Annotated in this window: 184 protein-coding genes and 6 pseudogenes (2 of these 190 running past the window's edge); 81 read left to right on the top strand and 109 right to left on the bottom strand. The window is 64.2% G+C overall.

Translation table 11 applies throughout. The annotated features are described in order from the left end of the window. The 7 genes and pseudogenes from purU to NTD82_RS28750 all read left to right on the top strand — a co-directional run. Positions 1-703 carry the 3' portion of a formyltetrahydrofolate deformylase gene (purU, locus tag NTD82_RS28775; RefSeq protein WP_095155135.1) on the top strand. 152 nt of this gene lie to the left of the window's left edge, so only the last 703 of its 855 coding nucleotides appear in the window; its start codon lies beyond the left edge, outside the window; the stop codon is at positions 701-703. A gap of 199 nt (positions 704-902) precedes the next feature. Next, positions 903-2,300 (top strand): NAD(P)-binding domain-containing protein, encoded by a 1,398-nt coding sequence (locus tag NTD82_RS28770; protein WP_262131180.1) that lies wholly within the window; start codon positions 903-905, stop codon positions 2,298-2,300. A 30-nt stretch (positions 2,301-2,330) separates the two neighbouring features. Beyond that, positions 2,331-4,673: a DUF1989 domain-containing protein gene (locus NTD82_RS28765; RefSeq protein WP_262131179.1), complete on the top strand. Its 2,343-nt coding sequence runs from the start codon at positions 2,331-2,333 to the stop codon at positions 4,671-4,673. Between the two features lie 71 nt (positions 4,674-4,744). After that, a pseudogene (locus NTD82_RS29175) lies at positions 4,745-5,425 on the top strand (PAS domain-containing protein); the annotation flags it as partial. Between the two features lie 15 nt (positions 5,426-5,440). After that, positions 5,441-5,716 (top strand): annotated as a pseudogene (locus NTD82_RS29545) (methyl-accepting chemotaxis protein); the annotation flags it as partial. 187 nt (positions 5,717-5,903) lie between these two features. Continuing rightward, positions 5,904-7,265, top strand: coding sequence for an ammonium transporter (locus NTD82_RS28755; protein ID WP_095155139.1), 1,362 nt, complete (start codon positions 5,904-5,906; stop codon positions 7,263-7,265). 11 nt (positions 7,266-7,276) lie between these two features. Continuing rightward, complete coding sequence (locus tag NTD82_RS28750; protein ID WP_095155140.1) at positions 7,277-7,456, top strand: hypothetical protein; 180 nt, start codon at positions 7,277-7,279, stop codon at positions 7,454-7,456. 123 nt (positions 7,457-7,579) lie between these two features. Here the strand turns inward: NTD82_RS28750 and NTD82_RS28745 are convergent, their stop codons facing one another. Next, positions 7,580-7,921 carry a DMT family transporter gene (locus NTD82_RS28745; protein ID WP_095155141.1) on the bottom strand — a complete coding sequence of 114 codons (342 nt, stop codon included), beginning with the start codon at positions 7,919-7,921 and terminating at the stop codon, positions 7,580-7,582. 65 nt (positions 7,922-7,986) lie between these two features. After that, a complete protein-coding gene (locus NTD82_RS28740) occupies positions 7,987-9,306 on the bottom strand; it encodes an ammonium transporter (RefSeq protein WP_410017096.1) in 1,320 nt (439 codons plus the stop codon). Between the two features lie 403 nt (positions 9,307-9,709). Between NTD82_RS28740 and NTD82_RS28735 the strand changes: the two genes are divergently transcribed. Beyond that, positions 9,710-10,363, top strand: coding sequence for a hypothetical protein (locus NTD82_RS28735; RefSeq protein WP_110968697.1), 654 nt, complete (start codon positions 9,710-9,712; stop codon positions 10,361-10,363). A 215-nt stretch (positions 10,364-10,578) separates the two neighbouring features. After that, complete coding sequence (locus NTD82_RS28730) at positions 10,579-12,711, top strand: TonB-dependent siderophore receptor (protein ID WP_262131177.1); 2,133 nt, start codon at positions 10,579-10,581, stop codon at positions 12,709-12,711. A gap of 167 nt (positions 12,712-12,878) precedes the next feature. Here the strand turns inward: NTD82_RS28730 and NTD82_RS28725 are convergent, their stop codons facing one another. Both NTD82_RS28725 and NTD82_RS28720 read right to left on the bottom strand, forming a co-directional pair. Further along, positions 12,879-14,840 carry a DUF262 domain-containing protein gene (locus tag NTD82_RS28725; RefSeq protein ID WP_262131176.1) on the bottom strand — a complete coding sequence of 654 codons (1,962 nt, stop codon included), beginning with the start codon at positions 14,838-14,840 and terminating at the stop codon, positions 12,879-12,881. Next, positions 14,833-16,191, bottom strand: coding sequence for a DUF262 domain-containing protein (locus NTD82_RS28720; RefSeq protein ID WP_262131175.1), 1,359 nt, complete (start codon positions 16,189-16,191; stop codon positions 14,833-14,835). Before NTD82_RS28720 ends, NTD82_RS28725 begins: the two co-directional genes overlap by 8 nt. Positions 16,192-16,339: 148 nt before the next feature. On the opposite strand from NTD82_RS28720, the gene NTD82_RS28715 reads away from it, so the two are divergent. Continuing rightward, positions 16,340-16,780, top strand: coding sequence for an NADAR family protein (locus tag NTD82_RS28715; RefSeq protein ID WP_262131174.1), 441 nt, complete (start codon positions 16,340-16,342; stop codon positions 16,778-16,780). Positions 16,781-16,844: 64 nt separating this feature from the next. On the opposite strand, the gene NTD82_RS28710 is transcribed toward NTD82_RS28715, so the two are convergent. From NTD82_RS28710 to NTD82_RS28665, 10 genes are all read right to left on the bottom strand, one after another. After that, positions 16,845-17,999, bottom strand: a complete 1,155-nt coding sequence (locus tag NTD82_RS28710) for an iron-containing alcohol dehydrogenase (RefSeq protein ID WP_262131173.1) — start codon at positions 17,997-17,999, stop codon at positions 16,845-16,847. A gap of 10 nt (positions 18,000-18,009) precedes the next feature. Next, positions 18,010-19,164, bottom strand: coding sequence for an iron-containing alcohol dehydrogenase (locus NTD82_RS28705; protein WP_262131172.1), 1,155 nt, complete (start codon positions 19,162-19,164; stop codon positions 18,010-18,012). 6 nt (positions 19,165-19,170) lie between these two features. Next, a complete protein-coding gene (locus NTD82_RS28700) occupies positions 19,171-19,818 on the bottom strand; it encodes an ATP-binding cassette domain-containing protein (RefSeq protein ID WP_095155150.1) in 648 nt (215 codons plus the stop codon). Continuing rightward, the gene (locus NTD82_RS28695; protein ID WP_095155151.1) at positions 19,815-20,585 is read right to left on the bottom strand and encodes an ABC transporter ATP-binding protein; all 771 of its coding nucleotides are present in this window, start codon (positions 20,583-20,585) and stop codon (positions 19,815-19,817) included. Before NTD82_RS28695 ends, NTD82_RS28700 begins: the two co-directional genes overlap by 4 nt. Then, positions 20,582-21,541 carry a branched-chain amino acid ABC transporter permease gene (locus NTD82_RS28690; RefSeq protein ID WP_262131171.1) on the bottom strand — a complete coding sequence of 320 codons (960 nt, stop codon included), beginning with the start codon at positions 21,539-21,541 and terminating at the stop codon, positions 20,582-20,584. Before NTD82_RS28690 ends, NTD82_RS28695 begins: the two co-directional genes overlap by 4 nt. Next, positions 21,541-22,440, bottom strand: coding sequence for a branched-chain amino acid ABC transporter permease (locus NTD82_RS28685; RefSeq protein WP_095155153.1), 900 nt, complete (start codon positions 22,438-22,440; stop codon positions 21,541-21,543). The genes NTD82_RS28690 and NTD82_RS28685 overlap by 1 nt, the downstream gene beginning before the upstream one ends. A 68-nt stretch (positions 22,441-22,508) precedes the next feature. Continuing rightward, positions 22,509-23,843 carry an ABC transporter substrate-binding protein gene (locus tag NTD82_RS28680; RefSeq protein ID WP_095155154.1) on the bottom strand — a complete coding sequence of 445 codons (1,335 nt, stop codon included), beginning with the start codon at positions 23,841-23,843 and terminating at the stop codon, positions 22,509-22,511. 27 nt (positions 23,844-23,870) lie between these two features. Next, positions 23,871-25,193 (bottom strand): ABC transporter substrate-binding protein, encoded by a 1,323-nt coding sequence (locus NTD82_RS28675; RefSeq protein ID WP_262131170.1) that lies wholly within the window; start codon positions 25,191-25,193, stop codon positions 23,871-23,873. Positions 25,194-25,443: 250 nt separating this feature from the next. Further along, on the bottom strand, positions 25,444-26,772 hold the full coding sequence (locus NTD82_RS28670; protein WP_262131169.1) for a sigma-54-dependent transcriptional regulator: 1,329 nt from the start codon (positions 26,770-26,772) through the stop codon (positions 25,444-25,446). A gap of 7 nt (positions 26,773-26,779) precedes the next feature. Further along, positions 26,780-28,507 carry an ATP-binding protein gene (locus tag NTD82_RS28665; RefSeq protein WP_262131168.1) on the bottom strand — a complete coding sequence of 576 codons (1,728 nt, stop codon included), beginning with the start codon at positions 28,505-28,507 and terminating at the stop codon, positions 26,780-26,782. A gap of 251 nt (positions 28,508-28,758) precedes the next feature. On the opposite strand from NTD82_RS28665, the gene NTD82_RS28660 reads away from it, so the two are divergent. Next, positions 28,759-30,342, top strand: a complete 1,584-nt coding sequence (locus NTD82_RS28660) for an ABC transporter substrate-binding protein (protein ID WP_262131167.1) — start codon at positions 28,759-28,761, stop codon at positions 30,340-30,342. 57 nt (positions 30,343-30,399) lie between these two features. On the opposite strand, the gene NTD82_RS28655 is transcribed toward NTD82_RS28660, so the two are convergent. Next, a complete protein-coding gene (locus NTD82_RS28655) occupies positions 30,400-32,643 on the bottom strand; it encodes a TonB-dependent receptor (RefSeq protein WP_262131166.1) in 2,244 nt (747 codons plus the stop codon). 252 nt (positions 32,644-32,895) lie between these two features. Between NTD82_RS28655 and NTD82_RS28650 the strand changes: the two genes are divergently transcribed. Further along, the gene (locus NTD82_RS28650; RefSeq protein ID WP_262131165.1) at positions 32,896-33,561 is read left to right on the top strand and encodes a hypothetical protein; all 666 of its coding nucleotides are present in this window, start codon (positions 32,896-32,898) and stop codon (positions 33,559-33,561) included. Positions 33,562-33,603: 42 nt separating this feature from the next. On the opposite strand, the gene NTD82_RS28645 is transcribed toward NTD82_RS28650, so the two are convergent. From NTD82_RS28645 to NTD82_RS28600, 10 genes are all read right to left on the bottom strand, one after another. Continuing rightward, positions 33,604-34,527 carry an alpha/beta hydrolase gene (locus NTD82_RS28645; RefSeq protein ID WP_262131164.1) on the bottom strand — a complete coding sequence of 308 codons (924 nt, stop codon included), beginning with the start codon at positions 34,525-34,527 and terminating at the stop codon, positions 33,604-33,606. Between the two features lie 114 nt (positions 34,528-34,641). Beyond that, entirely contained in the window at positions 34,642-35,922 is a 1,281-nt protein-coding gene (locus NTD82_RS28640; RefSeq protein ID WP_262131163.1) for an OprD family porin, read from the bottom strand. A gap of 48 nt (positions 35,923-35,970) precedes the next feature. Beyond that, positions 35,971-36,840 (bottom strand): aldose 1-epimerase, encoded by an 870-nt coding sequence (locus tag NTD82_RS28635; RefSeq protein WP_262131162.1) that lies wholly within the window; start codon positions 36,838-36,840, stop codon positions 35,971-35,973. 90 nt (positions 36,841-36,930) lie between these two features. Further along, positions 36,931-38,022, bottom strand: coding sequence for a mandelate racemase/muconate lactonizing enzyme family protein (locus NTD82_RS28630; RefSeq protein ID WP_262131161.1), 1,092 nt, complete (start codon positions 38,020-38,022; stop codon positions 36,931-36,933). Continuing rightward, positions 38,019-38,828: an NAD-dependent epimerase/dehydratase family protein gene (locus NTD82_RS28625; RefSeq protein WP_095155165.1), complete on the bottom strand. Its 810-nt coding sequence runs from the start codon at positions 38,826-38,828 to the stop codon at positions 38,019-38,021. The genes NTD82_RS28630 and NTD82_RS28625 overlap by 4 nt, the downstream gene beginning before the upstream one ends. Before the next feature lie 166 nt (positions 38,829-38,994). Next, on the bottom strand, positions 38,995-40,284 hold the full coding sequence (locus NTD82_RS28620; RefSeq protein WP_262131160.1) for an MFS transporter: 1,290 nt from the start codon (positions 40,282-40,284) through the stop codon (positions 38,995-38,997). A gap of 85 nt (positions 40,285-40,369) precedes the next feature. After that, the gene (locus tag NTD82_RS28615; RefSeq protein ID WP_095155167.1) at positions 40,370-40,663 is read right to left on the bottom strand and encodes a Dabb family protein; all 294 of its coding nucleotides are present in this window, start codon (positions 40,661-40,663) and stop codon (positions 40,370-40,372) included. A 14-nt stretch (positions 40,664-40,677) separates the two neighbouring features. Beyond that, positions 40,678-42,084: an aldehyde dehydrogenase (NADP(+)) gene (locus NTD82_RS28610; protein ID WP_262131159.1), complete on the bottom strand. Its 1,407-nt coding sequence runs from the start codon at positions 42,082-42,084 to the stop codon at positions 40,678-40,680. 11 nt (positions 42,085-42,095) lie between these two features. Continuing rightward, entirely contained in the window at positions 42,096-42,542 is a 447-nt protein-coding gene (locus tag NTD82_RS28605) for a nuclear transport factor 2 family protein (RefSeq protein WP_262131158.1), read from the bottom strand. Positions 42,543-42,545: 3 nt separating this feature from the next. Beyond that, positions 42,546-43,355 (bottom strand): ribonuclease activity regulator RraA, encoded by an 810-nt coding sequence (locus tag NTD82_RS28600; RefSeq protein ID WP_095155170.1) that lies wholly within the window; start codon positions 43,353-43,355, stop codon positions 42,546-42,548. Between the two features lie 175 nt (positions 43,356-43,530). Here NTD82_RS28600 and NTD82_RS28595 point away from each other — a divergent pair, with 175 nt between their 5' ends. The 3 genes from NTD82_RS28595 to NTD82_RS28585 all read left to right on the top strand — a co-directional run bounded on the left by NTD82_RS28595 (position 43,531) and on the right by NTD82_RS28585 (position 46,079). Then, positions 43,531-45,138 carry an IclR family transcriptional regulator C-terminal domain-containing protein gene (locus NTD82_RS28595; protein WP_262131157.1) on the top strand — a complete coding sequence of 536 codons (1,608 nt, stop codon included), beginning with the start codon at positions 43,531-43,533 and terminating at the stop codon, positions 45,136-45,138. A gap of 130 nt (positions 45,139-45,268) precedes the next feature. Further along, a complete protein-coding gene (locus NTD82_RS28590; protein WP_175650037.1) occupies positions 45,269-45,433 on the top strand; it encodes a hypothetical protein in 165 nt (54 codons plus the stop codon). Positions 45,434-45,437: 4 nt separating this feature from the next. Next, positions 45,438-46,079: a helix-turn-helix domain-containing protein gene (locus NTD82_RS28585; protein WP_095155172.1), complete on the top strand. Its 642-nt coding sequence runs from the start codon at positions 45,438-45,440 to the stop codon at positions 46,077-46,079. A 19-nt stretch (positions 46,080-46,098) separates the two neighbouring features. Here the strand turns inward: NTD82_RS28585 and NTD82_RS28580 are convergent, their stop codons facing one another. Then, positions 46,099-46,599 carry a hypothetical protein gene (locus NTD82_RS28580; RefSeq protein ID WP_262131156.1) on the bottom strand — a complete coding sequence of 167 codons (501 nt, stop codon included), beginning with the start codon at positions 46,597-46,599 and terminating at the stop codon, positions 46,099-46,101. Positions 46,600-46,963: 364 nt separating this feature from the next. Here NTD82_RS28580 and NTD82_RS28575 point away from each other — a divergent pair, with 364 nt between their 5' ends. Further along, positions 46,964-47,785: an IclR family transcriptional regulator gene (locus NTD82_RS28575; RefSeq protein WP_262131155.1), complete on the top strand. Its 822-nt coding sequence runs from the start codon at positions 46,964-46,966 to the stop codon at positions 47,783-47,785. A 134-nt stretch (positions 47,786-47,919) separates the two neighbouring features. Here NTD82_RS28575 and NTD82_RS28570 read toward each other — a convergent pair whose 3' ends face one another. Together NTD82_RS28570 and NTD82_RS28565 are read right to left on the bottom strand one after the other, a co-directional pair. Then, positions 47,920-49,401 carry a class I adenylate-forming enzyme family protein gene (locus NTD82_RS28570; protein WP_262131154.1) on the bottom strand — a complete coding sequence of 494 codons (1,482 nt, stop codon included), beginning with the start codon at positions 49,399-49,401 and terminating at the stop codon, positions 47,920-47,922. 2 nt (positions 49,402-49,403) lie between these two features. Then, the gene (locus NTD82_RS28565; RefSeq protein WP_262131153.1) at positions 49,404-50,426 is read right to left on the bottom strand and encodes an alcohol dehydrogenase catalytic domain-containing protein; all 1,023 of its coding nucleotides are present in this window, start codon (positions 50,424-50,426) and stop codon (positions 49,404-49,406) included. A 148-nt stretch (positions 50,427-50,574) separates the two neighbouring features. Between NTD82_RS28565 and NTD82_RS28560 the strand changes: the two genes are divergently transcribed. The 5 genes from NTD82_RS28560 to NTD82_RS28540 all read left to right on the top strand — a co-directional run bounded on the left by NTD82_RS28560 (position 50,575) and on the right by NTD82_RS28540 (position 57,776). After that, on the top strand, positions 50,575-51,276 hold the full coding sequence (locus tag NTD82_RS28560) for an enoyl-CoA hydratase/isomerase family protein (protein ID WP_262131152.1): 702 nt from the start codon (positions 50,575-50,577) through the stop codon (positions 51,274-51,276). Positions 51,277-51,367: 91 nt separating this feature from the next. Then, positions 51,368-53,875, top strand: coding sequence for a TonB-dependent receptor plug domain-containing protein (locus NTD82_RS28555; RefSeq protein ID WP_262131151.1), 2,508 nt, complete (start codon positions 51,368-51,370; stop codon positions 53,873-53,875). 4 nt (positions 53,876-53,879) lie between these two features. Next, on the top strand, positions 53,880-55,226 hold the full coding sequence (locus NTD82_RS28550; protein ID WP_262131150.1) for an MFS transporter: 1,347 nt from the start codon (positions 53,880-53,882) through the stop codon (positions 55,224-55,226). A gap of 21 nt (positions 55,227-55,247) precedes the next feature. After that, positions 55,248-56,432, top strand: coding sequence for an acyl-CoA dehydrogenase family protein (locus NTD82_RS28545; protein ID WP_262131149.1), 1,185 nt, complete (start codon positions 55,248-55,250; stop codon positions 56,430-56,432). 15 nt (positions 56,433-56,447) lie between these two features. Beyond that, a complete protein-coding gene (locus NTD82_RS28540; protein ID WP_262131148.1) occupies positions 56,448-57,776 on the top strand; it encodes a M20 family metallopeptidase in 1,329 nt (442 codons plus the stop codon). A 59-nt stretch (positions 57,777-57,835) separates the two neighbouring features. On the opposite strand, the gene NTD82_RS28535 is transcribed toward NTD82_RS28540, so the two are convergent. The 20 genes from NTD82_RS28535 to NTD82_RS28440 form a co-directional block, all read right to left on the bottom strand. Next, the gene (locus NTD82_RS28535; RefSeq protein ID WP_262131147.1) at positions 57,836-58,675 is read right to left on the bottom strand and encodes a CsgG/HfaB family protein; all 840 of its coding nucleotides are present in this window, start codon (positions 58,673-58,675) and stop codon (positions 57,836-57,838) included. Positions 58,676-58,701: 26 nt separating this feature from the next. Then, entirely contained in the window at positions 58,702-59,115 is a 414-nt protein-coding gene (locus NTD82_RS28530) for a curli assembly protein CsgF (protein WP_095155181.1), read from the bottom strand. Next, a complete protein-coding gene (gene csgE / locus NTD82_RS28525; RefSeq protein ID WP_095155182.1) occupies positions 59,112-59,507 on the bottom strand; it encodes a curli production assembly/transport protein CsgE in 396 nt (131 codons plus the stop codon). The genes NTD82_RS28530 and csgE overlap by 4 nt, the downstream gene beginning before the upstream one ends. Then, positions 59,504-60,025, bottom strand: coding sequence for a type II secretion system protein (locus tag NTD82_RS28520; protein ID WP_262131146.1), 522 nt, complete (start codon positions 60,023-60,025; stop codon positions 59,504-59,506). The genes csgE and NTD82_RS28520 overlap by 4 nt, the downstream gene beginning before the upstream one ends. Beyond that, positions 60,000-60,374 carry a type II secretion system protein gene (locus NTD82_RS28515; protein WP_095155184.1) on the bottom strand — a complete coding sequence of 125 codons (375 nt, stop codon included), beginning with the start codon at positions 60,372-60,374 and terminating at the stop codon, positions 60,000-60,002. The genes NTD82_RS28520 and NTD82_RS28515 overlap by 26 nt, the downstream gene beginning before the upstream one ends. 5 nt (positions 60,375-60,379) lie before the next feature. Then, entirely contained in the window at positions 60,380-60,853 is a 474-nt protein-coding gene (locus NTD82_RS28510; RefSeq protein WP_262131145.1) for a type II secretion system protein, read from the bottom strand. Positions 60,854-60,856: 3 nt separating this feature from the next. Then, positions 60,857-62,689 carry a secretin N-terminal domain-containing protein gene (locus NTD82_RS28505; protein WP_262131144.1) on the bottom strand — a complete coding sequence of 611 codons (1,833 nt, stop codon included), beginning with the start codon at positions 62,687-62,689 and terminating at the stop codon, positions 60,857-60,859. Beyond that, complete coding sequence (locus NTD82_RS28500; RefSeq protein ID WP_095155187.1) at positions 62,686-63,186, bottom strand: hypothetical protein; 501 nt, start codon at positions 63,184-63,186, stop codon at positions 62,686-62,688. The genes NTD82_RS28505 and NTD82_RS28500 overlap by 4 nt, the downstream gene beginning before the upstream one ends. After that, the gene (locus NTD82_RS28495) at positions 63,186-63,731 is read right to left on the bottom strand and encodes a type II secretion system protein M (protein WP_262131143.1); all 546 of its coding nucleotides are present in this window, start codon (positions 63,729-63,731) and stop codon (positions 63,186-63,188) included. The genes NTD82_RS28500 and NTD82_RS28495 overlap by 1 nt, the downstream gene beginning before the upstream one ends. Further along, a complete protein-coding gene (locus NTD82_RS28490) occupies positions 63,718-64,260 on the bottom strand; it encodes a pilus assembly protein (RefSeq protein ID WP_262131142.1) in 543 nt (180 codons plus the stop codon). Before NTD82_RS28490 ends, NTD82_RS28495 begins: the two co-directional genes overlap by 14 nt. A 1-nt stretch (position 64,261) precedes the next feature. Then, positions 64,262-65,047: a hypothetical protein gene (locus tag NTD82_RS28485; protein ID WP_262131141.1), complete on the bottom strand. Its 786-nt coding sequence runs from the start codon at positions 65,045-65,047 to the stop codon at positions 64,262-64,264. Further along, on the bottom strand, positions 65,028-66,731 hold the full coding sequence (locus NTD82_RS28480; protein WP_262131140.1) for a GspE/PulE family protein: 1,704 nt from the start codon (positions 66,729-66,731) through the stop codon (positions 65,028-65,030). Before NTD82_RS28480 ends, NTD82_RS28485 begins: the two co-directional genes overlap by 20 nt. Positions 66,732-66,784: 53 nt before the next feature. Next, positions 66,785-67,318 carry a response regulator gene (locus tag NTD82_RS28475; protein ID WP_095155352.1) on the bottom strand — a complete coding sequence of 178 codons (534 nt, stop codon included), beginning with the start codon at positions 67,316-67,318 and terminating at the stop codon, positions 66,785-66,787. 220 nt (positions 67,319-67,538) lie between these two features. Beyond that, positions 67,539-68,204, bottom strand: a complete 666-nt coding sequence (locus NTD82_RS28470) for a SurA N-terminal domain-containing protein (protein ID WP_262131139.1) — start codon at positions 68,202-68,204, stop codon at positions 67,539-67,541. A 10-nt stretch (positions 68,205-68,214) separates the two neighbouring features. After that, a complete protein-coding gene (locus NTD82_RS28465; protein WP_262131138.1) occupies positions 68,215-69,741 on the bottom strand; it encodes an ABC transporter substrate-binding protein in 1,527 nt (508 codons plus the stop codon). 3 nt (positions 69,742-69,744) lie between these two features. Next, a complete protein-coding gene (locus NTD82_RS28460) occupies positions 69,745-70,407 on the bottom strand; it encodes an SCO family protein (protein ID WP_262131137.1) in 663 nt (220 codons plus the stop codon). Beyond that, positions 70,400-71,050 carry an SCO family protein gene (locus NTD82_RS28455; RefSeq protein ID WP_262131136.1) on the bottom strand — a complete coding sequence of 217 codons (651 nt, stop codon included), beginning with the start codon at positions 71,048-71,050 and terminating at the stop codon, positions 70,400-70,402. Before NTD82_RS28455 ends, NTD82_RS28460 begins: the two co-directional genes overlap by 8 nt. Before the next feature lie 21 nt (positions 71,051-71,071). Then, entirely contained in the window at positions 71,072-73,018 is a 1,947-nt protein-coding gene (locus NTD82_RS28450; protein WP_262131135.1) for a YncE family protein, read from the bottom strand. A gap of 15 nt (positions 73,019-73,033) precedes the next feature. Beyond that, positions 73,034-78,838, bottom strand: coding sequence for a manganese-oxidizing multicopper oxidase MnxG (mnxG, locus tag NTD82_RS28445; RefSeq protein WP_262131134.1), 5,805 nt, complete (start codon positions 78,836-78,838; stop codon positions 73,034-73,036). A 300-nt stretch (positions 78,839-79,138) separates the two neighbouring features. Further along, positions 79,139-79,717 carry a lytic transglycosylase domain-containing protein gene (locus tag NTD82_RS28440; protein WP_262131133.1) on the bottom strand — a complete coding sequence of 193 codons (579 nt, stop codon included), beginning with the start codon at positions 79,715-79,717 and terminating at the stop codon, positions 79,139-79,141. Positions 79,718-79,893: 176 nt separating this feature from the next. Between NTD82_RS28440 and gspG the strand changes: the two genes are divergently transcribed. Beyond that, positions 79,894-80,316, top strand: a complete 423-nt coding sequence (gspG, locus tag NTD82_RS28435; RefSeq protein WP_095155199.1) for a type II secretion system major pseudopilin GspG — start codon at positions 79,894-79,896, stop codon at positions 80,314-80,316. Between the two features lie 11 nt (positions 80,317-80,327). Beyond that, positions 80,328-81,515, top strand: a complete 1,188-nt coding sequence (locus tag NTD82_RS28430) for a type II secretion system F family protein (protein WP_262131132.1) — start codon at positions 80,328-80,330, stop codon at positions 81,513-81,515. Between the two features lie 64 nt (positions 81,516-81,579). Here the strand turns inward: NTD82_RS28430 and NTD82_RS28425 are convergent, their stop codons facing one another. Then, the gene (locus NTD82_RS28425) at positions 81,580-82,080 is read right to left on the bottom strand and encodes a hypothetical protein (protein WP_262131131.1); all 501 of its coding nucleotides are present in this window, start codon (positions 82,078-82,080) and stop codon (positions 81,580-81,582) included. 238 nt (positions 82,081-82,318) lie between these two features. Here NTD82_RS28425 and NTD82_RS28420 point away from each other — a divergent pair, with 238 nt between their 5' ends. Further along, complete coding sequence (locus tag NTD82_RS28420; protein ID WP_159985237.1) at positions 82,319-82,576, top strand: acyl carrier protein; 258 nt, start codon at positions 82,319-82,321, stop codon at positions 82,574-82,576. A gap of 117 nt (positions 82,577-82,693) precedes the next feature. Here the strand turns inward: NTD82_RS28420 and NTD82_RS28415 are convergent, their stop codons facing one another. Next, positions 82,694-83,188, bottom strand: a complete 495-nt coding sequence (locus NTD82_RS28415) for a hypothetical protein (protein ID WP_095155203.1) — start codon at positions 83,186-83,188, stop codon at positions 82,694-82,696. 162 nt (positions 83,189-83,350) lie between these two features. Beyond that, positions 83,351-84,265 carry a tyrosine recombinase XerC gene (gene xerC, locus NTD82_RS28410; RefSeq protein ID WP_095155204.1) on the bottom strand — a complete coding sequence of 305 codons (915 nt, stop codon included), beginning with the start codon at positions 84,263-84,265 and terminating at the stop codon, positions 83,351-83,353. Between the two features lie 142 nt (positions 84,266-84,407). Here xerC and NTD82_RS28405 point away from each other — a divergent pair, with 142 nt between their 5' ends. Further along, positions 84,408-85,055: a DUF1345 domain-containing protein gene (locus NTD82_RS28405; RefSeq protein ID WP_262131130.1), complete on the top strand. Its 648-nt coding sequence runs from the start codon at positions 84,408-84,410 to the stop codon at positions 85,053-85,055. 359 nt (positions 85,056-85,414) lie between these two features. Continuing rightward, the gene (locus NTD82_RS28400) at positions 85,415-85,675 is read left to right on the top strand and encodes a DUF1652 domain-containing protein (protein ID WP_095155206.1); all 261 of its coding nucleotides are present in this window, start codon (positions 85,415-85,417) and stop codon (positions 85,673-85,675) included. Positions 85,676-85,678: 3 nt separating this feature from the next. On the opposite strand, the gene NTD82_RS28395 is transcribed toward NTD82_RS28400, so the two are convergent. The 9 genes from NTD82_RS28395 to mqo all read right to left on the bottom strand — a co-directional run bounded on the left by NTD82_RS28395 (position 85,679) and on the right by mqo (position 102,545). Beyond that, entirely contained in the window at positions 85,679-87,763 is a 2,085-nt protein-coding gene (locus tag NTD82_RS28395; protein ID WP_262131129.1) for a putative bifunctional diguanylate cyclase/phosphodiesterase, read from the bottom strand. Positions 87,764-87,962: 199 nt separating this feature from the next. Then, positions 87,963-89,447 carry an efflux transporter outer membrane subunit gene (locus NTD82_RS28390; RefSeq protein ID WP_095155208.1) on the bottom strand — a complete coding sequence of 495 codons (1,485 nt, stop codon included), beginning with the start codon at positions 89,445-89,447 and terminating at the stop codon, positions 87,963-87,965. After that, positions 89,444-92,557, bottom strand: a complete 3,114-nt coding sequence (locus NTD82_RS28385; protein ID WP_262131128.1) for an efflux RND transporter permease subunit — start codon at positions 92,555-92,557, stop codon at positions 89,444-89,446. The genes NTD82_RS28390 and NTD82_RS28385 overlap by 4 nt, the downstream gene beginning before the upstream one ends. Positions 92,558-92,609: 52 nt before the next feature. Then, the gene (locus tag NTD82_RS28380) at positions 92,610-95,708 is read right to left on the bottom strand and encodes an MdtB/MuxB family multidrug efflux RND transporter permease subunit (protein ID WP_262131127.1); all 3,099 of its coding nucleotides are present in this window, start codon (positions 95,706-95,708) and stop codon (positions 92,610-92,612) included. Next, positions 95,705-97,021: an MdtA/MuxA family multidrug efflux RND transporter periplasmic adaptor subunit gene (locus NTD82_RS28375; protein ID WP_262131126.1), complete on the bottom strand. Its 1,317-nt coding sequence runs from the start codon at positions 97,019-97,021 to the stop codon at positions 95,705-95,707. Before NTD82_RS28375 ends, NTD82_RS28380 begins: the two co-directional genes overlap by 4 nt. A 199-nt stretch (positions 97,022-97,220) precedes the next feature. Beyond that, a complete protein-coding gene (gene tpx, locus NTD82_RS28370; RefSeq protein WP_095155211.1) occupies positions 97,221-97,721 on the bottom strand; it encodes a thiol peroxidase in 501 nt (166 codons plus the stop codon). Between the two features lie 175 nt (positions 97,722-97,896). Next, complete coding sequence (locus NTD82_RS28365) at positions 97,897-99,177, bottom strand: serine/threonine transporter (RefSeq protein WP_262131125.1); 1,281 nt, start codon at positions 99,175-99,177, stop codon at positions 97,897-97,899. Between the two features lie 364 nt (positions 99,178-99,541). Then, positions 99,542-100,735 carry an aromatic amino acid transaminase gene (locus tag NTD82_RS28360; RefSeq protein ID WP_262131124.1) on the bottom strand — a complete coding sequence of 398 codons (1,194 nt, stop codon included), beginning with the start codon at positions 100,733-100,735 and terminating at the stop codon, positions 99,542-99,544. 157 nt (positions 100,736-100,892) lie between these two features. After that, entirely contained in the window at positions 100,893-102,545 is a 1,653-nt protein-coding gene (gene mqo / locus NTD82_RS28355) for a malate dehydrogenase (quinone) (protein ID WP_262131195.1), read from the bottom strand. Positions 102,546-103,028: 483 nt separating this feature from the next. On the opposite strand from mqo, the gene NTD82_RS28350 reads away from it, so the two are divergent. Next, on the top strand, positions 103,029-104,519 hold the full coding sequence (locus tag NTD82_RS28350) for an APC family permease (RefSeq protein WP_262131123.1): 1,491 nt from the start codon (positions 103,029-103,031) through the stop codon (positions 104,517-104,519). A gap of 77 nt (positions 104,520-104,596) precedes the next feature. Then, positions 104,597-105,778 carry an iron-containing alcohol dehydrogenase gene (locus NTD82_RS28345; RefSeq protein ID WP_262131122.1) on the top strand — a complete coding sequence of 394 codons (1,182 nt, stop codon included), beginning with the start codon at positions 104,597-104,599 and terminating at the stop codon, positions 105,776-105,778. Between the two features lie 43 nt (positions 105,779-105,821). Here the strand turns inward: NTD82_RS28345 and NTD82_RS28340 are convergent, their stop codons facing one another. Beyond that, entirely contained in the window at positions 105,822-106,724 is a 903-nt protein-coding gene (locus tag NTD82_RS28340) for a LysR family transcriptional regulator (RefSeq protein WP_095155217.1), read from the bottom strand. 143 nt (positions 106,725-106,867) lie between these two features. Here NTD82_RS28340 and NTD82_RS28335 point away from each other — a divergent pair, with 143 nt between their 5' ends. The 3 genes from NTD82_RS28335 to NTD82_RS28325 all read left to right on the top strand — a co-directional run bounded on the left by NTD82_RS28335 (position 106,868) and on the right by NTD82_RS28325 (position 109,132). After that, positions 106,868-107,743 (top strand): LysR substrate-binding domain-containing protein, encoded by an 876-nt coding sequence (locus tag NTD82_RS28335; RefSeq protein ID WP_262131121.1) that lies wholly within the window; start codon positions 106,868-106,870, stop codon positions 107,741-107,743. Between the two features lie 93 nt (positions 107,744-107,836). Next, on the top strand, positions 107,837-108,781 hold the full coding sequence (locus tag NTD82_RS28330) for a DMT family transporter (protein ID WP_262131120.1): 945 nt from the start codon (positions 107,837-107,839) through the stop codon (positions 108,779-108,781). A 36-nt stretch (positions 108,782-108,817) separates the two neighbouring features. After that, the gene (locus NTD82_RS28325) at positions 108,818-109,132 is read left to right on the top strand and encodes a chorismate mutase (RefSeq protein ID WP_262131119.1); all 315 of its coding nucleotides are present in this window, start codon (positions 108,818-108,820) and stop codon (positions 109,130-109,132) included. Between the two features lie 167 nt (positions 109,133-109,299). Here NTD82_RS28325 and NTD82_RS28320 read toward each other — a convergent pair whose 3' ends face one another. The 3 genes from NTD82_RS28320 to NTD82_RS28310 are packed head-to-tail and all read right to left on the bottom strand — an operon-like array spanning position 109,300 to position 111,786. After that, a complete protein-coding gene (locus NTD82_RS28320; protein ID WP_262131118.1) occupies positions 109,300-109,908 on the bottom strand; it encodes a DUF1353 domain-containing protein in 609 nt (202 codons plus the stop codon). A 14-nt stretch (positions 109,909-109,922) separates the two neighbouring features. Beyond that, positions 109,923-111,140 (bottom strand): hypothetical protein, encoded by a 1,218-nt coding sequence (locus NTD82_RS28315; RefSeq protein ID WP_262131117.1) that lies wholly within the window; start codon positions 111,138-111,140, stop codon positions 109,923-109,925. Continuing rightward, positions 111,124-111,786 carry a hypothetical protein gene (locus tag NTD82_RS28310; protein WP_262131116.1) on the bottom strand — a complete coding sequence of 221 codons (663 nt, stop codon included), beginning with the start codon at positions 111,784-111,786 and terminating at the stop codon, positions 111,124-111,126. Before NTD82_RS28310 ends, NTD82_RS28315 begins: the two co-directional genes overlap by 17 nt. Before the next feature lie 1,072 nt (positions 111,787-112,858). Between NTD82_RS28310 and NTD82_RS28305 the strand changes: the two genes are divergently transcribed. After that, positions 112,859-113,782 carry an ADP-ribosyltransferase gene (locus tag NTD82_RS28305; RefSeq protein ID WP_262131115.1) on the top strand — a complete coding sequence of 308 codons (924 nt, stop codon included), beginning with the start codon at positions 112,859-112,861 and terminating at the stop codon, positions 113,780-113,782. Between the two features lie 42 nt (positions 113,783-113,824). Here NTD82_RS28305 and NTD82_RS28300 read toward each other — a convergent pair whose 3' ends face one another. From NTD82_RS28300 to yddG, 4 genes are all read right to left on the bottom strand, one after another. Further along, a complete protein-coding gene (locus NTD82_RS28300) occupies positions 113,825-116,251 on the bottom strand; it encodes a TonB-dependent siderophore receptor (RefSeq protein ID WP_262131114.1) in 2,427 nt (808 codons plus the stop codon). Between the two features lie 74 nt (positions 116,252-116,325). Continuing rightward, a complete protein-coding gene (locus NTD82_RS28295) occupies positions 116,326-117,291 on the bottom strand; it encodes a FecR family protein (protein WP_262131113.1) in 966 nt (321 codons plus the stop codon). Continuing rightward, complete coding sequence (locus tag NTD82_RS28290; RefSeq protein ID WP_262131112.1) at positions 117,291-117,809, bottom strand: sigma-70 family RNA polymerase sigma factor; 519 nt, start codon at positions 117,807-117,809, stop codon at positions 117,291-117,293. The genes NTD82_RS28295 and NTD82_RS28290 overlap by 1 nt, the downstream gene beginning before the upstream one ends. Positions 117,810-117,874: 65 nt before the next feature. Beyond that, positions 117,875-118,774 (bottom strand): aromatic amino acid DMT transporter YddG, encoded by a 900-nt coding sequence (gene yddG, locus NTD82_RS28285; RefSeq protein ID WP_262131111.1) that lies wholly within the window; start codon positions 118,772-118,774, stop codon positions 117,875-117,877. A gap of 234 nt (positions 118,775-119,008) precedes the next feature. Here yddG and NTD82_RS28280 point away from each other — a divergent pair, with 234 nt between their 5' ends. Further along, positions 119,009-120,610 carry a histidine kinase famiy protein gene (locus NTD82_RS28280; protein ID WP_095155227.1) on the top strand — a complete coding sequence of 534 codons (1,602 nt, stop codon included), beginning with the start codon at positions 119,009-119,011 and terminating at the stop codon, positions 120,608-120,610. A gap of 110 nt (positions 120,611-120,720) precedes the next feature. Here NTD82_RS28280 and tssA read toward each other — a convergent pair whose 3' ends face one another. Genes tssA through NTD82_RS28255 form a run of 5 tightly spaced genes read right to left on the bottom strand, consistent with a single transcriptional unit; the run spans position 120,721 to position 128,253 of the window. Beyond that, positions 120,721-121,803, bottom strand: coding sequence for a type VI secretion system protein TssA (tssA, locus tag NTD82_RS28275; protein WP_262131110.1), 1,083 nt, complete (start codon positions 121,801-121,803; stop codon positions 120,721-120,723). After that, positions 121,800-125,606 (bottom strand): type VI secretion system protein, encoded by a 3,807-nt coding sequence (locus tag NTD82_RS28270; protein ID WP_262131109.1) that lies wholly within the window; start codon positions 125,604-125,606, stop codon positions 121,800-121,802. The genes tssA and NTD82_RS28270 overlap by 4 nt, the downstream gene beginning before the upstream one ends. Continuing rightward, complete coding sequence (locus tag NTD82_RS28265) at positions 125,603-126,373, bottom strand: DotU family type IV/VI secretion system protein (protein WP_262131108.1); 771 nt, start codon at positions 126,371-126,373, stop codon at positions 125,603-125,605. Before NTD82_RS28265 ends, NTD82_RS28270 begins: the two co-directional genes overlap by 4 nt. 16 nt (positions 126,374-126,389) lie before the next feature. After that, on the bottom strand, positions 126,390-127,727 hold the full coding sequence (gene tssK, locus NTD82_RS28260; protein ID WP_262131107.1) for a type VI secretion system baseplate subunit TssK: 1,338 nt from the start codon (positions 127,725-127,727) through the stop codon (positions 126,390-126,392). 55 nt (positions 127,728-127,782) lie between these two features. Continuing rightward, entirely contained in the window at positions 127,783-128,253 is a 471-nt protein-coding gene (locus NTD82_RS28255; RefSeq protein ID WP_095155232.1) for a type VI secretion protein, read from the bottom strand. A 199-nt stretch (positions 128,254-128,452) separates the two neighbouring features. Between NTD82_RS28255 and tssB the strand changes: the two genes are divergently transcribed. The 9 genes from tssB (at position 128,453) to NTD82_RS28210 (ending at position 139,606) form a co-directional block, all read left to right on the top strand. Next, entirely contained in the window at positions 128,453-129,046 is a 594-nt protein-coding gene (gene tssB / locus NTD82_RS28250) for a type VI secretion system contractile sheath small subunit (protein WP_095155233.1), read from the top strand. A 62-nt stretch (positions 129,047-129,108) separates the two neighbouring features. Beyond that, a complete protein-coding gene (gene tssC, locus NTD82_RS28245; protein WP_095155234.1) occupies positions 129,109-130,602 on the top strand; it encodes a type VI secretion system contractile sheath large subunit in 1,494 nt (497 codons plus the stop codon). A gap of 79 nt (positions 130,603-130,681) precedes the next feature. After that, positions 130,682-131,179, top strand: coding sequence for an Hcp family type VI secretion system effector (locus tag NTD82_RS28240; protein WP_262131106.1), 498 nt, complete (start codon positions 130,682-130,684; stop codon positions 131,177-131,179). Positions 131,180-131,195: 16 nt separating this feature from the next. Beyond that, the gene (gene tssE / locus NTD82_RS28235) at positions 131,196-131,636 is read left to right on the top strand and encodes a type VI secretion system baseplate subunit TssE (protein ID WP_262131105.1); all 441 of its coding nucleotides are present in this window, start codon (positions 131,196-131,198) and stop codon (positions 131,634-131,636) included. Beyond that, positions 131,620-133,440 (top strand): type VI secretion system baseplate subunit TssF, encoded by a 1,821-nt coding sequence (gene tssF / locus NTD82_RS28230; RefSeq protein WP_262131104.1) that lies wholly within the window; start codon positions 131,620-131,622, stop codon positions 133,438-133,440. Before tssE ends, tssF begins: the two co-directional genes overlap by 17 nt. Continuing rightward, positions 133,404-134,429, top strand: a complete 1,026-nt coding sequence (gene tssG, locus NTD82_RS28225) for a type VI secretion system baseplate subunit TssG (protein WP_262131103.1) — start codon at positions 133,404-133,406, stop codon at positions 134,427-134,429. The genes tssF and tssG overlap by 37 nt, the downstream gene beginning before the upstream one ends. A 2-nt stretch (positions 134,430-134,431) precedes the next feature. Next, positions 134,432-136,987 carry a type VI secretion system ATPase TssH gene (gene tssH / locus NTD82_RS28220; protein WP_262131102.1) on the top strand — a complete coding sequence of 852 codons (2,556 nt, stop codon included), beginning with the start codon at positions 134,432-134,434 and terminating at the stop codon, positions 136,985-136,987. A gap of 64 nt (positions 136,988-137,051) precedes the next feature. Next, complete coding sequence (gene tssI, locus NTD82_RS28215) at positions 137,052-139,058, top strand: type VI secretion system tip protein VgrG (protein ID WP_262131101.1); 2,007 nt, start codon at positions 137,052-137,054, stop codon at positions 139,056-139,058. A gap of 11 nt (positions 139,059-139,069) precedes the next feature. Next, on the top strand, positions 139,070-139,606 hold the full coding sequence (locus tag NTD82_RS28210; RefSeq protein WP_410017097.1) for a toxin-antitoxin system YwqK family antitoxin: 537 nt from the start codon (positions 139,070-139,072) through the stop codon (positions 139,604-139,606). Positions 139,607-139,639: 33 nt separating this feature from the next. On the opposite strand, the gene NTD82_RS28205 is transcribed toward NTD82_RS28210, so the two are convergent. Next, positions 139,640-140,032: a DUF4280 domain-containing protein gene (locus NTD82_RS28205; protein WP_262131099.1), complete on the bottom strand. Its 393-nt coding sequence runs from the start codon at positions 140,030-140,032 to the stop codon at positions 139,640-139,642. 377 nt (positions 140,033-140,409) lie between these two features. Between NTD82_RS28205 and msuE the strand changes: the two genes are divergently transcribed. Genes msuE through NTD82_RS28180 form a run of 5 tightly spaced genes read left to right on the top strand, consistent with a single transcriptional unit; the run spans position 140,410 to position 145,333 of the window. After that, complete coding sequence (gene msuE, locus NTD82_RS28200) at positions 140,410-140,979, top strand: FMN reductase (protein WP_095155242.1); 570 nt, start codon at positions 140,410-140,412, stop codon at positions 140,977-140,979. A 14-nt stretch (positions 140,980-140,993) separates the two neighbouring features. Then, complete coding sequence (locus NTD82_RS28195; protein WP_095155355.1) at positions 140,994-142,181, top strand: acyl-CoA dehydrogenase family protein; 1,188 nt, start codon at positions 140,994-140,996, stop codon at positions 142,179-142,181. A 9-nt stretch (positions 142,182-142,190) separates the two neighbouring features. Beyond that, positions 142,191-143,291 (top strand): sigma-54 interaction domain-containing protein, encoded by a 1,101-nt coding sequence (locus NTD82_RS28190; protein WP_262131098.1) that lies wholly within the window; start codon positions 142,191-142,193, stop codon positions 143,289-143,291. Positions 143,292-143,351: 60 nt separating this feature from the next. Then, positions 143,352-144,488, top strand: coding sequence for an FMNH2-dependent alkanesulfonate monooxygenase (gene ssuD / locus NTD82_RS28185; protein ID WP_262131097.1), 1,137 nt, complete (start codon positions 143,352-143,354; stop codon positions 144,486-144,488). Next, positions 144,485-145,333 (top strand): amidohydrolase family protein, encoded by an 849-nt coding sequence (locus NTD82_RS28180; protein WP_262131096.1) that lies wholly within the window; start codon positions 144,485-144,487, stop codon positions 145,331-145,333. The genes ssuD and NTD82_RS28180 overlap by 4 nt, the downstream gene beginning before the upstream one ends. An 81-nt stretch (positions 145,334-145,414) precedes the next feature. Here NTD82_RS28180 and NTD82_RS28175 read toward each other — a convergent pair whose 3' ends face one another. The 5 genes from NTD82_RS28175 to NTD82_RS28155 all read right to left on the bottom strand — a co-directional run bounded on the left by NTD82_RS28175 (position 145,415) and on the right by NTD82_RS28155 (position 150,654). Further along, positions 145,415-146,416, bottom strand: coding sequence for a methionine ABC transporter ATP-binding protein (locus NTD82_RS28175; protein ID WP_262131095.1), 1,002 nt, complete (start codon positions 146,414-146,416; stop codon positions 145,415-145,417). Positions 146,417-146,538: 122 nt separating this feature from the next. Then, a complete protein-coding gene (locus tag NTD82_RS28170) occupies positions 146,539-147,315 on the bottom strand; it encodes a MetQ/NlpA family ABC transporter substrate-binding protein (RefSeq protein ID WP_095155247.1) in 777 nt (258 codons plus the stop codon). A gap of 70 nt (positions 147,316-147,385) precedes the next feature. Beyond that, a complete protein-coding gene (locus tag NTD82_RS28165; RefSeq protein ID WP_095155248.1) occupies positions 147,386-148,051 on the bottom strand; it encodes a methionine ABC transporter permease in 666 nt (221 codons plus the stop codon). Continuing rightward, entirely contained in the window at positions 148,048-149,421 is a 1,374-nt protein-coding gene (locus NTD82_RS28160) for an LLM class flavin-dependent oxidoreductase (RefSeq protein ID WP_262131094.1), read from the bottom strand. Before NTD82_RS28160 ends, NTD82_RS28165 begins: the two co-directional genes overlap by 4 nt. 9 nt (positions 149,422-149,430) lie before the next feature. Continuing rightward, the gene (locus NTD82_RS28155; protein WP_262131093.1) at positions 149,431-150,654 is read right to left on the bottom strand and encodes an SfnB family sulfur acquisition oxidoreductase; all 1,224 of its coding nucleotides are present in this window, start codon (positions 150,652-150,654) and stop codon (positions 149,431-149,433) included. Between the two features lie 445 nt (positions 150,655-151,099). Here NTD82_RS28155 and NTD82_RS28150 point away from each other — a divergent pair, with 445 nt between their 5' ends. After that, entirely contained in the window at positions 151,100-151,714 is a 615-nt protein-coding gene (locus tag NTD82_RS28150) for a Yip1 family protein (protein ID WP_095155251.1), read from the top strand. Between the two features lie 40 nt (positions 151,715-151,754). Here the strand turns inward: NTD82_RS28150 and NTD82_RS28145 are convergent, their stop codons facing one another. From NTD82_RS28145 to NTD82_RS28125, 5 genes are all read right to left on the bottom strand, one after another. Further along, positions 151,755-152,579, bottom strand: coding sequence for an energy transducer TonB (locus NTD82_RS28145; RefSeq protein ID WP_262131092.1), 825 nt, complete (start codon positions 152,577-152,579; stop codon positions 151,755-151,757). 2 nt (positions 152,580-152,581) lie between these two features. Further along, on the bottom strand, positions 152,582-153,025 hold the full coding sequence (locus NTD82_RS28140) for an ExbD/TolR family protein (protein WP_262131091.1): 444 nt from the start codon (positions 153,023-153,025) through the stop codon (positions 152,582-152,584). A gap of 13 nt (positions 153,026-153,038) precedes the next feature. Continuing rightward, the gene (tolQ, locus tag NTD82_RS28135) at positions 153,039-153,755 is read right to left on the bottom strand and encodes a protein TolQ (protein WP_262131090.1); all 717 of its coding nucleotides are present in this window, start codon (positions 153,753-153,755) and stop codon (positions 153,039-153,041) included. A 78-nt stretch (positions 153,756-153,833) separates the two neighbouring features. Further along, positions 153,834-155,735, bottom strand: coding sequence for a phytase (locus NTD82_RS28130; RefSeq protein ID WP_262131089.1), 1,902 nt, complete (start codon positions 155,733-155,735; stop codon positions 153,834-153,836). Between the two features lie 61 nt (positions 155,736-155,796). Beyond that, positions 155,797-158,283 (bottom strand): TonB-dependent receptor, encoded by a 2,487-nt coding sequence (locus NTD82_RS28125; protein WP_262131088.1) that lies wholly within the window; start codon positions 158,281-158,283, stop codon positions 155,797-155,799. Positions 158,284-158,667: 384 nt separating this feature from the next. Here NTD82_RS28125 and NTD82_RS28120 point away from each other — a divergent pair, with 384 nt between their 5' ends. From NTD82_RS28120 to NTD82_RS28110, 3 genes are read left to right on the top strand one after another with little or no spacing between them, the layout of a single operon-like run. Then, positions 158,668-160,065: a purple acid phosphatase family protein gene (locus NTD82_RS28120; protein ID WP_262131087.1), complete on the top strand. Its 1,398-nt coding sequence runs from the start codon at positions 158,668-158,670 to the stop codon at positions 160,063-160,065. A gap of 53 nt (positions 160,066-160,118) precedes the next feature. Then, a complete protein-coding gene (locus NTD82_RS28115; RefSeq protein ID WP_262131086.1) occupies positions 160,119-161,039 on the top strand; it encodes a GGDEF domain-containing protein in 921 nt (306 codons plus the stop codon). Continuing rightward, positions 161,036-162,055: an AraC family transcriptional regulator gene (locus NTD82_RS28110; protein WP_262131085.1), complete on the top strand. Its 1,020-nt coding sequence runs from the start codon at positions 161,036-161,038 to the stop codon at positions 162,053-162,055. Before NTD82_RS28115 ends, NTD82_RS28110 begins: the two co-directional genes overlap by 4 nt. Before the next feature lie 121 nt (positions 162,056-162,176). On the opposite strand, the gene NTD82_RS28105 is transcribed toward NTD82_RS28110, so the two are convergent. Together NTD82_RS28105 and yfcF are read right to left on the bottom strand one after the other, a co-directional pair. Next, complete coding sequence (locus NTD82_RS28105; RefSeq protein WP_262131084.1) at positions 162,177-162,674, bottom strand: AAA family ATPase; 498 nt, start codon at positions 162,672-162,674, stop codon at positions 162,177-162,179. Positions 162,675-162,754: 80 nt separating this feature from the next. Next, positions 162,755-163,387: a glutathione transferase gene (yfcF, locus tag NTD82_RS28100; protein ID WP_262131083.1), complete on the bottom strand. Its 633-nt coding sequence runs from the start codon at positions 163,385-163,387 to the stop codon at positions 162,755-162,757. 191 nt (positions 163,388-163,578) lie between these two features. On the opposite strand from yfcF, the gene NTD82_RS28095 reads away from it, so the two are divergent. Then, positions 163,579-164,010, top strand: coding sequence for a hypothetical protein (locus NTD82_RS28095; RefSeq protein ID WP_262131082.1), 432 nt, complete (start codon positions 163,579-163,581; stop codon positions 164,008-164,010). On the opposite strand, the gene NTD82_RS28090 is transcribed toward NTD82_RS28095, so the two are convergent. The 3 genes from NTD82_RS28090 to NTD82_RS28080 all read right to left on the bottom strand — a co-directional run bounded on the left by NTD82_RS28090 (position 164,011) and on the right by NTD82_RS28080 (position 168,127). Continuing rightward, positions 164,011-164,820: a substrate-binding periplasmic protein gene (locus NTD82_RS28090; protein WP_262131081.1), complete on the bottom strand. Its 810-nt coding sequence runs from the start codon at positions 164,818-164,820 to the stop codon at positions 164,011-164,013. Positions 164,821-164,996: 176 nt separating this feature from the next. Continuing rightward, a complete protein-coding gene (locus NTD82_RS28085) occupies positions 164,997-167,201 on the bottom strand; it encodes an OsmC domain/YcaO domain-containing protein (protein ID WP_262131080.1) in 2,205 nt (734 codons plus the stop codon). A gap of 80 nt (positions 167,202-167,281) precedes the next feature. After that, positions 167,282-168,127 carry an SDR family NAD(P)-dependent oxidoreductase gene (locus tag NTD82_RS28080; RefSeq protein WP_262131079.1) on the bottom strand — a complete coding sequence of 282 codons (846 nt, stop codon included), beginning with the start codon at positions 168,125-168,127 and terminating at the stop codon, positions 167,282-167,284. Positions 168,128-168,302: 175 nt separating this feature from the next. On the opposite strand from NTD82_RS28080, the gene NTD82_RS28075 reads away from it, so the two are divergent. From NTD82_RS28075 to NTD82_RS28065, 3 genes are all read left to right on the top strand, one after another. After that, on the top strand, positions 168,303-168,809 hold the full coding sequence (locus NTD82_RS28075) for a sigma-70 family RNA polymerase sigma factor (protein WP_262131078.1): 507 nt from the start codon (positions 168,303-168,305) through the stop codon (positions 168,807-168,809). Further along, positions 168,806-169,774, top strand: coding sequence for a FecR domain-containing protein (locus tag NTD82_RS28070; RefSeq protein ID WP_262131077.1), 969 nt, complete (start codon positions 168,806-168,808; stop codon positions 169,772-169,774). Before NTD82_RS28075 ends, NTD82_RS28070 begins: the two co-directional genes overlap by 4 nt. A 100-nt stretch (positions 169,775-169,874) precedes the next feature. Beyond that, the gene (locus tag NTD82_RS28065; protein WP_262131076.1) at positions 169,875-172,310 is read left to right on the top strand and encodes a TonB-dependent siderophore receptor; all 2,436 of its coding nucleotides are present in this window, start codon (positions 169,875-169,877) and stop codon (positions 172,308-172,310) included. A 113-nt stretch (positions 172,311-172,423) separates the two neighbouring features. Here the strand turns inward: NTD82_RS28065 and NTD82_RS29540 are convergent. The 7 genes and pseudogenes from NTD82_RS29540 to NTD82_RS28035 form a co-directional block, all read right to left on the bottom strand. Continuing rightward, positions 172,424-172,783 (bottom strand): annotated as a pseudogene (locus tag NTD82_RS29540) (methyl-accepting chemotaxis protein); the annotation flags it as partial. Positions 172,784-172,981: 198 nt separating this feature from the next. After that, positions 172,982-173,689, bottom strand: a pseudogene (locus NTD82_RS29535) (PAS domain S-box protein); the annotation flags it as partial. 29 nt (positions 173,690-173,718) lie between these two features. Beyond that, entirely contained in the window at positions 173,719-174,762 is a 1,044-nt protein-coding gene (locus NTD82_RS28055) for a sensor domain-containing diguanylate cyclase (RefSeq protein ID WP_262131074.1), read from the bottom strand. Next, on the bottom strand, positions 174,746-175,597 hold the full coding sequence (locus NTD82_RS28050) for a hypothetical protein (RefSeq protein ID WP_095155268.1): 852 nt from the start codon (positions 175,595-175,597) through the stop codon (positions 174,746-174,748). Before NTD82_RS28050 ends, NTD82_RS28055 begins: the two co-directional genes overlap by 17 nt. A 234-nt stretch (positions 175,598-175,831) precedes the next feature. After that, positions 175,832-177,508, bottom strand: coding sequence for a SulP family inorganic anion transporter (locus NTD82_RS28045; protein WP_262131194.1), 1,677 nt, complete (start codon positions 177,506-177,508; stop codon positions 175,832-175,834). Between the two features lie 284 nt (positions 177,509-177,792). Beyond that, positions 177,793-178,026: a hypothetical protein gene (locus NTD82_RS28040; RefSeq protein WP_095155270.1), complete on the bottom strand. Its 234-nt coding sequence runs from the start codon at positions 178,024-178,026 to the stop codon at positions 177,793-177,795. 69 nt (positions 178,027-178,095) lie between these two features. Then, entirely contained in the window at positions 178,096-178,917 is an 822-nt protein-coding gene (locus NTD82_RS28035) for a sensor histidine kinase (protein WP_262131073.1), read from the bottom strand. A 175-nt stretch (positions 178,918-179,092) separates the two neighbouring features. Between NTD82_RS28035 and NTD82_RS28030 the strand changes: the two genes are divergently transcribed. The 9 genes from NTD82_RS28030 to NTD82_RS27990 all read left to right on the top strand — a co-directional run bounded on the left by NTD82_RS28030 (position 179,093) and on the right by NTD82_RS27990 (position 195,851). Continuing rightward, complete coding sequence (locus NTD82_RS28030) at positions 179,093-187,720, top strand: glycoside hydrolase family 94 protein (RefSeq protein WP_262131193.1); 8,628 nt, start codon at positions 179,093-179,095, stop codon at positions 187,718-187,720. Between the two features lie 56 nt (positions 187,721-187,776). Beyond that, entirely contained in the window at positions 187,777-188,496 is a 720-nt protein-coding gene (locus NTD82_RS28025) for a Crp/Fnr family transcriptional regulator (RefSeq protein ID WP_262131072.1), read from the top strand. A 146-nt stretch (positions 188,497-188,642) separates the two neighbouring features. Continuing rightward, a complete protein-coding gene (locus NTD82_RS28020; RefSeq protein WP_262131071.1) occupies positions 188,643-189,323 on the top strand; it encodes a phytanoyl-CoA dioxygenase family protein in 681 nt (226 codons plus the stop codon). Positions 189,324-189,475: 152 nt separating this feature from the next. Then, entirely contained in the window at positions 189,476-189,958 is a 483-nt protein-coding gene (locus NTD82_RS28015; protein ID WP_262131070.1) for a cupin domain-containing protein, read from the top strand. Between the two features lie 7 nt (positions 189,959-189,965). After that, positions 189,966-190,802 carry an SDR family oxidoreductase gene (locus NTD82_RS28010; protein ID WP_262131069.1) on the top strand — a complete coding sequence of 279 codons (837 nt, stop codon included), beginning with the start codon at positions 189,966-189,968 and terminating at the stop codon, positions 190,800-190,802. An 80-nt stretch (positions 190,803-190,882) separates the two neighbouring features. Next, a complete protein-coding gene (locus NTD82_RS28005; protein ID WP_262131068.1) occupies positions 190,883-191,704 on the top strand; it encodes a hypothetical protein in 822 nt (273 codons plus the stop codon). A 113-nt stretch (positions 191,705-191,817) separates the two neighbouring features. Beyond that, complete coding sequence (locus tag NTD82_RS28000; protein WP_095155275.1) at positions 191,818-192,321, top strand: sigma-70 family RNA polymerase sigma factor; 504 nt, start codon at positions 191,818-191,820, stop codon at positions 192,319-192,321. Next, complete coding sequence (locus NTD82_RS27995; RefSeq protein ID WP_262131067.1) at positions 192,321-193,262, top strand: FecR domain-containing protein; 942 nt, start codon at positions 192,321-192,323, stop codon at positions 193,260-193,262. Before NTD82_RS28000 ends, NTD82_RS27995 begins: the two co-directional genes overlap by 1 nt. Before the next feature lie 75 nt (positions 193,263-193,337). Continuing rightward, positions 193,338-195,851: a TonB-dependent siderophore receptor gene (locus NTD82_RS27990; protein WP_262131066.1), complete on the top strand. Its 2,514-nt coding sequence runs from the start codon at positions 193,338-193,340 to the stop codon at positions 195,849-195,851. A gap of 71 nt (positions 195,852-195,922) precedes the next feature. Here the strand turns inward: NTD82_RS27990 and guaD are convergent, their stop codons facing one another. From guaD to NTD82_RS27975, 3 genes are all read right to left on the bottom strand, one after another. Continuing rightward, positions 195,923-197,269 carry a guanine deaminase gene (gene guaD / locus NTD82_RS27985; RefSeq protein ID WP_262131065.1) on the bottom strand — a complete coding sequence of 449 codons (1,347 nt, stop codon included), beginning with the start codon at positions 197,267-197,269 and terminating at the stop codon, positions 195,923-195,925. Between the two features lie 34 nt (positions 197,270-197,303). Further along, complete coding sequence (locus NTD82_RS27980; RefSeq protein WP_159985248.1) at positions 197,304-198,587, bottom strand: MFS transporter; 1,284 nt, start codon at positions 198,585-198,587, stop codon at positions 197,304-197,306. Positions 198,588-198,907: 320 nt separating this feature from the next. Further along, complete coding sequence (locus tag NTD82_RS27975) at positions 198,908-199,408, bottom strand: hypothetical protein (protein WP_262131064.1); 501 nt, start codon at positions 199,406-199,408, stop codon at positions 198,908-198,910. Positions 199,409-199,559: 151 nt separating this feature from the next. On the opposite strand from NTD82_RS27975, the gene NTD82_RS27970 reads away from it, so the two are divergent. The 4 genes from NTD82_RS27970 (at position 199,560) to NTD82_RS27955 (ending at position 203,912) form a co-directional block, all read left to right on the top strand. Beyond that, on the top strand, positions 199,560-199,721 hold the full coding sequence (locus tag NTD82_RS27970; RefSeq protein WP_095155281.1) for a DUF2986 domain-containing protein: 162 nt from the start codon (positions 199,560-199,562) through the stop codon (positions 199,719-199,721). 177 nt (positions 199,722-199,898) lie between these two features. After that, the gene (locus NTD82_RS27965) at positions 199,899-200,411 is read left to right on the top strand and encodes an RNA polymerase sigma factor (RefSeq protein WP_095155282.1); all 513 of its coding nucleotides are present in this window, start codon (positions 199,899-199,901) and stop codon (positions 200,409-200,411) included. Between the two features lie 3 nt (positions 200,412-200,414). Then, positions 200,415-201,368 (top strand): FecR family protein, encoded by a 954-nt coding sequence (locus tag NTD82_RS27960; protein ID WP_262131063.1) that lies wholly within the window; start codon positions 200,415-200,417, stop codon positions 201,366-201,368. Between the two features lie 99 nt (positions 201,369-201,467). Then, a complete protein-coding gene (locus NTD82_RS27955; protein WP_262131062.1) occupies positions 201,468-203,912 on the top strand; it encodes a TonB-dependent siderophore receptor in 2,445 nt (814 codons plus the stop codon). 51 nt (positions 203,913-203,963) lie between these two features. Here the strand turns inward: NTD82_RS27955 and NTD82_RS27950 are convergent, their stop codons facing one another. Next, positions 203,964-205,058: an NAD(P)-dependent alcohol dehydrogenase gene (locus NTD82_RS27950; protein WP_262131061.1), complete on the bottom strand. Its 1,095-nt coding sequence runs from the start codon at positions 205,056-205,058 to the stop codon at positions 203,964-203,966. 197 nt (positions 205,059-205,255) lie between these two features. Here NTD82_RS27950 and NTD82_RS27945 point away from each other — a divergent pair, with 197 nt between their 5' ends. The 5 genes and pseudogenes from NTD82_RS27945 to NTD82_RS27925 all read left to right on the top strand — a co-directional run bounded on the left by NTD82_RS27945 (position 205,256) and on the right by NTD82_RS27925 (position 209,834). Then, a complete protein-coding gene (locus tag NTD82_RS27945) occupies positions 205,256-206,449 on the top strand; it encodes a GAF domain-containing sensor histidine kinase (protein ID WP_262131060.1) in 1,194 nt (397 codons plus the stop codon). A gap of 200 nt (positions 206,450-206,649) precedes the next feature. After that, positions 206,650-207,654, top strand: a complete 1,005-nt coding sequence (locus tag NTD82_RS27940; RefSeq protein WP_262131059.1) for an aldo/keto reductase — start codon at positions 206,650-206,652, stop codon at positions 207,652-207,654. Next, a pseudogene (locus tag NTD82_RS27935) lies at positions 207,630-207,797 on the top strand (carboxymuconolactone decarboxylase); the annotation flags it as partial. The gene NTD82_RS27940 and the pseudogene NTD82_RS27935, both read left to right, overlap by 25 nt. After that, a complete protein-coding gene (locus NTD82_RS27930) occupies positions 207,794-208,861 on the top strand; it encodes an alpha/beta hydrolase (RefSeq protein WP_262131058.1) in 1,068 nt (355 codons plus the stop codon). The pseudogene NTD82_RS27935 and the gene NTD82_RS27930, both read left to right, overlap by 4 nt. A gap of 79 nt (positions 208,862-208,940) precedes the next feature. After that, positions 208,941-209,834, top strand: a complete 894-nt coding sequence (locus NTD82_RS27925) for a LysR family transcriptional regulator (RefSeq protein ID WP_262131057.1) — start codon at positions 208,941-208,943, stop codon at positions 209,832-209,834. Here NTD82_RS27925 and NTD82_RS27920 read toward each other — a convergent pair. Continuing rightward, entirely contained in the window at positions 209,822-210,802 is a 981-nt protein-coding gene (locus tag NTD82_RS27920) for a D-2-hydroxyacid dehydrogenase family protein (RefSeq protein ID WP_262131056.1), read from the bottom strand. The two genes, NTD82_RS27925 and NTD82_RS27920, sit on opposite strands and share 13 nt — an antisense overlap. 206 nt (positions 210,803-211,008) lie before the next feature. Between NTD82_RS27920 and NTD82_RS27915 the strand changes: the two genes are divergently transcribed. Continuing rightward, a complete protein-coding gene (locus NTD82_RS27915; RefSeq protein ID WP_095155291.1) occupies positions 211,009-211,317 on the top strand; it encodes a hypothetical protein in 309 nt (102 codons plus the stop codon). A 1-nt stretch (position 211,318) separates the two neighbouring features. On the opposite strand, the gene NTD82_RS27910 is transcribed toward NTD82_RS27915, so the two are convergent. Then, on the bottom strand, positions 211,319-212,224 hold the full coding sequence (locus NTD82_RS27910) for a LysR family transcriptional regulator (RefSeq protein WP_095155292.1): 906 nt from the start codon (positions 212,222-212,224) through the stop codon (positions 211,319-211,321). A gap of 182 nt (positions 212,225-212,406) precedes the next feature. On the opposite strand from NTD82_RS27910, the gene NTD82_RS27905 reads away from it, so the two are divergent. Further along, on the top strand, positions 212,407-212,808 hold the full coding sequence (locus NTD82_RS27905) for a hypothetical protein (RefSeq protein WP_143501946.1): 402 nt from the start codon (positions 212,407-212,409) through the stop codon (positions 212,806-212,808). 69 nt (positions 212,809-212,877) lie between these two features. Here the strand turns inward: NTD82_RS27905 and NTD82_RS27900 are convergent, their stop codons facing one another. From NTD82_RS27900 to NTD82_RS27885, 4 genes are all read right to left on the bottom strand, one after another. After that, entirely contained in the window at positions 212,878-213,510 is a 633-nt protein-coding gene (locus NTD82_RS27900) for a TetR/AcrR family transcriptional regulator (protein WP_262131055.1), read from the bottom strand. A gap of 27 nt (positions 213,511-213,537) precedes the next feature. Beyond that, entirely contained in the window at positions 213,538-216,624 is a 3,087-nt protein-coding gene (locus NTD82_RS27895; RefSeq protein ID WP_262131054.1) for an efflux RND transporter permease subunit, read from the bottom strand. Next, positions 216,621-217,739 (bottom strand): efflux RND transporter periplasmic adaptor subunit, encoded by a 1,119-nt coding sequence (locus NTD82_RS27890; protein ID WP_262131052.1) that lies wholly within the window; start codon positions 217,737-217,739, stop codon positions 216,621-216,623. The genes NTD82_RS27895 and NTD82_RS27890 overlap by 4 nt, the downstream gene beginning before the upstream one ends. Positions 217,740-217,820: 81 nt before the next feature. Next, positions 217,821-218,438: a TetR/AcrR family transcriptional regulator gene (locus tag NTD82_RS27885; protein ID WP_262131050.1), complete on the bottom strand. Its 618-nt coding sequence runs from the start codon at positions 218,436-218,438 to the stop codon at positions 217,821-217,823. Between the two features lie 287 nt (positions 218,439-218,725). Here NTD82_RS27885 and NTD82_RS27880 point away from each other — a divergent pair, with 287 nt between their 5' ends. Beyond that, positions 218,726-219,127, top strand: a complete 402-nt coding sequence (locus NTD82_RS27880; RefSeq protein ID WP_262131048.1) for a hypothetical protein — start codon at positions 218,726-218,728, stop codon at positions 219,125-219,127. A gap of 36 nt (positions 219,128-219,163) precedes the next feature. Beyond that, positions 219,164-219,316 (top strand): annotated as a pseudogene (locus tag NTD82_RS27875) (glutathione S-transferase); the annotation flags it as partial. A gap of 173 nt (positions 219,317-219,489) precedes the next feature. On the opposite strand, the gene NTD82_RS27870 reads toward NTD82_RS27875, so the two are convergent. The 3 genes from NTD82_RS27870 to NTD82_RS27860 form a co-directional block, all read right to left on the bottom strand. Beyond that, positions 219,490-221,907: a TonB-dependent siderophore receptor gene (locus NTD82_RS27870; protein ID WP_262131046.1), complete on the bottom strand. Its 2,418-nt coding sequence runs from the start codon at positions 221,905-221,907 to the stop codon at positions 219,490-219,492. 81 nt (positions 221,908-221,988) lie between these two features. After that, the gene (locus tag NTD82_RS27865) at positions 221,989-222,936 is read right to left on the bottom strand and encodes a FecR domain-containing protein (RefSeq protein ID WP_262131044.1); all 948 of its coding nucleotides are present in this window, start codon (positions 222,934-222,936) and stop codon (positions 221,989-221,991) included. Next, entirely contained in the window at positions 222,933-223,469 is a 537-nt protein-coding gene (locus NTD82_RS27860) for a sigma-70 family RNA polymerase sigma factor (RefSeq protein ID WP_110968817.1), read from the bottom strand. The genes NTD82_RS27865 and NTD82_RS27860 overlap by 4 nt, the downstream gene beginning before the upstream one ends. Before the next feature lie 198 nt (positions 223,470-223,667). Here NTD82_RS27860 and NTD82_RS27855 point away from each other — a divergent pair, with 198 nt between their 5' ends. The 4 genes from NTD82_RS27855 to NTD82_RS27840 all read left to right on the top strand — a co-directional run. Then, complete coding sequence (locus NTD82_RS27855) at positions 223,668-224,183, top strand: sigma-70 family RNA polymerase sigma factor (RefSeq protein WP_262131042.1); 516 nt, start codon at positions 223,668-223,670, stop codon at positions 224,181-224,183. Continuing rightward, entirely contained in the window at positions 224,170-225,159 is a 990-nt protein-coding gene (locus NTD82_RS27850) for a FecR domain-containing protein (RefSeq protein WP_262131041.1), read from the top strand. The genes NTD82_RS27855 and NTD82_RS27850 overlap by 14 nt, the downstream gene beginning before the upstream one ends. 121 nt (positions 225,160-225,280) lie before the next feature. Continuing rightward, positions 225,281-227,692 carry a TonB-dependent siderophore receptor gene (locus NTD82_RS27845; protein WP_262131040.1) on the top strand — a complete coding sequence of 804 codons (2,412 nt, stop codon included), beginning with the start codon at positions 225,281-225,283 and terminating at the stop codon, positions 227,690-227,692. Between the two features lie 609 nt (positions 227,693-228,301). Beyond that, positions 228,302-230,686: the 5' portion of a restriction endonuclease gene (locus NTD82_RS27840; protein ID WP_262131038.1), read on the top strand. 357 nt of this gene lie beyond the right edge of the window; 2,385 of the gene's 2,742 nt are visible here — the first part of the coding sequence; the start codon lies at positions 228,302-228,304; the stop codon falls past the right edge of the window.

Genomic DNA, 230,686 nt, shown 5'->3' with positions numbered 1-230,686 from the left:
CCGCTTCAACGACGGCGTCAAGCCCGACCTGGACGCCCTGCGCCAGGGCTTCGTCGACGTCGCCGTGCCCTTTGCCATGGACTGGGACCTGTTCGAAGGCAACCGGCCGATGCCGGTACTGCTGATGGTCAGCAAATACGACCACTGCCTGGCCGACCTGCTCTACCGCCACCAGAAAGGCGAGATGGACATGCGCATCACCGCCATCGTCTCCAACCACCTCGACCTGCGACCGATGGCCGAGCGTGAGGGCATCCGCTTCGTCTACCTGCCGGTGACCAAAGACACCAAGACGCAGCAGGAAGCCGCGCTGCTGCAACTGGTGGAAGAGACCGGCACCGAGCTGGTGGTGCTGGCGCGCTACATGCAGATTCTGTCCGATGACCTGTGCCGGCAACTGTCTGGCCGGGCGATCAATATCCACCACTCGTTCCTGCCCGGGTTCAAGGGCGCCAAGCCCTATCACCAGGCCTACGCCCGCGGCGTCAAGCTGATCGGCGCCACCGCGCACTACGTCACCTCCGACCTCGACGAGGGCCCGATCATCGAACAGGAAGTGCAGCGGGTGGACCACGCCTGGCTGCCCGACGACCTGGTCAGCATCGGCCGCGACACCGAGACCGTGGCCCTGTCCCGCGCCGTGAAATACCACCTGCAACACCGGGTGTTTCTCAACGGCGAACGGACCGTGATTTTCCGCTGATACCGCGCGCCACACGAGCGATGCAAAACCTGTAGGAGCGAGCTTGCTCGCGAAGGGCCCTCACTGACCGGCCTGGACAGTTTCAGTTGCCGAGGCTGGGGCTGCGTTGCAACGACCTTCGCGAGCGAGCTCGCTCCTACAGAACCCCTTGAACCAACAAGTGATGTTCTTCCGAGAAAACTCACATGGAGTACCCCCCATGAAACTGCGTGTTGCCATCATCGGCGCCGGCCCCTGCGGCCTGGCCCAGTTGCGTGCCTTCCAGTCGGCCCATGCCCAGGGCGCCGAGATTCCCGAACTGGTCTGCTTCGAGAAGCAGGCCGACTGGGGCGGCATGTGGAACTACACCTGGCGCACCGGCCTGGACGAACACGGCGAGCCGGTCCACGGCAGCATGTACCGCTACCTTTGGTCCAACGGCCCGAAGGAATGCCTGGAGTTCGCCGACTACAGCTTCGATGAGCATTTCGGCCGGCCCATGGGCTCCTACCCGCCGCGCGAGGTGCTGTGGGATTACATCCAGGGCCGCGTGGAAAAAGCCGGCGTCCGCCCGTGGATCCGCTTCAACACCGCCGTGCGCGACGTGCATTTCGACGCCGAGAGCCAGACCTTCAGCGTCACCGCCCACAACTACGCGCAAGACCTGACCTACAGCGAAACCTTCGATTACGTGGTGGTCGCCAGCGGGCATTTCTCCACGCCGAACGTGCCCTGCTTCCCCGGTTTCGAAAGCTTCGCCGGCCGCGTACTGCACGCCCACGACTTCCGCGATGCCCTGGAATTTCGCGGCAAGGACGTTCTTATCGTCGGCGGCAGCTACTCGGCCGAAGACATCGGCTCGCAATGCTTCAAGTACGGCGCCCGCAGCATCACCAGTTGCTACCGCAGCGCGCCGATGGGCTACCAGTGGCCGGAAAACTGGGAAGAAAAACCGCTGCTCACCCATGTGAAAGGCAGCACCGCATTCTTCATCGACGGCAGCAGCAAACACGTCGACGCGATCATCCTCTGCACCGGCTACAAGCACCACTTCCCGTTCCTGCCGGAAGAACTGCGCTTGAAAACCGGCAACCGCCTGTGGCCGCTGAACCTCTACAAAGGCGTGTTCTGGGAGCAAAACCCGCGGCTGATCTACCTCGGCATGCAGGACCAGTGGTACAGCTTCAATATGTTCGACGCCCAGGCCTGGTACGCCCGCGACGTGATCCTCGGGCGCCTCGCCCTGCCCGACCCGCAACGGATGCAGGCCGAAGACCTGGCCTGGCGCGAGACAGAAGAAAAACTCGAAACCGCCCAGCAGATGTTCGAGTTCCAGGGTGAGTACATCCGCCAGTTGATCGAGGCCACCGACTACCCGAGTTTCGACATCGCCGCAGTGAACGAAACCTTCCTGAAATGGAAGAAAGACAAGTACGAAAACATCATGGGCTACCGCGACAAATGCCACCGTTCACTGATCACCGGCACCCTCGCCACGCCGCACCACACCCCTTGGCTGGAAGCGCTGGACGATTCCCTGGCGGCCTACCTGGCCGATGACCCGCGCACCGCGTTGAAGACGCCAGAGCCGATCCCCGGCGCGATGACCCCCTCGTAAGCGCGCAACCCGTCAGCCAAGGAGCCTTGCATGCAAACCCCCGTGATATCCCGACCGCTGGAGCCGGCGTTGTTCGCCCGCGCGGCGAGCCTGGAACGCCACCGCGTCGCCCCCGGCGGCCTGACGGTGATTGGCCTTGAACCGGGCGACCGGCTGGAGGTGATCGACCTCGAAGGCGACCAGCGCGCCGAGTTGCTGGCCTTCGCCGGCAGCCGCCCGGCGCTGGGCGCCCTCGGCCTGCGGCCAAGCCCCGACACCGGTTTCATCAGCCACCTGCTGCACGACGGCAGCCGCGAAGCCGCGTACATGACCGAGGGCCTGGTGCGGCGCGGTATCGACTGCCGGCACCTGCCGGAGGCCGCGCGACTGTGGCCCGCCGGCACGCCGGCCAATCACAGCCGCCGCTTCCATGCCGCCGAGGCGCTGCTGGTGATGGTCGCCGCGCCCGGCGGGCCGACCGCCGTCGACAGCCAGGCACGGGCCAGCGAGCTGCGCCTGCTGATCCACCGGATCAATCCGCGCAATGCCCTGGCGCCGCCGTTGCCCGCACCGCTGGGCGAGGTGGTGGACGAGTTCACCATTCGCCCAGGCTCGGCGCGGGACTATGCGGTACGTGCCGGCCAGTACATCCAGGTGCTGGATGTCGCTGGACGGCAGTGCTCGGACTTCGTCGCCTTCGACCGTCGCAGCCTGGATGCCGGCCGCGAAATCGACCTCGACCCGACCGTGACCCGCACCCTCAACGGCAGCGCCTATCCAGGGCCCGGCCTGTATAGCCGCTTCTACGACCGCAACCTGCAACCGATGCTGGAAGTGGTGCGCGACACCGTGGGCCGCCACGACACCTTCGCCCTGGCCTGCACCGCGCGCTACTACGAGGCGCAGGGGTACTTCGGCCATGACAACTGCAGCGACAACCTCAGCCGTGCCCTCGCCGCCCACGGCGTGACAGGTCGCCCCGGCTGGCCGGCGATCAATTTCTTCTTCAACACCGGGGTCGACGCCCACCAGCACCTGACCCTCGACGAACCCTGGTCGCGCCCCGGCGACTACGTGCTGCTGCGTGCCATGACCGACCTGGTCTGCGCCAGCAGTTCCTGCCCGGACGACATCGACCCGGCCAACGGCTGGCTGCCCACCGACATCCATATCCGTGTGTATAGCGAAAAGGAGCGTTTCAGTATCGCCATGGCCACTCGAAAAACGCCCGACGCCGACCCGGTGCTGACCCGCGAAAGCGGCTTCCACCCCGGCACCTCCGCCCTCACCCGCCAGTTCAGCGAATACCGCGGCTTCTGGACCCCGACCCAGTTCGACGGCTACGGCACCCTCGCCGAATACCACGGCTGCCGCGAACGCGTGGCGGTGATGGACCTCTCCGCCCTGCGCAAATTCGACGTGCTCGGCCCCGACGCCGAAGCCCTGCTCGACCATTGCCTGACCCGCGACGTGCGCAAGCTGGCGGTGGGTCAGGTGGTCTACAGCGCGATGTGCTACGACCACGGCGGCATGCTCGACGACGGCACCCTGCTGCGCCTGGGCGCCGATGCCTTCCGCTGGATCGGCGGCGAGGACCATGCCGGTGACTGGCTGCGCGAGCAGGCGGCGAAGCTGGGCATGAAGGTGTGGATCAAGAGCGCCTCGGAGCAGATCCACAACATCGCCGTGCAAGGCCCGCTGGCCCGTGCCCTGCTCAAGGAGATGATCTGGACCCCGGGCACCCAGCCGAAACTCGAAGACCTCGGCTGGTTCCGCTTCCTCACCGGGCGCCTGGACGACTACAACGGCCCGCCGCTGATGGTCTCGCGCACCGGCTACACCGGCGAACTGGGCTATGAAATCTGGTGCCACCCCAGCGACGCCCTGCGCGTGTGGAACCGTGTCTGGGAGCTGGGCGACCCGCTGGGGTTGGTCCCCCTCGGCCTGGCGGCACTGGACATGCTGCGCATCGAAGCCGGGCTGATCTTTGCCGGCTACGAATTCTGCGACCAGACCGATCCGTTCGAGGCCGGCATCGGCTTCTGCGTGCCGCTGAAAAGCAAGCAGGCCGACTTTATCGGCCGCGAAGCCCTGCTGCGCCGGGCCGCCCATCCGCAGCAGAAACTGGTGGGCCTGGAACTGGACGGCAACGAACCGGCGGCCCATGGCGATTGCGTGCGGGTCGGCCGGGCCCAGGTCGGGGTGATCACCAGCGCCACCCGTTCGCCGGTGCTGGGCAAGAACATCGCCCTGTGCCGCCTCGATGTCGCTCACTGCGTGCCGGGCACCCGCGTCGAAGTGGGCAAGCTCGACGGCCAGCAGAAGCGCATCGGCGCAACCGTGGCCGCCGGCACCGTGGCCTATGACCCGGACAAAAGCCGGGTGCGGGCGTGAGGACGAAACTGGAGGAGAAATTGCTAGGTGTAAGTCGAGGGACTGTCCCCACCGTCAAGGAGTAGCGAGCGATGTGGTTCAGCAAAGCGTCCAGTGAACTGGCCAATGAAGTCAGCCAGTGGCTTGAACACCTGTCCAGCAACGGCGGCGGCGCGCTCAATCCGCCGGTTCTGCAGCGTCAGCCGCGCTTGGCCGGCGCCCTGCAGCACCTGCAACGGGATTGGACGGAGCTGCAGCGGGTCCGCCAGCAGGCCGAGCGCCAACCGCCGCCGCCCTGCACCGCCGAGGAGCACGCTGCCCTCGAACGTCGCGTGGCGGAAGCCGAAGCGCGGGCGGCGGCCCTCGCCGCCGAACGCGACGACGCCGAACAGCGCTGCCTGACCCTGGAGGCCGAGCGGCAGCGCTGGGACGAAGAACGCCAGGTCTGGGACCTGACCAAGCGCACCCTCACCGAAGGCTGCTGGGCGATGAACGTGGTCAACGGCGACCCGGACCATCCGCAGAACGTGATCCGCTGGTCCGAGCAGTTCCGCAACCTGATCGGCTACAACCGCGAAACGTTCCCCGATGGCTGGGACAGCTACTTCGGCGTGGTCAACGCCGACGACCTGAAGAACGTCATGAAGGTATTCAACAGCGCCATGGTCGACAGCCAGGGCGACGGCCTGTACGCCGTGGAATACCGCATGCGCCACAAGACCCGTGGCGAAGTCTGGTTCCGCGAGCGTGGGCGTTGCCTGCGCGACGCCCAGGGGCGGCTGACCTGGGTGACCGGTGCAGTGCGGGAAATCAGCGACGAGAAAACCGCCGCCTCGCTGCATGACCGCGAGCAGGCCAGCATCCAGGCCACCTACGGGCAGATCGCCCAGGTCGCCGGGGTGATTCGCGGGATTGCCGAACAGACCAACCTGCTGGCGCTGAACGCCGCCATCGAAGCGGCGCGGGCTGGTGAAGGCGGCCGCGGCTTTGCGGTAGTGGCCGATGAAGTACGCAACCTGGCGCGCCGGACACAAGAGTCGGTGCAGCAGATCCAGACCATGTTGCAGAGTCAGTGACACAGCATCGCTGCGGTTCGGCGCCCCGACTAGCGCGCTCCTACGCGATTTCTGTAGGAGCGAGCTTGCTCGCGAAGAACCACCAAGCAACAAATCCAAAAACAAGAAACCAGCGTCGTCCCCTTCCCTCTGCCCACCACAACTATTCCAGCGACAACGCATCGAGGATTGAGTGATGGAAGAACAGAAAACGCCGACCCTGGAGGAACTCAAGGGTCTGATCGAGATGACCAACACCCTCAATATGGAAATCTTCTATTGGTGGTGCATCGCCCTGATGATCCTGATCCACGCGGGGTTCCTCTCCTACGAAATCGGCGCCTCGCGCCTGAAGAACGCCCTGGCCGCCGGGGTGAAGAACATCCTCGCCTTCGGCTTCATCGTCCCCACCTTCTTCCTCTTCGGCTGGGCCATCTACAACGCCTTCCCCGACGGCCTCGTGCCGCGCATGGACGCCCTCGCCGCGGCCATGCCGTGGAGCCAGAGCATGGGCCCGAACATCAAGGACAACGCCACCGGGATTTTCTGGGGCGCCTTCGCCCTGTTCGCCGCGACCACCGGTTCGATCCTCTCCGGGGCCATCATCGAACGGGCGCGGATGAGCGCCTTCATCATCATGACCATCCTGCTCGGCTCGGTGCTGTGGCTGTTCGGCGCCGCGTGGGGCTGGCACCCGGAAGGCTGGCTGACCGTGAAGTGGGGCTACCATGACGTCGGCGCGGCGGGCGTGGTGCACATGATCGCCGGCTTCTTCGCCCTGGCGGTGGTGATCAACCTCGGCGCCCGCATCGGCCGCTTCAACCCCGACGGCAGCGCCAACGCCATCGTCGGCCACAGCATGCCGATGAGCGTGGTCGGCTTGATGCTGATCATCGTCGGCTTCTTCGGCTTCCTTGGCGGCTGCATCATCTACAGCTCGGGCGCGCAGTGGATCAACATCTACGGCGCACCCACCACCCTCTCCGCCTTCGCCTTCAACACCCTGATGGGCTTCGCCGGCGGCCTGATCGGCGCCTACCTGACCAGCCGCGAGCCGTACTGGATGATGTCCGGTGGCCTGGTCGGGATCATCTCCGTGGCCCCCGGCCTTGACCTCTACCACCCCGGCCTTGCCTACCTGATCGGCATGGGCGTGGCCGCCGTGGCGCCACTGGTGAACAACCTGCTGCTGAAATTCCGCCTCGACGACGCCGTTGGCGCCTTCGCCGTGCACGGCTTCGGTGGCTTCGCCGGGCTGGTCATCAGCGGCATCTTCCTTGCCGGCTACCCGAACATGAACGGCATGGCGCCGATCAGCTTCTTCGGCCAACTGGGCGGCGCGGTGGTGATGGCGGCGCTCGGCTTCATCCCCGGCTACCTGGTCTCCTGGGCACTGAAGAAAGCCGGCGTGCTGCGGGTTCCGGCGCATGCCGAAGAGCGTGGCCTGGACCTCACCGAAGTCCCGGCCCAGGCCTACCCGGAATGGAGCGGGATCTATGGTGAACCGGTCAGCAAACCCAAGGCGAACCTGATCGCCGAAAGCAAAGCCACTGTCTGAGGAGCAACGCCATGAGCATCAGTACCTACGAAGGCGCCAGCGCCGTATTCACCTTCGCCGACAAACCGGTCGTGCTGGGCTTCATCACCCTGGTGGTGGTGGCCGCAACCCTGTATGCCCTGGTGACGACGTTTGTGCATGAGAAGCACAGCTATGCGATGCCGGATGAGGAGTTGCCGAAGCTGAAGTGACGCCCGAAAAATCGCGAGCGAGCTCGCTCCTACAGGCCCCTGTGGGAGCCGGCTTGCCAGCGATGGGGTCAGCCCTGACGACATTTCGCTGGCAAGCCAGCGCCCACAGAGCGCCTGCATCGTTCAAACAGCCTGCCCTTCTCCCACCAGCTTCAACCCGACAATCCCGCCAACAATCATCAACAAGCACAACCCCTTCAGCACTCCCAGCGATTCCCCCAAAAACAGGCTGCCATACACCACCGTCCCCAGCGTGCCGATCCCCACCCATACCGCATACGCCAGGCCCAGCGGCAATTCGCGCACCGAGAGGCTCAGCAGGTAGATGCTCAGCGCCAGGAAAAACCCGCAATACAGGCTTGGCCACAGCCGGGTAAAGCCTTCGGTGCGGGGGATGATCGAGGCGTAAAACACCTCGCACACGCCCGCGAAAATCAGGTAGCCCCATCCATTCAACCCGCCCATCGCACAACTCCCTCAATCCCAATGAAAACGCCGACGCAAGGCGTCGGCGCAGGGTTTTGCCTCACTCAATTCGAGTATTTGTAGCCCACCTCGCCGTGGGCGGAGAGGTCCAGGCCATCGACCTCGGCTTCTTCATCCACACGCAGGCCACCGCACAGCGCTGCCGCCAGCTTGAAGGCGACCCAGCTTGTGACCGCGGAAACGCTGATGCTGAACAGGATCGCGCCGGCGTTGATCGACAACTGTTCCATCAGGCCACGCCCTTCGGCGAAGCCCTGGCCACCGATGGCGGTGAGGGCGAACACCGGGGTCAGCAGGCCGCCGAGAATGCCGGCCACGCCATGCACGCCGAACACATCGAAGGCGTCGTCCAGGCCGATCATCGGCTTGAGTTTGTCCACCGACCAGACGCACACCGGACCAGCGATCAGGCCCAGCAGAATCGCGCCCATGGGCCCGACATAACCGCACGCCGGGGTGATCGCCACCAGCCCGGCGATGGCGCCGGAGATCGCGCCGAACAGGCTCGGCCGGCCGCGGTGCTGCCACTCGACGAGGATCCAGCCCAGCGCCCCGGCGCAACTGGCAAGCATGGTGTTGACCATCACCAGCATGGCGAAGCCGTTGGCCGCCAGCGCGCAACCGCCGCAGAAGCCCAGCCAGCCGACCCAGAGCATGCAGCCGCCGGTGAAGGTCATGGTCATGTTGTGCGGCGCCAATGCCGAGGTGCCGAAACCGCGTCGTCGCCCAAGCATCCAGGCCCCGACCAGCGCGGCAATACCAACGTTGAGGTGCACCACGTTGCCGCCGGCAAAATCCTGCACGCCAAGGTTGAACACCCAGCCGCCGCCCCAGGCCATGTGCGCCATGGGGATGTAGTTGAGGGTCAGCCAGATGGCCATGAACACCAGCACCGCGCTGAACTTCATGCGCTCGGCGAAGGCGCCGACGATGATCGCCGGGGTGATCGCGGCAAACAGCAGCATGAACAGGAAGTACAGGTATTCGGGGATGGTGCCGACCACCGTGTCCTTGGTCACGCCGCTCATGAACAGCTTGTCGAGGCCACCGATCACCGCTTGCAGCGAGCCGCCGTCGGCGAAGGTCAGGCTGTAGCCATAGACGGCGAACAACACCGCCATCAGCGACGAGGTGCAGAACACCTGCATCATGATCGACAGCACGTTCTTGCTCCGCGCCATGCCGCCATAGAACAGCGCCAGACCCGGCAGCATCATCAACAGCACCACCAGCGAGCACAACGCCACGAAGGCGGTGTCGCCACTGTTGATCGCGGGCGGCGCTTCCTCGGCCAGGGCCGCAGTCGCGCTCAACATCAGGGAAAGGCCCAAGGTACCGCGGACCACAGGTGAAAACCGGATCATTGCCCACTGCCTCCAATCGATGGGGATGCCTGCACCCCGTGCTCGGATGACGGGTCGGCATTCGGGTGCCTCGGGAAGAGCATCCTTCCGCGTGGCTGTTGAGTTGCCCCATGGACAAGGCAATTGGCCTGCCAAGTTCTTCGCTCAGCTTTCATCAAGATTCAAGCAGATGATTTAAAAGACTTTTATTTGAAATTTCGGCGGGAAGACGGTCTTTTTGGTATTTCCCCGAGGGAAAGTTAGTTTCTTTTTGTGCAACTTTTAAGTGCACTTCACCGTGAAGGTGCTTCACTCCGGGCGGCCCGCTTCAGCCTCGTGCACCGCCGCTCGAATTCCCGAGGCAGCCGAAGAGGCATCACCTTGATATCATCGTCCAAAACCAAGGACTGGAGAGTCTTGAGCAATGACTACGAACGTTGATATCGCCGCCACGCTACACCGTAAATATGGCGTGCTGGTCGAGCCCTCCTCGCTGAGCGACGAGGTGGTCCAGCGGCTGGCCAAGAAGATCAACTACCCGCGAATCACGTCCTGGCAAACGCTGAAGGACTGGAGTGACCGGGTGCTCGGCGAAGGCGAGTCCGTGCGTTTTCTGCTTCCGCAGTCGCCAGGCCGCAACACCCATTTCGGCACGCTACGCTTCCTCAGCGAAGAAGCCCGGGAATTGGTCGAGCATATCGCCGAGCGTCAGGTGGACCAGGCGATCGGTCAACTGGAGGAAGCCGAAGAGGACGTCGATTTCGACGATGAAATCGAGGCCGAGGTCGCCGTCTTCGCACCCGGCGCCGCAGAAGTTGAAGCCATTACCTCGAGCGCGCAACGCGGCCTGAATACCTTGCACGCCCTGCTCGAAGAAAGTGACCGCTGGGAGCCGGTGATTGCCGCACGCATCGAGGACCTGCTCAAGCAGCACCGCGGCACAGAAGAAGTGGACACGCTGAGCGTGATGAGCGCGCTGCTGGACCAACTGAACAAGCCGATCAAGGCGATCCGCGAACTGAACGAAAAGCGCTCGGCTGACGTAGCCCGTTCGATGGCGCCCGCCGTAAGCAACTAAGCCAAAACGCCTCCCGCCAGGCCGGTAATCCGGCCTGGCATCTCTACGCTAGAACCGCGTAACACCCTCTATTCCAAGACATTTTTCTGTCTGACCCATCAAGTTTTCTGGCATACCATCAGTTTAAAAAGTATTTGCAAATGCGAATTACACGCAGATACTATCTGCCCGCCTTTCTCGTTGTCCTACAACCTCCCGCCAGGATTTCAAACTCGATGCGTCGCACGATCGTCTCGCTGTGCCTGCTCCACGCCATTCCTTCACTGGCTTTGGCTGCCCAGTCCCCCGAAAACGCCACCGGCAACGTCCAGCTCGACGCGGTGAACATCAACGCCGACGCCGCCGACTACGAGCGCGCCGACGGTCCGGTGCAAGGCTACAAAGCCACCCGCTCTGCCAGCGCGACACGCACCGACACGGCGCTGCACGAAACCCCGCAATCGATCAGCGTGGTGCCGCGGGATGTGCTGGAAGACACCGCGTCCACTCGCCTGCAGGACGCCCTCGACTACGCCGGCGGCGTGGGCCGGGCCAACAACTTCGGCGGCCAGGGGCTGACCACCGTGACGGTGCGTGGCTTCACTACCGGCGAGTACTACCGCAATGGTTTCCCGATGAACCGTGGCTACCCCAACGCCCCGGACGCCAACAGCGTCGAGCGCCTGGAAGTGATTCGCGGCCCGGCCACCAGCCTGTACGGCCGTGGCGATCCTGGCGGCACCTTCAACGTGGTCAGCAAGCAGCCACTGCCGGAAAGCAAAGTCACCCTCGGCAGCCAGTTCGATGACCAGGGCATGCACCGCGCCACCCTCGATGCCACCGGCCCGCTGAACCAGGACGGCAGCCTCGCCTATCGCCTGAACATCCTCGGCGAAGGCGGCGACAGTTTCCGCGACGATGTCGAGAGCGAGCGCTACGAAGTCGCGCCGGTGCTCAGTTGGCAGGTCAACGACGCCACGAAGATCATCTTCGAAGGCGACTTCATGCGGAACAACCACCCGCTGGACCGTGGCCTGACCCGCTACACCACCCAGACCGGCAGCGCCTCGCGTGACACCAACATCTGGGAAAAAGGCAGCGACAACCTGCTGCACAACGACAACGACATGGCCCAGTTGCGCTTCGAGCACGCCCTGAATGACAACTGGACCCTCGGCGGTGGCTTCCAGTGGCTGGACGGCACCCTGCAAGGCAACGCCGTCGAAGCCAACGGCGCGCCGGCGGACGGCCGCACCCTGCAGCGCAACTTCAACTGGCGCAAGCTGGACTGGACCGACCGCGATTACCAACTCAACCTCACCGGCCACTTCGACACCGGCGGCTTCGCCCACACCTTGCTGACCGGCGTGGAATACGAAGACTACGACTACCAGTCGATCATCCTGCGTTCGTCCGCCGCCGTCGGCACCTACCCGATCGATATCTACAACCCGGTGCTGGGCCAGCCGCGCCCGGCCCTGACCCGCACCACCACCCACGACCAGGAAAACCTCAAGACCTGGGCCTACTTCCTGCAGGATCAGGTAGCGCTGACCGAGCGTCTCAAGGCGCTGGCGGGTGTGCGCATCGAACGCTTCGAGCACCACTACGACAACTACCTGCCGGGCACCAAGGGTTGGGAAGCTGCCGAGAACGCGGTGACACCGCGCTTCGGCCTGATCTACGACCTGACCGACAGCCTCGCGGTCTACGCCAACACCTCGCGCTCGTTCAAGCCCAACAGCGGCGCCAGCCTGCAAGGCGACGGCTTCGAGCCGGAAAAGGGCAAGTCGTATGAACTGGGAATGAAGTGGGAAGCGCTGGACCGCCAGCTCAGCGTCGACGGCGCGATCTACCACATCGTCAAGGAAAACGTGCTGACCCGCGACCCGACCGACCCGAACTACAGCATCGCCGCAGGCGAGGTACGTAGCCGCGGCCTGGACCTCAACATCGCCGGCAACCTCACCCCCGAGTGGCGCGTGATCGGTGGCTACGCCTACGTCGATGCCGAAGTGAGCAAAGACAACCGCCTGCCGACAGGCACCCGCCTGGCCAACATCCCGCGCAACAGCTTCAGCCTGCTCAACACCTACGAATTCCAGGACGGCGTCGCCAAGGGCCTGGGCCTGGGTGTGGGGATGAAATACGTCGGCGACCGCAACGGCCAGACCGAAGCCGTGACCTACACCATGGAACGCTACAGCGTGGTTGACCTGTTGAGCTTCTACAAAGTCAACGAGCATGTGCGGCTGAACCTGGATGTGAAGAACGTCTTCAACAAGGGGTATGACGAGGGGGCATTCAATACCTACGCCTATCCGGGTGCGCCGCGGACGGTGCAGGTGGGGGTTGCGTATACCTTCTGAGTAGGCTGATGGCCTCATCGCCGGCAAGGCCGGCTCCCACAAGAGCGTGGCTGACCTCGCAATAGAGGCCAGACAAAACCTGTGGGTGCTGGCTTGTCGGGCGCCGAACCGCAGCGATTGCGCCAGTCCATTCACCACCGCTATCGCTGACGACCACGCCTTCTGAATCACTGCACCAAGCTGTTGCGCAACACCGCCAGCATCTCGTCCTCATGGTTCTCGATCGTAAGCTTCGCACCCCAGTTATCCGACACCATCATCAAGTACTGCTTGATACTGTCGATCCCTTGCTGGTGGTAGTGATCCTTCTTCGCCTTCGGCATGTAGTTGCTCAGCTTCGAGTTTTTGCTGTGGCTGATCAGGCACAGGTTGCCGAAAGCGTTGACCCGGCTTTTCGGCAGCCTGAGCTGCTCTGAGAGCGGGTTCTGCGGATAGTAATGCTCCACCGAACTGCGGAAGGTGAACACGAAGTCGCGGATCTTCTGGTCGCTGCCTTTCTTCTGCTCCCACAGCAGATAGTCGAGGTAGTTGAACACCAGGTTGTTCTCGATGACGCCGTACGTCAGCCGGCTAGCGAGCACCTGGTTTTCTTCCACTCCCTCCCGACACGTTTCCTCGTTCGCGTAGATCAACGCGTAGTAACCCGCCTTATCTTCCGGCGCCGCGAGCACCCGGTCGAACACGAATGAGCGGGCGATCATTCGCAATGCCGCCAGGTATTCACCCGCCTCCACTGGGTCTCGTTGCCGATACAGATAGCGCAACGCGGCGGTCAACCAGTACTTGTAGACCTGGCTCGGAGCGGACACATGCAGCGCGCTCGACAGCATCAGGATGCTGCGATTGATGCCGATATCCTCCTCGTCTTCACCAAAGGTGTTGACGTAGCTGATCGCACGCTTGTCCGAGTACTTGAAGCGTTTCAGGCTCCAGCCGTCCGTTGCATTGTGAAATTCGCGCTTGATCACGTAGTGGTCGTAAAGCCATTTGCAGCGCAACAGGGCAAGCACGAAACCCTTTACCCGGTCCGGGTCACTGCCTTCGAGTACATGCGCCTCGAATGCGGGCAGCAATTGCTTGTCATCCAGCGTCAACCGTACCGAACCCGATTCGCCCATCCAGACCTGCAACACCTGCAAGAGGAAGTTGGGGAAGTTGATGACCGAACTGAAACGTTCGGGCGCGCCGTCGTCTTGCTCTTCCTTGTGCTTGTCACTGGTGCTGACAGGCATTTCGAGAATGCTGGTCAGCGTCAGCCTGACGCCCTGATCGAGGGTATCGGAATGCGTGTCCGCTACCGCCAGCAAGGCGCTCAGATCATCGAAGCGCTCGACATTCAGCAGGCCACCTTCATTGATGAACAGCCGTTCTCGCACCACCGGACCGAAGCCCATTTGCACGTACTTTTCCATGTTCGCGCAGGCTTCCCAGACCTGGTGCAGGCAGGTTTGGGCAGCAGGCTCTTTCTCCAGCACCTTGAGCAACCGCGCCTTGAGCACTTCGTGTTTCTCAAGCTGCTCACCGCGGTTGTTCATGACTTCGAAGTAATGGTTCAGATCAGTACCGACGGGCACCTCGACCCGCATGATCTGCACATGGGTGAAGAGGTAATCGGCAAATGCCGACAGCTCCACCGCGTCGCCCAACAACCTTGGCACCAGCTCGCGGATCAGCCGATAGCCCGCCAGGATGCCACTGTTGATTGCCTCGGCCGGCATGCCCTCGGTGCCATCGGCATCACCTTGTGCTGCGGCAATGGCGGCGAAGGTATCGGTGGAGCGCGGGCGGTTCTCGAACTCGATTCGAGGTGCATCCAGCCAGTCCAGCGCCGTCGGCAAACGCTTTTTCAGGTACAGCATCAACAGGGACAGGGTGGTCAGCCGCTGCTGGCCGTCGAGCGTCTCGAACAGCGCCGTACCGGCCCGTTCGCGGCGGTCGACCACCAGCGAGCCCAAGTAGTAGTTCTTCGTGCTACGACCCCGGTCCTGCATGGCATCGAGGACGTCCTGGATCAGTTGCGAGATCTCCGCCTCTTCCCACGCGTAATTACGCTGGTACATGGGGATCAGGTAGTGCGCGCTGCCATCGAGCAGTTGCCGAGTGGACAGCTGGAGAATGGGCTCACTCATGGAAATTCATGTCCTTGAACAGTTGCAGCAACTCAGGTTCCTTTCTTGTGCTCACCACCATCGGCAACGGATGGGCAAGAAAATCCCGGGGCCGTGACAGGTTCTGAATCATCCGAAACAGATTGTTGGCCAGTGCATGGTTGTCCACCGTGGCCAGGTGCACCGCGTGCCGCTCCAGGCGCAGGCGATAAGCCCAGACGAACGCCTTCTCGATCGCACGGGAGATGTCCTCCAGGCCGAAGGTGTCGATGTAGTAGACAAGCAGGCAGTCGAACAACCCGCGCACATAGCGATCGCCGGTGCGGCTGCGGCCTTTGTAGGTGGCGAGGGTGGCGAGAATGGCGCGGGCCTGAAGCGCCAGCTCCGCCGTCGTTTGCAGCGCCTTCAACTGCCGCAGCGCGCCGACCTGGCCCTGGTAATGCACGGCCATTTCGAAAAAACGCCGGCCGTTGATGATGGTCTGGTCGAGGTGGAAGGGAAACGCAAGCGCATCGTCGGAGCCGGCTGGCAGCGCACGGTTCTGCTGGTCCACCCACTGGTGGGTCATGCGCAGTTGTGCCGCGTAGGGATACTGCGCCGGGTCGGCAAGGTTGACGCCCTTGAACAGGCCCACATCCTCCTTGCCGAAGTAGCGCGCGGATTCACCCTTGGCCCAGCGCCGGATCCGGTACAGGTAGTTCTCGAACAAGCGGGCCAGTTGGTCGCTGTCGTTGGCCTCCCAGCCGGCGACCACACTGGCCTTGAACGCATCATCAGCCTGATCGAATTCCCGCAGGTGATACGCCTTGAGCAGGTCATGGGGTTCGAGGTCGCGCCCACGGGCATTCTGCGAATCGAAGAACTGAAAAGCCTCGGAGATATCACCCAGGGAGAAGCACACCACCTCGCAGCGGTTCAGCAGGAAATCGATGTGCGCCTCGCTGAAGTCGCCGGACTGCACCAGGCGGCAAATCGCCTGGTAGTTGCGCTGGAGATTGCGAATCGAGGTCTGGCTGGTGAATTCGGGATTGCTCAACCCGTCCTTGAGCTGGACGAGTTGCTCGCGCAGATCGCGCGACTCCAGCTCATCCAGGCGGTGGGCTACCAGCGCACGCACAATCAGCATCAGCGTCAACGTGCGCTGTTGCCCGTCGACGATGTTCAGTTCGCCGTCATTGCGATGGAACACCACCGTGCCGAGGCGATACGGGTGCTCGCCGGCGAAGGTGGCGAGGTCGTGGAAGAGCTGGCCGAGGTGTTTTTCGGTCCATTTGTAGGGGCGCTGGTACACGGGAATGTCCAGTTGCAGGGACAGAAGCTGCGCCACCGTGCGAACGTGCAGGTGGAGAGGCTCCGGAACGTGGGCAGTCATGGGGTCGGTCCTTGATCGTTGGTAGTGCCGCCGCAAAGGGTAAGGCAGGCGCATGCTCGCCGATACCCGCGTCAGCATATGTCGCGCTCGCGCTCACAATTGCCGCGCTGCTATCCTCTGCGCCTCCCGCCATGACGCAAGGACCGACATGCAGATCCTCTTCTACGAGACCGACAAGCCCTACGGTTGCTTCTCGAATTTCTCCCGGCATCCCATCACCCTCGACGGCATCCTCTGGCCAACAACGGAACATTATTTCCAGGCCTGCAAGTTCACCGAGCAGGTCGATATCGATGCCGTGCGCGAGGCAAAGACACCTTTCCTCGCCGCACAGATCGGCCGCGAGCGGCATCGCTCGTTCCGCAGCGACTGGGATCAGGCCCGCGATCCGGTGATGCTGGAAGCCCTGCGCGCCAAGTTCACCCAGCATGCCGACCTGCGCGCAACGCTACTGGGTACCGGGGATGCGGAACTGGTGGAACACACCAAAAACGACCGGTACTGGGCGGATGGAGGCGATGGCAGCGGGAAGAACATGCTCGGCAAGTTGCTGGAGCAGGTTCGGGCCGAGCTGAACCAGACCCATTGATACCAGATGACGCATCCCCTGTGAGAGCCCACTCCCACAGGGTTTTGTGCCAGCCTGAGACGCTTTAGTAAATCCCGCGATAGATCGCTGCCACCTCCTCCACCGTCATATCCCGCGGATTGCTGTCGATCAAGCGCTTCAACCCCCCGACCACATCCTGCGCCATGCCCGGGATCGAGGCTTCATCGATCCCCAGTTTCGACAACCTCGTCTCCAGCCCGCTATCGCGCACCAGATCCTCGATCGCCCGGACGAACGCCTCCGCCGCTTCCGTCTCGCCGGCAAACACTTCACCCGGCAACAGATGCCCCGCCAACTCGGCATACAGCCGCTGCGCCGCGCTCAGGTTGAAGCGGATCATCGGCGCCATCACCAGTGCATTGGCATGCCCATGGGGAATGTGGAAACGCGCCCCCAACGGATAGGCCAAGCCGTGAATCGCCGCCACCGAGGCATTGACGAAGGCCATGCCGGCCATCAGCGACCCCTGCAGCATCGCTTCCCGCGCCGCGACGTCGCTGCCGTCGGCCAGCACCTTGCGCAGGTTGCCGCCGAGCAGGCGCAGTGCGGTGGTGGCCAGGCCGTCGGAAATGGGGTTCTTGCGGGTGCGGCTGGTATAGGCCTCGATGGCATGCACCATGGCATCCAGCCCCGTCGCCGCGGTGACCTGGGCCGGCAGGCCGAGGGTCAGTTGCGGGTCGAGCACGGCCACGTCGGGCATCAGTTGCGCCGAGTACACCGCCTGTTTGCGCTGTTGGGCATCGGTGATGACCGACACCCAGGTCACTTCCGATCCGGTCCCCGCCGTGGTCGGCATCAGCACCAACGGCAGGCGCTGGCCGCGGGCCTTGTCGGTGCCGTAGAGGTCGGCCAGCGGCTGGTCGCTGTTGATCAGCAACGCCACCAGCTTGGCCGCGTCCAGCGAACTGCCGCCGCCAAGACCAAGCACGCCATCGGCCTCGAAGACGCGGCCCTGGCTGACGGCCTGTTCGACCACTGCGGCGGGCGGGTCAGCCACCACCTGGTCGAACACCGCGACGGTGCAGCCCGCCGCTTCCAGCGCGGTCCGGGCCTGGTCGGCGAAGCCGAGCTTGACGATGCCGGGGTCGCACACCAGCAGCACGCGACGGGCTGCAAGGCCGGCGAAGACCTCGCCGATACCCTGCAAGGCACCCGCCGCGCAGACGATACGCGGAACACTTCTGAATTCGTGGTTCATGGCGATTTCCTCACAGCACCGAGGCGTAGATGGCGCGGGCGTCTTCCCGGCTGACCGGGCGCGGGTTGTTGATCAGCAGACGCTCGACCTTCATGGCGTCGTCGCTCAGACGGTCGAGGTCCGCCTCGGTCACGCCCACTTCGGCCAGGCGCTGAGCGAACGGCATGCGTTGCACCAGTGCGGTCATGAAGCCGATAAAGGCCTCGCAGGCCTGCGCCGGCGTGTCGAAACGCTGGCCGGGCAGCACGGTCGCGGCCAGTTCCGCGTACAGCGCTTCCGCGAAGCCGCGGTTGAAATTCAGCACCGGCACCAGCACCAGCGCATTGCTCAAGCCATGGGGCACATGGAAATGCCCGCCCAGCGGATAGGCCAGCGCGTGCACCGCCGCCACCGGCGCATTGGCGAACGCCATGCCGGCCAGCATCGAGCCCAGCAACATGTCCGAGCGCGCCTGCAGATCGCCCGGCTCGGCCAGCACCCGATCAAGGTTGCCGCCCAACAGGCGCAGGGCCTGCAAGGCCAGGCCGTCGGACAGCACGTTTTTCTTGTGCTTGCTGGTGTAGGCCTCGATGGCGTGGACCATGGCGTCGACGCCGGTCATGGCGCTCACCGCCGCCGGCAGGCCAACGGTCAGGCGGGCATCGAGCAAGGCGATGTCCGGGTAGAGCAAGGCGCTGACCACGCCTTTCTTCTCGTGGCTGGGGGTGGTGACGATGGCCACGGCGGTGACTTCCGAGCCGGTGCCGGCGGTGGTCGGCACCTGGATCAGCGGCAGGCGCGGGCCCTTGGCCAGGTTGATGCCGTAGATGTCCGTCAGCGCCTGGTCGCGGCCACAGAGCAGGGCCACCAGCTTGGCGGTGTCCAGCGAACTGCCGCCGCCCAGGCCGATCACCGCCTGGGCCCGGCAGTCGCGCCCCGCCGCCACCGCGTCGAGCACCGACGCCTCGGGCGGGTCGGCCTGGACGTCGCTGTACAGGGTCACTTCAACGCCGGCTTCGCGCAGCGCACGCATCGGCGCCTCCAGCAGGCCGGCGCGTTGCAGGCCGGGGTCGCTGACCAGCAGCACGCGTTCGGCACCGAGTTCGCGGCACAGCGCGCCGAGGCGCAAGGCGCCATCGACTTCGCAGATCACCCGTGGCGTGGTTTCAAAGGTAAAGGTCGACATGGCTTTTTATCCTGCTCGCACGCTGCCGCGCTCGATGCGGTAGAGCGCATCGACGAGGTCAGCGGAATGGGTGTCATCGGATTCGGAGATCAGCACGCACAGGCCTTCCTGTCCGAGCTGGGCGATCACTTCGCTGAGGCGCCGCGACAGCACCGGCGCCACGCCCTCGAACGGCTCGTCGAGGATCAGCAGGCGGTTGCCCGGCATCAGCGCCCGGGCCAGGGCCACCAGTTTCTGCTGGCCGCCGGACAACTGCATGGCGCGGCGATCGCGGAACTGGGCAATTTCCGGGATCAGGCCGTAGACCCACTCCAGGCGCTCGGCACTGCCCGGCAGCTTGTTGGCCCACACCGGCAGCAGGATGTTTTCTTCCACGGTCAGCGCCGGGATCAGCCGGCGATCTTCCGGCAGGTAGCTGATGCCCGCCGCCGCGCGCTGGTGCCCGGGCTGGGCGCAGAGGTCGTTGCCGGCGAAGTGGATCGAGCCGGAGGTGGCGTCGAGCAGGCCCATCAGGGTGCGGATCAGCGTGGTCTTGCCAGCGCCGTTGTGGCCGATCAGGCCGACCATTTGCCCGGCACCGACGTCCAGCGAGACGTCGTGCAGGATCGGCACCGATTCGATGGCGACGTTGAGGTTGCGAATTTCCAGGCTCATGCGGTTGCCCCCTTGTGTGCCCGCTGGCCGCCGGTGACCAGTTCCTGGACCCGGGCGTTGGCCAATACCGTTTGCGGCGGGCCGTCGGCCAGCACTTCGCCGCTGTAGAACGCGAGGATCCGCGACACGTAGCGGCGCACCACGTCCATGTCGTGCTCGACGAACAGCACGGTGACCTGATGCCGCGACACCACCTGCATCACGGTGTCCATCAACTGGGTCTTTTCCTCGGCGCTGACGCCGCTGGTGGGTTCGTCGAGCAAGAGCATCTGCGGGTCGCCGATCAGCGCCATGGCGATATCGATCAGCTTGCGCACGCCTTGCGGCACCGCGGTGACCTTGCTGTCGCGCCAGGCGAGGATGCTGAACTCGTTGAGAATCGCCTCGGCGCGGGCGATCCGCGCGTCATTGCGCAGCGGTCGCAGCAGCGACGGGAACGGCGATTCGGCGGCGGCCAGGGCGATCAGCAGGTTGTCCAGCACGGTCAGTTCGGGGAACAACTGAGCGACCTGGAACGAGCGGGCCATGCCGGCGCGGGTGATCGCCCGCGGCGTGCGGCCGATGATCGACTGACCGTTGAAGAGGATTTCGCCGCGGCTCGGCTTGAGGTAGCCGGTGACCATGTTGATGAAGGTGGTCTTGCCGGCACCGTTGGAACCGATCACGCCCACCACTTCGCCCTTGCTGATGCTGACGTTGACGTCCTTGGCGGCGGTGACCGCGCCAAATTCCTTGTACAGCCCACGGGTTTCGAGAATGCAGCTCATGCCTTGGCCTCCACTGCCTTGGCCCGACGGGCCTGACCACTGAACAGGCTCCACAAGCCCTTGGGTAGGAACACGATGATCGCCAGCAAAGTGATGCCGAGGATCATCTGCCAGCTATGCGGCACCAGCTCGATGGCGTAGGTGCGCACCACGGCGAACAGCACCGCGGCGATGATCGGCGCCGCCACGTGGGCCGTGCCGCCGAGCAAGGCGATGAAGACAAACTCGCCGGAGGTGATCCAGTAAGCCATTTCCGGGTCGATATGCCCGGCGGCCAGGGCCATGAAACCGCCGCCCAGCGCCGATACCCCGCCGGCGGCGACGTAGTTCATGTACAGCACCCAGCGCGGCGACTGGCCGAGGTACTCGACCCGCACTTCGTTCTCGCGGATCGCCTCGCACATCGCCCCGGCGCTGCTGCGGCCGTAGCGGTGCAGCAACACCGCGAGCACGGCGGACACGGCAACGATGATGACGAACAATGCCAGCGGCGCCTGCCCCGCCGCCGGGCTCCAGCCGAACAGGGTCCAGGCCTTGACGTTGAAGCCGTCGGTGCTGCCCAGGGCCGGGCTTTTCACCAGCATGCCGTAGAGGATCATCGAGAACGCCAGCGACAGCATGGCGAAGAAGATCTCGCGGTAGCGGGTCATCAGCAGGCCGAGGATCATCGCCAGCGCCACCGCGGCGGCGACGCCGATCAGCAGCAGGGTCGGCAGGTCACTGAGGTTGAGGAAATGCCCGCTCATGCCCACGGCGTAGCCACCGATGCAGAAATACAGGCCTTGGCCGAAGGTCACCAGGCCGGCGCGCATCTGCATCACCACGCCTTGCACCACCATCGACTTGGCCAGCGCCATGGTCAGCAGGAACACCAGCCATTGCGGGGCGATCAGGCCTCCCGCGGCAAGCACGGCGGCGACGCCGAGCAGAATCAGTTCGGTTTTATCCAGGCGCATCAGATTTTCCTCGCAAGCACGCGGCCGAACAGCCCCTGCGGACGCACCGCGAGGACCAGCGCCATCACGCCATAGATCACGAAAAGTTCGAATTGCGGCGCGTAGTGCACCGCCGCGGCACGGCTCAAGCCCACCAGCAAGGCGCCGAGGGCGGCCCCTTCGATGCTGCCCATGCCGCCAATCACCACCACGGCGAAGGCCAGCACGATGATTTCCACGCCGATGCCGGGGGCGACGGAAATCGCCGGGGCGGTCAGCGCGCCGGCCAGGGTGCCGAGCACCGTGCCGAGCACGAACACCAGGGTGAACACCCGGCGCACGTTGACGCCCATGGCCAGGGCCACTTCGCGGTCATGGATCACCGCGCGCAGCACCTTGCCCTGGTGGGTGCGCTCCAGCCACAGCCACAGGCCCAGGCCGAGCACCAGCGAAACGCCCACCAGCATCAGGTCGTAGTTGGAGACTTTCAGCCCGGCCAGCACGCTGCGGCCCATTTCCGCGTAAGGCTGGTAGGCGAAGTACGGGTTGACGCCCCAGATCATTTTCATGGCGTCTTCGAGGATCAGCAGCAAGGCGTAGGTAATGATCACCATCAGCACTTCGTCGCGGCCATACATGAAACGCAGCAGGCCACGCTCGATCAGCAGGCCGACCACCAGTCCGGCGGCCAGCGCGCAGCCGAGCATCATCAGGTAGCCGACCCAGACCGGTCCGACCCCGTTGTTGAAATACCAGCCCACCAGCGAGGCGGCGGCATAGGCGCCGATCGCATAGAAACTGCCATGGGCCATGTTCAGGATGCGCATGACACCGTAGATGACGGTGAGCCCCGCCGCGACCAGAAACAGCCACGAGGCATAGATGGCGCCGTCGATCAGCACCGCGTAAAGACTCAGCATAAGTGTGTCCCAGGCAAGAGTGGCGGCCAGGACCGGCCGCCACGATCAGTCAGGTGTGGGCAATGCGATCAGTTGCACTGCGCGCCAGGGAAACCGGCCTTGATCCAGTCATGGGCGGTGGTGCCGTCAGGCGGGGTCACGCACTCGCCGGAGAAGGCGATGACGTTTTGCACGCTGCCTTTCTTGGCGGCCGCATCGTAGTGGTACTCACCGTAGGCGATGCCCTGCATGGCTTGGTGACCACCGGCGCGAGCCATCTGCACGGTGCCGGAGACCGATTCAAACGTGGCGCCCTTGAACGCCTTGGCGATTTCCAGTGGCGCCGGCACCTTGCCGGCCTCGGCCTTGGCGTTTTCGGCGGCGAATTTCAGGCCGAGGATGGCCTGGGCCATCTTGCTTGCCGGATAGGTCGGCGCTGCTTTGTAGGCCGACTGATAGGCCTCGGTGAACCAGTTGTTCAGCGGGTTTTCCGGGGCGAAGGCGCCGAACGGGCCACGGCCGCCGATGATCATGCCGTTGGGGGCCTGGTCCTTGTAGCGGGCCAGGGCCGACTCGCCGCAGGTCAGCACCGCGGTGGCGTCTTCCAGCAGGCCGCGGGAGTTGGCCTGGAGCACCAGGGCCTCCATGTCGCCGCCCCAGAAGCTGGAGTGGATGATTTCCGGACGCTTGACCGACAGCGCCGAGATTTCCGCGCCGTACTGGCCCTGGAACACCTTGGGCATCTGCGATTCGACCACCTGGCTCTTCGGCATGACCTGGGCCATGGACAAGGTGAAGTCGTTCCAGCTGTCCTGGCCCCAGGCGTAGTTCTGCTGGATGCCGCCGACGCGCACGGCGTCCGGACGGGTCTTGGCCAGGTAACGGGCGGCGCCGATGTTGTCGACGGCGGCGTCAAGGCTGGTGCGGAAGACGAATTGCGGGGTCTTGTCTTCGCTGAACAGTTGCGAGGTGCCGCAATCGTAGAACACGGTCATCGCGCCCAGCTCTTCGGCCACCGGCGCAATCGCCAGGCAGTCGCCGGACGAGATGTAGCCGACCACCGCATCGACCTTCTGCCGCTGCACCAGGTTGCGGAATTCTTCCACCTGCTTGGCGGCACCACCGGCCTCATCGATCATCACGATTTCGATCTCGGCGCCATTGATGCCCAGCTTGTCGTAGGGCGCGGGCAGCTTGCCCTGGTTGAGGCCTTCCACCAGCACTTTGGCGGCGTTGGCCGACGGCTCGCCGAACGGACCAGCAGCCGGGCCGGAGAGGAAGGTCACCACGCCGATACGGAACTTGCCGTTCTCGGCGGCAACAGTTGCGCCAGTGAAGGCAGTGGCCATCCCCGCTGCGGCGATCGCCAAAGCCAGGGGCAGTGCTTTACGGTGTTGCGGGACGCTTTTCTTATAGTTGTTCATGGTCATTTCCATTACGGGTTTACAGGTCTAGGGGGCATGCCCCTGGGGATTACGGGTGTTCTGGGCTTGCCGGCGCATGCGCACGGCCGGGTCGGGCAGCAGGTCCTGGGCGGAATACACCGACCATTCGCCGAGCATCAGTTGCGCCGGCGGGTAATCGTCGTTGCGCACCGGCGTGCCGATGGCCTGGGTCTGCAGAATCTGGTGGGTCAGCGGGTCGATGCGCGAAACAAAGCCCGGTGGGTCCTCCGGCAAGGCGATTTCCAGCCCTTCGAGGGCATTGACCAGCGATTCGGTGTCGGTGGCGCCGCCGGCCTTTTTGCTGGCCTCGGCCAGCACCATCACGCCGGTGTAGGCGCCTTCGGCGGCGTAGGTCGGGTAGCGCCCGGTCAGGGTGTGGAAGCGCTCGACGAACGACTGGTTGCGCGGCGTCTGCGGCCAGTTGTTGTGGTGCCGCGCGGAGAGGATCAGCCCCGGCGGCGCCTTGTCGCCGAGGGCGACGAGAAAGTCGTAGTTGCCGCCGGTATCGAAGTTGGCCAGGCGCGAGCGCTCGAACAGCCGCGTGCCGGCGGCCTGCTTGACGAAGGCGTGGAAATCGCCGCCCCACAGGGCCGAGACGATGATGTCGGGCTTGGCCTGCTCCAGCGCGGCGATATAGGCCGAGTAGTCCGGCTCGTAGAGGCGCGGCCAGAGTTCGGTGACGTCCTCGAACCGCACGCCAAGCTGGCGCAGCGCTTCGTGCAGGTCGTCCCGCGAGACATGGCCGTATTCGTAGTCGGGGCCGATGAACGCCAGGCGCTTCCAGCCGGTTTTCGCCTGCAGCGCCTTGAGGTAATGGGCGCCGGCGGCCATGGACGTCCAGGTGTCATTGGTGACGCGGAAGTAGTAGCGGTGGCCGTTTTCCAGGGTCATGCGCGACGAGGCGTGGTCGGTGCCGATCATCAGCACCTTCTCTTCGCGGGCCAGTTGGCTCACCGCGATCGCCACCCCGGACGAGACCATGCCGCACAGCACCTGCACACCGTCCTTGCGGATGAACGCGCGGGCCAGGCTGGTGCCGTAGGAGGCTTTGGACTGGTCGTCGTCGATGATCACCCGCATCCGCGGCACCTGCTGCCCGGCTTCGCGCTGGGCCTGCAACTCGCCCAAGGCGACCTGGATGCCGGCGATGCTGTCCTGGCCGTAGATCGCCGCCCGCTCGGTCATCGGGTACAGGCAGCCGAGGGTCAGGTCGGCTTGCGCGGCGGCCGCGCCCAACTCGACGCGACCCGCCTGGGCATTGCCGGCATGGGCAAGCAGCAGGCCGCTCAGGGCGATAACGGTGGGCAGGTGGGAAAACGGCAGTTGCATAGAATCCCTTTTGGGGCGTTCGTCGACGCCCTCTTGTCGGTTTACGGAATGGGTTATCGCAAAGGCTGTGCCAGCCTTCGCGCGAACGCGCATGAGAAACCGCGAAAGCGCTCTGGAACAAGGCTTTTCGCGGTGTTGTGTGACGTATTCGATACGCCGCGGCGGGGTTTGCCACGGCGCTGAGCGGGAGAGGTTGAGCGGCTTGCGCTCAGTGCGCGCGAGCGCTTGAGCGGTTAGCGCTCATCGGGCACTACAGGCCCAGGCGCTGCAAACGGCGCTTGAGCGCATGCCGGGAAATCCCCAGCAGGTCGGCGGCCAGGCCCTTGTGGCCGGCGCTGCGGCTGAGGGCATCGTTGACCAGTTCACGCTCGGCGCGCTCGAGCTGATCGTCCAGCGCCGACAGCGAGGTGGGCGCAGGCTCGCTCGAATGCAGGTGCGCGGGAAGCTGGACGGCGCTGATCGCCTGGCCCGGCAGCAGAATGGTCAGGCGCTCGATCAGGTTCTTCAGTTCACGCACATTGCCCGGCCAGCGATGGCGTACCAGCGCGGCGGCGGCATCGGCCTGCAGTTCGATGGGCGCGGCCTTTTCCTCCTGGGCCTGGCGCGCGGCGAAGTGCCGGGCCAGCAGCAGGATGTCGTCGCCGCGCTCGCGCAGCGCCGGGATGTCGATGGTGATGACGTTGAGGCGGTAGAACAGGTCTTCGCGGAAACGGCCTTGGCGCACATCGTCGGCCAGGTCGCGGTTGGTCGCCGCCACCACGCGCACATCGGCGCTGCTGGCCTGGCTGGCACCGACAGCGCGGTAGCTGCCGTTCTCCAGAAAGTGCAGCAGCTTGGCCTGTAGGGCCAGCGGCAGCTCGCCGATCTCGTCGAGAAACAGCGTGCCATTGTGGGCCTGGGTGACCAGACCGACGCGTTTCTGATGGGCGCCGGTGTATGAGCCCTTCTCCGAGCCGAACAGTTCGGCTTCGATCAGTTGCTCCGGCAGCGCCGCGCAGTTGACCTCGATGAACGGGTGCGCGGCTCGCGCGCTGTTGGCGTGCAGCGCCTGGGCCACCAGGGTTTTGCCGGTGCCGGACTCGCCCAGCAGCAGGATTCGCGTGGCCGAGCTATTGGCGATCCGTTGCACCGCCGCTTGCAGGCCGCGCATCGCCGGGCTCTGCCCGAGCAAGGCGCCCTGCTCCGCGACCGCCACCTCGTCACTGGGCGGCACCGCAAGGGTGTTGTGGATGGTCGCCAGCAGGTCATCCAGCTCGAACGGCTTGGTCAGGTAGTCCGTGGCGCCACCCTTCACCGCCTGCACCGCGGCGCGGGTGTCGCCATGGGCGGAAATCATGATCACCGGCAGGTCCGGGCGGCATTTGCGCAGGCCCTCGAGGGTGGCGATGCCGTCCATCCCCGGCAGGCCCAGGTCGAGCAGGACGATATCGACGTCCACCGTGCTGTCGGCCAGCAACTCCAGCGCCGCCTCGCCGCTGTAGACCGCGCGGGGCAGCATGCCTTCGCCGCGCAGGGCGTAGCTCAGGGAGCGCACCAGCGCCTCTTCGTCATCGACGATCAGTACATGTATTTCAGACATCGGTCGCTCACTTCAGATAAGTCACTGCGGGCGTGGGGAAATCCAGGGTCACCACAGTGCCCTCGCCCGGGTTGCTCGCGAGCTCCATTCGCGATGCGTTGGCTTCCAGCAGTTGTTGGCAGATGCTCAGACCCAGCCCGGTGCCGCGGGCTTTCAGGGTGAAAAACGGTTGGCGCACCTGTTGCAGCGCGGCTTCGGGAATGCCGCAGCCTTGATCCACCACGGTCACGCAGACCCGCTCGCCCCAGGCCTGGCCGTCGATGGCCACGCCCTGCCCCGGCGCGCTGGCTTCCACGGCGTTGAGGCAGAGATTGAGCAAAATCTGCTGGGCCTGGTCCGGATCGACCCACAGCCGCAGGCCGGTTTTACAGGTGGCGGAAAAGGCGATGCCCTTGACGTCGGCCGCGGGCGCGATCAACCGCGCCGTGCGCTCGAACAGCACGGCCAGGTCCACCACCTGCGGGTTGGCCGGGTGTGGCCGGCCATATTCGAGCAGGTCGCTGGTGACGTGGGACAGCCGATCGATTTCCTGGCAGAGGTCGCTCAGCAACAAGCGCCGCTCGGGTTCTTGTTCGCGGCGCAGCAACGCCTGCACGGTGGTCTTCATGGTCGCCAGCGGGTTGCGCACCTCATGGGCGACGCCGGTGGCGAAGGTGCCGAGCACCGCGAGGTTTTCCGAGCGCACAGTGCGCTCCATGACATCGGCCAGACGCCCGGCCATGACATTGAAGGCCCGCGTCACCCGGCCGATTTCGTCGTTGTGGGTCTGCTCCGGCAGGCGATAACCGAGGTCACCCGAGGACAGTTGATGCGCGCCGTCCACCAGCGTGCCGACCCGCGCGCGCAACTGCCGCGACAGGGTGAAGAACACGATCAGGATGAAACCGATAAAGCCGACCGCCGCCAGGTACAGCCACCAGCGGGCGTCGTCCAGCGGCTTGAGCACGGCGTCGGGCTGCACGCTGAACACCACCTGCCAGCCGGGCAGGATCACCGGGCCTTCGCGCCAGTCGGCGGGGGCCTCGACCTGACGCCCGGTGGCATCGATAAAGGCGCCGCCGGGCACCCGCAGCAGCGGCGTGACCACCCCGCCCAGGCCGGAACTGACCAACAGCTCGGTGACCGAGGCCAGGCGCAGGTGCAGGCCGATGCGCACGCGGTGATCGGTACGGCCATTGCGAATGGTCTTGCGGATCAGCAGCCAGCCCGAGCGCCCAGCCTGGGGCGTTACCGGACCGATCACCTCGATGTCGCCGACCATTTGCCGTGGCAGGCCGTCGAGCGACCAGCCCTCGCGGCCCCAGTACGGCGCGCCCGAGGCGGCCTGCCCGGGCATGACCTTGAGCAGGCGCTCGTTCTCGTCGAAAAACAGCACGCCGTAGAGAAACGGCAGCTCGCCCTCGAGCTTGAGCAAGGCGTCGACATCGCCGGCCGGGTGCGCCTGGTCGGCGATGAAGTCCGGCATGTTGGGGTGATTCGACAGGGCCGAGAGCTGGTAGAAACGGTCGTCGAGAAACGACGACAGCCGGTTCGCCGTGGACAGCGCCTGGGCATCGAGACGTTCGCCGGTCAGGCGGTTGAGCAGGTCCTTGGCGAGTTGCTCATAGAGCACGGCCAGGGCGATCAGCGCGACGCTCATCACCACGATGGACAACAAGGTATAGCGCGCCACCAGGCTGCGCCGCGGGCGAGCAAGCCGTCGCCAAAAGGCGCTGGCGGGGAATTCGATATCCATGGGATTTGTAATTGTTTTTCATGTGATGGCGGGGAGGATAAGGAGCGCGGGTCGGGGTTGTCCATTGATTCAGAGACAAAGCGCCCACCCTGCTGAACTGTTGATGTGTTGCTCCAACAGCAACACCGCACTGCTTGCGTGGCAGCAATCGCCAACCGCCTCCGGCCTGAACACCGCGCCACGCCGGCCTTTGCGCCACATGGCGCGAAACCTGCTCTGACCCGTCGATTGGACAGTCAAAAGGCCCCCTCATGAGTTACGACAACGCCCCCTTCTCTCGCCGTCGGTTTATCGGCAACAGCCTCGCGCTCGGCGGCCTGGCCCTCGGTGGCAGCCTGCTCGCCGGTTGCGGCGACGATAGCCAGTCCGCCGCCGACGGCCTCAGCAGCAGCGGCCCGCGCCAGGGCGGCCGCCTGCGCCTGGGCATTCTCGACGGCAGCAAAAGCGGCAACCTCGACGCCCACAAGCCGACGGGCAGCGGCATCGTTCGCGGCTTCGCGCTGTACAGCAAACTCTGGGAATGGGACGAGAACATGCTGCCGCGCCTGGCCCTGGCCGAAGAAGCCGAGGTCAGCCCGGACGGCAAGGTCTGGACCTTGCGGTTGCACAAGGACCTGGAATTCCACCACGGCAAGACCATCGATGCCGACGACCTGATCTTCTCGATCCGCCGCCTCACCGACCCGCAACTCGCCTCGCCCTACGCCGCGCTGCTGCACTGGATCGACCGCGACCACCTGGAGAAACTCGACAACCGCACGATCCGCGTGCGCTTCAAGGACGGTGCCGGCTTCGTTCCGCTGCCGGAAACCTGGGTCAATTTCGGCGGCATCGTGCCGGTGGATTACCACCCGGTCAGCAACCCGGTCGGCGCCGGCCCGTACAAGCTGAAAAGCTTCAACCCCGGCCAGCGCTCGCTGTTCACCCGTTTCGAGAACTACTACAAGCCCGGCCGGCCGTATGCCGACGAGCTGGAAATCATCGAGTTCAAGGACCAGACCACCCGCCTGGCGGCCTTGCAGGCCGGGCAGATCGACATGGCCAATGCCCTGGCCAACGAGCACCTGAAAGTGATCGAAAGCGACCCGCGTCTGCAGTTGATCAGTTCGGTCACCGGCAACTGGCTGAGCCTGGACATGAACACGCAGAAAGCGCCGTTCAACGACCCGCGAGTGCGCCAGGCCTTCCGCCTGCTGGCCGACCGCGACGAGCTAGTGAAGCGCGTGCTCAATGGCCAGGGCCGGGTGGCCAACGACCTTTACGCACCAAACGATCCGACCTTCGACCACAGCATCCCGCCGCGCAAACAGGACCTGGAACAGGCCCGGACCCTGCTGCGCGAAGCGGGTCAGGAACAGCTCAAACTGGAACTGGTGGCCGAGCAGAACAACGTCGCCCTCGCCTCCGCGCTGGTCTACGCCGAGCAGGCGCGCCGCGCCGGGGTCGAGATCACCGTGCGCCAGGTCGATAGCGCCACATTCAACGGCCCGCAGCACACCGAGTGGACCTTCAGCACCGGCGGCAGCATCGGCGCGCCATTCCTGACCTGCGCCCTGCATGCGGATGCGCCGGTGTCGGTGGCGAACAAGACTCACTTCGACGACCCGCGCTTCTCCGAGCTGTTCCTCAAGGCGCTGGCCGAACCCGACCTGGAGAAACGCAAACCGCTGGTGCATGAAGCGCAGCGTATCCAGTACGACCATGGCGGCCTGCTGGTGTGGGGCTACGCCAACCTGCTGGATGGCTTCTCGCAACGCGTCGGTGGTGCGGCGGCGGAGAAGACACTGTTTCCGACGTGGCGGTTTGATCAGTTGTGGTTGAAAGGCGGGGTTTGAGTTTCAGGCCCCATCGCTGGCAAGCCACGCGCCGCAAAGCGCGTGGCCCTTCCCCAATCAGAAGTGCGTCGTCACCGACACCCCATACGTCCGCCGATCGCCCCGGGCATCCCAGGCGATATCGAACGGCAGCGGCACGCTGTCGGTCTTGTAGCGCTTGTCGGTGAGGTTGTTGACGTAGGCGCTGACGTCCAGGTCATTACGCCCGCCGAAGTGGTAGGTCAGGCTGGCGTTGCCGAGGGTGTAGCCGCCTTGCGAAACGCTATGGTCTTCCTGCGCGGTCGGCAGGAAGAAGATCCGGCTCTGGTAGCGCCAGCTATTGTCGAGGGTCAGCGCGTCGCCACCTGACAGCGGAATGCGGTAGCTCGCGCCCACCGACAGCGTGCGCGACGGCGAACGGGCGATGCGGTTGCCGGAGTAGTCCGGGCCGCCTTCGGAGGCGAAGTCCTTCAGTTCGGTGTGCAGCAGGCCGAGGGAGCCGCGCACTTGCAGGTTCTGGATCGGCAAGGCCTGCAGCTCGAATTCGGCACCGCGAATCACCCCGCTGCCGCTGTTGGTCAGCAGCGACACCACTTCGCCGTTGCTCACCATGACGTTGTTCACCTGGATATCGGCGTAGTCGTAGTAGAAGACGTTGGCGTTGGCGATCAGGCGTTCGTCGAACCACTCGCTCTTGATCCCCAGTTCGTAGGCATCGACGTTCTCCGGCGCCACCACCGAGGTTTCCGCCTGCACCGTCGCGCCGCCGTTGAAGCCACCGGAACGGAAGCCCTTGGCGTAGCGGAAGTAGACGCGGGCGTTGTCGTTCAACTGGTACTCGGGGGTGAAATCGTAGGTCAGCTTGCTCCAGGTGCGGTTCTCGTCCTGCACGGCCACGGTGGCCAGGTCGCCGGTGTAGTTCTTCCACCAGTGCTCGCTGCTGCCGAAGGCGACGACGTTGGCGCCCGGCGCGGCGACGCGGTGCAGGTCAATGTCCTTGGTTTCGCGGGTCCAGCGCAGGCCGAGGGTCAGGCTCAGGTCGTCGGTGGCCTGCCAGGTGCTGCTGCCGAACAGCGCGTAGCTGGTGGTGGTCTGGTCGAGGTCGGTACGTCCATAGCTGGCCACCCCGAACGGCGCGTTGTAGGCGGTCGGCAGGATGGCGCTGCTGCTGGCGCTGTCCAGGCTTTCGTGGAACAGGTGGGTGCCGACGATCCAGCTCACCGGCTGGTTCTTCGGCGAGGACAGGCGCAATTCCTGCGACACCTGACGCCAGTGGTCGTCGGCATAGGAGCGGCCGAATTCGTAGATGCCCATGTTCGGTCCCTGGGCCTTTTCGTGGACATCGTCCAGGGCGGTGATCGAGTCCAGCGTCAGCTCGCCCAGTTCCCATTGCAGGTTCAGTTGCACACCGTTGTGCTCGACGCGGTCCTCGGCCTTGCCGGTGTACGCCGCTTCATCGTCCTTCAACGATGGCGCCGGACCGAACAGCGTGGTGCCGCCTGGGCCCGCGCCCCAGGCCCGGGTCGGAATGCCCTGGCCTTTGTAGTCGCGGGCGCGTATTTGCAGGGTGGCCTGCAAGGTGTCGCTCAGGCGGGCGAGGATTTGCGCGCGCACCGCCTGGTCGTGAACGTCGCCGTAGGTGTGGTCGTCCACCAGGTTCTTCAGTTGGCCGTCCTTGCTCTGATCGACGAAGGCCACCCGCGCCGCCAGCCGATCCTCCACCAGGGTGCCGCCATAGGCGCCCTCGTAGAGCCGCGAATCGTAGTTGCCGGCGTCCACCTTGAAGTAGCCGTTGCCCTCTTCGAAGGCCGGCTTGCGCGAAACGAAGTTGATCGCCCCGCCGGTGGTGTTCTTGCCCCACAGCGTGCCTTGCGGACCACGCAGAATCTCCACCCGCTCCAGGTCATAGAGCGGACCGCCGGTGGCGATATGCGGGCTGATGTAGGTGTCATCGACATAGATCCCCACCGGGTAGACCGTGGTCGACGCCATATCGCCCGAGCCCATGCCGCGGATGTACCAGCGCGGCCGCTGGTTGCCGGCGAACTCCGGGGCGATGGCGTTGGGCACATCCTGCAGCGCCTTGCCGGCGGTGAAACCGCCACCGGTATTGCGGATGCTGTCGCCGGACACCGCGGACACCGCGGCGGCCACATCCTGCAGCGACTCCTCGCGCTTCTGCGCGGTCACCGTGACCGTGGGCAACGCATCCTGATTCTTCGCCGGAGCGTCTTCGTTTTCAGCGGCCAGCAAACCCTGGACAGGCAACACCGCGGCAGCGATCAACAACGCCAGGCTTTGGCGACGGAACGGAACATTCATGTGGGCAGATCTCTTTTTTCAAGTTGCTGCCCGTATGGCAAGCCCCGTGCCAAACGCTACGCGCCAGGCGGGCCGGGGGTTTCGGCCTGGGTGGTGAAGTTGACTGCTGCGTCAGAGGCAGTGTGCCAGCAGGGTTGTGTTGCCTGGGATGCAAGTTGCCATCATCCTCTTGAGTCCGCGCACGGCACGCCGTTAATCTGCGTGCTGGGCTTCACCGCGATAAAGTCCCCTCCACTCAGCAAGGACGTTCAAATGGGTCAGCTTAATGAAGTACTTCGCGCGTTTAACGGCGATGCGTTTGCAGAGGCACGGGAGCAGGCGGCCACACTGTTTGAGCTAGGCGCGACGCGTGCCGCGCTGATGGAACTTGAACTGAACCAACACCTGAACGCCCTGCTGGCGGGCGGCGACGACAAGCAGACCATTCCCGTGTCGAACATCCTCGACGCGCACTCGGAAGTTCACGCACTGACCGCCTACACCGACCCTGGCCATATCATCGGCACGTTCAAAAACGCCCTGGCCAATTTCGTGCCGGGTGGGCGGGCCGCGGTCATCGATAGCATCAGCATCCTGCTTTCCGGGGTTCTGAAGGCGTCCCTGCAGGATCCCAACACACACACCGAGGGCAAAGCCCTTTACGTGGTGCTGGCAGATGGGCCGTCGCTGGTGAGGCTGGACATCAAGATGTGGTACAGCGATGTGTCGTCGCGCGCGCTGCACAGGGCCGCGGAAAAAATCGTGGTCGTCTCCGCGGTCAAATCGACGATCGACGTCACACGGTTGGAGCTGAACACGTTCCTCAGCGTCTATCAGCGCCAGTTGATGAGCGGCTCGGGAAGTAGGGTTGATCTCACCAGAGAAATCGAAGACATCGCCGCCTTGTTCAGGGCCTTGAAGCGGGCCCACGAAGCGTAGTGGGTGATGCTCGCGATGCAGTTATCGCGAGCAAGCTCGCTCCTACGGGAGGAGACGTGCGTGCAGCCAATCGGCAATCTCGTCCCAAAGCTGCTCCACCCGCGCCACGCCGAACGCCCGCAACCCGGAGTGCACCAACCCTTCCACCACGCGCACTTCGGCCTGCCCGCCCACCTCGCGCAACGCTTCGCCATAGGCGACCCCGTGATCCCGTAGCGGATCGATGCCGGCCACGCCGATGAAGGCCGGGGCCAGTCCGCTGAAGTCGCTGGCTTCCAGCGGCATGGCGCAAGGATCGAGGCGCTGGTGGGCATGCGGCAGGTAGCCCGCCAGCGATTGCTTCAGGCCCGCGACGGTGAGCATCGGCGCCTGGGCGTGTTGGTGCATCGACGGCAGGTGGTCCCGCGCTGTCAGCACCGGGTAGGCCAGCAACTGACCCAGCGGCTGGGGCTGGGCATCGCGACGCAGGGCCAGGCACAGCCCCGCCGCGAGGCTGCCGCCCGCGCTGTCGCCACCGACGATCAGGCGTTCACGACTCAGTTCGGCATCGATCATTCCACGACGCAGCCCGTGCCACGCCGTCAGGCAATCGTCCAGTGGCGCCGGGTAGCAGTGCTCCGGCGCCAGCCGGTAGTCCACGGCGACGATGGCGATCGTCACTCGCGTTGCCAGGGCGTAGGCGAACCAGTCGTGGCTGTCGAGGCTGCCCAGGTCCCAGCCGCCGCCATGCAGGTACAGCAGCGTCGGCCAGCCGCCTTCGGGCACCGCGCCCTCCGGTTTGTAGACCCGCAGGCGCAGGCCATCGAGCGAGTGATCGGCCACCCGCAACCCCGCCGGTTTTTCCGGCGTGCAGGCCCGGCAGGCGCGCAGGAAGGCTGCGCGGCGCGCGTCGATGTCGTCGCTGGCCGGAGCGAAGCGCTGCGCGGCTTCGACGTAGGCGCGGATATCAGGATCAAGCGTGTTCATGGGTTACTCCGGGAAAGCAGTTGCACGCCGCAAGCGCCAGGCCGCCAGTAAAAGCAGCCCGTGTCGCCGCCGCTCTTTACTTGCAACTTGCCGCTTGCAACGTGGAGCTTGCCGCTAGAACAGCGGCAAGGTGTAGGCCAGGATCACCCGGTTTTCATCGCGCCGGCCGGTGGCGTCGCCTTGCAACTGGACGTTGCGCCAGCGCAGGGCGAGGTTTTTCAGCGGGCCGTTCTGCACCACGTAGGTGATGTCGATGTTGCGTTCCCACTCACTGCCGTCCGTGCCGGCGACCTTGAAGTTGTCGCCCTTGACGTAGCGGGCGAAGGCGCTCAGGCCGGGCACGCCGAGGGGCGCGAAGTCGAGGTCGTAGCGGGCCTGCCAGGAACGTTCCTGGGCGCGGTCGAAGCGCAGCACCTGGACGGCGTTGGCCACGGCCGGCAGGTCGGTGTCGTGAATGAAGGGCAAAGCGCTGTCGCCGGCGTTGTACTGGTAGCCAAGGCGGAAGGTCTGCGGGCCGAGGTTGGCGCTGAGCATGCCCGAGGTCATGCGGCTGTCCAGCTTGCCGGCCTTTTCCGCGCCGGACTCGCCGGTGTCGAGGTAGTTGAGGGTGCCGCCGAGGGTCCAGTCACCGAGCTTGCGGCTGTGGGTGACGGTGGCCAGGTTCTGCTGGTAGACGTCTTCCAGGCGCCCGCCCCACAGGCCCGCCGACCACTGCGGGGTGATGCGCCAGGTGCCGCCGAGGTAGTCGAAGCGGTCGCTGAACACGCTGTAGTAGTTGCCGACCTGGATGTCCCGGGCGCCGGCGAACTCCCGCTGGTTGACCTGGCGCATCTGCCCGGCGCTGAGGTCGAGGTTATCGATCTCGCGAACATCGAGCATGGCGCCTTCAAAGAACTGTGGCAGCAGCCGCGCGTCGCCGGAGCTGACCAGCGGGATTTTCGGGAACAGGCCGCCCACTTTCAGTTCGCTCTTCGAGTACTTGAACTTGATGGCGGCGGTGGCTTCGGAAAACTGATCCACCGAACGCGGATCGGCATTGCGCGGGCCACCGGCGCGGTCATAGGCGCCGGGCAGCAGCGCGGAACCGCTGCGCGATGGCGAAGAATCCAGCTTCAGGCCCAGGCCGGCGTAGACGTCAACACCGACGCCAATGGTGCCTTCGGTGTAGCCCGACTCGCCCTTGAGGATAAAGCCCTGCGCCCATTCTTCAATCTTGGACTGGGCCGGCGCGGTGGAGTCGCGCAGGTCGTGGTTGTAGTAGAAGTTGCGCAAGGTCAGGTTGGCCTTGGCGTCGTCGAAGAATGCCGCGTGGGCGCCCAGTGGCGCGAGACCGAGCAGCAGGCTCAGGGGTTTTGCAGTGCGAGCGAAGCCCGCCCCTTTCGAGGTGTCTTTCATTATTTTTGTTCTCGGTTGTGGTGTTGAATCAGGGTTGCGCGGCAGGTCTCAATGGCCTTGCCAGGTAAATGTCAGGGTCGCTTGCAGCGACGCGCCGGGTGCCAGTTCGCGGGTGCCGGTTTCAGCCCAGGTGTCTCGCGGCTGGTTGAAGGCATCGGCCAGGTGCGACACCGGTTCCAGGCACAGGTACGCGGCACCGGCCGGGGCGAAAGCGACGAAGTGGCTGAGTTCAGGCGAGGCCTGGATGCTCAGCCGCCCTTGCGGGTAATTCAGGTCAAGCTGGCCGTCCCAGCGCGACTGGTAATGAGCCCGGGCGTCGCGGTCGGCGGCGGCGATGGTCCAGGTTTTCAGGACGTCTTCGAACGCGCCGGTCGCCAGGTATTCATCGTCGATCCGCCATTCGCGGCCCGTCCGCCAGACGGCGCGCATGCCCGCATGGCGCTGGAAGTATGGGTGCAGGCCAAGCCCGGCGGGCATCGGCGTATCACCGGCGTTGCTCAGGCGCAGCGTGACGGTCAGGCGGTTGCCGTCCAGGGCGAACGCCTGCTCGGCACGAAACGCCCAGGGCCAGTGCTCGCCCTGGTAGTCGCAGCGGATCAGCGCCTGTCCGCCCTCGGCGCTCAGCACGTGCCACGCTTGCGTGTGGCTCACGCCATGCAGGGTGTGCGGCCGCGCCGCCGGGTGCGCCGGCAGCCCGTGCTCGACACCGTTGAACGCCAGCCGTGCATTGCGCAGGCGGTTGGAATACGGCATCAGCGGATAGGCGCCAGCCCGTGGCCAGTCCAGCGGATCGAAGGCGTCGCTGGCGATCGGCAGCAACAGCTCCAGCCCCTCGGCACTCAGCCCGGCGATGCGCCCGCCCCAGGCGGGCAGCAGGCGCAGGTTCCAGATCGAATTGCTCAGTACAACGGCTTGCATGGGACCTCCACTGCCCAAAATCGGGCATGACAAACCCCTGCCGCCACTGAAGCCAGTGGCGGAGGTTGACGATGGAATGAAGCGCCGCGATCAGGTGCGGCGGAAGCGCTCGATCACTTGCAGGTCGATCTCCACGCCCAGGCCTGGGCCCTGCGGGATCTGCAACTGGTGGCCGCTGCGCAGCGCCTCGACCGGGTACAGCCAGTCCGCCGGCTCGACGAACAGGTACTCGATCTGCGGCACCCACGGCTGCACCGCCGCCAGGTGCAGGGTGGCGATCAGGCCGGGGCCGAAGTACGGACAGTGCGGCAGCACCACGGCGTCATGCTGGCGGGCCAGTTCACCGATGCGCAGCGCTTCGGAAATCCCGCCGACCTTGGTCACACTGGGCTGCACCGAATCCACCGCGCCGCTGACGATGGCCTGCTCGAACTGCACCGCGGTGCACCAGTTCTCCCCCGCCGACAGCGGCACGCCCTGCCCGCGCAGGCTGGCCAGGGTGGCGAAGTCTTCGGGCGGGAAGATCGGCTCTTCCAGCCAGGCCAGTTTCATCTCGCGCAACGCCGGCAGCCACTCGCGGGTGTCGCTGACGCTCCAGCCGCAGTTGACGTCCGTGGCCATCGGCACCGCGTCGCCGATGGCGCGGCGGCAGGCGGCGATTTCGTCGAGGGTGACCTCGTGCAGCTTGATCTCGCGAAAGCCCATGCCCAGGGCTTTCTCGCAGATGGCCGGGGCCACTTCGTTGTCGGCGTAGCGCACCAGGCTGGCGTAGGCCGGCACCTGCTCGCGGATCGACTCGCCCAGCAGGCGGTGCAGCGGCACGCCCTGGCGGCGGGCGCTGAGGTCCCACAAGGCGATGTCGACGCCGGAAATGGCGAACATCGTCACGCCGTAGCGCCCGAACAGGTGCAGGCGCAGTTGCAGCTCGCGGTTGAACGCCGGGATGTCGGTAATCTCGCGGTTCAGCAGCAGCGGCGCGATCAGGCGGTCGATCAGCGCCTTGGTCGCGTCGGCGACAAAGTAGCCGAACGCCTCGCCCCAACCGACATTGCCGTGTTCGTCTTCAAGGCGGATCAGCACGTTTTCCAGGCTGTGCCAGGTGGTCGGGGTGATGCCCAGGCCCTTGCCGCCATCGTGGAAGGGAATCTCGACGACGTGGGTGTCGATGCGGACGATCTTCATACGCGCTCCAGCACACTGGTCAAGGCGGCGCCGGCGTAGGCTCCGCCAACATGGTCACGGCCCGCGCCCGCCGGGGCCATGGCGTCGTAAGGCTGGTAGTCGTCGGCCAGGTGCTCGCCGGCGTTGTCCTGCGGCGCATAACCCAGTTCGCGGGCGCGGCGGTTGTGGAACAGCGGGCTGGGGCTTTCCGAGACGCCGTAGACGATCTCGTTGCGCACCTCGGGATGTTCCAGGCCGATCAGCAGCAACTGCGCCAGGTCGCGGGCGCTGGTCCACATACGCAGGCGGCGGGCGTCGGAGACTTTGGCATCGGCATTGCCGATGCGCACGATGAAGGTCGCCAGGTCGCCGCGCAGGGAGAACGTGGCGCAGGCCGCCTCGCCGAACACCTTGCTCAGGGCGTAGTAGCTGTCCGGGGCGACCGGCATGTCATCGAAATACTCCGCCTGGTCGCCGCGGTACTGGCCGAGCACATGGTGGCTGCTGGCGAAGACGAAGCGCTTCACGGCAAAGCGCTGCGCGGCTTCCAGCAGGTAGAGGGTGGCGTGGTAATTGGGCTCGACGGTGCTCTGGAACGCGATGTCGGTGCCATGGGCGCAGGCCAGGTGGACGATGCCATCGACGCCCTCGACCGCCTGCTGCACGAAAGCCGGGTCGGTCAGGTCGCCGACCAGCGCGCTTTCGCCGCTGACCAGCCCTTCGACGGGCTTGCGGTCCAGCAGGCGCAGCGTGTAGCGCTGGCGCAGGAAGGGCCGCAGCGCGGTCCCGACGATACCGGCGGCGCCGGTGACAAGAAGCGTAGGCATGACAAATTCCTGAAGATCATTTCTGCCGCCGGCTCGCAAGCCGGCCATTTACAGGGTCTGGCGGTGATCCACCGCCGTCCCTGTCACCTTGGCCGGCCCGGGTTGGGGTCGGCCTTGCGCGGCGCACCGCGCTACGGGTTCCGGCCCGAAGGCCGGTGCTCAAGTATCAGGCCGCGGCGATAACCACGCCCTGCTTCGCCGGTTTCTGGCCGACAAAGAACGCCACGATCAACGCACCGAGAATGCCCAGCCCGCCGGCCAGGACAAAGCCGCTGCCGTAGGTGCCGGTGGCCTGGATGATGAAGCCGGTGACGGTCGGTGCAACGATACCGGAGAGGTTGGCCAGGCCGTGCATGAAGCCGCCGGCGGTGCCCACCTGGTGATCGGGCACGGCGTCCTGGATCAGCGACCAGTAGGCCGGCGCGGTGAGCATCAGGAAGCCGATGGCGACGGTCATCACCGCCACGGTGGCGGTCACGCTCTGCACCTGGCCGGTGAGGCCGATGCACACCGCAGCGATCAGCAGGCAGGTGACCAGCACCACCTTGCGCGAGAACAGTTGCTTGCCGGTGCGCTTGAACACCCAATCGATCAGCAGGCCGCCGCAGATGAAACCGACGGTGCCCACCAGCCACGGCAGCGCGGTGACGATGCTCATGGCTTTCAGGTCGATGCCCTTGGCGTCGATGAGATAGCTGGGGAACCAGGTCATGAAGAAATACAGGATGTAGTTGTAGCAGAACAGCGAAACACCCGTGACCAGCACCGAACGCTGCAGGACGATCTGCAACACCGGGGTGCGCGGCGCCTGCTCGGCGGTCATCACCGGCGCTTCGCGGCCTTCGTTGATCTCGGCCAGTTCTTGCGGCGATACCTGCGGGTGCTCTTGCGGGGTCGAGGTTGCCAGGCGGTACCAGGCAATCGCCCAGAGCACGCCGATCACTGCGATCACCACAAAGGCCACGCGCCAGCCCAGCCACAGCGCGAGGAAGCCGACGATCGGCCCGGCCAGGGCGCCGCCCAGCGGGCCACCCGCCTGGTTGATGCCGATGGCGCGGGCGCGTTCCTTGATCGGGAACCAACTGTTGACGGTCTTGTTGGCGGTGGTGGACACCGGGCCTTCACCGATCCCGAACAGCGCCCGGACGATCAGCAGCGACCAGAAGTTGAACGCCAGCGCGGTGGAGCCGCACAGCAGCGACCAGAAACTCATCGACCAGGTCAATACGCGCTTGGGCCCGAAGCGGTCGGCCAGGTAGCCGCCGACGAAGCAGAACAGCGCATAGCCGAAGAAGAAGCTGCTGAAGATCATGCCTTTCTCGGAAGGCGTGAGGTGATATTCCTGGGTAATGAACGGCATGGCGATGGACAGCGCGGCCCGGTCGACATAGTTGATGATCATGGCGATGAACAGCATCGTCAGGATCGTCCAGCGGTAGTTCTTTTTCTTGTTCATGTACGTCTCCGTCCGGCGCCAGTGGCCACCGGATCTTGTTGTTATAGCGCCTGCCCGGAGGCAGCGGAACAGGCGCCTCTGAGGTCTAGACGCTGTAATCCACCGCCACCCACTCGAAGTACTGCTTCAAGTCCGCCACCAGGGCCTGGTGCGCGGGATGTGGCAGGTAACGCTCCACTGCGGCCGCGTCGTCGAAGCCCGCGTCGAGGATGTAGTCCCAGCAGATCGGGCGCTCCAGCTCGTTGGCGGCGACTTTCCAGTCACGGATGAAATCGATCTCCCCTTCCAGCGTGCGCATGCGCTCGACCAGGCGGGTTTCCAGCTCCGGCTGCGGCGCGACGCCAGCCAGGCGGCGGAACAGCACGACATGTCGCATCATCGCCCTGCCCTCCGTCAGCCCAGCACCCAGGCCGGCGCATCCTGCAGCGCGACGGGGCGCAGGAAGCGCTCCAGCGCGGCATAGCCGACCGAGGTGGTGTGCGGGGTAGTCGACGACGGCCACGGACCGCCATGCTGCTGGGCATGGCACACCGCAACGCCGGTCGGCACGCCGCCGAACAGTACGCGGCCGGAAATCGCTTCGGCGGCGCGCAGCAGTTGGCGGTTGTCCTCGCTCGGCGCCTCCGCGCCCCACAGGGTGGTGGTCAGGCTGCCGCCCACCGCCAGCAACACTTCGATGATCTGCGCGGGCGACTGGGCACTGACCACCAGCGCGGCCGGGCCGAACATCTCTTCATGCAGGTGCGGGTTGGCGATGAACGCGGCCGCCTCGGTGGCGAACAAGCGTGGCGCCGGACCGGCCCCGTCGGCCGCCGGCTCGAACACCGCGCGGGCATGGCTGGCGACCGTGGCCGCGGCGGCTTCGAAGCCCTGTTGCATGCCCGGCGTGAGCATACGGTGCGTGGCAATCGGCGCAATGGCTGTCGCCAGTTGGGCGACGAAGCGCTCGCTGAGGTCCGAGGCCAGCAGCACGATCAGGCCCGGACTGGTGCAGAACTGACCGCAGCCGAGGGTGATGGACGCGGCGAGGGTCTTCGCCAGGCCTTCGCTGTCTTTTTCGAGGGCGGCGGGCAACGCCACCAGCGGGTTGATCGAGCCCAGCTCACCGTAGAACGGCACCGGACGCGGGCGGTCATTGGCCGCCTGCCACAGGGCCTTGCCGCCCTGGTACGAACCGGTGAACGCCACCGCGGCGATCCCCGGATGCTGGACCAGATAAGTGCCGCCAGCGCGAGAGGTGCTCTCGATCAGGGTCAGCACGCCTTCCGGCAGGCCCTGTTGGCGCACCACGGCGGCGGCCAGTTCGAACACCGCGCGGGACAGGTCCGGGTGACCGGAGTGGGCCTTGACCACCACCGGGCAACCGGCGGCCAGCGCCGAGGCGGTATCGCCGCCGAGCACCGAAAAGGCAAACGGGAAGTTGCTCGCCGAGAACATGGCGACCGGGCCGAGCGCCCGTTGCACCCGCACCAGCGCCGGACGCCCGGCCGGCGGCGCGCCAGCAACCGCGTCGCTGACCACATGGCGGTACGGCACGCCAGCCTCTACTTCGCTGGCGAAACCGCGCAACTGGAACGCCGTGCGCGCCACTTCGCCATTCAGGCGCGCTTCGCCCAAGCCGCTTTCGCGGTCGGCGATGGCCACCAGTTCAGCCTGTTGGCGCTCTAGGGCAGCGGCGAGCCCACGCAGCAGGCCGGCACGCACGGCGGCAGTGGATTCGGCCCAGAAGCCGGCGGCGGCAACCGCCTTGGCGACGGTCTGGTCGATGATCGCCAGGGACGGGTCTTGATGATCGGTCATGGCAGGCTCCTTCAGCGTGGGTTCGGTTCGAGGTGATAGCCGCGGCCGGTGTAGTCGAAAGCCACCAGCTCGTTGATCGCCACGTCCTTGTCCGCCGGCGAGGCGTAGTAGGCGCGGATCTCCTTGATCAGGCCGGTGGCTTCGTCGAACACGTACCACTCGTCACCGCGCAGCGCGGTGCCTTGTTTGCTTTTCCAGTGGGTCCACTCGATCACCGCTTCGTGGCTGTCGTGGCTGACCAGAATCCTCTCGATGGTCCACTGCGAACCGAGGTTCTCCACGCACCAGACCCATTTGCGGGCGATGGTGTCGGCGCCGCGCCACGGCACTTCCGGCAGGCCGGCGGGGAAGTAATGCACGGCGTCGGGGGTGAAGCAGGACACCAGCTTGTCGTAGTCGGCCTCGTTGCAAGCATCGAAGTAGCGACGGATCAGTTGCGCGTGTTGGTGCTCGGCCACGGCTCAGCCCTCTTTCTTGTCGATGATCGACGGGATCGCCGGGCGGCCGCTGGCCACCCAGGCGTGGTAGTCCGACACCGACGTCGGGCTCGGCGGGTACACGCCCCACAGCGGTTCGCCGGAGGCGATGCGCATCGCCAGGTAGTGCTCGATGTCGTCCTGCACGGTGCAGACCTCGGCCAGTTCCTCGGCCAGGTGCGCCGGGACCACGGTCAGGCCGTCGGCGTCGCCGACAATGATGTCGCCGGGGTACACGGCAACACCGGCGCAGCCGATCGGCACTTGCAGGTCGGCAACGTGGTGGTAGGAGATGCGGGTGGTGGCGGTGATCTCGCGGGCATAGGCCGGCAGGTTCATCGCGGCGATCTCGCTGCCGTCGCGCAATGCGCCGTCGGTGACGATGGCCTTGGCGCCACGGGCCAGCAGGCGGGTCACCAGGATATTGCCGGCGGAGGCTGCGGCCGGGTCGTTGCGGCTGTCGATCACCAGCACGTCACCCGCTTGCACCTGCTCGACGCCGACCCATTGAAGGTTGTCGTCGTTGGGCTTGGTGGTCATGGTCTGGTAGGTGTCGATGTCTTCGCGGGCCGGAATGAAGCGCATGGTGAAAGCACGGCCAGCGAACGGCTTGGTATCGCGGCTCATGGCGCGCAGGCCGACCAGCGCCGGCTGGCGGAAGCCGCGCTTGAACAACTGAGTGGTCAGCGAACCGCTGCTGCAGGCGGCCAGTTTTGCCAGCGTCGCATCGCTGACCTCGACCTTCTTGCCCGAGGCGCTTTCATGGGCGTCGGAATAGGTATGGATGACGGACATTCTTATAGGTTCTCCAGGCAGGATTCATCCGATGGGCGGCCGGCTGAAAATCCCACGATGTGGAACAAAGGCCGGCTTCAAGCCCCGCTGAGGTCGATTCTATGGGGGAAAAACTGCCCGGAAAGGGGCAGAATCGGCCCCATGACAGCCGCGTTCCAACTGATGGGAATAACCGATGAAAACAGGTGAAGGCACCGCCGCCCTCGAAAAAGCTCTCGATGTGCTCCAGGCCATTGGCGCCATGCCCTCGGGCATCACCCAGGCGCACCTGGCCGAGCAGGTGCACCTGCCGCGCACCACGCTGTACCGGATTCTCGCGACCCTGGTGGAGCGCGGCATGATCCGCCGCGACCCGACGCGCAAGGTCTACCGGCTCGGCTTCAACTACCTGGAGATGGTCCGCAACGCCTACCTGGAGCCGGACCTGGTGGCCGCCGCCAGCGCCGAGTTGCGGGCCTTGCGCGACCTCAGCGGCGAGACCTCGTACCTGGCGGTGCTGGACGGCAATCAGGTGTTGTCGCTGGAGCGCTGCGACGGCGCTCACACCTTGCGCTCGGCCGCCAGCCTCGGCCAGGGCAAGCCGGTGTATTGCACGGGGCAAGGCAAGGCGATCCTGTCCGCCCTCGCCCCGCTTGCCCGCGACGAAATTCTCAAAGGCCTGGTGCTGGAGCCGCTGACACCGCTGACCATCACCGACCGCCGTCGCCTGCTGGCCGAATTGCAGATCACCCGCACCCGCGGCTACGCCCTCGACGACGAGGAAATCCGCCTCGGCGTGCGCTGCGTGGCGGCGCCGATCATCGACAAGCAAGGCGTGGTGCGCGGCGCCCTCAGCGTCGCCGGGCCGGCGTACCGCTTGACCCTCGAGCGCCTGACCCTGCTCGGCCCGGAACTGGCCGACGCGGCGCGGCGGGTGGGCGAACAGTTGCGCCCGGAACCGGCCCAGCGCCCGTCCGGGGCGCTGGGCGTGGTGCCGGCGCCCTGGGCGTTTCATGGTGCCTTTGCGCGCTGGCATGCACCGAGCAAGACGCTGTACTGGGCCGACACCCTGGCGCCGGCGATCCATTGCTGGGACGGACACGCCAGCCGCCTGTTGACCCGCCTCGACATGCCGGTGCGGGCGATGGAACTGCATCGCGACGGTTTGCTGGTGGCCCAGGCCGGTGGCTGGTCATTGATCGACTGGCAGGGTCAAGAGCACCCGATGCAGGACCTGCTCGGCAGCCGCCTGCTGGCGTTGGCCAGCCATCCCGGCGGCGGACTCTGGGCCTGCGCGCGGACGGCCGGCGGTTGTCAGATCGGCGAAATGAGCGCCGAAGGCGACCTGCGCCACGGCTGGAACCTGAGCGAGCAGATCAGTAGCTTCCGCTGGGACGCCAGCGGCAGCGCGGTCTTCGCCATCGCCCCCGAGACCGGCGACATCCTGCGCCTGCAGCCGGGCAGCAACGCCGTGCGCCGCCTGGCCTCACTGCCCCGTGGCGGCGGCAGCCTCAGCGGCCTGGCGCTGGATGCGCAAGGCGGCGTCTGGACCACCCAACGCGACGGCTGGAGCCTGGCGCGCTTCGACGCCGAGGGCAATCTGGACCGCATGATCGGCCTGCCGGTGCCCTGCCCGACCGACCTGTGTTTTGGCGGCGAGGACCTGCGCACGTTGTTCATTACCAGCGCCCGGCAGGAGTTGAAGCTGGAGGCGCTGGGCAGTGCGCCGGATTCCGGGTGCGTGTTGCAGGTGCAGACCGAGGTGAGTGGGCAAGTGGGGGTGGCGGTCAGCGGGGTGTTTTAAACCGCAGCGATGAAGCGCTGAAAATCAATTCCATAAAGCTATTAATAAATACGAATTCATTATTTCTGGTTCTAACCGGAAATCCGTAGTCTGCGCTCATGGCCCCACGCTTCAGACCAAGGAATTCTTCATGAGCCACGCCGCCAACATCGTCGACTTCACCCTCTACCGCAAACGCAAGCACGCGCAACAAACCGGTCGTCTGCTGTGGGCGATGTACGCGCAACAGGCCGGCTTCGCCGCGCAACCAGGGAGCGTCGCGGTATCCGCCTCGAAAGCCCCGCGCCAGGCGTGAGGCGATGAATACCCCAAACCGTTTTCTGGTGACCTCGGACGAGCCACCCCTGACCCTGCCGGAAGTTCCCGGCCAGGATGACGACGGCGTCGGTTTGCGTGTCGCGCGCAACCTGCAACGGCTGCGCAGCAAGCGTCAGTTGTCGCTGGATGCGCTGGCCAGGGCCAGCGGCGTGAGCCGGGCGATGCTGGCGCAGATCGAATCCGGGCGCAGCGTGCCGTCCATCCGTGTCCTGTGCAAGATCGCCCACGGGCTGAAAGTCTCGGTCGCGGCCTTTCTCGAACAACGGGAATGCGAGGGAGTGACGCTGTTGCCAGCGCGGGACAGCAAGCGCCTGGTCAGCGCCAGCGGTGCGTTCGTCAGCCGCGCGCTGTTTCCCTACGATGCCGCGCACCAGACCGAATTCTACGAGTTGCGGATCAGTCCGCTGGGAGAAGAGCACTCCGACGGGCATGGACCCGGGGTGCGAGAGAACCTGGTGGTGGCCCAGGGCGCGCTGGAAATCAGCGTCAACGAAGAGCGTTTTCTGCTCTCCACGGGGGATTCGATCGTGTTCTACGCCGACCAGCCCCACCGCTACCGCAATCCGGTAGACAGTGAGGCCGTGGCTTACCTGGTGGTGACCCACCCCGAACGCCGCGACTGAACAGCGCGGCGCTGCTGCATCAGCAGGTGCAGCACATCATCGGCATGCCGTTGCAGCTCATCATCATCGGCATGCTGCAGTCGTTCATCATCTTCATCATCAGCATGCAGCAGTTGTTCATCATTTCCATGCTCATGCCGGCCATCGGCATCATCTTGCAGGTCATGCAGTCGGCCATCAGGGTGCATTCCATCATGCACTTCATCATCGGCATGCCGTTCATTGGCATCATGCCCATCATCGGCATCATCATGCCCATGGCTGCCTGAGACATCCCCATCATCGACAGGTTGCCGCACTGCATCATCATCGGCATGCCGCAGTTCATCATCATCTGCATCATTTCCGCGCTGTTGCGGAACATCGCCATGTCCATGCCGGCAGCAGGCTTCATGGTGCACATCATGCCGTCATCGACCATCTTGCAGGTCATGGTCGCCATCATCATCGGCATGCCCATCATTGGCATCATCGGCATGTTGGCGCTCATCGGCATCTGCATCTGCATTGCGTTCATCATGGTGAAATCCTCTTCAAATTCGACGATAGGGTGTGGAGTTGATGGCGCCGATTCTAAGCCGGCGCGGCGGCGCGACAAGATGGCGGCCCAGCAGCGCCGGACGCTGCCGGAACGACCCCGCACAAGCGATCACGACCCCAAAAGACGCAATGGCCGCGCTATCGAAGCGATAACAGACAGATGCTCCCGTTTCATGACGAAAGCGACGCGATGGATATCGCCAACGCTTCCATGCTCATAACCCAGATGCATATTTGATCTAAGCCACCGGCAAAAAATCTCCGAGCGCCGCGCAGCTCCCGTACTACGCGCCTCTTCACCCCGCCACGGATCACGGCTAACCTTGGCGACCGGCCAGGACGGCATGTCGCGCCGACCGTTCACCCAGCTTTCGGAAACCACTGTCACGATGGAAATTTCTTCGACTCAACCCGCGCACAGCAGCAAGGACAGCGGCGGGCGCGTTCAGGTCATCGACCGCTCGATCGTGCTGCTACGCACCCTCGCCGGCCTCAAGCACGGCGCCAGCGCGCTGGACCTGGCACGGCTGACCGGCATCGATCGTTCCACCATCCATCGTCTGCTCAAGACCCTGACCCACTGGAGCCTGATCGAATCCCGCGGCGCCACTTACCACATCGGCCCGGAAAGCCTGATCTACTCGGCGGCCTACCTGAACCGGCTGAACCTGCGCCGGCTCGCCCTGCCCTACGCCATCGAACTGCAACGGGTGATCGGCGAAAGCCCAGCGATCGTCTCGCTGTCGGTGCCGGTGGGCGACCAGGTGGTGTTGATCGAACGCATGTGGACCCCGGCAACGCCGCTGAACGTGATTGTCGACCTGGCGGACCAATTCCCCATCGAAGGCAGCCCCAGCGGCCGTGCGGTGCTAGCCACCTACACTGAGGCGACCGCGCTGGCGGTGCTGGGTGAAGAACGTTATGCCAAGGCGCTGCCGGCGCTGGAACTGATCCGCAGCCAGCAGGATTTCGCCTTTGGCCATGGAGAGTTCAAGCCTGGGTTGTCGTCGGTGGCGTTTCCGATCCGCGTCGAAACCGGCCAGGCGCTAGGCGCTGTGGTGGTGGCGGGCCTGGGCATGGAAGAAGAAACCCACCCGGCTTCGCCGCTGGCCGCCCATGTGCGGCGGGCGTGCGAGGGGATTGCGGCGCAGTTGGGGAATTTGTGATTCGACGGCGCCTGGGTTGAGGTTTGCGGCGTTCTCGAGATCGAGCGCCGCCTGTGCGGCGCTCGATCTTGAAAGCGCTACAGTTTCCCCGCCAAGCGCTTGAACAAATCCGAATCTCTAGACCCTGTACGGATTCAAACCCCCAACACCTCCAGCAACCGCTTCTTCTGCACCTTCCCATAATGCGAACGCGGCAGTTCTTCGATGAACCACAGCCGCCGCGGGACTTTGTAGCGGGACAACAGTCCGCGACAATGCTCGACCAACACTTCCACGGACGCCGACGCACCACCTTCCAGCACCACCGCCGCGCACACCTGCTCGCCCCACTCCAGATCCGCCAGGCCGAACACATGGGCCTCGCGCACGGCGGCGTGGCTGAGCAGGGCCTGTTCGACTTCGCCGGGCTGCACTGATTTGCCGCCGCTGCGGATGATGTCCTTGCAGCGGCCGAGGACTTCGAGCTGGCCGTCAGCGCGCAGGCGGCCGAGGTCGCCGCTGCGCAGCCAGCCTTCTACCAGCACGTCGCCGGTGAGGCCTGGCTGTTGCCAATAGCCCGCCATCAGTTGCGGGCCCGCCAGGAGGATTTCGCCAATGCCGTTGGCATCGACGCGGTCGATGCGCGCGGCGGCGGCGAACAATGAGCGCCCCACCACGCCCTCGGCGCTCTCGCCGGCCTGACGCAAGGCCTTCATCTGCGCGGCGGCCAGGTAGCAACTCCACGGTGCCTCGGTCATGCCATAGAGCACGGCGATGCGCCCGTCGAACAGGCTGAAGGCGCCCTCCAGTACTTCGCCGGTCAGCGCCGCCGCGCCGATGTCCAGGCTCTTGAACGACGGCAGGTCCGCCGGCGCGCTGCCCGTCTCGCGCAGCAGGCGCAGCAATTGCGTCGGCACCAGCGAGCTGAAGGCCACGCGCTGCTGCGCCAGTTGAGCGAGGAAGGTTTTGCTGTCGAAGCGCCCGCCCAGCACCACCTGCCCACCGCTGAGCAGATGGGCGAGCACCGCCACCGCGGCGATCGGCCAGAGCGGGCGGACATTGAGCAGCACGTCCCCCAACACCGCGCCGCGGGCCATGACGATGTTCTGCAGCACGGCGCACAGGCTGGCATGCCGGTGCATCACCGCCTTGGGCACGCCGGTGGTGCCGCCGGTGTAGTTCAGCGACGCCAGCGACTGCGGCGGCCGCGCCGTACGCGGGGGCAAGGGCGCCGCGGCAGCGCCTGTCAGTTCCTCCAGCGCCCGGCAGGCAATGCCCTCGACGCGCAGTCCGGCGGCGACGTCGGCGTACTGCGGCGAGAACAACAACAGCGCCGCACCGGCGTCGCGCAACTGGGCCAGCAGTTCGACCGGGGACAAGGTCGGGTCCAGCGGCACCCGCACCCGGCCGTTGGCCATGCAGCCATAGTCGGCGATCAGGTAGTCGATGCCGGCATCGGCCAGCAGCGCCACCCGCTCGCCCTCGCCCACGCCGAGCTGGTCCAGCGCCTGGCCGAACGCCGTCAGTGCCTGGTCGAGCTGGCGGAACGTCAGGTGGCGATCCCGCGCGGGCTCGCTGAGGGCCGCGGCCTGCGGCCATTTGCTGGCGGCCTGACCCAGCAAGGTACTGATATCCATGCTTACCACCCGCTCAGGACGATACGTCCGCTGACCTGCCGCGATTCCAGCAGCGCATGGGCCTCGGCCACTTGAGGGAACGGCAGCACGCGGTCGATCAATGGCCGCACCTGCCCGCCATGGATCAGCGCCAGCGCGGTGCGCAGTTGCTCAAGCGTGGCACTGCCCGAGCCCTGGACCTTGAGCCGGCGACCGATCAGCAAGCCCGGATTCACCGCCACAGCGCCCGGCTGCACATTGCCCAGCACCACCACGCGACCGCCGAGGGTCATGCTGCGCAAGGTGTCTTCGAGGGTGTGGCCGAGGTTTTCCATGGCCACGTCGACGCCGCGCTTGCCGGTGAGTTTCCACACCTCGGCGCTGTAGCCTTCGCTGGCCACCACCACGTCATGGGCACCGAGTTGCTGGAGGAACTCGCGCTTGTCAGCGCTGCCGGTGACCGCGATCACCCGCGCGCCCAGCGCCCGGGCCAACTGGATCTGGTGCGCGCCGAGGCCGCCACTGGCGCCGTTGATCAAGACCGTCTCGCCGGGTTGCAACCCGGCCTCGCCGTACAGCGCACGCACGCTGGTGGCTATCGGGCAGGACGCCAGCGCCGCCAAGGTGTAGTCCAGGCCGTCGGGCAGTTCCACCGCCGAGATCGCCGGGATTCGCAGGTATTCGGCGTAGGCGCCTTCGGTGTCCACCGACGGCAGGCCCAGCGCCCGGCACAGGTCCTGGCGACCGCGCAGGCAGTCGCGGCACTGCCCGCAGAAGCGCCGCTGATACACCACCACCCGCGCGCCAACCTTCAGTTGCAACACGCCGGCCCCCAGCTCGAGCACTTCGCCGGCCACTTCATGGCCGAGCACGACCCCGGTATGCGCGCCCGGCAAATGGCCGGCGCGGTGCAGCAGGTCGTGGTGGCAAACGCCCGCGGCGTGCACGCGAACCAGTACTTCACCCGGACCGGCCGTCGGCGTGGGGACGTCTTCCACCTGCAATTGCTCCGGCCCGCCGAAGGCTTTTAGTACTATCGCTTTCATTTTTTATAACCATTTTCTAATTGCTAAGAAGATGTTCATATAACAAACATGTTGTTTGCATTGTGAACATCAATTAAGTTTTCCCCACTTTGACGCCGACCTGCAAGAGGCAAAGCGTCTTTCTTTCACTCTTAGCGAAAACGAAGTCATGACAGTCGAGTATCAACACCTGGGTGACGGGGTTCTGCAGGTCACGCTGAACCGCCCCGAGCGCCTGAATGCGCTGGATGGCCAGGCCAAGCGCGAGCTGGCCGAGGTCTGGGCCCGTGCCGCGGAAGACGACGCAGTGCGCGCCATCGTGCTGCGCGGTGCCGGCGAACGCGCCTTCTGCGCCGGTTCCGACCTCAAGGAAATCGAAGCCACTGGCGAAGCCGTCCCCAGCGACCTGCTGGCCCGCGCCCTGCCCGGCGTTGGCCTGGAACTGCACAAGCCGGTGGTCGCCGCCTTGCACGGTCACACCCTCGGGCTGGGCATCAGCCTGGCGATCCACTGCGATTTCCGCATCGCCCGTCCCGACACCCGCTTCAGCTTCCCGGAAGTGCGCCACGGCATGCTCTCCGGTTTCAGCGCGATCACCCTGCCGACGCTGATTGGCGAGGCAGCCGCGCTGGACATCATGCTCAGCGCCCGCAGCTTCGATGCCGAAGATGCGCTGCGCCTCGGGCTGATCAACCGCATCGCCGAAGACCCGCACGCCGCCGCCCTGGAACTGGCGGCGCAACTGGCCGGACATTCGGCCAAGGCCATGGAATGGACCAAGGCCCTGCTCCTGGCGCAACGCAAGCGCCATCTGACACACCACATGGCCCTGGTCGACCAGGCCCGCCAGGACGTCATGCGTTACCGATAACCAGAAACTGCCAACACAACATCGCCTCGCCAGTACTGTCAGGAACACCCACCACCAGGAATGGAAAGCGGCACCTCAACGGAGCCTCACCATGTCTCGCCCCAACACTTTCCATCCCAGGCTCAACCTGCTGACCGCGGGCATCCTCGGACTGTGCGTCACCCCACTGGCGCTGGCCGCCGAAACCCCGAGCAGCGACACCGCGCTGCAAACCGTGGTCGTCACCGGCGCCCGCGACAGCGGCCGTACCGTGGCCAAGAGCCTGGCGCCGATCGACGTGATCAGCGCCGATGACCTGGCGCGCTCGGGCAAGCAGAACCTGCGCGACGCCCTCGCCGCCAGCGTGCCCTCCTACACCAATGCGGCCGGTTTCACCGGCGGCACCGGGCTGTCGGTGAAGTCCGCGACCCTGCGCGGCCTCGGCGGCAACCATGTGCTGGTGCTGGTCAACGGCAAGCGCCGCCACAACACGTCGCTGATCTTCGTACAGACCGCCGCCACCTCCAGCGGCCAGTCGCCGGCCGACCTCGACCTGATCCCGGTCAGCGCCGTCGACCACATCGAAGTGCTGCGCGACGGCGCCGCCGCGCAGTACGGCTCGGACGCCATCGCCGGGGTGATCAACATCATCCTCAAGAAAAACGACTCCGGCGGCAGCGCCAGCGCGCTGTACGGCCAGTACGAGAACCGCATCGGCGGCAAGGGCAACTTCGGCGCCCGCGGCCAGGGCCAGATCAACCAGGGCTTCGCCCTGCCCAACGACGGTTTCTTCAGCCTCAGCGCCGATATCGGCATTCAGGAAAGCTCCAACGTCGCCGGCGCGGTGCCGGACCGCACGCGCATCTATTTCCCGGTCAACGGCGCCGCCGACCCGCGCGAGAACAGCGAAAGCCGCTACCGCCAGCAGCTCGGCCAGCCGCGTTCGCAGACCTACAACTTCGGCTACAACGCCGAACTGCCGCTGAACGACACCGTCAGCCTGTATTCCTTCTCCACCCTCAGCCACCGCAACTCCACCAGTTGGGGCACCTACCGCACCGCCAACTCGCCGCAGAACATCGTCTCGGTGTACCCGGAAGGTTTCTCGCCGCGCTTCGTGGTGGAAGAAGATGACTTCCAGACCGTGGTCGGCCTGCGCAATGACGATGTGGCGGGCTGGAAACTCGACCTGAGCACCAGCTACGGCCGCAACGACGCCAACACCCGCAACGAGAAGTCGCTGAACCCGTCCCTCGGCCCGGACAGCCCGCGCGACATGGACGGCGGCCATCTGATCGCCAGCCAGTGGACCAACAACCTCGACCTGACCCGCGCCTTCGACACCGGCCTGTTCGCCAAGCCGCTGAACGTGTCCACCGGCCTGGAATTCCGCCGCGACGGCTTCGAAATCCAGGACGGCGACTACGCCTCCTATGCCGATGGCGGCTACGTCTTCCCGGTCGGCCACCCGCTCGCCGGCCAGCGCCCGAACCCCGGCGCGCCAGGCCTGGTGGGCTTCACCCCAGCCGACGCACACAACTATTCGCGGACCAACACCGCCGGCTACATCGACCTCAGCCAGAGCCTCACCGACCAGTGGGACGTCAGCCTCGCCGGGCGTTTCGAGCACTACAGCGACTTCGGCGACACCGGCAGCGGCAAGCTCTCCACCCGCTACGCCTTCACCCCGGCGTTCGCCGTGCGCGGCACCATCAGCAACGGTTTCCGCGCGCCGTCGCTGCAGCAGCAGTACTACTCGTCGTCGCTCACCGCCTGGCGCACCAGCCCGCTGACCGGCGTACTCGAACAGGCCACCACCCGCTACGTCACCGTCGACGACGCGGCCGGCAAAGCGCTCGGCGCCAAGCAGCTCAAGCCCGAGAAATCGCTGAACTACAGCCTCGGTTTCGTCGCCACGCCGACCGACAACCTCAACGTCACCGTCGACCTGTACCAGATCGACATCAAGGACCGCGTCCTGCAGACCAGCAACCTGCAAGGCACCGCCGTGTCCAACGTGCTGGCGGCCAACGGCCTGGACCCGAACCAGATCGTCTCCTACTTCGGCAACCTGGCCGACACCCGCACCCGCGGCATCGACCTGGTGGCGGACTATCGCTACGACCTCGGCGAGTACGGCAAGACCAAGTGGACCCTGCTGAGCAACCAGAGCCTGCAGACCATCGAGAAGATCAAGGAACCCGACGCACTGGCCGGCACCGGCGTCAGCGCCGTGGGCCGCGACCGCCAGGGCAACCTGACCAGCGCCTACCCGAAAAACGTCACCTCGCTGACCGCCGCCTGGCAACTGGGCGACTTCGACGTCACGCTCAAGGGCACCCGCTACTCCCGGGTCACCGGCCGCAACCAGATCTCCGCCAGCCGCGACGAGGAAATCCGCGCCGCCTTCATCACCGACCTGAGTCTGGGCTACTGGATCAGCGACGCGGTGAAAGTGACCGTCGGCGGCGAGAACATCTTCGACCGCCGTCCGCAGCAGCTCAACGACGAAGCCAAGCGCTTCTACTTCTTCCCCACCGACGACCCGACCTATAGCTGGTACTCGCCGTACGGGCTGGAAGGCGCGTACTTCTTCGGCAAAGTCGACGTGAGCTGGTAATCCGATGAGCACTCCCGGCAGCCTGTCCGCAACCTCGTCCGCCGCCCCTGCGGCGGACGCCACCGCCTTCGACCAGCGCCTGTACCGCAAGCTGGCGTGGCGCATCATGCCGTTCCTGTTCCTGTGCTTCGTGCTGAACTGGCTCGACCGGGTCAACATCAGCTTCGCCCACTTGCAGTTCAAGGCCGACCTGAACATCAGCGATGCCACCTTCGGCATCATCGTCGGGGTGTTCTCCATCGGCTACCTGCTGTTCGAAATCCCCAGCAACCTGTTGCTGGAGAAGTTCGGCGCGAAGAAGACCATGACCCGCATCATGATCCTCTGGGGACTGGTGACCATCGCCACCGCGTTCGCCCAGACGCCGGGGCAGTTCTACGTGTTGCGGATACTGCTGGGCGCCGCCGAAGCCGGCTTCTTCCCCGGCGTGATCCTGTACCTGACCTACTGGTTCCCGGCCGCGTACCGGGCGCGGATCACCTCGCGCTTCATCATGGCCATCGCCGTCTGCGGCATCGTCGGCGGGCCGCTATCCACCTGGATCATGGGCCACTTCGCCGGGTTTGCCGGGTTCAGCGGCTGGCAGTGGCTGTTCGTGGTCACCGGCATCCCGCCGGTGCTGGCCGGGCTGTTCGCCTGGTACTGGCTGGACGACAAACCGGCCAACGCCAAGTGGCTCAGCGAGGACGAAAAACGCGCCATCGAAGGCGCCCTGGCCCATGAACGGGCGAGCCGCAAACCCGGCGGTCACCAGCGTTTCGTCGAAGCGCTGAAAGACCGCAAGGTCTGGTTCATCACCCTCGCCTACTGCCTGACCATCATGTGCACCGGCAACGTCACCAACATCTGGGCACCGTCGATCATCCGCGACGCCGGGGTCAGCAACCTCGGCCAGCTCGGCCTGTTCTCGGCGCTGCCCTATGTGGTCGGCGTCGGGGTGATGCTCTGGGCCTGCCGTCACTCCGACCTGCACCAGGAGCGCCGCTGGCACTTCGCGCTGGGCGGGCTGACGGCGGCGCTGGCGATGACCCTGCTGCCCAACCTGATCGCCGGGCCCTGGTCGGCCATCGCCCTGCTGACCCTGATGACCAGCGGTTATCTGGTGGCGACGGCGGTGTTCTGGACCATTCCCACCTATTACCTGTCCGACCGCGCCCGCGCCGCCGGCCTGGCGCTGGTCAACTGCTGCGGGCAGGTCAGCAGCCTGCTGACGCCGATCATGATCGGCACGATCAAGACCAACACAGGCGAAATCAGCCTGGCGCTGTACATCGTCGCCGCCCTCGTGGCGTGCGGCACCCTGATCCTGTTGTTCGGCGTTCCGCGCCAGGCCTTGCGCGATGCACCCTGATTTCCTTTTCGAGACTGACTCATGACCGATTACCTGGCACTGGCCACTGAACTGGCCACCCACATCCAGCCTGGCGCCGCCGAACGCGACGCGCAGCGCATCCTGCCCCACGCGCAACTGGACCTGATCCGCGAATCCGGCCTCGGCGCCGCGCGGGTCCCGGTCGAACTGGGCGGCGGCGATGTCAGCCAAGTGGACGTGGCGCGGATTTTCATCACCCTGGCCAAGGCCGACCCGAGCGTGGCCCAGGCGCTGTTCCCGCACTTCGCCACCGTCGAGCACCTGCGCCTGATAGCCCATGAAGACCAGCAACGGCGCTACCTCGGCGCCTTCGCCGAGCGGCAACTGTCCTCCGGCGCCATCGCCGAACGCAGCGGCAAATTCCGCGGTGAAATCCACACCCGCCTGGAACGCCAGGGCGAGCGGCTGGTGCTCAACGGCAGCAAGTTCTACAGCACCGGCTGCCTGTTCGCCGACCTGCTGAAGATCCAGGCGGTGGACGAGGACGGCAACGCGGTCTACGTCATGCTGCCGGCGAACACCCCCGGCATCACCCTGCTCGACGACTGGGACGGCATGGGCCAGCGCATCACCGCCAGCGGCACCACCTTGCTGGAAAACGTCACGGTGCTGCCGGAGCAGGTGATTCCCCTGGCCGAGTGGTACCAGCGGCGCAACTACATCGGCGCCAGCGCGCAACTGATCCACTGCGCCATCGATATCGGCATCGGCCTGGCGGCGCTGGACGATGCCGTGGCGTGGTCGCGCACCGGCGCCCGTCCGGTGCGTGAAAGCGGTGTCGACCAGGCGCGCAACGACCCGTACATCCTGCACACCGTGGGCGATCTTTCGGCGGCGATCCATGGCGCCGAAGCGCTGGTGGAAAAAGCCGCGCTGACCGTCGACCTCGCCGCCCGCAGCCAGTTGCAGGGCCTGCTGGCCGGAGAAGAACTGGACGCCCTGCTGGCCCGTTCTTCGATCGCCGTGGCCGAAGCCAAGATCGCCTCGACCCGCGCCGCGCTGCATGTCTGCGAGCGTCTCTATGAAGTCGGCGGCGCCGCCACCACCCAGTCGCGCTACAACTTCGACCGCCACTGGCGCAACGCCCGCACCCACACCACCCACGACGCCGTGGCCTACAAGTACAAGGCCATCGGCGACTACCTGGTGAACGGCAACTACCCGCCGATCGCTTTCACTTACTGAGCACGGAAAGCCCCCATGCCGCCGTACCGTAAAACGCTGGTTGCCTTGTTCCTCGGCCTGCTCGCGGGGCCGATCAGCGCCGCGCCGACGGCGGACTGGGGCGACCTCGATGCGCGCATCGCCAAGGCCCTGCCCGGCGTGATCGCGCTTCGTCACGAAATCCACCAACACCCGGAACTGGGCAACCGCGAGGTCGAGACCGCCAAGCGCATCGCCAAACGCCTGCGCGAGCTGGGCCTGGAGGTGCAGACCGGCGTCGCCCACACCGGCGTGGTCGGCATCCTGCGCGGCGGCAAGCCGGGGCCGGTGGTGGCGATCCGCGCCGAGCTGGACGCCCTGCCCCTGACCGAACAGACCGGCCTGCCCTTCGCCTCCACCGTCCGCGTCCCGGACCCGAGCGGTGACCTGCGCACCCGTGGCAAGGAAGTTGGCGTGATGCACGCCTGCGGCCACGACGCGCACATGGCAATGGCCCTCGGCGTGGCCGAAGTGCTGGCGGCGCGGCGCGACGAGCTGCCCGGCACCCTCAAACTGATCTTCCAGCCCGCCGAAGAAGGCCCGCCGCTGGGCGAAGCTGGCGGCGCGAAACTGATGATCGAACAAGGCGTGCTGCAAAACCCGGCGCCGGCGGTGATCTTCGGCATCCACGTCACCGCCGGCACGGCCGGCACCTTCACCCTGAGCCGCACCCGCACCACCGCGGCGGCGGACACCTTCGTCGCCCGGATCAAGGGTCGCCAGACCCACGCCGCGTTCCCCTGGACCGGCATCGATCCGGTGCCCGTGGCGGCCCAGACCATCCTCGCCTGGCAGACCATTCCCAGCCGCCAGTCCAACCTCAGCGTGCTGCCGGCGCCAGTGATCTCCGTCGGCCGCATCGAAGCGGGCGACCGGCACAACATCATCCCGGCTGAAGTGCGCCTGGAGGGATCGATCCGGACCGTCAGTGACGAGCAGCGAGAGGACGTGTTGCAACGCATGCGCCGCACTGCGGAGAAGATCGCCGAAGCGTCCGGGGCCAGTGCCGAGATTGATTATTTGCCCGGCAACTACCGGGCCGGGCACAACGACACGGCCTTGGTGGACAGCTTGTTGCCAGTGCTGGAGCAGGTTTCCACCACCCCGGTGAAGATCGACAACGGGACTTATGGCGCGGACGACTTCGCCGAATATGCCCGGGAGATCCCTGGCATCTTCATGCGCATGGGCGTTACCCCGCCTGCCTTGGCGGACAAACCGGTGTGGCCGACCCATTCGCCGGGGTTCCAGGTGGATGACCCGAGCCTGGCGGTGGGGATCCGGGCGTTGAGTCGGATGACGTTGAGTTATATGCAACGGCAGTGAGCCTAGAGGCCGCTATCGCTGGCTTGCCAGCGATGCGCCGCGCAAAGCGGCGCTCGATCTCAAGGGCGCTGATACTGCCCCAGATACCGATCCAGCACCGCCTTGTCGCCACTGCCATCCCCCGCCACCTGCCACAGTCGCCGCTCGATGCCCTGGGCCAGCAAATGCCCCACCGCCGCTTCGATCGCCGACAGCACGCAAAGCTGCGCCGGTTCGTTGGTGGTGTAGCCCACTTCCGCTTCCAGCAGTTTCTTGAATTCGATGAACTTGAACACGCCGGCGCTGCGCCCCACCGAATAAATGGTCTTGCTGGTCATGACATTGGCCAGCACCTGTCCACTGCGCACATCCACCGCCCGCAGGTTGACGGTGACTTGGTCCACCCGGTACTCGCGGGAAATATCGATACCCAGGTAGCGAGCCCCTTCGCCGCCACTGCGCACGTTGGTGTCGTAGGCGATGATTCCGCCTTCGAGCATCAGGTTGGCCGCCTGCAACGGCGGCAGTTCGGCCTGGATGTTCAGCGGCGTGTCCGGCTTTTTCTGCGAGGCGCGGATGATCTTGCGCTCGGTCAGCAGGTTCTGCAGCCCTTCACGCTCCAGCACCATGAACCAGCCGCTGGCCTGCAAGGCATCCATCAGCATACTCGCCGCGCCCTGGGTGACGCTGGTGGAAAAGGAACTGGCCGGGGTCGGTTTGTATTGCCCGGTCTGGTCGCGAAAGCCGTACACCACCGCCATCAGCCGACCCTTGGGGCGCGGCATGTTGAGCAGGTCGTAGTAGGTCGAGGCGCGCGGGGTCAGGGTCGGGGTTTCGGTGTCATCGGCCGACATCGGTTCGCGCAGTCCGCAGCCTTGCAAGGCGGCCAAAATCAGCAGGGTGCCCAGTAGACGTTTCATGTTCATCACTCCCCTTTCGGCCCGGTTCAAGGATTCAGCCCGTTGACCTGGATTTCCGACACTTCGCCCGTCGCCCGGTCAGTCACCTGAATGCTCAAGGCCCCGGAATCGTCGATCACGTTGATGATGAAGGAGTCGGTGGACATGCTGCCGCTGTTGCCATTGGCGATGTTGTCCAGCAACTGCGAGAGCATTCGCGACTCCAGTTGGTTGCTGAAACGCTCCAGGGCGGTGGTACCGGTGTAGGCCGAGCGGCCGCCGATGGACGGGTCGTCATGGTCGTTCTGCGCCTGGGCGTTGTTCAGCAGCCAGGTGCCATTCAGCGGGTTGCCGCCGAATGACGGGTTGATCGGCGTGTGCACCAGTTCGGTGGCCGACGCCTGGGCGCAGGCCGCGAGGAATACGGCGCAGGCCAGACGGTGGGCGATGGTGGTGTTCATAGCTCGTCCCTCTCCAGATCGGTGGTGTCCTGCAGCAGCGACTCCAGCTTGCGCTGGATGACCTGCGCCTTGACCAGATCGGCGGCCTCATAGGCCGCGTCTTTGAGTTCTACGGTGTTGGGTGGCAGGAACCGCCGGTACACCACCCGTTGCTGATACTCGACCGACACCAGGCTGCCCCAGCGCGGATCCGGCTTTTCCCGTACCACCAGGTTGAAATCCAGGCGGCTGGTGGCACGCAGCCGCTCGGCGAAGCTGTAATAGAAGTCGTGGCCGATGTGGCTGATGGTGGAATCAACGATGAACCCCATCATCTCGTCCTCCTCGCCGCCCCGCGCTTGCGCCCCGAGCAGGGCCAGCGACAGCACGGCGACACACCGCCAGCGGTTCATGGCGCCACCCCCGCCGCGGGACGCCGGGGCGTCTCGCCGGTGAACGCCTGCTCGGCGACGAACTGCCAGTCGGCGTAATGCCCCAGGCCCTCGAAATCCGCCCACTGCGCGGCAAACCCGGACTGCTTGCGCGGCACGCCTTGCGAGCGGCTGTAGACACCGGTGATGCGCCCGTCGATGGAACGCACCAGGCCCCAGTCATCGCTGCCGGTGATCGGGTCCGGGTAGAGCCGGCGAATGTGCCGTTTGAGGTTGGGGAAGCGCGAATCCTCCAGCAGTTCGTCCAGCGCCTGCGGGTACTGGGCCAGCCCCGGCGAGGCGCGGTAGTAGCTGCGCAGCGCCTGGGCGTATTGGCTGCCGACCCACAGCAGTTCCTGCTCGCGTTCGCGCAGCGCCTGGCTCGACCAGAGTTGCCCGGCGGCGCCCATGGCCATGCCGCTGACGGCGATCAGCAAGAGCACACCCAGGTAGGTAAAGCCGGCCTCGGCCGCCTTACCACTCGGCATAAAGGCTGCCATCGCGCGCCCTCCCGGTTGCACCGCTCTTGATATCGCCCACCGCGCCGGCCACGCCGTCGGGGGGCGGCAGCACCTGCCAGAGATCGCGGCGCTGGGTGATCGGGTCCAGCGGCGCGGCGCGCAGGTAGCGCTGCTCCACCAGTTGCTCCAGCGATTCGGGGTAATGCCCGGTGTCGCCGTAATAGTGATCGAGCGATTCACGCAACACCGCCAGGCTCTGGCGCAGGGTGGTTTCCTTCGACTGCTCCAGGCTGCTGAAGTAACGCGGCATGGCGATGGTCACCAGGGTGGCGATGATCGCCATCACCACCAGCAACTCGATCAGGGTAAAGCCCTTGCTCTGGCGCATTGTCGTCACCACTGGCTGTAGGCGATGCCGTTGAGGCCCTTGCCAGGGGCCTGGGAATACACGTCGAACACGTCCTCGCCGGGGCGCGGATTGTCTGCCCCGCTGTCGTAGCCACGCAGGCCCCAACCGCTGTCGTCGTCGCGCCCGGCCGGGCGCAGCGGGTCATGGGGAATGCGCCGCAAGAAGTAGAACTTCGCGCCCTTGGCGCTGCGCACGTCGCGCACGCCGTCCACCAGCACCTCGAGGCTTGGCGGATAGCCGCTGGCGTTGAGGTTTTTCTCGATATAGCCGGCATCCCAGGCGCGCTTGTAGGCGTCGATGGCATCACGCAACTGATAGAGCGCGGTCTTCAGTTCCTGCTCCTTGCCGCGCCGGATCACGGTTTCCGTCAGCGGCGCGGCGATGGCCGCCAGCAGGCCGATCAGGGCCAGGGTGATGACCACTTCGATCAGGGTGAAACCGCCTTGCGCGCGTTTCATGGCTCAGGGTCTCCCGGCGATCGAGGTGTCGCTCACCGCCGCATCCGGCGCCGGCTCCGCCACATCGCCGGCGCGGTTGAGGTTGCGGATCTGCAGGCTGGTTTCGGTGCCGGTGGCGAACTCCATGTCCGACGGGCTCTGGTACGGCAGGTTGCGCACGATGCGCGGGGTGATCGACAGCACCAGTTCGGATTTGCCCATGTTGTCCTTGTTGCTGCCGAACAGCCGGCCCAGGCCGGGGATGTCGCCAAGGCCGGGAATCTTGTTGCCGCTGGCGCCGTGGTCATTGCGCACCAGCCCGGCGAGGATCTGCGTTTCGCCATCGTGCAGGCGCAGGCTGGTCTGGGCGTTGCGGGTATCGACCTGGACCGGAATGGTGCCCTGACGGGTCGGTTCCAGCGGCGTGGCGTTGCTGACTTCGAGCGCAATCTTGATCGCCACTTCATTGTTCAGGTGCACCACCGGGGTCACTTCGAGTTTCAGACCGACATCCAGGTAGGTGACGCTTTCGGTGATCACCGGGCCCTGGGTCGACGGCACCGAGGTGGCGCTGATGATCGGCACCCGCTGGCCGATGTGGATGCGCGCCTGCTCGCGGTTGCTGACGCGGATCACCGGGCTGGCCAGGGTGTTGATGTCGTTGTCCTGGGCGTTGATCTTCAGTTGCGGCGACGGCGCGATGGAGATCCGCGAAGAGTTGATGCCGCGCAACTGGTTGAGCAGGCCCACGCCGCTGCCGTCGCTGTTGACCACGCCGAAGGTGTTGGGCCATTGCAGGCCGAGGTCGAGGATCCGCGAGCGGGCCACTTCCATCACCTCCACTTCCAGCACCACTTCCGGGTTGGACTGGTCCTGGGACTGCAACAACTTCTCGGCCATGCGCACGGCGTCGGGGGTGTCGCGCATGGTCAGGGTGTTCAAACGCTCGTCGACGAACACGTCGCGGGTCTTGAGCATGGTCTTGACCATGTTCAGCGCAGTGTTGGCGTCGATGCTGGTGAGGTAGAAGGTGCGCATCACCAGTTCCTGGTAATCCTTGGTTTTCTGCGGCGAGTCCGGGTAGATCAGCAGGGTGTTTTCATTCACCACTTTCTGGTGCAACTGGTTCTGTTCCAGCAGCAGCGCCACCGCGTCCTCTATGCGCACCTCGCGGACGAAGATGGTCGCCTTCATGTCCGGGCGCAGGTCTTTGTCGAAGATGAAATTGAGCCCGGCGACCTGGGACAGCACCTCGAAAATGGTCTTCAGGTTGGCGTCGCGAAACTCCAGGGTCACCGGCCGCTCCAGCTTGCCGCGCAGTTGCGGGTTGGGCTGGGCGGTGCGTGCCTGCACCTGTTCGATGTCCTTGCGCAGGGCCAGGCCGCCCTGGTTCTGCGGGTCGAGCAGGAGCACCTCGCGCATGTGCCGCTCGGCACCGAACAGGTCGCCACGGCGCAGTGCCGCCTGGCCGAGGGCGGTGCGTTCGTCGATGTTGCGCAGTTGTTCGATCTCGCGCACCGCGTCCTGGGCACGGCGGTTGTTCGGTTCCAGGGTCAGCACCCGGCCGTAGGCCATCCGCGCCCCGGCGAAATCGTGACGCGAGCGGTCGCTGTCGCCCTGGGTCAGCAGCGCTTCCACCGCCTTGGCCCGGCCCTGGGCCAGGGCGATATTCAGCTCGGTATCCCGCGGCGACTCGACCAGCGCCTGTTCGATCACGGCGATGCCGGCCTCGTATTGCCCTTCGGCGATCAGCGCCTGACCGTCCTTGCGCACGGCACTGGTGCCGCAACCGGCGACGGCGACGAACAGCGCCAGCAGCAGAAACGGCGCGGGTTTGTGAACGACGGGCGAAATCATGGTGCGCTCCCTACAGACAAGGTCTGGGACAGGTGCATGGGCAGGTAGACCAGGCTCAGCTCGGTGGCGGAGATCTGTTCGATCCGGTAGGTGTCGTCGATCACATCGCCGCGACGCACGACGTAGAGTTTTTCCCCGGCTTGCAGGAACACGCGCTGGTCGTCGCGATCATCCAGGCGCCCGACGAACTGGAATGGCAGCGCCGGGGCCACCGGAAGCACCTCCAGCGGCGCCACCACCAGCGGCTGCTCGGTGACTGTCGCCAACACCGTGGCCGGCTTCCACTGCTTGCTGGCGAACAGGTCGCGGGGCGGCGTTTTCAGGGTTTCGCGCACCGCGGCCTGGGCCTTTGGCGCAGGGATGGCGCTGCGCGGGGCGGCGATCACGGCGGCGCTGTCGTCCGGCGCCTGCGTTTCGAAGAAAAACCCCGGTGCCCAGGCCAGGGCGCCCGATACACCGAGAAAAGCGGTCCAGCCCAACAGCCGCTGAGTGTTCATCACGACCTCGACAGATAAAGGGTCATGCGGATGCGCCCGGTCAGCTCGCTGTCGCCGATCCGTTTGCGTTGCAGGTCGATGTCTTCCAGCACCAGCGCCGGCATTTGCGCCAGCAGGGCCTGGAGAAAGCGGCGGATCTGCGGGTAACTGCCGCGCAGCGGCAGGAGAATCTGGTAGCGCGCAAGCTGGGTGTCCGGGTCCACGCCGAGGGCGTATTCGCCACGGGACAGGCTGATTTTTTCGTCCCGGGCCAGGCGGTACAGGCGCTCGATGGCCTCGGTGGCTTCCGGTTGCGCCGGCAATTGCTGTTGCAGGCCCGGCAATGGATCGACGCTGGCGGCGGCGGGCTGACGTTCGCCACGGCGGACCTGGGCGAGTTGTTCGCCGACCTCGTCGCTGCGCGTTTGCAGGGCGTGCAGTTCCTGCCACTGAGCAAGCTGGCCGGCGCCGTGCAGCGCCGCGCCGAGCATCAGGGCGATGCCGGCCAACGGTGCCCAGCCGAGCCGCCGCAGGTATTCATGGACACGCAGGCTAGAGACGCGCATCGCCGCTCTCCCAATGGGCCGACAGGTTGAACAGGACCGGACGCTCCGGCTGCTTGACGAGGATTTCGTGGTTCAGCAGCGACACGTCGTGCAGTTCGGCGCTGGCTTCCAGGCGTTTGTGAAACGCCAGCATGGCTTCCAGGTCGCGGGCTTCGGCGCTGATCCGCACCTGCCCTTTGCGCGCATCCGGGCTCAGGCTGAGCAGCGCGATGTCTTCTTGCGGCAGCCCTTCCAGCAGGCTGAACAGGCTGTCCCAAGGGCGCTGCAATTGCTGCGTCAAATTGCGCATCCGCGCCAGTTTCTGCGCCTGCTCACGGCTCTGGGCCGGGCTCAGCGCCGGGACGTCGCGGGCGCGCAGGCCCAGTTGCTGTTCGGCCTGACGCACCTGTTGGTGCAGTTGCGCCTGTTGCCCATCGAGCTGGTGTTGCCAGGCCAGGCTGGCCAGCAGCAGGCCGGCGCCGAGCAGCAGCGGCGCCCAGCTCAGCGGACCACGCCGTGGCGGGATGAAGTCGAGCTGCAGGCGGCCCATGTCAGGCCACCACCCGGGCCATGCTGGGCAACAGCGCGGCGGGCTCGTCCAGTTCCAGCAACTCCACCGCGTCCAGCAACGGCTTCGGCGCGCGGCGTGCCGGCGCATGCACGAACAGGCGCAGGTCGGCCTGCCCGGCGTGCAGGTTGCACTCGCGGGCCAGCAACGCCGCCAGTTCCGGGTCGCTGTCGCCGACGCCCTGGCTGCGGATCTGCTGCCAGCCGCCGTCGCGGGCCAGCAGGTAGACACAGCGCTGCGGCTCGGCGAGGGCAAAGAGAAAATCGTTGCCCGGCACCTGCCCGGCAAAGTGGTTCCAGGCCGCCATCAGGTACGGCTGCACCGCGTCCAGTTTCAGGTGCGCGGCGCGGCAGCGCGTGGCGAGCCCTTGCAACAGCGCGTCGGGCAAGGCCGCGGCGATTCGCGCGCAGCCGGCGGGCTCTGGCGACAGGACGATCGCCCAGTCATCCAGCGCCTGCCCGTAGCAGCGTTCGAAACAGGCGCGGGCGTAGACCTCGAATTCCTGCGGCCGGGTGATGCCGTCGCTCCACGGCACCAGGCAGAAGCGGCAGTACTGCGCCGCGACCACCACGCTCAGGCGCCCGCCTTTGCCGGCGTGGCTGGCGAGCAGCGTGGCGAGGGCGTCGAGGGCGACCTCGGCGAGGTGTTCGCGTCCGGCGTCCACCGCAACGCTGGCCAGCCAGTGCTGCTGGCGGCCCTGGCGACGGCACAGGCCGACACCCTGGGCGCCGAGCACGGCGACGAATCGATCAGGCGATAAACGTGACACGATTGATCTCCTCCAGAGTGGTGCGGCCCTCACGAACCAGTTCCAGCGCCGAGCCGCGCAACAGGCGCAGGCCGCGCTGACAGGCATGGGCCTTGATCCGGGAAAGGGGCTGGCGTTCGACGATCATCTGCCGCAGGTCGTCGTCCAGGTGCAGCAGTTCAGCGATGGCCGTGCGCCCGCGATAACCGCTGCCACGGCACTGGCCGCAACCGGGGCTCTGGACGAACTGCCAACCATCCACCGGCGTCGCGCCCAGGCCCGAGGCGGCAAGTTCCTCGGCGTCCGGCTGGTGTGGCCGCGCGCAATGCGGGCAGACCAGGCGAATCAGGCGCTGGGCAAGCACGGCATTGAGGGCGGAGACGAAGCTGTAGGGGTCGACCTGCATCTGGCTGAAGCGGCCGATCACATCGAAGACGTTGTTGGCGTGGATGGTGGTGAACACCAGGTGCCCGGTGAGCGCCGACTGCACGGCGATCTGCGCGGTGTCCGGGTCGCGGATCTCGCCGACCATGATCTTGTCCGGGTCATGGCGCAGGATCGAGCGCAGGCCGCGGGCGAAGGTCAGGCCCTTTTTCTCGTTGACCGGGATCTGCAACACCCCCGGCAACTGGTATTCCACCGGGTCTTCGATGGTGACGATCTTGTCGTGGCCGTGGTTGATCTCGCTGATCATTGCGTACAGCGTGGTGGTCTTGCCGCTGCCGGTGGGGCCGGTGACCAGGATCATGCCGTAGGGTTCGCCCGCCAGCCGGCGCAGGCTGCGCAGGGTCTGCTCCTCGAAGCCCAGGGCCTGGAGCTGCACGCCGCTGACGCGGTCGGCCAGGTCCTGCTTGTCCAGCACCCGCAACACCGCGTCCTCGCCGAAGATGCTGGGCATGATCGACACACGAAAATCGATCTGCCGGGCGCTGATGCCAATCTTGAAACGGCCGTCCTGGGGCACGCGTTTCTCGCCGATATCCAGCTCGGCCATGACCTTGATCCGCGAAATCACCTGGTCGGCGAATTCGCTGCCGCTGACCTTGCTGATGGCGGTGAGCACGCCGTCGATGCGGTACTTGATCACCAGGCCGCTGCCGGTGACGCCGAGGTGGATATCGCTGGCGTGCATTTTCAGCGCGTCGTAGAGCGTCGAGTTGACCAGCTTGACCACCCGGCTCTGGTCTTCGCTGATGCTGGTCAGCGACAGGCTCTGCAGCGCCTCGGTTTCAACGCCGCCCTCGGCCTCGCTGTCGAGCGAGTCGACGGCGTGGAAGTTTTCTTCCTGGCGGGCGAGAAACAGCGCCAAATCCGCGGCTTGCGCCAGGTACAGCGGCGCGCCTTGCAGGTGCTCGTCGATCCAGGCCAGGCGCTCGCCGTCGAACGGGTCGGCGAAGACGCCGACGCGCTGGCCGTCCAGTTCGATAAGGACGAATTCACGTTTCAGGCACTGGGCCAGGCTGACCTGGGTGAACAACGGGGTGGCGGCGAGCAGGCGCTGGCTGTCCAGCACCGGGTAATGCAGGTGGCTGCCGAGCGCCGCGACGAAGTCGGCGGGCGCCAGGGCGGCCAGGCTGCGCAGGCAATCGAGCAGGCGTTCGCCGCTGTGCCCAGCCTGTTCGCGGGCCTGGCCGAGCAAGGTACGTTCAAGGGTTGCCGGGGTGACGGCGGTTGCCGGGGGTACAGCGAGCGACACGGGTTCCATGGCCTGCTCTCCAACGCACGAGGCGCGGCGAGCCGGGGTCGGTGTGCTCGCGCCTACTCCCCGGTGAGCAGTTGATCGTCGTCGGGTGGGGGCGGTGCCGCGCCGTTGCGTCGTCTATCCGCCATAACCCAGGTGCCGTCATACAACTGCAAGGGGAAACTCTCGTTTGCGCTCCGGCGGCGTTCGACGAAACCCGTGTCCGTGTTGCTGCCGGCTCTGGACGTACGCGCGATACCCATCAGGTCGAAGACAGCGCGCGCCAGTTCCGCCAAGGGAAAGGGCTTGAACAGGATGTGACTGACGCCGAGCCGGGCAGCGCGCTCACGGACCTCAGCGGTCGGGTGCGCGGTGATCAACACGAAGTGGCAGTCCCTGTGCGAACGCACGGCCTCCAGAACCTGAAATCCCTCCATATCGGGCAAACGATAATCCAGCACGGTCACGTCGGGCTCGATGCGCTCGGCCAGGCCGATGGCACTTGCTCCGTCGTGGGCAACATGGACGCTCAGACCCTGTGCTTCCAGGTAAGCCTGGAGATTCTGCGCAAGCGTCTGTTCGTCATCGACTACCAGAACTGTCTTCACCAAGGTCGACTCCAAGAACATGCTGGTGCGGTTTCCCGATCCGGCTGAGTGCGGCCTTGCAGAGGCTTACGCACGCTTCATGCCAGACCCGGACGGCGATTTATGACGGGGTTAACCCGTTGATTCTGTTGCTTTTGCCCTTTCACTCCAAGGCCGCTGCCCCCAACCCCGGGGACAGCATGGCACTTTGCCCCTCAACTTCCCCCAACACTGGGGAAGCCCCTCAGCGGGTATCGGCACGCTCGATCCAGGCTTCGGCCCGCAGACGCTGCAACGCCGCCTGGCGGGCCTGCGCCTGCTGTCGTTCGAAGAGGAGGTTTTGGGTCACTGCGAGTCCCTGCTCTCGTTCGACCGGGCTTTCGTCCTGTTGGTTCGAGCCATTTGCCGCGGTTTGTCGGCGCTCCCGATGGAACGCCAACACCTCTTCATCCGTGGGCGGCGAGACCTGGCCAAGCAGTGAATACACCTGCTGCGCGGCGATCTCATGACGAGTGTAGTCGGCGAACGAAGCCTCATCGAAGCCGGCATCGGCCAGGGCGCGGGTGAAACCGGCGCTGTCGGGGAAGGCCCGGCGCAGCTCTTCGAGCCGCGCGTGCACGGCCGCTTCGTCAACCTCGATGCCACGCCGGCGCGCTTCCTGCCAGAGCAGCTCCTTGGCGATCAACTGCTCCAGCGCCTGTTCGCGCAGGCGCTGGTACAGGCTCGGGCTGCGGATGCTGGTGAGGGCGCGGCCCTGGTCTTCCAGGTACTCGGCGAAATAGCGCTCCACGCGCAACGCGCTGATGCCCACGCCGTTGACCCGCACCGCCGCGTCCCCGCCCTCCTCGGCCTTGAGCAGGAACGCCTGGGCCGCGGCGATCAGCACCAGGATCAACAGGAAAATCTTCATCGCACACCTCTCATGGCCGATCGGCCGGACGGGTATAGGGCGCCACCGGGTAGAACAGCGGCCCGGGCATCGCCAGGGTGACCACATGGGCGCCCGCCAGGCCCTGGCGCCGGCCGGGGCCGAACCCCAGCGGCGGGGTCAGGCCGGTGTCGATGTCGTGCAGGCTTTCCAGGGCGTTGACCAGTTTGTCGCGGCTGGCATCGCGGCCGGCGCGCTTGAGGCCCTCTTCCAGCAGCACCATCGAACACCAGGCGCCGACCTGCAGCAGCGCCTGCCGGCCGTCCAGCCCCTGGCGGCGGCGCAGGTCGTTGAGCGCCGCGCGACCGGCCGGGCTCCAGTCGCCGGGCACGAAGGGATAGGCCAGGAACACCCGCCGCGACCACTGCTCCGGCACCTGCATCAACTCGCCGGCGACCTGGCTGGACGCGGCGAACAGGTACGGCGTGCGGCCCGCGGCCTGGAGCGCGGCGGTCAATTCGCTGAAGGCCGGCGCCAGGCCGAGGAAAAACACCGCCTCGCCCGCCACCGCCTGGCCGTCGAAAGGCTGCAGTTGCAGTTGCGTCCAGCCGCGTTGTTGCAGGTCCGCCAGCAGCAAGCGGCCCAGCGCGGCGTGGGCCGGGTCGCTGTAGAGGATGCGCGCCGGGCGCTGGCGCAGGTCGAGGGCCGCCGCGGCGTAGTCGGCCAGGCTCAGCAGTTGCTCGTGCAACCCCGGCAGCGGATCGAAGATCTGCCGGCTGTCATTTTCCTCGGCCCGGGCGCCGATCAGCGGCACGCCGGCCTGCTCCAGGCGCGCGGCGAGGGTGTCGTCCAGCGCCGGCGCCAGCGGCATGACCAGGGCGAACACCTGTTCTTCGTCGAGCAAACGGGTCAAGGCCGCCTCGGCGCTGGCCCGGTCGGGGCCGGGGTCGATCACCGACAACTGCAAGGTGCGGCCATGGATGCCGCCGCTGGCATTGATCGCCTCGATGCGCCCGGCGACGATCGCCTGCACCACCCGCGCCGCCTCCGCCAACTCGCCCTCGGCGGGCAATAGCGTGCCGAGGCGCAGAAACTGCTCTTCGACGCCGGGATCGTGATCCTCGGCCAGGCGCTTGAGGTACGCGGTGAGGTTGCGCTGGTCGGCCATGGACAGGGAAAAGCGCGGCATGGCCGGGTCCAGGCGGTTGCCCGCCGGGTCGCGGCCTTCCTGAATGGCCCGGGCCAGGCTGGCATCGCTGTAGGCCGGGTAGCGGCGGCCATTGACCAGACGTTCACCGCCCGCCAGCACCAGCCGCTGCCAGCTCAGCTCGGGCGGGCGTACCCCGCCTTCGGGGCGGCCACGACCATCGCGGCCATGGCAGTTGGCGCAGGGCACCACGCTGGCCGGGACCTGCATGTCCGCCGCGCCGACCAACGCGGTGACCTGCCCATCGGCGGCCGCCACCCCTTCGCGGTAGAGGCGCTGGCCCGCGGTTTCCTGCTCGTTCAGGTCGAGGGCGAGCGCGGCCTGGCCGACGCTCAGCGCGGCCAGCAGCAGCGTGGCGCAAAGGCGCTTCATGATTCAGCGCCCGGCCAGCGGCAGGGTCATCAATTGCAGGCGCTGAGCGATGGCCGCCGGCGGCGCGTCCGGGCGGATCTTGCTCCAGCGCTTGCCGGCCACGTCGCCGGCGATCAACTGGGTGGAATGCTGTTCGGGGCTGGGCAAGATGTGCCCGAGGCGCCCCAGCACCCGGTCGATATCGGCCTGGGCGCCGGTGAGGAACAGCCAGTTCGGCCCGTCCACGCCCTGCTGCCCGGCGAAGCGCTTGAGCACCTCGGGGGTGTCGTTGGCCGGGTCGCTGCTGATGGAAATGAAGGTCACCTCGGCGGCCTTGTCGCCCAGCGCCTCGCGGACCTCACGCAGCTTGCGGGTGATCAGCGGGCAAGCGTCGTTGCAGTGGGTGAAGATGACGTTGAGCAGCACCACCTTGTCTTTCAACACGTCGCTGTAGAAACGCAGGCGCCGGCCGTTCTGGTCCAGCAGCTCGGTGTCGGTGAAATACGCCTGGGCATCGCGGGTGCCGCCCGCGACTGGCGGCGGCGCGGCGGCCGCCGGTTCAGCGGGCGCTGGCTTGGCATGGCCGTCGTGGGCCATGGCGACGTTGGCGAAAATCCACAGGCAGGCGCCGAGCACCAGCCAGTCGAGGGGCTTCATGCCGGGGCGACGCAGGCTGACTTCACTCATGGCTGTGCTCCTGGGCAATCGCGGTGTGGCGGGCATGGACCCGGCGGGCGCTGAGGCGATCGACTTCGCCGACCAGCTTGTCCGGGTCGGTGAAACCGTAGAACCGCGTCCAGTGACCGGTGCGGCCATCGCCCACAAGAATCAGCGGCGGGTGGTTGCTCAGGTCGGCGCTGAAGCTGCCCAGGCCCTTGAGGGTTTCGGTCACCGCGTAAGGCGTGCCGGTCAGCCAGCGCCAGCCCGGCCCGTGCTGGAAGGCGCGGGCGTAGTCGTTCAGGCGTTTCGGGTCGTCGTGCTGCGGATCGACGCTCAGCGACACCAACTGCACCTCCTCGCCGACCCGCCCGCCGAGGCGCTGCTGAACCTTGCCCATGATCGACGAGACCACCGGGCACACCGTGGTGCAGCGGGTGTAGATAAACCCGATAACGGTGATGCGGTCGCCGACCAGGTCTTTTTCCAGGCGCACCGGCATGCCGTCCTGGTCCAGCAGGGCGACATCGGCGAAACGCACCTGGGTTTTTTCCTGATGGGCCGCGGGGGCGTCATGGGCGGAATGATCGACGCCGCCGTGGGCGTGAACCGTGGAGATGGCGCCGGCCAACAGGCACAGGGCCAGGACACTGCGGGCTTTGACGGATTTCATCGCGCGTTCCTCGTGCTGGGGTCATTGCGCCTTGGCGGGCAGCACCCGCAGGCTGGTGTAGTTTTTTTCGGCGAAGGCATCGCCCAGGGACGGCGCCTGCACATGCAAGTACCAGGCACCGGCCTCGCTCAACTGCAACGCGGCCTGGTAAACGCCCTCGCCGACTTCCTCCACCTCGCTGCTGCGGGCCCGCGACGACGGCGCGAGGAAGTAGCGCAGCGACAGGTCGCGCACGCCCTCGCGCGGTTCGCCGCTGCCTTCGAGCAGGCGAAAACGCGCCACGAACGGGCTGCCCTGCCGCACCACCGGGCGATCCATAAGGAACTCCACCCGTGGCGTGCGGCGGTGGGCGGCGTCCGGCGCCGCGGCGACCGCGGTGCTGAAGCAATGAATGATCTGCGGCTGGTTGAGCAGGAAGGCGACGTCGAAATCCCCCGCCGCCGGCAGCTTCACCGTCGAGCTGTAGACCCCCGGCGCCACCTCGCGCAGGCTGCGGTCGATGACCAGCGCGGCGCGGGCGTTGGCGCCGCGGTTGGCGTAGCCGGACATCGGCGCGTTCATGCCCTCGGCGTAGAAATAGGTGGTGTTGTCCACCGGGTTGACCACGAACACCGAGTTCTCATCGCGGGCCACCGCCAGGCCCTGGGCCAGCGGCAGGTCACCGGCCTGGCGTGGCGCGGCCGGACCGGCGTCGAAACCCTGGGTGATCGGCGTGCGCCCCTCGCCCAGGCTCGACAGGTTGATCATGGTCACCTTCGGCGACGCCAGGCCGCGCACGTAGGCGTAGGCCTGGGTGAACGTCACTTGGTACGGCTCGGCGGCCACGTCGAGGTTGTGCAGCAGGCGGTCGCTGCCGGCATCGATGACCACGGCGCGGTTTTCCAGGGTGTTGAGGACGATGCCGTAACGCCCGTCGCGGCTGAAGCGCATCGGCCCCAGCCCCGGTTGCGCCTGGATGCGGCTGCGCAGGCCGTGACTGCGGGCGTCGATCACGCTGATGCTGCCGTCGCGGCCGTCCGCCACGTACACCGCCTGGGACAGCGAGGAATACGCCACCGACAGTGGATGCGGGCCGACCTTGAGGGTTTTCAGCAGGCTCAGGTCGCTGCTGTCGATCACGCTCAGGGTGCCGCTGTCGCGGTTGCTGACGAAGGCGTAGCGCGAGTCGTGGCTGAAGGCGATTTCATGGTGGCCCTTGCCGGTGGGGATGAATTTGAGCAGCGCGCGCTTCTGCGTGTCGATCACGCTGACGCCGCTGTGGGCCTCGTCACCGGCGTTGTTGCCGACCCACAACAGGCGCTGATCGGGCTGCAGCGCCACCCGCACCGGTTGCTGCCCGGCGGGCAGGTCTTCGACGTGCTGGAAGGTGGCGGTATCGATCAGCGCCACCTTGCCCGCCGTCGGCAGCGACACGTAGACCTGCTTGTCGTCGCTGCTGGCCACCCAGTCCATCGGCGTGTCGCTCAGGCCGATGCGCGCCAGGGTGCTGGTGATCCCGCCGACCGAGACCGACGGGTCGATCACGGTGAGGCTGGCGTCCTTGTTCAGCACCAGCAGGAAGTAACTGTTGAGGTCCATCAGCGGCCGGGCGCCGATGCTGCTTTTGAGAAACAGCGCGACCCGCGCCTTACAGCTTTTGTCACGGTCCCTGGCCGCGTCGCCGCTCAGTGCCGGGTCGATCCAGGCCCCCGGCGACACCCCGGACAGCGGCTGCCCGGAGTTCTGGTCGGTGACCTTGAAGCGGATGCTGGCGTAGCTGCCTTCGGTCAGGCCGCCGTTGCCGCCCAGCGGCGTGGCCTCGAACTCCACGGTGACGCCATCGCGGCTCAGGCGGCTGGCGCCCAGGTCGGGGCCGACCGCCAGTGGCGCGCGCGGGTCGCACCACAGGCTTTCGTAGGCGACGCCGATGCCCATCAGCAGCACGCCGGCCATCAGGCCCAGGTACAGCGGTTTGTTCTTCTTGTTCATGCGCCTGCTCCCTGATTACTGCGCCGGTGCCGTGGCGGGCGGGGTTTCGTTGGTGACCCGAAGGATTCCCCAAAGTCCCGAGGCATTGCCGTAGGCGGCGTAGTCGCGGAACAGGTAGTCGCCCGGGATGGCGTTGCCGCCGCCGGCGCTAGGGTGCATGAAGCTGAAATGCGCCGCCGGCAACACGCTTTCCTGGGCGCCGATGTACATCGCCATCGGGTTGTAGGCGAAGCGCACCGAGCCGATCCCCGGCAGGCCCATCGGGTAGCCGCCGGTGTCGGACTTCTCCGGCTGCAGGGCGTGCAACGGCCACAGGTGTCCGTCGAGCTGGTAGGTGATGCCGCGGCTGCCGCCGGTCGGCATCAGCACATGGGTGCGGAACGGCTGGCCGGGCTTGGCCCACAGCACCGGGGTCTGTGGATCGCCACCGACCAACAGGTTGGCGTAGGCCATGTGGGCGTTGCCGACGTCGGCCCAGCCGCTGCCATCGGCGTGGCCGAACGGCGCGTCCGGGGCCAGGCCGAAGCGGAACCACAGCGGTTCGCTCTTGTAGTTGATGGCCATGCCGGAGTTGTCCTTCGGATCGCCCGGCACGCCGTTGCCTTCGGTGTTGATGCCTTCCACCGGCCGGCCATCGGCCCAGCGCATGTTCAGGGCGCGCTGCCAGACCGTGGCGAAATCACGGTAGGCGGCCTGCCCGCTGACCTGCACGGTGGCCGAGGCCCGGCTGGCGCTGTCTTCGGTCCAGGTGGCGTTGAGCGGCAGGATGCTCATGGCGCCGACCAGGCCTTTCTGACCCTGCTTGATCACGTCCGCCGGGGTGATGTTGAGGCCACCGAACTCGATCGGCGTGGTGTTGATGTTGTCCACCGCGCGGCCCAGTTGCGACACCGGCTTGCCTTCACGCTCCAGGTGACCGGCGTAGTACTGATAGACCTTGTTCGGCCAGGCGCCGCTGTTGCCGGCCCGTGGTGGAACGGTCTGCACCGGGTTCTGGCCGACGTTGACGCCGTCCGACTTGGTGATGTCGTAGGCCAGCAACTGGGCGTGGAAACCGACATGGCTGGACGGCCGCATCAGGTTGTTGTTGAACGCCGTGGAGCCTTCGCTGCCGTTGCGGTCGCGCTTGACCACGTTCTGCATCGAGGCGGTGCTGGCGAGGTCCGGCATCACCAGCGGCAGGCGGTTTTCCAGGGTCACCTTGATGCATTCGCCGGCGGTGGCACGCAGCACCAGTGGCTCGATCGGCACGCCGGGCTTGAGCTTGCCGGTGCTGGCGTCGAGGTCGGCCTTGCGCACATAGAGCACCGCGGTCGGGTCATGCAGCGGCCCGGCATGGCCACCGATGGTGAAGACTTCGCCGTCTTCCGGGTCCATCACGCTGACCTGCGGAATCGCCGTGGCGCGGGTGTTGTAGGTCAGCGTGCCGCCATTGGCCTTGAGCGGCCCGCCGACATGCTGGGCAGCGCCGGCCGGGTCGGTGATGCTGACCGCTTGCGGGTTGCCGAGGATGTCGTTGGCCAGCGCCGCGACGATCTCGTAGCTGCGGGTGACCGTCGGCCGGGTGCCGATGCCGTTGGTATTGGCGGTGTAGCGCGGGCAGATACCGTCGAACGCCACGGTGTTGCGCGCGGCCATCGGCTGCGGGTTGTTCGGCAGGGCGAACAGGTCGCTGCGGCTGTTGCTGTAGTTGCGCATCACGCCCCAGATGCCGTTCCAGTAACCCTCCAGCGAAGCATCCAGGGAATACAGGTAGTCACCGTTGGGCGCCGCCGAACTGGAGACCATCGACACCGGCGCCATAAAGCCCAGTTGCTCGGAAATACCGACCATCTGCGAGGCCTTCCAGCCCGAGTTGGAGCTGCTGCCGAAGCCCGAGCCGCTTTGCAGCCACTTGACGCCGTGCAGGGTCACGTTGTGTTCCTCCTCATGGCCGCCGGCGTGCATGCGCAGGCGCACGTTGTCACCGGAATAGGTGCGCAGCATCGGCGTGAACGGGTCGCCCGGCTCGGCGCCGGCCTTGTTGATGTGCGGCGGGAATTGCGTGGTGCCGCCCGTTGGGCCGACCGCCTGGGTGATGGCTGCGGGCGACAGGTTCATCGCCGGAATCGCACGGTCGGTACGGGTTTGCATGGCGAAGGCGAGGTCGCCGGCCAGGCCGTCGGCTTGCATGCCGCGCTTGCCGTCCGGGGCGACTTTGTTCGGGTCGAACACGCGCAGGGCCAGCGGCTCGTTGCGGTAGTTGACGACGAACATGCCCGGGTCATCCACGGAGATCGCCTGCGGGCACGGCCGGCTCGGGCAGCCCGGCGTCAGGCCGCCACGGGATTCCACCACCGACTCCAGCAGGTTCGAGGCTTTCTGCCGAACCGGCGGGTTGATTGCGTAGCGGAAGCTGTCGGCACTGGCCGGATAGGCCTGGGCGTTGGGGATGCCATTGGGCCCGGCGCCGACATAGACGCCCGCCTCGTAGGCATGCTGGAAGTCGCTGTATTCCAGGAAGAACTCGCGGTAGCTGTCGTTGCGCCCGTCGCTGTCCAGGTCACCGGTGGCGATCACCGCCTGCCACGAGGTCGGCCCGCCGTCCTCGCGTTGCGCCGTGTTGTACAGCGCCTCGCCGGTCTCGGCATGGAACCAGGTGGAGTTGGCCGGTTCGGCCAGCACGGTGGCGTACAGGCCCAGTTGCTGGTGGGTCGATGGGCCGAGGTGGTCGTGGGTGAAGATGGTGCCCAGGCCACGGTCGACGTTGTGCACGTTGATCACCGGGTCGGTGAACCAGCGTTGCATCTGCGTGCGCGCGCCCAGCCAGTCGGCCCGGCCGTAGCGGCCGAAGAACGGGTGCGCCTTGGCTTTCGGGCATTCGGCGCTGCCGTCGCGCGGGTCGCTGCTCTGGCACTGGTTGAACGCGCGAATGGCGTGGATGCGCTCGACCACGGTGCCGGGCGAGAGAATGCCATCCTCATAGTTCCAGCCGTTGGCCGAGCCATCGGCGGCGGTGAGGTCCCACTTGGGCAGGTGGATGTGCTGGCCGATCACATCGGTCGGCGTGCGCACCTGATAGTCATCCATCTCGTAGAACGCCGGGATGAGGTTGGTGTGCTGGTACATCACGCAGTCGAAGGTGTTCATGCGCATCACCAACGGCTCCGGCGGACGCTGCTTGGTGATTACCGGCCAGGCGTCTTCCCACAGGGCGATGATGCGCGCCTGCGGGAAGTGGTAGCCGACCTTGTTGTACACGGCGTCGAACTGGATGTTGGCGCCCTTGTAGATACGCGGGCGGTCGGCGGTGAACGGCGACGAACCGGTAAAACTCATGCCGTCCAGGCGCTCGCCACTGTGGTATTCGCCCAGTGGCGAGGCCTGGGTCAGGCGCTTGGCGCGGTCGTCCATGCACGGCTCGTAGTACGGCGCGCCGGCCACCGGCAAGGCGCCGTTGGTGCGGAAGGCCTTGGCCACCACCTGGCGGCCCGGCAACAGGGCGTAGCTGGGGTGCTCGGGTTTGGAGTGGAAGCGCATCGCCGCCTGTTCGACATCGGTGCCCTCCTCCGGCATGAACACCGCCTTGGCCCGGGTGATTTCCTTGGAGAAATCCAGCGCCGTGGTGGTGGCATGGGCTTCACCGCCCGCGGCGACGCCGTCCAGCGCATGCCGTGGCAAGCCGCCGTCCCAGCCGGCGGACTGGGCCGGATCGAGGTTGGCCCACAGGCTGTTGCCGCTGTCGCGCAGGCTGCGCGCCTTGTCGGTGTCGAGCATGTCCAGCGGCGGGGTCGGCGGCCGCTGGCCGACGGTGCTTTCCATGCCGCCGATCCAGAACGGATAGCCGGGGTTTTTCAGGCTGCCGTCGGCGTTGCGGTTGGCCTCGCCGCGATCGACCAGGACCACCGAGCCGATGGCGCGCAGTTCGCCGTCGTGGGCCGAATCGTCGTCATCGTCCTCGTCTTCAGGCTCGTCGTCGTCATGACGGGCGACCAGCTCCGTGGCCATTTTCGGGATCACCGCGACCTTGCCCGGCATCGGCGCCATGGCCTTGCCCGGCAGCGGCACCACGGCGGGAATCGGTGTGCCGGCGACGATCTCGCCATCGGGCAAAGCCCGCGCGCCCGCGGCCGGCTTGCCGCTGCGCAAGGCCCACGGCGTGGTGTGATAGCCATCGTTGCCCTGCGCCGAGACGTCCAGGCGCGTGCCTTCCTCGAACACATCGTGGACCCGCCACATGCTCCACATGCCCTGGGCGAAGTGCGGATAGAAATGGCAGTGATAGATGGCGTCGCCGGCGACACGGTTGCGGTTGCCCGAGCCGCCGTTGGCGATTTCGTAGGTGTAGCCGATGCCCGGGCCGATGCCTTGGGCGTCGACATAATCGGAGTTGTCGTCATTGGGGTTGAACAACCACTGGTGCCCGTGCAGGTGGAAGATGTGCTGCTCGTGCCCGTTGTGGCTGTTGCGAAACTTGATGAAGTCGCCGATGTAGCTGTGGTTGACGTTGGCCGGCTCCGAGGGATAGAGCGCCATGGTCGCCTTGACCCCGGTGTCGCGCGGGTCCGGGACTTCGCCGGGGCGGATGTTCTCGAGGCCGACGTTGGCCGGCACGTCCACCAGCATCGCCACGTCACCGACGGTGTGCGAACTGAGGAAGAATTCCTCGTAGGCGCACGACAGGCAGTCGTGCATCGGCCCCACGCCAAGACGGTTGGCCACCACCTCGGCGCCCATGCCGCCGGAACCGTAGTTGATCATGAACGAGTCCCGCGCCGGCTCCAGCACATGGCCCATCACCGGGTCCGACCAATAGCCGGGGAAGGCCTGGGTCGCGGCGGCTTCATCGGTGAAGATCGAGGAAAAATCGCGAAACGCCTCCAGCCGGTTGGGCAGCGCCGGGTTGCGCTTGCCGAGGCTTTCCAGCGGGTAGGTCGAGGCCGGGAAACTGCCATCGGTGTTGGGGCCCATGACCACGGCGTCAGCTTCGCTGGAAACGATCTCGCTGCCATCGACCATCGCCACAATCGGCGCGCCGGCCTTGCCCTCGCTGATCCACGGCTCACGCTGCGGATAGCGCGCCTCGTAGTCCACCACCGGCTGGCCGGTCGGCGCGCGGCCGGTGGTGGCCATGCGCATTTCTTCCTCGGTGAGGGTATTGCGGTAACTGCGCCCGCCCTTGGGCAGCACGATCACCTGGCCGAACAGACCGTTGGCGACGTTGCCCGCGGCGCCCTCACCGCCGAAGGTCGCGCCTTTGCTGGTCGCGGCGAAAGCGCCTTCGCGCTCGGCATAAAGGGTGTAGGAACGGCTATTGCCCGGTGCCACCAGAAAGTTGCCATTGCGCCCGGTGAAGGCGGCGATGTCCTGGATACCGTTGACCGCCTGCAGGCCGTTGACCTGGAAACCGACATGGCGGTCACTGACCTGATCATCGACGATCGGGTCATGCTCGCCCTCGGTCAGGTCCTTGTTCGGATTGGCCTGATAGGCCAGCAGGTTATGCAGATTGACCGTCAGGCAGTCCCCCGCCGCGACCCGTAACACAATCGGCCGCGGACGCTTGTCCGGGCGCAGCGACACCTTGCCCGGCACCGCCGCCCCGCCCTTGCTCAGCGGCACATTGTGCTCATCCACCACATCACGGCGCAGGGCGAACATCATGCCATTGGCGTTCTGCGCGCCGAGGCGGTTGAACATCAGCGGCTGGTCCAGCGCGACGACATTCGCCACCAGCGTTCGCTCGCAGCGGATCGCTGCCTGGGCGGACAACGGGATGGCCAATACAGCCAGGGCCAGGGACAACAGAGAGGGCAACAGAGTGCCTTTGACAGTGATCATCGTGGCGCGCCTCGGTCGGGACGTTTACAAGCCGTTTTGCAAGGCCCGCGCCAGAGTTTTTAGTTGTTGGTTTTCAAGGGGATAGGTGGGGGTTGTGAAGGAAACTGGGGAAAGTGGCCCGGGGATTACCCGGTTTTTGGGGAATTGGGGGGATGACGGCGGATGGGGATTTATAGGTGTTTGGGTGATGTGGTGGCTGGAAGGTGCATGTCGGGAGTTTTTCAGCGCTCTCAAGATCGAGCGCGATGAAAACCTGGTGGCTAGCGCCTTTGGGCACCCCCGACTCCCCGAATAAACCCCTCACTCCCCCCGCAACCGCCGGTAATGCCGCAACACCTCCGGCACATACCGCTGCGTCTCGGCAAACGGCGGTATCACCCTGCCCCGGCTCAGCACCGCATCCGGCCCCGCGTTGTACGCGGCGACGGCCAGGGCGATGTCGTTGTCGAACAGTTTCATCATGCGCTTGAGATATCGCGCGCCGCCGTCGAGGTTGGCGGCGGGGTCGAGGGCGTTGCTCACGCCCAGCTCTTTCGCCGTCTCCGGCATCAGTTGCATCAGGCCCATGGCCCCGGAACCGGAGCGGGCATTGGCGTCGTAGCGCGATTCGGCCTGGACCACCGCATGCAGCAAGGCCTCTGGCAGGTCGTTGGCCTTGGCGGCGGCGGCGATCAGTTCAGCGTAAGGCTTGCCGGTCACCAGTTCCGCGCGGCTCGCGGCAAGCCCGGGTTCGGCGATGACGCGCTGATAGTGCCGTCCCTGTTGGTGAACGTTGGACAGGACATAGGCGCCACTGGCGCTGACGGAGATGTACACGTCGGCCTGGGCCGGCTGGACGCTGGCCAGCCAGGCCAGCAGTGCGGTGGTCACGATACGCATGATCGTCTCCTCCCGGTTTTCCCCAGAAAGTGGGGGTTATGCCCCGTTCGGGGCGGGCGTGGAGAGGTCAACGCAAGCACTGTGCCGCCCGCCGGGGCGCGGCGCCACGGGCCCCGGCGCAGACGCGCACGGCCTTTGCATAAGCCATCTCACACGCTCTGGAGGAGGCCCCGGCCATGAACCGACAACGTCGCACGCAACACGGCTTCACCCTGCTCGAACTGCTGGTGGTGCTGGTGGTCCTGGGTCTGCTGGCCGGGATCGTCGCACCCCGCTACTTCAGCCAGTTGGGCCGCTCGGAAGCCAAGGTGGCGCGAGCGCAGATCGAAGGGCTGGGCAAGGCGCTGGACCTGTACCGGCTGGAAGTCGGCCGCTATCCGTCTTCCGAGCAGGGGCTGCAGGCGCTGGTCAGCGCCCCCAGCGACGAGGCGCGCTGGTCCGGGCCGTATTTGCAGAAGAAAGTGCCCGATGATCCGTGGGGCCATGCCTACATCTATCGCTACCCCGGCGAGAACGCCGAGTACGACCTGCTCTCGCTCGGCAAGGACGGCCAGCCCGGTGGCGACGGCGAAAACGCCGAAATCGCCAGTTGGCAGTAGGAGGCGCTGCCATGCGATTCAAGCTGAAAGCGTTGGGCAAGGCCGGGGTGATCGCCCTCGAGGTCGACGCCGCGGACCTTACCCAGGCCCGCGAACAGGCCGAGCGGCAAGGCTTGCGGGTGCTCAGCGCGAGCAGTGCCGAGCGCTTCGCACGCCTGCGCCGGCCGCGGCGCGAACATTTTGACCTGCTGCTGTTCAGCCAGGAGTTGGGCACCCTGCTGGACGCCGGCCTGCCACTGATCGATGCCCTGCAAAGCCTGGCGGAAAAAGAAAACGCGCCCCAGGCGCGCAAGACCCTCGATGCCCTGGTGCGCCTGCTGTACGAGGGCAAATCCTGCTCCCAGGCGCTGGCGCAGTTGCCCGCGGTTTTCCCTCCGCTGTACGTGGCGCTGGTGCAGTCCAGCGAAAAGACCGGCGCCCTGGCCGAAGCCTTGCGCCGCTATGTCGGCTACCGCCAGCGCCTGGACGAGGTGCGGCAGAAGATCGTCAGTGCCTCGATCTACCCGCTGTTGCTATTGCTGGTGGGCGGCGGAGTGGTGCTGTTCCTGCTCGGCTATGTGGTGCCGCGCTTCAGCCTGGTGTTCGAAGGGCTGGGCAGCAACCTGCCGTGGCTGTCGCAGTGGCTGATGTACGCGGGGTTGTTTCTGCAACGGCAGCAGACCGAACTGCTGGCTGGTTGCGTCGGGCTGTCGCTGGCCCTCGCGCTGCTCCAGCGCCAGCCGCCGGTGCGGCGCTGGCTGGGGCGGCAATTGCAGCGTTTGCCCGCCTTGCACCGTCGGCTGGTGATGTACGAACTGGCGCGGTTCTACCGTTCGCTGGGCATCTTGCTGCAAGGCGGCATCCCGATTCTCACGGCCATGGGCATGGCCCGCGGCCTGCTCGGCAGCGGCGCCGCCGAGCGCCTCGACCAGGCGTGCGAGCGGGTGCGCGAAGGTGTGTCGCTGTCGGCGGCGCTGGAGGCTGGCGAATTGGTCACGCCGGTGTCGCTGCGCTTGCTGCGGGCGGGCGAACAGTCGGGCAACGTCGGCCAGATGATGGAGCGCAGCGCGGACTTCTATGACGCCGAGATCGGGCGCTGGATCGAGTGGTTCGTGCGTTTGTTCGAACCGCTGCTGATGACGTTTATCGGACTGCTGATAGGGCTGATCGTGATCCTGATGTATATGCCAATCTTTGAACTGGCTTCTAGCATTCATTAGACGCTGAACAACGCGCAACAACGATCGGAGTGGATAAGCCCTCTCAGCACACACCGTTCCTTGATCAGTTCTTGCTCAGATCAATGTTGCTAATCGCGATAGGTGCACCGGGCTGGCCGTCTGCAGCCGGGTAATTCAACCTCACGGTTACAAACTTGGCTTCAGGAGGAACATCAACCACGAACCCGGCTCCGCCCCAACTGGGATAGGCAGGGATAGGCTTGAACGCGAACCAACCCTGGTTTCCACCATCGTTGAATTGCAGGCTCATCATTGGTTTATCCGCGTGTGGCTCTGCCGCCCCTTTTGAGAGCGCCTGCAATTGCATTGTCGTTTTCTGCGTTGCCCAATCCACCGGTGTTCCAGTCAATGGGAAAGCGGAGGCGATAAGCCTGAAGAGCCACGTCACGCCACCTTCAATGGGAAGGTCCGGCTGGGTAATCAGGGTACCCGGTTTCAAATTCACATATTTAGTCTGTTCATGCGTGCCAACTTCCACCAGGCGATCAGCTTTCCAACCGTCCAGGCCATCGATGAACTTTCCATTTTTAATAATGTTGCTCATTTCAGTCTCCTTATGTTCCTGCATCATCCAAGCCTCCGGCCGGAAGCATCAGTACACGCTACGCCTGGGCCACTGGTCTGGATACTGGTAGAAATGTCAGGTGCGGCGCTCATGTCAGATCACCGAATACGAACTTGCCTCGCACTTCAGCAATGACCCACTGATATTTCTGTCAGTTTTACTTCAACCCAGGCTCTGCTGAAATGGCCCTGTCCCTTGTGGACTGCGGAGCATGATCATGAACATAACCAGCGATCCCGAAACACTCATCTATTCCATCGTCGCCGACAAAAAACACCTTCCCCACAACCAGGTAACGCGAGACAAGCGTTTTCGCGATGACCTCGCCGTCAACTCGATGGACGCACTGGAGATCCTGATCATGGTCGAGGATCAGTTCAGCATTGAAATCCCCGATGAAGTCAGTATTGATTTCGCGACAGTTGGCCAACTGATCGAACACGTGAAAGTGTGCTGTGAAAGGCCAATCGAATGATCCAGCGAAACAGACCGGTTTAAATAACCCACGCCACGCTTACCCGAGAAGCCAGCCGCCGAATGCCGACAACTTCTCGGGTTTTTCTGGCCCATGAATACCGTGGGCATGCGCCACTTACTTGCGGTTCAAGGCTTTGATGATTTCAACATTGGTGACGCCCATCTCGATATCAGGCTGGGACTCTCCGGACGGGATGACAATAGTTGCGATCCCGGACTTAAATCCCACTGGCGCCGTGAATCTGAACGCGGCCAATCCCCACGATGGATAGGCGACACAACGCCGCGTGATGATGTGTGTCATGGCACCATCGAACAAGGACACCGACATGTAGGCCAGGAGAAAACCATCAGACCGTACTGGCCAGGTAGACGGTTCTGAATCGCCGAATGACAGACTGGAGTCATTTTCCAATGGCAGCGCGCTGGTTTCCAGGCGGAAGAGGTAATCAGTGCCGCCCTCGAGGCCACTGAATGCCTGACGAATCTGGATGCCTTGCCCAAAGTAGGCGTAATGCAAGCCACCGTCTTCGGCGGTGTTCACCAGATGATTGGCTTTCCAATCGGCCAACCCCTGACGAAAATCACCATTGCGGATAATGTTGTCCATGTTACAGGTCCTCGACTGAGTCATTAAAAGTCACCAGATAACTATCAACGTTGCTGATGCTGGTGACGCTCAGGCTAGGGCAATACGAATGTTCCTGAAACTGACAGAAATATCAGGTATCCCGAGCAGGAAAGTTGCCGTGACGATGATTGAACCGCCTGTTCAATAGTCATACCGATCCACCGCCCGCCGCCGTTCATTGTCGTCGCGCATGTCGTAGTTGGCGGTGGTCTGGATGTTGCTGTGGTGCGCCAGTTTCTGGGCAATCGACAGATCGTGTTCTTCGATCACCCGGGTAATGAAGGACCGGCGGAAATCATGGGGCATGATCTTCACGCCGACCTGCTGACCGCGCTGGCGGGCGATGTAATAGATGGCGTGCTTGGTGATGCGTTCGCGGGTGATGTGGCTACCGCGACGGATGCGGTTGAACAGGAAGCTGTCGTCTTCCTGGCCCGCCGGCAATTGCTCGCGGCGGAACGCCAGCCAGGCGTTGAGTTTTTCGAAGGCCCAGACCGGCGCGTACTTGATCAGTTGTTTGTTGCCCTTGCCCAGCACCCGCAGGCTGCGCTCGGCGAAATCCACCTGAGCCAGGTCGAGGTTGACCGACTCGGATTTGCGCATGCCGGTGCCGTAGAGCAAGGCGATCACCGCGGCATCACGCAGCCCCTGCGGCCGTGGGTCGGCGGCGCAGACGTCCATCAGTTCGCGAATCAACGTGCGCTTGAGGTTGCGCCCCACCGGCAGGCGTGTGCCCTGCACCGCCTTGACCTCGCGGATGCGCAGCAGGCGCTCCTGGTCGATCAGGCCGAGGCGCCAGGCTTCGTTCATCACCCCGCGAATGGCGTTGACGTACAGCGACGAGCTGTTGGGCGCGTAGCCATCGCTGCGCAACACCGCCACCAGATCGGTCACGTGCGCGGGATCGAGCTGGTGCCAGGGCACTTCGACGATATCGATGCCGTCGAAACCGAGGCGGTCGGCGGCGTCCTGAAGAATGTACTTCATGGTCAACTGGCTGGAAGGCGCCAGCCGGGCGAGGTATTGCAGCAGCGGGTTGGGCAGTGACTCAGGCAAACCGTGGGGTTCCTCGACAGCGGGGGCGGTAACCGAAGGCGCGCAGGATGACCGAGCGCACCCGCTCGGGCAAGCCCTTTTGCCTGACGACAATGCCGCCGAAGGACTACAGTTGGCGCACCCTTCCCTGCAGCGAGTCCATATGGCACTTCACAAGCTGGTCCATACCCATCCACGGCTGAGCGCCGCCGCCCTGATCGGAATCCTGGGTGGTTTCTTCATCCCCGCTGGCGACACCGTGCAGCATGTGCTGGCGGGCTGGAACCTCGCGGTTTGGCTGTACCTGGCGCTGGTGTTGGGCCTGACCCTCGGCGCCACGCCTGAAACCGTGCGCCGCACCGCCGATGTCGAAGACGAAAACGCCGCGCTGGTGTTGTTCGTGGTCAGTATCGCCGCCGTGGCCAGCCTCGCCGCCGTGACCCTGCAACTGGCCGGCAGCGGTGATCTGCACGGACAGGAGAAGGTCCTGCATTACGGCTACACCGGGCTGACGGTCGCGGGTTCCTGGCTGCTGATCGGCACGATTTTCAGCCTGCATTATGCGCGCCTGTTCTATACCAATGACGGCAGTGAACCGCTGCTGCGCTTCGCCGACGGTGAACGCCATCCCGATTATTGGGACTTCCACTATTTTTCGTTCACCTTGAGCGTCGCGGTGCAGACGTCGGATATCGGTGTCGGGGGGCGCGGGATGCGCCGGGTGGTGCTGGCCCATTCGGTGATCGGCTTTGTCTTCAATACGGCCATTCTTGGGTTTACCTTGAATATTGCTGCCGGGCTGCTGAGCTGAATCAGGCCTTCTTGGGGGCCGGGGGCGATGGATAACCCACAGCACCAATACCCAATCCCAAAGTCCATCCCAGTACCCCGCGAAGAACCTGAAACAGGGAACTCACAGCCGCCGGTCGGAAAACCAAACCCCACAGCGCCAGACCGACTAGCGGTCGCCATGTCCCGAACAACAGAGAAACCGTTTGCCTTGCGCCTTCGGGTAAAGCGGAATGTGACACCCATCATGGAACAGGAAAAACAACCGGGAATTATTCCCGTTCACGCGGTTCATTGCTGCTATGGTTAGTCACTGGCCCCAAAGGCCCAGATTCGGGATGTCATTCAGGGTTATCGGCAGCACGATACAAGGAGGCCTGTATGAACAAGCTCACGTTTCCAGGCGCATGTCAGATGATGCGCTGGCATTTCCATCCGCTGGGCTTCGAAGCCACCATGGACGCCCCGCGCAGCATGGTTGCCCGTCTGTTCGACCGGGCCACCGGCGAGACCCTGCTGGCCATTGCTGGCATCCCTTGCTCCACCGTCATGGCCGCTCACGATGTGGAACGGATCATCGAAGCGGTGGAGGACGAACTGGAAGCCTTCCAGCCGTCCTGCGCCCTGCAGCGCACCGCCTGACAGTCAGGGTCGGGCCTGGTTAGTCATCACCTTCTCGATATCACTCAGAAAACGCTCGGGCGGCACCGGCTGGCCGAGCAAGTAACCCTGCAACGAATCACAGCCCAGCCGCGTCAGGAAATCCTGTTGACGGTCGGTTTCCACGCCTTCGGCAACGATCCGCAAACCCAAAGCCTGCCCCAGGGCGACGATTGCCGAGACGATCGCCGCATCATCGCTGTCGTGCTCCAGGTCGCGGACGAAACCGCGGTCGATCTTCAGCTCGTTGGCCGGCAGACGCTTGAGGTACATCAGGCTCGAATAGCCGGTGCCAAAGTCATCGATCGACAAATCCACGCCCATGTCCGACAGCCGCTGCAGCACACAGAGGCTGGCGTCGGCATCGTGCATGGCGGTAGTTTCGGTGATTTCCAGGGTCAGGCTGTTGGGCGGCAGGTTGTTGCGTTCGAGCGCCGCGGCCACGCTGTCGACCAGTCCGGCATGGCAGAACTGGATGGCCGAGAGGTTGACCGCAATGCGCCAGTCGCTATGGCCCTGGTCGAACCAGATGCGCATCTGCCGGCAGGCTTCTTCCAGCACCCATTCGCCAATGGGGATGATCAGGCCGGTCTTTTCCGCGAGGACGATGAAGCGGTCCGGCAGCAGCAGGCCCATGCTCGGGTGGTCCCAGCGCACCAGCGCCTCGGCACCGATCGGATGGCGGCCCACGGCGTCGAACTTGGGCTGGTAGAACAGCCGGAACTGCTTCTGCTCCACCGCCGTGCGCAAATCTTGGAGCAATTGCAGTTGCAGGCGCGCGTTGCTGTTCATCGATACGTCGAAGAAGCTGTAGCCATTCTTGCCCGCGTTCTTGGCGTGGTACATGGCGGCGTCGGCGTTGCGCAGCAACTCGTGCTGGTCATTGCCGTTGCCGGGATAGAGCACGATGCCGATGCTGGCGGAAATCTGCAGGCTCTGCTCCGCCACGCGGAAGGAACGGGAGACCAGATTGACCTGTTTTGCCGCGACGCTGACCGCGTCGTCCGGATCTTCCAGCTCAACCAGCAGGACGAATTCGTCACCGCCGATCCGCGCCAGGGTGTCCTGGCTGTGCAGATGGCCGCGCAAGCGCAGGGCGACTTCCTTGAGCAACTGGTCACCGGTGTGGTGGCCGAAGGCATCGTTGACCGGCTTGAAGCCGTCCAGATCGATGAACATCAGCGCAAAACAACCGCCATGTTCCGCCACTTTGCTCATCGCCTGGTCGATGCGGTCGGCCAGCAGGGTGCGGTTGGGCAAGCCGGTCAGGGTGTCGTGCAGCGCCAGTTGGGTGAGTTCCTGGTTGGCGAGGGTCAGCGAGCGCGCCAGATCAGCGGTGCGCGCCTCCAGGCGGGCGTCCAGCACCGAGGTCAACAGGGCCACGGCAAGCACCGCCAGGGTGGTGATCAGCACCAGATAATCGAGGCCATCGCCGCTCACGCCCTCGTTGAAGGCACCGCAGAAACTGCCCTCCGGGAAGTTCGCCGCGGCCATGCCGGTGTAGTGCATGCCGACAATCGCCACGCCCATGACCACCGCCGCCCCGCCGCGTATCTGGCGTACATAGGGCGTGTGGCGGCGCAGGCGGAAGGCGATCCACAGCGCCGCCATCGACGCCCCGACTGCGATCAGCAGCGACAGGCCAAACAGCGCAACGTCGTACTCGATACCCGGCTGCATGCGCAGCGCCGCCATGCCGGTGTAGTGCATGCAACTGATACCCGCGCCCATGATCCCGGCGCCCAGCAGCAACATGTGTAGCGGCAGGCTGGTCTGGCTGACCAGCCACAGGGCAAAGCCCGAAGACAGTACCGCGATGACCAGCGACAGCACGGTCAGGGTGAGGTCGTAGCCCAACTGGATCGGCAGGCTGAAGGCGAGCATGCCGATGAAATGCATCGACCAGATGCCCATGCCCATGGCCAGCGCGCCACCGCCCATCCACAGATAGACCGCCCGCCCCTTGGCCGTGGCCAGGCGTCCGGTGAGGTCAAGGGCGGTGTAGGAAGCCAGGATCGCCACACACAGAGAGATGACGACCAGAGTAGGTGAGTAACTGCCAATCAACATGAGGCTTTCCACGAATGGGGCTGGATAGGGCAATTTGCCAGCCCATAAAAGCCGATGATTGTACTCAACCTTTCGCGAAACGCACGGAGTTTCAGCCGGTTGGTGAAGGGTGATTTGCCGCGGAACTGTGGGAGCTGTTAGCCGCGAAGGGCCGCTCCCACAGAATCATGCGTGGCCGACGCTTTGCGACGGCGGCGGATCACTCCTCGGTAAACGCCTGTTGCGCATCCCAGCCACCGCCCAAGGCCGCGATCAACTGCACGCTGGCCACCAACCGACCCTGCAACAGGGTCAGCGCACTTCGCTCGTTGCTGAGGGCGGTGGTCTGCACGTTGACCACATCCAGATAGCCGATCAGCCCTGCCCGGTACTGGTTCTCGGTCAGGCGCAGCGATTCACGCGCCGATTCCAGCGCCTCCTGGCGCACATTCGCCTCGTCGCCGTAGACCTTGAGCTGGACCAGGTAGTTTTCCACTTCGCGGAAACCATCCAGTACGGTCTGCCGGTACTGCGCCACGGTCTGGTCGTAGACCGCCACGGTCCGGTCGACTTCCGCCGAACGCTTGCCGGCATCGAACAGGGTCATGGCCAGGCTCGGGCCCACCGACCAGAAGCGGTTCGGCAAGCTGATCCAGTTGCTGAAGGTGCTACTGCTGTAGCCACCGCTCAAGCTCAGGCTCAAATCCGGGAAGTAAGCGGCGCGGGCAACACCGATTCCGGCGTTAGCCGCCATGACCTTGCGCTCGGCCGAGGCGATATCGGGGCGCCGCTCCAGCAGTTGCGACGGCAATTCCAGTGGAATCTGCGGCAATCCCGGGATCGTGGTGGTCGGCGCCAGGGCGAACTCCGCCGGCAGCTTGCCCATCAGCACGGCGATGGCGTTTTCCAGTTGCGCGCGCTGCCAGACCAGGTCCACCAGGTCGGCCTCGGTGCTCTTGAGCTGGGTTTGCGCCTGGGCCACCGCGTCCTTGCCGGAAACCCCCGCCTTGTACTGGTTCTGGGTCATTTTCAGCGAGCGCTGATAGGTCGCCAGGGTCGCTTCAAGCAGGCGCTTCTGTTCGTCCATCACGCGCAATTGCAGGTAGTTTTGTACCAGCTCGGACTGCAGGCTCAGGCGCATCGCCGCCATGTCGGCCAGGCTCGCTTCGGCACTCGCCTCGTCGGCATTCAGGCCTTCACGCAGCTTGCCCCACAGGTCGATTTCCCAACTGACGCCCAACTGGGTGCTGTAGGTGTCGCGGATGCCGCTGCTGTTGTTGCTCAGGCTCGAACTGCTGCTGCCGGTGCCCTGGCTGGAACGGGTCTTGCCGGCGCTGAGGTCGAGGCTGGGGAACAGCGACGCGCGGGAGCTGCGCACCAGGGCCTGGGCCTGGCGGTACTGGGCCTCGTACTGGCGCACGGTCTGGTTGCTGGCATTGAGCTGCTCGACCAGCGCGTTCAGTTGCGCGTCGCCGTACAGCTCCCACCAGGCGCCGCGGGCCAGCGCGTCGGACGGGTTGGCCTGGGTCCAGCCTTCAGCATGCTTGAACGGCACCGCGGTATTCATCTCCGGGCGCTGGTAATCGGGACTCAAGGTGCAAGCGCTGAGCATCGCCACGCACAGGCTGGCCGCCAGCAGGCGCGAGCCCCGGGCGCCGAGCAGGCGCAACAGCGAAGAATCGGAAAGCAAGACAGGTTGACTCATAGCGGGGTTTCCAGGGCAGCGTCGGTCCGCACTCCGCGCCAGCGGTTGAAGCGATGGCGCAGACGGTCCAGATAGAGGTAGACCACCGGGGTGGTGTAAAGCGTGAGCATCTGGCTGAAGACCAGGCCGCCGATGATGGTCACGCCCAGCGGCTGGCGCATTTCCGAGCCTTCGGCGGTGCCGAGCAACAGCGGCAAGGCGCCGAGAATCGCGGCCAGGGTGGTCATCAGGATCGGTCGCAGGCGCAGCAGGCAGGCGCGGCGGATCGATTCTTCCGGGCCGAGGCCCTCGTGACGCTCCAGTTGCAGCGCCAGGTCGATCATCAGAATGGCGTTCTTCTTGACCACGCCGATCAGCAGGAACAGCCCCAGCAGCGAGATCAGGCTGAACTCGCCGCCGGTGACGTAGAGCGTAAGCAAAGCCCCTACCCCGGCCGACGGCAGGGTCGAGAGGATGGTCAGCGGGTGAATGTAGCTTTCGTACAAGATGCCCAGCACCAGGTACACCAGCACCAGGGCGCCAAGAATCATCAGCGGCTGGCCTTGCTGGGTTTTGCTGAAGGCGTCGGCGGTGCCGCCAAGCTTGGCGATCACCGACTCCGGCAAGCCGACCTTGGCCACCGCCCGCTCCACCGCGGCCAGGGCCTGATCGGGGCTGTGGCCTTCGGCGACATCGAAAGAGATGTCCTCGGAGGCGAACTGCCCTTCGTGGCTGACCCGGTCGTTGGCCAGGCTGTTCTCGTAGCGGGCGAACGTGGACAGCGGCACCCGCGCGCCATCGGCGGTGATCACCTCGACCTGCTCCAGGGTGCTGGGGTCCTGGGCATATTTCGGGTTGATCTCCATCACCACCTGATACTGATTGAGGCTGTCGTAGATGGTGGAGATCTGCCGCTGGCTGTAGGCGTTGTTCAGCACCGCGGTGACCATGCTCATGTCGATGCCCAGGCGCTTGGCCTGCTCGCGGTCGACCACCAGGGTCACCTGCTGGGTGCCGCTGCCGTCACGGGCGTCGATGGCGGTCAGTTCCGGCAGCGCACGCAGCGCCGCCACGACTTTCGGGTACCACTCGCGCAGCGCCTGTAAATCACCGCTCTGCAAGGTGTAGAGGTACTGCGAAGTGGTCTGGTCGCGGCCACCGCCACCCAGTTGCAGGTCCTGGTCGGCCATCAGGAACAGGCGGCCGCCCGGCACTTGTGGCATTTCCTTGCGCAGCCGCTCGATCACCTTCTGCGCGTCCAGCTTGCGCTCGGCAATCGGCTTGAGGCGCACCAGCACCATGGCGTTGTTGGTGCCGCTGTTGCCGCCGATAAAGCCGGCCACGCTCTGCACCGCCGGATCGGCGAGCAAGGCGCGGCGGTAGATTTCCATTTTCGGCTGCATCACGGTGAACGACAGGCCGTCGTCGCCGCGGATGAAGCCCTGCAACTGGCCGGTATCCTGCTGCGGCATCAGGGTCTTGGGCACCACCACATACAGCGCGATATTCACGCCGATGGCCAGCAGCAGGCTGAACAAGGTCAGCTTGCGATGGCGCAGCGCCCAGCCGAGGCTGCGGTCGTAGCCGGCGATCATGCGTCGGTTCAGGCTGTCGCTCCAGCGTTGCAGGCGGGTCTGTCCGGCGTCGTGGGCATGGGGCTTGAGCCAGCGGGCGCAGAGCATCGGGGTCAGGGTCAGCGACACCACCAGCGAGACAATGATCGCCGACGCCATGGTGATGGAGAACTCGCGGAACAGCGCATTGACAATGCCGCCCATGAACAGGATCGAGACAAACACCGCCACCAGCGACACGTTCATCGACAGCAGGGTGAAACCCACTTCCTTGGCCCCGAGGTAGGCCGCGCGCATCGGCGGCTGGCCGTCCTCGATATGCCGGGAAATGTTCTCCAGCACCACGATGGCGTCGTCCACCACCAATCCGGTAGCGAGGATCAGCGCCATCAGCGACAGGTTGTTCAGCGAGAAACCGCACAGGTACATCACCGCGAAGGTGCCCACCAGCGACACCGGCACCGCCAGCGTCGGGATCAGCGAAGCGCGGAAATTGCCGAGGAACAGGTAGACCACCAGGATCACCAGCACCACCGCGATCAGCAGGGTGTGCTCGGCTTCCTTGAGGGTCGCCTTGATCACCGGCGAGCGGTCCATGGCGATATTCAACTGGACGCTGGACGGCAGCAGCGACTGCAAGGCCGGCAACTGCGCCTTGATCTGCTCCACGGTCTCGATGATGTTGGCGCCGGTCTGGCGGTTGATCACCAGCAGCACCGCCTCGTCGTCATTGAAGAAGCCGCTGTTGTAGCGGTTTTCCACGCCGTCGCTGACTTTCGCCACATCGCTCAGGCGCAGCACCGAACCGTTCTGGTAACGGATCACCAGCGGCTCGTAGTCCTTGGCTTTCTCCAGTTGGTCATTGGCGCGCACCTGCCAGTTGCGGCCGGCATCCTCGACAAAACCCATGGGCCGGCGCTGGTTGGCCGCCGCCACTGTTTCGCGCACGTCATCCAGGGACAGGCCGTACTGGGTGAGCCTCTTCGGCTCAAGCTCGATGCGCACCGCCGGCAGCGAGCTGCCGCCGATCTGCACCTCGCCCACGCCGGATACCTGGGACAGGCTCTGGGACAGGATGGTCGACGCCAAATCGTACAACTGCCCCTTCTGCAACACCTCGGAGGTCAGCGACAGCACCATGATCGGTGCCTGCGACGGGTTGATCTTCTTGTAGGTGGGCATGCTGCGCATGCCGCTCGGCAACAGGTTGCGCGTGGCGTTGATCGCCGCCTGCACTTCCCGTGCGGCGCCGTCGATGTCACGGTCCAGGTCGAAGCCGAGAATCACCCGGGTCGAGCCCTGGCTGGAACTGCTGGTCAGGGTGGTGACGCCGGCGATGGTGCCCAACTTGCGCTCCAGCGGCGTCGCCACCGTCGCCGCCATGACCTCGGGGCTGGCGCCCGGCAGGCTGGCCGAGACCACGATCACCGGGAAGTCCATCTTCGGCAGCGGCGCCACCGGCAACAGGCCGAAGCTGACACCGCCCAGCAGCAAGATCGCCAGGCTCAGCAGCATGGTCGCCACCGGGCGACGGATAAACGGGCCGGACAGGTTCAAGGGCAGCTCCAGATGACAAGCTGCACGCTACGAGCAGGGTTGCGAAGGCTGATCACACCGCTTCCTCCACAACGTTCTGTTCAGGTTTGAAACGGCGCGCCAGGCGATCGAAGTACAGGTAGATCACCGGTGTGGTGAACAGCGTGAGGACCTGGCTGACCAGCAGCCCGCCGACCATCACCAGGCCCAGCGGCTGGCGCAGCTCGGCGCCGGAGCCGCTGGCGAGCATCAGTGGCACGGCGCCGAACAACGCCGCCAGGGTGGTCATCAGGATCGGCCGGAAACGCAGCAGTGCGGCCTGGTAGATCGCGGTCTGCGGGTCCATGCCCTGGTTGCGTTCGGCTTCAAGGGCGAAGTCGATCATCATGATCGCGTTTTTCTTGACGATACCGATCAGCAGGATGATGCCGATGATGGCGATCATCCCCAGGTCATTGCCGGTGAGTATCAGCGCCAGCAAGGCGCCCACCGCCGCCGACGGCAGGGTCGAGAGGATGGTGATCGGGTGGATGTAGCTCTCGTAGAGCACGCCGAGCACGATGTACATGGTCACCACGGCGGCGAGCACCAGCAGCAGGGTGCTCGACAGCGAGGCCTGGAAGGCTTCGGCCGCACCCTGGAAGCGGGTCTGCACGCCCAGCGGCATGCCGATGTCCTTCTGCACCTGCTCGATGACCTGCACCGCCTCGCCCAGGGACACGCCTTCGGCCAGGTTGAACGACATCATCACCGCCGGGAACTGGCCGATATGAGCGATAGCCAGTTGCGCCTGACGTTCCTCGACGCGAGCCAGGGCCGACAGCCGGACCTGCGCGCCATCGGTAGTCTTGACATAGATCTGATCCAGCACCTTGGGCCCGATGCTCGACGCGGCGGCGGCCTGCAGCACCACGCGGTACTGGCTGGCCTGGGTGTAGATGGTGGAAATCTGCCGCTGGCCAAAGGCGTCATACAGCGCATTGGTGATTTCCGAGACGGTCACGCCGAGGCGGCTGGCGGCGTCGCGGTCGATCACCAGGAAGACTTGCAGGCCCTTGTCCTGCAAGTCACTGGCAACGTCGGTGAGTTCCGGCCGCTGTTGTAGGGTCTGCACCAGGGTGTCGCTCCACGTCGACAGCAACTCGGCATCCGGCGAAGACAGGCTGAACTGGTACTGGGTGCGGCTGACCCGGTCCTCGATGCTCAGGTCCTGCACCGGCTGCATGAACAGGCGGATGCCGCTGAGGCGGTCGACCCGTGGTTGCAGGCGGGCGATCACCTGGGCCGCGGTGAGGTCGCGCTCGCCGTGGGGCTTGAGGTTGATCAGCAGACGACCGCTGTTCAGCGTCGCGTTGTCGCCATCGACACCGATATAGGACGACAGGCTTTCCACCGCCGGGTCTTCGAGAACCAACGCGGCCAGTTCCTGCTGGCGCTGGCTCATGGCGGTGAAGGAGATCGACTGCGGCGCCTCGGAAATACCCTGGATCACCCCGGTGTCCTGCACCGGGAAGAAGCCCTTGGGCACCACCAGATACAGCAGCACGGTCAGGCCCAGGGTCGCCACCGCCACCAGCAAGGTCAGCGGCTGGTGCCGCAGGACCCACTGCAGGCCGCGGCCATAATGCTCGATCATCCAGTCGATCCAGGCACCGCTGGCACGGTAGAAACGGCCCTGCTCTTCTTCCTTCGGCTCGCGCTTGAGCAAGCGCGCGCACATCATCGGCGTCAGGGTCAGGGACACCACCAGGGAAATCAGGATCGCCACCGCCAGGGTGATGGCGAATTCGCGGAACAGCCGCCCCACGACATCGGCCATGAACAGCAGCGGGATCAATACCGCGATCAGCGAGAAGGTCAGCGAGATCAGGGTGAAACCGATCTGCCGGGCGCCCTTGAGCGCCGCCTGCAACGGCGTCTCCCCTTCCTCGATATGACGGGCGATGTTCTCCAGCATGACGATGGCATCGTCCACCACGAAACCGGTGGCGATGGTCAGCGCCATCAGGGTCAGGTTGTTGATCGAGAAGCCGGCCAGGTACATCACGCCGAAGGTGCCGATCAACGACAGCGGCACCGCGACCGACGGAATGATGGTCGCACTGACCCGGCGCAGGAACAGGAACGTGACCATCACCACCAGGGCGATGGCGATCAGCAGTTCATGCTGCACGTCCTTGACCGAGGCGCGGATGGTCTGGGTGCGGTCGGTGAGCACCACCACGTCGAGGCCGGCCGGCAGGTTGTCGGTAATCGACGGCAGCATCTGCTTGATCCGGTCCACCACCTCGATGACGTTGGCCCCCGGCTGGCGCTGGATGTTCAGCAACACCGCCTGGTTCTGGTTGGCCCAGGCCGCCAGGCGCTCGTTCTCGGCACCGTCGACGATCTCGGCGACATCCTTCAGGCGCAGCGGCGCGCCGTTGGCGTAGGCGAGGATCAGGTTGGCGTATTCCTCGGGGGAGCGCAGTTGATCGTTGGCGTCGAGCATCGACACCCGGGTCGGGCCGTCGAAGTTGCCCTTCGGCTGGTTGACGTTGGAGGCACCGACCAGGGTGCGCACATCGGCAAGGTTCAGCCCCGCCGAGGCCAGCGCCTCGGGGTTGACCTTGATCCGCACCGCCTGGCGCTGGCCGCCGGCGATGCTGACCATGCCGACGCCGCTGATCTGGGCGATCTTCTGCGCCATGCGGGTGTCGACCAAGTCATTGAGCTTGGGCAACGGCATGGTTTTCGAGGAAATCGCCAGGGTCAGCACCGGGGTGTCCGCCGGGTTGACCTTGTTGTACACCGGCGGTGCCGGCAGGTCGCTGGGCAGCAGGTTGCTGGCGGCGTTGATCGCGGCCTGGACCTGTTGCTCGGCGACATCCATGTTCATTTCCAGGCTGAAGCGCAGGGTCAGCACCGACGCGCCACCGGAACTGGTGGACGCCATCTGTGTCAGGCCCGGCATCTGCCCGAACTGGCGCTCCAGCGGCGCGGTCACGGCGCTGGTCATTACCTGCGGACTGGCGCCCGGATAGAGGGTCATGACCCGGATGGTCGGGTAATCCACCTGGGGCAAGGCCGCCACCGGCAGCAATTTGTAGGCGATCAGGCCGGCCAGGACGATGGCCAGCATGCTCAGCGTGGTGGCAACCGGACGGAGGATGAACAGCCGCGAGAGGTTCATGCGCCAGCCTTGCCTTGACGGGCCGGACGCTCAGGCACGGCCGAGACATCGTTTTTGTCCTGGCCTTGCAAATGCTGGCCGGGCGTCGTCGGAACCTCGGCGGCGTCGTCCACCACGTCAACCACGGTGCCGTCGCGCAGGCGATCGGTGCCTTCCAGCACCACCCGCTCGCCCTTGGCCAGGCCTTCCTTGATCACCGTGCGCTCGCCGTCGCTGGCGCCCAGCTTGAGGGTGCGGATATGCACCTTGTTCTCCGCGTCCACGACATAGACGAAGGTGCCGTTGGTGCCGAACTGGATCGCCGCCGCCGGGGCGGTGATCACGTCTTTCTGGGTGTCGGCGAGCAGGCGCACGTTGACGAACTGGTTGGGGAACAGCGCTTCGTCCTGGTTCTCGAAACGCGCCTTGAATTTCAGCGTGCCGGTGGTGATGTCGATCTGGTTGTCGAGGCTGCGCAGCACACCGACGGCCTGCTGGCGAGTGTCGCCGCGGTCCCAGGCCTCGACCGGCAGCGGCGCGCCACTGCGGAAGCGCGCGAGCACGGTGTCCAGGTCGGTTTCCGGCAGGGTGAAGGCGACGGTGATCGGTTGGGTCTGGGTGATCACCACCAGCGCGGTGGTGTCGTTGGCCGCCACCAGGTTGCCCAGGTCCAGTTGACGCAGGCCGAGGCGACCGCCGATAGGCGCGCGGATTTTAGTGAAGTCCAGGTTCAGCTTGGCGTCGTTGACCGCCGCCTGGTTGGTCTTGATCGTGCCTTCGTACTGCGCGACCAACGCGGCCTGGGTATCGAGGGTCTGCTTGGCGATGCTGTCTTCGGCGAACAGGCCTTTATAGCGCGCCAGGTCAATCTGGGCGTTCTTCAGTTGCGCCTGGTTCTGCGCCAGGGTGCCTTCGGCCTGTTGCAAGGCGATCTGGTAGCTGCGCGGATCGATCTCGGCGAGCAGGTCGCCGGCCTTGACCTGCTGGCCTTCCTGGAAGTGCACCTTGACCAACTCCCCCGCCACCCGGCTGCGCACGTTGACCGTGTTGGTCGCGGTGACCGTGCCCAGCGCCTTGTAATACAGCGGGAAGTCGCCCACCGCTGCGGACGCTACGCGCACCGGAACCGTGGCGGTCGAGTTGCCGAAGCCCGGACGCCCCGGACCACCCATGGGACCCGCGCCGCCGCGCCGGCCCACTGCCGGCGCCTCGCCTTTGGCCGGGGCCTTGGTTGTCGTCGATGCCGGCCACAGCCACCAGCACAGGCCGGCGACCAGCAACAGAATCAACAGGCTGAACAGCCAGCGGCGGGAAGAACGGGAGGAAGATTGCATGGGTTGACCGACCATATCTGCGCAGGAAACTTTGAAGGAGGCTGAACGATAAGCACTCGGGACCGATTAGCAAAGCGCCTTTACCGGCAATTTACTGATCACTGACGTAGCCAAGGCCCTGAACTTTAAATGAAAACGGCCTGGACAAAGCCAGGCCGTCATCACGTTTCAGGTTTTTGCGGGCAAGCCCGCGAGCGACTTACTTCAGGACAGCCAGGGCTGCCTCGTAGTTCGGCTCTTCGGCGATTTCGCCAACCAGCTCGCTGTGCAGCACCTTGTCGTTCTCATCGACGACGACTACGGCACGGGCGGCCAGGCCGGCCAGCGGGCCGTCGGCAATGGCAACGCCGTAGTTTTCGAGGAACTCGCGACCGCGCAGGGTCGACAGGTTCTTCACGTTGGTCAGGCCTTCGGCGCCGCAGAAACGCGCCTGGGCGAACGGCAGGTCGGCGGATACGCACAGCACCACGGTGTTGGCCAGTTCATTGGCCTGGGCGTTGAATTTGCGCACGGAGGTGGCGCAAGTCGGGGTGTCGACGCTCGGGAAGATGTTCAGCACTTTGCGCTTGCCGGCGAAGTCCTTCAGCGACACATCAGCCAGGCCCTCGCCGACCAGCGAAAACGCTGGCGCCTGAGCGCCGGCTTTCGGCAGCTCGCCGTTGACCTGAACCGGATTGCCTTTGAGAGTCACTTGAGCCATGAACGGAGTCCTTATGCGAGAGGATAAAAGGACCCAGAGTTAAGCACGAAAGTCGGCGTCCACCTATGGGCGGAATGCAAATTGTTGAATTGCCGGACAATTTTTGTGGACAAAATGGGGTTAAAAAACCGAACAATCTGTCGCGACGGCCCTCCGGACCGTCGCGCCACAAGCATCAGGGAAGCAGCGAATACACCACCGACGACAGCGCCACCAGCCCGACCAGGGTCACGAATACGTTGGACATCGCGCCACCGTATTTGCGCATCGCCGGCACGCGGCGGATCGCGTACATCGGCATCAGGAACAGGATCGCCGCGATCACCGGGCCGCCCAGGGCTTCGATCATGCCGAGAATGCTCGGGTTGAGCGTGGCGACGATCCAGCACACCACCAGCATCAGCGCGGCGGTCACCCGGTCCAGGGTCTTGGCCTGGGGGCGTTTGCCGGTCTTGAGGATGATGCCTTTGAGGCCTTCGCTGGCGCCGATGTAGTGGCCGAGGAACGACTTGGCAATAGCGACGAAGGCAATCAGCGGCGCGGCGAAGGCGATGGTCGGGTTGCTGAAGTGGTTGGCCAGGTAGGACAGGATCGACAGGTTCTGCGCCTTGGCTTCGGCCAACTGCGCCGGGCTCAGGGTCAGCACGCAACTGAAGACGAAGAACATCACCATCGCCACCATCAGCAGGTGCGCACGGGCCAGGATCTGCCCGCTGCGCTGGTCGGCGTGCTCGCCGTAGCGGCGTTTCTGGTCGACGGCGAAGGCCGAGATGATCGGCGAATGGTTGAAGGAAAACACCATGACCGGGATCGCCAGCCACAGGGTATGCAGGAAGGCGCCGCCCGCCGGCAGTTCACTGGCGGTGGCGAGGATGCCGCCGTTCCAGTGCGGAACCAGGAATACCGCGAGAAACGCCAGGGCCACGATGAACGGATAAACCAGCAGGCTCATTGCCTTGACCGTGGCCTGCTCACCGCAACGCACCACGGCCAGCAAGCCGAGGATCAGCACGAACGACAGCAGCGCCCGCGGCGGCGGCTGGATGTGCAGTTGATGCTCCATGAAACTGCCGACGGTGTTGGTCAGCGCAACGCTGTAGATCAGCAGGATCGGGAAGATGGCGAGGAAGTACAGCACGGTGATCATCGCACCGGCGCTGAGACCGAAGTGTTCTTCGACAACTTCAGTGATATCGCCGTCGCCGCGCCCGGAGAGGACGAAGCGGGTCAGGCCGCGGTGCGCGTAATAAGTCATCGGGAACGCCAGCAGCGCCAGGATCAGCAGCGGCCAGAAGCCGCCGAGGCCGGCGTTGATCGGCAGGAACAGCGTACCGGCGCCGATCGCGGTGCCGAACAGGCCGAGCATCCAGGTGGTGTCTTGACGGGCCCAGCTACCGAGGGTCGCGGCTGGGGTCGATTCAAAGCGTTGTTCAACGCTCGGGGCCTGCTCATTCATTCCGGGTGCAACTCCACACGCAAGACTGCAACAGCGCCGGAAGTGGCGAAACAGACGCCTCAACGCACCCCGGCCATCAAAGAGGGGCGCGATTGTGCGCTGAAAGGTTGCACTTGCAAAGCCCTGTCCGAGGAATGGTTGCACCGTTGCGGTGCGGGGACAGACTGAAAACCGAGGGGGTTGCTAAAGGCCGCACTGTAGGAGCGGCTTCAGCCGCGAACGGCGGCGAAGCCGTCGTAAAACCTGAATCCCGAATAGGCTGATGCACCCGGAATTCCGGTTTTGTGGCCGCTGCCGCGGCCAATCGCGGCTGAAGCCGCTCCTACAAGGTCTTGTACCAGGCGATCGGATGAAGTGCGAAAGATCACTGCACCGCAGCAAACGCCTCGGCCACTTGTTGCAGGTTGTCCGGGCGTACGCCCGACATGCACACGCGGCCGCTGTCGATCAGGTACACACCGAACTCGTCACGCAGGCGACGCACCTGGGCCACGCTGAAGCCGGTGTAGCTGAACATGCCGCGCTGGCTGAGGAAGAACGAGAAGTCCTGGCCCGGCAGCAACACCGCGAGGGCGTCCACCAGACCTTGGCGCATTTCCAGGATGCGCAGGCGCATCTGCTCGACTTCCGCCACCCACTGGGCATTCAGGCCGGCATCGTTCAACACCGTCGCCACCAGTTGCGCGCCGAACGCAGGCGGGCTGGAGTAGTTGCGGCGCACAGTGGCCTTGAGCTGGCCGAGCACGCTTTGCATGGTGTCGGCGTCGTCGCAGACCACCGACAGGCCCCCTACCCGCTCGCCGTACAGCGAGAAGATCTTCGAGAACGAGTTGCTGACCAGGCACGGTACGCCGGCACGCGCCGCTTCGCGGATGGCGAAGGCGTCGTCCAGCAGGCCCGCGCCGAAGCCCTGGTAGGCGATGTCGAGGAACGGGATCAGGTTGCGCGCCTTGACCACCTCGATCACCTGTTGCCATTGCTCCTGGTTCAGGTCGGCGCCGGTGGGGTTGTGGCAGCACGGGTGCAGCAGGACGATGCTGTTGGCCGGCAGGGTCTGCAGCGCCGCGAGCATGCCGTCGAAGTTGACGCCGCCGGTGTTCTGGTCGAAGTACGGGTAGGTGTGAACCTTGAAACCGGCACCTTCGAAGATCGCGCGGTGGTTGTCCCAGGTTGGATCGCTGACCCAGACCTGCGATTCAGGGAAGTAGCGCTTGAGGAAGTCGGCGCCGACTTTCAGTGCGCCGGAACCGCCGACGGTCTGCACGGTGGCGACACGGCCGCTGGTCACGGCCGGGTGATCGGCGCCGAACAGCAGGTTCTGGATCGCCTGACGGTAGCCGGCCAGGCCTTCCATCGGCAGGTACAGCGAGGCTTCGTGGGGCTTGTCGGCCAGGCGCTTCTCGGCCTCGCCCACCGCCGCCAGTTGCGGCACCACGCCGGCGGCGTCGTAATACAGGCCGATGCTCAGGTTGACCTTGTTGGCCCGAGGATCGGTCTTGAAGGTCTCCATCAACGAGAGGATAGGATCGCCGGCATAGGCATCGACATGTTTGAACACAGCGCGCAACTCCTTGGGACAGGGTCAATCGAACAAAGTGTGTCGAGGATACCCGGAGTGCGGGCGCAGGAACATGCCCTTGGTGCAACCGTTCAGTGCAGAACTGCACGTGGGACGTTTGCATCCGACAGTCGCCCTGCCGGATGCAAACGCGCGGTTAGTTACCGGCGTCTGGATTGAGGTCCGGGTCGGCGTTGCCGGTCTTCTGTCCCAGCGGATCGATGTTGTCCGGATTGGCCGGATCCTGGCGCTGGTCGATGCCTGGCGCCGGGGCCAGTTGCAGCACCTCGTTGGTGTAGGCCCACTCTTTGGCGACCAGATCAGGATGGTCGTTCAGGTGCATGCCGTAGCTGGGGATGATCTGTTTCAGCTTTTCCTGCCAGGCCGACGAGGCGAGACGGTCCTTGAACACCTTCTGCATCAGGTCGAGCATGATCGGCGGCGCGGTGGAAGCGCCCGGCGAGGCGCCCAGCAGGCCGGCGATGGTGCCGTCCTTGGAGGCGACCACTTCGGTGCCGAGCTTGAGCACACCGCCCTGGTTTTCGTCCTTCTTGATGATCTGCACGCGCTGGCCGGCCTGCCACAGGCGCCAGTCTTCCTTCTTGGCTTTGGGGAAGTAGGTCTGCAACGCGGCAAAGCGGTCGTCATCGGACTGCATCACTTGGCCGACCAGGTATTTCACCAGGTCGAACTCACGCAGGCCCACGCGCATCATCGGCCAGGTGTTGTGCAGCGACATGCTGGCGAACAGGTCGAGGTAGGAGCCTTCCTTGAGGAACTTGGTAGAGAACGTGGCGAACGGCCCGAACAGAATCACCCGTTTGCCGTCCAGCACCCGGGTGTCCAGGTGCGGCACCGACATCGGCGGCGCGCCGGTGGAGGCGATGCCATAGGCCTTGGCCATGTGTTGCAGGGCGATGTCCTGGTTGTCGGTGACCAGGAACGAGCCGCCGACCGGGAAGCCGGCGTAGTCCTTGGCCTCGGCGATGCCGGATCTCTGCAGCAGCGGCAAGGCCGCGCCACCGGCACCGATGAACAGGAACTTGGCGTCGGTGGTGGATTTGCTGCCGTCCTTGAGGTTCTTGTACTCGACGCGCCACGAACCGTCGTCGTTGCGGGTGATGTCCTCGACCTCGCTGGACAGTTTCAGGCTGAAGTTCGGCCGGGTCTGCAGGTAGGCCACGTACTGCCGGGTGATTTCGCCGAAGTTGACGTCGGTGCCGATGGGCGTCCAGGTGACCGCGAGCTTCTGCTGCGGATCACGCCCGTCCATCATCAGCGGCACCCATTTCTTGATCTGCTCGGGGTCTTCCGAGTACTGCATGGGCCGGAACAGCGGGCTGGCCTGCAGCGCTTCGTAGCGTTTCTTCAGGAAGCGGATGTTGTCGTCGCCCCAGACAAAGCTCATGTGCGGCGTGCTGTTGATGAACGAACGGGGATTCTTCAGCACGCCGTTCTTCACCTGCCAGGCGAGAAACTGCCGGGTGATCTGGAAGGATTCGTTGATTTCCACGGCCTTGGTGATGTCCACCTTGCCGTCTTTTTCCGGTGTGTAATTCAACTCGGCCAGGGCCGAGTGGCCGGTGCCGGCGTTGTTCCAGCCGTTGGAGCTCTCGTTGGCGACCTTGTCCAGACGCTCGACCAGTTCCATCGACCAGCCTGGCTCCAGTTCGTTGAGCCAGATTGCCAGGGTCGAGCTCATGATGCCGCCGCCCACCAGCAGCACGTCGACCTTCTTCGTCTCGGCGGCCTGCGCGCTGGCGAAGCCGCACAGCAACGTCAGCCCGGCGAACGCCGCTCTCCATTTCATCCCGATCGTCATGTTTTCTCCCACGAGGCGAGCCTCGATGTGATTGGCGTGAATTCCCTGCCCATTGGACCGACCGCCGGCACCCCGTGCCGCGGTCTTCGCGCCTTGATGCACGCAAGGCAAGCGAAGCCCGATGGCGGTCCGTGAAGCACATGGCTTCGAGGGCCGCGACCGGCGAACAGTTCAAAGGCTAGCTCAGCCCGCGCGGCCTGCCGTGCAACGTTTCAGGTCACGGCACGGGTTTGCGCGGCGATACTCATAGACAGGACGAACGACATCGGGTGTTCTTTTGCGCCGACCAGGCGTCGACGCGAACGGCAAACATCAAAAAATCCTGATGCCAGCCATCGCAACGATGAATTTTTCCTGATGCGAAGCCGACATACTCTGGCCTGGAACCCGCCCGGCCCAACCCGGGGCAGCCGAGTGTCCACAGAGGCACCGGATCTCGATAACAACTCCAATACCTGCCGAGGATCCCCAATGCCCGTCCCTCTTCCGTCCAACCAAGACGAGCACCTGCTCGCCAGCCACGGCTATCGCCAGGAGCTGGACCGCGGCCTGAGCCTGTGGTCGTCGTTTTCCGTCGGCTTCGCCACCATTTCCCCGGTGGTCGGCATCTATTCGGTGATGTCCCTCGGCGCCATCAGCATCGGGCCGTCCTGGGTGTGGATCGTGCCGCTGTGCCTGTTGCTGCAACTGAGCGTGGCCCTGGTCTACGCCGAACTGTCGTCGCAGTTCCCGCTGGCCGGTGGCTGCTATCAATGGGTGCGCCGGCTGGTGGGTGACCGCCTGGCCTGGTTCACCGGCTTCCTTTATCTGGCCGCGGCGCTGGCGTCACTGACCACCGTGGCCTACCTCGGCGGTTTCTGGCTCGGCTTGCTGATCACCAACGAACCGCCCTCGGCCAACACCCAGGTGGCCTGCGGCGCGGCGCTGCTGGCGCTGGGCCTGGGAGTCAACCTGCTGGGCATCAACCCGCTGAAGTACTTCGTCAACGCCGGAATCTTCGCCGAAGCCATCGCCTCCATCGGCATCGGCGTGCTGTTGCTGCTGTTCTTCCGCAACCATGATTTCAGCCTGCTGTTCACCAGCATGGGCGCCGAAAGCGCGTCCGGCGGTTCTTACGTGAGCGGCCTGCTCACCGCGCTGGCGGTGTGTGGCTGGGCCTTCCTCGGCTTCGATGCCTGCTCGCAACTCTCCGAAGAAACCACCGACGCCCGAGTCTCCACCCCGCGGGCGATCCTGCGCTCGATGCTGGTGGTGGGCCTGACCGTGATGCTCACCGCCTTCGCCGTGACCCTGTCGTTCAAGGACCCGGCCGCGGTGGTCAGCGGACAAATCATCGACCCGGTGACCCCGGCGGTGGTGGATGCCTTCGGCGCCTGGGCCGAGCGGCCCTTCGTCGCCATCGTGCTGATCGCGTTCGTCGCCTGCGTGGTCTCGGTGCAGACCTACATCGGCCGGGCCATCTTCGGCATGGCCCGCGACGGCATCCTGCCGGGTTCCGCGCTGCTGCGCCGGGTCGACCGACGCAAAGTGCCAATGGCGGCGATGGTCTTCAGCACCCTGGTGGCCAGCCTCGGCCTCGGCCTGGGCCTGAACGCCACGGCGGTGGGCACGCTGATCGCCTTTGGCAGCGGCGGCTTCTTCTTCGTCTTCCTGATCGTCAGCGTCAGCGCCTTGTACGCCCGCCTGAGCGGTCGCTGGGACCCGGCCAAAGGCGCCCTGCAACTGGGCCGCAAAGGCTTGGTGATCAACATCATCGCGGTGTGCTGGCTGCTCTTCGAAGCGGTCAACGTGGCCTGGCCGCGGGAACTGCTGGCGCCGCCCGGCGCGCCGTGGTTCCAGGTGTGGGCGGTGGTGGTGGTGTTCTCCGTCCTGGCCCTGTTCGGCCTGGCGTACCTGCTGATCGCCAAGCCTCATCGCCGTATCGCCACCAGCCTCAGCTTCGCCGGTCGCGCCGTCGACTGATCATCCCCTGCCCGCCCGCTCCACTCACCGGCCTCGCGCTGGCGGGGCGGGCTTGTGCCTGAAAAAAGGAATTCGCCATGTCTACCCTGCATTACTGGAACTACCCCACCGAGATTTTCTGCGGCGCCGGCGCCCTCGACCTGCTGGCCCAGCGCTGCGCCCTGGCCGGCATGCGTCGCCCGTTGCTGGTGACCGACCCCGGCATGCTGGAACTGCCGCCGCTGCGCGCGGTGCGTGCGCATCTCGACGCACAAGGCGTCGACTACGCGCTGTTCCACGGCCTGTCCGGCAACCCGAGCCTGGACGAGGCCCGCGCCGGCGCCCGGGTATTCGCCGACGGCCAGCACGATTCGCTGATCGCCCTCGGCGGCGGCAGCGCGCTGGACGCGGCCAAGGGCATCGCCCTGCTCAGCCGCGATCCGCATGGCCTGGAACGCTTCGAATGGACGCAAATGCTGGAGCACTTCCCGACCCTCGCCGACTACCCCGCGCTTGGCCTGCCCGCGCTGATCGCCATCCCCACCACCGCCGGCACCGGCTCGGAACTCGGCCGTGAAGCGGTGCTCACCGACACCGTGCAAGGCGTGAAAAAGGTCATCGGCCACCGCGAGCTGCTGGCCCGCTGCGTGATCCTCGACCCGGCGCTGACCACCGGCCTGCCGGCGAAACTGACCGCCGCCACCGGCATGGACGCCCTCACCCACCACCTGGAAGCACTGTTCTCGCCACTGCATCACCCGATGTCCGCCGGCATCGCCGTGGAAGGCGTTCGCCAGGTCAAGCTGCACCTGGAAAACGCCGTGCGCGATGGCAATGACCTGGTTGCCCGCGAAGGCATGCTGGTGGCCTCGGCCAGCGCAGCGGTGGCATTCCAGAAAGGCCTCGGCGGCGTGCACGCCCTCGCCCATCCGCTGGGTGCGCGCCATCACCTGCACCACGGCTTGCTCAATGCGGTGTTGCTGCCCTATGTGCTGCTGGCCAACCGCAGCGCCATCGAAAGCGACGCCGCGCGCCTGGCGCGTTATCTGGAACTGGACGATGCCAGCTTTGACGGGCTGCTGGCCTGGGTGCTGGAACTGCGTGGCCGGGTGGGGATTCCCGCGACCCTCGCCGAACTGGGATTGACCGGCGAGGATGCCGTGCAGATCGGCGAGCTGGCGCTGGCGGATATCTCGTCGTCGGAGACCAATGCGTTGCCGCTGACGGCTGCCGACTATTCGCGGATCTACCGCAATGCGGTGGCTGGGAAGTTGATCTGAGCGTTTTTCTTGGGGCCCACCGCTGCCCTCAAGCTGCGCACAACTAAATCCCTAATCCATGCACCGCCAGCAGGTCCTCGATAAACGCCCGCGCCGCCTCACTGCGTGGCCGGCCGGTGTAGGTGATCATGCTGTGCACCACCTCGTAGCGCAGCCGCTCGGGTTGCAACGCCCGCATGCGGCCGCGCTCGATCCAGATCTGCGCATAGTGGGTCGGCAGGTAGCCCAGATGGGTACCCGCCAACACCGCGTGGGCCACCGCTTCCATGTGATAGGCGGTGGCCCGGCTGCGCTCGGGGCGCAGCGGCAGGTCCTGGTTCTCGGGAAGAAAGCCGTGGCTGATCCAGTTGCACGCGGCAATACGCTCCAACGCCGGCTCTGCCTCGTCGAACAACGGATGCCGATCGCCACAGAACACGCCGATCTCCTCGGTGTACAACGGCAGGTAATCCAGGCTCGGCCGCGAGCGGCTGAAGTACGACACAGCCAGGTCCAGTTGCCCGTCGATTACCGCCAGTTCCAGCTCGGTGGGTGAGTTGACGTACAGGTTCAACTGCACGTCCTGCTCACGCTGATAGAAGGTCGCCAACGCCTCGCCGAAGCGCGCCTGCGGCAGCGTCGCCACGTTGTCCGCCAGCCCCACATACAGATCGCCCACCAGATTGCCCGACAGCGCCTGCGCCTCGTCACGGAACAGGCCAATGGCGTCGAACATCGCCTGCGAGGCATCGAGAATCCGCTTGCCCTTGGCGGTCAGGCGAAAGCCGCCCTTGCCGCGTTCGCACAGGCGATAGCCAAGGCGTTTTTCCAGGCTGCCGATGTGCATGCTGATATTCGACTGGCTCATGTTCAACTCGGCCTGGGCCGCAGTGAAACCGCCGCATTTCACCACGGTGGAGAAGATGCGCAGCAGGCGCAGGTCGAGGTCGGTGACGGTTCGGAGCATGGCGGGATTCGGAACATTTGAGGGGTGCCCAGTGTAGACCGGCGCCTACAGACTCCGGAGATTTTTCTTACCCGAACACTGTTCATCGCGGCGCTGCGGGCGTAGCTTCAACCCGTCAGCCAGCCAGTAGAAATTCCATCGCCATGTCGACGCCCTCTCTCAACGCCCTGCGCATCTTCGAAGTGGTCGCTCGCCACGGCAACTTCCGCCTTGGCGCCGAGGCGCTGGGCGTGACCCAAGCCGCCGTGGCGCAGCAGATCCGCGGGCTGGAGGCCAGCCTCGGGCTAAAGCTGTTCGAGCGCCTGCCCCGCGGCCTGGCCCTGACCGAGGCGGGCCGCTCCTATGCCGTGAGCATTCGCAAGGCCTTCGAGCTGATCGATGAAGCCACCCGCGCGCTGCGGCCGGAGCCCACCCACCTGACCATCAGCGTCACCCCGAGCCTCGCTTCGCGCTGGTTGATCCCGCGTTTGTCCGGGTTTACCGAGCGCCACCCGGAAATCGATCTGCGGGTGCTGGCCACCGAGCGCCTGTCGCATTTCCAGACCGACGCCGTGGACATCGCCGTGCGCTACGGCAACCCGCCGTTCGGGCCGGGCCTGAATGCCGAGTTGCTGTTCGACCAGCGCATCGTCGCGGTGGGCAGCCCCGCACTGTTACAGGCCCAAGGCATGCCCAAGGGCTTCGCCGACCTGCGCAATTTCGTCCTGCTGCACGATGCCCACAATTTCTGGCCGCAGTTCATCGCCCAGGTGTTCGAGCATCCCGCCGAGGTCACGCCGAAGAACGTGCGGTTCAACCAGACCTCACTGGCGATCGAAGCGGCCATCGCCGGACAGGGGCTGGCGCTGGCCAGCCATTTCTTCGTCCGCGACGATATCCGCGCCGGCAGGCTGCAGGCCGCTGTCGAGGGCGAGTTGAGCGCAGAAACCGGGTTCTGGCTGGTGTGGCCGCGCAAGTCCCGACACCCGGCAGCGCAGGCGCTGGTACGGCAGTGGCTGGAAGAACAGGCAAGCCAGTAGTTTTTCTATCGAATCAGAGAGTTTGCACTGGCTCTCTCCTGCGGCGCCGCGTTGATAGGCTGGACACCTGTTCATCCTTGCCGGAGCACGCCCGTGTCAGCCGAAAAAAACTCACGTTCCGCCGTTATGGCCTTCGTTTTTCTCGGGCTGATCTGGGGTAGCAATTTCATCTTCGTGAAGTGGGCCGCGCAACACATTAGCCCGCTGCAAATCACCTTGATGCGGGTGCTGTTCGGTTTCCTGCCGGTCATGGCCTACGCACTGCTCAAGCGCGAGCTGCGCTGGGCGCACTGGCGTCACGCGCATCATTTCGTGGTGATGTCGCTGCTGGCCACGGCACTGTATTACTACGCCTTCGCCCTGGGCACGGCACTGCTGCCGTCGAGCGTGGCCGGCGTGCTCAGCGGCGCAATCCCGTTGTTCACCTTTCTCGGCGCGGCGCTGTTCCTGCGCGGAGAAACCATCAACGGTACGCGGATCGCCGGGGTCATCCTCGGCTTTATCGGCGTGCTGCTGATCGCCCGGCCCTGGTCCGCCACTGGTGACATCAGCCTGGGCGGGGTCGGCTATATGCTGGGCGGCTCGTTGTGCGTGGGGCTTTCGTTCGTCTATGCGCGGCGCTATGTCAGCCCGCTCGGCCTGCCCGTGGCGGCCTTGACCACCTACCAGATCGGCTTCGCCCTGCTGTTCTTGCTGGCCGTCACGCCCATGCGCGGCATCGACGCGCTGTTCGCCGATACCCGCACCTGGATGGGGCTGACCCTCGGCCTGGGTCTACTGGGCACCGGACTGGCGTATATCGCCTACTACCACATCGTCGAATCCCTCGGCGCCATTGCCGCCTCCAGCGTCACCTACATTCCGCCGGTGGTCGCACTGTTGATCGGCGTGGTGCTGGCCGGTGAATCCACGGACGCGGTCGCCCTGCTAGCGATCGTGTTTATCCTCGCCGGGGTGGCCTGCCTGCAGATTGGCGGGCTGGCCCGCCGCGGGGCTTCGACACCGGCAGTTGACCCGGCAGCACGGGTTCATCAATGATCGGCGCTCGCCTCAATTGGACAGGAACACTTGATCATGGATGTACGCTGCACCTCCCTCGACGAAGTTCGCCAACACATCGACCGCATCGACCGCGAGCTGGTCACCCTCCTCGCCCGACGCGGCAATCTGGTCGCCCAGGCAGCCGCCTTCAAGAAAACCTCCGATGACGTCCGCGCCCCGGCGCGAGTCGAACAGGTGATCGCCAAGGTGCGCGGCATTGCCGAGGAAACCGGTGCCTCGGCGCAGGTGGTGGAACAGGTCTACCGCGCGATGATCGATGCGTTCATCGCCGAAGAGCTGAACACCCATGCGGCGCTGGCCGAAAAGGCGGCACGCCCGCTGGCATGACAGCTAGCCCGTGACACCCTCGGCCCTTCTAGGCTCTTCTGCATGGCAATTAGTGTGATGGAAACATCCGCAAATAAATCCGACAATTCAGATTTGTCTGCTTCGCATATGGCCCTATGCGGGCCGAACCGGCGCTCGTGCCAAACTAAGACACTGATATTAAAGCGCTACGCAAAAACGTCTTCTTTTTTCTTCCAATCTGTCCATTTTGTAGTTGGCTCTTCAGGATATTTTCTTAGTATTCGCTTCTCTCCTGCGGTTTTCAGCTTTGCGTTCTCATTCCAGGCGGCCCAGCCAGCAGCTCTTACTGCCCCGTAGATGGTCATGATCTTTGCGGTGCCGATTCCGAAGTCTTGCATTGCATACTTCAGTATCAGGTCTGCCTCTTCCCTAGAAGTTGTTTGCTCCCAATACAGGTAGTCATGGATAACTGCCGCATACGCATACTCACCGTCAGTGGGTAAAGCAACCCAGAATGCTCTAGGTATGCTCGCGAAATCCGTAACGAAGCCTACGGACACTTGTACCGATGATGGTGCTTGCCCAGGGTTTGGTTTCCAGTTGATTTCCTTGGTTAGGTAATAATACCGATCCGCAAAGCGCCCGAGTTGCAACGGGTTTACTACCGCATGCAGCGTTTCCTGTTTTCGTTTGATGATCCACTCATCAGCAGCGACAGGGTCGGAGTATTGCTCATCCGCTGAGGCTGCGTAGGCGTACGGGATAAATGGAAGTGCCACACAAGATTTGATAAGAGCTCTGCGCGAAATTGACATATATATCCCCTGGTTTAATTTTGCTCGTAATTACCCTTTACGGCCTCTGTCGTGATGTCTAGTAGTCCGTTTATGTAGTTTTCGTTGCTAGGGCGGGAAAAATCAGCGCAATCACCCATTCCTATGAATGCAACCATTATGCTCCCGTACTCGGATTTAATATTTGGGCGTGGATGCTGTTGAAAAATGTATGCACCAATCGCGCCGGCGTTGTTTCTTGTGCATCTCGGGCGCTTTTCGTTCATCAGCATGATGATGTTTTTATCGAATTTACCGAAAGGTATGCCTTGGTATCCAAAGGGAATGTAATTATCAAATACCTTTGCTAAGGCCTCTTTGGTCTTTCTGGGTATTTTATGGGCGGGAACTGGAGAGAATTTTTCTGAAACCAATTCTCGAGTGATCTTTCTAGATGTAGTGGTTAGGCCGGACGTCTTTTGGTCCATGGTCCTCTTGGTTGCGTCCGTATTACTAATGTTGAATATTACACTTTTTGATCTTACCGGAATCTCCTGCTGTTCCAACCAGTCGTTTAGACGTTCATCGAGCCCACCTAGATCAGTTTCAATCTCCCAACTCCCAATAGTTAGAACCTCTTTACCTTCACCGATTGGATATTCGCCCTTTATAAGTATGGACACGTACTCTATGGCATCAGGGAAGTGGTTGGCTGGTGTTAAGGCGTAGCCGTGCGTTACATAGCTATCGGTTTTGCGCCCTTTTCCAATTGGGCTTATGAAGCCAAATTCGTATTTAGATATTAATGTAGCTAGCGGCGGCATCAGTGTCGGGGCGGAAAAGGTCGCTCCACCATTTGAAAAGCTACATTCGGCAGCTTTTTCCAAGTAGTCGTAGGTCTTCTTCTTTTGGCCGCTTTGGTAGTTGATCTTGTAGGCGCTAATCTCTTCAGCTGACGCTGAACGGAGACATGTAATCGAGTTCGTTTCATCTGCCGAATTCATCATGCATGAGAACCCTTCAAGACCTGGTGCGGGAAGGGATTGAAGGAAGCAGACGGCGGAGTGGCTCCCCCCTGACTTTTCATAGACTTCATGCTCAATGTCGGTTTCTGGCTCGCGACATTCCGCTGAGAAATCTCCTTGAGTTATGTTGTTGGATAGCTCTTCGATTTGCTGGCAATTTTGCAGGATGTCAAAATTAATCTCTGCGCTTGCAAATGGAGAGGTAAGCAATGCGCTGATGATTAGTAGCGTCTCAGTTGATCGTGCCATAGATGTTATCCTGAAAATTTTCGTGTATTGCTCTTGCATTGGGCTCATTTGTCTCAGAGAAAACGCCAAGTCGAAATGCTTGAACTCGTTTGCTTGGGGTGTCATGAGGGTTATGGGAGTTATCTGACGGTATATATACGCCGGCCAGCTCTATGTTTCGCTCGAATCTAGCTAATGGCTCGCCTGGTATGCCGGTGTTGAAAACTATTCCAGCCAAATAGTCTGCGCCAAGCTCAACTTGATTTCGCGAATATAAAGCGTCTAGGCTTTTAAATCCGCCGCTCGCTTCTAGTTGCAACACGTGGCCAAGTTCGTGGATGACCGGTGCGATAACCTTGTGACCAACATTGGATGAATATGCAACTGTGTATTTTGCGTTTGAGCCTTCCATCGCTTTTGTTGTTCCAAACAACAGGCCGTCGCAACCTTTGAACTCAACCAGAGATGGATCTATCTCTAATACCTTGAAAGCAATCTTAATTAGATCGTTGCTTTTCAAGTCAAGCGGATCTGTGTTGGCTGGGTCGCAGCGAATGGCCGTTGTGCTTTCATTGCCGACTTCGACGGCGTTCAGGCAGTAAGGCTCTTCTGCCAAAGTGCACGGGAGAAATAGCAATGCTATTGCTCCTACGAGAGGCTTCGACATTCCATATCCCTCACTGGCAATAAGTGTTCCACATAAGGCCGCCGGTTTGGCACATGGCATTGCATGGCTGCGCTATGGCGACGCCGCTTTGGCACCTATTGTCAGGAATACGAGCCCCGGGCATTGCAGGCCCCCAACAACCGCAGCCGGATATTTGCGTACCTGATGGAGCACCTGCAGGTTCTTCCTCATCGTCCTCCTCTATCTCTTCCATTTCGCCATCTAAGACTCGGTTTACATAGCTCCGAGACTTGTCACACCTCTCAGCAATCGAGCTGATAGTGTCTCCTTGGTCGGCAAGGGATCTAATTCGGCTATCACTGCAGGCATAGGAGCTTGCTGGGTAGAACCCAACAGCAAAGGTGAAGAGAAGAGATATAGATATTCGAAGTGTCATGTCCACCTCCCTGTGTGTTGGTAGCCTCATTGAGGCCGCATGTTAAGCGTAGCGGCAGGAAATCCTAGTACCAGTCGAGTCAAGGCTATTGGAACTGTAGAGGATATTGGTAGGTGATTTGTGGATTGCTTATCTAGTTGATTTAAAAGAGTCGTTCCAAAACAATGTCGATTGTTTATTCCTGATAGCTATATGCCATTAAGCGGTTAAAAAGTAATGATCCATGGGAAAGGTGAAATTGAGACCCCACGCAACGGGCCGCCCCATGATGGATGTCAAGCGTTGGAGGTCACCAAGGATGAATCTTGTGCTAAAATTCTCGCAATCTTTTGCCTGTAACTAAAATCAAATTTTTAATGTTTTAAGTCATTCCTGTAACCGAGATACATAAATAAAAGACATACATGAGATTCTAAAAATTTCCAAATTTTTCAAATTCCTGCGCGAACTATTCAACTCCACTCTGCTCATTGTTAGGCTCTGTATGAAAAGCCTTGAGACGAAGGTCAGGCAAGGCGAAAACAGCCGAGGAACGGTCGGGGTCGCGCTCGACGTTTACGGGATGTAAATGAGCATTCCCACCGGGCTCGCGCACGAGGCTGTTTTCAACGCAGCATCACCGAGTATCAAGGCCTTTCATACAGAGCCTAGAAACGGACTTCCAGAGTACCCACCATGCCACGTACCGCAGCCGAATCACTCGATCTCTATTACAAGCACCGTTATCTGCTGATGAATCCGCTGTGCCGGATCATCACCGGCAATGCCGGGCTACGCAGTTTTTTCGAGCGGCACGAAAAAGACCCTGGCGATGACACGGCCTCGGAAAAGGTGCGACAGGTCCTGATCGACAACAACCTGTTCGGCAACGAAAAGGCCCGCGCGCTGCTGGGGGAATACGCAGACGTCAGGGCCGCGTTTACCCGCAACGCAAACGAGCAGATGGACGCGTTCGTCAAGACCATCCAGCAAGACCCCGAACACGCGAACTTCGCGCCCTCTGAAGCGCTGCACAAGGCATTGCTGGCCGGTATCGACAATGACCTCTACGCCACCCTGCTCGAGTACTGGGTCGACATCGAAAACGTCAAGACCGCCTTGGGCAACCGGCCCCAGCCGGTGCTGTCGCAGGATGGCAGCTATCATCCCGCCTACCTCATGCGCGGCGACTCGCAAAGCATGATCGAGTACCTGAACAGGGTTGTACCCGACTTTCGCAACGACGTTGCCGCTCGCACGGCGGTGACCATGAACACCCACTGGGTGACCAATCAGCCCTTCTCCACCAGCAGCGGCGACGCGCTGGCCTCGCTGGCCGGACGCTCGATGATCTGGCTGATCCGTGTCGACCCGCAGACCACCAAGGGCCGCTCCGGCGGGCTGTACGTGGGCGAGGACGAGGTGCTCCTGCCGCACGATGTGAAGCTGGCGTTCAAGGGCATGATCGGGATCAGTTCGAGCGATGACATCGCCAACGTGGATATCTCGCAGTTCGCTGACAGCGCCGGGTTGAGAGACAAGATGGGAGCGATCTACAGCGCCGAAGGCAATAACCTCGGCGGCAAGAAGGTCTGTTTCCTGGTCAGCGAAGAAGAGTAGAACGCCGTGACACGGGGGAGCCTTGCGCTCCCCCGTGACCAGTCAGAAGTCCCAGCGGGTGGTGACCATGACGTTGCGCGGGTCGCCGTAGGACACTGAGCTGTAGAAGCCGACGTTGGTGTAGTAGGTCTTGTCGAACACGTTGTTGAGGTTGACCGTGGCCGACAGGTTGTCGGTGATTTTGTAGCGGGCCATCAGGTCGACCAGCCAGAAGTCGTCCTGGGTGAATTTCTCCTGAACGCCTTTGGCGCGATTGGTCAGTATTTGCCAGGACTGGCCCTGCCAGCGCGCACCACCACCAACGGTCAGACGCTCCAGCGGGCCTTGCAATTTGTAGGTGGTGTAGAGATTGAACTGGTCCTGCGGCTCCCAGGTGGACACTTTGTCGCCATGCTGGTCACGCACGACTTTGTGGGTGTAGCCGCCCATCAGGTTCCAGCCGGTAGCCAGTTCGCCGCTCATTTCCGCTTCGACGCCCTTGGTGGTCGCGGTGATGCCGTAGTAGGCGTCGTAGAGGTTCGGCAGGGTCGGGTTGGCGTTGTAGTCGCTGTCCGATTCCGGGCGGTTTTTCTCGTGGACTTCGAAGTACGCCAGGCTGGCATTCAGGCGACCGTCGAAGAATTCGCCCTTGATGCCCAGCTCGTAGTTCTGGCCTTCGTCAGGCTCGAGCATCTTGTTGGTGCGGTCGCGGTAGTCGGTCTGCGGCAGGAAGATGTCGGTGTAGCTGGCGTATAGCGACAGCTCATCGTTGAGGTCGTAGGTGACGCCGACATAAGGCACGAGGCGCCCGGTTTCGCGGGTGTCACTGGTGCCGGTGATCTTGTAGTTGGCCAGCCGCGCGCCCAGTAGCAGGTGCAACTCGTCAGTGAGGCTGAAGCGCGAGGTCAGGTAGCCACCGGTCTGCCAGGTGGTCTGGTCGGTGCGGTAGCTGATATCGCCCCAGCCCGGTTCGAGGCCGCTGCCGCCATCCCAGTTCCAGAAGTCGTAGGAATTGCTGTCGCGGTAGGTCGCGGTCCAGTAGTCCTTGCCCTTCCAGTGCGCCTTGGACGCGGCCGCGCCGACCACCAGTTGGTGCTCGCGGCCGAACAGCGAGAACGGCCCGCTGAAGTAGACGTCTGCCGAGTCGGTGGTGGTTTCGCCGGTGTACTTGTTGCCGTAGATCGAGGTCACGCCGGTGATGGCGTTGGGTCGACCCTGGATCGAGCCGAGCGGCGCGTAATAGCCGTTGATCTGGTGGTGCACTTGCGCCTTGCCGACCCATTCGTTGGCGAAGCTGTGTTCCAGGGTGGCGAACACGGTACGGGTGTATTGCTCCCAGCGGCTCCATTCGGCGCCGTTGTTGAACGAGCGCGAGGTGCTGACGCGGTTGCCCTGGCTGTCGTAGATCGGCACGCTGCCGGACCAGCTCGAGCCTTTCGGGTCGTTGTCCTGGTAGTCGGCACCGACGCTCAGCAAGGTGTCCGGGTCGAGGTCGAATTCGAGGATGCCGTAGTAGACGCTGGTCTTGCGCTCGTAGTGGTCGATGAACGAGTGCTTGTCTTGGTAGGCCGCCACGGCGCGACCGCGCACGTTGCCGGATTCGCTGAGCGGGCCGCTGACATCCACCTCGGAGCGGTAGTTGTCCCAACTGCCAGCGCCCAGTTCGACATGGCCCTTGAAGTCCGCGGTCGGCTTCTTGCGCACCAGGTTGATGGTGCCGCCGGGGGCGCCCGCGCCGGTGAGCAGGCCGGTGGCGCCCTTGAGCACTTCGACCCGGTCGTAGATCGCGGTGTCACTCAGTGTCTGCCCCGCCGAGTAGGCTGCGGTGCGGGTGGTGGGGATACCGTCGTATTGGAAGTTCTGGATCGAGAAGCCGCGGGCGTAATAGTTGCTGCGGTCGGAGTCATAGGAAGCAACGGTGATGCCCGGTGTGTGGCGCATCACGTCGTCGATGGAATTGAGGCCGAAATCATCCATGTGCTGGCGGGTCACCACGGTGATCGACTGCGGCGTTTCCCGCGGCGTCAGCACCAGCCGCGTGGCGGTGGCGATGGTGCCCGGGGTGTAGGAGCCGCTGTCTTCGGTGATGGTGCCAAGCTGGTTGGAAACGACGTTGGTGGCGCCCAATTCCATGACGCTGCCGCTGACCGGCACGGCTTCAATCTGGAAACCGTCCGCGCTGGCCCGGGCCATCAGGCCGCTGCCCTTGAGCACCTGGGCAAAGCCTTCGGCGACGGTGAAGCGACCGTGAACACCCGGGCTGACCAGCCCCGCCACCTGCTGCGAGCTGACCGAAATCGGCGCGCCGGCGGCCTGGGCATAGCGGCCCAGCACCTCGCCGAGCGGGCCACCGGCGATATCGAACGCCAGGACCTGCTGCTGGGCGAAGGTCAATACGGGGGCGACAAGGGCAATGCCGCCGAGGGCCAGCCGCAGGCTGAGGCACAGACGGCTGGGACGCAGGGACAGCGCGCGCAACGATGAAGCCATGGTTTCGGTTCTCCTGAGTGTGTTGGCCCAGGGGAGGACGGGCGAAAATCGAAAACGCGAAGCGGAATTGCAAATTATTTGCGTTCTTCTTCATCCAGTGGTGTCACCCGGGTCAGCCACGGCGTGTAATGCGCCACCCGCAGCGGCAAAGTGCGCTCCAGCAGGCGCAAGGCGCGGTCGCTGTCGTCGGTCGGCAACATCACCGTGACCCGCATACCGGCCAGCGCCTCGCGGTCGAACGACAACAGTCCCGAACGATGCCGCGCCAGACGCTCCAGCACATCGCTCAACGGCTGGTCGGTGACCAGCAACTGATGGTGATTCCAGGCGCCCTCCTGCGCCGCGACATCCACCCGCCGCACTGCGCCGATGCCGTTGGCGTCCACCCGCACCTGCTCGCCCGCGTTCAGCACCAGGGTGCCGACAGGGCTTTCGATCCGCGTGGACGATTCGAGCATGGTCACCCATGTGGCGTCGTCGCGCCGCTCGACGATAAACCGCGTGCCCAGCGCGCGAATGCTGCCTTGCGGCGTATCGACATAGAACGGTCGCTGCGCATCCTTGGCCACCTGCACGCGCAGTTCGCCCCGCAGCAGATGGATGCGCCGCTCCTGCGCGTCGAAGCGCCAGTCCACCGCCGAATCGCCATTGAGACTGAGGTCGCTGCCGTCGACCAGGCGCTGCTCGGTCCAAGTGCCACGGGCTGTGCTCAGGTCTGCCAGCAGGTAGCCGCGCTGCCAGTGCTGATACCCCAGCAACCCCGAGCCGATCAGCAAGCCTGCCAACGCCAGCGCCTTGATCGCCTGCGCACGCGGACGGCCCTGGTGCGCCCGTCGCAAGGCGGCGCGGGCCGGTTGCCGCGGCAGTTCGGCAAGGGGTGTGAGATGGCCCTGCAAACGGGCGACTGCGGCGGCATGTTGGGGGTCGGCGGCCAGCCAGGCGTGGTACGCCTGGCGCGTGGCGGCGTCGGTCTGATTATCGAGGCGCACCAGCCATTCGGCGGCCTGACGCAATACGGAAGCGGAAACGGCGACGCTCATCAAGCCTCCTGGGCGACGAGGTCGCAGATCAACAGGGCTTCCACCAGATCCTTCTGCACCGTTCTGATCGACACGCCGGTCTGGCGGGCAATCTGCTCCTGGCCCAGTCCTTCCAGATGGCGCAACACAAAGGTCTGGCGCACCCGCGGATGCATGCGCGCCAGCGCCCGGTCGATGCCTTCCAGCACCTGGATCGCCTGGAGAATCTGCTCCGGCGACGGCGCTTGCTCCAAGTACGACGCGCAGCGCTCCAGCTCCTCGCGGTAGGCCTGCTCCAGGCGCTGGCGCCGGCCGTTATCGATCAGCAGACGGCGCGCCACCGTGGCCAGAAAGGCCCGCGGTTCGCGCGGCGCGACATAGGCGCCGGCGGTGAGCACACGGATGAAGGTGTCCTGCGCCAGGTCGGCGGCGTTATGCGGGCACTGCGTCCGCCGCCGCAGCCAGCCCAGCAACCATCCGTGGTATCCCTGGTACAACGCGTCGAGGGTGTCGCTCCGGGGAGGCTGGCTGGAGTCCATGGCACAATTCGCACAAATGAGAATTATTCATATTAATGCTGGCCATTGAAATGCCGCAAGTGCCATTACGTTGTGGCCGACTTCTGGCGCGTCGCCTGCCAGCAGATCAACGACCCCACCGTCACCAGCAACGCGCCCTGCCAGAACTGCCCGCTCAGGTGCGCGCCCAGCCAGATCGAGGCGAACGCCGAGGACAGCACCGGGGAAAAATACGACGCGGTCGCCAGCAGCGTCAGGTTGCCGCGCAGGATGCCCAGGTTCCACAGCGCGTAGCCGCCAGCCATGGCCACGCCCGCGGCCAGCAACTCCAGACTGTTGCTCGCGGTGAACGCCGGCAACGACGCCTCGCTCAAGGCGAACTTGATCCACAGCAGGCCGGCGGTGAGGAAGAAAAACAGCACTACCAGATTCTGCCCATTGGCATAGCGACGAGTGACGTTGCAGTACAGCGCGAAGGTGACCGCGCAGCTCAACGCCAGGCCGTAACTCAGCGGGTTGGACTGTACGTTGGCGATGATCTGGGCCAGCGAAAAACCATCGCCACTGACCACCCAGAGAATCCCCGACAACGCCAGCGCCGTGCCCGGCACGATCAGCCAGCGGGCGCGCTGGCCGTTCATGAAGATCGCCAGCAGCACCGTGAGGCAGGGCCAGAAGTAATTGAGCACCATCAATTCGATGGCCTGCTGCGCGTCATTGGCGAAGCCCAACGCCAGCGAAAGGCAGATTTCATAGGCGACGAACAACGCGCTTCCGCTCAGCAAATAAACCCGGGGTACCGAGCGCAGCCGCGGTCGCCCGAGCAACGCCAGAAGTATCAACGTACCCAGCGTGTAGATCAGCGCCGCGCCGCCGAGCGCGCCGAAGATTTCGCTGATGCTCCTGATCAAGCCGGACGCCGTGCTCCACAGCAGGATCGCCAGCAAACCACACGCCGTTGCCGCCCGCGTTCCGCTGATTGTCATGCTTGCTCCACGCCAAAAGGCGTCGAGTCTAACGGAAACCTCGCACAAGATCGGTTAAAAAACCGCACAGGCAAAGCAACCAACAAGCGGCACGGCGGTCTGGATAAAAATGATGGCACTTGAACCTGCCATCCAACACAGCGACGTTTCAGCCGGTGCCATCACTGGTACGGGGGCGCGCAAAAATTCAGGGTACCGGCCAGGCCGGTCGATGGCAGGAAGAGGAACTGTCCAGTGGCAAATACACCTACACGAGTCGATGACTCTTCGACTGCAGATATCTCCCGTCACCCCAAGGACATCTTTTTCGCGGCGGTGGAAACCACGCGAATGCCGATGATCGTCACCAACCCCAACGCCGCAGACAACCCGATCATCTTCGCCAACGCGGCCTTTCTCGACATGACCGGCTATGACCCCAAGGACATCGTCGGCAAGAACTGCCGGTTCCTCCAGGGCCCGGACACCGACCCCGATGTCGTGACCTCGATCCGCGACGCGATCAAGGGCCGCTACGACTTCGCCACCGAGATCCTCAACTACCGCAAGGACGGCAGCACCTTCTGGAACGCGCTGTTCATCTCGCCGATCTTCAATGAAAAAGGCGAGCTGATTTACTTCTTCGCCTCGCAACTGGATGTCAGTCGGCGCCGGGATGCCGAGGATGCCCTGCGCCAGTCGCAGAAAATGGAAGCGCTGGGCCAGCTCACCGGCGGTATCGCCCACGACTTCAACAACCTGCTGCAAGTCATGAGCGGCTACATCGACCTGATCCGCACCGCCGCGGAAAAGCCCGCGCCGGACATGGACCGGATCCGCCGCAGCACCTTTCACGCCCGCTCCGCCGTCGACAAGGCCAGCACGCTGACCAAGCAACTGCTGGCGTTCTCGCGCAAGCAGAAACTGCAAGGCCGGGTGCTCAACCTCAATCAACTGGTGGAAACCGTCCAGCCGCTGGTGACCCGGACCTTCGGCGACGGCGTGCAGGTCGTATACGACCTCGAACACTCATTGAAAAACTGCCGGATCGACCCGACCCAGGCCGAGGTGGCGCTGCTCAACGTGTTCATCAACGCGCGCGACGCGCTGATCGGGCGCAAGGAACCGCGGGTGTTCATCGAAACCCGCAATGTGCTGGTCCGCGACCTGGCCGTCGCGTCCTACGACGGTCTGCTGCCGGGGAGCTACGTGAGCCTGTCGATCACCGACAACGGCATCGGCATGCCCGCCAGCATCCGCGACCGGGTGATGGACCCGTTCTTCACCACCAAGGAAGAAGGCAAGGGCTCGGGCCTCGGGCTGTCGATGGTCTACGGCTTCGCCAAACAATCCGGCGGCGCCGCGCGGATCTACACCGAGGAAGGCTCCGGCACCACCCTGCGCCTGTATTTCCCGGTGGACAGCGGCACCGTGCTGCCGGTGGAACGACGGCTGACCTCGGAAGCGAAGAACGGCCATGAGACCGTGCTGATTGTCGAAGACCGGCCGGACGTGGCGGAGCTGGCGAAGATGGTGCTTGAGGATTACGGCTACTGCGCCGAGATCGTGCTGAATGCCCGCGAAGCGCTGAAGTGCTACGAAGCCGGCGAGCGTTTCGACCTGCTCTTCACCGACCTGATCATGCCGGGCGGCATGAACGGCGTGATGCTCGCCCGCGAAATCCGCCGCCGCCACCCCGCCACCAAGGTGCTGCTGACCACCGGGTATGCCGAAAGCTCCATCGAGCGCACCGACATTGGCGGTTCGGAGTTCGACGTCATCTCCAAGCCCTACCTGCCCCACGACCTGGCGCGCAAGGTGCGGCAGATTCTGGATTCGCCGGGAGGGATTGCTTGAGGGTTGTTTAGCGCCTTCACGTTCGGCGCATCGCGAGCAAGCTCGCTCCTACACCTAACGCGGCCCCTGTAGGAGCGAGCTTGCTCGCGATACGCCGTCAATCGGCCCCCCTACAAAACCCCCATCAAGGTCCACAACCTCCTCGCCTCGGCATCGGAACTGATCAACTCCCCCAGCAATTCCCGCAGCGGCTTGTTCCCCCACTCCACTCCCCGGCGAATCAGGTACGGCACCGGGCTGTGGGGTTCGGTGCGGGCCAGGTAGTCGGCGATCACCAGCAGTTGCCGATAGGCTTCATCACGGGTACGGGGTTCGTTGGACGGTAGGCGGGTTTCAGTGACGGGGGCATCCATCGTCGGTGGGCTCTCCGGTTGTGGCTCGGGGGTTTCGACAGGAACAACCTGCGGCGGATGCAGGGCGACGAATTCTTTAAGCAGGGTTTCCAGCGTCTGCAGGACCGTGCGCAATTGCGCGAAAGCCGGCGCGGAATCGCCCAGGTGACGGTCGCACCAGCCATCGAGCAGCAGCAGTTGCGCCTGTCCGTTCTGCACCGCCAGCAGCCCTTGCTGCCACCAGCTCAGGGGCGTGAGGCGCACCTGCTCGCTGATTTTCTTCTGCAACGCATGGGCCGCCTCGGCGGCGACCTTGGCCGGTTTGCTGTCGTTGACCTGGACCTGGCGAAGCTTCATCTGTTGCCAGTCTTGCAGGCTGAAGCGTTCGACATCGCCCGGCGTCTGCGGCAGCAGTTGCAGGCGCGACAACAGCACCTCTTTGTAGCGCGTCGCCACCCATTCCAGTGGCGCGGCACGCCAGTCCACGTCACCGTTCTCGACCAGCGGATGCACCTCGTCGGGGTAGCGCTCGCACAGCCCGCCCAGCAACGCCAGGGCATTGACCACGCCGGCCATGCCTTCGCGGTGCAACCAGGCTTCGCCGAGCCAGGCGGCGACCATCAGGTCTTTGCTGCGCTCACGCAACACCTGGGTGGCCTGCCGCTCAAGGCCGGCCCAATCGGCGCGCTTGACCTCGTTGGTGGACCAGACGCCGGTGGGTAACGTGGTGTCTTCTTCTCGGCGCATTTCTCGCATCACGGCGAAGACCGCGTCATAGGTCAGGCTGGGGCCACACGGCGACTCGGCGGAAATCGGTTCGAGCAACTGGCCGACCCGCTGGGAAAAGCCGGGTGAGGTCATGGGTAATCTCCTGTATCAGCCACCGAACGCGGCGCGTAGCCGAACGGTGAAAGCGGTGCCTGGACCGGCAACGGGTGAATGGACAACGGCGCCTTGCCGCCCTGGCTCATCAGCGACAGGCGCAGGAACATCAGGGTCTGGTTCTCTTCCTCAGGCTGAGCGTGCACCGGCACTTCCAGGCTCAGCGGGAACTCGGTGTAGTCGACGTTCGGCTGGCGCAGCATGGAGCTGTGGGCGCTGATCAGGCGCAGCAGCGCCCAAGGGCCCTGGTACTGCCATTCGGCTTCCAGGCCGCTGACATGCAGTTGCTGTTGCGAAGGATCGTTGACCGGTCGCTGGGTGCCGTCTCGCGCCCAACGCAGGCGCAGGCTTAACGGCTGGCCAACGCTCCAGTGCAGCACTTGATCCTCGCCAGGGTGGACGATCTCGCGATTACCCGCGCCCAGCGCCCAGGTGATGACCTGATCGGCGCCGCGCTCGCTGTCGCGGTCGGTGCGCCAGCGCACTTCCATGTCGATCCCGGACAGCCCGGCGTTATCCCGCACCAGCATGGCGCCGAGCCACGGCCGCGCCCGCGCCACGCGGTCGAGGAACTCGCTGGCGGCGGCGCGATCGCGGGAAGCCAACAGGCCGAGGCCATCGCGGGCCTGGGGCAAGCGGTTGTCGATCAGGGTCAGGAAGTACTGCACCCGCGCCGGGTCGGCGTCCGGTGCGCGCTGATCGGTAGCGAACGGGAAACGCCCGGCCAGGTACTGGTTGAAGTAGCCGGCCAGCTCGTTCCAGGCACTGGACACCGCCTGGCGCTGCAAAAACTGGCAGCGCTGCAAAGCGTTCTGCTGCAGGTTGATCCAGCGCTGGGTCAGTTGCCCGGTGGCATGCGGCGCATTGGCCGAGAGCAGGATTTTCAGGCAACTGCTCTGGTCCATGTCGTTGAAGTCGCGAACGATCAATTGGGTGATCAACGCGGGCGAACTGGACGGGTTCTGCGCCTTGTACTTGGTCATCTCCTCGCCCAGCGAATGAAAGCGCGTGACCAGTTCCGACTCGCTCAGGTTGAGGTTGGGCAACTGGGTCATCAGCCATTCCAGCGCCGGCGCCGCCTGCTCGGTAATCACCGTGATGACGCCGAACTGCTGGTCGAGGCTGCTCTTCAGGTCTTGCGCATCGACCGCGCGGAACAGTCGCAGACCGAAGTCCTTCGTGCCGTCCCACTGGTTGATGTCGGCCCGATCACGGAACACCGGCTGCTGGAACACTTCCTCGATGGCTTGCGCCACATCGGCCAGCGCGCTCTGGTTCAGCGCGGTCTGCAAGCCGCCGGCCAGCTCCGGTCGCTGCAACTGCATCAGCGCACGGTGTACCGCCACGGCCTGGTCGGTGCGGACCTGGAACGACGGCAGGCTTTCCAGTTCGCTCAGCGGGGTCTGCCGGTTGAGGCTCAGCCACATGGCATCGGCGGCGGTGTTTTCGGCGGTCTTGAGCAAGGCGTTGCGGTACACCGGCGGGATGCCCGCCATCGACTCATGGGCGTATGTCTTGTAGCTCTCGTAGTAACTCTGGGCCAGGCGCAGGCCTTCGCTGTCGACATGGTTCAACTGATCGCTGTCGCCCGTTCCGTCCTCACGCAGGGCACGGGCAACGAAGTCGCGCTTGAGCAGCAGGTTGATCGCGCTGTGCAGGTGGATGATGCGTTCCTGCAAGGCCAGTTGCCCGGTGGTGGTCTGCACCATCAGGCTTTTGCTCGACGCGCCCTGCGCCACCCACTGCTCCTTGAAATGGAACTGCATCTGCTCGGCGCGACGCTCGATTTCCTCGGCCACCGCCGGGCCCAGCACCTTGCTCTGGCGCACTTGCGCGAGCAGATCGCTGTAGCCGGCGACCAGGTCCTGGCCCTTGCCGCGGCTCCAGTTGGAGTTGGTCAGGTCGATGGAGGCTTGCAGATCCTCGATCAGCGCGTCCATGTGCTCCAGTTCCTTGAGGGTCTGCGGCGCACCGGCCTCCAGGCGGTCAAGGTAGAGCTTGAGGTAACCGGCCGAGCTGATGAAGCCGTCGGTGCGGAAGTAATGGCCCAGCCAGCTTTCCATCAACTGGTTGAAGTTGGCGGTGATGGTGCTGCGGTGCAGCGACAGGTCCAGCGGCTTGAGCGGCGAAATGCCCTGCGCCACCAGCAGACGGTTGTAGAACCCTTCGCGCGGCAGGGTTCCGGCATTCAGGTTGAGGTCCAGGGTCTGATTGCTCAGCGGGATCAACTGGTCGAGCGGGGTTTTCGGATTGGCCAGGGCCTGGGTGTAGAGGCTGGCGGCCTGCTCCAGGCGGTTGACCTTCTGCACCAGTTCGCGGGCCTTGAGGTAGCTCGGCCATTGCGCCGGATCGCCGTCCTGCGCCGAACTGCGGCGACTGTTGTCGTTGATCGCCAGGACATCGTTCAGGTCAGCCTGCAACAGGTCGTGGATCGGCTGACGCATATGACTCATGGATGTGTGCTGCAACACCTGGTCCAGACGGTCATCCAGCGAGGAGAACCATGAGGTCGGATACGCCAGCGAGGTGAAATGCCAGCGCGGTGCGCGCTCCAGCACAGTCCAGAAGGCCTGCACGTTGTGCCGGGTCAGTTCCTTGCGGTGGCTGTCGTCGCCGACGGCAACGTAGTCGTTCTGCGCGTTCTGCAACAGCCGCGACAACTCGCCGGCATCGCGTACCGAGTCGTTCCAGACCCAGGCCATCGCCAGCACCCAGACCAGCCCCACTACCGCCGCACCGATCGCGACGACCCGCTGCCAACGCTGGCGCAATTGCAGCAGCCGCGGGATCGGTTGGGCCAGGCCGCGCTCGGCGTTGATCCGTTGCTGCCAGAGGCCATGGGCGAAGACGTTTTCCTGCAGCGGCTGATCCAGCGCGGTCAACGCCTCGGCATTGCCCTGGAACGCCTGGGCCCCGGTGAAGTACAGCCCGCGCAGAACCGGTGCCTCGCCGTGGGTATTGCCCTGGAACACCGGCCACAACAGCATCTGCAGGTTGCGGCGCAGGCCATCGATGCGCTGCGGCAGCGCGTCGAGGTCATCGTGCAATTCACCGGACAGGGTGCCCATCTGGATGATCGCCTCGGACAGCGCCTGGCTGACCTGCTGCATGGCGTCTTCAGTCCACTGCGACTGCCAGGTCGCATCGGCGGCATACGGCGACGACCAGCCCAGCATCTGCCGACGGGTTTCTTCCGGCAGGGCATTGGCCAGTTCCTGGAAGCCCGGCACGGCCTCCATGCCGGTGATCACCACATACACCGGCAGGCTCATGCCCAGCCGGTGCAGCAGGTCGATGAAGCGGCGCCGAGCGTCCAGGCCCAGGGTCGCGGCGCGGTCGGCATCCAGCAGGTCGGCGGCGGCGACAGTCCAGATCACGCCGTCCAGCGGCCGACGCGAACGCAGCCGCAGCAACAGGCCGAGCAGGGTCCACCAGCCACCGACCTGCTTCATGCCCTCGCCGGGCAAGAACACCGATTGCGGCACCACCAGCACCGCGCCGGACGGATCGGACCACCAGCGCCCGAACCAGGCCGGCTTGTCGATGGCATTGAGGTTCCAGCTCGCGCACAACTGCGCGCCCTGCACCTCGTCACCGAGCATCAGCATCCACGGTGCCTGATAGCGCCCGCCGACGCCCTGATCGTGCTCCATCTGGCGCACGGCAAAATAGAAGCTGCGCACGGCGGCGCCATTGCGGTTGCGCAGCCAGACCACCAGCAGTACCAGAAGCAGCAGGATGACGACGATGCCGATCACCCAACCCAGCGTCGACAGGCTCATGAAGTTGGCTCCTGGACCTGGAAGGGTGTTGCCAGGTGCAGCACCGGCGACAGCTCGTCGCCGATATCACGCCAGAACAGATGGCCGACACCGATCAGCAACAGGGTGATGCCCAGCACCAGCAGGCCAAGACGCAGGCCATCGGGCATCGACTCGCGCACCGGCAACTGCTGCGGCACCACACTGGCCGGCTCGGCCAGCAAGGCACTGACGTTGGCGTAATCCGGATCACGCTGGCGGGTCAGGTTGAACAGCGCATGCCGCCATTTGGCATGCAGCGCTTCGCCGCCGGGGCCGCGCAGGCGGCCGTGGAAACCGAGGATCAGACACAGCAGGTAAACGTTGCCGAGGTCGCGGCTGGTGGGGGCTTGTTCGTCGAGCAGGCGCTTGATTTCCACCGGCACGCGGTCACCCGCCTGGCGGCTCGAATACAGACGCAGCTCCAGCGGCCGCTCCTGCCACTCGGGCTGGCCCGGCCAGTCGGCGAACAGCAGGGTTTCGTCCACCAGCGCGACAAAGGCGTAGACCATCGCCTTGATCTGCAAAGGCGCCGAGTCGCCGACGCTGGCGAACGCGGTGCGCCACAGGCGGCGGGTCGCGGAGGTGGACAGCTCGACCACCTGTTCGAGCAATTGCCCGGTGTCTTCGGCGCGCTTGTCCAGCTCGTTCCAGGCTGCCAACCACTCCTGCCACGCCTCGCGAAAGGCGTTGGTCAGCGGAGCGTCCTGCACGCCGCGAAAGCGCGATACGGCAATCCCTTCTGGCATAGGTGTCCTTACCGTGTCAGGCGACTTCTTCGTGGTTGTCGTCAATCAACAAAACAATCTGCCAGGGCTTGAAGGTTTCCCCATTCCCCGGCGAAACGATCTGCAACGGCAATTGCGGGTTGAACCAGTGCTCGCCCGTATCGATCTCGAACAGCCGGGTCTCGCTACCCACGCCACTGGCGGCCTGCCGGGCCAGGTCCAGGGCGCTGTGCTTGAGGCCCGGTCGACGCTGGCGAGCGAGGTCAGCGACATTGCCGGCCGAGGCGATGATGGTCCGCCCCAGCCACAGCGAAGCGTCTGGCTCGGGTGCTCCGGGTGGCATGCGCAGGCCGACCAGCAACGGACGGGAGGGATCGAAAGACGGCAACTGGATCTCGTAGACGTTGCCCCTCTGTTCGAACGGCACGCTGCGCAGCCCTTCGCGGACTTTCTTCAGACTGCGTTCCAGCCAGTCGAGGACTTCGTCATAGCCGCGGTACAGGTCAAGAAACTCCAGCGGAGAAAACGCCGGCACGCCGTTGACCGGATCCAGCGCCGCCCAACTTCCGGCCATGCCCAACAGCAGGCCGTGCAGCGCCTGGGGTGTGGCGATGCCGCTGTAGAGCGCGCCCTCGACTTCTGGCAATCGCGCCCACAGCGCCGCCGACTGGCTGCGCAATACCCGGGCGCGGGCGGGGTCGCCTTCGAGCTCGACGCCCTGCAGGCGCACGCCGATCGACCCGCACTTTTCCCGCACCATGGCGCACAACTTCAGCACCCGCTGCCCCAGCACAGATTGCGGCGTAACCCGCGGGCTCGGCGCGACGAAGTCGGGCAAGGCCTTGTACACGCCGTTTTCCTTGCGCACGCGGATCAGCGGCAGGCACACGCTGTCGGCCTTGTCGCGGTCGGTGACCAGGCGCGGCGCGGGCTTCCAGACGGTGACGCGTTCATCGTCCAGGCCGCTGTCGAGATTGGGCACCGGCTCGCTCAGTTCCGACTGCCAACGCCCCTCCATCGCGCGCAGGCGCTGGCCTTGCCAGAGCGGGTTGAACGCCAGGTAGACAGTGACGGTGGAGGTCTCGGAATCCTTCACCGGCTTGGCCAGGTCCAGCTCAAGCTGGGTTTCCTGCGCCGCGCCGAGGCTGACCGGCATGCCGTCGGGCATGGTCGCCTCCAGGCTCAGCAGGCGCAGTTTGCCGGCCACCAGCGCGGCGGGGTCGTGTTCGAAATGCGCTACGCCCCAATACCAGGGGTTGGCAGCCAGTGCCAGGTGGGCCGCCATGGCCTCGGCCCGCAGCCCTTGCAACTGAAAATGCTGGGGCAGCAATTGCATGCCTTCGTACCAGCAGACCACATCAGGTCGCACGCTCATAAAGTCCCTTCACATCCTGTATCTGGCGTATGGCCAAGCGCGGCGGCGGCCGCGGTCAGCGTGTGTTCTGGTCGAGCAGGGTCATTTCACGGCTGTCGAATTTCAAGCGGATGCTGCGCTGGTCTTCAAGGCGCAAGCGATGGGCGCCCGGACTTTGATAATTGGCAAATACCAGAAGTCCAACCGACGGCTTTCCATCAAGCGGGAAAGTTGACGATTCAATCAACTGTCCAGGCACTAGCTCCATGCCCCAAACATGCAAGTACTGACGAAAGTCGCGCTGATATTGTTCACGCGTGGCAAACCATTGTTTTGCTGTCAGCCCGGACAACTTTCCAAGCAGGTCAACATCGTTGGCGGCCACGAAATCCACGGCGATCGGCGAATCATCGTTTGCGCGCAAAGCAACATCCAGGGTGACGCCATCGACACTAACCTTGGATCCAAACAATGAACATCCGGCCATTGCCGAGGCTGTCAAAAGTACCGCCAAAATCTTGATGGATATGAACTTTTTAAGACGCATGATGATCCAAGAAAAGTTTTATTTGCATTTCGGCATGCCTGTTATAGCATCCATGCCAATTCGCCACCATGACGAATTGAGGTGATTGCGGAAAACAGGAACCTCGACAAGAGCGTGTCCACGCCGCGGTCTAGCAAGGGATTGCGATCAGTGGGAAACCGTTGCATTGCGCCCGCCTTCTGCATCGGAGTCAGCCACTATGGTAGAAAGTATTCAGCACAAGCTGGACAGGGTCCGTCCGCCTCGCGTGCAGATCACCTATGACGTAGAAACCGGTAACGCCATCGAGAAAAAGGAATTGCCTCTGGTGGTTGGTGTTCTTGCCGATCTGTCGGGTGCCACGCAGAACCCGGCCAAGCTCAACGAGCGCCGCTTCGTCGACATCGACAGCGATAACTTCGACAAAGTCGTCGAATCCATCGCCCCCAGCGTCACCGTCAACGTCAAGAACACCCTCAACAAAGAAGGCAATCCCCTCAGCGCGAAGCTCAGCTTCAGCAAGATCGAGGACTTCGACCCCGTCAACGTGGTGAAGAAAGTCGAGCCGCTCAAGGTGCTGTTCGAAGCCCGTGAGCGCCTGCGCGACCTGCTGACCAAGCTCGACGGCAACGACAAGCTCGACGAACTGCTCAAGGAAGTGCTCAAGAGCACCGAAGCAGACCTGGAAGCGATCAAGGCCGCCCGCTCCGGCACCACCGCCAGCACTGGCGAAGTCAAGAAAGACGAGACGCCGCCCGGGACAAAAGACGATGACGTAGTGCCTGGCGAGAACACCGAGACCAAGACCGAGTAATCGGTCCAGCCCCTCCTGACTCGCACGCCTGATCACACCCCTCTGCTCCCGGAGACACCACCATGCCCGCGTCAAGCACCGAGAATCAAAGCGAAGGCAGCACCCAGACCCTCACCCTGCTGGAAAAGATCATCAAGGAAGGCCAGATCGTTCATGACGACAGTCAGAAGGTCTATGCCCAGGACATGATCGCCGAGTTCGCCAGCCAGGTTCTGGAAAAGGCCCTCGCCGCCAGCCAGGGTCAAGACACTGACACCCGTGCCCTGATCAACAACCGCATCAGCCAGATCGACAAGCTGATCAGCGACCAGCTCAACGAAATCCTCCACGACGAAGCCTTCCAGAAGCTCGAAGCGTCCTGGCGCGGCCTGCACATGCTGGTGAGCAACACCGAAACCGGCACCCGTCTGAAACTGCGCCTGCTCAACGTCTCGCAGAACGAGCTGAGCAAGGACCTGACCCGCGCCGTCGACTTCGACCAGACCGTCCTGTTCAAGAAGATCTACGAAGAGGAATACGGCACCTTCGGTGGCTACCCGTTCAGCGCCCTGGTTGGCGACTACTACTTCGGCCGTCACCCGCAGGACATCGCCCTGCTGACCAAGCTCTCCGAAGTCGCCGCGGCCGCTCACGCGCCATTCATTGCCGCCGCCAGCCCGCTGCTGTTCGACATGAAGCAGTTCAACGACCTGTCGGTTCCCAAGGACCTGGCCAAAGTCTTCGAAAGCCTGGAGCTGGGCCCATGGCGTGACTTCCGCGCCACCGAGGACTCGCGCTACGTGTCCCTGGTGTTGCCGCGCTTCCTCCTGCGCCTGCCTTACGGCAAGGACACCCTGCCGGTCGACGGCATGGACTTCAACGAAGACGTCGCCGGCGCCGACGGCAAGAAATACCTCTGGGGCAACGCCGCCTGGGCCCTGGCCCAACGCCTCACCGACGCCTATGCCAAATACGGCTGGGGCGCGGCGATCCGTGGCGCTGAAAGTGGCGGTGCGGTAACCAACCTGCCGCAGCACACCTTCAAGACCGCCTCCGGCGACCTGACCTTGAAGTGCCCGACCGAAATCGCCATCACCGACCGCCGCGAGAAAGAGCTGAACGACCTCGGCTTCATCTCCCTGTGCCACAAGAAAAACACCGGCACTGCCGTGTTCTTCGGCGGCCAGACCACCAACAAGCCACGCGCCTACAACACCAACGAGGCCAACGCCAACGCGCGCGTCTCGAGCATGTTGCCGTACGTGCTGGCGTCGTCGCGCTTCGCTCATTACCTCAAGGTAATCATGCGCGACAAGGTCGGCAGCTTCATGACCCGCGACAACGTACAGACCTACCTGAACAACTGGATCGCCGACTACGTGCTGATCAACGATAACGCCCCTCAGGAAATCAAGGCCCAGTACCCGTTGCGCGAAGCCCGTGTGGATGTTTCCGAAGTGCCTGGCAAGCCAGGCGCCTACCGTGCCACCGTGTTCCTGCGTCCGCACTTCCAGCTGGAAGAACTGACCGCTTCGATCCGCCTGGTCGCGACCCTGCCGCCTTCGGCAGCCGCCTGACCGTGACTCCCGCGGGTTCGCCCGCGGGAGCCGCTCCCCCTCTTTCATTCCAAATTTCTAGCAGCAGGAGCTTTACGCGATGGATGCGATCATTCTGGACCTGGGCGACGACATCAAAGGTGACAGCCAGCTCGAAGGCTTCACGGACAAGATCGAAATCATGTCCTACAGCCACAACGTCTCCATGCAGGTCACCAACGACGTCAGCAACACCGAGCGGACCTCGGGCAAGCCTCACGTGGGCGAGTTCACCCTGACCAAGTTCGTCGACACGTCCACCCCCAACCTGAACCTGTACTGCGCCTCCGGCAAGGCGATTGCCCAGGCCAAGATCACCATCGGCCGTAACGCCGCCGAAGGCAGCGGGCAGATTCTCCCGTTCATCGTCTACACCCTCGACAACGTGGTGTTCTCCAACGTCAGCGTCAGCGGCGGTACCGGTGGCAAGCCGGTGGAAACCATTTCCCTGAACTTCACCAAGATCAAGTGGGAACTGACCACGCAGAAATACGACGGCGTCAAGGAAGGCACGGCCGCCACCACCTGGGACATGAAACTCAACAAGGCGGGCAGCTAAGTCGCGGTAGTCGATCATGTCCTCCACGGGCAACCGCCCGCTGCTGTTTGAACGCCTGGCCGGGGCCGGCGACGATGCGCCGCAACTGGACCGTCACGCCCTGGCCACGTCGGTCCGCGAAGAACTGCTGCGCCTGCTCAACAGCCGGCGCGCCGGCCCGTCGCGGACCTCGCCGCCAACGGTGCTGGACTACGGCCTCGGCGACTGGAGCGGTCTGCAGGCGAGCAACCCCGACGACCGTCGGCGCATCGCCCGGGAAATCCGTGCCGCGATCACGCACTTCGAACCGCGCCTGCAACTGGGCGAGGTGGACGTGCGGCTGGTGGCCGGGCAACCCCGCAGCCTGAGCATCCTGCTCAGCGGACTGCTGCGCCAGGGCGGCCAGCAATGGCCGGTGGCGTTCGTGGTGGACAAGACCGACACGGGTCTGGAGGTCAGCCATGAGCGACTCGATTGACCCGCTGCTACTGGATTATTACCAACGTGAACTGACCTGGCTGCGCAACGCTGGCAGCGCCTTCGCCAACCGCTACCCCAAGGTGGCGCGGCGTCTGGAGCTGTCGCCGGGAGAAAGTCAGGACCCGCATGTCGAACGCCTGCTGGAAGGCTTCGCCCTGCTCTCGGCGCGCCTGCAACGGCGCCTCGACGACGACTACGCCGAATTCAGCGACGCCCTGCTCGAACAACTCTACCCGCTGGCCCTGCGGCCCCTGCCCTCCTGCACCATCGTGCGGATCGAACCCGCCGAGGGCAAAGGCAACCTGGACAGCGGCTACACCCTGGCGCGGGACACCTCGCTGTTCGTCACCACCACCCGCGGCGAAAGCATCTATTTCCGCACCGGCGCCGAGGTGACGTTGTGGCCGTTGAAAATCACCGATGCGGTGCTGCTCGACGGCGACGAAGCCCGCAAGCTGACCGGCCAGTACAACGCCGGTTCCGCCCTGCGCCTGCGCATCGACTATCAAGGCAAGGCGGCCTTCAACGCACTGGATGTGCGCCAGTTGCGCCTGCACCTGAACGCCTCGCCGATGGTCAACGCCACCTTGTATGACCTGCTCGGTGCCCACACCATCGGCGTGTTCAACAGCGCCCCCGGCGAACGCCCGCAACGCCTGAAGCGCGCGGACAAGCAGGCCCGCCTGCCCGAGGTGGTCGGTTTCGCCGACGACCAGGCCCTGCTGCCCGAGGAAGACGGCGTGCACCCGGGCTTGCGCTTGCTCACCGAGTATTTCGCGTTCCCGGAGAAATTCCACTTCTTCGATGTGCCGCTCGACCCGTCCCGCATCGACGGCAACAGCCTTGACCTGTACCTGGTGTTCGACCGCCCGACACCGCCGCACCTGCACCTGCAGGCCAGCGATATCGCCCTGGGCTGCGTGCCGGCGATCAACCTGTTCCGCCGCACCTCCGAGCCGCTGCGCCCGGATGGCAAGAACAGCGAGTACCGTCTGGTCGCCGATGCCCACCGCGAAAACAGCGTGGAAATCCACAGCATCCGCGGCATGCGCACCCTGTCCGCCGATGGCGTGGTGCGGCCGGTGGCGCCGTACTACGGCAGCCAGCACAGCAGCAACGCGCAGATGTACTGGCATGCGCGGCGCATCAATGGCCTGACGCCGAACCGGATCGGCAGCGACATACTGGTCAGCCTGGTCGATCCCGGCTTCAATCCGCGTAGCCAAAGCTGGGACTTCAGCCTCAGCGCCGACCTGCTGTGCACCAACCGGCACCTGGCGCAGAGCCTGGCTGCCGGCACCGTGCTGGCGTTCGAGCGCCCCGGCGCGCCGGCCACTGCCCGCCTGGTCAACCCGCCCAGCTCGCAAGGCGTGCCGAACCTTGACGGCCAGTCGCGCTGGCGGCTGGTGTCGCAACTGACCCTCAATCACCTGTCGCTGGTCGAAGGCGAACACGCGCTGGATGCCCTGCGCGAGATGCTGACCCTGCACAACCTGCGCAACGAAGCCAGCGCCGGGCGGCAGATCGACGGGCTGAAAAGCCTGGCCTGCGAACGTATCGTCGGGCATGTCGGCAAGGACGCCTGGCGCGGCTGGCGCAAGGGCCTGGAAGTGCGGATTCAATTGGACCCGGCGCACTTCGCCGGGCACAGCACCGTGCTGTTTTCCGCGGTACTGGCGCAATTCTTCTCGCTGTACGCCACGGCCAACCGCTTTATCACCACCGTGTTGGTCGATGCCGACGATGCCACCAAGGAGATCAAGACATGGAGCCCGCAAGCCGGCATGCCGCTGTGCCTCTGAGCGAGACGTTGCGCGCACGACCCGAAGGCTTCGAGTTGCTTCAGGCCTTGTTGATCCTCGAACACGAGAACCAGAAGGCGACCTCGCTGGGCCGCGGCAGCGTGCCGCAAAACGAAGCGGTGCGCCTGCGCGGCCCGCTGACGCCGGTGTTTCCCGCCAGCCAGATCGAAAAGATCAGCCACGACGCCCATGATCCGCGGCCGATCCTCAGCACGCCGATCTTCGGCCTTGGCGGCCCCGACGGTCCGCTGCCCTACGCCTTCCAGGAGTGGCTGCAACAGCGGGCGCTGGAGCGCGACCACGCGCCGGCGGAATTTCTCGACCTGTTCCAGCACCGCCTGCTCAGCCTGCTCTACCGCACCCTGCGCAAGCACCGGGTCGCCCTCGGCTTCGCCGAAGCCCGCGATACCCCGGTGCAACAGCAACTGCGCGCGCTGGCCGGGTTGCTGCCGGCCGGCCTGCAGGATCGCCAGAAACTGCCCGACGCCGCGCTGCTGGCGCGCACCGCGCTGATCACCGGCGGGCGGCGCTCGCTGGCCGGTTTCGCCTCGATCGTCCGCCATCATTTCAACCTGCCGCTGCGTGTCGAAGGCCATGACGGCGCCTGGTGCGACATCCCGCCGGCGAGTCGCAGCGTGCTCAAACGTGGCGGGCGCAACCTGCAACTGGGGCGCACGGCGATCGCCGGCAAACGCATGTGGGACGAGCACGCCGGCATCCGCCTGCACATCGGCCCGCTCAGCGCCGAACAGGCCAAACCGCTGCTGCCCGGTGGCGACACCCACCACCAACTGGCCGATCTTGCCGCCCTGTATTTCGGCCCCGATCTAGACTGCGCATTGACGCTGTTGATCGACGGCGCCCGGCCGATGTTCCTCATGAACGACAACCGTCCGCGGCTGAACTGGAACAACGGGTTGCAGCGCAAGAGCGACCCGACCCGCCGTCAGGTATTCAATACCCGGCTACAACAGCCGGCAGAGGTGTGAACATGGAGCTCGGCAGCCTGATCGGTTGGTTGAACAGCGACACCCACAATGCACTGGAGCGCGCCGCGCAGCGTTGCCTGCAACGCGGTCATCACTTCATCGAGATCGAGCATTTCCTGCTGGAACTGCTGGAGATTCCTGGCGGCGACCTGGCCTGTCTGCTGCCGCCGCTGAAGGTCGAGCGCGACGCCCTGGGCGAACAGATCAACCGCGCCCTGGAGCTGTTCAAGTCCGGCAATACCCGCACGCCGTCGCTCTCGGCGCAGACCGTCAACCTGCTCAAGGACGCCGTCCTGCAAGCCGGCGTGCGCGAAGAACAGAGCATCCGCTCGGGTCTGTTGCTGCTGGTGCTGCTGGAGCGCGAGGAGTACCGCAGCCTGCTGCTCAACAGCGCCGCGCCGCTGCTGGCCATCCCGCTGGATACCCTGCGCGGCAAGTTCCAGGAATGGACCGCCGCCTCCCGCGAACAGCCCGCCGCCAATGCCCCGACCAAACGCGGCAAGGCCGCGGCGAAAAACACCGAAGACCCGGTGCTGGAGCAGTACACCCAGGACCTCACCGCCGACGCCCGGGCCGGGCGCATCGACCCGATCATCGGCCGCGAAGGCGAGATCCGCCAATGCATCGACATCCTTCTGCGGCGGCGGCAGAACAACCCGATCCTGGTCGGCGCACCCGGCGTCGGCAAGACCGCGCTGGTGGAAGGCCTCGCCCTGCGCATCGCCGCCGGCGACGTGCCCCCTGCCCTGCAAGACGTCTGCCTGCGGGTTCTCGACCTCGGCCTGTTGCAGGCCGGCGCCGGGGTCAAGGGCGAGTTCGAACAGCGCCTCAAAGGCGTGATCGAGGCGGTACGCAACGCGCCCATGCCGACCATCATGTTCATCGACGAAGCCCACACCCTGATCGGCGCCGGCGGTGCCGAAGGCGGCAGCGACGCGGCCAACCTGCTCAAGCCGGCCCTGGCCCGGGGCGAACTGCGCACCCTGGCCGCCACCACCTGGCAGGAATACAAGAAGTACTTCGAGAAAGACCCGGCCCTGGCCCGCCGCTTCCAACTGGTCCAGGTCGAAGAACCCAGCGAAGCCACCTGCGTGCAGATGCTGCGCGGCATCGCCAGCAAACTGGAACAGCACCATGGCGTGCTGGTGCTCGACGCCGCGATCCAGGACGCGGTCAAGCTCTCCCATCGCTACATCTCCGGGCGACAACTGCCGGACAAGGCCATCAGCATCCTCGACACCGCTTGCGCCCGGGTCGCCCTCGGCCAGCACGACGTGCCGCCGCCGCTGGAAAACCTGCGCCATCGCCAGCACAGCCTCAACGAAGAAGTGGAACGCCTGCGCCGCGAACAAGCCACCGGCCAGGACCACCGCGACCGCATCACCCGCCTGGAATCCGAACTGACGGTAAACCAGCAGGCCATGCGCGAGCTGGAAACCCGCTGGAGCGAAGAGCGCGAGGCCGTCCGCGAACTGCTCGATACCCGCCGCGAACTGCTCGCCCTGAGCGAGCGCGCCGACGCCGACACGGCCAAGCGCGACCCCGAGACCGACAGCCGCATCGACCACCTCGCCGCCGAGTTGCTGCGCCTGGAAGCCGGGCTGGACGCCATTCGCCAGGACGACCCGCTGGTGCCGGAGCAGGTCGATTCGAAGATCGTCGCCGCGGTGATCGCCGGCTGGACCGGCATCCCGGTGGGCAAGATGCTCGCCGACGAAGCCCATGCCGTGCGCACCCTCGGCCAGCGCATGGGCCAGCGAGTGATGGGCCAGAAAACCGCCCTCGACACCATCGCCCAGCGCCTGCAGGCCTACCGCGCCGGGCTGACCGACCCGCAGAAACCGGTGGGCGTGTTCCTCCTGCCCGGCCCGACCGGCGTCGGCAAGACCGAGACCGCCTACGCCCTCGCCGACGCGCTGTACGGTGGCGAGCGCAACCTGATCAGCATCAACCTCTCCGAATACCAGGAAGCCCACACCGTCAGCCAGCTCAAGGGCGCACCGCCCGGCTACGTCGGCTACGGCAGCGGCGGCGTGCTCACTGAAGCGGTGCGGCGCAAGCCCTATTCGGTGGTGCTGCTGGACGAGATCGAAAAGGCCCACCCGGACGTGCTCGAAGCCTTCTACAACGTCTTCGACAAAGGCGTGATGGAAGACGGCAGCGGCCTGATCGTCGACTTCAAGAACACCGTGATGCTCGCCACCAGCAACGTCGGCGCCGAACTGATCCTCGACACGGCCAAGGCCGAGCTGGACGGCGAGGTCTTCAACGAGCGCCTGCACAAGGTCTTGCTCAAGGCGTTCCGCCCGGCATTCCTCGCGCGCATGACCGTGGTGCCCTATCACCCGCTGGATGAACTGACCTTGGAAGGTATCGTCCTGGCCAAGCTGGAGAAACTCCGCGAGCGCTACAAGGCCGCCACCGGCAAGCAGTTCGACTTCGACCGCGGCATCGTCAAGGCGGTGCTCGCCCAGTGCAGCGGCGCCGGCGCGCGGGACATCGAAAACGTGCTGATGAAGCAGGTCACGGGGAAACTCGCGGAATGGGCGCTGGAGTGAGCAAGACTTCTGCCCTCGCCAGCCTGTAAAGTCCGCCAAGGCCATTGATTGTTCGAGACCCCAGATGCCCCGCGCCACCGACAGCAACACCAGCCTTTCCCTCACCGCCAGCGCCCTCAGCGACCTCTATCCGGAGTCGCTCAGTGGCGGTGAGATGCTCAACGGCCTGGGGCTGCAGGTGCTGCGTGGGTACGCCGACAGCACCCTGACCCTGACCGACGCGGTCGCCAGCCACCTCACCGCCACCCTGCACAACGACAGCAAACTGCGCCCGCTGGACGGCCTGATCGCCGAGGTCCACCAGTTGCCCGCCGACGCCAGTGCCGAGCGCTACCAGGTGGTGCTGCGGCCGTGGCTGTGGTGGCTGAACCTGGCGAGCAACAACCGGGTGTTCCAGAACCTGTCCACCTCCGACATCGTCACCAGCCTGTTCGACGCCCATGGTTTCAGCGACTACAAGCTGTCCCTTACGGGCAGCTACACGCCGCGGGAATACTGCGTGCAATACGGCGAAAGCGACTTCGCCTTCGTCTGCCGCCTGCTCGAAGAAGAAGGGATTTTCTGGTTCTTCACCCATGAAGACGGCATTCACACCCTGGTGCTGGCCGACAACAACGAAGCCTTCCCGGCCCTGCCCAACGGCGCGGCGGTGAGCTACCTCGGCCAGGGCATGGGCGGCCGCGAACTGCATGGCATCCGCTCCGGGCAACTGGTGCTGCAGGCGGTGGCCGGGGTCTATTCGGCCAGCGACTACGCCTTCACCACCCCGACCACCTCGCTGTACAGCAAGGCCGAGGCCAAGACCGGGCCGCGCACGGCGTATGAGCATCCCGGCGGCTACATCGAGAAATCCCGTGGCGATGCGCTGACCAAGCAGCGCGTCGACGGCCTGCGCACCCAGGAAAAGCGCTTTGTCGGCGATAGCGATTGCCGCTGGCTGGTGCCCGGTCATTACTTCACCCTCAGCGGCCATGACGACGCCAGTCTGAACATCGATTGGGTGGTCACCTCGGTGACCCACGACGTCAGCCACGACAGCTACCGCAACCGCTTCGAAGCGATCCCCAAGGCCACCACCTACCGCCCGCAGCGGGTCACGCCGAAACCGCGCATGCACACCCAGACCGCCACGGTGGTCGGCAAATCCGGCGAGGAAATCTGGACCGACGAATATGGCCGGATCAAGATCCAGTTCCCCTGGGACCGCGACGGCAAGAACAACGAAACCAGCTCCTGCTGGGTCCGCGTGGTACTGCCCTGGACCGGCAAGAGCTTCGGCATGCAGTTCGTGCCGCGGGTCGGCCAGGAAGTGATCGTCACCTTCATCGACGGCGACCCCGACCGGCCACTGGTCAGCGGCTGCGTCTACAACGGCGACAACTCGGTGCCCTGGACCCTGCCCGACAACCAGACCCAGTCGGGGATCAAGACCAACTCCTCCAAGGGCGGCGGCGGCTTCAATGCCCTGCGCTTCGAAGACAAGAAGGACGCCGAGGAAGTCTTCCTGCAGGCGCAGAAAGACTTCAACACCAACGTCCTCAACGACGCCACCGTAACCATCGGCCACGACGAAACCCAGACCGTCCAGAACGCCCGCACCCGCACGGTCAAGGAAGGCGACGAAACCATCACCCTGGAAAAGGGCAAGCGCACGGTCGAAATCCAGACCGGCAGCGACAGCCTCGACGTCAAGGACACCCGCACCGTGACCGTCGGCGGCGACCAGACCCACAAGACCGGCGGTAACTTCACCGAGAAGATTACCGGCGACTACGCCCTGACCATCGACGGCGACCTGACCATCAAGGTGACCGGCAAGATCACCCTGCAGAGCGGCGCCAGCTTCACCGTCAAGAGCGGCGCGGACCTTGCCGTGCAGGCCAGCACCTCCATCGCGCAGAAGGCCGGCACCTCGTTCGCCAACCAGGCCGGCACCTCGCTGGAGAACAAGGCCGGCACCACCATGACCAACGATGCCGGCATCAGCCTGACCAACAAGGGCGGCGCCGAACAGACCGTGGATGGCGGCGGCATGCTGACCATCAAGGGCGGCCTGGTGAAGGTCAATTGAAGGGCCCGAACGTGACCAAGGGCGACGCCTTCCGCCTGCAGCGCGGCGACGCGCAGTTGACCGGGCGCCTGCACGAACAGGCGCTCAACGGTCCGTTGCGCATCGAAGAACATGGCCGGCCACAGGCCAACCTCAGTTACGCCGGCGGCCTGTTGCACGGCCTGAGCCAGACGTTTCACCCCAATGGCCGGCTGTCTGCGCAACTGCCCTACCAGAACGATCGCCTCGAAGGCGTTGCCAGCTTCTACTCCACCGAAGGGCAACTGCTGCGCTCGGCCACCTACCGCAAGGGCCTGTTGCAGGGTGAAGCGGTCACCTACTTCCCGGATGGCGCGGTGGCCGAGCGCGAGCTGTACAACAATGGCGTCCGCGAGGGCCTGCTGCAGCGCTTTCATCCCAACGGCAAGCTGGCGTTGAAGGCGCAATACCTCAACGGCCAGTTGCTCGATCCGGGGCAGCGCTATGCCGAAGACGGCCGACCGCTGAATGCGGCGGGCAAGCCGGTGTCGCGGTTGAAGTGGTGGTGGACGAATGGAGCGGAAGAGTGAGGTTTGCGGCGCCGCACCCCCCCCAAGACAATCTCAGGGAATCAACATCTGCACCTGACCCGGCATGCCAATCTTGATCACCCCCGCCCAGTTGCACATCAGCATGCTGTTGGCATCCAGCGCCGGCATGCTGCCCAGCAACACCGTCGGGGCACCGGGCACCCACGGCGCGGCGGTGGCGGGAATGCACGGCATCGGCGTCAACACCCCGAGGGCCGCGGCGGTGGCGGCGGCGACCATCGGATTGGCAATGCTCATGCACGTGCCGAAGGTGGCAATGTTCACCAGCGGGATATGGTCCATGATCGTCGCCGCCGGCATCCCGCCAGCCAACACCCGGTTGACCGGCAGCACATTCAGCACGCATGGCGCGGCACCGAAGCTGCATTGCAGCGTGGCGCCGGAGCAGACCTGGGGGCACGACATTCCTTTCTCCCGATAGGTTGAGTGGGGTCGACTTTAGCCCATTTGTAGGAAATTTCCCTAGCTCTTGATGCGCGATAAACACAGGCCGCGCCACCCGCGCCCCCATTGGCTGCTGCATCACATATTTCTAATTCGAATAAATTTATCTTTATTAAGAATTGGACTGAATATGCATCCCACTCTAAAAATCCCCCGCATCCCGAACAGTGTTCACCCGACAACTGTTCATCCACCAACACTGAATCAACAGTTGCGGCGCCCCGGCAACACAACAGCCACCGGAAAAATCGCTCAACACCTTGATTCACAACGAATTCAAGAAACTGGAACGGCTCTTGCTCCACCCAGGCATCTCACTCCGCCAAGGAACCTGAATCATGAGCACCGCTTTCAACATCGTCGCTGTTTCCGGTGGGGCCTGGCGCCCTTCCCGCACCCTGGTCCTGACCGAGGCGCTGATCGCCGCGCTGGGCCAGCACCTGGATTTCAACGTGCAGGTCATCGAGCTGGGTGATATCGCCCGTCCGGTCGGTGGTGCCCTGTCCCGCGCCGAGTTGCCGGCTGATGTGGAAGCGCAGTTGCTGGCCATCGAACAGGCCGACCTGTTGATCGTCGCCGCCCCGGTCTATCGCGGTTCGTATCCGGGCCAGTTCAAGCACCTGTTCGACCTGATCGGCCAGGATGCGTTGATCGACACCCCCGTGCTGCTGGCCGCCACCGGCGGCAGCGAACGCCACGCGCTGGTCATCGATCATCAACTGCGCCCGCTGTTCAGCTTCTTCCAGGCCCTGACCCTGCCCATCGGCGTGTACGCCGCCCAGGCCGATTTCACCGACTACCAGATCACCAGCCCAGCGCTGCAGGCGCGTATCGCCCTGGCCGCTGAGCGTGCCGCCGCGACACTGGCCGGCGTGGTCACCGACAGCGCCCTGCGCAAGATCGCCTGAGGCAGATGTCGACCATGAACCTGCCTTCGCGCAACACCCTGCAAACCCCTGTGCAAATCGCCCGCGAGCTGGCCGCGCAATTCGCCGAGACCGCCGTCGAGCGCGATGCCCGTGGCGGCACGCCCAAGGCTGAACGCGACGCGCTGCGCGCCAGCGGCCTGCTCGGCCTGGTGATCCCGACCCAATATGGCGGCCTCGGCGCCACCTGGAGCGAAACCTTCGACGTGGTGCGCCAGTTCGCTCGGGTCGACAGCTCCATCGCCCATGTCTTCGGCTTCCAGCACCTGATGCTCGCCACCGTGCGCCTGTTCTCCCGTCCCGAGCAGTGGGAGCCGTGGTTCGAACTGACCGCGCGCAAGGACTGGTTCTGGGGCAACGCGCTCAATCCGCTGGACACCCGCACCGTGGTCAAGCGCTTCGACGGCTGGTGCGAGTTCTCCGGCAAGAAGAGCTTCTGCTCCGGCGCCAGCGACTCGGAAATGCTGATCGCCTCGGCGGTTGATGAAAGCGCCGGCGGCAAGCTGCTGATCGCCGCCATCCCCAGCGGCCGCACCGGCATCACCCTGCATGGCGACTGGGACAATATCGGCCAGCGCCAGACCGACAGCGGCAGCGCCACCTTCGAGCGCGTCCGTGTCGAACACAGCGAACTGCTGCTCGACCCGGGCCCGCTGAGCACGCCGTTCGCCTGCCTGCGGCCGCTGATCGCGCAACTGCATTTCGCCAACATGTTCCTCGGCATCACCGAAGGCGCCTTCGAAGAGGCCCGCCAGTACACCCTCAACGAAAGCCGTCCGTGGTTCCGCTCCACGGCCCGGCACAGCGGCGAAGACCCACATGTATTGCGCCATTACGGCGAGTTCTGGGTCGGCCTGGAAAGCGTGCGCCTGCTGATCGAACGCGCCGCCGACCTGCTCGACCGCGCCTGGGCCAAGGAACACGCCCTCGGCGCCGAGGAGCGCGCGCAACTGGCGCTGGCCATCGGCACCGCCAAGGTCGCCGCCACCCGCCATGGCCTGGATATCTGCAACCGCCTGTTCGAAGTCACCGGCGCCCGCGCCACCCATGCCTCGCTACGTTTCGACCGGCACTGGCGCAACCTGCGCACCCAGACCCTGCACGACCCGCTGGATTACCGCATCCACGAACTGGGCGAGTGGGCGCTGAACGGTACGCGCCCTACCCCGACCTTCTACTCATAAGGCCCGTCCATGCAACTGCTGACCCTGCCCCCGTCCCCGGCCCTGGCCACCTCGATCCGCGCCACCGCGCAGGTCTTCGAAGACCCGCACTCGCAGGCGCTGCTCGCCCACCTGCAACAAGTCGCGCCCAGCGAAGCCAGCGTGCTGATCATCGGTGAGACCGGGACCGGCAAGGAGCTGGTGGCACGGCACATCCACAACCTCAGCGGGCGGCGCAACGGTCCGTTCATGGCGGTCAACTGCGGCGCGTTTTCCGAATCGCTGGTGGAGGCCGAGCTGTTCGGGCATGAGAAAGGCGCCTTCACCGGCGCCCTGGCGGCCAAGGCCGGCTGGTTCGAGGAAGCCAACGGCGGCACCTTGTTCCTCGACGAGATCGGCGACCTGCCGATGCCGATCCAGGTCAAGCTGTTGCGGGTCCTGCAGGAACGTGAAGTGGTGCGCCTGGGCTCGCGCAAAAGCATCCCGATCAATGTGCGGGTGCTGGCGGCGACCAACGTGCACCTGGAAAAGGCCATCAACGCCGGGCATTTCCGCGAAGACCTGTACTACCGGCTCAACGTGGTCAGCCTGCAACTGCACCCGCTGCGCGACCGCCCCGGCGACATCCTGCCGCTGGCCCGCCACTTCATCGCCGAATACAGCCGGCGTCTCGGCTATGCCGACGTCAGCCTCAGCGAGGAAGCCCGCCAGCGCCTGGCCAGCTACGACTGGCCGGGGAATATCCGCGAGCTGGAAAACGTCATCCACCACACCCTGCTGATCTGCCGCGACAAGGTGATCCGCGCCGAAGACCTGCACCTGTCCAACCTGCGCATCGAGCGCGAGGCCAGCAGCCGTCCGCGCGAGGAAAGCGCCGATGAACTGTTGCAACGGGCGCTGCTGCGACTGTTCGAGGAACAGGGTGAAGGGCTGCACGAAAAGGTCGAGGACGCGCTGCTGCGCGCGGCCTACCGCTTCTGTCACTACAACCAGGTCCACACCGCGCAACTGCTGGGCCTGTCGCGCAACATCACCCGCACCCACCTGATCCGCATCGGCGAACTGGTGGTGAACAAACGTCGTGCCGCTCCGGGCGGTTTCGATGGCCGGGTGATCAATCTGTCGATCTGAATTCCTAGAAACACCGCTGCCACGCGTGCCCCTATCAACGATGGCAATGAGGACAATTTGATGAGTCTCGATATTTTCTGGTTCCTGCCGACTTCCGGCGACACCCGCTACCTCGGTCACTCGGCCAGTGGCCGGCCGGCGACCAATGCCTACATGCGGCAGATCGCCGTGGCCGCCGACCAGCTCGGCTACGACGGCCTGCTGATTCCCACCGGCGCCAGTTGCCTGGACCCGTGGGTCACCGCCGCCAGCCTGGTGCCGGTGACCCAGCGGATCAAACTGCTGGTGGCCCTGCGCACGTCGCTGGGCAACCCCACCGCCTCGGCGCGCCAGGCCGCGAGCCTGGACCAGGCCAGCAACGGCCGCCTGCTGCTCAACGTGGTGCCCGGCGGTGATGCCACCGAACTGGCCGCTGATGGCGTGTTCCTCAAGCACGACGAACGCTACGAAGCCTCGGACGAATTCCTGACCATCTGGCGCCGTTTGCTGGAAGGCGAGAACGTCGATTTCGAAGGCAAGCACCTCAAGGTGGAAGGCGCACAGAACTTCTTCCCGCCCGTGCAGAAACCCTACCCGCCGCTGTATTTCGGCGGTTCCTCGCCGGCGGCGCATGAACTGGCGGCCAAGCATGTCGATGCCTACCTGACCTGGGGCGAGCCGCCGGCAGCGGTGGCCGAGAAGATCGCCGATGTCCGCGCCCGCGCCGCCAAACATGGCCGCACCGTGCGCTTCGGTGTGCGCCTGCACGTCATCGTGCGGGAAACCAACGAAGCCGCCTGGGCCGCCGCCGACGAACTGATCAGCCACCTGGACGAAGACACCATCGCCGCGGCACAGGCCAACTACGCCAAGATGGACTCCGAAGGCCAGCGGCGCATGGCCGCGCTGCACGGCGGCGACCGCAACAAACTGGAAGTGGCGCCGAACCTCTGGGCTGGAGTCGGCCTGGTCCGTGGCGGTGCCGGCACCGCGCTGGTCGGCGACCCGCAAACCGTTGCCGCACGCCTGCTCGAATACGCCGACCTGGGCGTGGACAGCTTCGTGCTCTCCGGCTACCCGCACCTGGAAGAAGCCTACCGCTTCGCCGAACTGGTCTTCCCCCTGCTGCCGGGCAAGGGCAAGGTCACCGTGGACGGCGCCTTCACCGGCGGCGCGTTCGATATCCGCGCCGGCAAAGGCAAGGAGCAGGCGGCATGAAGATCATCGACCTGCGCTGCCGTCCGGCGTTTCTGCACCCGTTCTTCGGCGGCGTGCCCGGCTCGCCGGAACACGACACCGCGCGCTGGCTGAACCGCCGCGTCGGCACCCGTGGCGCGGACAACCACTTCGAACGCTCACTGACCCAGGAAGGCTTCCTCGGCGAGGTGCGCGAGGCCGGGCTGTACAAGGCTGCGGTGGTGGGTCGGCACACGCCGTCCCAGCACCTGTCCAACGATCTGATCCACAGCGTGGTGAACGGCCACGCCGAACTGATCGGTGTGGGCGCGGTGGAGCCGGTGCTGCAGGGTATCGAAGGCGCAATTGCCGAGATCGACCGCGCCATCGACGTCCTTGGCCTGCTGGCCATCGACCTCGAGCCGGGCTTCGCTGAACCGGCGCGGCAGGCCGATGACCCGTTGTACTGGCCGATCTACGAACACCTGCAAACGCGCGGCGTGCCGCTGTTCATCATGAGCGGCCCGACCACCCCGGACACGGCCTACAACGACCCGGGCCGCCTGGCCGCGGTGGCCCGGGCGTTTCCCGGACTGAAGATCGTCGCCAGCCATGGCTACTGGCCGAACGTACAACAGGCGATCGGCGTGGCGTTCCGCTACGAGAACATCCACCTGCTGCCGGACATGTACCTGTTCCAGGCGGGTAGCGAAGCGTATGTGCAAGCGGCCAATGGCTTTCTGGCGGACCAGTTACTGTTCGGCTCCTCGTACACCTTCCGCCCGATCGGGCAGAGCATCGAGGATGCGCAGCGGCTCGGGTTCAAGGATGACGTGGTGGAGAAGTTCTTCTACCGCAATGCGGCCAGGGTTTTGAATCTGGTGTGACAGGCCTTCGCGAGCAAGCTCGCTCCTACAGGAATTTGTGCCACCTGCCTGTAGGAACGAGCTTGCTCGCGATGCGCCCGGTCAGATTCGTTCTACCCGGTCCGCCAGCGCGCTGAGTTTTTCCAGGTCCACCTTGCCAACCGCCACCCGCAACCGCCCCAGCGCCCGCCCCTGGATCCGCTCCACCCCGCCCTGCACCAGGCGCAATCCCGGCAACGCCGCCGACAATGCCGCAAGATCCGGCTCCAGCCCACGCTCTCCGGTGTAATGCAGATCCAGCAACACCTCACCCTCGGCGCCCCGTGCGCTGTCGTCGCGATGCTCGGAGCCGGCCAGCAGAATCCGACTCACGGCATGCCGCGGATCGCCGAACACCCGCCACACTTCGCCCTGCTCGACCACTTGTCCGCGCTCCAGCACCGCCACGCGGTGGCAGAGGTCGCGGATGACTTCCATCTCATGGGTGATGAGCACGATGGTCAGGCCCAGGCGCCGGTTGATGTCGCGCAACAGTTGCAGGATCGCCTGGGTGCTTTCCGGGTCGAGCGCCGAGGTGGCTTCGTCGCACAGCAGAATCTGCGGTTCCAGCACCAACGCGCGGGCGATGCCGACTCGCTGTTTCTGTCCGCCAGATAATTGCGCCGGGTAGGCGTCGCGGCGCTCGACCAGGCCCACCAGTTGCAGCAGTTCATCGACCCGCCGTAGCCGTTCCGACGGCGGCACGCCGGCCATGCGCAGCGGCAGTTCGATGTTTTCGGCGACGGTGCGGGTGGCCATGAGGTTGAAGTGCTGGAAGATCATCGCCACCTGCCGGCGCAGCGGGCGCAGTTGCGTGGTGGTCAGGGCGGCAATGTCCTGGCCGTTGATCAGCACCTGGCCTTCGCTGGGGGTTTCGAGGCGGTTGATCAGGCGCAGCAGCGAGGATTTTCCGGCGCCGCTGCGGCCGATGATGCCGAAGATTTCACCGCGCTGGACGCTGAGGTCGATGTCCTGGAGCGCGGTGAGATCGCCGTAGCGTTTGCCGATCCCGCGTAGTTGCAGAGGAATGACGGAGGCGAGGATTTCCTGGGAGAAGCGGGTCACGGTCTGAACACCTGATTAGTTGAGCACCATGGGGGGGCTGATGGCCTTTCGCGAGCAAGCTCGCTCCTACAGTAATGTGGAGTTCTGTAGGAGCGAGCTTGCTCGCGATGTGCCCCGAAAGATCAGAAGCCCGGCGCAATCTGACCCTTGTAACGGGTCAGGATAAAGTTGCGCACTTCAGGGGTGTTCAGCGCCTTGGCCAGTTTCTGGATACCCGGGTCTTGCAGGTTGTCCGGCCGCGCCACCAGGTACTCGACGTAGAGGTCCTTGCCCTTCTCGACGATCAGCGCGCTGTTGGTGTCGATCCCGGCTTCCAGGGCGTAGTTGGCGAACACGAACGCCAGGTCCACCTGGTTCACCGCACGGGCCAGCAAGGCGCCTTCGAGTTCGCGGATCTTCAGTTTCTTCGGGTTCTCGGCGATGTCGCGCTGGGTCGCCAGGGTGTTGCTCGGGTCCTTGAGTTTGATCAGCCCGGCCTCGTGCAACAGCACCAGGGCGCGACCGGTGTTTACCGGGTCATTGGGAATCGCCACGCTGGCGCCGTCGGGCAGGTCCTTGAGGTCTTTGATCTTGGTCGAATACGCGCCGAACGGTTCGATGTGCACCCCCACCACCGGCACCAGGTCGGTGTGGCGGCTTTTGTTGAAGTCATCGAGGAACGGCCGGTACTGGTAGTAGTTGGCGTCGAGGTTTTTCTCGGCCAGTTGCAGGTTGGGCTGGATGAAGTCGGTGAAGACCTTGATGTCGAGGTCCACGCCTTCCTTGGCCAGCGCCGGTTTGACGAATTCGAGGATCTCGGCGTGGGGCACCGGGGTGGCGCCGACGACGAGTTTTTCGTTGGCATGGGCCGACAGGCTGATGATTGCGGCGGCCAGGACCGCCAGAGACTGCTTGAACATGGTGTGCTCCTTTGGGATGGGATTGGCCGTCGTCGGGCGAACGTGGGGCCGGGTTGGGCAAAACGGTGTTTCAGCGGCGGGTGAAGTGCCGCACCAGGCGGTCGCCGCTCATTTGCAGGGCCTGCACCAGCAGGATCAGCAAGAGCACGGTGACCACCATTACATCGGTCTGGAAACGCTGGTAACCGAAGCGGATCGCCAGGTCACCCAGGCCGCCGCCACCGATCACCCCGGCCATCGCGGTGTAGTCCACCAGCACGATGGCGGTCACGGTGACCGCGGCGATCAGCCCGGTGCGCGACTCCGGCAACAGCGTGTAGCGGATGATCTGCCAGGTGCTGCCGCCCATCGCCTGGCTGGCTTCCACCAGCCCGCGGTCGACCTCGCGCAGCGCGGTTTCCACCAGCCGGGCGAAGAACGGCGTACAGCCCACCACCAGCGGCGGGATGGTCCCGCGTACCCCCAGCGAGGTGCCGGTGATCAGCGTGGTGACCGGGATCAGCACGATCAGCAGGATGATGAACGGCAGCGAACGCAGCACATTCGCCACCAGCGACAGGCAGCGGTACAACAGCGGGCTGGACAACAACTGGCGCTGCCCGGTGAGGTACAGCAGCACCCCCAGCGGCAGGCCGAGCAGCACGGTGAAGGCCAGCGCCGCGCCGAGCATGCTCAGGGTTTCCAGGCTGGCTTGGCCGACCTCGCCCCAGTTCAGGTTGACCAGCAGCTCATTCATTGGCCGGCCTCCCGACGCAGCGCAGCAACCGGGTGCGGCGCACGCAGGCGGTCGCCCTGGCCGAACAGCTTGTTGCGCAAGGTGCCTTCGGCGTACTCGCGCTTGAACAGGCCGCGGGCCTGCAACTCCGGCACCAGCAGATCGACCACGGCGACGAAGGTTTCCGGGGCGACCACGCTGGCCAGGTTGAAACCATCGACACCGGTTGCCTCGACCCACTCCTGCAACTGGTCGGCGACGGTCTGCGCCGAACCCACCAGCACCGGGCCGTCGCCACCAATGGCGCAGTAATCGGCGATTTCGGCGGTGGTCCAGGTGCGGCTCGGGTCGGCGCGGGTGAAGGCTTCCACCGCCGACTGGATGGCGTCGCTCGGCACTTCGCGCAGCACCTGCTCCGGGTCGTAGCGGGAGAAGTCGATCCCGGTCCAGCCCGACATCAAGGTCAGCGCGCCCGTGGCGCTGGCGTACTCGCGGTACTCGCGCAGACGGGCCAGGGCCGCCTCGTCGGTCTCGGCGACGATCACCGTGAGCTGTTCGAGGATGACGATATCGTCGGCTGCGCGCCCGGCGGCAACCGCGGCGGCGCGGAACTCGTCCACCTGTTTCTTCAGCACCGCCTTGCTCGGCGCGGCGACGAACACGCATTCGGCATTGGCCGCGGCGAATGCCCGGCCACGGCTCGACGCGCCGGCCTGGTAGAGCACCGGGGTGCGCTGCGGCGACGGCTCGCAGAGGTGGAAACCGGGCACCTTGAAGTAGGTGCCGTCGTGGTCGATGCCGTGGACCTTGGCCGGATCGGCATACACGCCGCTGTCGCGGTCGGCACGCACGGCGTCCTCTTCCCAGCTGTTTTCCCACAGCTTGTAGCAGACCTGCAGGTATTCCTCGGCCAGCGCATAACGCTGGTCGTGGGACAGTTGCTCACGCTGGCCGAGGTTGCGCGCGCCACTGCTCAGGTACGAGGTGACGATGTTCCAGCCGGCGCGGCCCTGGGTCAGGTGATCGAGGGTGGACATGCGCCGGGCGAACGGAAACGGGTGCTCGAACGATACCGAGGCGGTGACGCCGAAGCCCAGGTGTTCGGTGGCCGCGGCCATGGCCGGCACCAGTTGCAGCGGGTCATTGACCGGCACCTGGGCGCCGCTGCTCAGCGCCGCGTCGGCGTTGCCGCCATAGACGTCATAGACCCCCAGCACATCGGCGATAAACAGGCCGTCGATGCGGCCGCGCTCCAGGGTTTTCGCCAGCTCGACCCAGTAATGGATATCGGTGTAGCGCCGCGACTGGTCGCGGGGATGGCGCCAGAGGCCGGGCGACAGGTGCCCGACGGTGTTCATGGCGAAGGCGTTGAGACGAATCTGCTTGGACATGGCCGCACCCTAGTTCCAGTCGTGACGCGGCGGCTTGATGCCGTTCAGCGCCCAGTTGCCGACCAGGTGGTACTTCCAGCGCACCGGGTCGTGCAGGGTGTGCACCCGGGCGTTGCGCCAGTGGCGGTCGAAATTGTGTTTGGCCAGCGACGAGCGGGTGCCGCCCAGTTCGAACAAGCGGTTGGTGGCTTCGATGGCGGCTTCGGTGGTCAGCACCTTGGCCTTGGCCACGGCCACCGAGGCGGCGGCGACGTTGTCTTCGTCCGGCGCCGGCTTGGCCGCGTCGAGCACCCAGCCGGCCCGTTCCAGCAAGGCTTCGGCGGCTTCCTGGCGGATCTCCAGCGAGCCGACTTGAATGATGGTCAGCGGGTCGTCGCCGGCTTTTTCCACCTGGGCATCGACCCACGGACGGGCGTGCTCGCGGACGAAGGTGATGGTGTCGTCCAGCGCGGCGCGGCCGATGCCGGCGTCGATGGCGGCGGTGGTCAACTGGGCGAACGGGCCGGCCAGGGTCGGGCTTTCATAGGAGCGGTAGCTGGCGAACAGGTGGAAGGCCGGCACCCGCAGGCCGTCGGCGATCACCGTGCCGCTGGAGGTGGTGCGCTGGCCGACGCTGTCCCAGTCATCCACCACCACCAGACCCGGCGTGCCGCGCTGGACGAACGCCAGTTGGGCGCGGTCCTGATCGTCCAGGGCCAGCACGCCGATCCAGTGGGCGTAGAGCGAGCCGGTGCAATAGCCCTTGCGCCCGTCGATGCGGTAGCCGTCGCCTTCAGTGACCAGGCGGGTACGGATGTCCTGCACCGTCTTGCCGCCGGTTTCCGACAGCGCATTGGCGAAGCGATGGCCCTTGAGCACCAGATCGAAGAAGAAGCGTTTCTGCTCTTCGCTGCCTTGCAGGCGGATGTCTTCCAGCAGGCAGTAATGGTTCTGCGGGATCTGGCCGAGGGACGGATCGGCGGCGGAGACAATGGCGATCACCTTGGCCAGCGTCGCGAACGACACCTCGGCTCCGCCGTAGCTGCGCGGCACGGTGATGCCCCACAGGCCGCTGTTGGAAAACGCATCGACCACATCGGCCGGCACCTGGCGCGTGCGGTCACGCTCGGACGCGCCCTCGCGCAGCAGCGCGGCGATACGGTGAGCGACGGCGATGGCTTCGGCGTCGTCGCGGATGAGATGCGCATCCGGCTGGCGAATGTCGTAGTGGGCGGAAACGGCAGGTGTGGACATGGATGTTCCTTGGTCCTGAGTACATGGATATCAAGGGCTAGAGCACAAGCCATGCCAACGGCATAAATCCTTTGTTTTCAGCCGGTTAGGAAATATTCAAGACAGCCGGAAAGGACTGCCGGACAGCAAAGTGTTGGGCAGGTGTTGGTGGGTGAACAGTTGGGTGGGGGACATCATCAGAGTGCGGCAGCGATGGTCAGGCGCGCATGCCGTGGTTTTTGCGGTGCCCATGAATCGCTGGCAAGCCAGCTCCTGCAGGGATCAATGCAGCTATCAAGGCTTGCGCCGGACCGGTGGGAGCCGGCTTGTCGGCGATGGGCGGCCGCCCGGGCACTCGCCACGACCGTACGGCGCCTGGCAAGGACAAACACTGAACGTCTGGAAAAACCGCTGCCTCCAATGTTCAGGACCCTCGCGCACCGGGCGCGAACAGGAGACTGCCGCCATGAAAGCTCATTTCGTCAAACTCATGACTCACCCGGATTACGCCTGGGTGGATATCCGCAGCGAAGAAGAACGCCAACCCCGCCACTACCTGCCGCACCTGCTGCTGTGGGCGCTGTTGCCGGCGGTGTGTCTGTTCATCGGCGTGACCTGGACCGGCTGGAGCCTGGCCGACGCCGACCGGGTAAGGGTCAGCGTCGCCAGCGGCCTGCAACTGAGCGTGCTGCTTTACGTCACCACCCTGCTCGGCACCATGATCATGGGCGGGTTCATCCGCTGGATGTCGCGCACTTTCGACGCCCGGCCGACGCTGAACCAGTGCATCGGTTTCGTCGCCTACACCACCACGCCGTACTTCCTCGCCGGCATCGCCGGGCTTTATCCCAATCGCTGGCTGGCGGTGGCGGCCCTCGGCGCGGCCGGGGCCTACGCCACCTACTTGCTGTTCGTCGGCCTGCCCAAGTTCATGCGCCTGACCCAGGACCGCGGCTTCCTGTACGCCGCCTCGGTCTGGGGCGTTGGCCTGCTGGTGCTGGTGACCATCCTTGTGAACATGATCCTGTTCTGGTTCAACGTGCTGGAGCCCGAGTACCTGCGCCCGGCGACGTTGCCGTAGGAGCGAGCTTGCTCGCGAAGCTCGCGCCTGCATCGCCTGCCTACCTCACCCCTTGCTCGATGCTGTAGTGAAAGGTGTTTTTCACGCCGGGCACTTCCACGACCCGGCCATCGACCACTCGGGGCTGGTACTTGAACGTCCTGGCCGCCTGCAATGAGGGCTGGGCGAACCACGGGTGGCAACCGTCCAGCACGCGCGGATCGCGGACCCGGCCTGAGGTGTCGACGGTGTAGCTGACCGTGCAATCGCCCTGCACGCCTTTGTCCAGCGCGCGCTGCGGATAGTCCGGGGCCTGTTTGCTGATGGGCAGGTACTGTGAACTGGCGGCCGCGGCGCGGGCGCGTTCATCCGCGGCACGCCGTTCAGTGGCCAGGCGCTGTGTCTCCCGCACCTCGGCCGCCTCGCGTGCCGCTTGCTCCTGTTGCGCGCGCGCCTGGTCCTCGCGCTGCCGGGCTTCGTCGCGACGCCGCTGTTGCTCGGCCACACGTTCCTGACGGCGCACGTCGGCTTCGCGCTGCTGCTCGCGCTTGAAGGCCAGTTCGGCCGCGCTGGGCGGTACCGGGGCTGGCGGCGTCAGTACTTGCGGCGGTGGTGGTGGCGGCTCGATCGCGGCGGCGGGCTCGGGCACGGCCAGCGGTGGCGCCAGCGGCTCGACCGGCGCCGACGGCGGCAGGCTGATCAACTGGGTGGTGATCACCGGCACCACCGGCGTCGGCAAGCGCGGCGTGTAGTCATGCCCCAGCAAGACCACCGCCAGCGCCGCATGCAGGGCGACGGCAATGCCCGCCGCGCCGACATGGCCGCGCCAGCGCGGCAGGTTGAAGGACGGCGCGCTGACCGGCAGCGCAAGGCTCAGGCTGCTCATGCTCAAGGCTCCTCGGTGATCAGCCCGAGGCTGGTCACACCCCCGCGCTGCAATTCGGCAATGCCCGCCACCACCCGGCCATAGTCGGCGCCATGGTCGGCGCGCACATAGACCTGGGTGTCGCCGCGCAGGGCAATGATCTGGCCGACCTTGTCGCGCATATCCTCAAGGCTCACGGCGCTGTCGCTCTGACCCTCGATCTTCAGGTCGGGGCCAAGGTTCCAGTAGAAGCTGCCATCGTTTTTCACCGAGAGGGTCAGCACTTGCCGCTCGCTGTCGGCCGGCAGCGCCTGGGCGGCGACCTTGGGCAAGTCGAGCTTGACGCCCTGCACCAGCATCGGCGCGGTGACCATGAAAATCACCAGCAAAACCAGCATCACGTCGATATAGGGCACTACGTTCATTTCCGCCTTGGCGGCGTGTTTGCGCTGGGGTTTGACCAACATGGGGACGCTCCTTTCAGGCCACCGCGGCGATGTTCGCGGTGCAGTGCAGGCGTTTGTGCAAGCGCGCCTGCAATTCGTTGGCAAAGCTGTACTGACGCGCGCTGAGGGTCTGGCCGCGAGCGCTGAAGCGGTTGTAGGCCATCACCGCCGGAATCGCCGCGAACAGGCCGATAGCGGTGGCGATCAGCGCTTCGGCAATGCCGGGCGCCACGGTGTTGAGGGTCGCCTGCTGCACCTGGGACAGGCCGAGGAAGGCATTCATGATTCCCCACACCGTGCCGAACAGGCCGATATACGGGCTGACCGACCCGACCGTGGCGAGAAACGCCAGGCCCTGGTCGAGGCGCTCGTCCTGTTCGGCGAGCGACACGTACAGGCTGCGCTCGACCCCTTCGAGCACGCTGTCGCTGGCGATCTGCGGCTGGCGCTGCAACTGCGAGAACGCCTGGTAACCATCGACGAAGATCCGCTGCAGCGGCGTTTCCTCTTCGCCATCGCGGCCCTTGGCCTGGCTTTCGCGGTACAGCAGGGCCAGGTCGCCACTGGCGCGGAAACGCTGGAGAAACGCGTCGGACTGCCGCTCGCTGCGACGCAGGCTGACCCCGCGCTGGACGATCAGGTACCAGCTCAGCAACGAGGCCAGCACCAGGCACAGCATCACGGCCTGCACCACCAGGCTGGCGTCGCTGACCAAGCCCCAGATGCTCATGTGTTCGGTTGCAGCTTGCATGTCTTGCTCCTTGGCCCCGCGTCGGCGGGGCGATCACTCGATTTGATGTCCGGCGTGTTGCCGGATGATGACAGTCGCTCAGTCGAGCTTCAGGGCCTCGGCGATCTGGCTCCAGCCGATGTACTTGAAGTTCTGCCGGCCTTCGGGCATGCGTTTGCGCCCGTCCTGCACCACCAGCAGGCCCTGGCTCCAGGGGCCGCCGAGGTTGGCCGAGGTCAGGTCGAGGCCGTCGGTCTGTGAGGCGCCGTCGATGCCGAGCGCGGCATTGAGGCCGATGCTGAAAGCCCCGCGCAGGCGGTACGGCGGGCTGGCTTCGATCACCACGTAGCGGTCGTTGCCCTGGCTGGAAATCACCAGGTAATCGCGCTGCTTGCCTTGGTAGAAACCCAGCCCTTCGATATCGGCCTTGATCGGGCCACCGACGCCGATCACTTTCTCCAGCGTGGCGGGCGCGTCGGCGCGGGCATCCAGGGCCCAGACCGCCTTGTCTTCCTCGCCGATAAACAGGCGCTGGCCACGGTCGTCGGCGACACAGCCTTCCGGTTGCGAGGCGGTGGCGAAGCGACGCACCAGTTCGCCGCGCAGCTCGCCCGCTGGCGCGCTCAGGCGGTACTGGAGAAAGCTGCCGTCCTTGTCGTTGGCGATGGCGTACAGCGCGCCGCCGCTGTCCTTGAACATGCACAGGCCGTAGATGTCCTTGAGCGGCGTGGCGACCTCGCCGAGCACGCTGACCTCGCCGGTCCGCGGCTCGATGGCGAAGACGTGCAGGCTGTTGTTGTCACGGTTGCTGGCCACCGCCAGATCGACCTCGCGGTCACCCAGGTGGAAGCCGTTGCGCACATCGACGTTGTTTACCCGGCCGATACGCAGGTCCTGCAATTGCCGGCCTTGCAGGTCATAGACCAGCAGCCCGCCCTTCTTGTCGGTGCCCAGCACCCGGCTGCGCGCCGGGTCGGCGGCGTTGACCCAGATTGCCGGGTCGTCGGCGGCGTCGCCAAAGCTCGGTACCGGTTCGGTCTGTACTTGCGCCGGCAATACCGGGATGGCCGCTGCCGGCGTGACGACAGGCAAGGTCCAGTCAAGGCGCGCACGGCGCTGGCCTTCGTCATCGACGATCAACAGTTCCAGGCCCTTGGCATCAGGGCGCACGCTCAGTTGCTCGGGCGTTTTCAGTTCCGCCAGCGGCAGCACCGCCTCGGCCTGCCAGGTGATGCCGGTCTGGCGGTACAGGTGCAGGGTCGCGCTCACCGGGTCCAGCGCCAGCAGGCCGCCCGGCACCAGGGCCATGCCGGCGCTGCGTTTGCCGATGCCGCCAAAGGGCGCGCGTAGGTCCACCGGGCGGCGCTGCAACGGCGCTTCGGCGGCGGCGCCATAACGCCACAGGCCGAGGTTTTCTTCGTTGACGTAGAGGCTGTCGCTGGTGTCGTCGCTCTGGCAATACTCGCTCAGGGGCGGCAGGCTCAAGCCCCGCACGCGCTGCGCGGCCGCCAGCGGCTGGTCATCGCTCGCCACCAGCCACTGCTCGCCGACGCCCTCGGCACCGAGCAGGAAGACGAAGCTGTTGCGCGCGCTGTCGCGGTACAGGCACAGGCCCTCGATGGCGAAATCGCGCTTGGGCAGGTACAGCGGCGTGCTCCAGCCCTTGTCGCGCTGAAGCCGGACCAGCAACGCCTGCTGGCGTTTAGTGTCGAGGCTGGCGACCAGCAGGCCGTTGTCGACCAGGCGCTGGTCGAGGCCCTTGAAGCGGCCTTCCAGTTGGCTCAGCACCTGGCCGTCGGCCTTGAGCAGTTGCAGGCCGTGCTTGCCGGCCACAAGGCGGTCGGCACCGGGCCAGAACACATCGTTGGCCAGCAGCCGGGCATTTTCCGGGCTGCCGGGCAGGCGCTCGCCGAGGCTCAGCGCCGGTTGCGCCGAGGCCTGGGCCACGGCCATGGCCAGCAACAGGCCGCTCAGCAGGGTGTAGGGTCGTGCGTTGAACATGTGCGGTTCTCATGGGCAGCCCGCACCACTGCCCATCAGGGCAGCGGCGCGGGCGAAGCGGTCAGAAGTGGGTCAGGGTCAGGCCGAGCTTGTAGGTCGGGCCGTACTCTTCGTACTGGGAGTTGAACGAGCGGCGTCCGGTGTAGGTGTAATAGGACTCGTCGGTGATGTTCTGCGCTTCGAAGGTCAGTTGCAGGTCCGGGGTGAGGAAGTAGCCGGCCTTGAAGTCGACGAACAACTGGTCGTCGGCGTACAGGTCATGGGCCTTGTCATCCACCGCGGCCACTTCGGCCAGGAAGCTGGATTTGTAGTTGGCCGCGAGGCGCAGGCTGAGTTTTTCGTCTTCCCAGCCGAGGGTCAGGTTGCCGACGGTGTCGGACTGGTTCGGCAGGTCGATGCGCCGGCTCAGGCCCTGGCCGTCGATCTCGGCGCGGGACTTGCTCAGGGTCAGGTTGCCGCCCAGCAGCAGGCCGTTCCACGGCGCCGGCAGCCAGTCGAATTTCTGCGAATAGGCCAGCTCGAGGCCGTAGAGTTTCGCGCTCTGGCCGTTGGCGTAGGTCTTGGCTTCGTCGAAGTCGACCCACTCGCCGCTGCCGGCCAGGTCGGTGTTGTAGACGAAGTTGTCGATGTCCTTGTAGAACACGTAGGCCGAGAGCACGCCGGCGCGGCCCAGGTAATGCTCGATGCCGAGGTCGAGGTTCATCGACTCCAGCGGCTTGAGGTCCGGGTTGCCGAAGCTCGCCTCGCCTTCGCTGTCATCGATCATGAAGCCCGGCGCCAACTGGCCGAAGGTCGGGCGCACCACACTGTGGGTCCAGGCCGCGCGCAACTGGGTCTGCGGGGTGAACTGGTAGCGGGCGTGCAGCCCCGGCAGCCAGTGGTCGTAGCGCTTGCGGCTTTGCGTCGGGCTGTATTCGCCGTCGCGCAGGCCGGTGCCCTTGGCTTCGAACTCCGTGCCCTCGTAGCGGACCCCGGCGATGAAGCGCCAGGCGTCCACGTCCAGGGTGTTCATCAGGTAGGCGGCGTTGATGTCTTCGCTCATCTGGAAGTCGTTGATGCGCGATTCTTCTTCGTCGTAGAAGGCGTTGCGGTCGAGGCCACCGATCAGGTCCTTGATGGCGCCCGCGCTGATGCCGTTGCCGAAGTTGCCGAGGGCGTAATCGACCTTGCCGCTCTGGAAGCCGTCGAGGGTGATGTCGTCGAAGTCGTCGTAGACCCAGACGTCGGTGTCGCTGCGCTTGTCGCGGCGGCTGGCCTTGGCGCCGAACTTGACCTGGGCGCTGTTGCCGCTCAGTTCGTAGTCGCGGGCCAGGTCGAAGCGGATGTTCTTTTCCTCGTCGCTGGAGTTGGCTTTCTCCCACTCCACCTTGTCGAGGCTGAACGCCTGCGGATCGTAGAAGGCCGAACCGGTGCTGAGGCGCGGTTTGCGCGTGCCGTCGAAGCCGACGTCGGCGAAGTCGCCTTCGAACTTGGCGCTGGCGATGCCGCCGGGATCGTTCTCGCTGGACTTGCTGTAGCCGACCTGGCCGCTGAGGGTCCAGGCGTCGATCAGGCGTTCGCCGCCGAACACGTAGGACTGGATTTCCTGGGTGTCTTCGCGGGACTTCAGCGAGCGCCAGCCTTCGCCGTCGCCACGCTCGCCGGACAGTTGCGGGTCTTCGAATTCGATGCCGGCGGCGTTGCGCGTCTCGGTGTCCTTGAAGCGGCTGTAGAGGGTGCGCAGGTAATAGCTGGAGAAATCGTCCGGCCGGTAATCGAAGTTGAGCCCGGCACCGGTGCGCTCGCGGCGGATGCGGTAGTCGCGCTGCTCGGCTTCTTCCAGGCGCGGCTGGCCGTCTTCGAAGTCCCAGGCGCCGCCGGTTTCAACGTTGTCCGAGCCGAAATCGCGCTGCTGCCAACTGAAGGCCGCGGCCACGCCGAAGTTGTCGATGCCGTCGCCGAGGCTGAATTTGTTGCTGAAGGCGCCGGAGAATTTCGGGCTGTCCTGGCGGGTGTTCTTGTCGTGGCTGGCTTCGCCGCTGACGGTGTAGAACAGCCCCGGATGGTCGTAGGCCGAGAGGCTTTCCACCTCGATGGTGCCGCCGAGCGAGTTGGCGTCCATGTCCGGGGTCAGGGTCTTGACCACCGACAGCGACTGCACCAGCTCGGTGGGCAGGACGTCCAGCGCCACGGCGCGGCGATCGCCTTCCGGGGCCGGCAGCAGGGTGCCGTTGATGGTCACGCTGTTGAGGTCAGGGCCGATGCCGCGCACGCTGACGAAGCGGCCTTCGCCCTGGTCGCGCTCCACCGACAGGCCGGGAATACGCTGCAAGGCTTCGGCGGCGTTGTCGTCGGGCAACTGGCCGACGGCGTCGGCGTGGACCACGCTGCGCACGGTGTCCGAAGCTTTCTGCTCCTTGAGCCCCTGGTCCATGCTGGCGGCCTGACCGACCACATTGACGTGCTCGACCTTGTCTTCGGCGAAGGCCGGCAGGCTGGCGCCAATGGCCAGGCTCAACAGGCTGATCTTGAATCGCCGACGGTTGTCTGCGGGCTTGACGGTAACCACGATAACGCTCCCCCTGAAGTCCATCCGCCACGTCGGGGCGGAAACTGCAGGGCACGCTAGGGGTGGTGTGTGGCAGATCTGTGACAGGGATTTTCGTGTCGGTCGGATCGGGGCTTTTTTACCGGATTTTGCCGGTGTTCTGGGCTGAAATGACCTCCTTGGGGAATAGCGCTTCATCGATGGCACGCCAGCTCCCTCACGGTACGGGCATGCTCAGAACCCTGTGGGCGCTGGCTCGCCAGCGATGAGGCCCGAACAGATCCCGCAAAAAACCAACATATTTTTCACATCTGCCACCACCCAAATAGACCCCCTCCCCTGTAACCCAACCGTCATTCGCCTTTGTTTCCTTGGCCGCCACTACCCATCGATCAAGGATCTTTCATGTCCCGCTTGAGCCTGCTGGCCCTCGCCCTCGCCACCTGCCTCGGCCATGCCGTTGCCGACCCGCTGCCCCACTCCCCCGGCGCGCCCTATGCCGCCAGCGGCCTGGCCGACCGGATCGTGCTGACTCCCGGCGCCAACCCGGCGCGGGAAATGGCCGTGACCTTCCGCACCGACACCCGCCAGGACGCCAGCCAGTTGCAACTGGCGCCGGCGCTGGACGGCCCGCAACTGGAGAAACGCGCCCGCCTGCTGGAAGGCAACAGCCAGGCGCTGGACACCGAGAACGGCGCGGCGCTCTACCACCAGATTCGCCTGAGCGACCTGCAACCGGACAGCGCCTATGTCTATCGGGTCAAGGGCGCCGAGGGCTGGAGCGAGTGGCTGCAGTTCCGCACCGCCGCCGAAGGCTTCAAGCCGTTCCGTTTCATCTACCTCGGCGACACCCAGAACGACATCCTGTCCATCGCCTCGCGCAGCGTCCGCCAGGCCCTGCACGCCACCGCCAGCCCGGCGCTGGTGGTGCATGCCGGCGACCTCACCTCGCAGCGCGACGACCTGGTGCATGACGATGAATGGGGCGAATGGAACCAGGCCGGCGGCTTCCACTACGCCGGCGTCCCGCAGGTGGTGGCCGCCGGTAACCACGAGTACCTCGACAGCCTCAACCCCGACGGCAGCGAAGGCCGCACCCTCGGCCCGCACTGGGCAAAACAGTTCGCCCTGCCGAACAACGGCGTGGCCGGCCTGGAAAGCACCACCTATGTCACCGACTACCAGGGCGTGCGCTTTATCGTCCTCGACGGCACCGCCGCCCTCGACCTGAACACCCTCGACCAGCAAAGCCAGTGGTTGGAACAGCGCCTCAAGGAAAGCAAGGCGCGCTGGAAGGTGGTGGTCACCCATCAACCGATCTTCACCTGCGCCCGCCCGCAAGACACCGAACCGCTGAAAGCCGCGTGGAAACCGCTGTTCGAACGCTATTCGGTGGACCTCGTGCTGCAAGGCCACGACCACTGCTACAGCCGCCTGAGCAACGAAAACGGTCGCGCCGCGGCGAAACAGGCACGCGCCGCCGGCAAGGTGCAGGGGCCGGTGTACATGGTCTCGGTGGCCGGTTCGAAGATGTACGGCGTCAACGACCGCGCGCGCCAGCAGCCTGACCGCAGCGCCGAGGAAACCCAGCTCTACCAGACCGTCGAAGTCGGCGCCTCGCGCCTGGAAGTGCGCAGCTTCACCGCCAGCGGGCGGCTGTATGACGCCTTCGACCTGACCCGCGACAAGCAGGGCCGCAACCGCCTGAGCGAGCCGGCCAGACAACTGCCGGCGGAGCGCTTCTGCAACGGCGCACAAGGCCCGGACCAATTGCCGTGCAAGTCGCGGGACAAGAGTCTGTAACAGCGTTGTGATATCGGTCGGGCACGCTGGGCGGGCCCGGCCTGGAGCCCCCTATGAAATCACTGCTGAAACTGCACACCCTCACCTTCGTCGGCCTCGCCGTCGCGGCCAACCTCGGCCTGCAGCTTTACCTGGCCTTCGGCGAGGTCAAACCGTGGGACCAGATCAACTGGATGGACGTGATCGGCGAAGGCGGCTCGGGACTGATCTGGCTGATCTGGCTGGTGATGCTGATGCGCAGCCGCCCCGCCGGGCGGGTCACCCGCATGCTCGCCGTGGGCATGGCTTGCGTATGTTTTTCCTGGTGGATGGACGTGCTCGACGAGTTCATCCGCCTGGCTCCCGGCGCGGTCTGGGACAACTGGCTGGAAACCGCGCCGATGCCGGTGGGCCTGGTGCTGGTGACCTTCGGCATCTATCACCTGCATCAGGAACAACAGGCGATCAACGCGCAGATGAGCAAACGCGAGGGGCTGTTCCGCGAGCATTTGCTGTTCGACAAACTCACCCCGCTGGGCGGCGCCCAGTACCTGCGCCAGCACGTGCAACGGGCGCTGGAGCAGGCCACTCGCGAGGAGCAGCCTCTGTCGCTGGTGGTGCTGGATATCGACGATTTCAGTGCGGTGAACCTGCTCCACGGCGAAGCCGAGGGCGATCACCTGCTGCAAGTGCTGGCGCAACTGCTGCTGCTCAACCTGCGCCAGCAGGACGTGCTGTGCCGCCTGGCCGGCGACCGCTTCGTGGTGGTGATGCCCAACACCGGCGAAACCCAGGCGCGTTGGCTGGCCGATGAGTTGCAACAGGCGGTGGCGAGCCTGGCCCACAAGACCCGCCGCCACGGCGAGCGCCTGCACCTGCGCGCCAGTGTGGCGGTGGCCATGGCTTATGAAGACGATGTGGAAAGCCTGCTCAAACGGGTCAACCTGGGCATTGCCAAAGCCAAGCGGCAGACGCCGCGCAAGGGGGCGGCATGAGCGGCTACGAGCGTGACCAGCGCTTTATCGTCGGGCACTTCCAGCCGGCGGCGCTGATCGACCTGGCGCTGTCCCGGGGTATCGACAGCCACCGCCTGCTGCGCGGTTGCGAAGTGTTCTACGAGGACATCAGCCAGGGCCGGGCGAAGTTCAGCCAGGAGCAATTCCTGACCCTGATCGACAACGCCCGGCGCCTGCTGGATGCCGACGACAGCGCCTTCCTGTTCGGCCAGCGCCTGCTTCCCGGTCATTACGGCGAAGCCAGCCAGACCCTGCTGCACGCCGGCGACCTGTACCAGGCGCTGGAAAACCTCTGCGAATTCCACAGCCTGCTCAGCCCGCTGCTGACGCCGCGGCTGTTGCTGGAAGAACACTATCTGCATCTGTACTGGCAGGACGGTTGCGGTGCCGGCAACCAAGGGCAGTTTCTCGGCGAAGCCTGCCTGAGCGCGGTGCTGGCGATGAGTCGGCGGCTGACCGGCGAACACCTGCCGTGGCGCATCCAGTGCGCCTGGAGCGAACCGCGGCATATCGAACAGTACTGGGTGTACCTCGGCGAAGAGGTGCGTTTCGATGCGCAACTGACGTTGTTGTCACTGCCGCGCGAATACCTGCATCGGCCACTGCCCGACGTCGCCACCACCCCGGGGCTGGTGGCGCGTCAAGCCTGCCTGGAGCAACTGGCTGCGCTGGAGGGCGGCGCGAGCTTTCTCGACCGCTTGTACGATCACCTGCATAGCCACATCCACGAACCGATCAACCTTGATCGCGTAGCGGCGGCGTTCGGCATGAGCCCGACCACCCTCAAGCGCAAACTGCACAAGCACGGCACCCATTTCCAGCAGCAACTGGACCTGGTGCGCCGGCATGTGGCGTTGTACCTGTACCAGATGAAGGGCTATACCAACGAAGAGGTGTGCAACTACCTGAGGTTCAGCGACACCACCAATTTCCGGCGCTCGTTCAAGCGCTGGACGGGATTGACGCCGAGTGGGTTGGCGCGGTGGTTTGGGTGACGGCGGATCAGGCTGCCTCATCGTCCCTTGCAGGACTGCTCGACGAAGAACCCTGGACAGAACGCCCCCCGACAACTCGTAAGGCCAGGCCTCGAAGGTGAAGCTTTCTCCGGTCAGCCGATCATGCAAGCCCCTCCTGACCATGAACCACAATATCAAGCCCCTCACCCACCGCAGGCGCCTGGAAATGCCGGGTGATCAGCTCGAATTCGGCATCGGTGGCTGCAAAGTCGTGCTCGCCATGCGCATTGCGCGCATGCAGGCGGGTGCGGCAGGTGGCGTCGTCCTGTTCGAGGTAGTGCAAGGTGTGATGGACGCCCGCTGTCCGCGCCAGGCTCAGCAACCAACTGCGGTCAGCGACGGTGTTGGCGGGAAAATCCAGAATCACCGTGACACCCGTCCGCAACAGGTCGATGACCAGCGGCCCCAGTACCGCGCGAATCCGTCGGGCGCGGTCGAGGTAGTCGGTTACCGAACGGATCTCGTCTGGATACAAACGCGAAAGCCAGTGATCTTCGCTGATCAGCAGCGCGCTGTGCTCTGCCACGAGGTGTTTGGCGAGGGTGGATTTGCCAGAGGCGATCTTGCCGCACAGCAGGTGAAGGTGCGTCGAGGACATGGGCACGGCTCCTTGTGTCGAGCCAGTGATGATGCACAAGGCCGGCCGGGTGGGCAAACCCGGCCGGCCTCGTTCCGGCATTACAACGCCGGACGCACCTTCTGCACCCACTCCTGCACGCTCGGTCGCTGCCACTGCCGCGCCGCGTACTCCTTGAGCCCAGCCGGCACCGGGTCGCCATTGAGGATCAGGCGGTTGAGCATCACCGCCAGTTCGACATCAGCAATCGACCACTCGCCGCACAGGTATTCGGCACCTTCCGCCAGCAAGGTTTCCGCCACGTTGATCAGTTTCTTCGCCGCCGCGACGCCCTCCGGCGACAGCGGCCCGGCCTTGACGCCGTAAAACACCACAAGCGTCGAGCGCTCCTGGCGGATCGGCAGCAGGTCGCTGCGCAGCCACGCCTGGACTTGCCGTGCCCTCGCCCGCTGCGCGGTGTCTTTCGGGTAGACCGCGGTCTGCGGATGGCGCTCTTCCAGGTACTCGGTGATGGCCGAGGACTCGGACAGGGCGAAGCCTTCGTCGATCAGCGTCGGCACGCGCTGGGTCAGCGACAGGCGGGTGTAGTCGTCCGAGAGGTTCTCGGACCAGTCGAGATCGACCAGCGCCGTTTCGAACTCAAGGCCCTTCTCCCGCAGCGTCACATAGGCGGACATGGCGTAAGGACTGGTGAAGCGGGCGTCAACGAAGAGCTGTAGCGGCGAGCGAGACATGACAGGAACTCCTTCTGCGATGCGCTCACGCTAGGGGGTTCGCCGGCAAAAATAAAATTCAAGATATTCATGGGGGCATTCCTCGCTGGAATGCGATGGCGGTACAGTGCGCGCGTTGTCTGGCTCGAACGCGTTTATCAGCGTTTCAGACCGACAACACCGGTGCTCAAACCCAACAAGGAACAGCGCGAATGGACGTCGAACACAACCTGCCCCTCATCATCGCCGCAGCCCTCAGCCTGCTCGCCGCCATGCTCCATTTGGGGGTGATCATCGCCGGGCCCGCCGGTTACCGCCTGGCCGGCGCGGGGCAGCGGTTTGTTCGCGCCGCCGAGAAAGGCTATCGCTTTCCGGCCATCGTCACCCTCGGCATCGCCCTGGTCCTGACCAGTTGGGCGGCCTACGCGCTGTCCGGCGCGGGCGTGATAAAAGCGCTGCCGCTGCTGCGTCCGGCGCTGTGCGTCATCACCCTGGTCTATCTGTTTCGCGGGCTGGCGGGGCCATTCTTGCTGGTGAACGATGGCCGCAGCCTGCGCTTCGTCATTATCAGTTCGGCCCTCTGCACCGGCATCGGCCTGGTGCATGCCATCGGGCTGGTGCAGGTGTGGGGACAGATCAGTTAACTAGCGGGGTTCCTGCTGGTTCTTCCAGCGCTCCAGATTTTCCGTCACCCACTGCTCCGGCAGCGGTCCGGCAACGATTTCGCGCATTTTCTGCGCCAGCCGCGCGCGCAGTTCCGGGCGATTGCACGGCGAGTCATGGGACAGCGCGAGGTACAGCCCTTCGCTGGAGACGGGCGGGTCGAGGACCTTGAGTTGGTCTTCCATGCCCAGGGTGCGCCTCAGCGCCATGCCGGGGTACTGCTCGTAGATCACGTAGTCGTTGCGCTTTAGCAGCAGCTTCTGGAAAGCCTGGGTGGCGCTGGGTACCGCTTCGAGATTGAGATTGTCCCTGGCGTAGTCGTCGAACTGCTGACCATGGCTGTTGCTGACCAGCGTCCCGCCCTTGAGGCCCTTCAGGTCCTCCCAGCCGCGGTAGGCAAAGCCGCCGTGCCGGCGCACCCAGACCACGCTGGGCGTATGCAGGAACGCGGGCTCGATGAAATCCATGCTTTGCTGACGCGCATCGGTGAGGAAATAGCCGGCCAGCAGGTCGATACGCCCCGTGCGCACTTCTTCCTGGGCGCGGGACCAGGGGCCGGAGTAGCGGACGTCTATTTCCAGCCCCAGTTCGCTGGCCACCTGCTTGAGCAGGTCGGCATTGGCGCCGATCAGTTGTCCCGGATTGTCGGGATCACGCCAGAGATAGGGGGGATATTCGGGGTTACCCGTGGCAGTGAGGTGCTGGCACTGATCCGCGGCCATGGCGGCCCCGGACATCAGCAGCAGCACCAGCGACAGCCACAAGGAGCGGCGGTAACGACGCTCGATCATTCACGACCCTCGGCACAGGTGAAATTCGGCGGTTTTCACAGTCTGGGCCAGATATGGCCAGATGCCAGAGTAGCAGTGTGGTTCGATGAAGGATTGTCATACGGCAACAAATGTTTCGCTAATCCATCCTTTTGCGGGCCTTGGGGTGGCCCGCAAAATTCGCCACCGCGAAGGGTTCAGCCCGCCAGGCCCGCCGCCTTGGCCCGCGCCGCGTGCAGCTTTTTGTAGCTGTCGATCAGGCGCAGGTGACGGTCCAGCCCTTCCAGCTTCATGCTGGTCGGCGTCAGGCCGTGGAAGCGCAGGCTGCCATCGACCGAAGCGATCACCGCGTCCATCCGCTCGTTGCCGAACATGCGGCGGAAATTGACTTCGTAGTCGCCCAGTTCCAGCTCGTTGTCCAGTTCCACTTCCAGCACCACGTTCAGCGCCTGGTAGAACAGGCCGCGCTCGACGGTGTTGTCGTTGAATTGCAGGAACATCTCCACCAGTTCCTTGGCGTCGTCGAACTTGCGCAAGGCGACCTGGATCAGGATCTTCAGCTCGAGAATGGTCAACTGGCCCCAGACGGTGTTGTCGTCGAACTCGACGCCGATCAGCGTCTTGATCTCGGTGTACTCGTCCAGCTCGGATTCCAGCAGGCGCTCCAGCAGCGCTTCCAGCGCGTCGTCATCGAGGCGGTGCAGGTTGAGGATGTCTTCGCGGAAGAACAGCGCCTTGTTGGTGTTGTCCCAGACCAGGTCGTCCACCGGGTAGATTTCCGAATAGCCCGGCACCAGGATGCGGCAGGCGGTGGCGCCGAGGTCGTCATACACGGCCATGTAAGCTTCCTTGCCCATGCCTTCGAGGATGCCGAACAGGGTCGCGGCTTCGTCGGCGTTGGAGTCTTCGCCCTGGCCGGAGAAGTCCCACTCGACAAATTCGAAATCGGATTTGGCACTGAAGAAGCGCCACGACACCACACCGCTGGAGTCGATGAAGTGCTCGACGAAGTTGTTCGGCTCCATCAGCGCATGGCTTTCGAAGGTCGGCTGCGGCAGGTCGTTCAGGCCCTCGAAGCTGCGGCCCTGGAGCAGTTCGGTGAGGCTGCGCTCCACCGCCACTTCGAAGCTCGGGTGGGCGCCAAACGAGGCGAACACACCGCCGGTGCGCGGGTTCATCAAGGTCACGCACATCACCGGGAATTCACCGCCCAGCGACGCGTCCTTGACCAGCACCGGGAAGCCTTGTTCTTCCAGGCCCTGGATGCCGGCGACGATGCCCGGGTACTTGGCCAGCACCTCTTGCGGCACATCCGGCAGGGCCAGTTCGCCTTCGAGGATTTCCCGCTTCACGGCGCGCTCGAAGATTTCCGAGAGGCACTGCACCTGCGCTTCGGCCAGGGTGTTGCCGGCGCTCATGCCGTTGCTCAGGTAAAGGTTTTCGATCAGGTTCGACGGGAAGTACACCACTTCGCCGTCGGACTGGCGCACGAACGGCAGCGAGCAGATGCCGCGCTCGATATTGCCGGAGTTGGTGTCGTAGAGATGGGTGCCCAGCAGCTCGCCGTCCGGGTTATAGATCGCGCGGGTGTAGTCGTCGAGGATTTCCTTCGGCAGCGCGTCCTTGCGGCCCGGCTGGAACCAGCGCTCGTTCGGGTAGTGGACGAATTCGGCGTTGGCGATGTCCTCGCCCCAGAACTGGTCGTTGTAGAAGAAGTTGCAGTTCAGCCGCTCGATGAACTCGCCCAGCGCCGAGGCCAGTGCACCTTCCTTGGTCGCACCCTTGCCGTTGGTGAAGCACATCGGCGATTGCGCATCGCGGATATGCAGCGACCAGACATTCGGCACGATATTGCGCCACGAGGCGATTTCGATCTTCATCCCCAGGTCAGCGAGGATGGCCGACATATTGGCGATGGTGTCTTCCAGCGGCAGGTCCTTGCCGAGAATGCGAGTGCTGCTGCCCGCCGCCGCGGCCGGCATCAACAGGGCCTGCACATCGGCGTCGAGGTTGTCGACTTCCTCGATGATGAACTCGGGGCCGGTCTGCACCACCTTCTTCACCGTGCAGCGGTCGATGGAGCGCAGGATGCCCTGGCGGTCCTTGGCGGAAATGTCCGCCGGCAGCTCGACCTGGATCTTGAAGATCTGGTTGTAGCGGTTTTCCGGGTCGACGATGTTGTTCTGCGACAGACGAATGTTGTCGGTGGGGATATCCCGCGTCTGGCAGTACAGCTTTACGAAGTACGCCGCACACAGCGCCGAAGACGCCAGGAAATAGTCGAACGGTCCAGGGGCCGAGCCATCGCCCTTGTAGCGGATGGGCTGGTCGGCCACCACCGTGAAGTCATCGAACTTGGCTTCGAGTCGGAGGTTGTCGAGAAAGTTGACCTTGATTTCCATGCGGGATTACCAGAACGGGCTAAACGAAATGGTCGCCAGTATCCGGTTTTTTCAGCGGGAAGCCAGAGAGGATCGTCGGATCAGTGCTCCTTGATGCGCTCCCAGAGGTCCGCGACCTCCTCGACACTGGCGCATTTGACCCGGGCCAGGTCGGTCGGGTAGCTCACGCCGGGGTTCTCGCAAAAGCGCGTGGCGCTGAACTGACCGTTGCTGGCCCGCAGGATCAGGCCGCTGTCCTGGCACAGCGCGCTGGCCAGATACAGGACGCCCGGGGTGACCCATTCCGGCTTGAGGTTTTCCGGGGGCTGGCTGATGCCCCACATGCGCGTCTTGGCCACCGGCGACACGGCGTTGACCAGAATGCCGTGCTCGCGGCCTTCCATGCTCAGCGCGTTCATGATGCCGATCTGCGCCATCTTGCCGGCGGCGTAGGCGGTCAGCCCGACCTGGGCGTATTGCGCGTACATGGCGCGGTCGGAGGTGGTCAGCACCACCCTCGCCGTGCCGGAGCGCTTGAGGTGCGGCCAGGCGTGCTTGGCCAGCCAGATCGGCGCGTGGACGTTGATCCCCAGCGAGCGCTCGAGAAACGTCGCGTCCTGCTCCTCGATGGGCTGGTAGCCGACCCAGCCGGCGTTGTGGATCAAAATATCCAGCGCGCCGAAGTGCTCGACGGCCAGTTCCACCAGCGCCTTGCACCCCGCTTCCTCGTCGAGGCGGCCCGCGTGCGCCAGCACCTGCGCGCCATCGGCCTGCAAGGCGCGCACGGCGGCGCTGGCCACCGTCTCGTCGCTGCCCGCGCCGGTGCGATCGGTGCCCAGGTCACTGATGACCACCTTGGCGCCGCGCTCGAGCAACGCCCTGGCATAAGCGAGTCCCAACCCCTGGCCCGCGCCGGTGACGATGGCAACCTTGTCTTTGAACAGCATGTTCCAGTCCTTTGGTAGGTGATTTCTGACTACAGAAACAGATTCGTCCGCTTGTGCAAAGCAGCTTTTGCCGATGAAGGCACCGCATCACCCCACGAGAAGAGCCAATTGCGCTGCCTCTCGTCCCACGGGTAGTATTGAGAACGATTCACACTAACATCGGAAACACCGACCCGTGCAATCTCCTCCGTCCAGCAAGCTGGGATTCTTTTTCAGCGATCATCACCGTTGGCTGCTGCAGCATATTCACCGGCGCCTGCGCAATCACGCGGACGCCGAGGACACTGCCGCCGATACGTTTTGCCAGTTGCTGGCGGCCCGCGTCGATCCCGACAGCATCGAACAGCCGCGCGCCTACCTGTCGACCATTGCCCGCCGCTTGATCTTCGACCGGCATCGCCGGCGCAAGCTGGAGCAGGCCTACCTCGAACGCCTGGCGGCGCTGCCCGAGGCGCTGGCGCCCTCCCCCGAAGAACAGTTGCAACTGCTCGAAGCCCTGGTCGCGATAGACCGGGCCATCGACGGCTTGCCGATGATCGTCAAGGCCACCTTCCTCTACAGCCAGCTCGATGGCCTGAGCTACGTGGCGATCGCGCAGAAGCTGGGGTTGTCGGAACGCACCGTCAGCCGCTACATGAAACAGGCGTTGCGCCAGTGCTACCTGTGCGAGGTGGCGCCATGAGCAAGGCGCGCCTGGACCCCGTCAGCGAACAGGCCATCGACTGGATGGTCAGGCTCCGCGCCGGCACCCCGGATGCCGCGTTGCAAGCCCGTTTCAACGCCTGGCTGGCGATGGACCGGGCGCACAGCCAGGCCTGGGAAAAACTCCAGGAGCGCCTCGGCGGCTCGTTCAACACAGTGCGCGCCCTTGATCGGCGCTTGCCCGGCCAGGCCGGCGAAGCCCGGCAAGTGCTGTTGCAACCCCAGGCTTCGCGCCGCGACGCGCTGCGCGTGATCGCCGGCCTGGGGCTGCTTGGCGGCGGCGCCTGGCTGGGCGCCCGCAGTCCGCTCGCCGATGCCTGGCTGGCCGACCTGCACACCGGCCGCGGTGAGCGCCAGCACTTCAACCTGGCCGATGGCAGCCGCCTGAGCCTCAACGCCAACAGCGCCGTCGACCTGCGCTTCGATGACCAGCAACGGCTGCTGATCCTGCGTCGCGGCGAACTGATCATCGATGTCGCCCCCGACGCCAACCGGCCGCTGCGGGTGCGCACCGCCGAAGGCGAGCTGCGCGCGCTGGGTACGCGCTTCCTCGTTGCCCAGGAGCCGGAAGCGAGCCGCCTGGTGGTGTTGCAGCACTCGGTGCAGGCGCGGTTGTTCGATGGCACCACGCAAGTGGTCCCGGAAGGCCAGTCGGCGCTGCTGTTGCCGGGACGGATTGCCCCGGTCGACGGCGACCAGCGTTACCGCGCCGACTGGCTGGCCGGGCGGCTCAGCGTGCTGGATGAATCCCTCGATCAAGTAATTGAGGCGCTGCGCCCGTACAGCCGCGGTTTTGTCCGCGTCGCCCCCGAGGTCCGCGGCCTGCGCGTGCAGGGCGTGTTCCCGCTCGACGAGCCGCAGCGGGCCTTGGATGCGCTGGCCGAAACCCTGCCGATCCGGGTGGATCACTACAGCCCCTGGCTGACCTTGATCGGCCCGAAATGACCGGACGAAAATATTTTCTGAAAATTAATCTTATTTGTGTCCGGTTTTCATTTCTCGTCCCACCTATCTCCTGACACTTCCACACACTCAGGAGATTGTTGTGATCAACACCTGGCCCAACGCCCTTTCCGTCGCGGTTGCCCTGGCAACCCTGGCGAGCCCTGCCCTGGCGCAAGACCTGACTTTCAACCTGCAACCCGGCCCGCTGGCCAGCACCCTCAATGCGATCGCCGGCCAGAGCGGGCGCATCATTTCCCTCGACCCGGCGCTGGTGGGCGGCAAGCAGGCACCGGCGGTGACCGGCCAGATGTCCGCCGAGCAAGCCATGCAGCAGGCGTTGTCCGGCAGCGGCCTGCAATTGCGCGTGACCAGCCAGGGCAATTTCAGCGTCGAGCCGGCCGCGGCCAGCGAAGCAGGGCTGCAACTGGGCGTGACCAGCATCGTTGAACGCAGCAACGACCCCACCACCGAAGGCTCGCACTCTTACGCCGCCCGCGCCGTGACCATCGGCAAGGGCACCCACGCCCTGAAGGAAATCCCCCAGTCGATCAGCGTGATGACCCGCCAGCAAATGGACGACCAGGGCCTCACCGACCTCAAGGACGCGGCCAACATGACCACCGGCATGGTCGGCGTGCAGGGCGTGGGCAAGGGCATGATCCTCACCTCGCGGGGTTTCCAGATCGATGACTGGCAGTACGACGGCGTGCCGGTCGTGCGCAACACCTATGCGCTGGGCAACTGGGCGACCCAGGACCTGATCTTCTTCGACCGCCTGGAAGTGCTGCGCGGCGCCTCAGGCCTGCTGCAAGGCACCGGCAGCCCCGGCGGCGCCATCAACCTGGTGCGCAAGCGCGGCCAGAACACGCCGACCGTGACCATCACCGGCAAGGCCGGCTCCTGGGATCACTATGGCCTGCAACTGGACGCCGGCGGGCCGCTGAACCAGGCCGGCACCGTGCGCGGTCGCTTCGTCGCCGATGAAGACCAGAGCGACTCGTTCATCGATTACGAATGGAGCAAGACCCACTCGCTGTACGGCGCACTGGACATCGACCTGCGCGACGACACCACCCTGGGCCTGGCGGTCAGCCACACCGACAGCGAGTCGCGGCCGATGATCCGCGGCCTGCCGCGCTACGCCGACGGCAGCGCGGTCGACGTCCCGCGGTCGACCTACACCGGCGCGCGCTGGAACCGCTCCGACATCGAAGTCACCACCCTGCAGGCCGACCTCGAGCACCGCTTCAACGACGACTGGACCTTCAAGGTCGGCGCCATCCACATGAGCGAAGACAACCAGGCCAAGAACCAGCGCCTGCAAAGCGCCGGCGACGGCCTCGAAGCCGATGGCACCGGTGTGCAGTACGCCGACTTCGTGACTGACTTCGACTCCACCAAGGTCGGCCTGGACATGAACCTCAGCGGCCGCTTCGAAGCGCTGTCGATGCAACAGGAAATCCTGCTGGGCGGCAACTTCTCCCGACAGACCACGGATGACCGCTTCGCCCGCACCTTCAACAACGCCACCGAGACCATCTTCGACATCAATCACAACCGTCCCGACATCAGCTACGAAAGCCTGATCAACACCGCCGGTGGTCGCGGCACGCCGAGCAAATACGACATCAGCCAGAAAGGCCTGTACGGCAGTTGGCGGGTCAAGCCCGTGGAGCAGTTGACCCTGGTGCTCGGCTCACGGGTCAGTTGGTATGACTACAGCTACAAGTCCGGCACCCAGTTCGCCTTCAGCAGCACCGTGAGCCCGAACCCGGAAAGCACCACCAACGAAACCGGCGAAGTCACGCCCTACGCCGGCATCGTCTACGACCTGACCCGCGAATGGGCGGTCTACGCCAGCTACACCGACGTGTTCCAACCCCAGACCACCCGCGACGCCAGCGGCACCATGCTCAAGCCGATCATCGGCAGCAACTACGAAGTCGGCCTCAAGGGCGAACTGCTCGACGGTCGCGTCAACACCTCCGTGGCGCTGTTCCGCTATGACCAGGAAAACCGCCCGGTCAACGACCTGTCCTCGGGTTTCGCCTGCGACGGCTGGTACTGCTCGACCGCCGCCGGCAAGGTGCGTAGCCAGGGCCTCGACGCCGAGATCAGCGGCGAAGTGCTCAGCGGCCTGCAACTGTTCGCCGGCTACACCTACAACACCACCAAATACCTCGAAGACCCGACCAACGAAGGCAAGGTCTTCAGCACCTGGACGCCCAAACACATGCTGCGGGTGTGGGGCGACTACCAGTTCAGCGGCGACTGGAGCCGGGTCAGCACCGGTCTTGGCTTCACCAGCCAGAGCCATACGCTGGGATACGAACGCTCCTTCGACGTGCCGGGCTACACCGTATGGAATGCTCGCGTCGGCTACCAGCTCACACCGGAAATCGGCCTGGCGCTGAACGCCAACAACCTGTTCGACAAGCACTACTACACCGCCGGCTACAACCAGCTCGACGGCAACAACAACTTCGGTGATCCGCGTAATGTGATGTTCAGCGTGAAGTACACGCCGGTGTTCTAGAGGCCCGATGACGCGCTCCCGATCTGCCGATACCCGCCTTGCCGGAATCCAGGATCGGGGGCCGTTCTTCACCGGGGCTCACCCGCCCCGGCTGCGCCCGGACGATGCGGTAATCAATTCAGATCCGTCGCCACGCGGCTGATCGCTTCGACCACCTGCCTGGCCCGCTGCTGGATATCCAGCATGGCCAGACTGGACTGCCCGGCCAGATCCAGGACCTTGCTCGTATGGTCGTGGCTGCGCTGGATCTGGTCCAGGGCATCATCGGCCAACGCGCGGTTCTGCTTGACCACCTCGACGATCTCGCCGGTGGCCTGGGTAGTCCGTGCCGCAAGCTTGCGCACTTCATCGGCGACCACCGCGAACCCGCGCCCCTGTTCACCCGCACGGGCCGCTTCGATGGCGGCGTTGAGCGCCAGCAGATTGGTCTGGGATGCAATCGCGCCGATGGTCTGCACGATTGAGCCGATCACCAGCGACTGCGCCTCCAGCGCCTTCATGGTGGTGGTAACCGACCCCATCTGCTGCGCAATGCTCTCTATGGCCTGGTTCGACTCGGCAAAGATCGTCATCCCCTGATCTGCGCGCTGACCGGTGCTCAGTGATACCTGGTAAGCGAGTTCTGCCGCCTGCTTCACCTGGTTGGCCTTCTCCACCTGGGCGGTGACGAGATTGGCAAACTTGGCGACTTTGTAGACGCGACCACGCACATCCTCGATCGGATTGTAGGTAGCTTCCAGCCAGACAAGCTGCCCGCGGCTGTCGAGGCGGCGGAAACGCCCGGCAACGAAGCGGCCTTTATTGAGTGACTTCCAGAATTCCGTGTATTCCGGCGACGCCGCGTCTTCGGCCAGGCAGAACAAACGATGATGCCGCCCCTGGATCTGCGCCAGTGTGTAGCCCATGGCCTTGAGAAACTGCTCATTGGCATCCAGCACCGTGCCGTCGAGTTTGAACTGAATGATCGCGGTCGAGCGCGTCAGTGCGCGAAACATCTCCAGGCCGTCCTTGTCCTGGCGCGGTAACCCGGGTGCAACCGTTCCGTAGCCCTGGAACACGCTATTGCGCTCACGTACCCAGAAAAGGTTCATGACCACGGGCAAGCCGTTGGCACTTCGGCAACGCAGCGGCTGCTCCTGCTCCGCGCTGACCAGGGTTGCGCAGCCGGGTTCGAGCAACTCGCTCAAACGCTTGCCGGCCAGGGCCTGTGGCGAGTAACCCAGGGCCTCGGCAAACGCGGGGTTGACCCCGATGAGCACGCCCGATTCATCCACGCGGGCCGAGACCAGCCTCTGCTCGAACTGCTCGAACATATCCCGCAGACCCTCGAGTTCTTCTTTGCATTTGAGCAGCGCCTGCTCGCAACGATGATTGAACACAGTACCTCCAGTCCGAACGGGTTTGAAAATCAGGGGGAGCTGGCTTGCACGCGGTTTTTTCCAGCGTGCTTGGCCTTGTACAGATTGCGGTCGGCATGGGTGAGGATGCCCGACGGATCTTCATCCCTGAAAAAAGGCACCAGCCCGGCGCTGAAGGTGAACATGGCCGGTGCAGCGTGACAGCCGCGAACCGCTTCGAGCAGGCGCTCGGCATACGCCAGCGCCTGGTCCGGGTCGACGGCATCGATGACCACCCCGAACTCCTCACCGCCGAGCCGGCCGCTGCAGTAGCTGCCGGGGACGGCGCGCAGGCAATCAGCCAGCGCACACAGCACCTGATCCCCGACACCATGCCCGTAACGATCATTGATCCGTTTGAAATCATCCATGTCGATCATCAAAAAGAAACCGCCAGGACGGGAGGCGACAAACGCTTCGAAGCGCTCCATCAATGCACGCCGGTTGAGCAGTGATGTCAGGTGATCGGTCTCGGCGAGCCGGCGATAGTGCCGTTCGATATCCAGGCTGGTTTGCAGGGCCTTGATGTAACTGCGGTTGTTGACCCAACCCAGGCACAGCGAGAACACCACGAACAGCTCCAGGTACCACAGACCGGTCCCCTGCCCTTCAAATCCCGTTGCCGGCCAGATCAGCACCCAGGTCAGGACGCCGCTCACCAGATAGTCCAGCGGCCCGCGGATCAGCAAGGAGGCACCGACCACCGTCAGCACGGCGAACGGCAAGGCATATTGGGCGTGCAGTAGCGGGTACTCCTCGAAGAGCCGCATGTAACCAAGCACGAAAACCAGCAGGAACATCAGCCCCGTATACCGCCAGACCCGATCGGATTCGGTGAAGGTATGGAGCAGAAACAAGGCCACCATCCCAGACAACGTACCCCAGGGCGCAGCGCTGCCCAAACGCTCGTTCAAGATCAGGTGGATCGCTAGCCAACTGCCGATTGCCAGCAACTCGGCGGCCACCACGCCGGTGCGCAGCAACAGGCGGATACGCTGGTCATGGTTGGTATGGCAGTCCGCAGCAAGCGCAGGAAGATCAGGATTGCGTGGCATCTTCACCCAGCTCCATGCTGATCCTCGCAACGGCAAAATTGATTGCCATGGTTTGCCTGACCAACGTGGTGAAACCCGGGCACAGCTCCACCAGGTTGCCATAGGTCTTGAAGTAGCCCTTGCTCTCGCCTTCCCTGACCAGGCGCATGACATGAGTGCTGGAAACGCACAACCGGGACGACAATTGCGCATAGGTCGACGACTTGTAGCCCTTGCTCGTCGAGCGAGACTTCAAGGCATCGACATACAGCGCCAACATCGGCAGATGGCCGCCATCCTTGTTGATGATCCATTTCGCCTCAGGCTGCAGGGCGTCGAGCAGGATGTTGGCGTCCAGCAACCTGCGCAGGCCGCGGAAGAAGCAGCGGATGATTTCATCGTCTGTTTTTTTGAAAAGCTCAACAGCGCCCGGCGCCAACGACATGGCAGGGTGCAGGTAACTCTTGATCAGTCGAGCTGCCTCGAACGAGGCCATTTCAGTCGGTGCGTAAGTGCGTTGACGGGCATCCTCCGGGTGAGCCTGCACGTTCATATAACCGGAGATAAAGAAGAACGAAAAATAAGAATCAAGGCTGTTGCGTGACAAATACCCCCTCGCCTCGCAAAACTGCTTGACTTTGGATAACGGCACCAGGTTATCGCTGTAATAAAAACTACACAGCGATAACACAACCATCAGCCGGTCATACTTCAACAGCGCTTTGTAAAAGAAGGGTTTTCTCCGATAGTTCTCAATGATCAGCTCCAGGTGAAGAACGATGGCGTCATCGATATCGGCCTCGACCATGCTGGAAATCGTGTTGTCCAGGTATTCCAGCAGCTCGGTTTTTATCATCAATATTCAGACACCCCTCGGATGATTACATAAAGCCATCGTTCAATAAGGTTTTGAGTATAAATGCTTTTCCGAGTGGCCCACTTTCTCCCCAAAAATGTTCCAGACGCATCCAGACTAATTATTCATCCCGATAAATCAGTACGATTAATACGGTCATAATTATCTGTCACGAGTTGTACCCGATACCGCTGCACACTCACTTTTCGTAAAACTAGGCTTTTCATACAGAGCCTAGGGCGTCCAGTCCACCCCATGCTCCTCCAGATAAACATCCACAGCCGCACCCACCGTTGGCTGGAACACATCGCTGCCGATGTGCGCCAGCACTTCCAGGCGCCGCAGCTTGTCCTTCACCGGATCCTTCATTTCGGCAAAACGCAGCTCAATGCCCGCAGAACGCAAGTACTGCTCAAGCTCGATCAACATGTCCGCCGAGGTGACGTCCACGCTGGTAACCGGCTCCGCGGCGATGACGATCCGGCGGACCTGTGTCGGTGACTGTTCGATGGCCTGCAGCACGCAACTCTGGAACTGCTCGGCATTGGCGAAGAACAGCGGCGCATCCCAGCGGAACAGCACCAGGCCCGGTACCAGGCGAGCATCGGGATAGCGGCTGATGTCGTGGTAGCCGCGAATCCCGGCGACCCGCCCGAGCACGGCGTAATGCGGGCGCCAGCCGTCCCAGAGAAACTCGATCACGGCGATCACCACCGCCAGGCCGATCCCCGGCACGGCCCCCAGCACCACCACGCCGACAAAGCAGACGATCGACAGCCAGAACTCCCATTGCTGGATACGGTAGATGCGCCGCAGGTCGCGGAATTCGAACAGGCCAATGGCGGCGGCGATAACTACCGCAGCCAGGGCGCTGACGGGCAGATGGCGCAGCAGGTCGGGCGCAAACAGCAACAACAGGCCCACGCCAAGAGCGCCGAACACGCCGGTGAGTTGGCTGCGCGCGCCAGCGGCTTCGGCCACCGGAGTCCGCGATGAACTGCTGCTGACGGGAATGCCCTGGAACAGGCTGGTGGCGAGGTTGGCCATGCCCAGGCCGATCATTTCCTGGTTGGGGTCGGCCGGCGAACGGGTCCGGGCGGCGTAGGTGCGCGACAGCACGCTGGTGTCGGCGAATGACACCAGCGCCACGGCGAAGCCACCAATCAATACAGTGGTCAGTTCGTTCAACCCGATCAGCGGAATGGAAAAACCTGGCAAGCCCTGTGGCAGCGACCCAACCACTTGCACGCCCTCGGCTTCCAGCGCGAACCCCCACGCCGCCAGGGTGGCGAGCACCACAGCAATGAGGATGCCCGGCACCCGCTCGAAACGCTTGAGCAGCAGGATGATCACCAGGCTGCCGCCACCGATGGCGAAGGCGTGCCAGTTGGCCTTGCCGGCGAACAGCGCCTGGAACAGGCCGGGAATGTCGTGCAACGGCCCGGCGCTGTCGAGGGAGATGCCGAAGAGTTTCGGGGTCTGGCTGATCAGCACGGTGAAGGCGATGCCGTTCATGTAGCCGTAGCGGATCGGCTTGGACAGCAGTTCGGTGATAAAGCCCAGCCGCAGCAAGCCGGCGGCGGCGCAGACCAGGCCGGACACCAGCGCCATGGCGCTGGCCAGGGTGATGGCGCGCGCGGGATCACCCGCGGACAGCGGCAAGACCACCGCCAGGATGATCGCCACCAGCGCCGAATCAGGGCCGAGCACAAGAAAGCGGCTGGGCCCGAACAGCGCGTAGACCAGTAGCGGGATGATGGTCGCGTACAGGCCGTAGATCCCCGGAACTCCCGAGGCCTGGGCGTAGGCGATGCCGACCGGCACCAGCATGGCGGTCAGCACGAGCCCGGCGAGCAGGTCCTTCGGCAGCCAGGCCAGCGGGTAATTGCGCAGCATCTCCAGCCCCGGCATCCAGCGCCGCCAACCGGAACGAAGGGCCGCGGGCGTGCGGGGTAACGGCCGTGGCCGGGCGGGTGTTGCGGCAGGTGGCTGGTCCATGGGGGGTGGTGGCTTCCGTGCGAGATGGGCCGTCGAGCCTAATGTTCAGCGGGCGGCCTGTCACCCATGTCCGGACAATCCAATGCCAGTCAGGGTTCTTCGCGAGCAAACGCGTTCGTCGATTTTGTAGGAGCGAGCTTGCTCGCGAAGAACCCCAATTGATTTAACTGACTGGCACTATCCAACTTATCCTGCAATTAACGCTGGCGACTATAACGCTCGGCATTCGACGCCCGGGATATATCCGGGCGCTCTTTCTCGGGTTGTTGCGGTTCTACGTCTATATAGTCATCACGGTCCTCGGCGCCAGCAGGCTCGGTGCTTTCAGCGTCTTCGCCCTCATCAGCCTCCTCGGCCGGCAGCCATTCCTGGCCTTCCGTGGGTTCAACATCGGAACTGCCCTCTTCCCGGCCTTTTTCATCGCTGAACATAATCACCTCTCAAGTGCCCGGAAGTATCCGGGCTGAACGAAGTATGCGCCGTGGAATATAAATAGAATCTTATATCGGACCATCGGCGAGTTTATTCAAGTTACCCGGCACGCTGTGCGGGAAAGTTGCCGCCCTGCGCGGAAACGTCACAGTAAAGGTCGTGCCTTCACGCTCCGTTGAAATGACCTTCACCTCGCCACCATGGGCCCGCGCGATCTGCCTGACGATGTACAGCCCGAGCCCGGCATTGCGCATGGCCGGATGTTGCTGGCGGCCACGCACCATGGGGTCGAACAGTTGCTTGAGCTGGCTGGCGGGAATCGGCGCGCCCAGGTTGTGCACGCTGACCGTCGCCTGGGTTTCATCGAGGCGCGAGGTCACCGTGACCACGCCATGACGGTCGCCATAGGCGAAAGCATTGCCGACCAGGTTGCCGATGAGTTGATAGAGCCGGTCCTTGTCGAACACCGCGCAACCTTCACCGAGGTGTTCATAGGCCAGTAGCCGCTGGGGAAAGGTCAGCCTCAGTTCTTCCAGGCAGCCGGCCACGGCTTCGCGCAGGTCCAGCACCGCGTGCTGGATGGACAGGCCCCGCCCCGAGCGGATCACGGTGAAGTCCAGAAGGTCTTCGACCAGGCGCTGGGCACGCGCCGCGCAATGGGTAATGTGTTCGAGCAATTCCTGGCTCTCGGCAGACTGTTGCCGCCGGCCCAACAGCTCGGCCGCCATGCTGATGGCCAGGAGCGGCGTGCGCAAATCATGGCTGACGACGCCCAGCATTCGTTCGGCGAACACGGCGCGGTGTTCAACCACGGTCTTGATGAAAAACACCCGGCCCGGCGGGGGCTGGTGACGTGGGGGTCGATAGGACGGTGGCGCGACGAGGTTCAAGGTTCAGCCTCCCTCTCGGACAGCATGGGGGTCTCTGCGATTCGCGGCGCAGCGATAGCGTGTGTGCTTGCAGGGTGGGCGCAGCGGCGCGGGGGGTCTGTTCGCTACCGAACAGACCCGCCGGTTGCCGACGCCGCAGACTGGATGTCTGACCGATCCGACCGGCAAGGACACCATGGACAACCCCTGGCTTCGCGCACTCGCCTTTTTTCGACGCTTGCCCGGGCTCGCCCGACGCTGGCGTTCGCCGCCCCGCTCGTTCACCTACGAAAACCTGCTGCGTTCCGAGCTGTACAGCACCGAACAGATGGCCGAGCACGGAAGCTGGCTCGCCCGCCAGCACCGCCTGAGCCAACTGCCCGCCGACGATGCGCTGCTCGACCGCCTGGCCGACAACGAACAGACCCTTTCCAGCAGTTGCGCCGCCCTCGCCGGCGTTCTGCCCGGCTCGCGGCCGACCATGCCGGCGGTGCAGTGGCTGCTCGACAACTTCTATCTGGTCGAAGCGCATATCCGCATCGCCACGCGCCACCTGCCCAGCGGCTACAGCCTGCAACTGCCGCGCCTGGACAACGGCCCTTCGGCGGGGCTGCCGCGGGTCTACGACATCGCCCTGGAGACCATCTCCCACGGTGACGGCCGGGTCGACGCGCACAGCCTGAGCCGCTTCGTCGAGGCCTATCAGCAGGTGCACACGCTGACCCTCGGCGAGCTGTGGGCGATCCCGATCATGCTGCGCCTGGCGCTGATCGAGAACCTGCGCCGGGTCGCGGCGCGGGTCATGGCCAACTGGGCCGACCGCGACCTGGCCAACCTCTGGGCCGATCGCCTCGGCGAGATTGCCGAGCGCGATGCCAAGAGCGTGGTGCTGGTGGTGGCGGACATGGCCCGTTCGGCGCCGCCGATGACCGCCGCCTTCGTCGCCGAACTGGCGCGGCGACTGCACGGCCAGAGCGCCACGCTGACCCAGCCGCTGGCCTGGATCGAACAGATGCTCGGCGAATCGGCGCTGAGCATCGAACGCCTGGTGCAGCTCGATGCCCAGCAGCAGGCCATCGACCAGGTGTCGATCAGCAACAGCATCGGCAGCCTGCGCCTGCTGTCGAGCACGGACTGGCGGGATTTCGTCGAGCACCTGAGCCAGGTCGAACGGATCCTCGGCGAGGACCCGGCGGCGGTCTATCACGCCATGGACTTCGCCAGCCGCGATCACTACCGCCATGCCGTCGAACGGCTGGCCCGCCACTGCCTCGCCAGCGAATCGACCGTGGCGCGGCTGGCGGTCGAGCTTGCGCAATCGACGCAGGCCGCGCCGGATGAGCCCTCCGCGCATGTCGGCTATTACCTGACAGGCGCGGGCCGGCCGCTGCTGGAGCAGCGAACTCACGCCCGGGTGCCCATCGGCGAACGCTGGCAGCGTCTGCTGCACCGGGCGCCGTTGGCGTTCTATCTGGTCCCCGCCGCGCTGCTCTCGTGCCTGCTGGGGTGGTATTTCCTACGCGCCATTCAGGTCGATGGCTGGCCGGTGGCGGTCGTTGTCGCGATGGCCATTCCGGTCCTGCTGACCACCAGCCGCCTCGCCCTCGACCTGATCAACTGGCTGGTGACCCTGACGGTGAAACCGTCGTTCCTGCCGCGCCTGGATTACACCCACGGCATCCCCGCCGAGGCCCGCACGCTGGTGGTGGTGCCGACCCTGCTGGCCACGGCCGGCGATGTCGAGGAACTGCTCGAAGGCCTGGAGGTGCGCTTTCTCGCCAACCGCGATGAACACCTGCACTTCGCCCTGCTCAGCGACTTCATGGACGCCCGCCAGCAGACCCTGGCCGAGGACGGCGAGCTGCTCGACCTGGCCAGCGCCGGCATCCAGGCCCTGAACCGCAAGCACCCCGGCACCGACAGCGAACGCTTCTTCCTGCTGCATCGCCCACGGCAGTGGAACGTCGCCGAGCAGCGCTGGATGGGCCACGAGCGCAAACGCGGCAAGCTCGCCGACCTCAATGCCCTGCTGCGCGGCCACGGACGCGAACGGTTCATCGCCATCGTCGGCGACGTGGAGCGCCTGCGCGACGTCCGCTATGTCATCACCCTGGACACCGACACCCAGTTGCCCCGCGATGCCGCCCGGCAGTTCGTCGGCACCCTGCAACACCCGCTGAACCGCCCGCGCTTCGATGAAGCCAGCGGGCGCCTGCAATCCGGCTACGCGATTCTCCAGCCTCGCGTCGGCATCAGCCTGCCCAGCGCCTCGCGCTCGGCCTATACCCGGCTGTTCGGCAGCGACGCCGGGGTCGATCCGTATACCCAGGCGGTGTCGGACGTCTATCAGGACCTGTTCCTCAGCGGCTCGTTCATCGGTAAAGGCATCTATGACCTGGACGCCTTCGAGCGGGCGCTGGACGGCTGCTTCGCCGACAACCGCGTGCTCAGCCATGACCTGATCGAAGGCTGCTATGCCCACGCCGGCCTGCTCAGCGATGTGCAGTTGTTCGAGACCTATCCGCCGCGCTACAGCGCCGACATCAAGCGGCGGCACCGCTGGATACGCGGCGACTGGCAGTTGCTGCCCTGGCTGCTGCCGTGGATGCACACCGGCAGCGACGACCCGGCGCACTGCCGGCTCAGCGCGCTGTCGCGCTGGAAGATCGTCGATAACCTGCGCCGCAGCCTGGAACCGGCCGCCCTGCTGACCGTGCTGGCGTGGGGTTGGCTGGCCGCCGCGGCGCCGCTGACCTGGACCCTCGCGGTGCTCGGGCTGGCGCTGACCCGGCCGCTGCTCGACAGCCTGCTGGACCTGCGCCACAAAACCACCGATGTGCCGCTCGGCCAGCACCTGCTGGCGGCCCTGCGCACCTCGGGCAGCGGCTTCGCCCGCGCTGGCCTGGCCTTGGCCTGGTTGCCCTTCGAAGCCTGCAACAGCCTCGACGCCATCACCCGCACCCTGTGGCGGCTGTTCATCAGCAAGCGCCGGCTGTTGCAATGGAACCCTTCGCGGGAAGAAGAGCGCAGCGGGGTCAATACCTTGCGGGCGCTGTACCAGGCCATGTGGGTGGCCCCGGCGATTGCGCTGCTGCTGGCGCTTGCCTTGTGGCCGCAGCCCGCCACCCTGCTGCTCGCCTCGCCGCTGCTGCTGGCTTGGTTGCTCGGCCCGGCACTGGCCTGGTGGCTGAGCCGCCCCCACAGCCGCGCCGCGTTCGCGCCGCAAGCCGAAGACCTGCGCTTCCTGCACCGCCTCGCCCGCGCCAACTGGGCGTTCTTCGACCAACATGTCGGCCCCGCGGACAACTGGCTGCCACCGGACAATATCCAGGAGCAGCCCTTCGCCAGCATCGCCCACCGCACCTCGCCGACCAACATCGGCATGGCCCTGCTCTCGCACCTCGCGGCCCATGATTTCGGCTACCTCAGCGCGGAGCGCCTGTTCGAGCGCCTGGGCCAGATGTTCGACAGCCTCGACCGCCTTGAACGCTACAAAGGGCATTTCTACAACTGGTACGACACCCAGACCCTGCTGCCGCTGTCGCCGCTGTATGTCTCGGCGGTGGACAGCGGCAACCTCGCCGGGCTGCTGCTGACCTTGCGGCCCGGCCTGCTGGCGCTGGCCGATGCGCCCGTGCACGACCAGCGCGTGACCGCGGGGCTGCTGGACGGCTTCGACAGCCTGATCGAAGCCTTCGCCGCCGCCGGGCGTGGCACGGAGGAAATCCAGGCCCTGCGCGATCAAATCCAGGCCGCTCATGAGCGCGCGGACGCCTCGGCGACGACCCTGTTGCCGATGGTGAGCGAGCGCCTGCAAACGCTGATCGAGCAGGACCCGGACGAAACCAGCGACGCGGGATTCTGGTTGCGGGCCCTGCATCGGCAGGCATTGGACCTGTCCGCCGAACTGACCCGCCTGCAACCGCCGCCCGGCACCGCCGCGCCGCTCGCGCCGTCACTGAGCTGGCGCCAACTGGCCCAGTTGCCGGCTGAACAATGGCCGCACGCCGAGCAGCCGGCGGTGGCCCGGGCGCAAGCCATCGCCCGCCAGCGCATCGCCCAGGCCGAGCACCTGGCCGGGCGTATCACCGCCCTTGCCGAGATGGATTTCAGTTTTCTCTACGACAGCCAGCGTGACCTCTTCGCCATCGGCTACAACGCCGATGAGCACCGCCTCGATACCGCGTTCTACGACCTGCTCGCCTCGGAAATGCGCCTGACCCATTTCGTGGTCATCGCCCAGGGCCAGGTGCCGCAAGCCTGCTGGTTCGCCCTCGGCCGGCTGCTCACCAGCAATGCCGGAGTGCCGGTGCTGCTGTCCTGGTCCGGTTCGATGTTCGAATACCTGATGCCGCTGCTGGTGATGCCCAGCTACGAAGGCACTCTGCTCGATCAGACCTGCCACGCCGCCGTCGCCCGGCAGATCGACCACGGCAACCTGTCGGGCCTGCCCTGGGGAGTGTCGGAGTCGGCGTACAACGCGCTGGACATCCATTTCAACTACCAATACCGCGCCTTTGGCGTACCGGGGCTGGGCCTCAAGCGCGGCCTCGGCGAAGAGCGTGTGGTGGCGCCCTACGCCAGCGCGCTGGCGTTGATGGTCGCGCCGGCGGCGGCCTGCCGCAACCTGCGGCGGCTGCACGCGCAGGGGCTGGGCGGACGCTTCGGGCTGTACGAGGCCGTGGACTTCACCGAGACACGCCTGCCGCCCGGGCAGGACGCAGTGGTGATCCGTTCATTCATGGCCCACCACCAGGGCATGAGTTTCCTCGCCCTGACCTCGCTGTTGCTGGACCAGCCGATGCAGCGGCGCTTCGCCTCCGACCCGCAGTTCCAGGCCAGCATGCTGCTGTTGCAGGAACGCGTGCCGAAAACCGCGGCGCAGTACCTGCACAGCGTTCAGGCACCGAGCCTGGATGCCACCGGCCGCAGCGCCGAAACCCGCCTGCGGGTGTTCAGCGAACCGAACCGGCGTCATCCGGCGGTGCAGTTGCTGTCCAACGGCCGTTACCACGTCATGCTCAGCAACACCGGCAGCGGATACAGCCGCTGCAACGAGCTGGCCGTCACCCGCTGGCGCGAAGACGCCACTTGCGACAGCCTGGGCAGCTTCTGCTACCTGCGCGACGTCGACAGCGGCGCGTACTGGTCCACCACCTACCAGCCAACGCGGCACACCAGCGCACACCAGGAGGCGATCTTCAGCGACGGCCGCGCCGAGTTCCGCGTGCGCGCGCACGACTTCGACTGCCACACCGAAATCGCCGTGTCCCCCGAGGACAATATCGAACTGCGCCGCCTGCACCTGACCAACCACGCCGAGGCACCGCGCACCCTGGAGCTGACCAGCTACGCCGAAGTGGTGCTGGCGCCGGCCATCAGCGACGCGCTGCACCCGGCCTTCAGCAAGCTGTTCGTGCAGACCGAACTGATCCGTCCGCTGCAAGCCATCGTCTGCAACCGGCGGCCGCGTTCGCAACAGGAAGCGGTGCCGTGGATGTGCCATGTGCTGGCGGTGCACGGCGTCGATATCGATGCCATCTCCTATGAAACCGACCGCGCCCGCTTCATCGGCCGTGGCCGCAACCTGTCGGCCCCGGCGGCACTGGACGCCGAGGTCGAAGCGCTGTCCGACAGCGCCGGCGCGGTGCTCGACCCGATTGTCGCGATCCGCTGCCGCATCACCCTGGCGCCCGGCCAGACGGCGACCCTTGATCTGGTCACCGGCGTTGCCAGCAGCCGCGACGCCTGCCTGCAACAGATCACCCAGTACCGCGACCGCCACCTCGCCGACCGTGTCTTCGACCTCGCCTGGCCACACAGCCAGGTGCTGCTGCGCCAGCTCAACGGCTCGCTGGCCGATGCTCGGTTGTTCGAGCAGATGGCGGCGTCGGTGATCTACCCCAACGCCAGCCACCGCGCCAGCAGCGCCCTGATCGCCAGCAACCGGCGCAGCCAGTCGGCGTTGTGGGGCCAGGGGCTGTCGGGGGATCTGCCGATCGTGCTGGTGCAGATCGCCGACCCGGCGAATATCCAGTTGGTCAAGCAACTGGTGCTGGCCCATGCCTATTGGCGGCAGAAGGGCTTGAGCCTGGACCTGGTGATATGGAACGAAGACCAAGCCGGCTACCGCCAGCAACTGCAGGAGCTGATCATGGGCGTGGTCACCTCCGGCAGCGAGGCGGCGCTGCTCGATCGTCCGGGCGGCATCTTCGTGCGCCCGGCCCAGCAACTGGGCGAAGAGGACCGCACCTTGACCCTGGCGGTGGCGCGTCTTGTCCTCAACGACAACCTGGGCAGCCTGGCCGAGCAACTGCATCGCCGCCGCTCCGCACCGGCGCCAGCGGCGTTCCAGCCGAATCCGGCGTACGCCAAGCCCGCACCTGCCGCCCATGCGCTGGCGATCGGGCCGGCGCTGCTGCTGGAAAACCCCTATGGCGGCTTCAGTGCCGACGGGCGCGAATACATCATCCCTCTGGTGCCGGGCCGGCCGACGCCGGCGCCGTGGGTCAACGTCCTCGCCAACCCCACTTTCGGCAGCGTGCTATCGGAAGCGGGCAGCGCCTACACCTGGCATGAAAACGCCCACGAATACCGGCTCACGCCCTGGCACAACGACCCGGTCAGCGACCCCGGCGGCGAGGCCATCTACCTGCGTGACGAGGACAGCGGCCACTGCTGGTCGCCAACCCCGCTGCCGTGCCCCGGCCCTGGCCGTTATCGCACGCGTCACGGTTTCGGCTACAGCGTCTTCGAATACGCCGAGGACGGCCTGCGCAGCGAGCTGTGGGTGCATGTCGCGCTGGAGGCGCCGGTCAAGTTCAGCCGGCTCAAACTGCACAATGATTCGCGCCGGACACGGCGGCTGACGGTGACCTGTTTCGTCGAGTGGGTGCTGGGGGATCTGCGCAGCAAGTCGGCGCTGCATGTGGTCAGCGAAACCGACCCGGTCAGCGGCGCGCTGTTTGCCCGCAACGCCCACGCCATCGAGTTTTCCGGGCATGTCGCCTTTCTCGATTGCGACCTGCCGTTCCACGGCATCACCTGCGACCGCAGCGAATTCCTCGGCCGCAACGGCGACTGCCAGTCACCCGCGGGGCTGCGCCAGGCACGCTTGTCGGGGCGCACCGGCGGCGGCCTCGACCCGTGCGCGGCGTTGCAGGTCAGCCTGTTGCTTGAAGCGGGCGAAAGCCGCGAAGTGGTGTTCCGCCTCGGCGCGGAACGCGACGCCAGGGCCGCCAGTCGCTGCGTGGCGCAGTTCCGCGGCCTGCGCGTGGCCATGGACGAGTTCGACAAGGTGCAGGCGTATTGGCGGCGCACCCTGGAGACGGTGCGGGTCGAAACCCCCGAGCCGGCGCTGGATGTGCTGGTCAACGGCTGGTTGATGTACCAGGTGATCGCGTGCCGCTTCTGGGCCCGCAGCGGTTTTTACCAGTCCGGTGGCGCCATCGGTTTTCGCGACCAGTTGCAGGACAGCATGGCGATGGTCCACGCCGCCCCGGCCGCGGCGCGCCAGCACCTGCTGACCTGCGCCGCGCACCAGTACGCCGAAGGCGATGTGCAGCACTGGTGGCATCCGCCGCTGCAACGCGGCGTGCGCACCCGCTGCTCGGACGACTTGCTGTGGCTGCCGCTGGCGACCTGCCGTTATGTGCAGATCAGCGGTGACAGCAGCGTGCTGGACGAGCCGGTCGGCTATATCGAAGGCCGGGCGCTGCACGCCGGTGAAGAATCCTATTACGACCTGCCCGCCCGTTCGCCGCTGGTGGAGAGCCTGTACCAGCATTGCCGGCGCGCCCTCGGCCACGCCTTGCAATGCGGCGTCCATGGGCTGCCGCTGATGGGCAGCGGCGACTGGAACGACGGCATGAACCGCGTCGGCGAGCAGGGGCTGGGCGAAAGTGTCTGGCTGGGCTTCTTCGGCCATGAAGTGCTGCGGGCGTTCGGGCGTCTTGCCCAGCGTCAGGGCGACAGCGAATTCGCCCTGGATTGCGCGCGGCAGGCCACGGCGCTGGCGGAGAATCTGGAAAAACACGCCTGGGACGGCCAGTGGTACCGCCGCGCCTGGTTCGACGACGGCCAGGTGCTCGGGTCGGCGGGCAATCAGGAATGCCGGATCGATTCACTGGCGCAGAGCTGGGCGGTGCTCTCCGGCGTCGCCCCGGCCGAGCGCGCCCGTACGGCCATGGCGGCGCTGGACCGCCATCTGGTGCGCCGCGACATCGGCATCGTGCAACTGCTCGATCCGCCGTTCGACCAGGGCAACCTGGACCCCGGCTACATCAAAGGCTACGTCCCCGGCGTGCGCGAGAACGGCGGGCAGTACACCCACGCGGCAATCTGGGCGAGCATGGCCTACGCCCGATTGCGCGACAGCGACAAGGCCTGGGAACTGATGCGCCTGATCAACCCGGTACGCCAGGGCTGCGCGGCCCTGATCGATACCTACAAAGTCGAGCCCTATGTGATGGCCGCCGATGTCTACGCGGTCACGCCCCATGCCGGACGCGGTGGCTGGAGCTGGTACAGCGGCTCGGCGGGCTGGATGTACCGCCTGATCGTGGAAAGCCTGCTGGGCCTGCACCGTTGCGGCGACACCCTGCGCATCCGCCCGCTGCTGCCCGCTGACTGGCCCGGCTACACGCTGCATTACCGCTTTGGCGACACGCCGTACCGGATCGAAGTCCGTAACAGCCTTGATGCCGAACTGAGCCTCAGCCTGGACGGCCAGGCCGTTGCCGGGCCGACCCTGCGCCTGGTCGACGACGGCGTCGCGCATCAGGTGATCGCCCGCTGCCAGCCGTGCCCGGCGCCGGTGCCTTGAGCAAGCCACGATGAGCTAGGCTTGTTGACTCGATCCGCTGCCCAAAGGTACCGAACATGCGCCCCGTACCTGAACCCCGGCACAATCACCTGCTGGCCGCGCTGTCCGATCCGACGTTCGAGCGCCTGCAGCCGCACCTGGAGCACGTCAAACTGCCGCTGGGCAAGGCGATCTACGAGTCCGGCGACACCCTGCGGCATGTCTACTTCCCCACCGACTCGATCGTGTCGCTGCTGTATGTCATGGAGAACGGCGCCTCGGCGGAAATCTCGGTGGTGGGCAATGAAGGGCTGGTCGGCATTGCCCTGTTCATGGGCGGCGAAAGCACCCCCAGCCGCGCCATCGTGCAAAGCGCCGGGCACGCCTATCGCCTGCCGGGGCAGCGGCTCAAGGATGAATTCAACCGCCATGGCGAACTGCTGATGCTGATGCTGCGCTACACCCAGGCGCTGATCACCCAGATGGCGCAGACCGCGGTGTGCAACCGCCACCACTCGATCGACCAGCAACTGTGCCGCTGGCTGTTGCTGTCGCTGGACCGCCTGCCGGGCAATCAGTTGTGCATGACCCAGGAACTGATCGCCAACATGCTCGGCGTCCGCCGCGAGGGCGTGACCGACGCGGCCGGCAAGCTGCAACGGCTGGGCGTCATCGAGTACAGCCGGGGCAATATCACCGTGCTCGACCGGGCCCGCCTGGAACAGCTCAGTTGCGAGTGCTACGCCGTGGTGAAAAAGGAAACCGAGCGCCTGCTGCCCTACTCGCCTCCGGCCTGAAGCGACTTTTCAAGCGCACCGGCCCGCCGCCTGCCGCCGGGAGGCCGCAACACTGCGTTCGATCAATGGCTGACGCCTGTCCGATGCTTTAGTCTGGCTGCCGCCGTTCGCCAGGGACGCGTTGCCGAAAAGGGAATCGAAATACCATGACTGACCGCGAGCACCTTCATCGCCAGGGTTATCTGCTGCTGCGCCAGGCGGTCCCGGCCGACTGGCTGGAGCCCCTGCGTGCCGTGTTCGATGCCGGGGTGAAACCCTCGGACCAGTGGCCCGTGCCACGCGGCGCGGACTGGCACCATTCGCAACTGGACGCTGACGCGCGGGTTCAGGCGGTGTGCCGCCTGCCGGCGTTGCTGGCGGTGGTGGGCGAGTTGATCGGCGAGCGGTTCTTCCTCGCCCAGGTCGAAGGCCGCGCCCCGCTCGCCGGGGGTGGTCAGCAGAAGCTGCACCGCGACCTCTCGGCCCAGCGCCCGGGCGACACCGTGGGGGCGATGGTCTATCTCGACGACTACGGCCCCGCCAACGGCGCGACCCGTATCGTCCCCGGCAGCCATCGCCCGGCGCCGGAAGAAGCACCCTTCGACTTCGCTGACGAATCTGACGCCGTGCAACTTTCAGGCAGCGCGGGGGACATCCTGGTGTTCGATGTCGACCTGGTGCATGCCGGCAGCCTGAACGTAAGCGGTGCCAATCGCCGTTCGCTGCTGATCAACTATTTCGCCGAGCCGTTGTACCCGATGCATCAGGAGACGGCGGCGCTGCGCGGTGTAACGATGGATACCAGTGATCGTTTTGAGCCTGGGGATTTTGGATTTTTTGGGGTGTGAGATCGGGCGCTCAGTTTGAAGAGCCCCACCCCACTCATGAACAACCCTCATCACTCCTATCTGATTCCTCCGGCTAATCACGCCAATCCCCCGCTGATAGATTGACGAAGTGCACACCGCACCCATCAATCCAGATGCCCAGGGGGATCGTCATGAAACGCCTCGCCGCCATGGCGTTATCGCTGTCATTGCTCGCCCTCGACGTCACCGCCGAGGAAAAACCCGTGCTCACCGTCACACCCAGCGGCTCGCAGCCGTCGGCCAAGGGGCCCGCCGATTACTTCACCGGCACCGTTCGCGTCGATGCGCCGTTCAAGGGCACAAACAACGCCCGGGTCAGCGGCGCCACCGTGACCTTCGAACCCGGCGCCCGCACCGCCTGGCACACCCATCCGTTGGGCCAGACCTTGATCGTGACCGCAGGCACCGGTCTGGTCCAGCAACTGGGCCAACCCGTACGCGCCATCAGGCCCGGCGACACCGTGTGGATCCCGCCGAACGTCAAGCACTGGCACGGCGCAACCGAGACCACCGCCATGACCCATATCGCCATTGCCGAAGTGCTCGACGGCAAGGTGGTCGAGTGGATGGAACAGGTCAGCGATGACCATTACGGCCAACGCCCGGAGCAGTGAGGTGTCCATGAAAAAGCCCAACACCGTCACAGTCGTTATCGGCGCCGGCTCGATCGGTCTGGCAATTGCCCGCCGCGTGAGCGCCGGCAGGCACGTCGTGCTGGCCGACCTGCGCCAGGAAAACGCCGACGCCGCGGCCAGGGTGTTGCTCGATGGCGGATTCGAGGTGACCACCGCCGTGGTCGATGTAGCCTCGCGGGAGTCGGTGCAAGCCCTGGTTCAACTGGCGAGCGCCCTCGGTGAGATCACCGGCGTGATTCACGCCGCCGGCGTTTCACCGTCGCAAGCACCGGTGGCAACCATCCTGCGCGTCGACCTGTACGGCACCGCGCTGGTGCTGGAACTGTTCGGCGATGTGATCGCCGAGGGCGGCGCGGGAATCGTGATCGCCTCGCAATCCGGCCATCGCCTGCCCGCCCTGACGCCCGAACAGAACACCGCGCTGGCGACCACACCGGTCGAGGAACTACTGGCACTGCCGATGCTGCAGGCCGACACGGTGACCGACCCGTTGCACGCCTATCAGCTCTCCAAACGCGGCAACTCGCTGCGGGTGATGGCCGAAGCCGTGCGCTGGGGCAAGCGCGGGGCACGGGTCAACACTATCAGCCCCGGTATCATCTTCACCCCGCTGGCCCGGGACGAACTGAACGGCCCGCGCGGCGAAGGCTACCGGCGCATGATCGCCCTCAGCGCCGCCGGGCGCGGCGGCACAGCGGATGAAGTGGCGGCTGTAGCGGCGCTGTTGATGGGGCCTGAAGGGACGTTCATCACCGGCAGCGATTTCCTCATGGATGGCGGTGTTACTGCGGCGTACTGGTATGGCGATCTGGCGGCGGGATGATTCGGCGGTTGCCGGCGCCGGTTAAAGGCCGCTGAGCCGTGGCCGATACCTAGCGATCGACCCTCCAGGAATCACCTGCAATGAAGCAAAAACTGATGCTGCTGAGCGTGCTCGCAGCACTCTCGATGAACGCCGCAGCCGCCAAAGTGACCACGATCGACGCGATCGAACAGGTCGAAGGCATCATGAACTGCCTGGACGAAACATCGGCCAAGGCCCTCGCCCAGGCGTGGGCGCAGGGTGGTTACGAAGGCGCGGACGATTACATCGTCGAGCACCGCGAGAACTGCTCGTCGATTCCGCCACGGGAATCCCTCACGTATTCGATCGACCTGTCCACCGCCCATGACGGCATCGTCAAACTGGATGCCGAGACACTGGAAACCTCTCTGTGGGTGCCGATCAAGGCCATCATGGGCGACCTGTACGCAAAATTCGGCCAGGAACCCGGCGCCGCCACCGACCTGCTGGAAATCGAGCTGTTCACGCCCGTGGACGGCCTGTACCTGAGCCGTGGCGTCGTGGACCGCGAGACCGATGCCGTGCAATTCGTTTACCTGCACGGCGGGCAAGTCCATCTGATGTGGTACAACCCGAAAACCAACAAGATCCTGCTGACCCACGAGGCGGGCAACGCCAGCTATGACGCGGCCACCAGGACGCTGGTCATGGACCAGGCCGGGACGGCGAAGCGCTTGACCTACACCCTGCCCGACGCCCACGAGCCGCTGCGATTCCGCACCAACGACCATCCGGAAATGGGCAAGTACATCCCCACCACCAGCCTCGACCGCTTCAACAACGCGATGCTGCTCCAGACCTTCCCGGCCTCGATCGAGAACCCGATGGCGAGGAACCTGCGGCTGTTCACGTTGATGGCGAACTCGGCGCTGCACCCGTAACTGACGCCCGACGCGGGGCCCGCTGAGGTGCCGCGTCAGGCCTTGCGCCTCGAATTGATCTGATAATCGTTATCATTTATGGTGCGCGCATCGCACCGGAGGGTTTACCCGTGATGAACGATGATCTGAGTCAGGTCTATACCGAGCACAATGGCTGGCTCAAGCAGTGGTTGTACCGTCGATTGGGCTGCTCGGCGCAGGCTGCCGATCTGGCACAGGACACCTTCCTGCGGATTCTCCAGGCGCAACAAAAGGCCGGCGCCAGCCTGAGCCTGCAACGGCCCCGGGCCTACCTGACCACTGTGGGCCGGCGTCTGGTGTATGACCATTTTCGTCGGCAATCGCTGGAACGGGCCTACCTGGAATTGCTCGCGCAACTGCCCGAGGCCTTCGACCTTTCCGAAGAAGAACGTTTTTCGCTGCAGGAAACCCTGCAGCAACTGGATGCCCTGCTCGATACCCTCAAACCGATCGTGCGTTCGGTGTTTCTGCTGGTTCAACTGGAGGGTCTGACCTACGTGCAGGTCGCCCAGCGCCTGGGCATCGGCGAGCGCACGGTCAAGCGCCACATGGCTAGCGCAGTCGAAGCCTGCATCCTCTTCGAAGACGATTTCTGATGCACGCCAACCGGTCACGCATCAGCCCGGAAGTGGCCCGGCAAGCTGCCCGTTGGTACATGTTGATGCTCGACGAACAGGTCAGCCCCGCAGAACGCGACGCCTGCGCCCGCTGGCGCGCCGCTGCCCCCGAGCACGAACGGGCCTGGCTGAAAGCGCAGCGTGTGCAAGCCCAATTGGGGCTGCTGCCACAACGCCTGGCGATGGGCACGCTCAACCGCGAGCGGCGGCAAACGCTCAAACAACTGCTGGTGTTGGCCATCGTCGCGCCGCTGGGTTATGCGGGCTATCGACAGGTCGTACCAGCCGCTTCCCACACCACCGCCGTCGGCGAGCACCGGCGGGTGGAACTGGCGGACGGCACCGTTCTGAACCTGAACACCAACAGCGCCGTGGACGTGAACTTCGATCCGGAGCAACGACTGATCCGCCTGCTGCGCGGCGAGATCCTCGTCGACAGCGGTGCCGATGCCCACAGTGTTCGCCATCGACCATTACGCGTTGCCAGCAACGATGGCCTGATGGAGGCCCTGGGTACGCGCTTTCTGGTCCGCCAGCGTGACGGCAGTACGCAATTGACCGTGTTCGAAGGCGCGGTGCGGGTGACACCGGCCCATGGACTGCAGCAGGTCATCGAGGCGGGCCAGCAGGTCGATTTCAGTCGTCAGGGGTCGGGGGCGGTAGCGGCGGCTCGCGAGCAGGACAGCCTGTGGACCCGTGGCCGGTTGATCGCAGAAGAGATGCCCTTGAGTGAGTTCCTCAATGAGCTGGGGCGTTACCGCCACGGTTGGCTGCGGTGCGCCCCAGAGGTTGCGCGGCTGCCGATCAGCGGGGCATTCCAGCTTGAAAAGACCGACCAGATCCTCGCCGCGCTACCCGCCACGCTCCCGGTGCATGTCGAGTACCGGACGCGCTATTGGGTCACCGTCACCGCCCGTTGAAAATGTTTGGCCCGTTTCCCACCGTTCATCAGTCCTTAGATATGACACTGCCACATACATAGGGACACCTTATCCATGATTCACGCTTCCACCCCGGTCAGCCCGACCGTGCCAGCCCTCGATAAACCCTGCGCGCCCCGCTATCGGCGGATGCTGGCCTTGAGCGCTCTGACACTCGCCTTGCAGGGGCTGGGGGTCTACGCCTGGGCGGCGCCGATTCAGGCGCCGCAAACCTACAGCATCGGTTCCGGCAGCCTGGCTCAGGTGCTGGCCCGGTTCGCCAGCGAAGGCGGGATCACCTTGCAGTACACCCCTGAACTGGCCCGTGGCCTGTCCAGCCCGGGCCTGGAAGGACGCTACGGTATCGAAGAGGGATTCCTGCGGGTGCTTGCCGGCACCGGTTTGCAAGTCATACGCCGTGGGGACGGCGTCTATGGCCTGGAACCTGCGCCGCTGAACACACCGGCCGGGGCCTTGAACCTGGAGCCGTTGAGCATCACCGGTCGGCAAATCGATGCGACCACCGAGAACTCCGGTAGCTACACGTCCAGCGCGGTCACCATCGGCAAGTCCGCGCACCGTCTGAAGGACATCCCGCAGTCGGTCAGCGTGGTGACGCGCAAGGCCATGGACGACCAACGCCTCGACACCCTGGATGAAGTGCTGGAGAAAACCACTGGCGTCACCACGTTCCAGAGCCCGTCCGGCGGCAAGTACATCTACTCGCGCGGCTTCGAGGTGGAGACCATCCAGTACGACGGCGTCCCGCTCGATCGCCGCTACTACGCCATCGGCAGCAGCTTCACCTCCGACACCCTGCTGTATGACCGCGTCGAAGTCCTGCGTGGCGCCAACGGCCTGTTGCAAGGCAGCGGCAACCCCGGCGCAGCCATCAACCTGGTGCGCAAACGCCCGAAAGCCGAAGCCGCGCTCTCCGTGACCGCCAGCGCCGGCTCCTGGGACACCTATCGCCAGACCCTTGACGCCAGCGCCCCGCTCAGCGCCGACGGTGCGTTGCGCGGCCGCTTTGTGGCCGCCCACGAAGACCAGAACTACTTCTACGACACCGCCGAAAGCCGCAAGAACGTTCTCTACGGCATCCTCGAATACGACCTCGACGACGCCACCACCGTAGCGGCGGGTGTGAGCGTGGAAGACCTGCACGCCGTGCCGTTCTTCAGCGGCCTGCCGCGCAACAAGGATGGCAGCGCCGTGAACGCGGGGCGCTCGACCTTTACCGGTGCCGACTGGAACAAATGGGACAACAAGCAGACCACCTACTTCGCCGATATCACCCATGACTTCAACGAAGACTGGCGCGTGAAAGCCTCCGGCAGCTACATCCGCGAAACCAACTACATCCTCTACAGCTTCGGCCGCGGTTCCGTCGACCCGGCCACCGGCGACGGCATGCGCTCGCGCGCCTACCTCTACGACTTCGAAAACGTCAACAAAGGCGCTGACATCAACCTCACCGGCAAATGGCGCGCCTTCGACCTCGAACACGAAGTGGTGATGGGCGCCAACGCCAGCGACCTGAAGACCGATGACCTGCAGGGCGGCCTGCTCAACCTCGGTGCGATCAACCTCTACGATCCGGTGTCGCCACAAAAACCGACCATGGAGCAACTGCTGGGCACCACGTATGCCGGCACCTCCAGGGGCAAGATCAGCCAGAACGGTGTTTATGGCGTGGTGCGCTACAAGTTGACGGAGCCACTGACCCTGGTCCTGGGCGGGCGGGCCAGCAACTACAAATACGACTACGAACTGCACCGCTTCAACACCGGCTCACCCACCCCGGCCCACGCCAGGGAAAGCGGCGAGTTCACGCCGTATGGCGGGCTGATCTACGCGCTGAACGATCAGTGGTCGACCTATGTCAGCTACGCCGACATCTTCAAACCGCAAACGGAACTGAGCGAAGACAGCGCCGCGCTGAAACCGCTTGAAGGCTCCAACTACGAGATAGGTTTGAAAGGCGAACTGTTCGACGGCCGCGTCAACACCAGCTTCGCGGTGTTCCGCGTCGATCAGAAAAACCGCGCCCAGTACGACTACAACTCCGTGTGCGGGCAGAACGGCGAAGACAACTGCTATGTGTCCGGGGGCAAGGTTCGCGCTGAAGGTTTCGATGCGGAAATCAGCGGTGAAGTGCTGGCCGGCCTGCAACTTTTCGCGGGTTATACCTACACCACCACCGAGTACCTCAACGACCCGGGCGATGGCACCTCCGCGTCGGGTGCGACCTTCAACAGCTACACCCCGCGCCATATGCTGCGGTTCTGGGCTGACTACACGTTGCCGGATGATCTGGACCAGTGGACCGTCGGAGGTGGCGCCAGCATCCAGAGCCGCAACTACCACTCCAACTTCGGCGGGACTGACGGCGTCGGCGACATCGAACAGGCGGGCTACGCCATCTGGAACGCCCGCCTCGCCTACCAGATCAACAAGAACTTCAGCGTCGCCCTGAACGGCAACAACCTGTTCGACAAGAAGTACTACTCCACCATCGGCTGGCTATACGCGGCCAACCACTACGGTGATCCGCGCAACTACACGGTGACGCTCAAGGCCGACTTCTGAGGCTGGCAGTCGGGCGGCAAACCCTCTGACGCGGTGTCAGAGGGTTTGCGGGGGGTGGGGACTCGGCAACCCTACTCGGCCACCGCATAGCGGAACTGTTCCCCGCTCTCGTCCCGGTCGTACACCTTCTGCCCCGCCACGTAGGTGGCCCGTACGGCGCGGTCGTCGCCCAGGATCATGAGGAGGAACAACGTTTCGTTGATGTCCTTGCTGAACTGGCTGCGAAACGCCATGAGCGGTGTCGCTTTCTTGTCGAGTATCACCAGGTCGGCTTCAAATCCTATGCCAACGGTGCCTATCTGCTGGTCCAGGTACAGCGCCTCGGCGCTGCCGCGGGTGGCCAGGTAAAAAGCCTGAATGGCGTTGAGGCGAGTCTGGTTGAGTTGCGCAACCTTGTAGGCCTCGTTCAGGGTTTGGAGCTGGCTGAAGCTGGTCCCCGCCCCCACGTCGGTGCCCAGCCCGACGCGAACCGGCCGGGCCGGATTCTTCGCATCGAACAACTTGAACAGGCCGCTGCCCAGGAACAGGTTTGACGTGGGGCAATGGGCAAGCGCCGCCCCGGTCTGGTGGCAGGTACAAAAATCCTCTTCGGTCAGGTGTACGCCATGCCCGTACACCGAGCGCTCGCGCACGATGCCCGCGTTCTGGTAGACGTCCAGGTAACTCTTGCGCTCTGGAAACAGCTCCAGCACCCATTTGATCTCATCGAGGTTTTCGCACAGGTGGGTCTGGATGTAGGCATCGGGATGTTCCCTCGCCAGTGTGCCGCATACATCCAGTTGCGCCTGCGTACTGGTGGGTGCGAAACGCGGCGTGATGCAATAGTGCTGGCGGCCCTTCTTGTGCCAGCGCTTGATCAGTTGCGTGCTTTCATCGTAGCCCTGCTGGGCGGTGTCGAGCAGGGCTGGCGGGGCGTTGCGGTCCATCAGCACCTTGCCGGCGATCATGCGCGTGTTGAAGCGCTGGGATTCACCGAAAAATGCATCCACCGATTGCGGGTGCACCGTGCAGTAGACCACCGCCGTGGTCGTGCCGCAGCGCAGCAGCTCGCGCAGGAACACGCCGGCCACGTGCTCGGCGTGCGCTTGCGCGGCGAAGTTCTGTTCGGCCACGAACGTGTATTTGTTCAACCACTCCAGCAACTGCTCGCCGAAGGCGCCGATCATTTCCGTTTGCGGGTAATGGATGTGCGTGTCGATGAAGCCCGCCGAAATGATCGCGTCAGGGTAATGCACCGGTGTTACGCCCTGCGGCAGCCGGGCGAGCATCTCGCTGGCCGGCCCCAGGTCAGTGATCTTGCCGGCTTCGATCACGACCACGGCGTCGGGTATGTACACCATGCAGTCTTCAGGCGAGTTCAGAAACGGGTCTGCCTTGAACGTGACAACGTCACCTCGCAATGCTGAAACGGTAGCCATGCGTGTGCCCTCCATGTAGTGGTGCGCCGATGTCTCAGGCCTTGGGATAGGATTCGCGAAGAACGAACGACAGGACCAGGGCGATACCGAGCGCAATGAGGATCGGCTCGCCCGCATACTGGGCCAACGCCGTGGTCTGCGGCAGCAGCCCCGAGGCTTCGCCGGACACCACCCGCGAGCCGGGTGAGGAAATCATGAAACCGCCCGCAATGAAGGCCAGGCCATTGACGAAGGCTGCCGAGGTGCCGATCAGTTGCGGCGGCACCACATCGCTGGCCGAGCTGAAGGTAATCATGTGCGCCGCGTTTGCGACGCCGAAAATGAAGTTCAAGCCCATCGCGATTGGCACGGGGATACCGGGCACGTACAGCAGCGCCAGTGCGCACAGCAGTTGCACCAGGGTGCCGCCAATAATGAGCGGTTTACGCTTTTTCATTTTGTCGGACATGGCCGGCAATATCAGGCAGCCGACAGCCAGGCCCAGCCACAGCAACGATGAACTGAACGCAGCCGTAGCCGGACTGGCGCCCAGGGTCACCATCAGTTTGGGCGCCCACACCACGCCGGCCGCCAGCAAACTGCCAAACAGCGCCGAACAGATAAGCGCGCTGACCCACACGTGAGGGATTCTCGCGACGTCCACCAGTGCCGCTACAACCGAGCCCACGAACTTTCCGGCGCCACCGGAAGCCTCACTGTGCACGGGCTGAGGGTTGCGCAAATAAATGAAGGCCAGCACCGTCAGTACAATGCCCCCCGCCCCGATATAGTTGAATAACGCGCGCCATTGCATGGCACTTAATGCGTACTCCAGAGCATTAACTGAAAACGCCGACGACAGCGACGCGCAGAATTGCACCAGGCCGAACATAAGGCCGAACTTCGCCATGCCGAACCACTGCCCACCAATGTAGCCAGCCCCGACAAAACCCGTGCAGGCACCTAATGCCATGACGAACTGCGACAACAGCAGCATTGAATAGGACGATGCGTTGGCAAAGATGAAAACACCCACGGTCACCAACGCGACCGACACCGGTAAAACCTTGTGCGCGCCCAGACGATCGAGCAACGCCCCGCCGAAAAACTGGCAAATGGCGAACACCCATGTATAGGTCGCGGCAATGGCGGTGATCTGGGTAACGGTAAGTGTCAGACTTTGCTGGATCTCCGGGTTAACGATTGAATAACCCGTTTGTACGCTGAACAAGTAGATAACGAACGCAACGGCGATACACCACACCCACCATGCCCGCGCTCCGCCAAGCGTTGTTGTGCCATGCGTATCAGAGGCTGAGCTTCCTGTTATTTCTGCCATCTCCGTTCCCCTTCTTATGTAGCTCGATATGCCACGCGGTGGACGGGCGCCTGTTTCAGATGCCCCTGTTGCCGAAGAACCTTGAGCATAGTCATATCCAGGCGGGACGCTAGGAATCAGGTAAGGGAAAAAGATGGCCGGCCAGGACGTCATTATTTCTGTGTCCGAACGCTATTCTCGAAGCACTATGGGCAAAGAAGCTGAGTGTGCAAACAGCGGGGTCAACTGTGAACCTGGTCACACTACGGAAATGGATTTTTATCTCGCCATACGACAATTCAAGCAACTTCCGCGCGCACCAGAGCGCGGTACTCCAACGTTCAAAGCGGCTGCTTTTTCCAGTTCCAGCCAAACGTTTCCGCGCAAGGGGCCAACCAATGGCGCAGGTGTGGGTTATTCGCCAACGTCGAGGATTCAACACCGCGGGCACCGATATTGGCGTGGCGCAAAAAGCGCACATCCAGGCTCTGTTCCAGCCGTTCGACCCACTGCGGAAAATCCATGATGCTCGCCAGGCGCGGCCACTTTATGAGCTTTCGATAACGCAGTTGGGCTGAATCAATGCGCATATCATCGTTCGAGCGCCACTGGGCCAGATAGAGGCTGTCATTACGCTCAAGTTGCACACGCCAGTGTCCCCAGGAAGGAACGGTCAGCTCGAGCTTCACACTTTCAGGCCGCAAACTGTTGCGCTTGTAGAACCAGTACTCGATAGGCTCGTTGCTCAGCACAACGGAGAACGTGCTGTCGTGCGGCATATCGCCCAACTCGAACAAGGCAAACCATTGGGCGGCCTCTAACTGGCTGAGATCATCCGGCATACCTACTCCTTAATTGCAAAACTGAAAAAACCCGTGAATACATCTATCCCTTTTCTCTTTTCGGGCCGCTGTGTGTTTTGCCAAAACCACGGCGCAGTCCTTGTCAGGTAGCATGGCAGGCATGCCTTGCCAGGAATGAAGTGGAAAAAACATGAACCGTCGTAAAAAGATCAAGCAGCTTTTAAAAGCGCATGCAAAAAAAGCCAGCGCCAAACTGGCGCCCAAGAGCAAACCTCAATACATCAGCAAAGCTGACCGACTGAAACTGGCCGCGCAATCCCCGCAGGACGACACGCCTCCTCCCGAAAGCTGAGCACCCGCCCCGCCAGTCTCTTGCAATCCAGGATATGACCCTCCCGAACCCCGTATTGCACCAAACGGCGGGGGCGGCAGTTCGCGGTGCAGGTAGATTTGCGAACGATTCTTAATCACTATATTCTTCGCGCTTTCCCGCCGGGCCCTGCCGGCTTCTGAACACGTGAGGTTCGCCTTGGCTGACGATCTGGACCGGTTGTTTCGCCTTTATCACCGCGACTTGCAGAACATCGCCTATCGCCGTCTGGGCGATCGCGAGTTGGCGGCCGACCTCACCCAGGACACCTTCGTGCGCTACGCCGGCCTCGGCCAGCAGCAACAAACCGACGGCATCCTGAACCCGCGCTTCTTCCTGATCCGGGTGCTCGGCAACCTGATCATCGACCTGGCCCGCGGGCGTAAACGCCAGGGCTCGCCCGTTGAACTCTCGGAGGTGCAGGACGAGTTGCTCGACCCGCGTCCCGGCCCCGAACGGCTGTTCGAGTTGCGCCAGCAATTGCAGTGCCTGCACCTGGCCCTGAGCGAACTGCCGGAGAATTGCCGCACCGCGCTGCTGCTCAACCGCATCGAGGGCCTGAGCCACCAGGCGATTGCCGAACGCCTGGAGGTTTCCCCGAGCATGGTCAGCAAATACATCATGCGTGCGTTGCGGCATTGCGTCCGCAGTCTTGAGCTGCTGGAGGACTGAGCGATGGCCGCGATCCGCGCGAAAGACCTCGACTGTCCCCTGCCCGGCCTGACCGATGAAGCGCTGCAATGGCTGGTGGACCTGCACAGCGGCACGGCCGACGACGGCGATTGGGCAAACTACCAGCGCTGGTGCGAACGCTCCGAGCAGCATCAGGCCGCGTCGCTTGCCGCCGAACGGCTGTGGGAACGCCTGGGCAGTGCGCTGCAACGCCCGGCGCCTCGGCGCCGCGCCGGTCCCGTCCTGGGCCTGGTGCTGGCGCTCGGCCTGGCCAGCGGCGCTGCATGGCAGGTGCGCGAAGACGGCTGGCTGGCCGACCAGCGCACCGGCGCGGGCGAGCGCCGCGAGTTGCAGTTGAGCGATGGCTCGCAGCTGCACCTGGCCCCGCAAACCCGTGTCGACATCCAGATCGAAGGCAACCGCCGCACGCTGCGCCTGTACGCCGGCGAGCTGTTCGTGCAGGTTGCGGCCGACGCCTCGCGCCCCTTCGAAGTACAGGCCGCGGACGGCACGCTGCGCGCCCTCGGCACCGGCTTCGACGTACGCCGCGACGGTTCGCGGGTGCGCCTTGTGGTCACCGAACACAGCGTGGGCGTCACCCGCCAGGGCGCCGGCACGCAGACCGTGGTGCAGGCCGGACAGGCCCTCAGTTATGACGCCCATGGCGTGTCGAAACCGCTCGAGGTGGATGCTGACAGCCTGACCGCCTGGCGTCGCGACCGGCTGATCTTCGACGGCCAGCCGCTAGGCGAGGTGCTCGACGAACTGTCGCGGTATCACAAAGGGCTGCTGTGGATCCGCGATCCGGCGCTGCGCCAGTTGCCGGTCACCGGCCTGTTCGAAACCCGTGACCTCGACGCGCAACTGGCCTTGCTGCAACAGTCGCTGCCGATCCGCATCCGCAAATTGCCGTGGCTGACGGTGGTGGAGGCGGACGAGCAGCGCAAAACGCGATAACCCGAAAAATTTTTCACGCGGCACTGTCAGGTTTGAAATGTTCAGCGTCTTTCCCATTTGAGAGTGATTTTTAATTAGCTGATTTCAGCGGGGAGAGACATGCAACAATCCTTCAAACGTGCCGCGCTCGGCCTGGCGATGAGTACGGCCTGCGGCCTGGCGTTTGCCGTGAGCACCCAGACACTGGCGGCCGATGCCGCACAAAGCGCGACCCGCGCCTTTGCGATTCCGGCCGGCCCTCTCGGCCAGGCGCTGACGCGCTTCAGCGACCAGAGCGGCCTGCGCCTGATCGTCAACAGCGAATTGCTGGCCGGGCGCAACAGTCCGGGCTTGAACGGCCATTACAGCGTCGCCCAGGGCGTGCAACGCCTGCTCGCCGGCAGCGGCCTGAGCGCGGCGCTGAGCGGTGACACCCTGCTGATCACCGAAGCCACGCAAGAGGGCTCGGCCATGGAGCTGGGCGTGACCCGCATCAATTCCGAGCAACTGGGCACCACCACCGAAGGCAGTGGTTCCTACACCACCGGCGCGGTCACCCTGGGCAAGAGCGCGCAGAAGTTGAAGGACATCCCGCAGTCGGTCAGCGTGCTGACGCGCAAGCGCATGGACGACCAGAACATCGTCAACCTCAAGCAGGCGCTGGAAAACACCACCGGCGTGAGCGCGATCAAGTCGCCGGGCTCGGGCCTGTTCATTTTCTCCCGTGGCTTCGACATCGAGAGCATCCAGTACGACGGCGTGCCGGTGCCGCGTAACGTCTATTCGCTGGGCAGCTACATCAGCGAGAACATGTCGATCTACGACCGCATGGAAGTCATGCGCGGTGCCGCCAGCCTGCTGCAAGGCGCGAATAACCCGGGCGGCGCGATCAACATGGTGCGCAAGCGACCGCAGGCCGAGCCGACCGTGACCCTGACCACCAAGGCCGGGAGCTGGGACCGCTACGGCATGCAGGTCGACGCCGGCAGCGCGCTCAACGATGAAGGGACGGTCCGCGGCCGCGCGGTGGTCGACTACCAGAAGGGCAACTCCTTCACCGACTCGCTGTGGAACTGGGAACAGACCGTCTACGCCGCGCTGGACTTCGACCTCAGCAGCGACACCACCCTGGGTGTGGGCGCGAGCAACAAGAAGACCCACTACCAGCCCTACATGATCGGCCTGCCGCGCAACCGCGATGGCAGCCGCCTGGACGTCGGCCGTTCGACCTATGTCGGCGCCAACTGGAACCGCGCCAGCAGCGACCAGACCGCCGTCTACCTCGACCTCGAGCACCGCTTCAACGACGCCTGGCGCTTCAAGGCCTCGGCCCTCGGCATGTTCGAATCCAACGAAGCGGTGTACCAGTTCATCACCGGCGCCGCGGGGCCAGGCCCGAAACCGATCTATGCCGACTACGGCACCGACTTCAGCAACCACAACCTGGGCCTGGACATGTACGTCGATGGCCAGTTCGAAGGGCTGGGCTTCAAACAGAGCCTGGTGCTGGGGGCCAACTATTCGAAATACACCACCGACGATGGCTACGCCCGCGCCTTCACCCCCGGCGTGGACATCACCAACGTCGACCATGACCGCCCGTACCAGACCTACAACGGCATCGCCGACCGCGCCAACCTGACCACCAGCCAATACGACGTGCGCCAGAAAGGCATCTACGCCAGCTACCGGATCAACCTGCTGGAGCCGCTGACCCTGGTGCTGGGCAGCCGGGCGAGCTGGTATGAAATGAGCTACGACGCGGACAACTACTTCCAGCGCGAAATCGACGGCGATCCGGTGCACTCCACCGCCCAGAGCACCGGCAAGGTCACCCCGTTCGCCGGCCTGGTGTACGCCCTCAACGAGCAGTGGTCGGCCTATGCCAGTTACGCCGACGTGTTCATTCCGCAAAGCGAACGCGGCCTCAACCAGGCGCCGCTGAAACCGATCACCGGCACCAACTATGAAATCGGTATCAAGGGCGAGTTGATGGACGGCCGCCTGAACACCTCGCTGGCGGTGTTCCGCTACCTGCATGAAAACCGTGCGGTCGCCGACCTGGACAGTGGTTTCGAGTGCGATGGCTGGTACTGCTCGATGGCCAGCGGCAAGGTGCGCAGCCAGGGGATCGAACTGGAAGTGAACGGCGAGGTGCTGCCGGGCCTGCAACTGTCCAGCGGCTACACCTACAACACCACCCGCTTCATGGACGACCCGGAACTCAAGGGCAAGACGTTCAGCACCTTCACCCCCAAGCACATGCTGCGGGTGTGGGCCGACTACCAGTTGCCGGGTGACCTGGAACGCATCAGCGTCGGTGGCGGCGTCAACAGCCAGAGCCGGACCCTGGGCTTCGACCGTTCCTATGAAGCCAGCGGCTTTTCCATCTGGAGCGCGCGGGTGGCCTACAAGGTCAGCGATCAGGTCAGCGTGGCGGCCAACCTGAACAACCTGTTCGACAAGGACTACGTGATTCCGTCGTACGGGACGCTGGCCGGCAACAACTACTTCGGCGACCCGCGCAACGTGATGTTCACCCTGACCTACACGCCGACCTTCTGAGGCGCGGCGTCAACACACGGGACGCCCGCCGGCGGGCGCCCCGCTCCCTTGCTACGGCTTGATCGCGATCTTGAGCACACCGTCGCGCTGATGGGCGAACAGGTCATAGGCCGCGACGATGTCGCCCAGCGGGTAATGGTGGGTCACCAGTGAGCCGAAATCCGCCCGGTTCGACGCGATCACGCTCATCAGCCGGCGCATGCGCTCCTTGCCGCCCGGGCACAGGGCCGTATTGATCCGATGGTCGCCCAGGCCGGCGGCAAAGGCCCCGAGCGGAATCTTCACATCGCTGGAGTACACGCCCAGGCTGGAAAGCGTGCCGCCCGGCTTGAGCACCTTCATGGCCTGCTCGAACGTCGACGGCAGCCCCAGGCATTCGATGGAAGAATCGGCGCCGCGCCCACGGGTCAGCTTCATCACCTCCTCCACCACATCGCACTGGTTGAAGTTCAGCGTGATGTCGGCGCCCATGGTCCGGGAAATGCCCAGGCGATGGTCGTTGCCATCGACCGCGATGATGGTCGACGCGCCCAGCAGCCGCGCCCCGGCGGTTGCGCACAGGCCGATCGGCCCCTGCGCGAAGATGACCACGGTGTCGCCGATGCGGATATTGGCGTTCTCCGCACCCTTGAAGCCGGTCGACATGATGTCGGGGCACATCAACACCTGTTCATCGGTCAGGCCATCGGGAATCGGCGCCAGATTGCCCTCGGCATCCGGCACCAGCACGTATTCGGCCTGGGTGCCGTCGATCAGGTTGCCGAAGCGCCAGCCGGCCGTGGCCTTGTAGCCGTGGCATTCGCAAGCGCCGCGGTCCAGCAGGTAACTGCCGTCCTGCGAGGCAACCCCGTCCTGAGCGGCGTAGGAATTGAAGTTGGGGCAGATCGCCCCGGCGATCACCCGCTGGCCTTCCTTGTAGCCCTTGACCGCGCTGCCGAGCTTCTCGATCACCCCCACCGGCTCATGGCCGACGGTCAGCCCCCGGGCGATCGGGTATTCACCCTTGAGGATATGCACGTCGGTGCCGCAGATGGTCGTCGTGGTGATGCGAATCAGCGCATCGGTGGGGCCAACGTCCGGGATCGGCTTATCCGCCAGTTCGATTCGCCCGGGCGCTACGAAAACGGCTGCTCTCATCGTGGCCATCTCTCATCCTCCTGACTGCTGAAATGTGCTGAGCCATCAAGCAAAGCCCAGCCAGCGCCGTCTGGCAAACATCAGGGGGAATGTTGTTGGCTATTGATCGCGTTCAGAACAGCCGTTTGAACTTCCGAGCGCCGGTTATTGGCCCGCCTGCCGATTAACGATTACTCTCTCGAAGCACTCACTCGAACGACCCGAACATGACCAGCCCAGAGTTTTCGCAAGACATCAATGCCGTTCAAGCTATCGAAGCGGTGCCGGTCATCCTGAGCATGGTCAAGCACTACACCGGGATGCGCTTCGCCGCCGTGGCCCGGGTGACCGAAAAGAACTGGGTGACCTGCGCCGTCGATGATTCCATCGAGTTCGGCTTGAAGCCCGGTGACGAACTGGTCCTTGAATCAACCATCTGCCACGAAATCCGCCAGCACCGAAAGCCGGTGATCTTTGGCCATGCCAGCCAGCACCCGGTTTTTTCCCTGCACCACACCCCCAAAACCTACGGACTCGAGAGCTACATCTCGATTCCCATCGTCAAGGCCAATGGCGACTTCTTCGGCACCCTGTGCGCCATCGACTCGGTACCCGCCCACCTTGATGAACCGTCAATAGCTCAGACGCTGACCCTCTTCGCCCAATTGATCGCGATGAGCCTCGACACTCACGACACCCTTCACACCACTCAGGCCGCATTGGCGAGCGCCCATGAACAAGGCCGGCTGCGCGAGCAGTTCGTCGCGGTGCTCGGTCACGACTTGCGCACCCCGCTCAGTGCCGTCCGGATGAGCGCCGACCTGCTGGAAACCAAGACCACCGATAAACGATCACTCAAACTGGTGTCGGCGATCCGCAACAGCGCCCTCCGCATGGGCGTGCTGATCGAAAACGTGCTGGACCTGGCGCGCGGCCGGATGGGCGGCGGGATTCCGATCAAGCGGCAACTGGTCGATGACCTCGGCCACACGCTTGGCCTGACCCTGGCTGAGCATCAAAGCTCACACCCGAACGTCACCTTCCTGCCTGCGCTGGACCTGCCGAGCGGCGTCTATTGCGACCCGGTGCGGATCAGCCAGGTGCTCTCGAACCTGTTGGGCAATGCCGTGACTCACGGCTCGACCACCACGCCGGTCACCGTCCAGGCCCACGCGCTGAACGATGAAATCGTCATCTCCGTGACCAACCAGGGCCCACCCATCCCCGCGCAACTGATGCCGTTGCTGTTTGAACCCTTTACCCGCTCGGAGGCAGGGCAACACGGTGAAGGCCTGGGTTTGGGGCTGTATATCGCCTCGCAGATTGTGACGGCCCACAACGGCACCCTGAACGTTGTCTCCACGCCCGAAGCGGGCACCTGTTTCATCGCGAGATTCCCCGCGAAGCTGCAATGGACCTGACCTGAAACAGGGCGGTCAACCACGACCGCCGCCTGTTTGGCGCCGAGCGTTACCCCACTAATGAATCATCTTCATAAGTGCTTGCCGATTTATCCATCTAGTCCCCATCCCCCTCCTCGCTTAGTGTTTTCCCAACGAATGTGCGTCAGGCCAAAAGCTCGCGCGCACGCCTGCCAACGGTTTGAACAGGGAAACGGGACATGCAAAAGCGCCAACTCGGCAACAGCGCTCTGGAAGTATCGGCCCTGGGACTGGGCTGCATGGGCCTCAGCCACGGCTACGGCCCGGCCACCGACACTCAACAGGCCATCGCGCTGATCCGGGCAGCGGTCGAGCGCGGCGTCACCTTCTTCGACACCGCGGAGGTCTACGGCCCTTACCTGAATGAGCAAGTGGTGGGTCAGGCGCTGGCGCCGGTGCGTGACAAGGTAGTGATCGCCACCAAGTTCGGCTTCACCTTCGGCTCGGACAACAAGCAGCAGACTCTCAACAGCCGCCCGGAGCACATCCGCATAGCGGTCGAGGGTTCCTTGCGCAGGTTGAAGACCGATGTCATCGACCTGCTCTACCAGCACCGGGTCGATCCTGACGTTCCCATAGAGGATGTCGCGGGCGCGGTGAAAGAGCTGATCTGGGAAGGCAAGGTCAAACACTTCGGCCTCTCGGAAGCGGGCGCGCAAACCATTCGCCGCGCCCACGCGGTCCAGCCCGTCACCGCCTTGCAGAGCGAGTATTCGCTGTGGTGGCGCGAGCCGGAGCAGGAGATCCTCCCGACCCTCGCCGAGCTGGGTATCGGTTTCGTACCATTCAGCCCGCTGGGCAAGGGCTTTCTCACTGGTGCGGTCGCAGCGGACGCCTCATTTGGCAGCGACGACTTCCGCAGCATCGTGCCGCGCTTCAGCCCGCAAGCCCTGCAGGCCAATCAGGCGCTGGTGGTCGTGGTCCGCGAACTGGCGGCGCAGAAAGCCGTGACTCCCGCACAGATCGCCCTCGCCTGGCTGCTCGCCCAAGCGCCCTGGATCGTGCCCATTCCAGGAACGACCAAGTTGCACCGCCTGGAAGAAAACCTCGGCGGCGCGGACATCACGCTCACTGAAAGTGACCTGCGGGCCATCGACTCGGCACTGTCGCAGGTACGCATCCTCGGCGACCGCTATCCGAGGCGCTCAAGGCCCGCGCCGAGCCCCAGTTGCGCTCGCACATGAGCGCGAGCCTTCGGGTCGGGCTGAGTGCGGAACAGTTGCATCACGTCTGCCAAGTGTTAGCCGAGCGGGGCGATGAACAGTCAGGCAGGCGAGCGAGTACCGCGTTGGCACAAGCACTTGCGTTATCAGGAGAAAAATCATGAGAAATACCTTTTTGAAAGCCTCGCTCATGGCCGCAATGGTCGGCGTCTCCATAGGCGAAGCCAGCGCCGCGGACTACAAGGCCAACCCGTTTACCCTGGCCTACGACGGCGCGCTTGCGAAAAATGAGCCAGGCAAGGTCAACCTCCATCCCGTTACCTACAAACTGAATGGCCTGGATATCGCCGCCAACGTCTACACCCCGGCCGACTACGACCCGAAGAAGGCGTACCCGACGGTCGTCGTCGCCCACCCGAATGGCGGGGTGAAAGAGCAAGTCGCCGGCCTCTACGCGCAGCGCCTGGCTGAGCAGGGCTACATCACCATCACCGCAGATGCCGCCTACCAGGGCGGCAGCGCAGGACAGCCGCGCAGTGTCGACAAGCCGGCAAACCGGATCGAGGATATCCACGGCATGGCGGACTTCATCACCCGTTATGCCGGGGTCGATGGTGAGCGCGTGGGGCTGCTGGGTATCTGTGGCGGCGGGGGCTATTCGTTGGCGGCTGCCGAGACCGACAAGCGCTTCAAGTCGGTGGCCACCGTCAGCATGTTCAATTCCGGGCGGGTTCGTCGCAATGGCTACAACGACTCGCAACTGGATACCGTCCAGCAACGCCTGCGCCAGGCTTCCGCGGCCCGCGCCCAGGAAGCGGCCGGCGGCGCGGTGCTCTACTCGGGCGATGCCAACCTGACGGATGAACAGATCGCCAAACTGCCCTTCGACCTGTACCGCGAGGGTTACGCGTACTACTGGAAGACCCACGCCCACCCCAACTCGACCTTTAAGTACACCACCAGCAGCCTGCTCGACCTGATGCGCTTCGATGCCACCGACCAGATCGAACTGATTGACCAGCCCTTGCTGATGATTGCCGGCAGCAAGGCGGACAGCCTGTACATGACCAGGGACGCATTCGCCAAAGCGACCGGCACCCAGGACAAGGAACTGTTCATGATCGACGGCGCGACCCATATCGACACCTACTGGGTGCCGCGCTATGTGGACGCGGCGATGGGCAAGTTGACGGCGTTCTACGCTAAAACCCTGTCTGATCCGCGTTGAGCGCACCTCAGCTTCGCCATGCCATGCGGGACCGGGCTGCATCGGATAATCTCGGGCGTCTCATGAGAGGTTTTCACCCATGTACCGTCCCAACCTCAACGACCTGCAAGCCTTCGTGGTGATTACCCGCGAGGGCAGCTTCACCCGCGCGGCGGCGCAGCTCGGGGTTTCGCAGTCGGCCCTGAGCCACACCCTTCGCGCCCTCGAAGCGCGGCTCGGGGTGCGGCTGCTGACCCGCACCACCCGCAGCGTCTCGACCACCGAAGCCGGCCAGCGCCTGTACCTGTCCATGGCGCCGTTGTTCGCGGAGATCGATCAGGAACTGGCGGTCGTCAGCGAGTACCGCGACACCCCGGCCGGCACCGTGCGCATTTCAGCGTCCGAACATGCGGCGAACAACATCCTCTGGCCCGCGCTGCTCAAGGTGCTTCCCGACTACCCGGACATCCATGTCGAAATCACCGTCGACTATGCCCTCACCGACATCGTCGCGCAGCGCTATGACGCCGGGGTCCGGCTGGGCGAACAGGTCGCCAGGGACATGATTGCCGTGCCGATCGGCCCGTCGCTGCGCATGGCGGTGGTGGGCTCGCCGAAGTACTTCGAAAACCGCCCGGTACCGTTGGTGCCGGGCGATCTTGCCGGCCACAACTGCATCAATCTGCGCCTGCCCACTCACGGCAGCCTGTTGCAATGGGACTTCGAGCAAGACGGCCGCGAGCTGAAAGTCCGCGTCGAAGGCCAATGGACGTTCAACAGCAGCCTGCCGATCCTGCGCGGCGCGATAGCCGGGTGCGGGCTGGGTTTCCTGCCGGAGGACATGGTGACGAAGGAAGTGGCCGATGGATCGCTGATACGGGTGCTCGAGGACTGGTGCCAGCCGTTCGCCGGCTACCACCTCTATTACCCGAACCGCCGCGAGCATTCCTCGGCGTTCCGGGTGGTGGTGGATGCACTGCGTTACAGCCGCTGAATCGCCAGGGCCTGCGGGTTCGCGACGTTCTTCGGCTGACCCTCGAAGAACGCCCGCACATTGTCGAAGGCGTCACCGAAGTACAGCGCGTAACCATTTTTCTCCACGTAACCCAGGTGCGGCGTGCACAGCGCACGCGGGTGGCGCAGCAGTGGATGGCTCGGGTCGAGCACCGGTTCTTCCTCATACACATCCACGGCGGCAAAGCCCGGCCGCCCGGCATCGAGCGCCTGCAGCAAGGCGCCGGGGGCGATCAGTTCGGCGCGGCTGATGTTCACCAGCAAGGCGTCGGCCTTCATCTTCGACAGGTCGTCGAGGGTCACAATATGGCGCGTACGCTCGGACAGGCGCAGGTTGAGGCTGATGATGTCCGACTCGGCGAAGAACGCCTCGCGCGACGCCGCAGCACGATGTCCATCGGCTTCGGCAGCGGCGCGGCTGCTCTCACTGCCCCACACCAGCACCGGCAGGTCGAACGCCTGGGCATAGCGCGCCAGCCGCTGGCCGATCTTGCCGTAACCCCAGATGCCGAGAACCTGCCCCGCCACCGCCTGGCCCAGATTGACCTGCCATTGGCCTTGCCTGAACGCGTCGATGGCCGGCACAAGCTGACGCCGCGCATTGAGGATCAGCGCCCACGCCAGCTCCGCCGGCGCCACCGGCGAGCCGCGCCCTTCGGTCACGACGATGCCACGCGCGGTGCAGGCGTCCAGGTCGAGATGACCGGCAACCTTGCCGGTCTGGCTAATCAAGCGCAGTTTCGGCAGCCGGTCCAGCAACGCGGCATCGATACGGGTGCGCTCGCGGGTGAGCACCAGCGCGTCCGCCTCGGCGAAGCGTGCGGCCAGTTCGTCCAGCGAGGCCGGTTGTCGCTCATGAAAGACCGTGACCTCATGCCCGGCCAGCAGGCTGTAGCAGTCGAGCGTGCGGATCACGTTCTGGTAGTCGTCGGGGATGACAATGCGCATGGTGATGGGAGCCTGCCGGTTGTGTGGGGTTAGACGATAGCTGAATGCAGGAAGTTAACGAGAGGTGATGGCTAGACTCAATGGCACAATCCTTGGTACTGATTTAGCCAACACCGTCGACGGTGAAGTAAAGGAGATCGCGACATGACCCAACGGCTGCTGAAACTGCGTCTGACGCCGGGGCCTGTGCTGGCGGAGAAACGCTCATGAGCTTCGCGGATGTGCTGTATCGCGGGCCGGTTGACCTCACGCTGACCTACGGCGAGCCCGGCGGCCTTGGCCGGGAAGCCCAGCGCCTGGGTGCCGATCTGGTGCTGAGCCGCCGCACCAAGGATCGCCCGCTCGCCGTGCTGTTGCCCAAAGCGCTGTACCTCGATGTGCTCAAGGGCCCCAGCCGCGCTCGCCTGACCCTGCCGGACGGACGAGTGTTCGCCGGGCGTGTGACCGAGCGCACCGGCAATGGCGAGTATTTCGAGCTGGTCGAGGACGGTGAGTGCGTGCAGAGCACCGATTGAGTCAAGCGCTGGCCTCGCACAGCGCGCGAATCTTGCGCCGCAGCCACTGGTGCGCGGGGTCGTTCTGAAAGCGCGGGTGCCACGCCTGGGTGAACAGCACGGTTTCCAGCGGCATCGGCAGGTCAAACAGGCGGATACGCAAGCCAGCCGCCAGCGCGCTGCGGGCCAGATGGTCGGACAATGGCAGCAGCAAGTCGGAATCCTGCAAGGCGAAAAAGGCGGTAAACGGCGTGGACACCACCAGCGCCACATGCCGCCGCAACCCTTGAGCCTCCAGCGCAGTATCGATCGGGCCAACCGTCTTGCCGCGCCGGGAGACGCCGATATGATCCCAGCGCGTGAGCCGTTCAGCCGTGATGTCGTCATCGAAAATCGGATGGTTCTCGCGGGCGATGCCGACGAAGGTCGTGGTGAACAACGACTGCACGCGGATTTCCGGGCCGAGCTTGCGCGACCCACTGATAAACAGATCGATGCGGCCACTGCGCAGTGCCTCGTCGTCCACGTCATCTTCCTCGGGTGAGAAGCGCAGCATGGCGCGCGGCATCTCGGCCGCTATCGCCTCCAGCAGCCGGCCCGAATGAAGGCCGACGAAGACATCATTGGCACGCACATTGAAACGCCGCTCCAGCGTTTTCAGGTCGACATCGGCGGTGGGCTTGAACACCTGCGTCGCCTGTTCGACCGCCGCGCGCACCTGCTCGCGCAACGCCAGCGCCCGCGGCGTCGGCACCAGCTTGCGCCCCGCCTGCACGAACACCGGATCGCCCAGGGTCTCGCGGATACGACCGAGGGTGCGGCTCATCGCCGGCGGGCTCAGGTTCATGCGCCGGGCCGCGCCGACCACGCTGCCTTCCTCCAGCAGGATGTCCAGCGCGAGCAGCAGGTTCAGGTCAGGGTGCTCCATCGCGGGCCTCATCTCAGTTGCGTTAAACGGAATGTCAGGCCAATACCAATGCACCAAACGGCATGCAAATACCAGTGCGGCGTGCGCACGGATGAAGTGCACGAGAAAGCATTTACGGCTCATTGGCGCAAGATGAGGATGACTCCTCACCCATGCCGCCCCCTTCCGTTCTGGAGTTGATCGTGTCCGACCTCACCTTGTCAGTGCATGCCACCGACACCTATCCCGTCATTCGCTTCCTTGCGCAAGCAGCCGTGCCCGGCTATGCAGCCCAATGGCTGGAGGACATGGGCAAACTGCTTGCCGCCGGCGCGCCATTCGCCGTGATCTACCCGGAAGGCTCACACCAGGAAAGCCATGAGGACCGCAAGGTCAGGGGGCTGTGGCTCAAGCAAAACCGCAATGAATTGGCGGCGCTGTGCAGGGTGCTGGTCAGCGTTGAGCCGGATGCGCAGAAGCGAGAAGACGCCCAGGCGCAATTGGCTGGGCTTAGCAAGGCTTTTGGTGTGCTGCAGGTGGTTGCTGCAACGGAGGTGGAGGCGTTGGAGTTGGCTCGGTCTTATGTGGCGGGTGAAAAGGATTGATACGACCTGGCTGTGCCTAGGCTCTGTATGAAAAACCTTGATACTCGGTGATGCTGCGTTGAAAACAGCTCACTCATACGCCAGGCACATCAGCGCTACCGCCGCCGTGATACGCGTCTCGTCGATATGAGCCGCGGTACCGGGGTCCACACTTCCCACCGCCAGTACCAGAAACTGTCTTGCCACTCTCACCGGGTCCTCACAGCGAGCGCATTGCCAGAGTGCTTTTTCGACGTACACCTGGTACTGGCGATAACGCTGCCGCCAGCGTTTCGGGGGTATCCAGTTCGACCGCATCATGATTTGCGTAAGTGCGATCGATGCTGGGTGCTCAACATGCTTCAGCAACGCACCCGCTACTTTCTCAAGGCTGCTGCGCAAGCCACCTTGCGCCAGGGCCGGTAACGCGGGCTCGGGAAGCGCCTCCATCCAATAGTCGACCACCGCCCGAAATAGCGCGCTCTTGCTGCCGAAATGCGCATAGAGCGTCGCTTTTGTAACACCGGCGGAATCGGCGATTAACTGCATGTTGGTGAGATCGTGGCCGAGCGCGACGAACAGATCGCTTGCGGCCCGCAGCATGTCGCTTTTTATCTCTTTTTCCCGGCTGTGACGCCGAGAGGCTTGGGGTGGCGGTGCGTCGCCCGAATTGCCCTTTACCATGCCTTTGCGAACTCCGGTTACTGCAATCACACTCAACATTGCGGTTTCTCTCGATGGGCTGGGCATTCAAGCGGGCTGTGCGCTCAAGGCTCGGGGGCTATCGGGTTTGATCCTGAACCAGATGGCGTACATGGCTGGCAGAAACACCAGCGTCAACACGGTGCCTGCGAGGGTGCCGCCAATCAGGGTGTACGCGAGCGTTCCCCAGAACACCGAATGAGTCAGCGGAATAAACGCCAGGACCGCCGCGAGCGCAGTCAGGATCACCGGGCGCGCTCGCTGAACAGTGGCTTCGACCACCGCCTGGAACGGCGCCAAACCTGCCTGCTGGTTATGGTGGATTTGTCCGATCAAGATCAGCGTGTTGCGCATCAAGATGCCCGACAACGCGATCAGCCCGACCAGTGCGTTAATGCCAAACGGCTGCTGGAACAACAGCAACGTGGGCACCACACCAATCAAGCCGAGTGGGCTGGTGAGAAAAACCATGACCATCGACGAGATTGAGCGCACCTGCAGAATCAGGATCACCAGGGTGAGCGCGAGCATGATCGGAAACAGCGGCAGCATCGCCACCATCGCTTTGCCGGACTCCTCAATGGCGCCCGCCTCCTGAATGCGATAGCCACTCGGTAGCTGTTTTACGAGGGGTTGCAGTTGCTGAGTGATGGCCCCGGATACATCCGGCGGCTGCAGACCTTCGGCGATGTCACCGCGAACGGTGATGGTTGGCACACGGTCGCGCCTGCGTAACACCGGCTCCTCCATGCGCACTTCTACCTCACCCACCTGCGACAGCGGAATACGCTCGCCGTTGGCGCCCGCCAGGGTGAAATCCATAATCCTGGCAGGATCAAAGCGGATAGCTCCGGCGGCGCGGGCCATGACCTGCACCGTACGAATGTCCTCGCGCACGGCCGTGATGGGGACGCCACTCAAGAGGAACTGCAGTTGTTGTGCGACGGCACTGGAGCTCAAGCCCACAGCCTGCAACCGATCCTGCTGCAAGGTGAAATGCAGTGTTGGCGTACGCGAGCCCCAGTCGGTGTTGACCGTGCGCATCAGTGGGCTGGTATCCAGCACTTGCTGCACCTGGCCAGCAATGCGGCGCAGGGTGTCCGGGTCTGGGCCGCTCACGCGATAGGCCACCGGAAAGGGCGAGTATGGGCCGAACACCAATTGGGTCACCCGCACACGCGCCTCACCCGCCAACCCCTCGGATATGGCCTGACGGAGCCGGTGCTTGAGTGTCTCTCTCTCAGTCTCGTTGCGGGTGCGAACCACTATCTTGGCGAACGAGGGGTCCGGCAACTCCGGGCTCATTGCCATGTAAAAACGCGGGGCCCCTTGGCCAATGTAAGTGGTAACAATCCTGGCCTCGTCCTGTTTTGCCAGCCACGCTTCCACCTGTTCTGCCGCGGCACTGGTTTGTGCAATCGAGGTTCCATACGGCATCTGCACTTCCACCAATACCTCAGGGCGATCCGAGATGGGGAAGAACTGTTTCTTCACCACCCCCATCCCCACGATGGCCGCTACAAACAGGCCAATCACGGCGCCGGCCACCAGCCATTTGTGCGCAATGACACGCGTCAGTAACTGGCGGAAACGGTTGTAGCGCGGGGTGTCGTAAAGCGTGTCGTGGCCACCTTGCACTTGCTTGATGTCGGGCAGCAACTTGACGCCGAAATACGGCGTAAACACTACGGCAACCAACCAGGAAGCGATCAGGGCAATGCCAACAATCCAGAACATATTGCTGGTGTATTCGCCGGCCGTGGAGCGGGCAAAACCATTGGGCATAAAACCGACCGCCGTGACCAGCGTACCCGACAGCATCGGCGCGGCCGTATGGCTCCAGGCGTAGGCCGACGCGGCGATACGGCTGTAGCCCTCTTCCATTTTCACCACCATCATCTCGATGGCGATAATCGCGTCATCCACCAACAGGCCCAGTGCCAGGATCAGCGAACCCAAGGTGATACGGTCGAAGTTTTTCCCGCTCGCGGCCATCACCACAAACACAATCGCCAAGGTCAGCGGCACCGCGGCTGCAACCACCACGCCGACTCGCCAACCCATGCTGAGAAAACTCACCAGCATGACCACCAGCAGCGCGACGAAGAACTTGACCATGAACTCGTCTACCGCCGAACTGATGTTGACCGCCTGATCGGTCACTTTGGTCAGGCTCATGCCCAGGGGCAATTCGGCATTGATTGCACCGACCTCGCCGTCCAAGGCCCTCCCCAGGTCCAGCCCGTTCCAGCCATCGCGCATAACGATGCCCAGCAACAGCGCCGGTTCGCCACCGTTGCGGATCAAGAAAGTCGCCGGGTCTTCATAGCCACGGCTGACCGTGGCGACATCCGACAGTTTTAGCGTGCGCCCCTGCGCCACGATGGGGGTTTCTCGGATCTTTTCTAACTGGTCGAACGCGCCATCCAGGCGAAGAAACACCTGTGAGCCTCTGGTCTCCACCGAGCCTGCCGGCGTCAGCGCGTTTTGCCCGTTGAGCGCAGCGAACACCTCTTGCGGGCCGATGCCCAGGGTAGCCAGGCGTTCATGGGAAAACTCCACATAAATGCGCTCGGGTTGTTCGCCTACGATGTTGACCTTTTTTACCCCGGGCACATGCAGCAGGCGTTGTCGTAAGGTCTCTGCATCGCGCACCAGTGCGCGCTGCGGCTCACCTTTGGCTTTGAGCGCGAACAAGGCAAAGGTGACATCCGAATACTCGTCGTTGACCATCGGCCCGATCACACCGGCCGGCAGTTCCTTCGCTTCATCGGCCACTTTTTTGCGCGCCTGGTAAAACTCCTCCAGCACTTGCGAAGGCGGCGTGGTGTCGAGCAGCGATAACGTCGTGAAGGCCAGACCAGGCCGCGTGTAGGTTTCGCTGCGGTCGTACCAGCGCAACTCTTGTAGGCGCTTCTCGATTTTCTCCGCGACCTGGTCCTGCATTTCTTGAGGGGTTGCACCAGGCCAGGCGGTGACAATGGTCATCACCTTGACGGTGAACGCCGGGTCTTCGGCACGCCCCAATTTGAAGAAGGCAATTAGCCCGGCCAGCGAAATCAGCAAGACCATAAACAGCGTGACCGAATGTTCGCGAACCGCCAGCGCCGACAGGTTGAAACGGCCGTCGCTCATGGGCGAGCTCCCGCAACGGCTGCAACATCACGTTGAGCGGGGACACGAACCTCCTGGCCCTCACGCAGCAGGTGCGCACCCAGCGCGACGACAACCTCGCCCGCTTTCAGCGGGCCACTCACGCGCGCACCGCTTTCATCCAGGTGCTGCACCACCACCGCTTGCCACCGCACACGGGCGGGTTCGCCGCTTACCACCCAGACCCCCGGCCCGTTGCCCGCGTCGTACAGGGCACCTATGGGGACGTACTGACTGCCCTCTGGCACCCGCGAAAGCGGATCCGCGATCCGCAAGGTGATGGTGCTGCCCAGAGGCGCCTTCGCCAGCTCCCCTTCCAGCACATAGCGCGCTTCGAACGTGCGGGTTTGCCGGTCGGCCACATCCGAGAGCTGCCGCAACTGAGTGGCCGCGCCAGCGCCCTGTGTACCAAACAGCGTGGCCTGGGCCGCAGACCCGAGTGCCGGCCGCAGGGTTTCTGGCAGTTGGATAACCGCTTCACGCGGCCCGGCATGCGCCACTCGCACCACGACTTGCCCGGCGTTAACCACCTGACCCGGCTCCACTAGCGTGTCCATCACCACGCCATCGGCATCCGCCAGCAACTCGGCATAAGTGGTGGCATTTATCGCGACTTCCGCTTGCGCCTGAGCGGCGCTGAGCTGGGCCTTGGCTGAGTCGGCGTCGGCCTTGTACTGGTCGTAGGTCGATGCAGATACCGCCCCGGTTCCCCGCAGCCGGCGATAGCGCGCTTCATCGTCTGCCGTTTGCAGCGCCCGCGCTCGCACCGCCGCCACCGCTTGGCGTTGTGCATTGGCGGCCAGTTTTAGATCGACAGGATCGAGGCGCATCAGGGGTTGCCCGCGCTTGACGGTTTGACCGGTGTCCACCAAGCGCTCAAGCACCTTGCCCGCTACGCGAAACCCCAAGTCACTTTCGACGCGCGCCGCCACCGTTCCTGTAAACGCACGCCCCACCACCAGCCCCGGCTGAACGGTGACAACCCGTACCAGCGGCGCAGCGGTGCGGGGATCGGCTGGCGTGGGTTCGCCGCAGGCAACCAGCGCAAAGGGAGTTACGCAGATAACGGCAGGTAAAACGAAGCGGCGCAGGAGCATAAGAAGCCCATCACAAAAGGATCAGGGCTCACACTTTGAGTCTAGTGACCAATTTAGTCAATGGTCACAAAAGTGATTTTGTTAAGGCGAAAGGCTGCGCAACACCAACCCGCTGAGGTGCGTCGGCGCGTCATCGATATAGTCGAAGCCGTGCTGCAAGAGCAGCGGATTGAGGAACGGGCGCATAACCAGGTAGATCGCCATCACGGTTTCATCCAGCGGCGTTTTGCGCTCGAAGTCACCGTTTTGTCGCCCGGCTTGCAGGATGGTTTTGATCAACTCACGGATACGCTCTTCATACGCCAGCGTCGCCTGCCAGCGCTCGGTGGCTGCTGAAGAGGCAATTTCGTAAAGCTTGCGATCATCGGAGAACAAGCGAAGGCTGGCGATAACAATGGCCTTGAACAGACGACGCAGCTGCTCTGGCGGTTGATCGACCGCAGCAACAGCCGCCCTGACCTCAGCCTCGATTTGGCTCAGGCAGTTGGCGCAGATCATTTCGCCGATAGCCTGCTTGGACTCAAAGAATTTATAGATATAGGCCTTGGAAAAACCAATGGCCTTGGCCAAGTCCGAGACGGTGGTTTTCTCGTAGCCGTACAGGCTGAAATGCTCGGTAGCGGCGGCCACGATCTGGTCACGCACTTCATGATCGGCAGGGCCGCGAGCGGGAGTAGCGGGGGTCGGTGATTTATTCATGTTGGCAGCTTACTGCCAGTCGGCATTAGGGACAACGTGTGACCAAAATCATTTCAAGTCACGACAATGCTCGCGAATGGCTGCTAGCTGCCCTTCGCCAGGGGCAGCTTCTGGCCGATAGCGGTCAACCGCGAACGACCGCTCTCGACCCAAGAATAGAAATCCGAGCACTGTTTTAACACCCCAAGCCGAACAATCAGCCCACCAACAAAATCAATCCCAAATACCCCCGCCGCCTCCACGCTCTCCGATACCATCCCCAACCCACCTGCCCCACAGACAACCCCATGCCAAAACGCTCCCTCGCCATCAGATCACTGTTCGCCCTCTGCCTTCTCGTAGCAACAGCCAACCACCTGCATGCCGTCATCGAACACGGCTGGCTCTGGGACTACGGCTACGGAGCAACCACCGGTTTGCCAAGCCGCCTGTTCTGGGGCGGGCTCACACTTCTCGATCCGATAGCAGTGGCGCTGCTGTTCATCAGACCAAACACTGGCATTGCACTAACCGCAGCGATCATCGTGGTCGATGTCATTCACAACTCGTTCTACGTAGCCTCGCATCACCAGTGGCTGGAGCCTTTCTATATGTCCCAGGTCGGCTTCCTTGTCGCGGTGTTGTTGCTGGCACCTTTGGCCTGGAATCGGACGGCCGCAAACAGAGTTATTCGTTCAACGGGTACATGAACCACACACCGTCCTTGACCGCCTCAATCCCGCCACTTTTCCCTGGCGGACATTGCCATCGGACTCTCGGTCAATCGCTGGCTTGAAACGCCCTTCGATCATCCGCACTTGCCGGCGGTGAGCGACTATTACGAGCGGCTGAGCGAACGCGCCGGGTTCCGCCTGTATGGACGAAACGGAACGCCTTAGGTAATGCCAGTCAGTTCCCTTCGCGAGCGAGCTCGCTCCTACAAAAGCGGCGCGCCTGTAGGAGCGAGCTTGCTCGCGAAGAGCCGCAAAGCGGCCCCAATTGATTTAACTGAGTGATCCTTGGACTCAGCGCCCACCACAGAGTGAGCGCCCATTGCTCTCTCGCCCTCCCCTTACCAGTCGTGACTCAACGTCGCGATAACGTTACGGCGATTTCCGTACAGCACCGAATCCTCATAGAAACCAGGCTCGAAATAACGCTTGTCGAACAGGTTGGTGCCGGTGATCGAAATCTTGCTGCCGGTGAGTCCGACCTTGCCCAGGTCGTAGCGCAGCGTGATGTCTGTCAGGGTGTAATGCGAGACTTTCAGGGTGTTCTGGATATTCTGCGAAGAGCCCATGTACCGCTGGCCAATCCCCGCACCAACACCGTCGAACATCCCCGCATCAATCGTGTAATCAAGCCAGACGCCAGCCGCGTGGCGAGGAATGGCCCGCGGGGTGTTGCCTTTGTAGCTGGTGTCTTCAGTGATCCGGGCATCGGTGTAAGCGTATGACGCGAGCACATTCAGGTTGTTTGTCAGGCTGGCCTTGCCTTCGACTTCAATGCCGCGAGAACGCACTTCCCCACTCTGCACCGAATAGCCCGAATTGAGCGGATCTGCGGTGGTGACGTTTTTCTGGGTCAGGTCGAACGCCGATACCGTGACCGAGCTGTTGTAGCCGGGCGGCTGGTATTTGATCCCGACTTCGTATTGCTTGCCTTCGGTGGGTTTGAACAGCGTGCCGAAAATATCGGTATTCGGGTTGGGCTGGAACGAAGTGCTGTAACTGGCGTAAGGCGTGATGCCGTTGTCGAACAGGTAGGCCAGCCCGACACGCCCGGTGAATTTATGGTCGCGCTGCCGGACGTCGGTCTTTTCGGTGCCGAAGTACAGGCCCTGTTCATGGCCCTCGGCCCAGTCTTCGCGACCGCCAATGGTCAATGCCCATTGGTCCAGCTTGATCTGGTCCTGCAGGTACAGGCCGATCTGCTGCATCTTGCTGCGCTCATCCCGCTGCAACGGGTCGTACCAGATCGCCCCGCCGCCATATACGGGACGGTACAGATCGAGCATTTCGAAGTCGGGATCCGGGTCACCGTTGCGGCGGGTTTCTGCGGCTTTGTAATGGGAATAGTCGAGACCGGCGATCAGCGTGTGTTGTAGCGGTCCGGTGTTGAAGGTGCCCTGGATGTTGTTGTCGACCATGAACGTGTCGCTGTTTTTCGGCCGGTGCTGCAGCCCCACATCCTGAGTGCGACCGTCGTCGTTGAGCACCACATCCGGCCCGCTGGAAAGGTACCCAACCCGGGAATGCATGTAGCGCAGGTTTTGCTGGAACTTCCAGTCATTGTCGAACAGGTGCTCGTAGATCGAGCCGATCGAGGTGGTCTCGACGTGGTAATAGCTGCCCTTCCAGCCCAGATTGGTATCTGGATCGATGTGCCCGTAGGGGCTCTTGAGCACCGTACCGATTGCCGGAAAACTCTGTTCCGAACCGCCAGTTTTGGTCTTGTTGTAACTGGTGAGCAGGGTCAGGGTGTTGGCGTCGTCGGGTTTCCAGGTCAGCGACGGAGCAATGTAGGTGCGATCGTCAGGTGAATGATCGACCTGGGTGCCACTGTCGCGCTGTAGCATCACGACACGCCCGAACAGTGTGCCGGCGCTGTCCAGTTGGTCGCCGATATCCAGCCCGAACTGGCGACGCTCGAAGCTGCCCCCTTGCACTTCCACATGGCGGATCGGCGTTTCCTGCGGCCGCTTGCTGGTCATGTTGACCACCCCGCCTGGCGCCATTTGCCCGAACAGCACCGAGGCCGGGCCTTTGATCACGTCGAGGCGCTCAAGGCCGAAGGTCTCGAAATTGGTGTCGTACTGGTTGAAACCTGAACGCAGCCCGTCCTGATAAATACCGAACAGGTTGAACGCGCGAAAGCCGCGCATGAAGATGTCCGGCGCGCCCTGCCCGCCCGCGTAGTCAAGCACCCGGATGCCCGGCGTGTAAGCCACAGCGGAGTTGAAATCCTGCACGCCGCGCTGGTCCATTTCGTCGCGGGTGATCACCGAAATGCTCTGCGGAATTTCATTGATCGGGGTATCGGTCTTGGTGCCGACCGTCGTGCGCCGGGCCACGTAGCCGGCCACCGGGCCTGTACCGTTTTCCTGGGCCTGGCGGCTTGCGTCGATCTCGACCGGCTCGATCTCGATCGAGGCGTCGCTGCGCGGCAAGGGCTCCAGCACATACACGCCATCGCCCTGGGACACCGCGCGCAGCCCGCTGCCCGACAACAACCGGGCGAAGCCGGTGGCAAGCGCAACGTCGCCTTCCAGCCCCTGACTCTGCCGCCCCTGCACCAGTGCAGGATCAATGGCGAGGTTGATGCCCGCCGTCGCCGCGAAGCTCGAAAGTGCTTGCCCAAGCGGGCCCGCCGGGATGGAGAAATGCTGAGAAGACGCCGCCATCAACGCCGGGCTCGCGAGCACGCTCAGCGCCAGCGTGGCACCGCGCACCGCGCAGGCAAGGGAAGAATAACCAGATGAAAAACCCATGAACGCTCCGTATCGATAAGACCTGTTTGCTGAAAGGACACGCCAGCGTTGAAAAACAGGACAGGCGATACGAAACTTTTTTCAGACCGACCGGGGCTGCAGCGTGACCCAATAGCGCGTCCGGTACACCACACTGACCGGCAAGGCCCGGGCCACGGCGCTCAGCACCAGATCCGTATCACTCAATTGAAAGGCGCCGCTGATAAGCAGGTCGGCAATCTGCGGATCACAGCGCACCCAACCGGGCCGGTAACGGTTCAGTTCCCGGGTGAACGTCGCAAGCGGCATGCGCTCTACCCGCAGCACGCCCATGCTCCAGCCATCACTGCCGGGCACGAGCGGCTGCGCAGCCATCACCTCCTGGCTGTCGAAACGGGCCTGGTTGCCGGCGCTCACGCGGGTGGCCTCGGCGCGGCTGTTCGGGCAGATGTCGACCGCGCCGCCAAACACACAGACCAGACTGTCGTCCTCTTCAAGGCGCACGCTGAAACGCGTCCCGACGGGATACACGCCGCCCTGCCCGGTCTGTACCCGCAGCGGCCGGTTGAGCGGATCCCGCCCCGTGGAAACCAGCACTTCTCCCGAGCGCAGGCGGATCAGCCGCTGCTGGGCATCGAAGACGATATCGACGGCGCTGCCGGTGTTCAGGTTCAGACGGGTGCCATCGGGAAGGTCGATCTGTCGCTGCTCGCCGACCACGGTGCGCTCGTCCGCCGACCAGTCGGCATGACGCCAGACCATCAGCGCGGCAGGCCCCGCAGTCATCAGCAGTATCAGGGCCTTGAGTCCGGCGCGGCGACTCAGTCGGTCGGCGCGATCAAGCGTGCGCACTCCGACACCTTCCGGAATCCCCTTCCACTGCTGGCTGACACGCTGGGCAAGCTGCCAGGCACGTTCATGATCGGGGTGCTGGCTGCGCCACTGCTCGAAGCGCTTTCGTTGCGCGGCATCAGGCCCGGCCTCGTGCAGGCGGATGAACCAGCGCGCCGCCTCGCGAACCACGCTTTGCTCCAGCGGTGCCTCGCTCATAACGCCTCGGTCATCGCCAGCACCATGCACTGCTCCATCGCCTGGGTCAGATACCGCTGCACGGTCCGCACCGTGACATTCAGCATCTGGGCGATTTCGGCATAGGTATGGCCGTCGAGTTGCGACAACAGGAACGCCCGGCGCACCGCTGGCGGCAGGCCGTGCAGCAGTGTGTCAACCGCCTGCAGCGCTTCCCGGATCAGCCATTGCTCCTCGACCGACAGCCCGGTTTGCTCGGTGTATTCAGCCAGCGTCTGCAACCAGGCCTCTTCGACAGAACGCCGCCGGTGCAAATTGAGCATGAGCCGCCTGGCCACCGTCGCCAGATAGGCTCGCGGCTGCCGCAGGTCCGGCGCCAGCGGCGTGGCTGACGTGCGAAACAGACGCAGAAAGGTGTCCTGCGCCAGATCGGCGGCATCGCTGCGGCAGCGGATACGCCGATACAACCAGTTCTGCAGCCAGGAATGGTGATCGACATAGAGAACCGTGAAATCGCGATGCAATACCGACTCGCGCGACGATGCGCCATCCATTGGAAGACTTCCTGATATTTAGATGCAAATGCAGACGGTAATGAGTCGCAAATGTTAGCAACGTGCCGGTGCACTGACAACGGCCGGTGAGCAGGTCGGGCTGACCTCCGCAAACGCTGGGCACCGCGCATTTGCGTGACGCCCATTGGCGTGAGTAGAATGCGACTAATTATCAATCATGTACTTTCCGGGATGCCGATGCGCAGCGACGACACAGTAGGTACTGCAGAGCTGGGGCTGCTGTATCGCACCCACCACTCGTGGTTACACGGCTGGCTAAGCCGACGCACTGGCTGTCGCGAAAACGCGGCGGATCTGGCGCAAGACACCTTCGTGCGTCTGCTCAAATCCCGTCAATCAAGCCCCTTGCGCGAACCCCGTGCCTATTTGAGCAGCATCGCCCGCGGGCTGATGATCGATCAGTATCGTCGTCGCGAACTCGAGCGCGCCTACCTGGAAAGCATCGCGTTGCTGCCTCAACAAGAGGTGCCCTCGGCAGAAAGCCGGCTGCTGATTCTTGATGCGCTCGAGCGGGTCGACCGCATGCTCGATCAGCTCAAGCCGAGAGTTCGCCAGGCATTTCTGTTGGCCCAGCTCGACGGTTTGAGCTGTACGCAAATAGCCGAAAAGCTCGGTGTTTCCCGCGCGACGGTGGAACGCGACCTGGCCAAGGCCCTGCAACACTGCTATCGCTTGCGCTATGTCGAAGAGTGACCCGCAGGCGCTGGATCCGGCGATTGTCGACCAGGCCATCCACTGGCTGGTGTGCCTTCGCTTCAATCAGGCAGATGAGCACGCCCGGCGCACGTTCGAGCAGTGGCTGCTCGAGCGCCCGGAGCATCTGCTGGCGTGGCAGCGGGTGGAAACCCTTGGCGATGAATTCGCCGGCATTCCAGCCCAACTGGCCCGACAAACCCTCAATGGCACCCACCGTGGAATGCGTCGACGGCAAAGCCTGAAGCTGCTGGGCCTGCTAGCCACTGTCAGCGGCGCGGCCTGGCTCGGCCGGGATTACACGCCACTGCCGGCCATGCTTGCGCAACAGCACAGCAGCACCGGCGAACAACGGCATGTCCATCTCGATGATGGCAGCCTTATCCAGCTCAATAGCGACAGCGCTGTCGACAGCGATTACGACGCCCAGCGCCGCCTGGTCATTCTGCGACGGGGTGAAATCATCGTGAATGTCGGCGCCGATGAACACTCGGCGCAAACGCGACCGTTCTGGGTACAAACACGCGACGGAATCATGCGCGCCCAGAGCACCCGCTTCCTCGCCCGCGAGCGTGACGACGGCACCCTGCTCGCTGTTCAGGGCGGAGCGGTCACGGTGTTTCCTGGCTCCAGCCACACCCTTGCCGGCAGCGGCAGCAGCAGCGTCCAGGCCGGACATCAACTGCTGTTCACCGCCAATGGCGCCCGTGAGTTCAGGGATAACGGCCTCGATGTATGGAGCTGGAGCGACGGGGTGATCAGCGCGCGCGATATGCGCCTCGGTGATTTTATCGGGGAGTTGTCGCGCTATCGCCCAGGCGTTTTGCGCTGCGCCGACGCGGTGGCTGATCGTCGGGTCTCCGGCACCTTTCAGCTCGCCGACAACGATCAGGTCCTGGCATTGGTCGCACAGTCACTGCGTCTGCGCGTTGATTATCGGACCCGTTATTGGGTGACATTGAGCGCTGCCGGCTGAGTCCAACTGCTCCTTTCTCTTGGCTGAAAAAATAAATGAGGGAATTTCTCATTCTCGCTCGACCTGTAAGGAAGGCCGAAACACAGGCCAGTCTGCCAATACCCTTCCATGGAGCGAGAAAATGAGTTCGTCCCCGGTTCCACAGCGCCATCCGTTAAATATTGCCTTACGCAGTGCGATACTGGGTTTGGTCGTCAGCAGCTACGCCCTGCCGTCGCTGGCGCAGTCTTCAACCGCTGAGCCACGCAATCAGGTCCAGCACTGGAACATCGCGGCCGGCCCATTGGCGCCGGCGCTTGACCGCTTTGCCCGCGAGGCTGGCATCAGCCTTTCCTTCGATGCGGCGAGCGTAGCCAACCGCACCACTGCGGGCGTGAACGGCACTCTCGACACCGCGGCAGCCCTGTCGTCGCTGTTGCAAGGGAGCGAGTTGCAGATCGAGCAGCAAGGCCCGAATGCCTACCTGCTGACCCCTCAACCAAAGGCCGCCGGCCCGCTCGAACTCGGCGCCACCGACGTCGAGGACTTCCGCCTCGCGCCCCTGATCGTCAATGCCAAGGTCAAGGTCAATGCCGACGACGACACCAACTCGGTGGTCGCCAAGGAACTCTGGGTCGGTGGCAAAGTGGCGACCAGCATTCTCAACACGCCCGCATCCGTGTCGGTGGTGACCCGCAAGGAAATGGAGCAACGCAGCGTCAGCACCACGGAAGAAGCGTTGCTCTACACGCCCGGCGTGGTCAGCGACTTTTATGGCTCGGACGACCGCAACGACTACTTCCAGATCCGCGGCTTCCAGGCCACCACCTACCGCGACGGCTTGACCCTGAGTTCGATGCGCGGTGTACGCGAAGACCCTTTCGCCTATGAGCGCATCGAAATTCTGCGTGGTGCCAACTCCACGCTGTTCGGCCCGGCGGACCCGGGTGGCTCGGTGAACTTCGTGAGCAAACAGCCGCGCTTCGAGCAGTTTGGCCAGGGCTATGTGACCTACGGCTCCTTTGACCATATCGAGACAGGCGTCGATGTGGGCGATGCCCTGAATGACGATAAAACCGTGGCCGGCCGCTTCACCGCCAAAGTGCAAAACAGCGACCGCGAGTACGACCACTCGCAGGACGACAACAGGCTGGTGATGGGTGGCCTGACCTGGGCGCCCACCGATTACACCTCGGCCACCCTGGTCCTGGACTACCTGAAAACCGAAAGCTCGCCCAACAGCGGCGGCTATCCGCTGGACAAGGAATACGACCGCAGCGACTTCTATGGCGAGCCCAGCTACAACTTTCACGATGTCGAGCGCACCAGCCTCAGTGGCAACGTCACCCATGACTTCGACAACGGCTTCGTGCTGCGCAGCAACCTGCGTTACAGCGAGCTGACCGACGACTATGGCTACGTTTACCTGAGCGATAACGCCTCGCGTGTCGGCACGACGATTCCCCGCTACCTGCTGGGAACGGACAGCGACGCCAACCAGTTCAACGGCAACCTGATGCTGCAATACGATGCCCGCTTCGAGCACATCGACAGCAGCACCCTGGTGGGCGTGGAATATCTCGACTCGTCGACCAAGGAGCGCTCCGTCTACGACCTGGCGTCCTCAATCGACATCGCCAACCCGGTGTTCACTGGCGTTTCAAGCGCACTCACGCCGTATACCGCGAAAAAGAGCGAGGCGACCACCAAGGCGGTATTCCTCCAGCAGAACCTGTCGTTCTACGAGCGTTTCATCGTCACCGCCGGTGTGCGCAACGACTCGATGAAACTGTCCAGCAAGGGCTACAACCAGTTCTCCAGCCCTGTGCAATTTGATGATAAGGACAACTTCTCCGAGACCTCCTACCGCGGCGCGTTGACCTATATCGTCAACGATGAGGTTTCCACCTACGTGAGCATGGTGGAATCCGTCTCGCCGCCTCAGGTTGGCGTGACACCGCAAACGGGCAGGCAGTACGAAGTGGGCGTGAAGTATTCGCCCATGGGGATGGACGCGCTGTTCTCCGCAGCCATTTACGACCTGACCCAGGAAAACGTCACCATCGCCGTGGTGCTGCCAAGCGGCATCATCGAGCAACAAACAGTGGGCGAGTCGCGGGTCCGCGGCCTCGACCTGGAAGCCAAGGCGCAAGTGACGCAGAACGTCAGCCTGATCGGCGGCTACTCCTACATGGAGTCCGAAGTCCTGCGCGGCTCGTTGTACGACGGCAGTTCCCTCAAGGGCAATGAGTTCACCACCGCGCCGAAGCATTCCGCCTCGCTGTGGAGCTACTACAGCGTGCCCGGCACTGACGTCAGCGTTGGCCTCGGCGCGCGCTACGTCGGCGCCTATTACCTGAATGCGGCCAACACCAACAAAAGCGATGGCACCACGTTGTTCGACGCCGCCCTCAACTACCGGATTGCCAAAGGCACCGACCTGGCCGTGAATGTCAGCAACCTGCTGAATGAGCAACACGTGGTGGGTTCCGGCACGGCGAACTTCTACAACCCGGGTCGGGAGGTTACGGCCAAGGTGAGTTACAACTGGTAGGGTGTTTTCCCGGAAGGAAGTGGTGCCCGCTGGGTAGCGGGCACTGTCGGGTTGGCCGTCAATCGGCGGAATAAATGTGTTTTTTTCCAGCGGGTTGTTGCGCGCCGGTAGCGCGAAAAAGCATGAGTTTGGTTTCGAGCGCTCGCTTCCGCAAGGTAGGTAGTGAAGTTAAGCCCACCACTGGGTCGCTGCGACCGCAGCCCCTCTCCCAAGACCGCAGAAGTCTGCAACGTGCAGGACTAACGGCACCTCACGCCCAGATACTAGCGCCTGACAGATAGCGGAGATAACGTCGAATATGACCGTCCGCCATCAGCCAAAAGCGGACAGTCTCACTGGGACTGGGCTGGTATCCCTGAGGCTCGAAAGCATCTATGAAACTCGGGGCGATTCACTTTTCGTACAGAGCCTAGCTCTGAAACCTACTCTTGGGCCGACGATTCTGGTTTCCGAATCATCATGGCGGTCCATACAGATTTCTATAGAACACAACCCCGCCTCTCGAACGAGAAATGAGCACCTAATTTTTCTTTGCCCAGATGGTGGCCATAGGTCATCATCCCTACCAATCGATATCGGTCGCCACTCGAAAAAATTAAGGAGAGATTTTTGAAAATCGAAGTAGCTTGCAAAGAAACCGACAGCACTAAAGCTAAGGGTGACCTGTTAGAAAACTTAGCAAATGACTTACTTATTGCTCAAGGCTATGAAGTAATTGAAGAAATTCGAATTACTGGCGCGGAGCTTGACTTACTTTGCAAGCATCGAGTTAGTGGAAAAACCATCTATGTAGAATGCAAAGCACAAAAAGAAAAAATCTCAGCACCTATCCTTCGCCAGCTATTAGGGACAGTAATAGCATATGATTACGCTGAGGGATGGCTAATAAGCACCGCCGAACTAGGAAAAGAAGCGAAGGGTTTTGCAGAACAATGGCGGGAAAAAAATCAAGATCTCGGTTCTAAACTTAGCTTCTACACACCAAAACTAGTGATTGATTCTTTACAAAGTTCTTCAATTATATGTAAGCAGCCAATTTCTGAGGCCATAGAAATTGCAGGAGGCGAGGAGAAGCTCGGTGATTGGTTCCTGCTAGTTACAGCATACGGACGATTTTGGGTTGCCTATGCACTACAGGGTGGAGCCCCATGTGGTGCCTTCCTTTTCAACGCAGTTACGTCAAAACGTGTAACTGATGAAGCAACCATACTCAATATCTCAAGACTTGATAGCAGCCTCGCACAATATGATCTAACGGTAGACATCAATAATGAAACAATACCAGCTAGCGAAAACAGTAAGCTTCCTAGAGTTGTAGAAGTTCAAACTGGAGACTCGTGGGATGACTATCGACCGGCACGGCCGCAAGACTTCGTCGGCAGAGACAACACCCAAAAAGACATAATTAATTTCTTAAGCCTTATTCAGCAAAACAAGGTTGACACGCGCGTCTTTGCAATAACTGGAAATTCGGGACTGGGGAAAAGCTCGCTAATCGCCAAGCTCAGATCTAGGACAAGAAATAAATTTTATGCAAAACGCTTTTTCACCTACGCAATTGATATTCGTGGCGCAGCGACTCCCTCCTATATTGCATCTTCGCTGCTAAGCTGTTTTAAAAGCGCACAAGATGCAGGATTTGGTGACGATATAGAGCTTCAACTGACTGATCCAACATCACTTCTCGCATCTGGCAGTATCGCTCGTTATTTGGAATCTCTAAAGCAGAAAAAACAAATCGTCTGCTTGGTTTTCGACCAATTTGAGGAGTTATACTCAAAACCAGAACTTTTTGGAATTTTCAACGCAGCGAAGGACCTCATGCTAGAGGTAGCCGCATACAAAGCTAACTTAGCGTTAGGATTTGCTTGGAAGACTGATAGTACGACACAGCATGATCATCCTGCATACCACATGTGGCATGACCTATCTGATCACCGAAGAGTTTATAAGCTAGACGTTTTTCTGAATGGTGAAATCTCTAAAGCTATTACTACATTCGAAAAAGAAATAGACCAAAAAATACCTGTCGAAATAAGACACCAAATCTCCAATAGTAGCCAAGGCTTTCCTTGGCTACTAAAAAAGCTATGCATAAACCTTTACGACAACATGAAAAAAGAGACCGACGGGGAGGCCTTAGTAGTCGAATTAGATGTAAGCAGACTATTTGAAAACGACATCGAAAATCTCACCCCTCAAGAATACTCATGCCTTAAGCTAGTCGCTCAAAAAGCACCAGCCGACTGGGGAGAAGTCATCGAAATATCAGGCGTCGGGATTGTGAACAGTTTGGTTCACAAACGGTTAATCATTAAAAGCGGATCAAGACTCAACATTTATTGGGATATATTTAAAGACTACTTACTAACTGGCGCCATCCCAGTAATACCATTTAACTACATACCCACATCCGACTTTTCTTCAATGTACAAAGTTGCCACCAAGCTGAATGAAACAAATTTCACCGAATCTATAGACATTGCGAATGAGTCAGGGCTTAACGAACGTACAGTATGGAACATCGGCGCCGACTTAGTCATGTTCGGAATTGCAGAGCGAAAAAACGTAAAATTCAAGCTTCATCGAGATCTAGAGGACAAAGAATACTCAATGATGGAGCGGTTTCGAGAAAAGCTCGGCAAGCACTCTTTAAAAATCGCCATTTACAAATCAAGCGCCGGCAAAGTGATAAACAGTTCCGACATAACCAAAGCCCTCAAAACATGCATAAAAAATGGCCAATATAGTGAAAAAACCTGGCAAATCTACTCTAACCGGCTAATAAAGCTCTTGATGGTTACAGGTTTTCTTAGCAAACTTGGAAATAAGCTTTTAGTACAAGATTCAGGAGCATCCGTAGCTGACGCAGCAGAATTGGGTAGGCGTAGTAGTAGGCAACGAGGCGTTGTATTTTCGGCTATGGCATCACCGGCAAGTGTGTGCGAGGCACTCGAACTGCTCAAAGCCAACGTCCTGACGATTAACGATTTA

The sequence above is a fragment of the Pseudomonas sp. 5P_5.1_Bac1 genome (genome assembly GCF_025466015.1).
GTDB lineage: Bacteria > Pseudomonadota > Gammaproteobacteria > Pseudomonadales > Pseudomonadaceae > Aquipseudomonas.
Note: the sequence above shows the minus strand (reverse complement) of the source record. Positions and strands in the feature narration are given on the sequence as shown.

Excerpts from the sequence above, each read along its gene's own strand:
- NTD82_RS28770 (WP_262131180.1), top strand. The coding sequence starts at position 903 with ATGAAACTGCGTGTTGCCATCATCGGCGCCGGCCCCTGCGGCCTGGCC.
- NTD82_RS28765 (WP_262131179.1), top strand. The coding sequence starts at position 2,331 with ATGCAAACCCCCGTGATATCCCGACCGCTGGAGCCGGCGTTGTTCGCC.
- NTD82_RS28755 (WP_095155139.1), top strand. The coding sequence starts at position 5,904 with ATGGAAGAACAGAAAACGCCGACCCTGGAGGAACTCAAGGGTCTGATC.
- NTD82_RS28750 (WP_095155140.1), top strand. The coding sequence starts at position 7,277 with ATGAGCATCAGTACCTACGAAGGCGCCAGCGCCGTATTCACCTTCGCC.
- NTD82_RS28745 (WP_095155141.1), bottom strand. The coding sequence starts at position 7,921 with ATGGGCGGGTTGAATGGATGGGGCTACCTGATTTTCGCGGGCGTGTGC.
- NTD82_RS28740 (WP_410017096.1), bottom strand. The coding sequence starts at position 9,306 with ATGATCCGGTTTTCACCTGTGGTCCGCGGTACCTTGGGCCTTTCCCTG.
- NTD82_RS28735 (WP_110968697.1), top strand. The coding sequence starts at position 9,710 with ATGACTACGAACGTTGATATCGCCGCCACGCTACACCGTAAATATGGC.
- NTD82_RS28730 (WP_262131177.1), top strand. The coding sequence starts at position 10,579 with ATGCGTCGCACGATCGTCTCGCTGTGCCTGCTCCACGCCATTCCTTCA.
- NTD82_RS28725 (WP_262131176.1), bottom strand. The coding sequence starts at position 14,840 with ATGAGTGAGCCCATTCTCCAGCTGTCCACTCGGCAACTGCTCGATGGC.
- NTD82_RS28720 (WP_262131175.1), bottom strand. The coding sequence starts at position 16,191 with ATGACTGCCCACGTTCCGGAGCCTCTCCACCTGCACGTTCGCACGGTG.
- NTD82_RS28715 (WP_262131174.1), top strand. The coding sequence starts at position 16,340 with ATGCAGATCCTCTTCTACGAGACCGACAAGCCCTACGGTTGCTTCTCG.
- NTD82_RS28710 (WP_262131173.1), bottom strand. The coding sequence starts at position 17,999 with ATGAACCACGAATTCAGAAGTGTTCCGCGTATCGTCTGCGCGGCGGGT.
- NTD82_RS28705 (WP_262131172.1), bottom strand. The coding sequence starts at position 19,164 with ATGTCGACCTTTACCTTTGAAACCACGCCACGGGTGATCTGCGAAGTC.
- NTD82_RS28700 (WP_095155150.1), bottom strand. The coding sequence starts at position 19,818 with ATGAGCCTGGAAATTCGCAACCTCAACGTCGCCATCGAATCGGTGCCG.
- NTD82_RS28695 (WP_095155151.1), bottom strand. The coding sequence starts at position 20,585 with ATGAGCTGCATTCTCGAAACCCGTGGGCTGTACAAGGAATTTGGCGCG.
- NTD82_RS28690 (WP_262131171.1), bottom strand. The coding sequence starts at position 21,541 with ATGCGCCTGGATAAAACCGAACTGATTCTGCTCGGCGTCGCCGCCGTG.
- NTD82_RS28685 (WP_095155153.1), bottom strand. The coding sequence starts at position 22,440 with ATGCTGAGTCTTTACGCGGTGCTGATCGACGGCGCCATCTATGCCTCG.
- NTD82_RS28680 (WP_095155154.1), bottom strand. The coding sequence starts at position 23,843 with ATGAACAACTATAAGAAAAGCGTCCCGCAACACCGTAAAGCACTGCCC.
- NTD82_RS28675 (WP_262131170.1), bottom strand. The coding sequence starts at position 25,193 with ATGCAACTGCCGTTTTCCCACCTGCCCACCGTTATCGCCCTGAGCGGC.
- NTD82_RS28670 (WP_262131169.1), bottom strand. The coding sequence starts at position 26,772 with ATGTCTGAAATACATGTACTGATCGTCGATGACGAAGAGGCGCTGGTG.
- NTD82_RS28665 (WP_262131168.1), bottom strand. The coding sequence starts at position 28,507 with ATGGATATCGAATTCCCCGCCAGCGCCTTTTGGCGACGGCTTGCTCGC.
- NTD82_RS28660 (WP_262131167.1), top strand. The coding sequence starts at position 28,759 with ATGAGTTACGACAACGCCCCCTTCTCTCGCCGTCGGTTTATCGGCAAC.
- NTD82_RS28655 (WP_262131166.1), bottom strand. The coding sequence starts at position 32,643 with ATGAATGTTCCGTTCCGTCGCCAAAGCCTGGCGTTGTTGATCGCTGCC.
- NTD82_RS28650 (WP_262131165.1), top strand. The coding sequence starts at position 32,896 with ATGGGTCAGCTTAATGAAGTACTTCGCGCGTTTAACGGCGATGCGTTT.
- NTD82_RS28645 (WP_262131164.1), bottom strand. The coding sequence starts at position 34,527 with ATGAACACGCTTGATCCTGATATCCGCGCCTACGTCGAAGCCGCGCAG.
- NTD82_RS28640 (WP_262131163.1), bottom strand. The coding sequence starts at position 35,922 with ATGAAAGACACCTCGAAAGGGGCGGGCTTCGCTCGCACTGCAAAACCC.
- NTD82_RS28635 (WP_262131162.1), bottom strand. The coding sequence starts at position 36,840 with ATGCAAGCCGTTGTACTGAGCAATTCGATCTGGAACCTGCGCCTGCTG.
- NTD82_RS28630 (WP_262131161.1), bottom strand. The coding sequence starts at position 38,022 with ATGAAGATCGTCCGCATCGACACCCACGTCGTCGAGATTCCCTTCCAC.
- NTD82_RS28625 (WP_095155165.1), bottom strand. The coding sequence starts at position 38,828 with ATGCCTACGCTTCTTGTCACCGGCGCCGCCGGTATCGTCGGGACCGCG.
- NTD82_RS28620 (WP_262131160.1), bottom strand. The coding sequence starts at position 40,284 with ATGAACAAGAAAAAGAACTACCGCTGGACGATCCTGACGATGCTGTTC.
- NTD82_RS28615 (WP_095155167.1), bottom strand. The coding sequence starts at position 40,663 with ATGATGCGACATGTCGTGCTGTTCCGCCGCCTGGCTGGCGTCGCGCCG.
- NTD82_RS28610 (WP_262131159.1), bottom strand. The coding sequence starts at position 42,084 with ATGACCGATCATCAAGACCCGTCCCTGGCGATCATCGACCAGACCGTC.
- NTD82_RS28600 (WP_095155170.1), bottom strand. The coding sequence starts at position 43,355 with ATGTCCGTCATCCATACCTATTCCGACGCCCATGAAAGCGCCTCGGGC.
- NTD82_RS28595 (WP_262131157.1), top strand. The coding sequence starts at position 43,531 with ATGAAAACAGGTGAAGGCACCGCCGCCCTCGAAAAAGCTCTCGATGTG.
- NTD82_RS28590 (WP_175650037.1), top strand. The coding sequence starts at position 45,269 with ATGAGCCACGCCGCCAACATCGTCGACTTCACCCTCTACCGCAAACGC.
- NTD82_RS28585 (WP_095155172.1), top strand. The coding sequence starts at position 45,438 with ATGAATACCCCAAACCGTTTTCTGGTGACCTCGGACGAGCCACCCCTG.
- NTD82_RS28580 (WP_262131156.1), bottom strand. The coding sequence starts at position 46,599 with ATGATGAACGCAATGCAGATGCAGATGCCGATGAGCGCCAACATGCCG.
- NTD82_RS28575 (WP_262131155.1), top strand. The coding sequence starts at position 46,964 with ATGTCGCGCCGACCGTTCACCCAGCTTTCGGAAACCACTGTCACGATG.
- NTD82_RS28570 (WP_262131154.1), bottom strand. The coding sequence starts at position 49,401 with ATGGATATCAGTACCTTGCTGGGTCAGGCCGCCAGCAAATGGCCGCAG.
- NTD82_RS28565 (WP_262131153.1), bottom strand. The coding sequence starts at position 50,426 with ATGAAAGCGATAGTACTAAAAGCCTTCGGCGGGCCGGAGCAATTGCAG.
- NTD82_RS28560 (WP_262131152.1), top strand. The coding sequence starts at position 50,575 with ATGACAGTCGAGTATCAACACCTGGGTGACGGGGTTCTGCAGGTCACG.
- NTD82_RS28555 (WP_262131151.1), top strand. The coding sequence starts at position 51,368 with ATGTCTCGCCCCAACACTTTCCATCCCAGGCTCAACCTGCTGACCGCG.
- NTD82_RS28550 (WP_262131150.1), top strand. The coding sequence starts at position 53,880 with ATGAGCACTCCCGGCAGCCTGTCCGCAACCTCGTCCGCCGCCCCTGCG.
- NTD82_RS28545 (WP_262131149.1), top strand. The coding sequence starts at position 55,248 with ATGACCGATTACCTGGCACTGGCCACTGAACTGGCCACCCACATCCAG.
- NTD82_RS28540 (WP_262131148.1), top strand. The coding sequence starts at position 56,448 with ATGCCGCCGTACCGTAAAACGCTGGTTGCCTTGTTCCTCGGCCTGCTC.
- NTD82_RS28535 (WP_262131147.1), bottom strand. The coding sequence starts at position 58,675 with ATGAAACGTCTACTGGGCACCCTGCTGATTTTGGCCGCCTTGCAAGGC.
- NTD82_RS28530 (WP_095155181.1), bottom strand. The coding sequence starts at position 59,115 with ATGAACACCACCATCGCCCACCGTCTGGCCTGCGCCGTATTCCTCGCG.
- csgE (WP_095155182.1), bottom strand. The coding sequence starts at position 59,507 with ATGAACCGCTGGCGGTGTGTCGCCGTGCTGTCGCTGGCCCTGCTCGGG.
- NTD82_RS28520 (WP_262131146.1), bottom strand. The coding sequence starts at position 60,025 with ATGGCAGCCTTTATGCCGAGTGGTAAGGCGGCCGAGGCCGGCTTTACC.
- NTD82_RS28515 (WP_095155184.1), bottom strand. The coding sequence starts at position 60,374 with ATGCGCCAGAGCAAGGGCTTTACCCTGATCGAGTTGCTGGTGGTGATG.
- NTD82_RS28510 (WP_262131145.1), bottom strand. The coding sequence starts at position 60,853 with ATGAAACGCGCGCAAGGCGGTTTCACCCTGATCGAAGTGGTCATCACC.
- NTD82_RS28505 (WP_262131144.1), bottom strand. The coding sequence starts at position 62,689 with ATGATTTCGCCCGTCGTTCACAAACCCGCGCCGTTTCTGCTGCTGGCG.
- NTD82_RS28500 (WP_095155187.1), bottom strand. The coding sequence starts at position 63,186 with ATGAACACTCAGCGGCTGTTGGGCTGGACCGCTTTTCTCGGTGTATCG.
- NTD82_RS28495 (WP_262131143.1), bottom strand. The coding sequence starts at position 63,731 with ATGCGCGTCTCTAGCCTGCGTGTCCATGAATACCTGCGGCGGCTCGGC.
- NTD82_RS28490 (WP_262131142.1), bottom strand. The coding sequence starts at position 64,260 with ATGGGCCGCCTGCAGCTCGACTTCATCCCGCCACGGCGTGGTCCGCTG.
- NTD82_RS28480 (WP_262131140.1), bottom strand. The coding sequence starts at position 66,731 with ATGGAACCCGTGTCGCTCGCTGTACCCCCGGCAACCGCCGTCACCCCG.
- NTD82_RS28470 (WP_262131139.1), bottom strand. The coding sequence starts at position 68,204 with ATGAAGATTTTCCTGTTGATCCTGGTGCTGATCGCCGCGGCCCAGGCG.
- NTD82_RS28465 (WP_262131138.1), bottom strand. The coding sequence starts at position 69,741 with ATGAAGCGCCTTTGCGCCACGCTGCTGCTGGCCGCGCTGAGCGTCGGC.
- NTD82_RS28460 (WP_262131137.1), bottom strand. The coding sequence starts at position 70,407 with ATGAGTGAAGTCAGCCTGCGTCGCCCCGGCATGAAGCCCCTCGACTGG.
- NTD82_RS28455 (WP_262131136.1), bottom strand. The coding sequence starts at position 71,050 with ATGAAATCCGTCAAAGCCCGCAGTGTCCTGGCCCTGTGCCTGTTGGCC.
- NTD82_RS28450 (WP_262131135.1), bottom strand. The coding sequence starts at position 73,018 with ATGAACAAGAAGAACAAACCGCTGTACCTGGGCCTGATGGCCGGCGTG.
- mnxG (WP_262131134.1), bottom strand. The coding sequence starts at position 78,838 with ATGATCACTGTCAAAGGCACTCTGTTGCCCTCTCTGTTGTCCCTGGCC.
- NTD82_RS28440 (WP_262131133.1), bottom strand. The coding sequence starts at position 79,717 with ATGCGTATCGTGACCACCGCACTGCTGGCCTGGCTGGCCAGCGTCCAG.
- gspG (WP_095155199.1), top strand. The coding sequence starts at position 79,894 with ATGAACCGACAACGTCGCACGCAACACGGCTTCACCCTGCTCGAACTG.
- NTD82_RS28430 (WP_262131132.1), top strand. The coding sequence starts at position 80,328 with ATGCGATTCAAGCTGAAAGCGTTGGGCAAGGCCGGGGTGATCGCCCTC.
- NTD82_RS28425 (WP_262131131.1), bottom strand. The coding sequence starts at position 82,080 with ATGAGCAACATTATTAAAAATGGAAAGTTCATCGATGGCCTGGACGGT.
- NTD82_RS28420 (WP_159985237.1), top strand. The coding sequence starts at position 82,319 with ATGAACATAACCAGCGATCCCGAAACACTCATCTATTCCATCGTCGCC.
- NTD82_RS28415 (WP_095155203.1), bottom strand. The coding sequence starts at position 83,188 with ATGGACAACATTATCCGCAATGGTGATTTTCGTCAGGGGTTGGCCGAT.
- NTD82_RS28405 (WP_262131130.1), top strand. The coding sequence starts at position 84,408 with ATGGCACTTCACAAGCTGGTCCATACCCATCCACGGCTGAGCGCCGCC.
- NTD82_RS28400 (WP_095155206.1), top strand. The coding sequence starts at position 85,415 with ATGAACAAGCTCACGTTTCCAGGCGCATGTCAGATGATGCGCTGGCAT.
- NTD82_RS28395 (WP_262131129.1), bottom strand. The coding sequence starts at position 87,763 with ATGTTGATTGGCAGTTACTCACCTACTCTGGTCGTCATCTCTCTGTGT.
- NTD82_RS28390 (WP_095155208.1), bottom strand. The coding sequence starts at position 89,447 with ATGAGTCAACCTGTCTTGCTTTCCGATTCTTCGCTGTTGCGCCTGCTC.
- NTD82_RS28380 (WP_262131127.1), bottom strand. The coding sequence starts at position 95,708 with ATGAACCTCTCGCGGCTGTTCATCCTCCGTCCGGTTGCCACCACGCTG.
- NTD82_RS28375 (WP_262131126.1), bottom strand. The coding sequence starts at position 97,021 with ATGCAATCTTCCTCCCGTTCTTCCCGCCGCTGGCTGTTCAGCCTGTTG.
- tpx (WP_095155211.1), bottom strand. The coding sequence starts at position 97,721 with ATGGCTCAAGTGACTCTCAAAGGCAATCCGGTTCAGGTCAACGGCGAG.
- NTD82_RS28365 (WP_262131125.1), bottom strand. The coding sequence starts at position 99,177 with ATGAATGAGCAGGCCCCGAGCGTTGAACAACGCTTTGAATCGACCCCA.
- mqo (WP_262131195.1), bottom strand. The coding sequence starts at position 102,545 with ATGAAATGGAGAGCGGCGTTCGCCGGGCTGACGTTGCTGTGCGGCTTC.
- NTD82_RS28350 (WP_262131123.1), top strand. The coding sequence starts at position 103,029 with ATGCCCGTCCCTCTTCCGTCCAACCAAGACGAGCACCTGCTCGCCAGC.
- NTD82_RS28345 (WP_262131122.1), top strand. The coding sequence starts at position 104,597 with ATGTCTACCCTGCATTACTGGAACTACCCCACCGAGATTTTCTGCGGC.
- NTD82_RS28340 (WP_095155217.1), bottom strand. The coding sequence starts at position 106,724 with ATGCTCCGAACCGTCACCGACCTCGACCTGCGCCTGCTGCGCATCTTC.
- NTD82_RS28335 (WP_262131121.1), top strand. The coding sequence starts at position 106,868 with ATGTCGACGCCCTCTCTCAACGCCCTGCGCATCTTCGAAGTGGTCGCT.
- NTD82_RS28325 (WP_262131119.1), top strand. The coding sequence starts at position 108,818 with ATGGATGTACGCTGCACCTCCCTCGACGAAGTTCGCCAACACATCGAC.
- NTD82_RS28320 (WP_262131118.1), bottom strand. The coding sequence starts at position 109,908 with ATGTCAATTTCGCGCAGAGCTCTTATCAAATCTTGTGTGGCACTTCCA.
- NTD82_RS28315 (WP_262131117.1), bottom strand. The coding sequence starts at position 111,140 with ATGGCACGATCAACTGAGACGCTACTAATCATCAGCGCATTGCTTACC.
- NTD82_RS28310 (WP_262131116.1), bottom strand. The coding sequence starts at position 111,786 with ATGTCGAAGCCTCTCGTAGGAGCAATAGCATTGCTATTTCTCCCGTGC.
- NTD82_RS28305 (WP_262131115.1), top strand. The coding sequence starts at position 112,859 with ATGCCACGTACCGCAGCCGAATCACTCGATCTCTATTACAAGCACCGT.
- NTD82_RS28300 (WP_262131114.1), bottom strand. The coding sequence starts at position 116,251 with ATGGCTTCATCGTTGCGCGCGCTGTCCCTGCGTCCCAGCCGTCTGTGC.
- NTD82_RS28295 (WP_262131113.1), bottom strand. The coding sequence starts at position 117,291 with ATGAGCGTCGCCGTTTCCGCTTCCGTATTGCGTCAGGCCGCCGAATGG.
- NTD82_RS28290 (WP_262131112.1), bottom strand. The coding sequence starts at position 117,809 with ATGGACTCCAGCCAGCCTCCCCGGAGCGACACCCTCGACGCGTTGTAC.
- yddG (WP_262131111.1), bottom strand. The coding sequence starts at position 118,774 with ATGACAATCAGCGGAACGCGGGCGGCAACGGCGTGTGGTTTGCTGGCG.
- tssA (WP_262131110.1), bottom strand. The coding sequence starts at position 121,803 with ATGACCTCACCCGGCTTTTCCCAGCGGGTCGGCCAGTTGCTCGAACCG.
- NTD82_RS28270 (WP_262131109.1), bottom strand. The coding sequence starts at position 125,606 with ATGAGCCTGTCGACGCTGGGTTGGGTGATCGGCATCGTCGTCATCCTG.
- NTD82_RS28265 (WP_262131108.1), bottom strand. The coding sequence starts at position 126,373 with ATGCCAGAAGGGATTGCCGTATCGCGCTTTCGCGGCGTGCAGGACGCT.
- tssK (WP_262131107.1), bottom strand. The coding sequence starts at position 127,727 with ATGAGCGTGCGACCTGATGTGGTCTGCTGGTACGAAGGCATGCAATTG.
- NTD82_RS28255 (WP_095155232.1), bottom strand. The coding sequence starts at position 128,253 with ATGCGTCTTAAAAAGTTCATATCCATCAAGATTTTGGCGGTACTTTTG.
- tssB (WP_095155233.1), top strand. The coding sequence starts at position 128,453 with ATGGTAGAAAGTATTCAGCACAAGCTGGACAGGGTCCGTCCGCCTCGC.
- tssC (WP_095155234.1), top strand. The coding sequence starts at position 129,109 with ATGCCCGCGTCAAGCACCGAGAATCAAAGCGAAGGCAGCACCCAGACC.
- NTD82_RS28240 (WP_262131106.1), top strand. The coding sequence starts at position 130,682 with ATGGATGCGATCATTCTGGACCTGGGCGACGACATCAAAGGTGACAGC.
- tssE (WP_262131105.1), top strand. The coding sequence starts at position 131,196 with ATGTCCTCCACGGGCAACCGCCCGCTGCTGTTTGAACGCCTGGCCGGG.
- tssF (WP_262131104.1), top strand. The coding sequence starts at position 131,620 with ATGAGCGACTCGATTGACCCGCTGCTACTGGATTATTACCAACGTGAA.
- tssG (WP_262131103.1), top strand. The coding sequence starts at position 133,404 with ATGGAGCCCGCAAGCCGGCATGCCGCTGTGCCTCTGAGCGAGACGTTG.
- tssH (WP_262131102.1), top strand. The coding sequence starts at position 134,432 with ATGGAGCTCGGCAGCCTGATCGGTTGGTTGAACAGCGACACCCACAAT.
- tssI (WP_262131101.1), top strand. The coding sequence starts at position 137,052 with ATGCCCCGCGCCACCGACAGCAACACCAGCCTTTCCCTCACCGCCAGC.
- NTD82_RS28205 (WP_262131099.1), bottom strand. The coding sequence starts at position 140,032 with ATGTCGTGCCCCCAGGTCTGCTCCGGCGCCACGCTGCAATGCAGCTTC.
- msuE (WP_095155242.1), top strand. The coding sequence starts at position 140,410 with ATGAGCACCGCTTTCAACATCGTCGCTGTTTCCGGTGGGGCCTGGCGC.
- NTD82_RS28195 (WP_095155355.1), top strand. The coding sequence starts at position 140,994 with ATGAACCTGCCTTCGCGCAACACCCTGCAAACCCCTGTGCAAATCGCC.
- NTD82_RS28190 (WP_262131098.1), top strand. The coding sequence starts at position 142,191 with ATGCAACTGCTGACCCTGCCCCCGTCCCCGGCCCTGGCCACCTCGATC.
- ssuD (WP_262131097.1), top strand. The coding sequence starts at position 143,352 with ATGAGTCTCGATATTTTCTGGTTCCTGCCGACTTCCGGCGACACCCGC.
- NTD82_RS28180 (WP_262131096.1), top strand. The coding sequence starts at position 144,485 with ATGAAGATCATCGACCTGCGCTGCCGTCCGGCGTTTCTGCACCCGTTC.
- NTD82_RS28170 (WP_095155247.1), bottom strand. The coding sequence starts at position 147,315 with ATGTTCAAGCAGTCTCTGGCGGTCCTGGCCGCCGCAATCATCAGCCTG.
- NTD82_RS28165 (WP_095155248.1), bottom strand. The coding sequence starts at position 148,051 with ATGAATGAGCTGCTGGTCAACCTGAACTGGGGCGAGGTCGGCCAAGCC.
- NTD82_RS28160 (WP_262131094.1), bottom strand. The coding sequence starts at position 149,421 with ATGTCCAAGCAGATTCGTCTCAACGCCTTCGCCATGAACACCGTCGGG.
- NTD82_RS28155 (WP_262131093.1), bottom strand. The coding sequence starts at position 150,654 with ATGTCCACACCTGCCGTTTCCGCCCACTACGACATTCGCCAGCCGGAT.
- NTD82_RS28150 (WP_095155251.1), top strand. The coding sequence starts at position 151,100 with ATGAAAGCTCATTTCGTCAAACTCATGACTCACCCGGATTACGCCTGG.
- NTD82_RS28145 (WP_262131092.1), bottom strand. The coding sequence starts at position 152,579 with ATGAGCAGCCTGAGCCTTGCGCTGCCGGTCAGCGCGCCGTCCTTCAAC.
- NTD82_RS28140 (WP_262131091.1), bottom strand. The coding sequence starts at position 153,025 with ATGTTGGTCAAACCCCAGCGCAAACACGCCGCCAAGGCGGAAATGAAC.
- tolQ (WP_262131090.1), bottom strand. The coding sequence starts at position 153,755 with ATGCAAGCTGCAACCGAACACATGAGCATCTGGGGCTTGGTCAGCGAC.
- NTD82_RS28130 (WP_262131089.1), bottom strand. The coding sequence starts at position 155,735 with ATGTTCAACGCACGACCCTACACCCTGCTGAGCGGCCTGTTGCTGGCC.
- NTD82_RS28120 (WP_262131087.1), top strand. The coding sequence starts at position 158,668 with ATGTCCCGCTTGAGCCTGCTGGCCCTCGCCCTCGCCACCTGCCTCGGC.
- NTD82_RS28115 (WP_262131086.1), top strand. The coding sequence starts at position 160,119 with ATGAAATCACTGCTGAAACTGCACACCCTCACCTTCGTCGGCCTCGCC.
- NTD82_RS28110 (WP_262131085.1), top strand. The coding sequence starts at position 161,036 with ATGAGCGGCTACGAGCGTGACCAGCGCTTTATCGTCGGGCACTTCCAG.
- NTD82_RS28105 (WP_262131084.1), bottom strand. The coding sequence starts at position 162,674 with ATGTCCTCGACGCACCTTCACCTGCTGTGCGGCAAGATCGCCTCTGGC.
- yfcF (WP_262131083.1), bottom strand. The coding sequence starts at position 163,387 with ATGTCTCGCTCGCCGCTACAGCTCTTCGTTGACGCCCGCTTCACCAGT.
- NTD82_RS28095 (WP_262131082.1), top strand. The coding sequence starts at position 163,579 with ATGGACGTCGAACACAACCTGCCCCTCATCATCGCCGCAGCCCTCAGC.
- NTD82_RS28090 (WP_262131081.1), bottom strand. The coding sequence starts at position 164,820 with ATGATCGAGCGTCGTTACCGCCGCTCCTTGTGGCTGTCGCTGGTGCTG.
- NTD82_RS28085 (WP_262131080.1), bottom strand. The coding sequence starts at position 167,201 with ATGGAAATCAAGGTCAACTTTCTCGACAACCTCCGACTCGAAGCCAAG.
- NTD82_RS28080 (WP_262131079.1), bottom strand. The coding sequence starts at position 168,127 with ATGCTGTTCAAAGACAAGGTTGCCATCGTCACCGGCGCGGGCCAGGGG.
- NTD82_RS28070 (WP_262131077.1), top strand. The coding sequence starts at position 168,806 with ATGAGCAAGGCGCGCCTGGACCCCGTCAGCGAACAGGCCATCGACTGG.
- NTD82_RS28055 (WP_262131074.1), bottom strand. The coding sequence starts at position 174,762 with ATGCCACGCAATCCTGATCTTCCTGCGCTTGCTGCGGACTGCCATACC.
- NTD82_RS28050 (WP_095155268.1), bottom strand. The coding sequence starts at position 175,597 with ATGATAAAAACCGAGCTGCTGGAATACCTGGACAACACGATTTCCAGC.
- NTD82_RS28045 (WP_262131194.1), bottom strand. The coding sequence starts at position 177,508 with ATGCCGGGGCTGGAGATGCTGCGCAATTACCCGCTGGCCTGGCTGCCG.
- NTD82_RS28040 (WP_095155270.1), bottom strand. The coding sequence starts at position 178,026 with ATGTTCAGCGATGAAAAAGGCCGGGAAGAGGGCAGTTCCGATGTTGAA.
- NTD82_RS28030 (WP_262131193.1), top strand. The coding sequence starts at position 179,093 with ATGGACAACCCCTGGCTTCGCGCACTCGCCTTTTTTCGACGCTTGCCC.
- NTD82_RS28025 (WP_262131072.1), top strand. The coding sequence starts at position 187,777 with ATGCGCCCCGTACCTGAACCCCGGCACAATCACCTGCTGGCCGCGCTG.
- NTD82_RS28020 (WP_262131071.1), top strand. The coding sequence starts at position 188,643 with ATGACTGACCGCGAGCACCTTCATCGCCAGGGTTATCTGCTGCTGCGC.
- NTD82_RS28015 (WP_262131070.1), top strand. The coding sequence starts at position 189,476 with ATGAAACGCCTCGCCGCCATGGCGTTATCGCTGTCATTGCTCGCCCTC.
- NTD82_RS28010 (WP_262131069.1), top strand. The coding sequence starts at position 189,966 with ATGAAAAAGCCCAACACCGTCACAGTCGTTATCGGCGCCGGCTCGATC.
- NTD82_RS28005 (WP_262131068.1), top strand. The coding sequence starts at position 190,883 with ATGAAGCAAAAACTGATGCTGCTGAGCGTGCTCGCAGCACTCTCGATG.
- NTD82_RS28000 (WP_095155275.1), top strand. The coding sequence starts at position 191,818 with ATGAACGATGATCTGAGTCAGGTCTATACCGAGCACAATGGCTGGCTC.
- NTD82_RS27995 (WP_262131067.1), top strand. The coding sequence starts at position 192,321 with ATGCACGCCAACCGGTCACGCATCAGCCCGGAAGTGGCCCGGCAAGCT.
- NTD82_RS27990 (WP_262131066.1), top strand. The coding sequence starts at position 193,338 with ATGATTCACGCTTCCACCCCGGTCAGCCCGACCGTGCCAGCCCTCGAT.
- guaD (WP_262131065.1), bottom strand. The coding sequence starts at position 197,269 with ATGGCTACCGTTTCAGCATTGCGAGGTGACGTTGTCACGTTCAAGGCA.
- NTD82_RS27980 (WP_159985248.1), bottom strand. The coding sequence starts at position 198,587 with ATGGCAGAAATAACAGGAAGCTCAGCCTCTGATACGCATGGCACAACA.
- NTD82_RS27975 (WP_262131064.1), bottom strand. The coding sequence starts at position 199,408 with ATGCCGGATGATCTCAGCCAGTTAGAGGCCGCCCAATGGTTTGCCTTG.
- NTD82_RS27970 (WP_095155281.1), top strand. The coding sequence starts at position 199,560 with ATGAACCGTCGTAAAAAGATCAAGCAGCTTTTAAAAGCGCATGCAAAA.
- NTD82_RS27960 (WP_262131063.1), top strand. The coding sequence starts at position 200,415 with ATGGCCGCGATCCGCGCGAAAGACCTCGACTGTCCCCTGCCCGGCCTG.
- NTD82_RS27955 (WP_262131062.1), top strand. The coding sequence starts at position 201,468 with ATGCAACAATCCTTCAAACGTGCCGCGCTCGGCCTGGCGATGAGTACG.
- NTD82_RS27950 (WP_262131061.1), bottom strand. The coding sequence starts at position 205,058 with ATGGCCACGATGAGAGCAGCCGTTTTCGTAGCGCCCGGGCGAATCGAA.
- NTD82_RS27945 (WP_262131060.1), top strand. The coding sequence starts at position 205,256 with ATGACCAGCCCAGAGTTTTCGCAAGACATCAATGCCGTTCAAGCTATC.
- NTD82_RS27940 (WP_262131059.1), top strand. The coding sequence starts at position 206,650 with ATGCAAAAGCGCCAACTCGGCAACAGCGCTCTGGAAGTATCGGCCCTG.
- NTD82_RS27930 (WP_262131058.1), top strand. The coding sequence starts at position 207,794 with ATGAGAAATACCTTTTTGAAAGCCTCGCTCATGGCCGCAATGGTCGGC.
- NTD82_RS27925 (WP_262131057.1), top strand. The coding sequence starts at position 208,941 with ATGTACCGTCCCAACCTCAACGACCTGCAAGCCTTCGTGGTGATTACC.
- NTD82_RS27920 (WP_262131056.1), bottom strand. The coding sequence starts at position 210,802 with ATGCGCATTGTCATCCCCGACGACTACCAGAACGTGATCCGCACGCTC.
- NTD82_RS27915 (WP_095155291.1), top strand. The coding sequence starts at position 211,009 with ATGAGCTTCGCGGATGTGCTGTATCGCGGGCCGGTTGACCTCACGCTG.
- NTD82_RS27910 (WP_095155292.1), bottom strand. The coding sequence starts at position 212,224 with ATGGAGCACCCTGACCTGAACCTGCTGCTCGCGCTGGACATCCTGCTG.
- NTD82_RS27900 (WP_262131055.1), bottom strand. The coding sequence starts at position 213,510 with ATGTTGAGTGTGATTGCAGTAACCGGAGTTCGCAAAGGCATGGTAAAG.
- NTD82_RS27895 (WP_262131054.1), bottom strand. The coding sequence starts at position 216,624 with ATGAGCGACGGCCGTTTCAACCTGTCGGCGCTGGCGGTTCGCGAACAT.
- NTD82_RS27890 (WP_262131052.1), bottom strand. The coding sequence starts at position 217,739 with ATGCTCCTGCGCCGCTTCGTTTTACCTGCCGTTATCTGCGTAACTCCC.
- NTD82_RS27885 (WP_262131050.1), bottom strand. The coding sequence starts at position 218,438 with ATGAATAAATCACCGACCCCCGCTACTCCCGCTCGCGGCCCTGCCGAT.
- NTD82_RS27880 (WP_262131048.1), top strand. The coding sequence starts at position 218,726 with ATGCCAAAACGCTCCCTCGCCATCAGATCACTGTTCGCCCTCTGCCTT.
- NTD82_RS27870 (WP_262131046.1), bottom strand. The coding sequence starts at position 221,907 with ATGGGTTTTTCATCTGGTTATTCTTCCCTTGCCTGCGCGGTGCGCGGT.
- NTD82_RS27865 (WP_262131044.1), bottom strand. The coding sequence starts at position 222,936 with ATGAGCGAGGCACCGCTGGAGCAAAGCGTGGTTCGCGAGGCGGCGCGC.
- NTD82_RS27860 (WP_110968817.1), bottom strand. The coding sequence starts at position 223,469 with ATGGATGGCGCATCGTCGCGCGAGTCGGTATTGCATCGCGATTTCACG.
- NTD82_RS27855 (WP_262131042.1), top strand. The coding sequence starts at position 223,668 with ATGCGCAGCGACGACACAGTAGGTACTGCAGAGCTGGGGCTGCTGTAT.
- NTD82_RS27850 (WP_262131041.1), top strand. The coding sequence starts at position 224,170 with ATGTCGAAGAGTGACCCGCAGGCGCTGGATCCGGCGATTGTCGACCAG.
- NTD82_RS27845 (WP_262131040.1), top strand. The coding sequence starts at position 225,281 with ATGAGTTCGTCCCCGGTTCCACAGCGCCATCCGTTAAATATTGCCTTA.